The 222,915-nt window shown below is 74.2% G+C and carries 209 protein-coding genes, 1 tRNA gene, 5 pseudogenes and 2 riboswitches (1 of these 217 only partly in view); of the genes and pseudogenes, 93 read left to right on the top strand and 122 right to left on the bottom strand.

The window, feature by feature from the left end; all coding sequences use genetic code 11:
- The 5 genes from ACGFZ2_RS25095 to ACGFZ2_RS25075 form a co-directional block, all read right to left on the bottom strand.
- Nucleotides 1–440 carry the 5' portion of a hypothetical protein gene (locus ACGFZ2_RS25095; protein ID WP_393457438.1) on the bottom strand. The gene continues 145 nt to the left of window position 1, outside the view, so the window shows 440 of its 585 coding nt (coding positions 1–440); its start codon is at nt 438–440; its stop codon lies beyond the left edge, outside the window.
- A gap of 98 nt (nt 441–538) precedes the next feature.
- Nucleotides 539–1,222 (bottom strand): Crp/Fnr family transcriptional regulator, encoded by a 684-nt coding sequence (locus ACGFZ2_RS25090; protein ID WP_393457435.1) that lies wholly within the window; start codon nt 1,220–1,222, stop codon nt 539–541.
- Between the two features lie 585 nt (nt 1,223–1,807).
- The gene (locus ACGFZ2_RS25085) at nt 1,808–2,062 is read right to left on the bottom strand and encodes a Smr/MutS family protein (RefSeq protein ID WP_013736060.1); all 255 of its coding nucleotides are present in this window, start codon (nt 2,060–2,062) and stop codon (nt 1,808–1,810) included.
- Nucleotides 2,063–2,316: 254 nt separating this feature from the next.
- Nucleotides 2,317–2,685, bottom strand: coding sequence for a tetratricopeptide repeat protein (locus ACGFZ2_RS25080; protein WP_393457432.1), 369 nt, complete (start codon nt 2,683–2,685; stop codon nt 2,317–2,319).
- 95 nt (nt 2,686–2,780) lie between these two features.
- Nucleotides 2,781–3,551 carry an ROK family protein gene (locus ACGFZ2_RS25075; RefSeq protein ID WP_350707078.1) on the bottom strand — a complete coding sequence of 257 codons (771 nt, stop codon included), beginning with the start codon at nt 3,549–3,551 and terminating at the stop codon, nt 2,781–2,783.
- A gap of 173 nt (nt 3,552–3,724) precedes the next feature.
- On the opposite strand from ACGFZ2_RS25075, the gene ACGFZ2_RS25070 reads away from it, so the two are divergent.
- The 3 genes and pseudogenes from ACGFZ2_RS25070 to ACGFZ2_RS25060 all read left to right on the top strand — a co-directional run bounded on the left by ACGFZ2_RS25070 (nt 3,725) and on the right by ACGFZ2_RS25060 (nt 6,524).
- The gene (locus ACGFZ2_RS25070; RefSeq protein WP_393457429.1) at nt 3,725–5,362 is read left to right on the top strand and encodes an ABC-F family ATP-binding cassette domain-containing protein; all 1,638 of its coding nucleotides are present in this window, start codon (nt 3,725–3,727) and stop codon (nt 5,360–5,362) included.
- A 38-nt stretch (nt 5,363–5,400) separates the two neighbouring features.
- Nucleotides 5,401–5,646, top strand: a pseudogene (locus tag ACGFZ2_RS25065) (hypothetical protein); the annotation flags it as partial.
- Nucleotides 5,647–5,798: 152 nt separating this feature from the next.
- Nucleotides 5,799–6,524 carry a methyltransferase domain-containing protein gene (locus ACGFZ2_RS25060; RefSeq protein WP_393457426.1) on the top strand — a complete coding sequence of 242 codons (726 nt, stop codon included), beginning with the start codon at nt 5,799–5,801 and terminating at the stop codon, nt 6,522–6,524.
- Between the two features lie 23 nt (nt 6,525–6,547).
- Here the strand turns inward: ACGFZ2_RS25060 and ACGFZ2_RS25055 are convergent, their stop codons facing one another.
- Complete coding sequence (locus tag ACGFZ2_RS25055) at nt 6,548–7,555, bottom strand: LacI family DNA-binding transcriptional regulator (protein WP_393457423.1); 1,008 nt, start codon at nt 7,553–7,555, stop codon at nt 6,548–6,550.
- 136 nt (nt 7,556–7,691) lie between these two features.
- Here ACGFZ2_RS25055 and ACGFZ2_RS25050 point away from each other — a divergent pair, with 136 nt between their 5' ends.
- From ACGFZ2_RS25050 to ACGFZ2_RS25020, 7 genes are all read left to right on the top strand, one after another.
- Nucleotides 7,692–9,206: an alpha-N-arabinofuranosidase gene (locus tag ACGFZ2_RS25050; protein ID WP_393457420.1), complete on the top strand. Its 1,515-nt coding sequence runs from the start codon at nt 7,692–7,694 to the stop codon at nt 9,204–9,206.
- Between the two features lie 59 nt (nt 9,207–9,265).
- On the top strand, nt 9,266–10,594 hold the full coding sequence (locus ACGFZ2_RS25045) for an ABC transporter substrate-binding protein (RefSeq protein WP_393457417.1): 1,329 nt from the start codon (nt 9,266–9,268) through the stop codon (nt 10,592–10,594).
- Nucleotides 10,595–10,600: 6 nt separating this feature from the next.
- The gene (locus ACGFZ2_RS25040) at nt 10,601–11,566 is read left to right on the top strand and encodes a carbohydrate ABC transporter permease (RefSeq protein ID WP_393457414.1); all 966 of its coding nucleotides are present in this window, start codon (nt 10,601–10,603) and stop codon (nt 11,564–11,566) included.
- 10 nt (nt 11,567–11,576) lie between these two features.
- Nucleotides 11,577–12,467, top strand: coding sequence for a carbohydrate ABC transporter permease (locus ACGFZ2_RS25035; protein ID WP_393457411.1), 891 nt, complete (start codon nt 11,577–11,579; stop codon nt 12,465–12,467).
- Nucleotides 12,464–13,480: a glycoside hydrolase family 43 protein gene (locus tag ACGFZ2_RS25030; RefSeq protein ID WP_393457408.1), complete on the top strand. Its 1,017-nt coding sequence runs from the start codon at nt 12,464–12,466 to the stop codon at nt 13,478–13,480. Before ACGFZ2_RS25035 ends, ACGFZ2_RS25030 begins: the two co-directional genes overlap by 4 nt.
- Before the next feature lie 329 nt (nt 13,481–13,809).
- A complete protein-coding gene (locus tag ACGFZ2_RS25025) occupies nt 13,810–15,471 on the top strand; it encodes a glycoside hydrolase family 10 protein (RefSeq protein ID WP_393457405.1) in 1,662 nt (553 codons plus the stop codon).
- Nucleotides 15,472–15,647: 176 nt separating this feature from the next.
- On the top strand, nt 15,648–16,184 hold the full coding sequence (locus ACGFZ2_RS25020) for a phospholipase (RefSeq protein WP_393264832.1): 537 nt from the start codon (nt 15,648–15,650) through the stop codon (nt 16,182–16,184).
- Nucleotides 16,185–16,265: 81 nt separating this feature from the next.
- On the opposite strand, the gene ACGFZ2_RS25015 is transcribed toward ACGFZ2_RS25020, so the two are convergent.
- The gene (locus ACGFZ2_RS25015; RefSeq protein ID WP_393457402.1) at nt 16,266–19,094 is read right to left on the bottom strand and encodes an ATP-binding protein; all 2,829 of its coding nucleotides are present in this window, start codon (nt 19,092–19,094) and stop codon (nt 16,266–16,268) included.
- 173 nt (nt 19,095–19,267) lie between these two features.
- Nucleotides 19,268–19,489, bottom strand: a complete 222-nt coding sequence (locus ACGFZ2_RS25010) for a zinc ribbon domain-containing protein (RefSeq protein ID WP_393264827.1) — start codon at nt 19,487–19,489, stop codon at nt 19,268–19,270.
- A gap of 38 nt (nt 19,490–19,527) precedes the next feature.
- Here ACGFZ2_RS25010 and ACGFZ2_RS25005 point away from each other — a divergent pair, with 38 nt between their 5' ends.
- From ACGFZ2_RS25005 to ACGFZ2_RS24995, 3 genes are all read left to right on the top strand, one after another.
- Nucleotides 19,528–21,054 carry a lytic murein transglycosylase gene (locus ACGFZ2_RS25005; protein ID WP_393457399.1) on the top strand — a complete coding sequence of 509 codons (1,527 nt, stop codon included), beginning with the start codon at nt 19,528–19,530 and terminating at the stop codon, nt 21,052–21,054.
- A gap of 72 nt (nt 21,055–21,126) precedes the next feature.
- Nucleotides 21,127–22,143, top strand: a complete 1,017-nt coding sequence (locus tag ACGFZ2_RS25000) for a GNAT family N-acetyltransferase (protein WP_393457474.1) — start codon at nt 21,127–21,129, stop codon at nt 22,141–22,143.
- Between the two features lie 97 nt (nt 22,144–22,240).
- Nucleotides 22,241–25,546: a lamin tail domain-containing protein gene (locus ACGFZ2_RS24995; protein ID WP_393457396.1), complete on the top strand. Its 3,306-nt coding sequence runs from the start codon at nt 22,241–22,243 to the stop codon at nt 25,544–25,546.
- A 117-nt stretch (nt 25,547–25,663) separates the two neighbouring features.
- Here ACGFZ2_RS24995 and ACGFZ2_RS24990 read toward each other — a convergent pair whose 3' ends face one another.
- The 6 genes from ACGFZ2_RS24990 to ACGFZ2_RS24965 form a co-directional block, all read right to left on the bottom strand.
- Nucleotides 25,664–26,326: a multiprotein-bridging factor 1 family protein gene (locus ACGFZ2_RS24990; RefSeq protein ID WP_393457393.1), complete on the bottom strand. Its 663-nt coding sequence runs from the start codon at nt 26,324–26,326 to the stop codon at nt 25,664–25,666.
- A gap of 584 nt (nt 26,327–26,910) precedes the next feature.
- Entirely contained in the window at nt 26,911–27,894 is a 984-nt protein-coding gene (hemB, locus tag ACGFZ2_RS24985) for a porphobilinogen synthase (protein WP_393457391.1), read from the bottom strand.
- 22 nt (nt 27,895–27,916) lie between these two features.
- Nucleotides 27,917–29,497 carry a uroporphyrinogen-III synthase gene (locus tag ACGFZ2_RS24980; RefSeq protein WP_357457454.1) on the bottom strand — a complete coding sequence of 527 codons (1,581 nt, stop codon included), beginning with the start codon at nt 29,495–29,497 and terminating at the stop codon, nt 27,917–27,919.
- Nucleotides 29,494–30,489, bottom strand: a complete 996-nt coding sequence (gene hemC / locus ACGFZ2_RS24975; protein WP_393457388.1) for a hydroxymethylbilane synthase — start codon at nt 30,487–30,489, stop codon at nt 29,494–29,496. The genes ACGFZ2_RS24980 and hemC overlap by 4 nt, the downstream gene beginning before the upstream one ends.
- Nucleotides 30,486–31,880, bottom strand: coding sequence for a glutamyl-tRNA reductase (locus ACGFZ2_RS24970; protein ID WP_393457385.1), 1,395 nt, complete (start codon nt 31,878–31,880; stop codon nt 30,486–30,488). Before ACGFZ2_RS24970 ends, hemC begins: the two co-directional genes overlap by 4 nt.
- Nucleotides 31,877–32,647, bottom strand: coding sequence for a redox-sensing transcriptional repressor Rex (locus ACGFZ2_RS24965; RefSeq protein ID WP_393264812.1), 771 nt, complete (start codon nt 32,645–32,647; stop codon nt 31,877–31,879). Before ACGFZ2_RS24965 ends, ACGFZ2_RS24970 begins: the two co-directional genes overlap by 4 nt.
- Before the next feature lie 466 nt (nt 32,648–33,113).
- Between ACGFZ2_RS24965 and ACGFZ2_RS24960 the strand changes: the two genes are divergently transcribed.
- Both ACGFZ2_RS24960 and ACGFZ2_RS24955 read left to right on the top strand, forming a co-directional pair.
- Nucleotides 33,114–34,415 carry a sensor histidine kinase gene (locus tag ACGFZ2_RS24960; protein WP_393457382.1) on the top strand — a complete coding sequence of 434 codons (1,302 nt, stop codon included), beginning with the start codon at nt 33,114–33,116 and terminating at the stop codon, nt 34,413–34,415.
- Between the two features lie 25 nt (nt 34,416–34,440).
- Nucleotides 34,441–35,094 carry a response regulator transcription factor gene (locus tag ACGFZ2_RS24955; protein WP_350707040.1) on the top strand — a complete coding sequence of 218 codons (654 nt, stop codon included), beginning with the start codon at nt 34,441–34,443 and terminating at the stop codon, nt 35,092–35,094.
- A gap of 9 nt (nt 35,095–35,103) precedes the next feature.
- Here the strand turns inward: ACGFZ2_RS24955 and ACGFZ2_RS24950 are convergent, their stop codons facing one another.
- The 3 genes from ACGFZ2_RS24950 to ACGFZ2_RS24940 are packed head-to-tail and all read right to left on the bottom strand — an operon-like array spanning nt 35,104 to nt 37,885.
- On the bottom strand, nt 35,104–35,754 hold the full coding sequence (locus tag ACGFZ2_RS24950; protein ID WP_393457379.1) for an HAD family hydrolase: 651 nt from the start codon (nt 35,752–35,754) through the stop codon (nt 35,104–35,106).
- 60 nt (nt 35,755–35,814) lie between these two features.
- A complete protein-coding gene (locus tag ACGFZ2_RS24945; protein WP_350707036.1) occupies nt 35,815–36,066 on the bottom strand; it encodes a glutaredoxin family protein in 252 nt (83 codons plus the stop codon).
- Nucleotides 36,059–37,885, bottom strand: coding sequence for an AMP-binding protein (locus ACGFZ2_RS24940; protein WP_393457376.1), 1,827 nt, complete (start codon nt 37,883–37,885; stop codon nt 36,059–36,061). Before ACGFZ2_RS24940 ends, ACGFZ2_RS24945 begins: the two co-directional genes overlap by 8 nt.
- A 561-nt stretch (nt 37,886–38,446) precedes the next feature.
- On the opposite strand from ACGFZ2_RS24940, the gene ACGFZ2_RS24935 reads away from it, so the two are divergent.
- The 3 genes from ACGFZ2_RS24935 (at nt 38,447) to ACGFZ2_RS24925 (ending at nt 41,563) form a co-directional block, all read left to right on the top strand.
- The gene (locus ACGFZ2_RS24935) at nt 38,447–39,403 is read left to right on the top strand and encodes an ECF subfamily RNA polymerase sigma factor, BldN family (RefSeq protein ID WP_393457373.1); all 957 of its coding nucleotides are present in this window, start codon (nt 38,447–38,449) and stop codon (nt 39,401–39,403) included.
- Nucleotides 39,404–39,691: 288 nt separating this feature from the next.
- Nucleotides 39,692–40,567, top strand: coding sequence for a DUF5667 domain-containing protein (locus tag ACGFZ2_RS24930; RefSeq protein WP_393264800.1), 876 nt, complete (start codon nt 39,692–39,694; stop codon nt 40,565–40,567).
- A 120-nt stretch (nt 40,568–40,687) separates the two neighbouring features.
- The gene (locus ACGFZ2_RS24925) at nt 40,688–41,563 is read left to right on the top strand and encodes an HAD family hydrolase (RefSeq protein WP_393457370.1); all 876 of its coding nucleotides are present in this window, start codon (nt 40,688–40,690) and stop codon (nt 41,561–41,563) included.
- Between the two features lie 18 nt (nt 41,564–41,581).
- On the opposite strand, the gene ACGFZ2_RS24920 is transcribed toward ACGFZ2_RS24925, so the two are convergent.
- The 6 genes from ACGFZ2_RS24920 to ACGFZ2_RS24895 form a co-directional block, all read right to left on the bottom strand.
- Nucleotides 41,582–42,463 carry a lysophospholipid acyltransferase family protein gene (locus ACGFZ2_RS24920; RefSeq protein WP_393265031.1) on the bottom strand — a complete coding sequence of 294 codons (882 nt, stop codon included), beginning with the start codon at nt 42,461–42,463 and terminating at the stop codon, nt 41,582–41,584.
- Nucleotides 42,464–42,720: 257 nt separating this feature from the next.
- The gene (locus tag ACGFZ2_RS24915) at nt 42,721–43,794 is read right to left on the bottom strand and encodes an NAD-dependent epimerase/dehydratase family protein (RefSeq protein WP_393264794.1); all 1,074 of its coding nucleotides are present in this window, start codon (nt 43,792–43,794) and stop codon (nt 42,721–42,723) included.
- A 120-nt stretch (nt 43,795–43,914) separates the two neighbouring features.
- On the bottom strand, nt 43,915–44,016 hold the full coding sequence (locus ACGFZ2_RS24910; protein WP_007465623.1) for a 30S ribosomal protein bS22: 102 nt from the start codon (nt 44,014–44,016) through the stop codon (nt 43,915–43,917).
- 219 nt (nt 44,017–44,235) lie between these two features.
- Nucleotides 44,236–44,445 carry a helix-turn-helix domain-containing protein gene (locus ACGFZ2_RS24905; RefSeq protein ID WP_007465625.1) on the bottom strand — a complete coding sequence of 70 codons (210 nt, stop codon included), beginning with the start codon at nt 44,443–44,445 and terminating at the stop codon, nt 44,236–44,238.
- Nucleotides 44,446–44,936: 491 nt separating this feature from the next.
- Nucleotides 44,937–46,391, bottom strand: a complete 1,455-nt coding sequence (locus tag ACGFZ2_RS24900) for a hypothetical protein (protein WP_393457367.1) — start codon at nt 46,389–46,391, stop codon at nt 44,937–44,939.
- Between the two features lie 320 nt (nt 46,392–46,711).
- On the bottom strand, nt 46,712–47,632 hold the full coding sequence (locus ACGFZ2_RS24895) for a proline dehydrogenase family protein (RefSeq protein WP_393457364.1): 921 nt from the start codon (nt 47,630–47,632) through the stop codon (nt 46,712–46,714).
- 131 nt (nt 47,633–47,763) lie between these two features.
- Between ACGFZ2_RS24895 and ACGFZ2_RS24890 the strand changes: the two genes are divergently transcribed.
- The 3 genes from ACGFZ2_RS24890 to ACGFZ2_RS24880 are packed head-to-tail and all read left to right on the top strand — an operon-like array spanning nt 47,764 to nt 49,796.
- Entirely contained in the window at nt 47,764–48,036 is a 273-nt protein-coding gene (locus ACGFZ2_RS24890; RefSeq protein ID WP_350707019.1) for a hypothetical protein, read from the top strand.
- A gap of 1 nt (nt 48,037) precedes the next feature.
- Nucleotides 48,038–49,204, top strand: a complete 1,167-nt coding sequence (locus ACGFZ2_RS24885; protein ID WP_393457361.1) for a glutathionylspermidine synthase family protein — start codon at nt 48,038–48,040, stop codon at nt 49,202–49,204.
- Nucleotides 49,205–49,223: 19 nt separating this feature from the next.
- On the top strand, nt 49,224–49,796 hold the full coding sequence (locus tag ACGFZ2_RS24880; protein WP_393264782.1) for a CGNR zinc finger domain-containing protein: 573 nt from the start codon (nt 49,224–49,226) through the stop codon (nt 49,794–49,796).
- 145 nt (nt 49,797–49,941) lie between these two features.
- Here the strand turns inward: ACGFZ2_RS24880 and ACGFZ2_RS24875 are convergent, their stop codons facing one another.
- Nucleotides 49,942–50,748, bottom strand: coding sequence for a sugar phosphate isomerase/epimerase family protein (locus tag ACGFZ2_RS24875; protein WP_393457358.1), 807 nt, complete (start codon nt 50,746–50,748; stop codon nt 49,942–49,944).
- A gap of 61 nt (nt 50,749–50,809) precedes the next feature.
- Nucleotides 50,810–51,754 (bottom strand): Ppx/GppA phosphatase family protein, encoded by a 945-nt coding sequence (locus tag ACGFZ2_RS24870; protein WP_393457355.1) that lies wholly within the window; start codon nt 51,752–51,754, stop codon nt 50,810–50,812.
- A 74-nt stretch (nt 51,755–51,828) separates the two neighbouring features.
- Between ACGFZ2_RS24870 and ACGFZ2_RS24865 the strand changes: the two genes are divergently transcribed.
- Nucleotides 51,829–52,638, top strand: a complete 810-nt coding sequence (locus tag ACGFZ2_RS24865) for a hypothetical protein (RefSeq protein ID WP_393264776.1) — start codon at nt 51,829–51,831, stop codon at nt 52,636–52,638.
- 64 nt (nt 52,639–52,702) lie between these two features.
- Here the strand turns inward: ACGFZ2_RS24865 and ACGFZ2_RS24860 are convergent, their stop codons facing one another.
- Complete coding sequence (locus ACGFZ2_RS24860; protein ID WP_350707007.1) at nt 52,703–53,386, bottom strand: response regulator transcription factor; 684 nt, start codon at nt 53,384–53,386, stop codon at nt 52,703–52,705.
- A gap of 23 nt (nt 53,387–53,409) precedes the next feature.
- Nucleotides 53,410–54,696 carry a sensor histidine kinase gene (locus tag ACGFZ2_RS24855; RefSeq protein WP_393457352.1) on the bottom strand — a complete coding sequence of 429 codons (1,287 nt, stop codon included), beginning with the start codon at nt 54,694–54,696 and terminating at the stop codon, nt 53,410–53,412.
- A gap of 198 nt (nt 54,697–54,894) precedes the next feature.
- Between ACGFZ2_RS24855 and phoU the strand changes: the two genes are divergently transcribed.
- Nucleotides 54,895–55,548: a phosphate signaling complex protein PhoU gene (phoU, locus tag ACGFZ2_RS24850; RefSeq protein ID WP_393457349.1), complete on the top strand. Its 654-nt coding sequence runs from the start codon at nt 54,895–54,897 to the stop codon at nt 55,546–55,548.
- 68 nt (nt 55,549–55,616) lie between these two features.
- Here phoU and ACGFZ2_RS24845 read toward each other — a convergent pair whose 3' ends face one another.
- Nucleotides 55,617–56,384: a phosphoglyceromutase gene (locus tag ACGFZ2_RS24845; protein ID WP_393264769.1), complete on the bottom strand. Its 768-nt coding sequence runs from the start codon at nt 56,382–56,384 to the stop codon at nt 55,617–55,619.
- Nucleotides 56,385–56,535: 151 nt separating this feature from the next.
- Between ACGFZ2_RS24845 and ACGFZ2_RS24840 the strand changes: the two genes are divergently transcribed.
- The gene (locus ACGFZ2_RS24840) at nt 56,536–57,918 is read left to right on the top strand and encodes an MDR family MFS transporter (protein WP_393457346.1); all 1,383 of its coding nucleotides are present in this window, start codon (nt 56,536–56,538) and stop codon (nt 57,916–57,918) included.
- A gap of 125 nt (nt 57,919–58,043) precedes the next feature.
- On the top strand, nt 58,044–59,351 hold the full coding sequence (locus ACGFZ2_RS24835; protein ID WP_393457343.1) for an MFS transporter: 1,308 nt from the start codon (nt 58,044–58,046) through the stop codon (nt 59,349–59,351).
- A gap of 450 nt (nt 59,352–59,801) precedes the next feature.
- On the opposite strand, the gene ACGFZ2_RS24830 is transcribed toward ACGFZ2_RS24835, so the two are convergent.
- The 3 genes from ACGFZ2_RS24830 to mshA all read right to left on the bottom strand — a co-directional run bounded on the left by ACGFZ2_RS24830 (nt 59,802) and on the right by mshA (nt 62,857).
- Nucleotides 59,802–60,650: a hypothetical protein gene (locus ACGFZ2_RS24830; RefSeq protein ID WP_393457471.1), complete on the bottom strand. Its 849-nt coding sequence runs from the start codon at nt 60,648–60,650 to the stop codon at nt 59,802–59,804.
- Between the two features lie 190 nt (nt 60,651–60,840).
- Nucleotides 60,841–61,428, bottom strand: coding sequence for a YbjN domain-containing protein (locus tag ACGFZ2_RS24825; protein ID WP_393264760.1), 588 nt, complete (start codon nt 61,426–61,428; stop codon nt 60,841–60,843).
- 73 nt (nt 61,429–61,501) lie between these two features.
- Nucleotides 61,502–62,857, bottom strand: coding sequence for a D-inositol-3-phosphate glycosyltransferase (gene mshA / locus ACGFZ2_RS24820; RefSeq protein WP_393457340.1), 1,356 nt, complete (start codon nt 62,855–62,857; stop codon nt 61,502–61,504).
- 181 nt (nt 62,858–63,038) lie between these two features.
- Here mshA and ACGFZ2_RS24815 point away from each other — a divergent pair, with 181 nt between their 5' ends.
- A complete protein-coding gene (locus ACGFZ2_RS24815; RefSeq protein WP_393457337.1) occupies nt 63,039–63,803 on the top strand; it encodes an SDR family NAD(P)-dependent oxidoreductase in 765 nt (254 codons plus the stop codon).
- Nucleotides 63,804–63,822: 19 nt separating this feature from the next.
- Complete coding sequence (locus ACGFZ2_RS24810) at nt 63,823–64,620, top strand: class I SAM-dependent methyltransferase (protein WP_393457334.1); 798 nt, start codon at nt 63,823–63,825, stop codon at nt 64,618–64,620.
- 21 nt (nt 64,621–64,641) lie between these two features.
- Here the strand turns inward: ACGFZ2_RS24810 and ACGFZ2_RS24805 are convergent, their stop codons facing one another.
- Nucleotides 64,642–65,733, bottom strand: coding sequence for a UDP-N-acetylmuramate dehydrogenase (locus ACGFZ2_RS24805; protein WP_393457331.1), 1,092 nt, complete (start codon nt 65,731–65,733; stop codon nt 64,642–64,644).
- Nucleotides 65,734–65,803: 70 nt separating this feature from the next.
- Here ACGFZ2_RS24805 and ACGFZ2_RS24800 point away from each other — a divergent pair, with 70 nt between their 5' ends.
- The 7 genes from ACGFZ2_RS24800 to ACGFZ2_RS24770 all read left to right on the top strand — a co-directional run bounded on the left by ACGFZ2_RS24800 (nt 65,804) and on the right by ACGFZ2_RS24770 (nt 73,013).
- Entirely contained in the window at nt 65,804–66,565 is a 762-nt protein-coding gene (locus tag ACGFZ2_RS24800) for a maleylpyruvate isomerase family mycothiol-dependent enzyme (protein WP_393457328.1), read from the top strand.
- 300 nt (nt 66,566–66,865) lie between these two features.
- Nucleotides 66,866–68,170 carry an ABC transporter substrate-binding protein gene (locus tag ACGFZ2_RS24795; RefSeq protein WP_393457325.1) on the top strand — a complete coding sequence of 435 codons (1,305 nt, stop codon included), beginning with the start codon at nt 66,866–66,868 and terminating at the stop codon, nt 68,168–68,170.
- A 77-nt stretch (nt 68,171–68,247) separates the two neighbouring features.
- A complete protein-coding gene (locus ACGFZ2_RS24790; RefSeq protein ID WP_393457322.1) occupies nt 68,248–69,258 on the top strand; it encodes a carbohydrate ABC transporter permease in 1,011 nt (336 codons plus the stop codon).
- The gene (locus ACGFZ2_RS24785; RefSeq protein ID WP_393264744.1) at nt 69,255–70,088 is read left to right on the top strand and encodes a carbohydrate ABC transporter permease; all 834 of its coding nucleotides are present in this window, start codon (nt 69,255–69,257) and stop codon (nt 70,086–70,088) included. The genes ACGFZ2_RS24790 and ACGFZ2_RS24785 overlap by 4 nt, the downstream gene beginning before the upstream one ends.
- Nucleotides 70,085–71,464 carry a GH1 family beta-glucosidase gene (locus ACGFZ2_RS24780; RefSeq protein WP_393457318.1) on the top strand — a complete coding sequence of 460 codons (1,380 nt, stop codon included), beginning with the start codon at nt 70,085–70,087 and terminating at the stop codon, nt 71,462–71,464. The genes ACGFZ2_RS24785 and ACGFZ2_RS24780 overlap by 4 nt, the downstream gene beginning before the upstream one ends.
- Nucleotides 71,465–71,483: 19 nt before the next feature.
- Nucleotides 71,484–72,491, top strand: coding sequence for a LacI family DNA-binding transcriptional regulator (locus ACGFZ2_RS24775; protein WP_393457315.1), 1,008 nt, complete (start codon nt 71,484–71,486; stop codon nt 72,489–72,491).
- Nucleotides 72,492–72,614: 123 nt separating this feature from the next.
- Entirely contained in the window at nt 72,615–73,013 is a 399-nt protein-coding gene (locus tag ACGFZ2_RS24770) for a RidA family protein (protein ID WP_393457312.1), read from the top strand.
- A gap of 25 nt (nt 73,014–73,038) precedes the next feature.
- On the opposite strand, the gene ACGFZ2_RS24765 is transcribed toward ACGFZ2_RS24770, so the two are convergent.
- Together ACGFZ2_RS24765 and ACGFZ2_RS24760 are read right to left on the bottom strand one after the other, a co-directional pair.
- Nucleotides 73,039–73,554 (bottom strand): O-acetyl-ADP-ribose deacetylase, encoded by a 516-nt coding sequence (locus ACGFZ2_RS24765; RefSeq protein ID WP_393457309.1) that lies wholly within the window; start codon nt 73,552–73,554, stop codon nt 73,039–73,041.
- A 1-nt stretch (nt 73,555) separates the two neighbouring features.
- Nucleotides 73,556–74,347: an EI24 domain-containing protein gene (locus ACGFZ2_RS24760; RefSeq protein WP_393457306.1), complete on the bottom strand. Its 792-nt coding sequence runs from the start codon at nt 74,345–74,347 to the stop codon at nt 73,556–73,558.
- Nucleotides 74,348–74,421: 74 nt separating this feature from the next.
- On the opposite strand from ACGFZ2_RS24760, the gene ACGFZ2_RS24755 reads away from it, so the two are divergent.
- Nucleotides 74,422–75,438, top strand: a complete 1,017-nt coding sequence (locus ACGFZ2_RS24755) for a helix-turn-helix transcriptional regulator (RefSeq protein ID WP_393457303.1) — start codon at nt 74,422–74,424, stop codon at nt 75,436–75,438.
- Here ACGFZ2_RS24755 and ACGFZ2_RS24750 read toward each other — a convergent pair.
- Nucleotides 75,429–76,343 carry an SDR family oxidoreductase gene (locus tag ACGFZ2_RS24750; protein WP_393457300.1) on the bottom strand — a complete coding sequence of 305 codons (915 nt, stop codon included), beginning with the start codon at nt 76,341–76,343 and terminating at the stop codon, nt 75,429–75,431. The genes ACGFZ2_RS24755 and ACGFZ2_RS24750 overlap by 10 nt on opposite strands.
- Before the next feature lie 78 nt (nt 76,344–76,421).
- On the opposite strand from ACGFZ2_RS24750, the gene ACGFZ2_RS24745 reads away from it, so the two are divergent.
- Together ACGFZ2_RS24745 and ACGFZ2_RS24740 are read left to right on the top strand one after the other, a co-directional pair.
- Nucleotides 76,422–77,117: a DNA polymerase beta superfamily protein gene (locus ACGFZ2_RS24745; protein WP_393457297.1), complete on the top strand. Its 696-nt coding sequence runs from the start codon at nt 76,422–76,424 to the stop codon at nt 77,115–77,117.
- A 555-nt stretch (nt 77,118–77,672) separates the two neighbouring features.
- Nucleotides 77,673–78,575, top strand: a complete 903-nt coding sequence (locus ACGFZ2_RS24740) for a GNAT family N-acetyltransferase (protein ID WP_393457294.1) — start codon at nt 77,673–77,675, stop codon at nt 78,573–78,575.
- Between the two features lie 45 nt (nt 78,576–78,620).
- On the opposite strand, the gene ACGFZ2_RS24735 is transcribed toward ACGFZ2_RS24740, so the two are convergent.
- From ACGFZ2_RS24735 to ACGFZ2_RS24715, 5 genes are all read right to left on the bottom strand, one after another.
- The gene (locus ACGFZ2_RS24735) at nt 78,621–79,358 is read right to left on the bottom strand and encodes an alanyl-tRNA editing protein (protein ID WP_393457291.1); all 738 of its coding nucleotides are present in this window, start codon (nt 79,356–79,358) and stop codon (nt 78,621–78,623) included.
- A gap of 11 nt (nt 79,359–79,369) precedes the next feature.
- On the bottom strand, nt 79,370–80,257 hold the full coding sequence (locus ACGFZ2_RS24730; protein WP_393457288.1) for an alpha/beta fold hydrolase: 888 nt from the start codon (nt 80,255–80,257) through the stop codon (nt 79,370–79,372).
- Nucleotides 80,254–80,568, bottom strand: a complete 315-nt coding sequence (locus tag ACGFZ2_RS24725; protein ID WP_357696340.1) for a DUF2516 family protein — start codon at nt 80,566–80,568, stop codon at nt 80,254–80,256. Before ACGFZ2_RS24725 ends, ACGFZ2_RS24730 begins: the two co-directional genes overlap by 4 nt.
- A 71-nt stretch (nt 80,569–80,639) precedes the next feature.
- The gene (locus tag ACGFZ2_RS24720; protein ID WP_393264721.1) at nt 80,640–81,392 is read right to left on the bottom strand and encodes a hypothetical protein; all 753 of its coding nucleotides are present in this window, start codon (nt 81,390–81,392) and stop codon (nt 80,640–80,642) included.
- Nucleotides 81,389–82,009 carry a helix-turn-helix domain-containing protein gene (locus ACGFZ2_RS24715; protein WP_393457285.1) on the bottom strand — a complete coding sequence of 207 codons (621 nt, stop codon included), beginning with the start codon at nt 82,007–82,009 and terminating at the stop codon, nt 81,389–81,391. Before ACGFZ2_RS24715 ends, ACGFZ2_RS24720 begins: the two co-directional genes overlap by 4 nt.
- A 113-nt stretch (nt 82,010–82,122) precedes the next feature.
- Here ACGFZ2_RS24715 and ACGFZ2_RS24710 point away from each other — a divergent pair, with 113 nt between their 5' ends.
- Entirely contained in the window at nt 82,123–82,920 is a 798-nt protein-coding gene (locus tag ACGFZ2_RS24710) for an alpha/beta fold hydrolase (protein ID WP_393264716.1), read from the top strand.
- 209 nt (nt 82,921–83,129) lie between these two features.
- Here the strand turns inward: ACGFZ2_RS24710 and ACGFZ2_RS24705 are convergent, their stop codons facing one another.
- From ACGFZ2_RS24705 to ACGFZ2_RS24690, 4 genes are all read right to left on the bottom strand, one after another.
- A complete protein-coding gene (locus tag ACGFZ2_RS24705; RefSeq protein WP_393457282.1) occupies nt 83,130–84,089 on the bottom strand; it encodes an asparaginase in 960 nt (319 codons plus the stop codon).
- Between the two features lie 94 nt (nt 84,090–84,183).
- Entirely contained in the window at nt 84,184–85,026 is an 843-nt protein-coding gene (locus ACGFZ2_RS24700) for a 3-keto-5-aminohexanoate cleavage protein (RefSeq protein WP_393457279.1), read from the bottom strand.
- Between the two features lie 92 nt (nt 85,027–85,118).
- The gene (locus ACGFZ2_RS24695) at nt 85,119–86,231 is read right to left on the bottom strand and encodes a YgfZ/GcvT domain-containing protein (RefSeq protein WP_393264710.1); all 1,113 of its coding nucleotides are present in this window, start codon (nt 86,229–86,231) and stop codon (nt 85,119–85,121) included.
- On the bottom strand, nt 86,228–86,656 hold the full coding sequence (locus ACGFZ2_RS24690; protein ID WP_350706946.1) for a Fur family transcriptional regulator: 429 nt from the start codon (nt 86,654–86,656) through the stop codon (nt 86,228–86,230). Before ACGFZ2_RS24690 ends, ACGFZ2_RS24695 begins: the two co-directional genes overlap by 4 nt.
- A gap of 148 nt (nt 86,657–86,804) precedes the next feature.
- Here ACGFZ2_RS24690 and ACGFZ2_RS24685 point away from each other — a divergent pair, with 148 nt between their 5' ends.
- Nucleotides 86,805–87,653, top strand: coding sequence for an aminotransferase class IV (locus tag ACGFZ2_RS24685; RefSeq protein ID WP_393457276.1), 849 nt, complete (start codon nt 86,805–86,807; stop codon nt 87,651–87,653).
- A gap of 28 nt (nt 87,654–87,681) precedes the next feature.
- Here ACGFZ2_RS24685 and ACGFZ2_RS24680 read toward each other — a convergent pair whose 3' ends face one another.
- Both ACGFZ2_RS24680 and mtfM read right to left on the bottom strand, forming a co-directional pair.
- Entirely contained in the window at nt 87,682–88,275 is a 594-nt protein-coding gene (locus ACGFZ2_RS24680; RefSeq protein ID WP_350706942.1) for an FABP family protein, read from the bottom strand.
- A 64-nt stretch (nt 88,276–88,339) separates the two neighbouring features.
- Nucleotides 88,340–88,444, bottom strand: coding sequence for a small membrane protein MtfM (mtfM, locus tag ACGFZ2_RS24675; protein ID WP_267897534.1), 105 nt, complete (start codon nt 88,442–88,444; stop codon nt 88,340–88,342).
- Nucleotides 88,445–88,456: 12 nt separating this feature from the next.
- Between mtfM and ACGFZ2_RS24670 the strand changes: the two genes are divergently transcribed.
- The 3 genes from ACGFZ2_RS24670 to ACGFZ2_RS24660 are packed head-to-tail and all read left to right on the top strand — an operon-like array spanning nt 88,457 to nt 91,320.
- On the top strand, nt 88,457–88,831 hold the full coding sequence (locus tag ACGFZ2_RS24670) for a DsrE family protein (protein ID WP_350706940.1): 375 nt from the start codon (nt 88,457–88,459) through the stop codon (nt 88,829–88,831).
- A 54-nt stretch (nt 88,832–88,885) separates the two neighbouring features.
- Complete coding sequence (locus ACGFZ2_RS24665; RefSeq protein ID WP_393457273.1) at nt 88,886–89,266, top strand: SCP2 sterol-binding domain-containing protein; 381 nt, start codon at nt 88,886–88,888, stop codon at nt 89,264–89,266.
- Nucleotides 89,263–91,320, top strand: a complete 2,058-nt coding sequence (locus tag ACGFZ2_RS24660; RefSeq protein WP_393457270.1) for a glycogen debranching N-terminal domain-containing protein — start codon at nt 89,263–89,265, stop codon at nt 91,318–91,320. The genes ACGFZ2_RS24665 and ACGFZ2_RS24660 overlap by 4 nt, the downstream gene beginning before the upstream one ends.
- A 9-nt stretch (nt 91,321–91,329) precedes the next feature.
- On the opposite strand, the gene ACGFZ2_RS24655 is transcribed toward ACGFZ2_RS24660, so the two are convergent.
- The 6 genes from ACGFZ2_RS24655 to ACGFZ2_RS24630 all read right to left on the bottom strand — a co-directional run bounded on the left by ACGFZ2_RS24655 (nt 91,330) and on the right by ACGFZ2_RS24630 (nt 95,807).
- Entirely contained in the window at nt 91,330–92,184 is an 855-nt protein-coding gene (locus ACGFZ2_RS24655) for a hypothetical protein (protein WP_393264698.1), read from the bottom strand.
- A 95-nt stretch (nt 92,185–92,279) separates the two neighbouring features.
- A complete protein-coding gene (locus tag ACGFZ2_RS24650) occupies nt 92,280–92,603 on the bottom strand; it encodes a DUF1416 domain-containing protein (RefSeq protein ID WP_357696313.1) in 324 nt (107 codons plus the stop codon).
- A gap of 3 nt (nt 92,604–92,606) precedes the next feature.
- The gene (locus ACGFZ2_RS24645) at nt 92,607–93,455 is read right to left on the bottom strand and encodes a sulfurtransferase (protein WP_357696311.1); all 849 of its coding nucleotides are present in this window, start codon (nt 93,453–93,455) and stop codon (nt 92,607–92,609) included.
- Between the two features lie 208 nt (nt 93,456–93,663).
- Entirely contained in the window at nt 93,664–93,741 is a 78-nt protein-coding gene (locus ACGFZ2_RS24640) for an Ms5788A family Cys-rich leader peptide (protein ID WP_311202345.1), read from the bottom strand.
- A gap of 134 nt (nt 93,742–93,875) precedes the next feature.
- Entirely contained in the window at nt 93,876–94,664 is a 789-nt protein-coding gene (locus ACGFZ2_RS24635; protein ID WP_393457267.1) for a DUF2993 domain-containing protein, read from the bottom strand.
- 81 nt (nt 94,665–94,745) lie between these two features.
- Nucleotides 94,746–95,807 carry a hypothetical protein gene (locus ACGFZ2_RS24630; protein WP_393264691.1) on the bottom strand — a complete coding sequence of 354 codons (1,062 nt, stop codon included), beginning with the start codon at nt 95,805–95,807 and terminating at the stop codon, nt 94,746–94,748.
- A 244-nt stretch (nt 95,808–96,051) separates the two neighbouring features.
- Here ACGFZ2_RS24630 and ACGFZ2_RS24625 point away from each other — a divergent pair, with 244 nt between their 5' ends.
- The 7 genes from ACGFZ2_RS24625 to pstB all read left to right on the top strand — a co-directional run bounded on the left by ACGFZ2_RS24625 (nt 96,052) and on the right by pstB (nt 103,594).
- Nucleotides 96,052–96,771 carry a winged-helix domain-containing protein gene (locus tag ACGFZ2_RS24625; protein ID WP_393264688.1) on the top strand — a complete coding sequence of 240 codons (720 nt, stop codon included), beginning with the start codon at nt 96,052–96,054 and terminating at the stop codon, nt 96,769–96,771.
- Between the two features lie 167 nt (nt 96,772–96,938).
- The gene (locus ACGFZ2_RS24620; protein WP_393457264.1) at nt 96,939–97,799 is read left to right on the top strand and encodes a polysaccharide deacetylase family protein; all 861 of its coding nucleotides are present in this window, start codon (nt 96,939–96,941) and stop codon (nt 97,797–97,799) included.
- A gap of 121 nt (nt 97,800–97,920) precedes the next feature.
- Nucleotides 97,921–98,847: a mycothiol synthase gene (mshD, locus tag ACGFZ2_RS24615; protein ID WP_393457261.1), complete on the top strand. Its 927-nt coding sequence runs from the start codon at nt 97,921–97,923 to the stop codon at nt 98,845–98,847.
- 618 nt (nt 98,848–99,465) lie between these two features.
- The gene (pstS, locus tag ACGFZ2_RS24610) at nt 99,466–100,572 is read left to right on the top strand and encodes a phosphate ABC transporter substrate-binding protein PstS (protein ID WP_393457258.1); all 1,107 of its coding nucleotides are present in this window, start codon (nt 99,466–99,468) and stop codon (nt 100,570–100,572) included.
- A 51-nt stretch (nt 100,573–100,623) separates the two neighbouring features.
- Nucleotides 100,624–101,715 carry a phosphate ABC transporter permease subunit PstC gene (gene pstC, locus ACGFZ2_RS24605; RefSeq protein ID WP_393457255.1) on the top strand — a complete coding sequence of 364 codons (1,092 nt, stop codon included), beginning with the start codon at nt 100,624–100,626 and terminating at the stop codon, nt 101,713–101,715.
- Entirely contained in the window at nt 101,712–102,797 is a 1,086-nt protein-coding gene (gene pstA, locus ACGFZ2_RS24600; RefSeq protein ID WP_393457252.1) for a phosphate ABC transporter permease PstA, read from the top strand. The genes pstC and pstA overlap by 4 nt, the downstream gene beginning before the upstream one ends.
- Nucleotides 102,798–102,817: 20 nt before the next feature.
- Nucleotides 102,818–103,594 carry a phosphate ABC transporter ATP-binding protein PstB gene (gene pstB, locus ACGFZ2_RS24595; protein WP_350684604.1) on the top strand — a complete coding sequence of 259 codons (777 nt, stop codon included), beginning with the start codon at nt 102,818–102,820 and terminating at the stop codon, nt 103,592–103,594.
- 169 nt (nt 103,595–103,763) lie between these two features.
- On the opposite strand, the gene ACGFZ2_RS24590 is transcribed toward pstB, so the two are convergent.
- From ACGFZ2_RS24590 to ACGFZ2_RS24580, 3 genes are all read right to left on the bottom strand, one after another.
- Nucleotides 103,764–104,597 (bottom strand): NUDIX domain-containing protein, encoded by an 834-nt coding sequence (locus ACGFZ2_RS24590; protein ID WP_393457249.1) that lies wholly within the window; start codon nt 104,595–104,597, stop codon nt 103,764–103,766.
- Nucleotides 104,598–104,708: 111 nt separating this feature from the next.
- A complete protein-coding gene (locus ACGFZ2_RS24585; protein ID WP_393264673.1) occupies nt 104,709–105,713 on the bottom strand; it encodes an anion permease in 1,005 nt (334 codons plus the stop codon).
- A gap of 4 nt (nt 105,714–105,717) precedes the next feature.
- Nucleotides 105,718–106,344, bottom strand: a complete 627-nt coding sequence (locus ACGFZ2_RS24580; protein WP_350706910.1) for a DUF47 family protein — start codon at nt 106,342–106,344, stop codon at nt 105,718–105,720.
- A gap of 385 nt (nt 106,345–106,729) precedes the next feature.
- On the opposite strand from ACGFZ2_RS24580, the gene sigJ reads away from it, so the two are divergent.
- Nucleotides 106,730–107,695 carry an RNA polymerase sigma factor SigJ gene (gene sigJ / locus ACGFZ2_RS24575; RefSeq protein WP_393457246.1) on the top strand — a complete coding sequence of 322 codons (966 nt, stop codon included), beginning with the start codon at nt 106,730–106,732 and terminating at the stop codon, nt 107,693–107,695.
- Nucleotides 107,696–107,822: 127 nt separating this feature from the next.
- Here the strand turns inward: sigJ and ACGFZ2_RS24570 are convergent, their stop codons facing one another.
- Nucleotides 107,823–108,329 carry a DUF402 domain-containing protein gene (locus ACGFZ2_RS24570; protein WP_350706906.1) on the bottom strand — a complete coding sequence of 169 codons (507 nt, stop codon included), beginning with the start codon at nt 108,327–108,329 and terminating at the stop codon, nt 107,823–107,825.
- Nucleotides 108,330–108,577: 248 nt separating this feature from the next.
- Here ACGFZ2_RS24570 and ACGFZ2_RS24565 point away from each other — a divergent pair, with 248 nt between their 5' ends.
- A complete protein-coding gene (locus ACGFZ2_RS24565) occupies nt 108,578–110,704 on the top strand; it encodes an ATP-dependent DNA helicase (RefSeq protein ID WP_393265028.1) in 2,127 nt (708 codons plus the stop codon).
- Nucleotides 110,705–110,718: 14 nt separating this feature from the next.
- Here ACGFZ2_RS24565 and ACGFZ2_RS24560 read toward each other — a convergent pair whose 3' ends face one another.
- Nucleotides 110,719–112,017: an AI-2E family transporter gene (locus ACGFZ2_RS24560; RefSeq protein ID WP_393457243.1), complete on the bottom strand. Its 1,299-nt coding sequence runs from the start codon at nt 112,015–112,017 to the stop codon at nt 110,719–110,721.
- 160 nt (nt 112,018–112,177) lie between these two features.
- Here ACGFZ2_RS24560 and ACGFZ2_RS24555 point away from each other — a divergent pair, with 160 nt between their 5' ends.
- Together ACGFZ2_RS24555 and ACGFZ2_RS24550 are read left to right on the top strand one after the other, a co-directional pair.
- Complete coding sequence (locus ACGFZ2_RS24555; protein WP_350686889.1) at nt 112,178–112,516, top strand: co-chaperone GroES; 339 nt, start codon at nt 112,178–112,180, stop codon at nt 112,514–112,516.
- A gap of 102 nt (nt 112,517–112,618) precedes the next feature.
- The gene (locus ACGFZ2_RS24550) at nt 112,619–112,786 is read left to right on the top strand and encodes a hypothetical protein (RefSeq protein ID WP_350706900.1); all 168 of its coding nucleotides are present in this window, start codon (nt 112,619–112,621) and stop codon (nt 112,784–112,786) included.
- A 98-nt stretch (nt 112,787–112,884) separates the two neighbouring features.
- On the opposite strand, the gene ACGFZ2_RS24545 is transcribed toward ACGFZ2_RS24550, so the two are convergent.
- A complete protein-coding gene (locus ACGFZ2_RS24545) occupies nt 112,885–114,348 on the bottom strand; it encodes a PrsW family intramembrane metalloprotease (RefSeq protein ID WP_393457240.1) in 1,464 nt (487 codons plus the stop codon).
- 63 nt (nt 114,349–114,411) lie between these two features.
- A riboswitch (SAM riboswitch) is annotated at nt 114,412–114,533 on the top strand.
- A gap of 46 nt (nt 114,534–114,579) precedes the next feature.
- Between ACGFZ2_RS24545 and ACGFZ2_RS24540 the strand changes: the two genes are divergently transcribed.
- The gene (locus ACGFZ2_RS24540; protein ID WP_393457237.1) at nt 114,580–115,878 is read left to right on the top strand and encodes an aminotransferase class V-fold PLP-dependent enzyme; all 1,299 of its coding nucleotides are present in this window, start codon (nt 114,580–114,582) and stop codon (nt 115,876–115,878) included.
- A gap of 38 nt (nt 115,879–115,916) precedes the next feature.
- On the opposite strand, the gene ACGFZ2_RS24535 is transcribed toward ACGFZ2_RS24540, so the two are convergent.
- Entirely contained in the window at nt 115,917–117,173 is a 1,257-nt protein-coding gene (locus ACGFZ2_RS24535) for an aromatic acid exporter family protein (RefSeq protein WP_393457468.1), read from the bottom strand.
- Between the two features lie 74 nt (nt 117,174–117,247).
- On the opposite strand from ACGFZ2_RS24535, the gene ACGFZ2_RS24530 reads away from it, so the two are divergent.
- On the top strand, nt 117,248–117,883 hold the full coding sequence (locus tag ACGFZ2_RS24530; RefSeq protein WP_393457234.1) for a metal-dependent phosphohydrolase: 636 nt from the start codon (nt 117,248–117,250) through the stop codon (nt 117,881–117,883).
- A 75-nt stretch (nt 117,884–117,958) separates the two neighbouring features.
- Here the strand turns inward: ACGFZ2_RS24530 and ACGFZ2_RS24525 are convergent, their stop codons facing one another.
- On the bottom strand, nt 117,959–118,282 hold the full coding sequence (locus ACGFZ2_RS24525) for a DUF4031 domain-containing protein (RefSeq protein WP_393457231.1): 324 nt from the start codon (nt 118,280–118,282) through the stop codon (nt 117,959–117,961).
- A 67-nt stretch (nt 118,283–118,349) separates the two neighbouring features.
- Here ACGFZ2_RS24525 and ACGFZ2_RS24520 point away from each other — a divergent pair, with 67 nt between their 5' ends.
- Complete coding sequence (locus ACGFZ2_RS24520; RefSeq protein WP_393457228.1) at nt 118,350–119,750, top strand: FAD-binding oxidoreductase; 1,401 nt, start codon at nt 118,350–118,352, stop codon at nt 119,748–119,750.
- A gap of 160 nt (nt 119,751–119,910) precedes the next feature.
- Here the strand turns inward: ACGFZ2_RS24520 and ACGFZ2_RS24515 are convergent, their stop codons facing one another.
- A complete protein-coding gene (locus ACGFZ2_RS24515) occupies nt 119,911–121,728 on the bottom strand; it encodes a glycerol-3-phosphate dehydrogenase/oxidase (protein ID WP_393457465.1) in 1,818 nt (605 codons plus the stop codon).
- A gap of 80 nt (nt 121,729–121,808) precedes the next feature.
- On the opposite strand from ACGFZ2_RS24515, the gene ACGFZ2_RS24510 reads away from it, so the two are divergent.
- The 3 genes from ACGFZ2_RS24510 to ACGFZ2_RS24500 all read left to right on the top strand — a co-directional run bounded on the left by ACGFZ2_RS24510 (nt 121,809) and on the right by ACGFZ2_RS24500 (nt 125,627).
- Nucleotides 121,809–124,364 (top strand): S8 family serine peptidase, encoded by a 2,556-nt coding sequence (locus tag ACGFZ2_RS24510; protein ID WP_393457225.1) that lies wholly within the window; start codon nt 121,809–121,811, stop codon nt 124,362–124,364.
- A gap of 46 nt (nt 124,365–124,410) precedes the next feature.
- Nucleotides 124,411–125,337, top strand: coding sequence for a GNAT family N-acetyltransferase (locus ACGFZ2_RS24505; RefSeq protein ID WP_393457222.1), 927 nt, complete (start codon nt 124,411–124,413; stop codon nt 125,335–125,337).
- Between the two features lie 92 nt (nt 125,338–125,429).
- Entirely contained in the window at nt 125,430–125,627 is a 198-nt protein-coding gene (locus ACGFZ2_RS24500; protein WP_393264651.1) for a hypothetical protein, read from the top strand.
- A gap of 59 nt (nt 125,628–125,686) precedes the next feature.
- Here the strand turns inward: ACGFZ2_RS24500 and groL are convergent, their stop codons facing one another.
- The 3 genes from groL to ACGFZ2_RS24485 all read right to left on the bottom strand — a co-directional run bounded on the left by groL (nt 125,687) and on the right by ACGFZ2_RS24485 (nt 129,324).
- A complete protein-coding gene (gene groL / locus ACGFZ2_RS24495; RefSeq protein WP_350706882.1) occupies nt 125,687–127,309 on the bottom strand; it encodes a chaperonin GroEL in 1,623 nt (540 codons plus the stop codon).
- Between the two features lie 275 nt (nt 127,310–127,584).
- Nucleotides 127,585–128,670 (bottom strand): hypothetical protein, encoded by a 1,086-nt coding sequence (locus tag ACGFZ2_RS24490; RefSeq protein ID WP_393457219.1) that lies wholly within the window; start codon nt 128,668–128,670, stop codon nt 127,585–127,587.
- 450 nt (nt 128,671–129,120) lie between these two features.
- A complete protein-coding gene (locus ACGFZ2_RS24485; protein WP_013288855.1) occupies nt 129,121–129,324 on the bottom strand; it encodes a cold-shock protein in 204 nt (67 codons plus the stop codon).
- Nucleotides 129,325–129,533: 209 nt separating this feature from the next.
- Here ACGFZ2_RS24485 and ACGFZ2_RS24480 point away from each other — a divergent pair, with 209 nt between their 5' ends.
- Nucleotides 129,534–130,079 carry a GNAT family N-acetyltransferase gene (locus ACGFZ2_RS24480; RefSeq protein WP_393264646.1) on the top strand — a complete coding sequence of 182 codons (546 nt, stop codon included), beginning with the start codon at nt 129,534–129,536 and terminating at the stop codon, nt 130,077–130,079.
- Between the two features lie 47 nt (nt 130,080–130,126).
- On the opposite strand, the gene paaN is transcribed toward ACGFZ2_RS24480, so the two are convergent.
- The 3 genes from paaN to ACGFZ2_RS24465 form a co-directional block, all read right to left on the bottom strand.
- Nucleotides 130,127–131,800: a phenylacetic acid degradation protein PaaN gene (paaN, locus tag ACGFZ2_RS24475; protein ID WP_393264644.1), complete on the bottom strand. Its 1,674-nt coding sequence runs from the start codon at nt 131,798–131,800 to the stop codon at nt 130,127–130,129.
- Between the two features lie 52 nt (nt 131,801–131,852).
- Entirely contained in the window at nt 131,853–132,872 is a 1,020-nt protein-coding gene (locus ACGFZ2_RS24470) for a GNAT family N-acetyltransferase (protein WP_393457216.1), read from the bottom strand.
- A gap of 348 nt (nt 132,873–133,220) precedes the next feature.
- On the bottom strand, nt 133,221–133,733 hold the full coding sequence (locus tag ACGFZ2_RS24465; RefSeq protein WP_393264640.1) for a hypothetical protein: 513 nt from the start codon (nt 133,731–133,733) through the stop codon (nt 133,221–133,223).
- A 230-nt stretch (nt 133,734–133,963) separates the two neighbouring features.
- On the opposite strand from ACGFZ2_RS24465, the gene ACGFZ2_RS24460 reads away from it, so the two are divergent.
- The gene (locus ACGFZ2_RS24460) at nt 133,964–134,953 is read left to right on the top strand and encodes a LysR family transcriptional regulator (RefSeq protein ID WP_393457213.1); all 990 of its coding nucleotides are present in this window, start codon (nt 133,964–133,966) and stop codon (nt 134,951–134,953) included.
- Nucleotides 134,954–134,980: 27 nt separating this feature from the next.
- Here the strand turns inward: ACGFZ2_RS24460 and thrC are convergent, their stop codons facing one another.
- Nucleotides 134,981–136,267, bottom strand: coding sequence for a threonine synthase (gene thrC, locus ACGFZ2_RS24455; protein ID WP_363700823.1), 1,287 nt, complete (start codon nt 136,265–136,267; stop codon nt 134,981–134,983).
- A gap of 10 nt (nt 136,268–136,277) precedes the next feature.
- Nucleotides 136,278–136,413: riboswitch (SAM riboswitch) on the bottom strand.
- A 280-nt stretch (nt 136,414–136,693) separates the two neighbouring features.
- Between thrC and ACGFZ2_RS24450 the strand changes: the two genes are divergently transcribed.
- A complete protein-coding gene (locus tag ACGFZ2_RS24450) occupies nt 136,694–137,425 on the top strand; it encodes a hypothetical protein (protein ID WP_393264633.1) in 732 nt (243 codons plus the stop codon).
- Between the two features lie 85 nt (nt 137,426–137,510).
- Here ACGFZ2_RS24450 and ACGFZ2_RS24445 read toward each other — a convergent pair whose 3' ends face one another.
- Complete coding sequence (locus ACGFZ2_RS24445) at nt 137,511–138,434, bottom strand: hypothetical protein (protein ID WP_393457210.1); 924 nt, start codon at nt 138,432–138,434, stop codon at nt 137,511–137,513.
- Between the two features lie 869 nt (nt 138,435–139,303).
- On the opposite strand from ACGFZ2_RS24445, the gene ACGFZ2_RS24440 reads away from it, so the two are divergent.
- Complete coding sequence (locus ACGFZ2_RS24440; RefSeq protein WP_393457207.1) at nt 139,304–139,690, top strand: DUF4232 domain-containing protein; 387 nt, start codon at nt 139,304–139,306, stop codon at nt 139,688–139,690.
- 12 nt (nt 139,691–139,702) lie between these two features.
- Here the strand turns inward: ACGFZ2_RS24440 and ACGFZ2_RS24435 are convergent, their stop codons facing one another.
- Both ACGFZ2_RS24435 and ACGFZ2_RS24430 read right to left on the bottom strand, forming a co-directional pair.
- Nucleotides 139,703–140,578 (bottom strand): ABC transporter permease, encoded by an 876-nt coding sequence (locus ACGFZ2_RS24435; RefSeq protein WP_393457204.1) that lies wholly within the window; start codon nt 140,576–140,578, stop codon nt 139,703–139,705.
- Nucleotides 140,575–143,439: an alpha/beta fold hydrolase gene (locus ACGFZ2_RS24430; protein WP_393457201.1), complete on the bottom strand. Its 2,865-nt coding sequence runs from the start codon at nt 143,437–143,439 to the stop codon at nt 140,575–140,577. Before ACGFZ2_RS24430 ends, ACGFZ2_RS24435 begins: the two co-directional genes overlap by 4 nt.
- A 407-nt stretch (nt 143,440–143,846) precedes the next feature.
- On the opposite strand from ACGFZ2_RS24430, the gene ACGFZ2_RS24425 reads away from it, so the two are divergent.
- The 3 genes and pseudogenes from ACGFZ2_RS24425 to ACGFZ2_RS24415 form a co-directional block, all read left to right on the top strand.
- A complete protein-coding gene (locus ACGFZ2_RS24425) occupies nt 143,847–144,401 on the top strand; it encodes a hypothetical protein (RefSeq protein ID WP_393457462.1) in 555 nt (184 codons plus the stop codon).
- 88 nt (nt 144,402–144,489) lie between these two features.
- Nucleotides 144,490–145,077: pseudogene (locus ACGFZ2_RS24420) on the top strand (ATPase); the annotation flags it as partial.
- A gap of 111 nt (nt 145,078–145,188) precedes the next feature.
- Nucleotides 145,189–146,904: pseudogene (locus ACGFZ2_RS24415) on the top strand (AAA family ATPase); the annotation flags it as partial.
- 33 nt (nt 146,905–146,937) lie between these two features.
- Here the strand turns inward: ACGFZ2_RS24415 and ACGFZ2_RS24410 are convergent.
- The 19 genes and pseudogenes from ACGFZ2_RS24410 to ACGFZ2_RS24320 all read right to left on the bottom strand — a co-directional run bounded on the left by ACGFZ2_RS24410 (nt 146,938) and on the right by ACGFZ2_RS24320 (nt 159,936).
- A complete protein-coding gene (locus tag ACGFZ2_RS24410; RefSeq protein WP_393264621.1) occupies nt 146,938–147,348 on the bottom strand; it encodes a gas vesicle protein K in 411 nt (136 codons plus the stop codon).
- Complete coding sequence (locus tag ACGFZ2_RS24405; protein WP_393457198.1) at nt 147,345–147,599, bottom strand: gas vesicle protein; 255 nt, start codon at nt 147,597–147,599, stop codon at nt 147,345–147,347. The genes ACGFZ2_RS24410 and ACGFZ2_RS24405 overlap by 4 nt, the downstream gene beginning before the upstream one ends.
- A gap of 43 nt (nt 147,600–147,642) precedes the next feature.
- Nucleotides 147,643–148,482 (bottom strand): GvpL/GvpF family gas vesicle protein, encoded by an 840-nt coding sequence (locus ACGFZ2_RS24400; RefSeq protein ID WP_393457195.1) that lies wholly within the window; start codon nt 148,480–148,482, stop codon nt 147,643–147,645.
- 154 nt (nt 148,483–148,636) lie between these two features.
- Nucleotides 148,637–148,789: pseudogene (gene gvpJ, locus ACGFZ2_RS24395) on the bottom strand (gas vesicle protein GvpJ); the annotation flags it as partial.
- A gap of 46 nt (nt 148,790–148,835) precedes the next feature.
- Entirely contained in the window at nt 148,836–149,192 is a 357-nt protein-coding gene (locus ACGFZ2_RS24390) for a gas vesicle protein (RefSeq protein WP_393264614.1), read from the bottom strand.
- Complete coding sequence (locus tag ACGFZ2_RS24385; protein ID WP_393457193.1) at nt 149,152–149,490, bottom strand: gas vesicle protein GvpG; 339 nt, start codon at nt 149,488–149,490, stop codon at nt 149,152–149,154. Before ACGFZ2_RS24385 ends, ACGFZ2_RS24390 begins: the two co-directional genes overlap by 41 nt.
- 3 nt (nt 149,491–149,493) lie before the next feature.
- Nucleotides 149,494–150,249, bottom strand: coding sequence for a GvpL/GvpF family gas vesicle protein (locus tag ACGFZ2_RS24380; RefSeq protein WP_393457190.1), 756 nt, complete (start codon nt 150,247–150,249; stop codon nt 149,494–149,496).
- 241 nt (nt 150,250–150,490) lie between these two features.
- Nucleotides 150,491–150,667 (bottom strand): annotated as a pseudogene (gene gvpJ / locus ACGFZ2_RS24375) (gas vesicle protein GvpJ); the annotation flags it as partial.
- 35 nt (nt 150,668–150,702) lie between these two features.
- Nucleotides 150,703–151,950, bottom strand: a complete 1,248-nt coding sequence (locus ACGFZ2_RS24370; protein WP_393457187.1) for an SRPBCC family protein — start codon at nt 151,948–151,950, stop codon at nt 150,703–150,705.
- A gap of 5 nt (nt 151,951–151,955) precedes the next feature.
- Nucleotides 151,956–152,342, bottom strand: a complete 387-nt coding sequence (locus ACGFZ2_RS24365) for a hypothetical protein (RefSeq protein WP_393264607.1) — start codon at nt 152,340–152,342, stop codon at nt 151,956–151,958.
- Between the two features lie 271 nt (nt 152,343–152,613).
- Nucleotides 152,614–153,123 (bottom strand): GNAT family N-acetyltransferase, encoded by a 510-nt coding sequence (locus ACGFZ2_RS24360; RefSeq protein ID WP_393264605.1) that lies wholly within the window; start codon nt 153,121–153,123, stop codon nt 152,614–152,616.
- 159 nt (nt 153,124–153,282) lie between these two features.
- Nucleotides 153,283–154,182: a hypothetical protein gene (locus ACGFZ2_RS24355; protein WP_393264602.1), complete on the bottom strand. Its 900-nt coding sequence runs from the start codon at nt 154,180–154,182 to the stop codon at nt 153,283–153,285.
- Nucleotides 154,151–154,813: a DUF3618 domain-containing protein gene (locus tag ACGFZ2_RS24350; RefSeq protein ID WP_393264599.1), complete on the bottom strand. Its 663-nt coding sequence runs from the start codon at nt 154,811–154,813 to the stop codon at nt 154,151–154,153. Before ACGFZ2_RS24350 ends, ACGFZ2_RS24355 begins: the two co-directional genes overlap by 32 nt.
- A 22-nt stretch (nt 154,814–154,835) precedes the next feature.
- Nucleotides 154,836–155,231, bottom strand: a complete 396-nt coding sequence (locus ACGFZ2_RS24345) for a phage holin family protein (RefSeq protein ID WP_363700859.1) — start codon at nt 155,229–155,231, stop codon at nt 154,836–154,838.
- The gene (locus tag ACGFZ2_RS24340; RefSeq protein WP_393457185.1) at nt 155,228–155,959 is read right to left on the bottom strand and encodes a hypothetical protein; all 732 of its coding nucleotides are present in this window, start codon (nt 155,957–155,959) and stop codon (nt 155,228–155,230) included. The genes ACGFZ2_RS24345 and ACGFZ2_RS24340 overlap by 4 nt, the downstream gene beginning before the upstream one ends.
- 259 nt (nt 155,960–156,218) lie before the next feature.
- Nucleotides 156,219–156,677 (bottom strand): DUF3263 domain-containing protein, encoded by a 459-nt coding sequence (locus ACGFZ2_RS24335; RefSeq protein ID WP_393457182.1) that lies wholly within the window; start codon nt 156,675–156,677, stop codon nt 156,219–156,221.
- Nucleotides 156,678–156,975: 298 nt separating this feature from the next.
- Nucleotides 156,976–157,992, bottom strand: coding sequence for an ABC transporter permease subunit (locus ACGFZ2_RS24330; protein ID WP_393457179.1), 1,017 nt, complete (start codon nt 157,990–157,992; stop codon nt 156,976–156,978).
- A complete protein-coding gene (locus ACGFZ2_RS24325) occupies nt 157,989–158,999 on the bottom strand; it encodes an ABC transporter ATP-binding protein (protein ID WP_393457176.1) in 1,011 nt (336 codons plus the stop codon). The genes ACGFZ2_RS24330 and ACGFZ2_RS24325 overlap by 4 nt, the downstream gene beginning before the upstream one ends.
- Nucleotides 159,000–159,150: 151 nt before the next feature.
- Nucleotides 159,151–159,936 carry a DeoR/GlpR family DNA-binding transcription regulator gene (locus tag ACGFZ2_RS24320; RefSeq protein WP_357696204.1) on the bottom strand — a complete coding sequence of 262 codons (786 nt, stop codon included), beginning with the start codon at nt 159,934–159,936 and terminating at the stop codon, nt 159,151–159,153.
- A 195-nt stretch (nt 159,937–160,131) separates the two neighbouring features.
- Here ACGFZ2_RS24320 and ACGFZ2_RS24315 point away from each other — a divergent pair, with 195 nt between their 5' ends.
- The 3 genes from ACGFZ2_RS24315 to nagA are packed head-to-tail and all read left to right on the top strand — an operon-like array spanning nt 160,132 to nt 163,087.
- Nucleotides 160,132–161,061: an SIS domain-containing protein gene (locus ACGFZ2_RS24315; protein WP_393264587.1), complete on the top strand. Its 930-nt coding sequence runs from the start codon at nt 160,132–160,134 to the stop codon at nt 161,059–161,061.
- Nucleotides 161,058–161,978: an ROK family protein gene (locus tag ACGFZ2_RS24310; protein WP_393264585.1), complete on the top strand. Its 921-nt coding sequence runs from the start codon at nt 161,058–161,060 to the stop codon at nt 161,976–161,978. The genes ACGFZ2_RS24315 and ACGFZ2_RS24310 overlap by 4 nt, the downstream gene beginning before the upstream one ends.
- A complete protein-coding gene (gene nagA, locus ACGFZ2_RS24305; protein WP_393457173.1) occupies nt 161,978–163,087 on the top strand; it encodes an N-acetylglucosamine-6-phosphate deacetylase in 1,110 nt (369 codons plus the stop codon). The genes ACGFZ2_RS24310 and nagA overlap by 1 nt, the downstream gene beginning before the upstream one ends.
- A gap of 61 nt (nt 163,088–163,148) precedes the next feature.
- On the opposite strand, the gene ACGFZ2_RS24300 is transcribed toward nagA, so the two are convergent.
- Complete coding sequence (locus tag ACGFZ2_RS24300; protein ID WP_393264579.1) at nt 163,149–164,360, bottom strand: DUF4032 domain-containing protein; 1,212 nt, start codon at nt 164,358–164,360, stop codon at nt 163,149–163,151.
- A gap of 42 nt (nt 164,361–164,402) precedes the next feature.
- Between ACGFZ2_RS24300 and ACGFZ2_RS24295 the strand changes: the two genes are divergently transcribed.
- Both ACGFZ2_RS24295 and ACGFZ2_RS24290 read left to right on the top strand, forming a co-directional pair.
- A complete protein-coding gene (locus tag ACGFZ2_RS24295; protein WP_393457170.1) occupies nt 164,403–165,239 on the top strand; it encodes a phosphatase PAP2 family protein in 837 nt (278 codons plus the stop codon).
- A 10-nt stretch (nt 165,240–165,249) separates the two neighbouring features.
- Nucleotides 165,250–166,488, top strand: coding sequence for an APC family permease (locus ACGFZ2_RS24290; protein ID WP_393457167.1), 1,239 nt, complete (start codon nt 165,250–165,252; stop codon nt 166,486–166,488).
- 63 nt (nt 166,489–166,551) lie between these two features.
- Here the strand turns inward: ACGFZ2_RS24290 and ACGFZ2_RS24285 are convergent, their stop codons facing one another.
- Complete coding sequence (locus ACGFZ2_RS24285) at nt 166,552–168,333, bottom strand: potassium channel family protein (protein ID WP_393457164.1); 1,782 nt, start codon at nt 168,331–168,333, stop codon at nt 166,552–166,554.
- 121 nt (nt 168,334–168,454) lie between these two features.
- Between ACGFZ2_RS24285 and ACGFZ2_RS24280 the strand changes: the two genes are divergently transcribed.
- The 4 genes from ACGFZ2_RS24280 (at nt 168,455) to ACGFZ2_RS24265 (ending at nt 172,632) form a co-directional block, all read left to right on the top strand.
- Entirely contained in the window at nt 168,455–168,934 is a 480-nt protein-coding gene (locus ACGFZ2_RS24280) for an MSMEG_6728 family protein (protein WP_393457161.1), read from the top strand.
- Between the two features lie 99 nt (nt 168,935–169,033).
- A complete protein-coding gene (locus ACGFZ2_RS24275; protein WP_393457158.1) occupies nt 169,034–170,566 on the top strand; it encodes an FAD-dependent oxidoreductase in 1,533 nt (510 codons plus the stop codon).
- 194 nt (nt 170,567–170,760) lie between these two features.
- Nucleotides 170,761–171,930, top strand: coding sequence for a hypothetical protein (locus ACGFZ2_RS24270; RefSeq protein ID WP_393264563.1), 1,170 nt, complete (start codon nt 170,761–170,763; stop codon nt 171,928–171,930).
- Nucleotides 171,931–172,188: 258 nt separating this feature from the next.
- Nucleotides 172,189–172,632, top strand: coding sequence for an HNH endonuclease (locus ACGFZ2_RS24265; RefSeq protein WP_393457155.1), 444 nt, complete (start codon nt 172,189–172,191; stop codon nt 172,630–172,632).
- A gap of 96 nt (nt 172,633–172,728) precedes the next feature.
- Here the strand turns inward: ACGFZ2_RS24265 and ACGFZ2_RS24260 are convergent, their stop codons facing one another.
- The 4 genes from ACGFZ2_RS24260 to ACGFZ2_RS24245 form a co-directional block, all read right to left on the bottom strand.
- Nucleotides 172,729–174,438 carry a serine/threonine-protein kinase gene (locus tag ACGFZ2_RS24260; protein WP_393457152.1) on the bottom strand — a complete coding sequence of 570 codons (1,710 nt, stop codon included), beginning with the start codon at nt 174,436–174,438 and terminating at the stop codon, nt 172,729–172,731.
- An 89-nt stretch (nt 174,439–174,527) separates the two neighbouring features.
- Nucleotides 174,528–175,301 (bottom strand): enoyl-CoA hydratase/isomerase family protein, encoded by a 774-nt coding sequence (locus tag ACGFZ2_RS24255; protein WP_393264556.1) that lies wholly within the window; start codon nt 175,299–175,301, stop codon nt 174,528–174,530.
- Nucleotides 175,302–175,510: 209 nt separating this feature from the next.
- Entirely contained in the window at nt 175,511–175,930 is a 420-nt protein-coding gene (locus ACGFZ2_RS24250) for a VOC family protein (protein ID WP_357696176.1), read from the bottom strand.
- A 35-nt stretch (nt 175,931–175,965) separates the two neighbouring features.
- Nucleotides 175,966–176,370 (bottom strand): AraC family transcriptional regulator, encoded by a 405-nt coding sequence (locus tag ACGFZ2_RS24245; protein ID WP_350706794.1) that lies wholly within the window; start codon nt 176,368–176,370, stop codon nt 175,966–175,968.
- A 228-nt stretch (nt 176,371–176,598) separates the two neighbouring features.
- Between ACGFZ2_RS24245 and ACGFZ2_RS24240 the strand changes: the two genes are divergently transcribed.
- Nucleotides 176,599–177,384, top strand: coding sequence for a hypothetical protein (locus ACGFZ2_RS24240; RefSeq protein ID WP_393457149.1), 786 nt, complete (start codon nt 176,599–176,601; stop codon nt 177,382–177,384).
- 329 nt (nt 177,385–177,713) lie between these two features.
- Entirely contained in the window at nt 177,714–178,922 is a 1,209-nt protein-coding gene (locus ACGFZ2_RS24235; protein ID WP_393264551.1) for a low temperature requirement protein A, read from the top strand.
- Between the two features lie 235 nt (nt 178,923–179,157).
- Here ACGFZ2_RS24235 and ACGFZ2_RS24230 read toward each other — a convergent pair.
- Nucleotides 179,158–179,234: transfer RNA gene (locus ACGFZ2_RS24230), tRNA-Thr, on the bottom strand.
- A 333-nt stretch (nt 179,235–179,567) separates the two neighbouring features.
- Between ACGFZ2_RS24230 and ACGFZ2_RS24225 the strand changes: the two genes are divergently transcribed.
- Complete coding sequence (locus tag ACGFZ2_RS24225) at nt 179,568–180,659, top strand: ABC transporter ATP-binding protein (protein ID WP_393264549.1); 1,092 nt, start codon at nt 179,568–179,570, stop codon at nt 180,657–180,659.
- Between the two features lie 75 nt (nt 180,660–180,734).
- On the opposite strand, the gene rlmB is transcribed toward ACGFZ2_RS24225, so the two are convergent.
- Together rlmB and cysS are read right to left on the bottom strand one after the other, a co-directional pair.
- Nucleotides 180,735–181,868, bottom strand: coding sequence for a 23S rRNA (guanosine(2251)-2'-O)-methyltransferase RlmB (gene rlmB, locus ACGFZ2_RS24220; RefSeq protein WP_393264546.1), 1,134 nt, complete (start codon nt 181,866–181,868; stop codon nt 180,735–180,737).
- Complete coding sequence (gene cysS / locus ACGFZ2_RS24215; protein WP_393457146.1) at nt 181,868–183,283, bottom strand: cysteine--tRNA ligase; 1,416 nt, start codon at nt 183,281–183,283, stop codon at nt 181,868–181,870. Before cysS ends, rlmB begins: the two co-directional genes overlap by 1 nt.
- 63 nt (nt 183,284–183,346) lie before the next feature.
- Between cysS and ACGFZ2_RS24210 the strand changes: the two genes are divergently transcribed.
- Together ACGFZ2_RS24210 and ACGFZ2_RS24205 are read left to right on the top strand one after the other, a co-directional pair.
- Nucleotides 183,347–183,994 (top strand): IclR family transcriptional regulator, encoded by a 648-nt coding sequence (locus tag ACGFZ2_RS24210; protein ID WP_393457143.1) that lies wholly within the window; start codon nt 183,347–183,349, stop codon nt 183,992–183,994.
- A 134-nt stretch (nt 183,995–184,128) separates the two neighbouring features.
- On the top strand, nt 184,129–185,115 hold the full coding sequence (locus tag ACGFZ2_RS24205) for a hypothetical protein (RefSeq protein WP_393457140.1): 987 nt from the start codon (nt 184,129–184,131) through the stop codon (nt 185,113–185,115).
- A gap of 942 nt (nt 185,116–186,057) precedes the next feature.
- Here the strand turns inward: ACGFZ2_RS24205 and ACGFZ2_RS24200 are convergent.
- Nucleotides 186,058–187,023 carry a DMT family transporter gene (locus ACGFZ2_RS24200; RefSeq protein WP_393457137.1) on the bottom strand — a complete coding sequence of 322 codons (966 nt, stop codon included), beginning with the start codon at nt 187,021–187,023 and terminating at the stop codon, nt 186,058–186,060.
- Between the two features lie 76 nt (nt 187,024–187,099).
- Between ACGFZ2_RS24200 and ACGFZ2_RS24195 the strand changes: the two genes are divergently transcribed.
- Nucleotides 187,100–187,696 carry a CGNR zinc finger domain-containing protein gene (locus tag ACGFZ2_RS24195; protein WP_393457134.1) on the top strand — a complete coding sequence of 199 codons (597 nt, stop codon included), beginning with the start codon at nt 187,100–187,102 and terminating at the stop codon, nt 187,694–187,696.
- A gap of 236 nt (nt 187,697–187,932) precedes the next feature.
- Here ACGFZ2_RS24195 and ACGFZ2_RS24190 read toward each other — a convergent pair whose 3' ends face one another.
- Complete coding sequence (locus ACGFZ2_RS24190) at nt 187,933–189,342, bottom strand: class II fumarate hydratase (protein WP_363700898.1); 1,410 nt, start codon at nt 189,340–189,342, stop codon at nt 187,933–187,935.
- A gap of 174 nt (nt 189,343–189,516) precedes the next feature.
- Between ACGFZ2_RS24190 and ACGFZ2_RS24185 the strand changes: the two genes are divergently transcribed.
- Complete coding sequence (locus ACGFZ2_RS24185; protein ID WP_393457131.1) at nt 189,517–191,052, top strand: hypothetical protein; 1,536 nt, start codon at nt 189,517–189,519, stop codon at nt 191,050–191,052.
- Between the two features lie 54 nt (nt 191,053–191,106).
- On the opposite strand, the gene ACGFZ2_RS24180 is transcribed toward ACGFZ2_RS24185, so the two are convergent.
- From ACGFZ2_RS24180 to ACGFZ2_RS24170, 3 genes are all read right to left on the bottom strand, one after another.
- The gene (locus tag ACGFZ2_RS24180) at nt 191,107–192,774 is read right to left on the bottom strand and encodes a fumarate hydratase (RefSeq protein ID WP_393457128.1); all 1,668 of its coding nucleotides are present in this window, start codon (nt 192,772–192,774) and stop codon (nt 191,107–191,109) included.
- A 67-nt stretch (nt 192,775–192,841) separates the two neighbouring features.
- Nucleotides 192,842–194,275: a PQQ-binding-like beta-propeller repeat protein gene (locus ACGFZ2_RS24175; RefSeq protein WP_393457125.1), complete on the bottom strand. Its 1,434-nt coding sequence runs from the start codon at nt 194,273–194,275 to the stop codon at nt 192,842–192,844.
- Between the two features lie 128 nt (nt 194,276–194,403).
- Complete coding sequence (locus ACGFZ2_RS24170) at nt 194,404–194,895, bottom strand: Lrp/AsnC family transcriptional regulator (protein ID WP_393457122.1); 492 nt, start codon at nt 194,893–194,895, stop codon at nt 194,404–194,406.
- 158 nt (nt 194,896–195,053) lie between these two features.
- Between ACGFZ2_RS24170 and hppD the strand changes: the two genes are divergently transcribed.
- From hppD to hisC, 4 genes are read left to right on the top strand one after another with little or no spacing between them, the layout of a single operon-like run.
- Nucleotides 195,054–196,259 (top strand): 4-hydroxyphenylpyruvate dioxygenase, encoded by a 1,206-nt coding sequence (hppD, locus tag ACGFZ2_RS24165; protein WP_393264515.1) that lies wholly within the window; start codon nt 195,054–195,056, stop codon nt 196,257–196,259.
- An 11-nt stretch (nt 196,260–196,270) separates the two neighbouring features.
- Complete coding sequence (locus ACGFZ2_RS24160) at nt 196,271–196,996, top strand: RDD family protein (protein ID WP_393457119.1); 726 nt, start codon at nt 196,271–196,273, stop codon at nt 196,994–196,996.
- 22 nt (nt 196,997–197,018) lie between these two features.
- Nucleotides 197,019–197,936 (top strand): RDD family protein, encoded by a 918-nt coding sequence (locus ACGFZ2_RS24155; RefSeq protein WP_393457117.1) that lies wholly within the window; start codon nt 197,019–197,021, stop codon nt 197,934–197,936.
- Nucleotides 197,933–199,033, top strand: coding sequence for a histidinol-phosphate transaminase (hisC, locus tag ACGFZ2_RS24150; RefSeq protein ID WP_393457114.1), 1,101 nt, complete (start codon nt 197,933–197,935; stop codon nt 199,031–199,033). The genes ACGFZ2_RS24155 and hisC overlap by 4 nt, the downstream gene beginning before the upstream one ends.
- Nucleotides 199,034–199,363: 330 nt before the next feature.
- Here hisC and ACGFZ2_RS24145 read toward each other — a convergent pair whose 3' ends face one another.
- The 5 genes from ACGFZ2_RS24145 to ACGFZ2_RS24125 all read right to left on the bottom strand — a co-directional run bounded on the left by ACGFZ2_RS24145 (nt 199,364) and on the right by ACGFZ2_RS24125 (nt 203,933).
- On the bottom strand, nt 199,364–200,614 hold the full coding sequence (locus tag ACGFZ2_RS24145) for a PQQ-binding-like beta-propeller repeat protein (protein ID WP_393264508.1): 1,251 nt from the start codon (nt 200,612–200,614) through the stop codon (nt 199,364–199,366).
- Nucleotides 200,615–200,680: 66 nt separating this feature from the next.
- On the bottom strand, nt 200,681–201,154 hold the full coding sequence (locus ACGFZ2_RS24140) for an SRPBCC family protein (RefSeq protein ID WP_350706752.1): 474 nt from the start codon (nt 201,152–201,154) through the stop codon (nt 200,681–200,683).
- Between the two features lie 102 nt (nt 201,155–201,256).
- Nucleotides 201,257–201,466 carry a DUF397 domain-containing protein gene (locus tag ACGFZ2_RS24135; RefSeq protein ID WP_091101629.1) on the bottom strand — a complete coding sequence of 70 codons (210 nt, stop codon included), beginning with the start codon at nt 201,464–201,466 and terminating at the stop codon, nt 201,257–201,259.
- A 234-nt stretch (nt 201,467–201,700) separates the two neighbouring features.
- Nucleotides 201,701–202,900 (bottom strand): fumarylacetoacetase, encoded by a 1,200-nt coding sequence (fahA, locus tag ACGFZ2_RS24130; RefSeq protein ID WP_393457111.1) that lies wholly within the window; start codon nt 202,898–202,900, stop codon nt 201,701–201,703.
- A 151-nt stretch (nt 202,901–203,051) separates the two neighbouring features.
- Nucleotides 203,052–203,933 (bottom strand): hypothetical protein, encoded by an 882-nt coding sequence (locus tag ACGFZ2_RS24125; protein WP_393457108.1) that lies wholly within the window; start codon nt 203,931–203,933, stop codon nt 203,052–203,054.
- Nucleotides 203,934–204,028: 95 nt separating this feature from the next.
- Between ACGFZ2_RS24125 and ACGFZ2_RS24120 the strand changes: the two genes are divergently transcribed.
- Nucleotides 204,029–205,195: a homogentisate 1,2-dioxygenase gene (locus ACGFZ2_RS24120; RefSeq protein ID WP_393457105.1), complete on the top strand. Its 1,167-nt coding sequence runs from the start codon at nt 204,029–204,031 to the stop codon at nt 205,193–205,195.
- On the opposite strand, the gene ACGFZ2_RS24115 is transcribed toward ACGFZ2_RS24120, so the two are convergent.
- The 4 genes from ACGFZ2_RS24115 to ACGFZ2_RS24100 are packed head-to-tail and all read right to left on the bottom strand — an operon-like array spanning nt 205,192 to nt 207,964.
- Entirely contained in the window at nt 205,192–206,217 is a 1,026-nt protein-coding gene (locus ACGFZ2_RS24115; protein ID WP_393264499.1) for a tetratricopeptide repeat protein, read from the bottom strand. The two genes, ACGFZ2_RS24120 and ACGFZ2_RS24115, sit on opposite strands and share 4 nt — an antisense overlap.
- A gap of 10 nt (nt 206,218–206,227) precedes the next feature.
- Nucleotides 206,228–206,710 (bottom strand): 2-C-methyl-D-erythritol 2,4-cyclodiphosphate synthase, encoded by a 483-nt coding sequence (gene ispF, locus ACGFZ2_RS24110; RefSeq protein WP_393264496.1) that lies wholly within the window; start codon nt 206,708–206,710, stop codon nt 206,228–206,230.
- A gap of 16 nt (nt 206,711–206,726) precedes the next feature.
- Entirely contained in the window at nt 206,727–207,422 is a 696-nt protein-coding gene (gene ispD, locus ACGFZ2_RS24105; protein ID WP_393457102.1) for a 2-C-methyl-D-erythritol 4-phosphate cytidylyltransferase, read from the bottom strand.
- A 56-nt stretch (nt 207,423–207,478) separates the two neighbouring features.
- Nucleotides 207,479–207,964, bottom strand: a complete 486-nt coding sequence (locus ACGFZ2_RS24100) for a CarD family transcriptional regulator (RefSeq protein WP_007073334.1) — start codon at nt 207,962–207,964, stop codon at nt 207,479–207,481.
- A gap of 326 nt (nt 207,965–208,290) precedes the next feature.
- On the opposite strand from ACGFZ2_RS24100, the gene ACGFZ2_RS24095 reads away from it, so the two are divergent.
- The gene (locus ACGFZ2_RS24095) at nt 208,291–208,986 is read left to right on the top strand and encodes a hypothetical protein (protein ID WP_393457099.1); all 696 of its coding nucleotides are present in this window, start codon (nt 208,291–208,293) and stop codon (nt 208,984–208,986) included.
- A 51-nt stretch (nt 208,987–209,037) separates the two neighbouring features.
- On the opposite strand, the gene ACGFZ2_RS24090 is transcribed toward ACGFZ2_RS24095, so the two are convergent.
- The 4 genes from ACGFZ2_RS24090 to ACGFZ2_RS24075 all read right to left on the bottom strand — a co-directional run bounded on the left by ACGFZ2_RS24090 (nt 209,038) and on the right by ACGFZ2_RS24075 (nt 213,064).
- Nucleotides 209,038–209,817, bottom strand: coding sequence for a hypothetical protein (locus tag ACGFZ2_RS24090; RefSeq protein ID WP_393457096.1), 780 nt, complete (start codon nt 209,815–209,817; stop codon nt 209,038–209,040).
- A gap of 38 nt (nt 209,818–209,855) precedes the next feature.
- Nucleotides 209,856–210,905, bottom strand: coding sequence for a type III polyketide synthase (locus ACGFZ2_RS24085; protein ID WP_393457093.1), 1,050 nt, complete (start codon nt 210,903–210,905; stop codon nt 209,856–209,858).
- A gap of 103 nt (nt 210,906–211,008) precedes the next feature.
- Nucleotides 211,009–212,175: an acyl-CoA dehydrogenase family protein gene (locus ACGFZ2_RS24080; RefSeq protein WP_393457090.1), complete on the bottom strand. Its 1,167-nt coding sequence runs from the start codon at nt 212,173–212,175 to the stop codon at nt 211,009–211,011.
- A gap of 43 nt (nt 212,176–212,218) precedes the next feature.
- Nucleotides 212,219–213,064: a methyltransferase domain-containing protein gene (locus tag ACGFZ2_RS24075; RefSeq protein WP_393457087.1), complete on the bottom strand. Its 846-nt coding sequence runs from the start codon at nt 213,062–213,064 to the stop codon at nt 212,219–212,221.
- Nucleotides 213,065–213,109: 45 nt separating this feature from the next.
- On the opposite strand from ACGFZ2_RS24075, the gene ACGFZ2_RS24070 reads away from it, so the two are divergent.
- The 4 genes from ACGFZ2_RS24070 to disA all read left to right on the top strand — a co-directional run bounded on the left by ACGFZ2_RS24070 (nt 213,110) and on the right by disA (nt 217,696).
- Nucleotides 213,110–213,949: a UbiA family prenyltransferase gene (locus ACGFZ2_RS24070; RefSeq protein ID WP_393457084.1), complete on the top strand. Its 840-nt coding sequence runs from the start codon at nt 213,110–213,112 to the stop codon at nt 213,947–213,949.
- A gap of 139 nt (nt 213,950–214,088) precedes the next feature.
- A complete protein-coding gene (locus ACGFZ2_RS24065) occupies nt 214,089–214,832 on the top strand; it encodes a hypothetical protein (protein ID WP_393457081.1) in 744 nt (247 codons plus the stop codon).
- 90 nt (nt 214,833–214,922) lie between these two features.
- Nucleotides 214,923–216,371 carry a DNA repair protein RadA gene (gene radA, locus ACGFZ2_RS24060; protein WP_350706725.1) on the top strand — a complete coding sequence of 483 codons (1,449 nt, stop codon included), beginning with the start codon at nt 214,923–214,925 and terminating at the stop codon, nt 216,369–216,371.
- Between the two features lie 143 nt (nt 216,372–216,514).
- Nucleotides 216,515–217,696 (top strand): DNA integrity scanning diadenylate cyclase DisA, encoded by a 1,182-nt coding sequence (gene disA / locus ACGFZ2_RS24055; protein ID WP_393264474.1) that lies wholly within the window; start codon nt 216,515–216,517, stop codon nt 217,694–217,696.
- Nucleotides 217,697–217,718: 22 nt separating this feature from the next.
- On the opposite strand, the gene ACGFZ2_RS24050 is transcribed toward disA, so the two are convergent.
- From ACGFZ2_RS24050 to ACGFZ2_RS24040, 3 genes are all read right to left on the bottom strand, one after another.
- On the bottom strand, nt 217,719–218,444 hold the full coding sequence (locus tag ACGFZ2_RS24050; protein ID WP_393264472.1) for a hypothetical protein: 726 nt from the start codon (nt 218,442–218,444) through the stop codon (nt 217,719–217,721).
- Between the two features lie 137 nt (nt 218,445–218,581).
- Nucleotides 218,582–219,166, bottom strand: a complete 585-nt coding sequence (locus ACGFZ2_RS24045) for a peptide deformylase (RefSeq protein ID WP_357463450.1) — start codon at nt 219,164–219,166, stop codon at nt 218,582–218,584.
- Nucleotides 219,163–219,675 carry an ACT domain-containing protein gene (locus ACGFZ2_RS24040; RefSeq protein WP_350686636.1) on the bottom strand — a complete coding sequence of 171 codons (513 nt, stop codon included), beginning with the start codon at nt 219,673–219,675 and terminating at the stop codon, nt 219,163–219,165. Before ACGFZ2_RS24040 ends, ACGFZ2_RS24045 begins: the two co-directional genes overlap by 4 nt.
- Before the next feature lie 140 nt (nt 219,676–219,815).
- Between ACGFZ2_RS24040 and ACGFZ2_RS24035 the strand changes: the two genes are divergently transcribed.
- The gene (locus tag ACGFZ2_RS24035) at nt 219,816–220,727 is read left to right on the top strand and encodes an A/G-specific adenine glycosylase (protein ID WP_393457078.1); all 912 of its coding nucleotides are present in this window, start codon (nt 219,816–219,818) and stop codon (nt 220,725–220,727) included.
- A 49-nt stretch (nt 220,728–220,776) separates the two neighbouring features.
- Here ACGFZ2_RS24035 and ACGFZ2_RS24030 read toward each other — a convergent pair whose 3' ends face one another.
- On the bottom strand, nt 220,777–221,424 hold the full coding sequence (locus ACGFZ2_RS24030) for a C39 family peptidase (RefSeq protein ID WP_393457075.1): 648 nt from the start codon (nt 221,422–221,424) through the stop codon (nt 220,777–220,779).
- Nucleotides 221,425–222,258: 834 nt separating this feature from the next.
- A partial coding sequence (locus ACGFZ2_RS24025) for an AAA family ATPase (protein WP_393457072.1) occupies nt 222,259–222,915 on the bottom strand: 657 nt, incomplete at its 5' end.

The raw sequence follows: 222,915 nt of genomic DNA, 5'->3' as shown, positions 1-222,915 counted from the left end.
ACAGCTAGCACGATCGGTTGGGTCGTCGTTGCGAGCTGGCGGCGCATGGTCTCCGATTCGATCATGCGGAAGACAAAGGTCAGGTCTCGCCCGATGTAGCCGCCCCGCTCGTCATAGGCGGCGGTGCCCTGATGTACAGCAATGCGGAGTCGGAGGAGTAGACGAGAGGGCTGGCCCTCGTTGTAGTTGTCGAGCGACGCCGTCAAGCGCGGTACAACCTCGGTTAGGACCCGAAGGGGTCCGCACGACAAGACCACCACGGCGCCGTCACCTCGGTCGAGGATCTTCGCGTCTGAGTAGAGCCCCGCGTCTTTGAGAGCGGAGTCCAGGATGGACAGCAGCTGAGAACGCATGGCCATCTGTGCGCTCAGGTCGCGGTCCTCGCGATGGAACGCCTCGATGTCCAGACCGAGAAATGTGAACGTGCCGTGTTGGTACATCGGTCCCCTCCTCCCGGGCAGCTCGCACCGGACACCAAGGACTCAATGGTACTACGCGACAGTCTGAGTGTGAAGAAGTACCAAAGGTGCTGGCCTTCTTACGTGTTCATGCTGGTCAGGGCGGCAAGGGCGGCCACATCGTCGATGACGATCGATCGCCTGCCTGTGGTGATGATCTTTTTGGTTCGAAGCTCTCGTAGGACCTTCGCGACGGCTTCGCGCGACGCTCCCACATACCCGGCAAGCTCGGTCTGGGAGATGTCTGGGATCGGGTGAGCCTTGCCCTGGTCGGGGTTTCGAGGATCAAGGCCCGCCAACTCCAGCAACGTTGCAGCCACGCGGGCGCCTACTGTCAGGGTGGCAAGGTCAACCCGTCGGTGGTCAGCGTCACGAAGTCGCTGAGTGACTTGCAAGAGCAAGAAGCGCATGACCCGTGGATGCCTGTCTAGGAAGGCATTGAAAAGGTCGGCGCTCACGATGGCGCACTCGACAGGCGTGACCGCCACCACGGTCGCCGACCGGGGTTGTCCGTCAAGTGGAGCCATTTCGCCCACCACTTCACTCGGGCCTCTCGTTGCTAGGACTACTTCCTGTCCCTGCGGCCCGGTGGAGACAACCTTGACTTGGCCCTCTTTGATCAAGACTGCGTGAGTGGTGGTGTCACCCTCGGAGAACAGGACGGTTCCGGCCGCCAGGTTGACCGGGATGCCCAGTTGTTGCAGCTCAGCCCTCTCCTCGGCGCTCAATGCTGCGCGAAGCTGAGCTGCAGGAGAGTCCGTCACGCCGGGATCCTACTTGCCACAACCAGGAAAAACCAGACACAGGCTGCTGTCGCCAATAGCCTTCGGGAAGTAGAGATCCAACGTCTCGGGGCCCCGGCCGTGTAGGCGGTACCGGTGCATTGCAGAGGCAGCGAAGACGCATCAAGCACGTCATTCCGGGTCGGTACAGAGCATCAGTCGATGCCAGCTGCCTCGCCCGTACCAGCACTGCTCGTCACCAGCTGCTACGGGCCAGCAAGACTCGCCCGGCTCCCCCAGCGGAGGTTGGCCGGGGTCGCCGGCCGCATGGCTGTCGACAGCAACGCTGACAGCAATCGCGCCGGACGGCAGCACGCTGCCGAGCACTGGCATGGACGGCGCTTCGAGCGTGCAGCCGTTTCCGGACGTGTGCGGACGTGATGCACAGAGCTTGTAAGCGAGACGTCATGAAGCAACCGACGCATGCCGCTTGTCATGATCACCCGGCACAGATCCGGCACAACTGAGCGCGAGCAACGGCGGAAGATGCCGGAAACCAGCGGAAGGCGTTTCGGCAGGTCAGAGGCCATCCCGGGGGCAGCGTGGGAGATCGGGACGTCGTGGCGCTTACTTCCAGCGGAAGTGCACGAAGAGGCGACCGAAGTTCTTCGAGTCCTTCTCGACGCGGTGGTAGAGCTGCTTGACGTCCTTCTGGTCGAGGAAGCGCAGCACCCGCTTCTTGAGCTGGCCGGAGCCCTTGCCGGGGATGATCTCGACCAGGGTGGCCTTCTTCGCCACCGCCTCGTCCATGATCCCGCGCAGGGCCCGGTCGATGTCGTGACCCTTGTTGAAGATGTCGTGCAGGTCCAGCTTCAGCTTCATCGCGCAGCCACCGGCAGGTCACGTCCCATACCGCCGATGGTAGGCCGCCCGGCGCGCTCCGCCCCACCCCCGCACGGGTGGAACACCACGGTTGTCATCAGACCCGTTTGACAGCCACGGCGTTCCACTCGTCGCGCGAGCTACCCGGCGGCGCCCGGCGTTGCGCGGCATCCGGTGACGACCGTACGGACGGGGCAGCCCTGTCGAGCTGCCCCGTCCGTGCGCCCGCTCCCCGGGCGTCGGGTCGTCCGCCGTCAGCGACCGCCCGCGACCCGGGTCTGCACCCGGTCCAGGGCGGTGCGGTAGTCGTCGTTGCCGCTGTGCATCGCCGCCGCGATGCGCAGGTGCCGCAGCGCGTCGGCGTGCCGGTTCAGCCGCTCCAGCGTCCGGCCCAGCACGTGGTGGGCGTAGTGGTCGCTGGGGTCGCGGTCGACCAGTTCGCGGAGCTGCTCCTCGGCCCGGTTGAGCTGGGCCGACTGGAAGTACGCCCGGGCCAGCAGCTGCCGCACCGACGAGTTGTCGGGCTCGGCCGCCACGATCGGTTCGAGCAGCCGGGCCGCTCCGGTCGGGTCACCGGCCTCGAAGAACATGGTCGCCCGCCGGTACTCGGCCAGAAGATCCATTCGACCCACCCCCTCGTGTCACGCCGCCACTTCTCCCGACGCTGGCACAACACCCGGCGTACCGCGACTGTTCCCCGGGCGGAACGCGGGCGGGATCAGGTGGGGGCGCCGTGCCGGCCGGCGACCAGATCCCAGGCGCGTACGCCGCCGACGATGCCCGCCGTGTTGGGCACCACCACCACGTCGTCGCCCATCCGGGCGAGCTGCTCGGGCCGGATCAGGCGCGAGTTGCCGCCGCCCAGGTAGAGCCGGTCCCAGCGGAACACCGGGCGCAGCCCGTCCACGACCTGCCGGATCCGGCGGGACCAGAACGCGTCCCCGAGTCGGCGCCGCTCCGGCTCCCCCACGTACGTGTCGTAGGTGGTGCCCCAGCGCACCGGGGCGTGGGACAGCTCCAGGTGCGGGGCGAGCACCCCGCCGTCGAAGAGCGCGCTGCCCAGCCCGGTGCCGAGGGTCAGCACCAGCTCGCAGCCGGTCCCGGCGACCACCCCGGCGCCGTGCACCTCGGCGTCGTTGAGCACCAGCGCCGGCACGCCGAACGCCTCGGCGAGCGCGGTCCGCGCGTCGTACCCGGACCACTCCGCGACCAGGCCCGGGTCGGCCTTCGACCGGGGCCCGGAGCGGGTCACGTAGTGCGGGGTGGCGACCACCACGCCGTGCCGGATCATCCCCGGCATGCCGACGGTCAGCCGGTCCGCCGCGGGCAGCCGGCCGCCCAGGTCGAGCAGCGTCTTGACGAACAGGGCCGGCGGCAGCGGGTACGGCGTGGGCACCCGCAGCGGCCGGGCGCGCATCGTGCCCGCCTCGTCCAGCACGGACCCCTTGATCCCGCCGCCGCCACAGTCGATCGCCAGAGTGGTCACCACCTGAGCAGTGTGCCGTGCGCCTCCCGAGCCTGGTTCGCGATCTTGGACTTTCGGCCCCACGTTCGCGGCTTTCGCCCCACTCGTCCGGGCACGAAGTGCAAGATCGCGGAGGCGGCGGGGGCGGGGAGGCGAGCGGGTGGGGAGGGGTGGGGGGCGGGATAGGGTCGCGGTTGATGAGCGCGACGATGATCGTCAAGGGGCTGGCCGCGGGGCACGGGGACCGGGCGCTGTTCGCCGGGCTGGACCTGGTGGTCGCGCCGGGGGACGTGGTGGGGCTGGTCGGGGTGAACGGGGCGGGCAAGTCGACGCTGCTGCGCACCCTCGCCGGGTTGCTGCCGGTGGAGGCCGGGAGCATCGCGCTCAGCCCGCCCACGGCGAGCGTCGGGCACCTGCCGCAGGAGCCGGAGCGGCGCGCCGGCGAGACCGTCCGGGACTTCCTCGCCCGGCGCACCGGGGTCACCGCCGCGCAGGCCGCGTTGGACGCGGCGACCACGGCGCTCACCGACGGCGCGCCCGGCGCGGACGACGACTACGCCGAGGCGCTGGAGCGCTGGCTCGGCCTGGGCGGGGCGGACCTGGAGGAGCGCGCCGAACAGGTCGCCGCCGAGCTGGGCCTCACGGTCGACCTGGACCACCCGATGACCGGGCTCTCCGGCGGCCAGGCCGCCCGCGCCGGGCTGGCCTCGCTGCTGCTCAGCCGCTACGACGTCTTCCTGCTCGACGAGCCGACCAACGACCTGGACCTGGCCGGCCTGGAGCGGCTGGAGGAGTTCGTCACCGGGCTGCGCGCCGGCACGGTGCTGGTCAGCCACGACCGCGAGTTCCTCACCCGCACGGTGACCCGGGTGCTGGAGCTGGACCTGCACCAGCAGCAGATCCGGCACTACGGCGGCGGCTACGCCGCCTACCTGGAGGAGCGCGAGGTGGCCCGCCGGCACGCCCGCGAGGAGTACGAGGAGTACGCCGACACCCGGGCCGGGCTGGAGGCACGCGCCCGCACGCAACGGGCCTGGATGGAGAAGGGCGTGAAGAACGCCCGCCGCAAGGCCACCGACAACGACAAGATCGGCCGCAAGTTCCGCTCCGAGGCGACCGAGAAGCAGGCGGCCAAGGCCAAGCAGACCGAGCGGCTGATCGAGCGGCTGGAGGTGGTCGAGGAGCCCCGCAAGGAGTGGGAGCTGCGGATGGAGATCGCCGCCGCGCCCCGCGCCGGGGCCGTCGTGGCCTCGCTGCGCGACGCCGTCGTACGCCGGGGCGGCTTCACCCTCGGCCCGGTGACCCTCCAGGTCGACTGGGCGGACCGGGTGGCGGTGACCGGGGCGAACGGCTCCGGCAAGTCCACGCTGCTCGCCGCCCTGCTGGGCCGGCTCCCCCTCGACCAGGGGCATGCCGCGCTCGGCCCGGGCGTGGTGGTCGGCGAGGTGGACCAGGCCCGGGGGCTCTTCCTCGGCGACGCGCCGCTGATCGACGCGTTCCGCGCCGCCGTGCCGGACCTGTCGCCGGCGGACGCGCGGACGCTGCTGGCCAAGTTCGGCCTGCGCGCGGCGCACGTGCTGCGCCCGGCGGCGACCCTCTCCCCGGGCGAGCGGACCCGGGCGGCGCTGGCGCTGCTCCAGGGGCGCGGGGTGAACCTGCTGGTGCTGGACGAGCCGACGAACCACCTGGACCTGCCGGCCATCGAGCAGTTGGAGTCCGCGCTGGCCAACTACCCGGGAACGCTGCTGCTGGTCACCCACGACCGGCGGATGCTCGACGCGGTGCAGACCAACCGGCGGCTGCGGGTGGCCGCCGGACGGATCGCCGAGGATTGATCCGTGCCGACCCGCTCGCGGCGGGTGACAATGACCCCATGCTCAAGTGGGAGTACGCGCTGCTGGTCCGCCGCCGCCAGGCGGCCACCAACGACATCGGCTGGGAGGTCGTCTTCGTCTGGTACGGCCCGGACGGCTCCATGGTCGACGTGACGCCCTACGGCGACACCGCGCTGGCCCACCTGAACCGGGCCGGCGACCAGGGCTGGGAGCTGGTGGCCATGAGCGAGGACCCGTCCCTGCCCGGCAACAACGAGCTGCACCGCTACCACCTCAAGCGGCCCAAGCCGGCCGCCCCGCCGCCTCGGCAGCGGATGCGCGGCGGCGGTCGCCCCCGGCGGACGATCACCGGCTGACCGCCCCGGCTCGCGGCAGGGCGTGTCGCGGGGCATATCGGGCGGAGATCCGGGTAACGGCCCGCGGGAGGTGGACCCGGATGGTCGCGCTGGGACAGACCCCGCCCTCGGCCGAGCGGCTGCGGGCGATCGACGTATTCCTCGCCGAGGCGTGGGCCGACCAGGCCCGGCACGACGACCGGCTGCGCGACCTCCCGGTGGAGGTGCGCTTCGACCGGGGGGTGGCCCACCTCGGCGGCGAGGTCGCGGAGCAGTCCGACCTGCGCCTGGTCCGGGACCGGGTGGGCCGGCTCGACGGGGTGTTCGGCGTCTGGTGCCGGGTACGCGTCGGCGGGCGCGACCCGGTCGTGGTCGACCTGGGCTGCGGCGCCACCAAGCAGTGGCCGGGCAACCTGGGGCTGGACATCTACCCCGCCCCGGGGGTGAACGCGGTGGCCGATCTCTCCGCCTCGCTGCCGCTGGCCGACGACTCGGTGGACGTGCTGTTCGCGGTGCACATCCTGGAGCACCTGGTCGACTTCCTGCCGCTGGTCGACGAGTGCCACCGGGTGCTCCGGCCGGGCGGCGTGCTGCACGTGATGAGCCCGTGGTGGCGGCACGTGAACGCCGTCGCCGACCCGACCCACGTCCGGCTGCTCGACGTGCAGACCGTCAAGGGGATCTGCCTGCAGCGCCCCCCGGGCACCCCGCGCTGGTATCCGCTGCACGTCGGCTGCGACGGCGCCTCGATCTTCGCCGACCTCACCCCGCTGACCCCGGACGCGGCGGGCCCCACCCCCGCCCACCTGGCCCGCTTCTTCGACTGACCCGGCCCGACGGGCAGCCCGGGTCAGCGGCCGAGGGTGCTTTCGCGGGGGGTGAGGCGCCAGGGGGCGGAGAGTTCCCGGGGCGGCGCGCTGCGGTCGCCGTCGATGCGGCCCGCGAGCAGCTCCACGGCCAGCCGGGCGATGCGCTCCTTGTCGGGGGCGATGGTGCTCAGGGTGGGCACGGAGAACCGGCCGTCCTCGATGTCGTCGAAGCCGGCCACCGCGACGTCCTCGGGGACGCGCAGTCCCGCCTCGTGCAGGGCGCGCAGGGCGCCCAGGGCGAGGGTGTCGTTGAAGCAGAAGACGGCGTCGGGGCGTACGCCGGAGGCCAGCAGCGCGCGCATCGCGGCGGCGCCGTCCGCGCGGTGCCAGGCCGACGCGGGCGCCACCAGCCCCTCGTCGTAGTCGATGCCGGCGTCGGCGAGCGCGGCGGTGTAGCCGGCGAGCCGAAGCCGGGCGCTCGCCCCCTCCGGGGTGCGCTGCGAGCCGATGGCGGCGATCCGGCGGCGGCCGAGCCCGACCAGGTGGGCGGTGATCTCCCGGGCGGCGCCCACGTTGTCGATCCCGACGTGGTCGGCGGGGCCGTGGTCGACCCGCTCGCCGAGCAGCACCATCGGGGTGCCGTCGAGCCCGGTCAGGTCCTCCGCGGTGAGCGCCAGCGGGCTGAAGATCAGCCCGTCGATCAGGTGCTCGGTGATGCCGGAGGCGACCACCCGCTCCTGCTCGCGGCCGCCGCCGGTCTGGTCGATGAGCACCGTCCAGCCCAGCTCGGCGGCGGCCGTGACGACGTGCCGGGCCAGCTCGGCGAAGTAGGGGATGTCCAGCTCGGGCACGGCCAGCGCGATCACCCCGGTGCGCCCCTTGCGCAGGTTGCGCGCGGAGAGGTTGGGCCGGTAGTTCAGCTCGGCGATGGCCGCCTCGACCCGGGCGCGGGTGTCGGGCCGGACGTGCACGTAGCCGTTGACCACGTTGGAGACGGTCTTGACCGACACGCCGGCCCGCTCCGCCACGTCCTTGAGCCTGTGTCGCACTGCGCCACCTCCCGCCATGACTGGGGACTTTACCTCGCGACCGGCTCTTTACAACGTTGCTTACAACGTTGTAGAAACCAGGGACACCGGGTGACCGCGGTCACCCGGGACCGCGACGAGGAAAGGTGGCACCCCCTTGCGGACCGCGCAGCTCACGATCGACCCCGCCTTCGCGATCGGGCCGGCCGACCGGCGACTCTTCGGCTCGTTCGTCGAGCACATGGGCCGCTGCGTCTACGGCGGGATCTACGAGCCGGGACACCCGGCGGCGGACGCGCGGGGGCTGCGCGGCGACGTGCTGGAGCTGACCCGGGAGCTGGGCGTCTCGGTGGTCCGCTATCCCGGCGGCAACTTCGTCTCGGGCTACCGCTGGGAGGACGGCGTCGGCCCGGCGGGCGACCGCCCCCGCCGGCTCGACCTGGCCTGGAAGACGATCGAGACGAACGCCTTCGGGCTCGACGAGTTCATGGCCTGGGCCGCCGAGGCGGGGGTCGAGCCGATGATGGCGGTCAACCTCGGCACCCGGGGCGTGCAGGAGGCGTGCGACCTGCTGGAGTACGCCAACCACCCGGGCGGGACGCAACTGTCGGACCTGCGCCGCAAGCACGGCGCCGAGGAGCCGTACGGGGTGCGGCTCTGGTGCCTGGGCAACGAGCTGGACGGCCCGTGGCAGGTCGGCCACAAGACCGCCGACGAGTACGGCCGGCTGGCCGCCGAGACCGCCCGCGCCATGAAGATGATCGACCCCTCGATCAGCCTGGTCGCCTGCGGCAGCTCCAACCGGCGGATGCCCACCTTCGCCTCCTGGGAGGCGACCGTCCTGGAGCACACCTACGAGCACGTCGACTACATCTCGGCGCACACCTACTACGACCCGTCCGACGGCGACCGGGCCAGCATCCTGGCCTCCGCCGTCGACATGGACAACTTCATCCGGGACGTGGTCGCCACGGCCGACCACGTGGCGGCGAAGCGGCGGGACCGGCGCAAGCTCAAGGTCAGCTTCGACGAGTGGAACGTCTGGTACGAGTCCCGCCTCCAGGCCGACCTGGCCCGGCGCGGCTGGGTGGAGGCCCCGGCGCTGATCGAGGACGACTTCACCGCCGTCGACGCGGTGGTGGTCGGCGACCTGCTGATCACCCTGCTCCGGCACGCCGACCGGGTCGGGGTGGCCTGCCAGGCCCAGCTCGCCAACGTGATCGCCCCGATCCGCACCCGCACCGGCGGGCCGGCGTGGCGGCAGAGCATCTTCCACCCGTTCGCGCTGACCGCCTGGCACGCCCGGGGCACGGTGCTGCGCACCGAGCCGGTCGGCCCGGCCTACGAGACGAAGCGGTACGGCGAGGTCCCCGTGCTCGACTCCGTCGCCGTGCACGACGAGGAGACGGGCGGGCTGACCGTCTTCGCCGTCAACCGGGACTCGGCCGACCTGGCGCTGGAGCTCGACCTCCGCGGCCTGCCAGGACTCTCCGTCTCATCCCACCTGAGCCTCGCCGCCGGGGACGACCCGACGGCGACGAACACCGAGGCCGAGCCCGACCGGGTGACGCCCCGGCAGTTGCCCACCCCCACCACCGACGGCGGCCGGTGCGCCGTGCGGCTGCCGGCCGTCTCCTGGAACGTGCTGCGCTTCTCCCCCGCCGCCGGCTGACGCCGGACCGGCCCTGGGCAGGCACAATTCATCCCCGTCCCCCAAGGAGTGAAACCCGCATGATGCAGAACGAGTTGAGCCGGCGGCGCCTGCTCGGCCTCGGCCTCGGGCTCGGCGCCGCCGCCTCGCTGACTCTGGCCGGTTGCGGCGGCGACGACGACAGCTCGGGCCCGGCGGCCGGCAACGGCGGCAAGGACTACACCGGCCCCAAGGTGGACCTGAAGCTGTGGAACGGGTTCACCGGCGGTGACGGCGACATCTTCAAGGCGCTGGTGAACCAGTTCAACACCGAGCACCAGAACATCGCCGTCACGATCGCGACGTACGAGTGGGTGGACTACTACGCCAAGCTGCCCGGCGCCGCCTCCAGCGGCAGCGGCCCGGACATCGCGGTCATGCACGTGGACCAGCTCGCCACCTTCGCCGCCCGGGGCGTGATCACCGAGCTGGACGACGTCGCCAAGGCGCTGGAGCTGAGCGAGGGCGACTTCGCCCCCACCGTCTGGAAGGGCGGGCTCTACAACGACAAGCGGTACGGCATCCCGCTGGACATGCACCCGCTCGGCTTCTACTACAACAAGGGCGTCATGCAGAAGGCGGGTCTGGACCCGAACAGGCCGCCGACGACGAAGGACGAGTACACCGCCGCGCTGACCGAGCTGAAGAAGTCCGGCGTGCAGGGGTTCTGGGTCAGCCCGTTCCAGTTCACCGGCGGCATGACCTTCTACTCCCTGCTGCACCAGTGGGGCGGCAGCGTCTTCGACGCCGAGGCCACCAGGGCCACCTTCAACTCCGACCAGGCCGTCGAGGCGTGCACCTGGCTGGTCGACCTGATCAAGCAGGGCCACTCCCCGGCGAACGTCGGCCAGGACGCCGACTACCTGGCGTTCAAGAGCGGCAAGAACGCCTTCAACTGGAACGGCATCTGGCAGGTCAACGACCTGAAGAAGAGCCCGGAGATCCAGTGGGGCGTCGCGCCCCTGCCGCAGATCGGCAGCACGCCGGCGGCCTGGGCCAACTCGCACAACTTCACCATCGTCAAGCAGCGGGCCAACGACGCGAACAAGGTCTCGGCGGCGAAGGTGTTCATCAACTGGCTCAGCCAGCACTCCCTCGACTGGGCCAAGGGCGGCCAGGTGCCGGCCCGCAAGACGGTCCGGGACAGCGCCGAGTTCAAGGCGCTGACCGAGGTCAACGCGCTCGCCCCCGAGCTGGAGTACGCGGCCTTCCCGCCGGCGGCCCCGGGCCTCGGCGAGGTCATGACGACGTTCTACAACTCGTTCAACGAGGCGGCGCTGGGCAAGAAGTCGCCGAAGCAGGCGCTGGACGACGGGGCGGCCAAGGCCAACAAGCAGCTCGAGGACAACCGCAAGAAGTACGGGAGCTGAGTTCCCGTGGCGGACGTGATCGAGGTCGGGGCGGCGCGCGACGGCGCGCCGCCCCCGGCGGGCGACGCCGCCCGCCGGGGCGCCCCGGCCCGCCGGACGGGGCGGCTGACGCCGTACCTCTTCCTCGCCCCGTACCTGGTCCTGTTCGGGGTCTTCGGCCTGCTGCCGATCGTGCTCGGCCTCTGGCTCAGCGTGCACCAGTGGGACTTCCAGCTCCCCCACCGGCCCTTCGTCGGGCTGGACAACTACGGGGAGCTGTTCTCCGACGACTCGGCCGTCTACGGCGACTGGTGGCAGAGCGTACGGGCGACCGCGATCTTCACCGTCCTGTCGGTGCCGCTGCTGGTGGTCGTCCCGCTCGGGCTGGCGCTGCTGCTGAACCGCTCGTTCCCCGGCCGGACCTTCTTCCGGGCGGTCTACTTCGCGCCGTACGTGCTGGGCGTGGCGGTGATCGGCCTGCTCTGGCGGTTCCTGCTCGACGCCAACCTCGGCCTGGTCAACCGGCTCGCCGGGATGGTCGGGCTGCCGGCCGACACCCCGTGGGTGACCGACGTGCCGTGGGCCTGGGTCTCGCTGGTCGGGGTGACCGTCTGGTGGACCTCCGGCTTCAACGCCGTGATCTACCTGGCCGGGCTCCAGGACATCCCGCCGGAGCTGTACGAGGCGGCGAAGGTCGACGGCGCGAGCGCCTGGGAACGGTTCCGGCACGTCACGCTCCCCGGGCTGCGCCCGGTGCTGCTGTTCGTGATCACCACGACCGTGCTCGCCTCGGCGAACGTGTTCGGCCAGTCGTTCCTGATCACCCAGGGCGCGCCGGGCACGGAGACCCGCACCGTGGTCTGGTTCATCGTCGAGGAGGGGCTGCGGGACAACGACGCCGGCCGCGCCGCCGCGATGAGCATCGTGTTCGCCCTGATGCTGGCGGTGGTGAGCATCGCCAACTTCCGCCTCTTCCGCTACCGGGAAGACTGAGGGGACCGCCATGACGACGCCCACGCGCACCCCCACGCCGGCGCGCGGCGCCGCCCCGGCCGCCGGCTCCCGACCGGCGACCGGGCTGCGCCGGACCGCGCGCTACGCCACCCTGGTGGCGCTCGCCCTGGTCTTCCTGACGCCGCTGGTGTGGATGGTCATCACCTCGCTGAAGACCTACACCGGGGCCCAGCAGATCCCGCCGACCTGGCTGCCGAGCCCGGTCTCCGGGTACGGCTACGAGCAGATCCTGAACAACTCGGCGAACCCGGTGCTGCGCTGGTTCCTCAACAGCATGCTGGCCGCCACGCTGCACGCGCTGCTGGTGCTGGCGACCGCCTCGATGGCCGCGTACGCCCTGGCCCGGATGCGGTTCCGCGGTCGCGGGGTGCTGTTCGCGCTGATCGTCGGGACGCTGTTCATCCCGCCGACCTCGCTGATCATCCCGAACTTCCTGATCGTCGACGAGCTGGACTGGGTCGACACCCTGGCCGTGGTGGTCGTCCCCGGTGCGGCGAGCGCGTTCGGGGTGTTCTTCCTGCGGCAGTTCTTCCTCTCCCTGCCCCGGGAACTGGAGGAGGCCGCGGTGCTGGACGGGGCCAGCCAGTGGCAGATCTTCTGGAAGGTGGTGCTGCCGCTGTCGAAGCCGGCGCTGGCCACCCTCGCCGTACTGTCGTTCCTGACCAACTGGAACGACTTCCTCTGGCCGATCTTCGTGCTGTTCAGCCCGGAGATGCTCACCCTGCCGCCGGGGCTGGGCCTGCTCCAGGGCGCCTACAACACGGACTACCCGGTGATCATGGCCGGGGCGGTGCTGGCCAGCCTGCCGGTGTTGGTCCTCTTCGTCCTCGCCCAGCGGCACATCATCCAGGGCGTCTCCCGCAGCGGCCTGAAGGGATGACGGCCGGGACGACCGGGCGGCGCGGCGCGGCGGCGGTGCTCGCCGCCGCGCTGCTCGCCGCCGGCTGCGGCGGTGGCGAAGACCCTTCGAGTACGGGAGACGACGCGCGCATGTTCACCAACCCGGTCGTACGCACCGACGCGCCCGACCCGCAGGCGATCCGGGTGGGCGACACCTGGTACCTCTTCCACACCAACGCCGCCGGCCGCAACGTCCCGGTGCTCACCTCCCCCGACCTGGTCGACTGGATGCCGGCCGGGGACGCGCTGCCGGAGCTGCCGGCGTGGGCGGAGCCCGGGAAGAACTGGGCGCCCGAGGTGATCGAGCTGGCCCCGGACCGGTTCCTGCTCTACTACACGGTCGCCGGGCGCGAGTCCGGGCGGCAGTGCGTCGGCCGGGCGGTGGCGAGCGCCCCGCAGGGGCCGTACCGGGACGACTCGGCCGCCCCGCTGGTCTGCCAGGCGGAGCTGGGTGGGGCGATCGACGCCAGCCCGTTCCGGGACGCCGACGGCAGCCTGTGGCTGCTGTGGAAGAACGACGGCAACGCCATCGGGGTGGACACCTGGATCTGGTCGCAGCGCCTCTCCGACGACGGGCTGCGCCTGGTCGGCGAGCCGGCGAAGCTGCTGAAGCAGACCGAGCCGTGGGAGGGCAACCTGGTCGAGGGGCCGTTCCTCCACCGGCACGACGGAAAGCTGTTCCTCTTCTTCGCCGCCAACGCCTACGACCGCGCCGAGTACGCCGAGGGCTACGCGGTCTGCGAGTCGCCGACCGGCCCCTGCGTGAAGGCCCCGGAGAACCCGATCCTGGCCACCAACGGGGTGGCCTCCGGGCCGGGGCACGCCTCGATGGTGGTGGTGGACGGCCGCACCTGGCTGCTCTACCACGCCTGGCCGCCCGGTCAGGAGGGCACGGTAGACCCGGGCCGCCAGATCTGGCTCGACGAGGTCGTCTGGGAAGACGGCAAGCCCGTCGTCAAGGGCCCGACGGCGGGACCCCGACCGAAGCCCTGAACCGCGCGGTCGGCGACGGAGCGACCACCAAGGGGTTCCGGGGAGCCCGGCCCGCGCAGGGATCAAGCCTGACCGCCCGGAGCGGGCCGGGCTCCCCGGAACCCCACCCCCCGCAACCTGGCGTGCGCAGGTCGTCACCGTGCGCACGGTGAGACCGGCCACACGGCGGAGCCGGGCCGGACGGACGGATCGATCCGGCGCAGACCCTTGCGCCGGACCCACGAGGTGTGAAAATTTCCTACCAAGCGGCGGATTGCCGACGGCGAATCTTGCCGACAGCGCCGCGATCGACCCCCTGACACGGGAGCCCCAACGAAGGGACACACCGCATGAAGGCAACTCGGCTCGGAGCCGCCGGGCTGGCCGCCGCACTGCTCGGCGCGCTCGTCGCCGCCACCCCCGCGAGCGCTACGCCCGACGCGGCGACCACCGCCTCCACCACCACCTGCGTCACCGACCCGGCCACGCCGAAGCGGCAGTTCCGGGCCATGTGGATCTCCTCGGTCGTCAACATCGACTGGCCGACCAAGGCGTCCCAGACCTCGCCCGACCGCATCGCCACCCAGCAGGCCGAGTACCGCGAGCTGCTGGACCTCGCCGAGCGGCTCAACCACAACGCGGTGGTCGTCCAGATCCGGCCGACCGCCGACGCGTTCTGGCCGTCGCCGTACGAGCCCTGGTCGGAGTACCTGACCGGGGTCCGGGGCGAGAACCCGGGCTGGGACCCGCTGAAGTTCGTGGTCGAGGAGGCGCACAAGCGGAACCTGGAGTTCCACGCCTGGTTCAACCCGTACCGCGTCTCGATGCCGGCCCCGGGCGGCGCCGGCGCGGACATCAGCAAGCTCGCGCCGAACCACCCGGCGCGGGAGCACCCGGAGTGGACCTTCGCCTACCCGCCGGCCGGGGTGGCCGGCAGCCGGCTCTACTACAACCCCGGCATCCCGGAGGTCCGCGAGTTCGTCCAGACCGCGATGATGGACGCCGTCAAGCGGTACGACGTCGACGGCGTGCACTTCGACGACTACTTCTACCCCTACCCGAGCGGCACCCACCAGGTGCCCGACGACGCGACCTTCGCGGCGCACAACCGGGGCTTCACCAACAAGGCCGACTGGCGGCGGGACAACATCAACCTGCTGATCCAGGAGATGAACGCCAAGATCAAGGCCGAGAAGTCCTGGGTGAAGTTCGGCGTCAGCCCGTTCGGCATCTGGCGCAACCAGTCGGCCGACCCGCTGGGCTCGGACACCACCGGCAGCCAGTCGTACGACATCATCTCCGCCGACACCCGCAAGTGGGTCAAGGAGGAGTGGGTCGACTACATCGTGCCGCAGCTCTACTGGTACATCGGCCAGTACCCGGCCGCCGACTACGCCCGGCTGGTGCCGTGGTGGGCGGACGTGGTCAAGGGCACCCGCGTGCAGCTCTACATCGGGCAGGCCGACTACAAGAGCGGTGACCCGGTCTACGGCTCCTTCTGGATGAACCCGCGCGAGCTGTCCGACCACCTGACGCTCAACCGGTCGCACCCCGAGGTGCTGGGCAACGTCCACTTCTCGGCCGTGCAGGTCCGGGCCAACCGGCTCGGCGCGACCGACATCTACGCCGCCGAGCACTACTCGCGGCCGGCGCTGATCCCGACCATGTCGCACCTGCCGTCGAAGCCGCTGCTCATGCCGGTGGTCACGAAGGCCGCGCGGCAGGACGACGGGGTCCGGCTGAACTGGCTCCAGCCGGCCGACGGCCAGGGCCCGCTCGGCACCGCCACGTCGTACGCGATCTACCGCTTCGACGGGACCGACCCGGCCGGCCGGTGCGACTTCGCCGACGCGGCGCACCTGGTCGACACGGTCCGCGCCGACGGCGACTCCCAGACGCAGTCCTGGGTGGACACCACCGCCGAGGCGGGCAAGCGGTACACGTACTACGTGACCGCGCTCGACCGGCTGGCGAACGAGAGCCCGGCCAGCCCGCCGGCGTTCGTCCGCTGACGTCCCACCGAATGCCCCGGGTGCCCCTGGCGCCCGGGGCATTCGTCTGTTTCGGCGTCTGTCACCAATTGTCGATGGGCACGACACCTCCGGGAACGGTCATTGATCGAAACTGATCGAAATCCGGTGACCCGCCGGTAACCCCGTCCCACCCCCGACCCCCCGCGGAGGTAACCGTGCCCAGACGCCTCACCACCCTGCTCGCCTCGGGCGCGCTCGCGCTGCTCGTCCTGCTCGGCGTCGCCTCCCCCGCCGCCGCCGTCACGCCCACGCAGAAGCTGTCCGTCCTGTCGAGCTGGACCCAGACCAGCGCCACCAGCTACAACGCCTGGAACTCCGCCCGGCTGAACAAGGCCGCCTGGGCCGAGTACGCCTTCGACTGGTCGACCGACTACTGCTCGTCGAGCCCGGACAACCCGCTCGGCTTCAACTTCACCCTCTCCTGCTACCGGCACGACTTCGGCTACCGCAACTACAAGGCGATGGGCCAGTTCTCGGCCAACAAGTCCCGCCTGGACAGCGCCTTCTACGAGGACCTGAAGCGGGTCTGCGCCACGTACAGCACCGTCGTCCGGCCGGCCTGCTACAGCCTCGCCTGGACGTACTACCAGGCCGTCAGCGCCTTCGGCTCCGTCGCGGCGGTGAAGCAGGCCGACATCGACCGCGCCGCCCGGATGAAGGCCGACGCCGAGCGCCGCGCCGCCCTCCGCTGAGGCGGGTCGACCGGGGTTCCCGGCCCGCCTCCCCGGGCGGGACGGGCCCCGGTCGACGCCGCGCCCGACCCGAACCGCCGGTCAGGCGTGCTCGGTGTGGCGGTCGGGTGTGACGGGGCGACGGGGCGACGGGCGGGCCCGATCCGCGCCGAACCTCGTCGAATCCGCCGACAGGTCCGGATGCTCCACGCCGAGCGCCAGCGCCGCCGCCTCCTCCAGCCCCAGCTCGGTCCCCTCCCCGTACGCGGCGTCGAAGACCGCGTCGCCCAGCGCCCGGCGCAGCTCCCCCTGCCGCTGCGCCCAGTACGCCCCGTAGATGCCCGGCGTGCAGCGCATGCTCGCCCGCGTCGCCCCCGCCGCGCCGAAGAGGCGGGCGGCCGTCGCCCCGTCGCCCCCGGCGGCGCAGCGCACCGCGACCGCGTTGAGCGTGTCACAGGCCCGGCCGTGGAAGCCGTGACTCATCCGGGACCGGAGCGCCACCTGGAGGTGCTCGTGCGCGGCGACCAGATCGCCGCGGGCCAGGGCCACCATCCCGAGCAGCATGTCGACCGAGCGCCGCCCCCGCTCGACCGGGCGGGCCGCCTCGACCGGGCGGGCCGCACCCAACAGCTCGGCGGCCTCGTCCAGGGCGCCCCGCCGCCAGAGCAGCTCGGCCAGGCTGAACACGGCGAACAGCGCGTCGCCGACCACCTCCTGGTCGTACGCCCAGTCGATGACCTCCCGGCAGACCCGCTCGGCCTCCGCGAACTGTCCCATGTCGACCAACGGGGCCGCCCGCCCGGCGAGGACCCGGGCGAGCAGGCCGGTGTCGCCGGCCTGCCGGGCCGCCGCCTCCGCCCGCTGGGAGAACCGCAGCTCCTCGGCGAACTCGCCGTCCGCGCCGGCGTGCAGCGAGTGCATGTGGTACGCCCCCGCCAGCTCGGCCTCCGGGATCCGCTCCCCGGTCTCGGCGATCCGTCCGTACAGCCGGAACAACCAGAGCCGCCCCTCCCGGGCCAGGCCCCGCTCCCGCCACCACTGGTCCAGGCCCCCGGCCAGCCGCAGCCCCGCCCGGGCGCTGCCGCCGGTCGCGCACCAGCGCAGCGCGGCGCGCAGCTCGCCGGCGAGGGGATCGAGGGCGTAGAGCGACAGCGTGACCGGCTGCCCGTCCGGGCCGAGGTGCGCCCGCTCCAGCGCGTGCGCCGACCAGGCAACGTGCCGGTCCCGGGCGGCCCGCTCCTCCCCCGCCTCCGCCAGCCGCCGGGCCGCGTACGCCCGGATCGGGTCGAGCATCCGGTAGGTGCTGCCCGAGGCGTGCGGCTCGGCCAGCACCATCGACTTGTCGACCAGCACGGAGAGCGGGTCGAGCGGGTCGGCGCCGAGCAGCCACTCCACCGTCGACAGGTCCACCGGGCCGGCGAAGACCGCCAGCCAGCGCAGCAACCGGGCGGCGCGCGGCCCCAGCGTCCGGTACGACCAGGTGACCGTGGCCTGCATGGTGAGGTGCCGTTCGGTGGCGGACCGCTGCACCGCCCGGGTGGCCGGGGTGGGCGGCGGCACCCCGACGGCCGCCGCGACCAGGTCGACCGTGTCCTGCTGGTTGCCCGTCCACGCCCGCTCCACCGGGGGCGGCTCCGGGTTCTCCCGGCCCGCGTCCAGCGTGCCGAGCACGTCGTCGAGGCGCTCGGCGAGCTGGCCGACCGAGAGCACCCGCAGCCGGGCGGCGGCCAACTCGATGGCGAGCGGCAGCCCGTCCAACCGCCGCACGACCCGGCGCAGGTCGGCCGACTCGGCCGGGTCCGGCTGCCGGCCACCCCGGGCCGCCGCCGTCCGGTCCAGCAGCAGCGCGACCGCGTCGCTCTCCGCGCCGTCCGCCGGCGGGTCGACCGACAGCGGCGGGATCCGCCAGACCACCTCGCCGGGCAGGCCGAACGACTCCCGGCTGGTGGCGAGCACCCGCACGCCCACCCCGCCGGCGAGCAGCCGCGAGATCATCTCGGCCGAGGCGGCCGGCTGGGCGTCGCAGGTGTCCAGGACGACCAGCATCCGGCGCGCGGCAGCGTACTCCACCAGGGTCTCGACCATCGGGCGGCCGGGCTCGGGACGCAGGCCGAGCACGGCGGCGACCGCGAACGCCACCAGGCCCGGGTCGGTCACCGCGGCGATGTCGACGAACCAGACGCCGTCCGGGTACGACTCCACCAGGTCGGTGCCCAGCTCCACGGCGAGCCGGGTCTTGCCCGCCCCACCCGCCCCGAGCACGGTGACCAGCCGGTGCGCCTCCACCAGCCGGCGCAGCTCGACGCGTTCGGCCTGCCGGCCCACGAACGAGGTCACCTGGGTGGGCAGGTTGTGCGCGACCGCGTCGGCCGTACGCGGCCGCGGGAACTGCCGCTCGATGCCCGGGGCGACCAGTTGGAAGAGCCGTTCCCGGTCGTCGAAGCCACGCAGCCGGTGCAGGCCCAGGTCGAGCAGGGACGCGCCGGCCGGCAGCGGGTCGGCATGCCGCGCCGTCGACGCCGAGCAGAGCACCTGCCCGCCGTGCGCGGCGGCGGCCACCCGGGCCGCCCGGTGCACCTCCGGGCTGGCGTACTCGCCGTCGCGCGGCTCGGCCCAGCCGGTGTGCAGCCCCATCCGGACCCGGGGCACGGCCTCGGCGGTCGGCCACTGGTGGCTGGCCAGCGCCCGCTGCGCGGTGAGGCAGGCGGTCAGCCCGGCGGTCGCGTCGCCGAACGCGAGGAAGAACGAGTCCCCCTCGGTCAACAGCTCCGCGCCCTCGGTGGCGGCGATCGTCCGGCGCAGCAGGCGGCGGTGCTCCCGCAGCACCGGCCGGTAGTCCGGCCCGAGGAGCTGGGCCAGCCGCGTCGAGCCCTCGATGTCGGTGAAGACGAAGGTCACCCACCCGCTGGGGAGGTGGATCCGTGGCGACATGCGTGGGACCTCCCCCGTGACGTCGGACTCATGCTGCCTGATACTGGATCGTCACGCATCGTGAGAACGGCCGGCCGGGCTCGGACTCAAGGGGCCCGGCGGCCCCGGCGCGGACGAACGGAGTCGGCCGACGGGCGGGCGGAGGCCGACGAGTCAGCAGCCGTGGCCACCACTCAGCAGCCGCAGCCACCGCCGCAGCAGCCACCACCACCGGCCGGAGCGGCCACGCCGCCGGCCGCGCCGCCACCCCGACCGGTGACCGAGACGGTGGAGAGGAGCTTGACGGTGTCCGTGTGTCCCCACGGGCAGGGCGCCGGCTCGCCGGCCTGCGACATCGGACGGTTGACCTCGAAGGTGTCGCCGCAGGCGCGGCAACGGAACTCGTACCGGGGCATGACTCCAGGGTACGGCCGGGCCTGACGCCCGAGGAGACATGGGTGATACTCAACTTGTGGTGGACGGCGAGGACAGATCGACCCATCGGCCCCTGCGACCGGCCGTGCCGCCCGACGGGCCACCCGCCGGCTCCGGGGTCGCACCGGGGTCGTCGGCGCGCCTGCCCCGGCCCCGCCGCCCCTGGCTGAGGTCCGAGGCCCCCGCCGGTGCCGACACCCCGACGACGGCACCCGCCGAGCCCGCTCCGACGCCGACCGGGCCGTCGGCCACCCCCGCCGCACCGTCCGCCCCGGACGTCCCGTCGGCCGCGGCGGCGCCGGCCGCCGCCGGGAAGCCGAGCGCCGACACCGAGCCGCCGGCCGCCGCGAAGCCCGGTGCCGCCGCCGGCACGTCGACCGCCGACACCAAGCCCACCGACACGTCCGCCGCCGACACCAAGCCCAGTAGCACGTCGACCGCCGACACCAAGGCCGCCGGCACGTCGACCGCCGACACCGAGCCCGCCGGCACGTCGACCGCCGACACCAAGCCCGGCGACCCCGGGAGCGGCGCCGGGGGCGGCTCGGCCGTGGCGACGTCGGCGGAGAAGAGCGACCTCGCGGCGACGAAGGTGGACGTGCTCACCAACGGGCCGGCCGCGCGAGCCCGGCGGCGCCGGGTGCCGTTCGCGCACGCCGTACGCCTGCCGCCGCCTCGCCAGGCGGCGGCAGCCGCGGTCCGGGCGACCCGGGACTGGTCGCGGCGCCCCAGCGGGCAGCTCACCCTGCCCGGGGTGTTCCTGCTCGCCCTGGTCGCGGCGACCGCCGCGGCGGGCGCGCTGCTGGTGCCCGCGACGGTCCGCGCGCCCCGTCCGGTCGCCGACGCCGCCTCCGTCGCGCCGACGGCCGGCCCGCAGGAGCCGCTGCCCAACGGGCTGCCGCTGCCCACCCAGACGGTGCCGCCGCTCGGCACGGTGCCGACCGGCCCGGCCGTCGGCGGGGTGACCACCGGCCGGCCGTCGGACGCCCTCGCCGGCTGGGCCGCGCAGGTCGGGCCGAAGGTCGGCATCTCGCCGGTGGCCATGCAGGCATACGGCTACGCCGAACTGGTGCTCGCCCAGACCAACCGCAGTTGCGGCCTGAGCTGGACCACGCTGGCGGCCATCGGTTTCGTCGAGTCCGGGCACGGCCAGGCCAACAACGCCCGGCTCGGGCAGGACGGCAAGGCGCTGCCCGAGATCATCGGCCTGCCGCTGGACGGGCAGGGCAACCGGATGCGCATCCCCGACACCGACGGCGGCCGGCTGGACAAGGACACCACCTTCGACCGTGCGATCGGGCCGATGCAGTTCATCCCCACCACGTGGCAGGAGATCGGGGCTGACGCCGACAACGACGGCGTCAAGGACCCGCACGACCTGGACGACGCCGCGCTCGCCGCCGGCAACTACCTCTGCAAGGGCAGCCGGAACCTCACCATCCCGGCCGACTGGTGGAACGCGATCCTGTCGTACAACGACGTCCGCCAGTACGCCCAGGACGTCTTCGACACCGCCAACCGGTACGGACAGGCCAGCCGCACGTGAAGTGATCGTCCGCATACATTGGAGAACCGGACACTTCCCCCGGGCAGCGGTTAGCGGCAAGCTAGACAGGTGATGGTGCGCGAGTGGGACCCCAGGACCGCGTCGTCCGCCGAGATCGCGTCGCTGCTGGACACGCTCAACGCGGTCCTGGCGGTCGACCTGCCGCGGGATCCACCGTGGCGGGAGAGTTCCCTGCGGGAATACCTCTCCGAGGTGATGCCCGGCGAGCGGCGGATCTCCTGGGTGGCCCAGGCGGAGCCGGCCGCCGGCGGAGCACCGGGACCGATCCTCGGCCAGGTGAACGTGCTCCTGCTCGGCGACATCGGCGTGCTGGAGGTGCTGGTGCACCCCTCCCGGCGGCGCGGCGGGCTCGGCCGTGACCTGGTCCTGGTGGCCGCCCGGCGGGCCTACCAGGAGGGCTTCCAGTCGATCGGGGTCGAGGTGGTCGGCGACACGCCGGCTGTCGCCTTCTACGAGTCGCTCGGCTTCTCGAAGGAATACGTCGAGACCCGAAGCGTGCTCGACCTGTCCGCGGTGGACTGGGTCGAGCTGTCCGAGATGGCCACCGGCATCGGCGCGGGCTACCACCTGGAGTTCTGCCCCGGCGGGCCGCCCGACGACCTGATCGACGCGTACGCCCGGGCCAAGGCGGAGGTGCGCGACGTCGACGACGGCGAGCTGCGCCCCAGCTCGTACGACCCACAGCGGCTGCGGGACAGCCTGGACTGCCTGCACCGGCGGGGCATGAAGCCCTACATCGTGCTCGCCCTCCACGAGCAGACCGGGGAGGTGGCCGGCCTGACCGAGGTGGTGGTGCCCGCCCAGCACCCCACCCGCGCCGACCAGTACGACACCATCGTCGTGCAGGACCACCGGGGCTACGGCATCGACCGGGCGATCAAGGCGCGGATGCTGCTGGAGCTGCGCTCGGCGGAGCCGAGGCTGACCGAGGTGCAGACCTGGAACGCACAGGCCAACGAGGCCATGCTCAAGGTCAACGCCGAGTTGGGCTACCGTGCGGACCGCGAGTGGTGTGAATACAGCGTCGACGTGGCCGAGCTGGTGCACCGCCTCGACGCCGGACGCTGACCGGAGAGTTCACGAAACCGACCGGTGGGGGATGGACGACGGTCAGCGGAGCCCCTTAACGTGCGTTAGTTCCCCGTCCACCCATCGTGGAGGCCCCATGCGCCCGCGCCGCACTCTTGCCGCGCTCGCGACCGCCACCGCCGCCGTGACCGTCGCGGCTGTCGGCGTCGCACCCACCGCGGCCAGCGCCGCGCCCACCGACCTGTTCATCTCGGAGTACGTCGAAGGCTCGTCGAACAACAAGGCGATCGAGCTGTTCAACGGCACCGGCGTCGCCGTCGACCTGGCCGCCGGCGGCTACCAGCTCCAGTTGCACTTCAACGGCTCCACCACCCCGACGAACGTGGCGCTGACCGGGACCGTCGCCGCCGGCGACGTCTTCGTCTTCGCCTCCGCCTCGGCCGCGCCGGCGATCCTGGACCGGGCCGACCAGACCACGACAGCCGGCCTGTTCAACGGCGACGACGCGATCGTGCTGCGCCGGGGCGGCACCGTGCTCGACTCGATCGGCCAGGTCGGCGTCGACCCGGGCACCGAGTGGGGCACCGGCGTCACCAGCACCGAGAACAACACTCTGCGCCGGTTGCCCGCCGTGACGTCCGGCGACACCGACCCCTCGGACGCGTTCGACCCGGCCGCCCAGTGGGCCGGCTTCCCGGTCGACACGTTCGACGGGCTCGGCGCGCACACCGTCGACGGGGGCGGCCCGGTCGATGCGCCGGCGACGCTCACCTGCGGCCCGGCGCTGGTCACCCCGGCCGGCACGGCGGCGGCCCGGGAGGTCACCGCCACCGACGCCGACGACCGGATCGTCGACCTGGCGGTCACCTCGGTCAGCCCGACCCCGGCCACCGGCTCCGTCAGCCGTACGGCCGTCACCCCGGCCGACGCGGTCGGCGGCACCGCCCGGGCCACGGTCGGCGCGAGCGCCGACCTGGCCGCCGGGGCGTACTCGGTGGTGCTGACCGCGACCGACGCGGACGGCGGCACCGCCACCTGCACCCTCGCCGTGCAGGTCACCCGCGAGCTGACGGTCGGCGAGGTGCAGGGTCCGACCACCGACGGCGAGTCCGGCCCGGCCGACCGGTCCCCGCTCGCGCCGGCGTCCGGCAACGGCACCAGCAGCACGCTGTACGACGTGCGCGGCGTGATCACCCAGCTCACCCTGGCGCGTGACTCGTCGGGCCGGGACCAGCGCGGCTTCTTCCTGCAGAGCCGGTCCGACGCCACCGACGGCGACCCGGCCAGCTCGGACGGCATCTTCGTCTTCATGGGCTCGTTCACCTCGCTGATCGGCGGCTACGTGCCGACGGTCGGCGACGAGGTGGTGCTCCGGGCCCGGGTTTCCGAGTACTTCAACTTCACCCAGCTCTCCGGCGCGTCGCTGGTGCGCAAGCTCGCCTCCGGCGTCGACGTGAACGCCGAGGTCGAGGTGGCCGACGCGGTGCCGCCGGTCGAACTGGCCGACGCGCAGCGGTTCTGGGAGCGGCACGAGGGCACCCGGCTGCGGGTGCGGGCCGGCAGCGGCGCCGTGAGCGGGCGGAACGTCTTCGCCTCCACCGCCGACGGCGAAATCTTCGTAATCGACCGGGACGACCCGCTGCTGGATCGCGCCGACCCGTACGCGCGCCGGGTGTTCCGGGACGCGCACCCGCTGGACAACGACCCGGGCCGCCGCTTCGACGACGGCAACGGCCAGCGCATCCTGCTCGGCAGCATGGGCGTCAAGGGCACCACGGGCGACAGCAGCGCGCTGCTCCCGCCCGCCCGCACCTTCGACAAGCTGACCGCCGACGCGGTCGGTGGCCTCTACTACTCGTTCGAGAAGTACGGCGTGCAGGTCGAGCGGGCCGAGTTCACCGGCGGGACCGACCCGTCCACGAACAACCCGCCGCAGCCGGCCAAGCGGTCGGAGGAGGTCGCGGTCGCGACCTACAACGTCGAGAACCTGTACGACTACCGCGACGACCCGTTCGACGGCTGCGACTTCGCCGGCAACGCCGGCTGCACCGGGGTACGCCCGCCGTTCGACTACGTCCCCGGCAGCGAGCAGGAGTACCGCGACCAGCTCGCCGCGCTGGCCGACCAGATCACCACCGACCTGCACTCGCCCGACCTGATCCTCGTGCAGGAGGCGGAGGACCAGGACATCTGCGCGGTCTCCGGCGGTGAGCTGGTGTGCGGCACCACCAACGACGCGGACGGCGCGCCGGACACCCTCCAGGACCTGGCGCTGACCATCGCGGCGAGCGGCGGCCCGGCCTACGCGGCCGCGTACGACCGCAGCGGCGCGGACGCGCGGGGCATCACCGCCGCGTTCCTGTACCGCACCGACCGGGTGTCGCTGGCCGAGGCGACCGCCGGCGACCCGCTGCTGGGCTCGGCGCCGACGGTGCAATATCGCGGCGCGGGGCTGCCGGGCAACGCGGACGTGCAGAACCCGAAGGCGCTCAACGCGGTGCTTCCCGCCGACGTGGACACGTCCACCGGTAAGGACGGCGACAACGTCTTCACCCGTGCCCCGCAGCTCGGCAAGTTCACCGTGGCCGCCGCGCCCGGGTCGACCGAGCGGTACACCCTGTGGGCCGCGAGCAACCACTACTCCTCCGGGCCGGACAGCCGGGTCGGGCAGCGCCGGGAGCAGGCCGCGTACGGGGCCGCGATCGTCACGGCGATCGAGGCGTCGGACCCGGACGCGCGGGTGGTGTACGGCGGGGACCTGAACGTCTTCCCCCGCCCCGACGACCCGTTCCCCGCGGCCGGGGACCAGCGGCTCAGCGCCACGGCCGCGGAGCCCACCCCGTCGGACCAGCTCGGGCCGCTGTACGAGGCCGGCATGCGCAACCTCTGGGACGATCTGCTCGCCGATGCCCCGTCGTCCGCCTACTCGTACAGCTTCGAGGGGCAGGCGCAGACGCTGGACCACCTGTTCGTGAACGGCGCGCTGCACCGGGACCTGGTCCAGATGCGGGCGGCGCACATCAACGCCGACTGGCCGGCCGAGCACGCCGCTGACGGCACGCGCGGCTCCAGCGACCACGACCCGCAGGTGGCCCGGTTCCGGTCGCGGGCCTCGCTCAACGTCGGGGACGTGTCGGTGGCCGAGGGCGACCGGGGCACCCGCCCGCTGACCTTCACGGTCACCGTCTCGCGACCGCTGTCCCAGCCGGTGCTGCTCTGCGCCGCCACGTACGGCACCACGGCCCAGGCCGGCGCCGACTACGACCCCTACGTCGGTTGCAAGGTCCTGGCCGCCGGGCAGACCTCGCTGGCCTTCCCGGTGACCGTGCGCGGTGACCGCAAGCAGGAGGCCGACGAGAAGCTGACGCTGCTGGTGACGGGCGTGCCGGGGCTGCGCCTCGCCGACCCGGTCGCGGTGGGCACCATCGCCGACGACGACTGACGTCGCCCGGACAGCCTCTCCGGCTGCGCGTACCGACGGCCCGCCCGCCAGGAAGCACCTGGCGGGCGGGCCGTCGGCCCTTTCACGGGGCAATGGGCCGACGGGGACGATGGGGGTTCACGGAAACCGGCGATCGTGCCCGCACACACGCGGCGGCGGAGGCACGTTGCGGTACTTGGCCACCCGCACCTCCCACTGGCTGCGCCGCCGCATGGCGTCCCGGACGGCGCGATTGCGGTAGAACGTCTCCGGCGGGCGGGCCAGCCCGTAGAGGTCCGCCCACCACTCCCCGGGCTCGGGGTCGAGGATGGTGTCGAGGTGCGACGGGTAGCGGCGTTCCGCCCCGTCGCGGGTGTCGTCGCGGTCCCGCATCGGTTTCAGCACCCGCCCGAACTCGTCGACCACCGCCAGCCGGAACCCGGCGACCCCGATGACGCGGCGCAGAAGCAGGATGCTCGGCACCAGCCGACCCGCCTCGATCCGCCCCACGGTGGCGTGGTGCACCCCCGCCCACCGAGCCAGCTCCCGCTGGCTCAGGTCGGCGCGACGCCGGATCGCGCGGACGATGCCGGCGGCGGGCCACGGAATGTCGAACGGCTCGGTCAGCAGCACGGGCGGTTCGTCGGAGCGCGGTTGGTCTTCGCAGCCGGGCTGGTAGTCAGAGCCGGGCTGGTCGTCGGAGCGCGGTTGGTCTTCGCAGCCGGGCTGGTCGTCGGAGCCGGGCTGCTCGTCAGGGGACGGCCGGTCGTCGGCCCATGGTGTGGCGAAAATGTCGGTCATCCCGTCACGGTCCCGGCCGTGCGGGCCCGTTCGCAATCCCGCCTCCCCGGCCTGTGGACAACCCACCTACCTGTGGAGAACCGGCAGCGCCCACTTCGACCGGGGCGGCTCCCGGCAACCCCACCAACCCTCACGCTGGGTAACATCCCCAACCGGAAGACTCCATGTGACTGTGAGTGATGGCACTGACGCCGCCGACCGAGCTTCGCGGCCGACGATCCGACTCATCACCGCCCTGACCAGCACATGTCCAAAGAACGCCCCGAGGAGCGGCTAACCCTCTATGCGCCCTTTGCTCTGCACCCACATACGCAACAGACACTCTCGGTTGCCGGCGCGTATCCGGGTGCAGAGCAAAGCGTTCGAGAGAGGGGTTCACGACTCGCTTGATTTGGTCGCTCTGGGTAACGGAAACCGCATGCGTGGACCGGGCACGCATGCGGTGAGCCGACATTGGCGTGCCGTCGCGGGTCGCGGGTCGTGGGTCGCGGGTCGTCGGGCAGGGCTGCGTCCAGCGCGACCTGGCCGGGGCCGGGGCGGGGCCGGGGCGGGGCCGGGGCGGGGCCGGGGCCGTCAGTAGGGCTTCAGTAGCCCTGGCGGAGGAGCTGGGCGGCCTCGACCGCCCAGTAAGTGAGGATGATCTGCGCACCGGCCCGACGGATCGAGGTGAGCGTCTCCAGCATCGCCCGCTCCCGGTCGATCCAGCCGTTCGCGGCGGCCGCCTCGACCATCGCGTACTCGCCGGAGACCTGGTAGGCCGCGACCGGGACGTCGACCGCCGCGCGGACCGCCGACACCACGTCGAGGTACGGCAGCGCCGGCTTGACCATCACCATGTCGGCGCCCTCGGCGACGTCCAGCTCGACCTCGCGCAGCGACTCCCGCAGGTTCGCCGGGTCCTGCTGGTAGGTGCGCCGGTCGCCCTCCAGGGCCGACTCCACGGCGTCGCGGAACGGGCCGAAGAAGGCCGAGGCGTACTTGACGGCGTACGCCAGCACGGCCACGTCCTGATGGCCGGCGGCGTCGAGCGCCCGGCGCACCACGCCGACCTGGCCGTCCATCATCCCGGACGGCCCGACCACCCCGACCCCGGCGGCGGCCTGGGCAACCGCCATCTCGGCGTACGCCGCCAGCGTGGCGTCGTTGTCCACGCCGCCGTCGGGGGTGAGCAGGCCGCAGTGCCCGTGCGAGGTGAACTCGTCCAGGCAGAGGTCGCTCATCACCACCGTGGCGTCGCCCACCTCGGCGACGACGTCACGGATCGCAACGTTGAGGATGCCGTCCGGGTCGATCCCGCCGGACCCGGTGGCATCCCGCCGCGTCGGCACCCCGAAGAGCATGATGCCGCCGACGCCCGCCTGGACGGCCTCGGCCGCGGCCTTGCGGAGCGAGTCCCGGGAGTGCTGGAGCACCCCCGGGAGCGACGCGATCGCCCGCGGCTCCGTCAGCCCCTCCTTGACGAACATCGGCACGACCAGCTCGGCCGGGTCGACGCGGGTCTCGGACACCAGCCGCCGGAGCGCCGCGTTGCGGCGCAGCCGGCGGGGCCGGATCTCGGGGTACGGCATCACGGGCCTCCTGCTACGACGACTACCGGAACCTCAGGGCGGTCGGCCCCTGGACCTTCGAGCCGCGGCGCTGCTTCGCCGGCATGGCGGCGAGCTTCTCGCGCAGCTCGACGGCGTAGGCGGCGAGCGCCTCCACCAGGTCGGGGACCGAGGCGTGCGGCGGCTGGACGTCGACCCGCAGGCCGAACTCCGTCGCCGTCTCCGCCGTCTTGGGCCCGATCACCGCAACAACGGTACGGGCGTGCGGCTTCCCCGCGATGCCGACCAGGTTCCGCACCGTGGAGGACGAGGTGAAGAGCACCGCGTCGAAGCCACCGGACTTGATCGCGTCCCGGATCTCGGCGGGCGGCGGGGCGGCCCGGACCGTCCGGTACGCGGTCACGTCGTCGACCTCCCAGCCGCGCTCGGTGAGCCCGGCGGCGAGGGTCTCGGTGGCGATGTCGGCGCGCGGCAGCAGCACCCGGCCGACCGGGTCGAGGATCTCGTCGTGCGGCGAGAACTCGGCCAGCAGCCCCTCGGAGGACTGCTCCCCCGACGGGATCAGCTCGGGCTGGATGCCGAACGCGCGGACGGCGTCGGCGGTCGCCTCGCCGATGCAGGCGATCTTGACGCCGCCGAAGTGCCGGGCGTCGAGGCCGTGCTCGGCGAACTTCTCCCAGACGGCGCGGACCGCGTTGACCGAGGTGAAGATCACCCAGGCGTACCGGCCGTCGACGAGGCCCTTGACCGCCCGCTCCATCTGGGCCGGGGTCCGCGGCGGCTCGACCGCGATCGTCGGCACCTCGCAGGGAATGGCTCCGTACGCGCGCAGCCGCGCGCTCATCACGCCGGCCTGCTCCTTGGTGCGGGGCACGAGGACCTTCCAGCCGTACAGCGGCCGGTTCTCCCACCAGCTCAGCTTGTCCCGCTGGCCGACGCCCTCGCCGACGGTGAGCACGACCCGGCCGGTGAAGCCGAGCGCCGCCGCGACGAAGGAGTCCACGGTCGACGTGGTGGTGTACTGCGTCTCGCCGGTGCCGTCCCCGGTCACCCCGACGCCGGTGGCGCCGTCCACCCCGGCGGCGAGCAGCCCGTCCCGGATCGCGGCGAGGTCGCCGGCGTCCACGGCCAGGGCCAGCGAGCCCCGGCCGACGGCCGCGGCGAGGGCGTCGAAGTCCAGCGTGCTGACGTCCTCGACGTCGGCCGCCGTGCGTACGCCGGGCAGCGGCACGCCCGCGTAGGTCGCCACGCCCTCCGCCTGGCCGACGCCCGGGACCACCTCGAAGTGCGCGGCGGTACGCGCCACCGCCTGCACCTCCCGGACCACCGACTCGTGGCCGAACGGGTCGCCGGCGACCAGGTGCACCGCGTTCAGCCCGGAGCGGGCCGCCGAGATCAGCACCTTCGCCACGTCGCCCGGCGCGCCCTCGGCCGGGGTGAACTGGGCGTCGGACTTGGCCTGGGCACGGACGGCGTCGAGCAGCGACTCGGGGACTCCCCGGTCGTACACCACCTGGTCGGCGTCGACCAGGGCGTCGTGCGCCCGGCGGGTCAGCAGGCCCGGGTCGCCGGGACCGGCCCCGACGAACGCGATGCGGCCTACGGGCTTACGGGTGCGGGTCATTCTGTGCTCCCAAATTGCTGGGTCCCCGGGCCGGCGTGTCCTTCTTGGCCGAGGATCGAGTCGGCGCCGAGGTCGAGGAGTTCGGCGGCGAGTGCCTTGCCGATCTCCGCCGCGTCGGCGGGCGTTCCGGTGCGGGACAGCCGGAGGTCTCGCGAGCCGTCCGGGCTGATCACCGCCCCGCGCAGGTAGATCTCCTGGACAACATCGCCCTCGGCACCCGAGCCGGTTGGCTCGCCTTCGGCGACGACGGCGTAGGCGGCGACCGGAGCGGAGCATCCGGCCTCCAGGGTGGCCAACAGCGCCCGCTCCGCGACGACCGCAGCGCGGGACGGTGCGTGGTCGAGCACGGCGAGCAGCTCGACCATGTCCGGGTCGTCGATCCGGCACTCCACCGCCAGCGCACCCTGGGCGGGCGCGGGCAGCATCAGCATCGGGTCGAGCGTCTCGGTGATCACCTCGGTCCGCCCCAGCCGGGCCAGCCCGGCCCGGGCCAGGACGACGGCGTCCAGGTCGGCCTCCGGGCCGAGCACCCGGGCGAGGCGGGTGTCGACGTTGCCCCGGATCGAGGCGACCTCCAGCTGCATCCCGAGAGCGTGCAGTTGGGCGATGCGGCGCAGCGCGCCGGTGCCGACGGTCGCGCCGGGCGGCAGCTCGGCGAGCGTCCGACCGCCGCGGGCGACCAGCGCGTCCCGCGGGTCCTGCCGGATCGGCACCGCCGCGATGTGCAGCCCGGCCGCCGTGGCGGTGGGCAGGTCCTTGTAGGAGTGCACCGCGAAGTCGATGGTGCCGGCGGTCAGCGCGTCGCGCAGGGCGGAGACGAAGACGCCGACGCCGAGCCGGTGCACCGGCGCGGAGGACCGGTCGCCGGCGGTGACCACCTCGACCAGCTCGACCGGGCGGCCGGTGGCGGCGGTCAGGGCCTCGGCGACGTGGCCGGACTGGGCCATCGCCAGTTTGCTGCCCCGGGTACCGAGGCGCAGGGGCGTGCTCATCGCTCACCTCCGGTGGGCGGGACGTCGGCCGGGCCGGCCGACGACGGGAAGTCGGCGAGGCCGAACGGCGGTACGACGTCGCTGTCCACGACGTCGGGAACGGTGTCGACCGGCGACGTCTGCGGCACCTGGAGGTCGAACAGCTCGCGCAGCAGGGCCGCGTACTGGTCGCCGCCGGGCTCCGCGGCGAGCTGGCGGACCCGCACGGTGGGCTGGTGCAGCAGACGCTGGACCACCCGGTGCACCGTACGGGCCACCTCGGCGCGCTGGTCGTCGGTGAGGTCCGGGCGGCGCTGGGCGAGCCGGCGCAGCTCGGCGGTGACCACGTCGTCGGCGCGGCCACGCAGGGCGGCCACGGTCGGCGCCACGTCGGCCCCGCGCAGCCAGGTGAGGAAGGCGTCGACCTCGCCGGCCACGATCCGCTCGACGGCGGCGGCGTCGGCGGCGGCGGGACCGTCGGCGAGCAGCGCCGCCATCCGGTCGATGTCGATCACCTCGACGCCGGGCAGCTCGGCGACGCCGGCCGCCACGTCGCGCGGCACCGCCAGGTCGAGCAGGACCAGCGGCCCCCGCCCGGTGTCGCGCCCGGCGAGCGCCCGGGTGACCACCTCGCGGGTGAGGACCGCTTCCGTGGCCGCGGTGGCGGCCACTACGATGTCCACTGTGGAGAGCGCGGTGGTGAGTTCCGTCATCGGCGTCGCGCTGGCCCCGTACGCCTCGGCCAGCCGGACGGCCCGGTCGGCGCCGCGGTTGGTCACGGCGAGCGGCCCGGCACCCAGCCGGGACAGCGTGGCCACGCCCAGCGAGCCCATGGCGCCCGCCCCGACCACCAGCGCCGGGCGGCCGGCCAGGTCGCTGCCGAGGTGCTCGGCGGCCAGTTCCAGCGCGGCGGTGACCACGCTCTGACCAGCCCGGTCGATGCCGGTCTCCGCGTGGGCGCGCTTGCCGACCCGCAGCGCCTGCTGCATCAGCTCGTGCAGCAGCCGCCCGGCGGTGTCGGCCCCGGTCGCCGAGTGGTACGCGTCGCGCAGCTGGCCGAGGATCTGCGCCTCGCCCACGACCATCGAGTCCAGCCCGGCGGCGACCCGGAAGACGTGGTCCACCGCGGCGGCGTCGAAGTGCACGTAGAGGTGGTTGGCGAGCCCGGCCGGCTGGCATCCGGCCTGCTCGGCCAGCACGGCGCAGATGTCGCCGAGGCCGCCGTGGAATCCAGACACGGCGGCGTAGACCTCCACCCGGTTGCAGGTGGAGACGAGCACGGCCTCGGTCACGTACGGCTGCGCGACCAGGCGGTCCAGGGTGCGGGTGAGATCGGCGGGGGCGACCGCGAGCTGCTCCAGCGTGGCGACGGGAGCGGTGCGGTAGGACGCACCGACGACGAGCAGTTTCACGTGCCGATCGCCTCCTGCGGGTCAGTGGCCGCGAGCCCGCCGGGCAGGGCGGTGAGGGCGGACCCGCCGGTGGCGGGAAGCGCGGTCAGCGATGCCTTGCGGTGCTCGTGGAAGGACAGGATCTGCAGCTCTATGGCCAAATCGACCTTGCGCACGTCGACCCCCTCCGGAACCGAGAGTACGCATGGAGCGAAGTTCAGGATGCTCGTCACGCCGACGGCCACGAGCTGGTCGGCGACCGCCTGGGCGGCCGGCGCCGGGGTGGCGATCACGCCGATGGCGATGGACTCCTCGACGGCGACCCGGGGCAGCTCGTCGATGTGCCGGACGACCAGCCCGTTGATCTCCTCGCCGACGCGTCCGGGGTCGGCGTCGAAGAGCGCGGCGATCCGGAAGCCGCGGCTGGCGAAGCCGTCGTAGCCGGCCAGGGCGTGACCGAGATTACCCACGCCGACCAGGGCGACCGCGCGGCGCTGGGTGAGCCCGAGCACGAACTCGATCTGGTCGACCAGCAGCGCCACGTCGTAGCCGACGCCACGGGTGCCGTACGAGCCGAGGTGCGAGAGGTCCTTGCGGAGCTTCGCCGAGTTAACCCCCGCGGCGCTGGCCAGCCCCTCGCTGGACACGGTCTCGTGACCACTTTCGGCCAGGTTGTGCAGGGCACGGAGGTATTCGGGGAGCCGCGCGACGGTCGCCTCGGGCAGGTCCGGGAGCGCCGGTACGGCACCGGCGCGGCCGGGCGCGCCAGGGTGACGGTGCTGACTCATGAGACTCCGTGCGGTGCGATCCTCGGCCAGCTCCAGCGGCCGGCCGTTTCGGGACTCCCGCTGGCGACCGAGATTGCCGGCTGTGCTAGCAGGGCGCGTCGGAACTACAGAGTAGGCGCTTGTGAAGGCGTGCACAAATCGCGATCTTGACAGCTCGCGACGCGGCTCCACCTGGCCCTCCATCCCGCAAGATCGATACAGCGGCCTCCGCCGGCGCCGCTCGGCGATTATTGCTCAATTACGACTTCTCTGACCAATCGCGCGAGCGCGGCTCGCCGCCGATCACGTCACGCCGGGGCCGGCGGGGCCCGACCGCCGGCCCCCCGGGGCCCACCGCCGGTCGGACCCGGGGCGCCCATCGCGGACGGCGGGCGCCGCCCGGACCGTCGCGGTAGGGACAGCCCTACGCCGGAGAGGCCGGCCGGCGGGATGGGTCGGGCACCCCCGCGCTGCCTAGCCTCGTGGTATGACCGCCGTACCCGTCGCCGCCGGCCCGCCCGTGCCGGCGCCGACCATCTCCCGTCAGCTCCTCCTGGACTCCGGCTACGTGCTGCTCGGCCTCCCCCTGGCCCTGGCCAGCTTCGTGGTCCTGCTGGTCGGCCTCGCGGCCGGCCTCGGGCTGGTGGTGACGGTGATCGGCCTGCCCGTCCTCAGCGGCACCCTGTACGCCGCCCGGGGGCTGGCCGACATCGAGCGGCTCCGCCTCCCCGCCGTGCTGCACCAGTCCCGGATCCGCCCGCAGTACCGGCTCCCCGAGCCCGGGGCCAGCGCCTGGCGGCGGATCTTCGTGCCCATGGGGGACGCGCAGTCCTGGCTCGACCTAGCGCACGGCATCCTCAAGCTGGTCGTGGCCGTCGCCACCTTCGTGGTCACGCTGGTCTGGTGGGCCGGCGCCGTCGCCGGATCGCTCTACTGGGCGTACGACTGGACGCTGCCGCACGGCGACCCGGAGGACGTCGGCCTCCCCCAACTCCTCGGCCTGGGCGACTCGACCGTCGCCCGGATCGGGCTGCACACCGCGATCGGGCTGTTCTTCCTGATCACCCTGCCGATCGTGGCCCGCGGCTGCGCGCTGCTCCAGGCGAGCTTCGGCCGGGCCATGCTCACCGGCGTGGCGGAGATGCGCAACCGGATCACCGTGCTGGAGGAGCAGAAGCGGGCCGCCGTCTCCGCCGAGGCGAGCGCGCTGCGCCGGCTGGAGCGGGACATCCACGACGGCCCGCAGCAGCGCCTGGTCCGGCTCGCCATGGACCTCAGCCGGGCCCGCCAGCAGCTCGCCTCCGACCCCGACGCCGCGGCGCGGACCCTGGACGAGGCGGTCACCCAGACCCGGGAGACGCTCGCCGAGCTGCGCGCCCTGTCCCGGGGCATCGCGCCGCCGATCCTGGTCGACCGGGGCCTGCCCAGCGCCCTGGCGGCGCTGGCCGGGCGCGGCCTGATCCCGATCGAGCTGCGGGTGGACCCGGAGCTGGGCAGCCCCGCCGGCCGGCTCGACCCGGCGGTGGAGAGCACGGCGTACTTCGTCGTGGCCGAGGCGCTGACCAACGTCGCCAAGCACAGCCGGGCGACCGAGTGCCACGTCACCGTGGGCCGGCGCGACGGCCGGCTGGAGGTGGGCGTCGGCGACGACGGCCAGGGCGGCGCCCACCTGGCCAAGGGGCACGGGCTGGTCGGCATCGCCGACCGGGTGCGCGCCGCCGGTGGCCGGCTGGACGTGGTCAGCCCCGCCGGCGGGCCCACCGAAATCCGCGCGGAACTCCCGCTGTGACCCCGACGTGGTAGACAACTCAACCATGCGGATCGTGATCGCGGATGACGCCGTGCTGCTCCGGGAAGGGCTGGTCCGGCTGGTCAGCGAGCGGGGGCACGAGGTGGTGGCCGCCGTCGCCGACGGCGAGGCGCTGGTGGCGGCGGTCGTCACGCACCGGCCGGACGTGTCGATCGTCGACGTCCGGATGCCGCCCTCGCACACCGACGAGGGGCTGCGCGCGGCGGTGGAGGCCCGGCGGCTGGTGCCCCGCACCCCGATCCTGGTCCTCTCCCAGTACGTCGAGGTGTCGTACGCCGACGACCTGCTCGCCACGACCGGCGGCGGCGGGGGCGGGATCGGCTACCTGCTCAAGGACCGGGTGGCCGCGATCGACGAGTTCCTCGACGCCCTGGACCGGGTGGCCGCCGGCGGGACGGTGCTCGACCCCGAGGTGGTCGGCCAGCTCTTCGCCCGGCGCCGCCGCGACGACCCGCTGCGCGAGCTCACCCCGCGCGAACGCGAGGTGCTCGCCCTGATGGCCGAGGGCCGCTCGAACACGGCGATCGCGCGCACCCTGGTGGTCACCGACGGCGCCGTCGAGAAGCACGTCCGGAACATCTTCACGAAGCTCCAGCTCCCGCCCGACACGGAGCAGCACCGCCGGGTCCTGGCCGTCCTCGCCTACCTGCGCAACTGACCCCGCCGGTCAGGGCAGGGCGGCCGCCAGGGCCACGGCCTCGGTGAGGGTGTCGGCGACCGGGTGGCCGGAGGCGCGCAGGCGGGCCGGGTCGGTGAACCCGCCGGTGTAGAGCACGGCGCGACCGCCCACCGACAGGGCGGCGTCGGCGTCGTCGACGGAGTCCCCGATCAGCACCACGTCCCGGCCGGCCACGCCCAGCTCGGCCAGGTGGTTGCGGAGCGACTCGGCCTTGCGGTCGCCGCCGACGGTGGCCCGCAGCCCGTCCACCCGGACGAAGTGCCCGCTGAGCCCGTACGTCCGCACCGCCGGCACCAGTTCCTCGTGGAACCACATCGAGAGCAGGGACTGGTTGCCCCGCCACGCCGCCATCGCGACCGTGGCGTCGTGCGCCAGCTCACAGGTGGTCAGCCCGGTCCGGTACGCGTCGTGGAAGATCCGGTCCAGCCGGCCGAACTCGTCGTCGTCGACCGCCTGGCCGAGCACGTCGGCGTAGTAGTCGGCGATCGGCCGGCGGAACCTGACCCGGTGCTCGTCGGCGGTGACCGCGGGCCCGCCGACGCTGGCGAAGGCGACGTTGGTGGAGGCGACCACCAGGTGGAGGTCGTTGAGCAGGGTGCCGTTCCAGTCCCAGACCAGGTGGCGGTGCGCAGGGGTCATCGCAGCACCATAAACCGGCGACACCGACCCGCCCTGACCGGCCCGGCGGTCCCGGCGGCGCTACAACTGCGGGGTCGTCAGGTCCCGCAGCAGCCGCTCCTCCTCCACCCGCCAGTAGCCGTGCTCCTTGCCGTCGAGCAGCACCACCGGCAGGCGGTCGCCGTACTCGCGTTCCAGCTCGATGTCGTCGGTGACGTCCTTCTCGGTCCACCGGTCCCCGGTGACCGCCACCACCCGGTCCAGCGCCGCCTTCGCGTCCTCGCAGAGGTGGCAGCCGGGCCGGGTGATCAGGGTGAGTCGGGGCTCACGCATCGGTCTCCTCCGTGGTGCTGGTGCCGGCCGGGGCCGGCGGACGGTTCTCCGGCGACGCCGCCGGCGACGGCGCCGGTGCCGCCGGGGACGACGCCGGCCGGAGCAGGGTCTTGCGTACCTTGCCGATCACCGAGTGCGGCAGCTCGTCGACGAACTCGACGGCGGTCGGGCACTTGAACCGGGCCAGGTTGCGGGCGCAGTGGGCGAGCAGCTCCTCGCCCGTGACCGGGCCCCCCGGCGCCGGCACCACGTACGCCCGGACAGTCTCGCCGGTCCGCGGGTGCGGCACACCCAGTACCGCCGACTCGGCCACGCCGGGATGGGCGGAGAGCACCAGCTCGACCTCGCGCGGGTACACGTTGAACCCGTTGACCAGGATCAGCTCGCCGAGCCGGTCGACCAGGAAGAGGTCGCCGTCGGAGTCGGCGTACCCGACGTCGCCGGTGGCCCACCAGCCGTCGGCGTCCGGCCCGCCCCGGCCGTCCGGCCAGTACCCGGAGAAGAGGTTCGCCCCGCGCACCACGATCTGGCCCGGGTCCGTGCCCGGCGCGGCGTCGGAGAGGTCCAGCTCGTCGGCGTCCTCGTCCGGCTCGGCCGCGCCGTCGCGCCACAGGTCGGCCCCGTCCGTCCCGACCAGGCGCAACTCGACGCCGGGCAGCGGGCGGCCGATCGAGCCGGCCTTCGGCTCGCCGCCGACGAGGGTGGAGGTGAGCACCGGCGCGGTCTCGGTCAGGCCGTACCCGACGTGCACCGGACGGCCGGCGACCTCGGCGAAGCGGGCCGCGACGGCCGGCTCCAGCGGCGCCGCGCCGCAGACCACGAGCCGCGCCGACGCCATGGCCGCGGCGACCGCACCGGCGTCCGCCGTGGACCAGGCGGCCACCATCGACGGTACGCCGACCAGCACGCCGACCCGGTGGCGGGCGATCTCGGCCAGCCCGGCGTCGGGGCCGAGGTCGTCGACCAGCACCCCGGTCGCGCCATGGTGGACGACCGCGCCCAGCCCCGAGTTCAGCCCGTACGCGTGGAACAGCGGCAGCGCGAGCAGCACGGTGTCGCCCGGGCCGACGACCGGCGGGTCGATGCGGTCCACCTGCTCGTGGTTGGCCGCCAGCGCCCGGTGCGTGAGCATCGCGCCCTTCGGCCGCCCCTCCGTGCCGGAGGTGTAGAGCAGCACCGCCAGGTCGTCGCCGCCCCGGTGGGGGAACGGACCCCCGCCGTCCGTCATCGGCGGGGCGCCGTGCACGGCGGTGAGCGCGGGCAGCTCCCCGGCGACGTCGGCGACGAGGTCGCGCACCCGCTCCGTGCCGATCAGGACCGAGGCGCCGGAATCGGCCAGCACGTGCCGCAGCTCGGGGGCGGTGAGGCCGGGATTGACCGGCACCGCCACCAGCCCGGCGCGCAGCGCGCCCAGGTAGCCGACCACGAAGTCCGGCGAGTTGCCGAGCGCGATGGCGACCCGGGGCGGGTGCCGGTCGACGGCGGCGGACGGGCCCGCTGCCGCCCCGGCGGGCGGGGTCCCGGTCGGCGCCGTCCCGGCGGGCGGGGCCTCGGTCGGCGCCGTCCCGGCGGGCGGGGCCTCGGTCGGCGCCGTCCCGGCGGGCGGATCCCCGGTCAGGTCCGCCAGGGCCCGGGCGGCGGCGGTCACCGAGGCGTCCAGTTCGGACCAGGTCAGGGTCCGCTCGCGCCAGTGCAGCGCGGGTCGGTCGCCGTGGGCGGCGGCCGCCCGGCGGACCCGGTCGGCGAGGTTCGACGCGATGCTGTCGGATGCGTCCTGCACGGTGGCTGAGTCTGGCACAGCGCCGGGGTCTCGGGCCATGCCCGCGACGGCCCGGGCCGCGCCCGAGGGACCGTCGGACGCGCCGCCGCCGCGGCGAGTCCCGCCGACAGGACGCCCCGGGGCGCGCGGACGAGACGGATCCGGTCCCGTGTACGGGACACGCCGGCGTGCCGTGCACCCGGGACGCTCCTGAGTCGACCTTCGCGTCGCCCGCCCGCCCCGCGCCGGCCGGCGTGCCCGCTGAGCTGGAAATCCCTTCGGGATCACGCGGCAATCCGAATGTCAACCGCACGCGACGGACAACCGGTCCGCCATTTGTGCGACGCGGCGGGAAATACTTCCGCCCTGTGTAACGGACTTGCCACGCGCGGGTGACGTTGGCCCTATCATCACTCGGGTCGGCTCACCCCATTTGCCGTGAGTCGACACCCCTCAGCCCGAGGAGGCCCCCGTGCCTGTGAGCGCATTGGACCAGCACCTCAAGGGGATCTGCCGCCCGTCGGCACGCCCCGAGCCAGCCCTGCCCGACCGCCCGGGTGGCGGCGCGACGGCGACGCGCCGACCAGCGCGGTCCGCAGCCGGCGGGACGGAGGCGGCGCGGTGACGACCTTCGGTTACGCGGAACGGCCGCTCGGCCTGACCAACCCGGCGACCCGCGCCCCGCTCAACGAGCGACCCGCCACCCGGGGCCCGCTGGACGACACGGGCAGCCTCGCGCTCCGCGGCGAGGGCACGTCGAGCCGGATCCGCCACCGGCCGCACCACAACGAACCGCCACCGCGTCCCGCGACACCGGGGGGCAACGCCAAGCCGGCCGGCGGCCGGCTGGTCGCGCCGGCCCGGCCCACCATGCCGGCGCAGGGCCGCCGCACGACGGAACCGTCGACGGCGTCCGAGCAGTCGGCCGCGGAGACGGCCGTGATCCCGGCGGTGCCGGCGACCGCCGCCCCCGCCGCCTCGACGGGCTTCCCCAGCCGACCGGACCCGTCCGACCCGGCGACCGAGGTCTGGGCCCTGGTCGAACGCGCCCAGGCGGGCGAGTCCGAGGCGTTCGGGCTGATCTACGACCGGTACGTCGACACGGTGTTCCGGTTCGTCTACTTCCGGGTCGGCAACCGCCAGCTCGCGGAGGACCTCACCTCCGACACCTTCCTGCGCGCCCTCAAACGGATCGGCAGCTTCACCTGGCAGGGCCGGGACCTCGGCGCGTGGCTGGTCACCATCGCCCGCAACCTGGTGGCCGACCACTTCAAGTCCGGCCGCTACCGGCTGGAGGTGACCACCGGCGACGTGCTGGACGCCGATCGCGAGGACCGGGGCCCGGAGGGCAGCCCGGAGGCGGCGGTCGTCGAGCACATCACCAACGTGGCCCTGCTCAGCGCCGTCAAGCAGCTCAACCCCGAGCAGCAGGAGTGCATCGTGCTCCGCTTCCTGCAGGGGTTCTCCGTGGCCGAGACGGCCCGCGCGATGGGCAAGAACGAGGGCGCGATCAAGGCGTTGCAGTACCGCGCGGTACGGGCGCTGGCGCGGCTGCTGCCGGACGGCTTCCAGCCGTAGTCCCGGCGACGGGACCGACGGGCGTCGATCCTCGTTCGCCCAGCTCACCACCCTCCCCGCGCCGTGACGGCAATCACTTTCCGTGATTTCGCACCCGGCGGGCCCGTAACCCATGCCCGGTGCGGACCGTTTCTCCGGGTGCGACCGGTGGTAGCCCCGGCATCCCCCCGGGTTCCGAGGTCCGGCAGCGTGGCCGGCCACGACGTTCGTCCGTGGTGTCACGCCGTCACCGGTCGCTGGCGACGACAGCGGCCGACCGGCCGTGACCAGCGAGAGGAGGTGCCTGCGGTGGACAGCGACCTCTTCTCCCGTCGGCGCGCGGAGCGCTTCGCGCAGCTTCTCGACGAGGCCAACGGCGGCCGGCGGCACCACGTCCGTTCCCGCGCCGACGACCAGCTCGCCGCGCTCGTCGCCGTCGGGCAGCGGCTCGGCGCCGCCCCGCCGGCCGTCGAGGTGGACCCGGAGTTCCGCACCGGGCTGCGCGCCATGCTGCTGGCCACGGCCGAACGCGAGGGCATCGGCGCCCCGGCGACCGCCGCCGCGCCGGAGCCGGGTGCCGCCGACACCGGTCGCAGCCGCCTGCTGCCCGCCGTCACCGCCCGCCGGGCCCGTGCCCGCGGTGCCATCCTGGTCGGCGTCGCGGCCGGCGCGGTCGCCCTCTCCGGCATCTCCGCCGCGAGCGAGAACGCGGTCCCCGGTGACGCGCTGTACGGCATGAAGCGCTCGACGGAACGGGCCCAGCTCGCGCTGGCCAGCTCGGACATCAGCCGAGGTCAGCTCTTCCTGGACTTCGCCCGCACCCGGCTGGCCGAGGCCGCCGCGCTGCACGGGGACCGGGACGGCTACAGCGCCGTGCTGGACGACATGGACGCGGGCACCCGCCAGGGCGTACGCCTGCTGACCACCGCCGCGGTGCAGCGCTCCGACCTGGCGGCGCTGGACGCGGTCAACTCCTTCCTCACCGGGCAGCGGCGGGCGGTCGGGGATCTCCTCGACGCCGGCACCCGGGCCGACCGGGACCGGACCCGCCGCTCGCTGGCCCTGCTGGACGCGGTCCGCAAGCGCTCCGACGCGCTCCGCGCGGCGATCTCCTGCGGCCTGCCCGCCCCCGTCGGCAGCGACTCCCTCGGCCCGGCCCCCGCCACCTGCCCCGGCGGTCGCTGACCTGCCCGGCGCGCCGTCCACGCCACAGTTCACCCGCCGGGCGGCCGTCGGCAACCGTCGCCCGGCTACCCTCGACCAGTGGCAGGCGCACGCCGCGCCCGGTCAGCAGAGGGAGGTCGCGTGGCCCGCAGCCGCAAGGTGACGGTCAGCACCGACGTCCACGGTCACACCGCCGGCTGGGCGGAGACCGACCTGGCACCCCTGTCTCCGCCGCAGCCGGATCCGACCGCGGCGGCCTTCTTCGACGTCGACAACACGATGATGCAGGGCGCGTCGATCTACTGGTTCGCCCGTGGCCTCGCCGCGCGCAAGTACTTCACCACGACCGACCTGGCCCGGTTCGCATGGCAGCAGCTTCGCTTCCGGCTGCTCGCCACCGAGCACGCCGGGGACATGTCGCAGGCCAAGGAGGCCGCCCTCGCGTTCGTCGAGGGCTGGCGGGTGGACGACGTGGAGCGCCTCGCCGAGGAGATCTTCGACGAGCTGATGGCCCCCCGGATCTGGGGCGGCACCCGCCAGCTGGCCCAGCGGCACCTGGACGCCGGCGAACGGGTCTGGCTGGTCAGCGCCGCGCCCGTGGAGATCGGCCGGGTGATCGCCGCCCGGCTGGGCCTGACCGGCGCGATCGGCACGGTCGCCGAGGTGGTCGACGGGGCGTACACGGGCCGGCTGGTCGGCGACCTGATGCACGGCCCGGCGAAGGCCGAGGCGGTCACCCAGCTCGCCGCGGTGGAGGGGCTGGACCTGGCCCGCTGCACCGCCTACAGCGACTCCTGCAACGACCTGCCGATGCTCTCCACCGTGGGTCGGGGGGTGGCGGTGAACCCCGACGCCGCCCTGCTCAGGGAGGCCCGGCAGCGCGGCTGGCAGGTACGCGACTTCCGCACCGGCCGGCGCGCCGTGAAGATCGTGGTGCCGTCCACCGCCGCCGCCGGGTTGCTGGCCGGGGCGGTCACCGCCGGTATGGCCCTGCACCGGCGCCGCCGCAACGGCTGACGTCGCCGGCCGCCCGCGTCACGGGCCGAACGGGTCCGGCCGGCGTTCGAGCAGCTTGTGCAGGGTCTGCTGGATCGTCTCCCGCACCTGGTCGGCCAGGTTGAACACCACGAGCGGGTCGTCGGCGGAGTCCGTCAGGTGCGCGGTGGGGATCGGCGGGCAGAACTCGATCAGCCACTTGCTCGGCAGCGGCACCATGCCCAGCGGCCCCAGCCACGGGAAGGTCGGGGTGACCGGGAAGTAGGGCAGCTTGAGCAGCCGCGCCAGGGGCTTGATGTCGGCGAGCATCGGATAGATCTCCTCGCCGCCGACGATGGCGACCGGCACGATCGGGGTGCCGGTGCGCAGCGCCGCCGAGACGAACCCGCCCCGGCCGAAGCGTTGCAGCTTGTAGCGCTCGGCGTAGAGCTTGCCGATGCCCTTGAAGCCCTCCGGGAAGACGCCGACCAGCTCGCCGTTGCCGAGCAGCCGCTCCGCGTCCGGGTTGCAGGCGACCGTCCCGCCCGTCTTGCGGGCGAGCTCGGAGACGACCGGCATCCGGAAGACCAGGTCCGCGCCGAGCAGCCGCAGGTAGCGGTGGGCCGGGTGCTGGTCGTGCAGGGCGGCCGAAAGGATCAGCGCATCCAGCGCCACGGTGCCGGAGTGGTTGCCGACGACCAGGCCGGCGCCCTCGGCGGGCACGTGCTCCAGGCCGGTGACCTCGGTGCGGAACCAGTCCCGGTAGAGCACCCGCAGCAGCGGGTGGAAGACCGCCTCGGTGATCTCCGGATCGAAGCCGAACTCGTCGACCTCGTAGTCGCCGGAGAGTCGGCGGCGCAGGAACGCAAGCCCCTTGGCGACCCGACGGTCCCAGTGGTCGCCCGGTCGGTCCGGCACCGCCGGCCCGGTCGTCGCCGGCACGTCCCCGGCCCCGCCCGGCCGGTCGGCCTCCGTCGCGGCCGGCTCGCCGGGCTCGTCCGTGGCGCCCGACGCGGCAGGCCCGCCAGGCTCGTCCCTGCTGCCAGCGGTGGCCGCTACCGGCTCGTCGGTGGTGGCGGTGTCCGGCTCGTCGGCCGTGGCGGCCCGGCGGTGCCCGTTCGCCCGCGCCGGCTCCGCGCCCGGCTCGGCGACGGTCAGCGGTACGTCGTAGCGGCCGTCGCGCCGCTCCTCCGGCTCGCTCACGAGCGCTCCCGCACGGCGGCCCGGACCTGCCGGATCCCCTCCAGCACGAGGTGCTCCGCGACCGCCAACTGGTCCCGGGTCACCACGACGCCACCGTGGTGGGCGCGGATGAAGTCGTCGAACGCGGCGGCGGTGGTGCGGGGCGTGAAGCCGTACTCCCGCTCCAGGCGGGTGGTGTCGACGACCCGGCCGTGCACGAAGAGGTCGACCTGGTCCAGGCCGTAGCGGCCGAAGCCGAGGTTGCGGGCGAACGCGACGGCCCCGGAGAGGCCGGGCTCCAGCACCGGCACGGCGACCCGGCCCGCCCGGCGGATCGCCTGGGAGAGGGAGAGCACCCCGGGACCGGCCACGTTGTACGTCCCCGGATGGTCCTCGACGATCGACCGGTGCAGCACCTCCAACGCGTCGTCGAAGTGCAGGAACTGCAGCCGGGGGTCGCGGCCGAAAACGGTGGGCACGACCGGCTGGGAGAAGTAGCGGGTGAGGGTGGTGTCGGCGGTCGAGCCGATGAACGGCGCGAAGCGCAGCACCGTGGCGGTGACGTCGGGCCGGCGGCGGCGGAAGCCGCGGACGTACCCCTCGATGTCGAGGATGTCGCGGCCGAAGCCGCCGCGCGGCACCTCGCGCGGCTCGGTCTCCTCGGTGAAGACGGCCGGATCGCGGAACGACGCCCCGTACGCGGCCGTCGAGGAGCGGACCACGAGCTTGCGCAGCCGGGGCGCCCGCTGGCAGGCGGCGAGGAGCTGCATCGTGCCGATGACGTTCTGCTCCTTCATCGCCGCGCGACCGCCGTGCTGCTGGTCCGGGGCGGTGACGAGGGCGAGGTGGACCACGGCGTCGACGTCGAGGTCGGCGAGGAGACCGCCGAGCGAGCCAGCGTCGACGCGGACGCGCTCGACACGGTCGAGCAGGTCGGTGAACTCGGCGGCCGGCTCCGACGGATCCACGCCGATGACCCGCTCGATGCGCGGGTCGGCGGCGAGCCGGGCGGCGACGTGCGCGCCGAGGTACCGGCTGACCCCGGTCACGACGACGACCCCCGGGGCACCTGGGGTGCCACCGGGGGTCATGTCGCGCACCTCCCCCGGCAGGCGGGATCGAGCCGGGACATCCACGGCCTGATCACCTGAGCCTCCGAGGGTCGACAGTTGGCAAGTGACGACGGGTGCCGGGCAGCGGCCCGGCCCCGGTCACTTGCCGAGACGGCGACGCTGGACGCGGGTCTTGCGCAGCAGCTTGCGGTGCTTCTTCTTAGCCATGCGCTTGCGGCGCTTCTTGACCACCGAGCCCATACGACAGCCTTTCGATGCAACATGCGGGGCGACCGGATGACACCACCATCGGGTGCCGTCGACGACCGCGTGCGGACAGCGGACCGGGCCAGCGGGACATGCGGCGGGGCGCATCTGCGGTCACGGTCGGGGTCCAGGGTAGCGGGAGAGCGTCAGCAGGACCAACGCGCCCCCGTCGATGCCCGTTACGTCGCACTCGACGGGTGGCCCGCGGGCGGCTCAGGCGGTCTCCTGAAAGGCACCCCGCAGGTATTCGTGCACCGCGTGTTCGGGAACCCGGAACGACCGGCCGACCCGGACCGCGGTGAGCTCACCGCTGTGCACCAGGCGGTAGACCGTCATCTTCGACACCCGCATGACCGTCGCCACCTCGGCGACGGTCAGGAACTTGACCTCCGACAGCCGACCGTCGGACTGCGACCCGGCCATGGCTCACCGACCCATCCCATGCCCGGCGCGTGCCACCGGACGGGATCCTCCCCGCCCGGACCGGCGACGCGCGTGTTACCAGTACGGTAGCGGGGCGGCTGTGACCGGCGCGATCCCTTCGTACAACTGATCATGGTTCGGGGGGCCGGTCCACCCGACCGGCTACGTCGTTGTCGAACCTGTTGCGCCCGGCGTCCGGTCGGCCCTCGTTCCGCCCGCGGCGCGACCACCGGGAGCCGAGCGCCACCCGCCACGCCTCGCCGCGCTCACGAGCCGCCCCCGTCGCGCGGAAGGCGCCCGGTGGTTCCGGCGGCGCCACCGGAACCACCGGGCGGGTGCCCCGGGCCGCTTCCGGACGCGGACCGGGGCTCCGCGCTGGGAGCGGCACCAGTGTGTCAGGTCGGCCGGCACCGCCCGACAGCGGTCGATCATGAACGCCCCCGACCGCCCCTGGGCTGCGCCACCCAGGCGACGCCCACACGACGTGTCGCTCAGGCGGCCACGGCCCGGACGTACGCGACGCACTCGTCGTGCAGGGCGCTCCACGGCTCGCCGAAGGTCGCCTCGGCCGCGTCGGCCACCGGGCGGCGCTCGTGCACCACCGCCGCGAAGAAGGCCAGCAGCCGCTCCGGGCCGAACCGGTCGACCAGGTGCCGGACGGCCAGGTAGGAGATGCCGTAGCTGCCGCTGACCCGCTCGGCCGGCGCGTCGTCGGCCGGGTTGAGGCCGTCGAGCCGGCCGTCCCAGCCACCGGTCAGCCGCCGCACCTCGGCCAGTCCCTCGTACCGCTCGACCGGCTGGCCGTCGGCGCCGGCGTGCTCGGCCAGCCCCTCGACCAGCCACCAGATGCCCTTGCCCGGGTAGCCCCGCTCGGGCAGCGAGGCGGCGTGGGTCAACTCGTGCCGGAGGAGGTCGTCCACCCCGCTGGACACCAGCCCGTCGGCGTTGAGCACCACCTCGTGGTGGCCGCCGCCGACGGTGACCGCGTACCCGCCGGTCCACTTCGGCCGGCCCCCGCCGTACCAGCGCTGCCACTCCGCGCGGCCCGCGTAGAAGACCCGGTACCGGTCGGGCGGCCGGCCGGCGACGACGTACGTGTCGGCGACCGTGGCGGCCGCCTCGGCCTGGGCGAGCAGGCCGGGCAGTTGCCGGCGCAGGGCGGGGGTGGTGGCCACCAGGGTGCGCGGGCCGACGGCGACGGCCAGCTCGCTGACCTCCCAGGGCCGGGTGCCGGTCTCCGCCGATCGGGACGGCTCCACGGCGAGCAGCCGGGGCCGGTCCCCCGCCCGCCAGCGGGTGCCGGTCAGCACCCGGCTGGTGCGGCAGTCCGGCACGACGAAGCAGTACCGGAACTCGACCGGCAACCGCCACTCGCCGGGCCGGCCCTCGACCGGGGTGGGCAGGCCGGTCGCCTCGGCCTGCCAGGCGGTCACCCGCAGCGCCCGCAGCGCGGCGTACCGGCGGCGCAGGTCCGGGTGCGCGACGGGTTCCGCGACGGCCAGGAACGCGGCCCGGTCCCCGGCGAGCAGCGCGGCCGACTGCCGCGCCAGCTCCGCCGTCATCCGCTCGCCGAGCTGGCGGGCGGCCCGCTCGGCGGGGTCGTCGGCCCGGGTGCCGGAGGCCCCCGGCATCGGCCTGGCGTCGTCGCGCACGAGGCCGGCCAGCAACGCCGTGGGCAGGCCGCAGGTGACCATCACCACGACCGCCGCGAGCGCCGCCCAGAGCGGCCACAGCCGCCGCGACGCCCGCTCCGCCGGCACCGCGACGGGACCGGGCTCGGCCGACGCCGTGGGCACGGGCGACGTGGCCGGCCCGGCGGGCGCGACAGGGGTGCCCGGCGTGGGCGGCTCGGTGGGCGTGGACGATGCCGCGGGCGGTGTCGTCGCGGTGGCCTGCGCGTCGTCCGTCGCCGGCCGACCGTCGGCCTCGGGCTGCCCGTCAGTCACCCGGCGAAGGGTACGACCATCCGGTCGCCCCGGCGACCACCGACCCGGCCCGACGCCGCACCCGGGCGGGTCGCGCCGGCACCGGTGGCGGCGGGCCCGCCGGGGCGGCTCAGGCAGGGCGGCCCGACCGCCGGAGCAGGGCGACGGTGAGCGCCCAGACGACGACCAGCGCGACGCCGACCAGCGGCCGTCCGAGCAGGGCGTACGTCGGCGCTCCTCGGTCTCCGCCGGCCCGTACTGGGACCGCTGGGGGGTGACGGTGGTCGATCCGGACGGCTACCGCCTGGTGCGCAGCACCCGGGGCTGGTCGAACGGCTGAGTCACTTCCTGCTGAGCACGGCCCGGCCGAAGAAGACCAGGTTGGACGGGCGCTCGGCGAGGCGGCGCATCAGGTAGCCGTACCACTGGTCGCCGTAGGGCACGTAGGTGCGCACGGTGTAGCCCTCGCCGACCAGCCGGGCCTGCTCCTCCGGCCGGATGCCGTACAGCATCTGGAACTCGAACCGCTCGGGGCCGCGGTCGAACCAGCGGGCCCGGTCCTCGCCGATGGCGATCAGGCGCGGGTCGTGGGTGGCCAGCATCGGGTAACCGTCGCCGGACATCAGGATGTTCATGCAGCGCACGTACGACTTGTCCACCTCGCGGGCGGACTGGTAGGCCACCGACTCCGGCTCCTTGTACGCGCCCTTGCACAGCCGCACCCGGGACCCGGCCGTGGCCAGCTCGCGGCAGTCCGACTCGGTCCGCCGCAGGTACGCCTGGAGCACCGCCCCGGTGGCCGGGAAGTCCTTGCGCAGCTTGGCCAGGATGTCCAGGGTCGAGTCGGTGGTGGTGTGGTCCTCCATGTCCACGGTGACCGTGGCGCCCACCTCGTCGGCCGCCAGGCAGATCGCCCGCGCGTTGTCGTACGCCAGCTGCTCGTCGAACGCCTGCCCCAGCGCGGAGAGCTTGATGCTCACCTCGGCGGCCGGGGTCAGCCCCGCGCCCGAGAGCCGCGCCAACAGCCGCAGGTATTCGTCCCGGGTGGCGTTGGCCTGCTCGGGGGTGACGGTGTCCTCGCCGAGGTGGTCGAGGGAGACCGCGAGACCGTCGTCGACGAGTTCGCGGGTCGCGCGCAACGCGTCGTCGGTCTTGGCGCCGGCCACGAACCGGCGGACGAGGTCCCGGGTGACCGGGGCCGCCGCGACGAGCCGCTCGACCTGGGATGACCGGGAGGCGGCGAGGATGACGGAACGGAGCATGGACCGAGCGTAACGCCCGGCGACGCCTGCGCGCCGGGCGGCGGCGACAGTGCCCCCGCCCAGGTCCCAACCGCATCACAGGCGCCACCCGCGGGCGGACGGCGCTGGTGTCCATCGGTTACAACCATGACGTGGAACATCGCCCCCGCCGCCGGCTCCGGTCGGCCTCCGTGCAGCTCGGCGCGCTCACCGCCCTGGCGCTCGCCCTCTCCGCCTGCAACACGACCTCCGACGACGACGATGACGACGACTGCGCCCTCGGGCCTGTCGGCGGCGGCGGCACCGTGGCCGTCGCGCTGCGGGTGCCCGAGGTCACCGCCGGCGGCACCGCGCCGGAGCCGGTCACCGCGGCCGTCCCCGACCGGGGCGGCTTCGGCACCCACCTCGCCGCCTGCGGCGGCTGACGTGCGCCGGGAGTCCGCCACCCCCCGCCCCGGCTGGGACGCGACCATCCGCTCGCAGGGCCTGGTGTACGTCGACACCGAGCTGCCCGACGGCGGGATCATGTCGTACTGGGACGAGACCGCCGCGTACGCCTTCGAGCTGGACGAGGTGCTGCGGCTGGAGGAGGCGACGGAGGAGCTGCACCGGATGTCGGTGGCCGCCGCCGAGCACGTCGTCGCGCGCCGCCGCCACGCCGAGTTCGGCATCCCGGACTGGGCGGCCGAGGCCGTGGCCCGGTCGCTGCGCGAGTCGCCGCCGACCCTCTACGGGCGCTTCGACCTCTGGTACGACGGGAGCTGGCCCCCCAAGCTGCTGGAGTACAACGCCGACACCCCCACCGCCCTGGTCGAGGCGAGCATCGTCCAGTGGTACTGGCTGGAGCACACCCGGCCGGAGCTGGACCAGTGGAACAGCCTGCACGAGCGCCTCGTCGGCGCCTGGGCGAAGATCGGCGCCGGCCTGCACGACCGGCGGGTGCACGTGGTCTGGTCGAACGAGGAGGAGTCCGGCGAGGACCAGATGACCGCCGGCTACCTCGCCGAGACCGCCCGGCAGGCCGGGCTGGACGTCGTGTTCCAGCCCGTCCAGGAGATCGGCTGGGACGGGCGGCGCTTCGTCGACGCGGCGGACCAGCCGGTCACCACCTGCTTCAAGCTCTATCCCTGGGAGTGGATGCTCGCCGAGCCGTACGGGCCGCTGGCGCTGCGGCCGGGCACCCCGACCACCTGGATCGAGCCGGCGTGGAAGCTGCTGCTGTCGAACAAGGCGCTGCTCGCCGTGCTCTGGGAGCTGTACCCCGGCCACGAGCTGCTGCTGCCGGCGTACCTCGACTCGCCGCGCGGCATGTCCGAGTACGTCGCCAAGCCGCTGCTCGGCCGGGAGGGCGGCTCGGTGCGGATCGTCACCGACGCCGGGGAGATCACCAATCCGGGGATCTACGGCGACGAGGGCTTCTGCTACCAGGAGTTCCGCGCGCTGCCGGAGTTCGAGGGCAACCGGATGGTGCTGGGCAGCTGGGTGGTTGACGGCGAGTCGGCCGGTGCGGGGGTGCGGGAGAGCGCGAGCCTCATCACCGACGGCTACGCGCGGTTCCTGCCGCACTACATCGACGCACCACGCGGCTCCTGAGTCGTCTACCGTTGTGGGCGTGAACTTCGACGCGTACGCCCGGACCGGCGTTGACCTCGTCAACGCCCGCCTGGACGACCTCGACGACCTGCGGGCCCTCTTCCCCGACGACAACGCGTGGATGCGTGACGAGGTGGCGGAGCGGGACCTCGCGACCTTCCGTCGGGCGCAGAAGCGCCTGCGCGACGTCTTCGAGTACGGCACCTCCGGGCGGGACGCCCACGCGGTGGCCGAGCTCAACGCCCTGCTGGAGGCGTTCCCGGTGCAGCCCCGCATCTCCGGGCACGACTCCAGCGACTGGCACATGCACGTGACCAGCCGGGGCGCCTCGGTGAGCGCCGAATACCTGGCCGGCGCGGTCTGGGGCCTCTCGGTCTGGCTCTGCGAGTACGGCAGCGCCCGGTTCGGGGTCTGCGCCGACGAACGCTGCGGCAACGTCTACCTGGACACCTCGTCCAACTGCTGCCGGCGGTTCTGCTCGGAGCGCTGCGCCACCCGCTCGCACGTGGCCGCGCACCGGGCCCGCAAGCGCGCCGCGGTGGGCGAGCAGGCCGGCGCCGCCAGCAAGGAATCCCTCACCACGGTCGCCTGACGCCCGGCCCGGGTCGGCCACCGGCCCGGGCCGGAGCTGTCGACCGGCACCCTGGACCGGCTCGCGGCGCGGCCCGCCGCGCCCGGTCTCCCGCCGCGGCCCCGCCCGACCCGCGTGGTGCGGTGCCGCGTCGAGGGTAGGCGCGTCAGGCGTCGACGGGGGACGGGGTGCCGAGGTGCTGGCGGGCGAACTCCAGCGCCTCGCGCAGGTCGGCCTCCCGCACCGCGCGGCTCTTCGCGCCCCGGGTGGTGACCTCCACGGCGACCGAGCCGGTGAACCCTCGCCCGGCGAGCGAGGAGAGCAGCTCGGCGCAGGGCTGGGTGCCGCGCCCGGGCACGAGGTGCTCGTCGCGCCCCTCGCCGGTGCCGTCGCCGAGGTGGACGTGCGCCAGGCCGGCGCCCATCCGGTCGGCCATCGCCATCGAGTCGGTGTGCGAGGCGGCGCAGTGCGACAGGTCGAGCGTGTAGGAGGGGTAGCCGGTCTCGGTCGGGTCCCAGCCCGGGACGTACGGGACGAACTGCCGGCCGGCCATCCGGACCGGGTACATGTTCTCCACCGGGAAGTGCAGGCCTGGGAACTCGCCGGCGATCCTGGCCAGCCCGTCGGCGAAGTTGCGCGCGTAGTCGCGCTGCCAGGTGAACGGCGGGTGGACCACCACGGTGGGCGCGCCGAGCGTCGCCGCCATCTCCGCGGACCGGCGCAGCCGCTCCCACGGGTCCGGGCTCCACACCCGCTGGGTGACCAGCAGGCAGGGCGCGTGGACGGAGAGCACCGGGACGCCGTAGTGCTCGGCGAGCCCGCGCAGCGCGCCGACGTCCTGACTGACGGCGTCCGTCCAGACCATCACCTCGACGCCGTCGTAGCCGAGCGCCGCGGCCAGCTGGAACGCCGCCGCGGTCCGCTCAGGGAAGACCGAGGAACTGGACAGGAGCACGGGGACGCGGGAAGTCACACCATCGAGGGTAGCGGGGGTCGATTGACACCTCATGACGAGAACCCGCAAAGCGCCCGTATCACCCGGAACCGAGCTGGTCGAGCCGGCGCAGGATCACCCCCTCGCGCAGCGCCCACGGGCAGATGTCCAGCGCCTCCACGTCCAGCCGGCGCATCGCCGCCTCGGCGACCACCGCCCCGGCGAGCAACTGGTGGGCCCGGCCCGCGCTGACCCCCTCCAGCTCGACGAGCTGGGCCGGCGGGATGTGCCGGATGAACCCGAGCACCTGCCGCAGCCCGCGGCGGGTGAGCCGGCGGGGGGCCCACAGGCCCGCGCCGGAGGGGGCCGCACCGGCCAGCCGGGCCAGGGTCCGGAACGTCTTCGAGGTGGCCACCGGCCGCTCCCAGCCCACCGCGGTCATCCGCGCGACGACGGGCTCCAGCAGGCCGTCGGCGTACGCCCGCAGCTCGTCGACCGCCTCGGCCGGCGGCGGCGCCGCGCTGTCCGGTTCCACCCGGAGCCGGTCCCGGGTCAGCCGGCCGGCGCCGAGCGGCAGCGACACCGCCTCGTCCGGGTCCTCGTCGATGCCGGCCGCGATCTCCAGTGAGCCGCCGCCGATGTCCAGCACCAGCAGCCGCCCCGCCGACCAGCCGAACCAGCGCCGCACCGCGAGGAAGGTCAGCCGCGCCTCGTCCGCGCCCGGGAGCACCTCCAGGCGTACGCCGGCCTCCTCGCGGACCCGGGCGAGCACCTCGGGGGCGTTGGTGGCGTCCCGCACGGCGGAGGTGGCGAACGCGATCAGGTCGTCGGCGTCCAGCCCGTCGGCGGCCGCCCTGGCCACGCTGACCGCCTTGACCAGGCCGTCCGCGCCCGCCTCGGTGAGCGCGCCGTCCGGGCCGATCTGCTCGGCGAGCCGCAGCACCACCTTCTCCGAGTGCGCCGGCCACGGGTGCGCGCCGTGGTGGGCGTCGACCACCAGCAGGTGCACCGTGTTGGAACCGACGTCGAGGACACCCAGTCGCATGTCCAAGACACTAGGGGCAACGCGATCGCGCGGCTCGGCGGACCGGGCCGGGCTCCGGGCGTACGCTGGGCCGGGTGACAGGGCAGATCGAACTCCGAGTGCTGGTGGACGACCCGGACGACCCGCGCAGCCGCGAGGTCCCGCTGGACTTCCCGCGGGAGTGGATCGAGTTCGCCGACCCGGCGGACGAGAACCATCTGGTCCGGGCCGACCTGACCTGGCTGCTCTCCCGCTGGACGTGCGTCTTCGGCCGGGGCTGCCACGGCATCGTCGCCGGCCGGGCCGCCGACGGCTGCTGCTCGCACGGCGCGTTCTTCACCGACTCGGACGACGAGCAGCGGGTCCGGGCCGCGGTGAAGCGGCTGAGCCCGGCGACGTGGCAGCACCACCGTCGCGGGTTCAAGAACTGGACCGAGAACGACACCATCGACGGCAAGAACCCGGCCCGCCGCACCGCCACCCAGGCGGAGGACGGCCCGTGCGTCTTCCTCAACGACGCCGGTTTCCCAGGCGGCGCCGGCTGCGCGCTGCACGCCCAGGCGCTGCGCGACGGGGTGCACCCGCTGGAATACAAGCCGGACGTCTGCTGGCAGTTGCCGATCCGCCGCGACCAGGAGTGGGTCAAGCGGCCGGACAACACCAAGGTGCTGGTCTCCACGCTGGCCGAGTTCGACCGGCGGGGGTGGGGCGCCGGCGGGCACGACCTGGACTGGTGGTGCACCTCCTCCACCGACGCGCACGTCGGCGCCGAGCCGATGTACGTCTCCTACGGCCCGGAGCTGACCGCGCTCATCGGCGCGCCCGCGTACGCGAAGCTGGCCGAGCTGTGCGGCGCGCGCAGCCGGCAGGGCATGGTCGCCCCGCACCCGGCCGACGGCGCCTGACCGACGCCGCACCACGTACGAAAGGGGCCCGCGCCGGCGCGGGCCCCTTTCGCGCGTACGCCGATCAGGGCTCGAACTTGTAGCCCAGGCCCCGCACGGTGACGATGAAGCGCGGCGCGGACGGCTCCGGCTCGATCTTGGAGCGCAGCCGCTTGACGTGCACGTCGAGGGTCTTGGTGTCACCGACGTAGTCGGCACCCCAGACCCGGTCGATGAGCTGCCCCCGGGTCAGCACCCGGCCGGCGTTGCGCAGCAGCAGCTCCAGCAGCTCGAACTCCTTGAGCGGAAGCTGCACCGGGGCGCCGTCGACGGTCACCACGTGCCGCTCGATGTCCATCCGGACGGGGCCGGCGGCCAGCGTCGGCGCGCCCGACTCGGCGACCTCGGAGCTCTGCCGGCGCAGCACCGCCCGGATCCGGGCGACCAGCTCCCGCGGCGAGTACGGCTTCGTCACGTAGTCGTCGGCGCCGATCTCCAGGCCGACCACCTTGTCGATCTCGCTGTCCCGCGCGGTGACCATGATGATCGGCACGTGCGAGCGCTGTCGGAGCTGCCGGCACACCTCGGTGCCGGACATCTCGGGCAGCATCAGGTCGAGCAGCACGATGTCGGCGCCGGTCCGGTCGAACTCGGTGAGGGCGGAGGGGCCCGTCGCGGCGACGGACACCTCGAAGCCCTCCTTGCGGAGCATGTACGACAGGGCGTCGGAGAACGACTCCTCGTCCTCGACCACCAGAACGCGGCTCAACGGGGATTTCCTTTCCATTGCTGTCAGACCTGCCGGAGCTCGGCCGGGCCGGCCTCGATCCCAGCAGACGGCAGTGTCGCCAGGATCTCGTCGGGGGGACGGGCGGGCAGCCGCAGGGTGAACGTCGACCCACCACCAAGAGTGCTCGACACCTCGACCCGCCCGCCATGGTTGCCGGCGATGTGTTTGACGATGGCGAGCCCTAGCCCGGTGCCGCCGGTCGACCGGGACCGCGCCTGGTCGGCCCGGTAGAAGCGCTCGAAGATGCGGTCGACGTCGGTCGGGCCGATACCGATGCCCTGGTCGGCGACGGCGATCTCCACGTGTTCGTCGTCGGCGCGGGCGGTGATCCGGACGGTCGTGTCCTCGCCCGAGTAGTTGATGGCGTTCTCGACCAGGTTCGACACCGCCGTGGCGAGCTGGGTGTCGCTGCCGTGGACCGTGAGCCCCCGTTCCCCCTCGACGACCACGTCGATGCGGCGGGCGGCGGCGGAGGTGCGGGTCCGGTCGATCACCTCGGCGACCACCCAGTCGACGGCGACCGGCTCCGGGGGCGGCTGCGCCTCGGCGCCCTGGAGCCGGGTCAGCTCCAGCAACTCCTGCACCAGGCGCCCCAGCCGGGTCGACTCGTGCTGGATCCGCTCGGCGAAGCGTCGGGCGGCGACCAGGTCCTCGGAGAGGTCGGGCGCGCCCGCGCCGGCCGGCTCGGTGGCGTCGAGCAGCGCCTCGGCGAGGAGTTGCAGGGCGCCGATGGGGGTCTTCAGCTCGTGGCTGACGTTGGCCACGAAGTCCCGGCGCACCCGGGCCAGCCGGTGCGACTCGGTGACGTCCGCCGCCTCCACCGCGATGTAGCCCGCGCCGAGTCCCATCGCCCGCAGGTGCACCCCGAGCGGGTTCACCCCGGTGTTGTCGCGGCCCCGCGGCAGGTCCAGCTCGATCTCGCGCCGCACGCCGGTGCGCCGGACCTGCCCGGCGAGCGTACGGATCAGGGGGTGGGCGGCGATCGAGCCGGGGGTCGGGCCGGTGCGGAGCAGCCCCATCGCGCGGGCGGCGGGGTTGACCAGGACGGGCAGGTCGTCGGGGTCGAGCACCACCACGCCGGCGCGGAGCGAGTCGATGGTCCGGCGGCCGAGCCCGGACTGCGGATCCTCGGCTATCGGGAGCCTCCCACGCGTGAGGGGGAAGCCCGGCCGGCTCCCCGTCGAGGTGGAGCGCCCGCCCAGCCCGGGTACGAACCGGGGCAGCAGCACCCCGGCGACCAGTCCGGCCACCAGCCCCACGGCCAACGCGACCGTCACCGCCCACTCCACCCGGCGATCGTAGGGCGATTGTTAACCTGGCAACCACTACAAATAGGGCGAATCACGCTCGCTTCCGGGAAAGTTCACTCCCGCGTCCGGCGTCGTTCACCGTGGTTCATCTGTGGTCCGTCCGTCCGACCTACCGTGGGCGGCGCACCTGCTCCCTCGCCGCCCTCCGGCGGCGACCACCGACCACAGGACGTGACAATGCGCGACGAGTTCCGGGCTGACCTGCAGATCGTCAGCCAACTGCTGGTGGACATGGCGGAAGGGGTCCGGGCCGCGATGCGGCAGGCCACCCGCGCCCTGCTCACCGCGGACCGCCGGGCGGCCGAGACGGTGATCGAGCGGGACGCCGAGATCGACGACCTCTACCGGCACGTCGAGGAGCGGGTCTGCGACCTGCTCGCCCGGCAGGCGCCGGTCGCCTCCGACCTGCGCGCGATGATCACCGCGCTGCACGTCGCGGCCGACCTGGAGCGGATGGGCGACCTGGCCGACCACGTCGCCAAGACGGCCCTGCGCCGGCACCCGTCGCCGGCCGTGCCGGCCGAGCTGCGGCCGATCTTCACCGACATGGCCGCCACCGCCGACCGGATGGCCGTCAAAATCGGCTCGGTGCTCGCCAAGCCCGACGCCGACCTCGCCGCCGAACTGGACCGCGACGACGACACCATGGACGACCTGCACCGGAGCCTGTTCGGGGTGCTGCTCGGCGACGACTGGCCGTACGGCGTGGAAACCGCCATCGACGCCACCCTGCTCGGCCGCTTCTACGAGCGCTTCGCCGACCACGCCGTCAACGCCGGCGAGCAGGTGGTCTACCTGATCACCGGCCAGACCCCGCCCACCGCGAGCTGAGTTGTAAGGAAGGGCCCCTTGTTAACGCTATGCGTTAACAAGGGGCCCTTCCTTGCACGGCACGTGGGTCAGCGGCCCTGGTTGGCTACAGCGGCGGCGGCCGCCTTGGCGGCGGTCGGGTCGAGGTAGGTGCCGCCCAGCGTCAGGGGGCGCAGGTGCGGGTCGAGGTCGTAGCGCAGCGGGATCCCGGTCGGGATGTTGAGCTTGGCGATCGCCTCGTCGGAGATCTGGTCCAGGTGCTTGACCAGGGCACGCAGCGAGTTGCCGTGCGCGGCCACCAGCACCGTCCGGCCGGCCAGGATGTCCGGCACGATCGAGTCGTACCAGTAGGGCAGCATCCGCTCGACGACGTCCTTGAGGCACTCGGTGCGCGGCATCAGCTCGCTGGGCAGCAGCGCGTAGCGCGGGTCGCCCACCTGCGAGAACTCGTCGTCGTCCGCGATCGGCGGCGGCGGCGTGTCGTACGAGCGGCGCCAGAGCATGAACTGCTCCTCGCCGTACTCCTCCAGGGTCTGCTTCTTGTTCTTGCCCTGCAACGCGCCGTAGTGCCGCTCGTTGAGCCGCCACGACCGCCGCACGGCGATCCAGTGCCGGTCGGCCGCGTTGAGCGCCAGCTCGGCGGTGCGGATCGCGCGGCGCATGACGCTGGTGTGCACCACGTCAGGCAGCAGGCTGTGCTCGCGCAGCAGCTCGCCGCCGCGGCGCGCCTCGTTCTCGCCCTTCTCGGTCAGGTCGACGTCGACCCAGCCGGTGAAGAGGTTCTTGGCGTTCCAGTCGCTCTCGCCGTGCCGCAGCAGGACCAGCGTCCCGACGGTGGGCCCCTCGCTCGCAGTCATGCCGATCATCCTGCCGCACCCGGCGCGGGGACACGCGGGCGGTGGTCGTGACGACCACCACGTGGAAAAGGCGGTGACCGGAAAACTGGCCCCACACTAGGTTGTAAGGCGCAACAATCAGGACGGTCATTACGCGAGCGGGGGCGCCGACGTGCGGACGATGCGGGGTTGGTTCCGGGACACGACAGGTGGCCTGCCGGTCACCTTCTGGTACCTCTGGGCCGGCACGCTGATCAACCGGCTCGGCTCGTTCGTCCTGGTCTTCCTCGCCATCTACCTGACCCAGGAGCGCGACTTCTCCGCGTCGCAGGCGGGCCTCGTGATCGGCCTGTGGGGTGTCGGCGGCGCGGTCGGCACCACCGTCGGCGGCACCCTGACCGACCGCTGGGGCCGCCGGCCGACCCTGCTCACCGCGCACCTCGGCGCGGCCACCATGATGCTCGCCCTCGGCTTCGCCCGGGAACTCTGGGCGGTGGCGCTCGGCGCGCTGCTGCTCGGCATGTTCGCCGAGGCCGCCCGCCCGGCGTTCGGGGCGATGATGATCGACGTGGTGCCGGAGAAGGACCGGCTGCGCGCCTTCTCGCTGAACTACTGGGCGATCAACCTCGGCTTCGCCTGCGCCGCCGTCCTCGCCGGCCTCGCCGCCGAGGCCGGCTACCTGCTGCTCTTCGTGGTCGACGCGACCACCACCGTGATCACCGCGCTGATCATCTTCGCCAAGGTCGGCGAGACCCGGCGGGCCCCCGCCGTCGGCGCCCGCCACAAGGGCCCCGGGGCGCCGGCCGGGGCGCTGCGCACCATCCTGGCCGACCGCGTCTACCTGGGCTTCGTGGCGCTCAACCTGTTCGGCGCGCTGGTCTTCCTCCAGCACATCTCGATGCTGCCGATCGCGATGGGCGACTCCGGCCTGAGCCCCGCCACGTACGGCTCGGTGATCGCGCTCAACGGGGTGCTGATCGTGGTCGGCCAGCTCTTCGTACCCCGGCTGATCAAGGGCCGGAGCCGGTCGCACGTGCTCGCCCTCGCCTCCGTGGTGATGGGCGTCGGGTTCGGTCTCACCGCGTTCGCGGACGCGGCCTGGTTCTACGGCCTGACCGTGCTGATCTGGACCGTCGGCGAGATGCTCAACTCGCCGTCCAACGCCACCCTGATCGCCGAGCTCTCCCCCGCCGAGCTGCGCGGCCGCTACCAGGGCGTGTTCTCGCTCTCCTGGCAGGTCGCCGGCGCCGTCGCGCCGGTCCTCGGCGGCCTGGTTCGTGAGCAGGCCGGCAACGGCGAGCTCTGGCTCGGCTGCGCGTTGGTCGGCGGGCTGATGGCGATCGCCCACCTGGTCTCCGGCCCGGCCCGGGAACGGCGGGCCGTCGCCCTGCGCGGGGCCACCGAGACCGTCGTGCCGGTGGTGGCGGTCCGACCACCCGCGCCGGAGGCGGCCGAGGCGGCGGCCACCGCGCCCGCCGAGCCGCTGGTGCCCGGCGCGGACGCCGGCCCGCCCGCCGACCCGCGGCGGACGGCCGAGTCGACAGGCGTGCGGTGAGTCGAGCGCGCGCCCAGGAGGGCCTGACCGGAGTGCGGTGATCAGCGACACGCTGGCGCGCCGGACCCGGGCTTCCTACGGTCGAACCTGAAACCGTTAACAAACACAACTGTCTGGAGGGGCGGGTGCGGTCCCTGCGTCGCTGGCTGGACGACACCGCGGGCGGCCTCCCCGCCACCTTCTGGTACCTCTGGGCCGGCCTGCTGATCAACCGGGCCGGCGCCTTCGCGATGCTCTTCCTGTCGCTCTACCTGACCGCTGCGCGCGGCGCGAGCGAGGCGCTGGCGGGCACGGTGGTCGGGGCGTACGGGCTGGGCGGGGCGGGCGGCGTGCTGCTCGGCGGGGTGCTGGCCGACCGGTGGGGACGCCGGGCCACCCTGCTCGCCGCCCACCTGGTCACCGCCGGGCTCATGGTCGCCCTGGCCTTCAGCCGGCACCTGGTGGTGATCGCCGTGCTCGCCGCCCTGGTCGGGTTGGCGCACTCGATGCCCAGCCCCGCCTTCGTCGCGGCGATCGTCGACGTGGTGCCCGAGCGGCGCCGCGCCCGCGCGTTCAACCTCCAGTTCTGGGCGTTCAACCTCGGCATGGCGGTGGCCTCACTGCTGGCCGGCCTGCTCGCCGAGGCCAGCTTCCTCGCGCTCTTCCTGGTCGACGCCGCCGCCACCCTGGTCGCGGCCCTGGTGATCGCCTGGAAGGTCCCGGAGACGCTGGCGCGGGTGCGGGTCGGCCGGGCGGCGGGACACCGGGAGCGGGCGGCGCGGCGGCGGGGGCGTCCGCGCCCGCCCGGGCTGCACACGGCCCTGATGGACCGCACCTTCCTCACCTTCGTGGGCCTGACCTTCGTGCTGGCCGTGCTGACCATGCAGACCTCGACGATCATGCCGCTGGCGATGCGGACGGACGGGCTGCGCCCGTCGGCGTACGGCGCGGTGGTCGCGCTCGGCGGGGTGCTGATCGTGGTGGGGCAGCTCTTCGTGCCGAGGCTGATCGAGCGGCACCGCAAGCACCACGTCCTGGCCGTGTCGACCGTGCTGCTGGCGGCCGGCTTCGCCGTCCTCGCCGTCGCCGACGACCTGGCGGTGTACCTGGCCGCGGCGCTGGTCTGGACGGTCGGCCAGATGCTCGCCGCCCCGCCGAACGCCCAGATCAACGCCGACCTCGCCCCGCCCGAGCTGCGCGCCCGCTACCAGTCGGTGTTCTACCTGGCATTCCCGGCGGCGTCGTTCGTGGCGCCCACGCTCGGCGGGGTGAGCCTGCAGTACCTCGGGGACGGGCACTGGCTCGTCGTCGGCGGGTTGGGGCTGCTGGCGGCCGGCTGCCACCTGCTGACGGGCCCGTCCCGCGACCGCCGGGTGGCCGCCCTCCGCGCCGCCCACACCCAGGCCCGCCCCCGGCCCGCGGCCCCGGCCCGGACGCCCGCACCGGCGCGCTGACCCGTACGGCCGGGGGCGGTCAGGAAGGGCCGGCATCGCCGCGCACCCGGCGAGAGACGGGCGCGTCCCCCGAGGAAAGCAGAGCGCCCATCACGGCCTGTGGTCGTGATGGGCGCTCGCACGGTATGACCGGCGGCGGCGGGCGATACCCACCCCCGTAGGCGTCGCCCGCTCGCGCCGCCGGTCCAAACAGGTGGCCACCGTCCCCCAACGGTGTTGTTCCACCCGTCCCCTGCACCTCGCTCGGTGCACGGATCTGATCGATCCGCCGCTCCCCCGAACGTTTCCGAGCGTGGCGCGGTGCAATAAAGTTAGTTCGCCCGGATTCCCGATTCAAGCTGGATCGGCTGTCTCGCCGGTCACAGCACCCGGTGTCCCACCCGGATGTCGCTGCCTCGGTCCTCCGTCGTGGCCAACGGTGGATACCCGTCGGCCATTCCCCCAAACACGTCAGGCGTCCTCACGATCCGGGGATTCCGTACGGAAGAAGTTGCTGGGCCGGCCGTCGCGGAGCTGCTCCTGGTAGATCAGGTTCAGCTTGCGATCGTCGAAGGTGCGGAACCACTCGTCCCAGGTGATCTCGCGCACCCGGCTGCTCTCCCGGTAGCCGGGGATGTTGAACGTGAGCACGCCGGCCCGGCCCTCCCGCTCGGTGCCCGCGATCGTCGCCGGCTTCGCGCCGCGCTCCTGCGCCCAGCGCCGGATCACGTCGTGGTTCGCGGTGACCAGACTGCGGCCGGGGCGCTCGGGCCGGTCGGCGATCGAGGTGATCACCTGCGAGGAACGCACCGACCGCGAGGAGGCACGGCCGGTCCGGACCGGGGTCGCCTTCGTCGCCGTACCGCCGCCCGCCAGGCCGGCCCGCGACGACGCCGGCGCGGACTTCCTCGCCGCCGTGGTCTTCCGGGCCGGCGCGATCTTCTTCGCGGGCGCGGTCTTCTTCGCCGCCGCCTTCTTGGCGGGGGCCGTCTTCTTGGCGGGGGCCGCCTTCGCGGCGGCCTTCTTCGCCGGGGCCTTCTTCGCCGGGGCGGTCTTGTTCGCGGCCTTCGCCCGGCTCGGGGCGGCCTTGCCCGCGGCCCGTCCGGCAGCCGCCTTCTTCGTGGCGGCGGCCCGGCCGGCCGATGCCTTCGTCCCCGTCGCGCGGCCGGCGGGCCCGGTGCTGCGGCGGGCGGCACCGCCCGCGCGGCGCTCCGCACTCAGGGCCCGCACCAGGGTCTTCACCAGTTCCGGCTTGCGCAGCGCAGAGATCCCGGAGACCCCGCGCCGGCGCAACTGCCCCCGGATCTCGTCCACCTTCATCCGCGAGATGTCGGACTCGGAGATCCCCGGCGTGTTCGGGGTCTGGTTGCCCGCCTGCCGTTTCGTCCTGGTCGCAGTCCCGCCGCGACCTGAGCTGTTCCGCTGAGCCATGGGACGCTCACGCTCCTCGACAGTTGGTCCTCGGCGCGCGGCGGGTCCCAGTGCCGCGCCGCGCGGTGCGGCATACCCGTCAGGACCGGTCCGAACCTCCCGCCGGGGCACCCGCACCGGGAGCGCCGCCCCCGGTGCCGGCGGCCCCCGCGGAGCCCGCGCCGGCGGCGGCCGGGGACGGCTCGAAGAGGTGCGCGAACGCCGCGAGGTTCGCGGTGGATTCGCCCCGCTTGACCCGCCACTCCCACTCCCGGCGGATCGAGCTGCCGAAGCCGATCTCCAGCATCGTGTCGAAGGACTCGTCGGCGTACGTCAGCACCGCGCCGAGCAGCCGGTCCAGCTCGTCGGCGTCGATCCCCGCCGGGTTGACCCGGCCGGTCAGGTAGACGTCGCCGACCGCGTCGACGGAGAAGGACACCCCGTACATCCGGGCGTTGCGTCGCAGCAGCCAGGCCCACAGCTCCTCGCGGCGCTCGTCCGGCTGGCGCATCACGAACGCCTCGATCCGCAGCGCGTGCTCGCCGACGATCAGGTTGCAGACCGTCTTCAGCTTGTGGGTGCCCGGCAGCGTGACCGCGTACGAGCCCGGGCCGGTCGACTCCCAGGCCAGCTCCCGCTCGTCGCAGACCGCCTCGATCAGGGCCGCCAGATCGTCCTTCGCGCTCATCGGCCCACTCTACGGCCGCCCCCGCCCCGGCACCCGGTGGCGGCGGACGGCCCGCCACCGGCGACCGGGCCGATCACCAGGAGCAGGACATCGCCGCGTCGCCGGCCAGCTCGGAGGCGAGCCGGGCCCGGTGGCCGGCGATCGCGTCGCCGTAGACGGCGAGCAGCCCCGAGGCCGTCCGCTGCCAGGAGAACGCGCGGGCGTGCCGGGCCGCGCCCCGGGACAGCTCGGCCCGGCGGAGCCGGTCGGGCAGCAGACGGCCGAGCGTACGGGCCCAGTCGACCGGGTCGTGGCCGTCGACGAGCAGGCCGCTGACCTGGTCCCGGACCGCGGTCACCAGCCCGCCGACGGCGGCGGCCACCACCGGCGTGCCGCAGGCCTGGGCCTCCAGCGCCACCAGCCCGAAGGACTCGTTGTGCGACGGCACCGCCACCAGGTCGGCCGCCCGGTACAGGGCGGGCAGGTCGTCGCCCGTCTGCGGCGGCAGGAACCGCACCCGGTCGGCGACGCCGAGCGAGGCGGCCAGCTCCATCAGGGCGGTCGGGCGGTCCAGGCCGCTGCCGCTGGGGCCGCCGCAGATCACCACGGTCACCTCGTCGGCGAGCGCCGGGTCGCGCTCGCGCAGCGCGGCCACCGCGCGGACGAGCACGTCCGGGGCCTTCAGCGGCTGGATGCGGCCGACGAAGGCCACCACGTACCCGGTGGCGGGCAGCCCGAGCCGGCGGCGGGCGGCGCGCTGGCGCCCCTCGGAGGCGGGGCGGAACCGGTCCAGGTCCACGCCGGGCTCGACGATCGCCACCTGGGTCGGGTCCGCGTCGTACCGGTCGATCAGGTCCCGGGCCTCGACCGCGGTGTTCGCGACGAGCCGGTCGGCCTCGGCGACCACCTGCTCCTCGCCGATGACGCGGGCCTTGGGTTCCGGCCGGTCCCCGGCGGCGAGCTGGGCGTTCTTGACCTTCGCCAGGGTGTGCGCGGTGTGCACCAGCGGCACGCCCCAGCGCTCCTTGGCCAGCCAGCCGACCTGGCCCGAGAGCCAGTAGTGGGAGTGGATCAGGTCGTAGTGGCCCGGTGGGCGGGACGCCTCGGCGCGCAGCACGCCGGCGGTGAAGGCGCAGAGCTGCCCTGGCAGCTCCTCCTTCGTGAGCCCTTCGAGCGGGCCGGCGGTGACGTGCCGGACGTGCACGCCGGGGGCCGTCTCAACGACCGGGGGCAGGTCGCCGGAGGTCGCCCGGGTGAAGATCTCCACCTCGACGTCCGCCTCGGCGAGCCGCCGCGCGACCTCCAGGATGTAGACGTTCATGCCGCCCGCGTCGCCGGTGCCCGGCTGGTGCAGGGGCGAGGTGTGCACCGAGACGGTGGCGATCCGCCGGGGGCGGGGCCACGGACGCGCACCGCGCTGACGACCCACACCGGTGTGCACTTCCGCCACGTCCGCTCCCTCTGTCACGGTTTATGCCGTCCCGCACGCCCGGCGCTTTCGGACAACGTCCTCGCCGGATGTCATCTTCCCGATCCCGCCCCGCTGATGCGCGGGGGCGACCCCCGGGCGTGACGGACCTCATCACCGCGCCGAGGGCGCCCGGCGCGGCCGGCCGGGTGAGAATGGCCGGATGACCTCTGTCGCCGTCGTCACCGGAGCGTCCAGCGGGATCGGCGCGGCCACCGCCCGCCGGCTCGCCGCCGAGGGCTTCCACGTGCTCGCCGCCGCGCGGCGTACCGACCGGTTGGCCACCCTGATCGCGGAGATCGAGGCGGCGGGGGGCGCGGCCACCGCCGCGCCCTGCGACGTCACCTCCGACGAGTCGGTGGCCGGGCTCGCCGAGGTCGCGGCCGCTGCGCCGGGGCCGGTCACCCTGCTGGTCAACAACGCCGGCGGCGCGCGCGGGCTGGACCCGGTCGAGTCCGGGTCGGTCGGCGACTGGCAGTGGATGTACGACGTCAACGTGCTCGGCACGCTGCGCGTCACCCAGGCGTTGCTGCCCGCGCTGGAGGCGTCCGGGGCCGGCACCATCGTGATCGTCTCCTCGACCGCCGGATTCACCGTCTACGAGGGCGGTGGCGGCTACACCGCCGCCAAGCACGCGCAGACGGCCGTCGCCGGCACCCTGCGCCTGGAGTTGTGCGGCCGCCCGGTCCGGGTGGTGGAGATCGACCCCGGCATGGTGAAGACCGACGAGTTCGGGCTGGTGCGCTTCGGCGGGGACGCCGAGAAGGCGGCGGCGGTCTACGCCGGGGTCGCCGAGCCGCTGGTCGCCGAGGACGTCGCCGACTGCGTCGCCTGGTGCGCGACCCGCCCGCAGCACGTCAACGTCGACCGCCTCGTGGTGCGCCCGCTGGCGCAGGCCGCCCAGCACAAGGTGCACCGGGTCGGCTGAGCCGGACCGGCGGTCGACGATGGCGGGCACGGCGCGGCACCGGCCGCTCGGCGTGGTGACCCGGGGGACGACCAACCCCAACCGGCTCCGCCGGGTGGACAACTGGATCGTCGAGACCTGCGGGAAGGCGCTGCGCGACGCCGCCGACCCGCTGGTGGTGGACCTCGGCTACGGCGCCACCCCGGTCACCGCCGTCGAGCTGCGCGCCCGGCTCGCCGCCGGGGTCCGCGCCGACGTGCGGCTGGTCGGGCTGGAGATCGATCCGGTACGCGTGGCCGCCGCCCAGCCCGCCGCCGACCCGCCCCGGCTGACGTTCGCCCGGGGCGGGTTCGAGCTGGCCGGGCTACGTCCCGCCCTGGTGCGCGCGTTCAACGTCCTGCGCCAGTACGACGAGCGCGAGGTGGCCGACGCCTGGCGGACGATGACCGCCGCGCTGGCCCCGGGCGGGCTGCTGGTGGAGGGCACCTGCGACGAGCTGGGCCGGCTCGGCGGCTGGGTGCTGCTCGACGCGGAGGGCCCCCGGACGCTCACCCTGGCCGCGAAGCTCACCACCCTGGGCACCCCGGCGGAACTGGCCGAACGGCTGCCCAAGGCGCTCATCCACCGCAACGTCCCCGGCGAGCGGATCCACGACCTGATCGGGGCGCTCGACGACGCCTGGCACGCCGCCGCCGGCTACGCCCCGTTCGGCCCCCGCCAGCGCTGGCTCCACGCGGTGTCCGCCGTACGAGGGTCGGGCTGGCCGATCCTCGACGGCCCCCGCCGCTGGCGCCACGGCGAGCTCACCCTCCCCTGGCCCGCCGTCGCCCCCACCTGACCGCGCCAGCCGCCGAGGGCATCAGATGGTGCAGTTGACGAGGACGGGTTCGGGGTGGAGGGTGACGCCGAAGCGGCGGTGGACGCCGTCGCGGATCTCCCGGGCCAGCTCGACCAGGGCGGCGGTGCTGGCGGTGCCGCCGCGGTTGGTCAGGGCGAGGGTGTGCTTGCCGGAGATGGCGGTGCCCTCCGGGCCCGGGTGGCCCTTGCCGAAGCCGGCCTTGTCGATCAGCCAGGCGGCGCTGATCTTCACCATCTCCCCCGGGCAGGGCCACGACGGCGGCTCGCCCAGGTCGGCGGCGCGCTCGCGCAGCAGCTCGTACGCCGCGCGATCCAGCACCGGGTTGGTGAAGAACGAGCCGACCGACCGGGTGTCCGGGTCGGCCGCGTCGAGCACCATGCCCTTGCCGGCGCGCAGCCGCAGCACCGTGGCCCGGGCGTCGGCCAGCGGCACCCGGTCCCCCACCTCCACGCCGAGCGCCCGGGCCAGCTCGGCGTAGCGCACCGGGCCGGACAGCGGCGAGCGGGCCAGCCGGAAGTCGACCGACAGCACCACCCAGCGGTCGCTGTACTTGAAGACGCTGGAGCGGTAGGCGAAGCCGCAGTCGGCGGCGGCGATCCGCCCGACCGTCCCGTCGACCCGGTCGTGGACCCGCACGCCGGTGATGGTCTCGGCGACCTCCTGCCCGTACGCGCCGACGTTCTGGATCGGGGTGGCGCCGGTCGAGCCGGGGATGCCGGAGAGGCACTCCAGACCGGACCAGCCGTTGGCCACGGTGGCGGCGACCAGGTCGTCCCAGGGCTCGCCGGCCTCGACGCGTACGGTGACGGTCGCGGCGTCCTCGTCGACCACCCGGAGGCCCCGGGAGCGGACCAGGACCACGGTGCCGGGGAAGCCGGCGTCGCCGATCACCACGTTGCTGCCGCCGGCGAGGACCAGGACCGGCTCGTCCCGTTCGCCCGCCTCCCGCACCGCCCGGACGATCTCGTCCGCGTCGGTGCCGGCCACGACGCGTCCGGCCGGTCCGCCCAGGCGCAATGTGGTGTATCGCGCCAGTTCGCACGTAGCGGCGGGTTCGGTGCCGGTTGTCGGCTGGGCGTAGACGTCAGACACGCCTTTCACCCTAGGCTGAGGGGTAGCCGCGGCGCCCACTGGTGGCCCGGTCACCCCCGGGAGGATGGCGATGAGCAGACTGCACGGCACGAAGGACTTCTGGATCGGTGCGCTCCGGGCGGAGGGCCCGGCGTTCGCCGCGGCCGTGGCGGAGGCGCCACCGGAGACCCCGGTGCTGTCCTGTCCCGGCTGGACCGTCGCCGACCTGACCCTGCACCTCGCCGCCATCTACCGCTGGGTGCGCTCGTTCGCGGGCGCCGGCGCGGCCAGCCGGCCGCCGGGCCGGCCCGAGCGGATCGAGCCGGAGGCCGGCGTCGCCCCGCTCCGGCTCTGGCAGCAGGAGTACGACCAGCTGATGGCCCTCTTCGACGCCCTCGACCCGGAGGCCCCGGCCTGGAACTGGGCCCCCCAGCCGAAGAAGGCGGGCTTCTGGCCGCGCCGGATGGCGCACGAGACCGCGGTGCACCGCTGGGACGCCCAGCTGGCGATCGCCGCCGGTGAGCCGGTCGAGGCCAAGCTCGCCGCCGACGGGGTGAGCGAGGTGCTGGACACCTGGCTGCCCGCCGGCCGGCGCCGCACCGCCGGCCAGTGGCACGGGGTGGTGCAGCTCTCCGCGGTCGACGCCGCCCAGCAGTGGTTCCTCCGGCTGCGCGGCGAGGGGGTGGCCCTGCTGGACACCGCCACCATCTTCGACCACGACGACCACCACGCCCGGGCGCAGGTCAGCGGCACGGCGAGCGACCTGCTGCTCGCGCTCTGGGGCCGGGTCAGCTTCGACACGCTCGACGTGGCCGGCGATCCCACCCTGCTCGAGGGTCTGCGCGTCGGCTGACCTCCGCGCGGAGCCGGGACCCGAGGGCTCCGCGCGGTTACGCCGCACGTCCGCCAGTGGCCGCCCCCGTCCCGGGGGCGGCCACTGGCGTCGCAGCCCTCGCCGGCTCCGGTCGGCGGCCAGCTCCGCCTCGGCCGTGCGGTCCGTGGCCGGCCCGGCGGCGGCGGTCTCCGTACGGCATTGAGAGCGCTCTCTTGACACCGCCCCTACCAGGCACCACCCTGTCGTGAGAGCGCTCTCTCAGCTCCGTTCCACCACCTGCCTCGCCACCTCAGACGACCTGAGAGGAGTCCGACAGAAATGGGTGTCTTTCCACGCCGCCGCCTGGCGGCGGTGGCTCTCGTCGCCGCCACCGCACTGTTCGCCACCGCCGGCTGCGCCGGCGGCGACGAACCCGCCGACAACGGCCAGATCACGCTGACGGTCGACGTGTTCAGCCAGTTCGGCTACGAGGAGCTCTACAAGGAGTACATGGCCAGCCACCCCGGCGTGAAGATCGTCGAGCGGGGCACCGGCACCAACCTCGACGACTACTCGCCGAAGCTGACCCAGTGGCTCGCCGCCGGCAAGGGCGCGGGCGACGTCGTCGCCATCGAAGAGGGGTTGATGGTCGAGTACAAGGCCAACCCCGACAACTTCGTCAACCTGCTCGACCACGGCGGGGCCGAACTCCAGGGCAACTTCCTGGAGTGGAAGTGGAAGGGCGGGATGACCCAGGACGGCAAGCTGATCGGCCTGGGCACCGACGTCGGCGGCATGGCGATGTGCTACCGCAAGGACCTGTTCGCCAAGGCCGGCCTGCCCACCGAGCGCGACGAGGTGTCGAAGCTCTGGCCGACCTGGCAGGACTACATCAAGGTCGGCGAGCAGTTCAAGGCGAAGAACACCGGCGCCTCGTTCCTGGACGCCGCGACCAACATCTTCAACACCATCGTGCTCCAGACAGCGGGCAACGCGCAGGGCTACCACTACTACGACACCGCCGACAACCTGGTGGTGGACAGCAACCCGGCCGTCCGGCAGGCCTGGGACACCACGATGGACATCGTCGACTCCAAGCTGTCCGGCAAGTACGGCTCCTGGTCCGAGGAGTGGGTCTCGGCCTTCAAACAGGCCAAGTTCGCCACCATCGCCTGCCCGGCCTGGATGACCGGCGTCATCGAGGGCAACGCGGGCGCCGAGGCCAAGGGCAGGTGGGACATCGCCCGGGTGCCCGGCAACGGCGGCAACTGGGGCGGGTCCTGGCTCGCCGTGCCCGCCCAGAGCAAGCACCGCGCCGAGGCGATCGAGCTGGCGAAGTTCCTGACCAGCGCCAAGGGCCAGATCGGGGCGTTCAAGGCCAAGGGCCCGCTGCCCTCCTCGCCGCAGGCACTCGCCGACCCGGCGATCGTCGACGCCAAGAACGCGTACTTCTCGGACGCCCCGGTGGGGCAGATCTTCGGTGAGGGCGCCAAGACCCTCAAGCCGGTCTACATGGGGCCGAAGAACCAGGCCGTCCGCACCGAGGTCGAGAACGCCGTCCGCACGGTCGAACTCGGTCAGCGCAGCCCCGAACAGGGCTGGACGGACGCGGTGAACAACGCGAAGAAGGCCGCCGCCAAGTAGCCCGAACCGGAAGTGCGGGCGGGTGGGCGCCGGGGGCGCCGATCCCGCCCGCACCGGGAAAGGAGTGTGGTTCGGGCATGACCGCCCAGCTCGACGCGCGCCCACCGGTCGCACCGGCGCCCCGCACCGGCCGACCTACGCCGGGGACGCGGCTCAGCCGCCTCGACACGAGGTTCTCGCCCTACCTCTTCGTCGCCCCGTTCTTCGTGCTCTTCGCGGTGTTCGGGGTCTACCCGCTGGCCTACACGTTCTGGGTCTCCCTGCACGACTGGGACCTGCTCGGCAGCGACCACCCGTTCGTCGGCCTCGACAACTACAGCCGCCTGCTGGCGGACACCGACTTCTGGCACGCGGTCGTCAACACCCTCGGCATCTTCGTCATCTCCACGGTCCCGCAGCTACTGGCCGCGCTCTGGCTGGCCAACCTGCTCAACCGGCGGCTGCGGGCCCGGACGACGTTCCGGATGGCGGTGCTGATCCCCAACATCACCTCGACCGCCGCCGTCGCGATCGTCTTCGGGGTGCTCTTCGGCCGCGAGTTCGGCATGGTCAACTGGCTGCTCGACCTGGTCGGGATCGACGCCGTCGAGTGGAAGTCCAACCGGTTCGCGTCCTGGGTGGCCATCTCGGCGATGGTCGACTGGCGGTGGACCGGCTACAACGCGCTGATCTTCCTGGCCGCGATGCAGGCCGTCCCGCGCGACCTGTACGAGTCGGCCGCCATCGACGGCGCCGGCCGGGCCCGGCAGTTCTGGTCGATCACCGTGCCGCTGCTCAAGCCGACGATCATCTTCACCGTCATCATCTCCACCATCGGCGGGCTCCAGCTCTTCACCGAGCCCCGGCTCTTCCACTCCGGGACCAACCCGATCCGCGGCGGACCGCTGCGGGAGTCGCAGACCGTGACCATGTACATGTTCGAGAACGCCTTCGCGCCCCACTACAACTTCGGGTACGGCTCGGCGGTGGCGTGGCTGCTCTTCGCGCTGATCGCGGTCGTCGCGGCGGTCAACGTGCTGCTCCTGCGCCGGCTCGGTGCCTCGCGGCCCCCGAAGGTGGACGCGAGGCCGAAGGAAGGACCCCGATGACCCGCCTCTGGGCCGCCAGCCGGCTCACCTACGCCGCGCTGATCGCCGCCGGGGTCCTGTCGATCTTCCCGATCTACTGGATGTTCGTGGTGGCGAGCCGCTCCAACGACGCGATGGGCCAGCTCCCGCCCCCGGTCACCCCCGGCGGCAACCTCGGCGCGAACATCTCCCGCCTGCTCGGCAACACCGACGCGTACTTCGTCACCGGTTTGGTCAACTCGGCGATCGTGGCGTCCACGGTCACCGTCTCGGTGGTCTTCTTCTCCACCCTGGCCGGGTTCGCCTTCGCCAAGCTGCGGTTCCGGGGACGCAACGCGCTGCTCATGGTCATCATCGCGACGATGATGGTGCCCACCCAGCTCGGCGTCATCCCGCTCTACCTGCTGATGACCAGGCTGAACTGGAACGACCGGCTGCCGGCGGTGATCGTGCCGGCCCTGGTCACCGGCTTCGGGGTGTTCATGATGCGGCAGTACGCCGGCCAGGCCGTCAGCAACGAGCTGATCGAGGCGGCCCGGATCGACGGCTGCGGCACCGCGCGGATCTACTGGAACGTGGTGCTGCCGGCGCTGCGCCCGGCCGCCGCCGTGCTCGGGCTGCTCACCTTCATGACGACCTGGAACGACTTCCTCTGGCCGTACGCCGTCCTCAACGATCCGGAGAACCCGACCGTGCAGCTGGCGTTGCGCACCCTCTCCGACGGGTACTACACCGACATGTCCCAGGTGTTCACGGGGACGGCCATCGCCACCCTTCCGCTGCTCCTGGTCTTCGTCCTGTTCGGCCGCCAGATCATCGGCGGCATCATGGAAGGTGCGATCAAGTCGTGAGCACTCTGCGATTCCCCGAGAACTTCGTCTGGGGCGCGGCGACCGCCGCGTACCAGATCGAGGGCGCGGCCACCGCCGACGGTCGCGGCCCGTCGATCTGGGACACCTTCAGCCGTACGCCGGGCAAGGTCCACCACGGGCACACCGGCGACGTCGCCTGCGACCACTATCACCGGTACGCCGACGACGTGGCGCTGATGGCGGAGCTGGGGCTGAAGGCGTACCGCTTCTCGGTGGCCTGGCCACGGATCCAGCCCGACGGCAGCGGCCCGGTCAACCCGCGCGGCCTGGACTTCTACGACCGGCTCACCGACGCGCTGCTGGACCGGGGCATCGACCCGATCGTCACGCTCTACCACTGGGACCTGCCGCAGAACCTCCAGGACCGGGGCGGCTGGACCAACCGGGAGACCGCCGAGCACCTCGCCACGTACGCCACCGCGGTGCACGCCCGGCTCGGCGACCGGGTGCGCACCTGGACCACGCTCAACGAGCCGTGGTGCTCGGCGTACCTGGGCTACGGCAACGGGGTGCACGCCCCCGGGGAACGGGACCCGGGCGCGGCCTTCGCCGCCGTACACCACCTGTTGCTCGGGCACGGCCTGGCGGCCCGCGCGCTGCGCGCGGCCGGCGCGGAGACCGTCGGGATCACCGTCAACCCGGCCGACGTGCGCCCCGCCGACGCCGACAGCGCCGCGGACGCGGCGGCGGTCCGCCTGGTGGACGGCCTGCACAACCGGATCTTCCTCGACCCGCTGCTGCGGGCGGCCTACCCGGAGGACGTGCTGGAGCACGTGGCCCGGATCGTCGAGCCGACGTTCGTCCGGGACGGCGACGAGAAGCTGATCGCCGCCCCGATCGACCTGCTCGGGGTCAACTACTACGCGCCCACCTACGTCGCCGGCCGGCCGGACGGCGCGGGCGGCAGCGCGTATCCGGGCACCGACGGCGCGGTCGAGTTCCTGCCGCCGGTCGGGCCGCTGACCGACATGGGCTGGATGATCGAGCCGGCCGGGCTGACCCGGCTGCTGGAGCGGCTCGCCACCGACTACCCCGGCGTGCCGCTGCTGATCACCGAGAACGGCGCCGCGTTTCCCGACAAGGCCGGCACCGACGCCCCCGACGGCGCCGGGCAGGTGCTCGACGCCGACCGGATCGCCTACCTCGACGGGCACCTGCGCGCCGCGCACGAGGCGATCTCCCGAGGGGTGGACCTGCGGGGCTATCTCGTATGGTCGTTGTTGGACAACTTCGAGTGGGCCGAGGGGTACCGCCGACGGTTCGGGATCATCCACGTCGACTACCTGACCCAGCGCCGCACACCGAAGTCCAGCGCCCGGTGGTACCAGGAGGTGATCTCCCGGAACGGGCTGTGACGAGGCGGTGGTAACGGGGATGACGACGGCGCAGCGGCCGACACTGGAGGCGGTGGCCCGGCGGGCGGGGGTCTCGCGGGCGACCGTCTCCCGGGTGGTGAACGGCTCCACGACCGTCGCCGAGCCGATCCGGGAGGCGGTCCGCCGGGCGGTGGCCGAGCTGGGATACGTGCCGAACCTGGCCGCCCGCAGCCTGGTCACCCAGCGGACCGACTCGGTCGCCCTGGTGCTGCCGGAGGCCGCCACCCGGGTCTTCTCCGACGACCAGGTGTTCCCGGGCATCATCCGGGGTGCCGCCCAGGAGCTGGAGGCCGCCGACAAGCAGCTCGTGCTCATGCTCGCCGGCTCGCCGGCCGGGCACGACCGGGTGGAGCGCTACACCACCGGGCGGCACGTGGACGGGGTGCTCTTCGCCTCGCTGCACGGCGAGGACCCGCTGCCCGGCCGGCTCGCCCGGCTGGGCATCCCGGTGGTGTGCAGCGGTCGCCCGCTCGACGGCGCCGACGTGCCGTACGTCGACGTCGACCACGTCGGCGGGGTGACCACGGCGGTCCGGCACCTGATCGCGGGCGGTCGCCGGCGCATCGCCACCATCGCCGGCCCGCAGGACATGGTGGCCGGTATCGAACGGCTCACCGGCTATCGGAACACGGTCGCCGAGGCCGGGCTGCCGGAGCTGGTGGCGACCGGCGACTTCACCCGCGAGTCCGGGACGACGTCGATGCGGCAGCTCCTCGCCGAGCACCCCGACCTGGACGCGGTCTTCGCCGCCTCCGACCTGATGGCGCACGCTGCCCTGCGGGCGCTGCGCGAGGCGGGGCGGCGGGTGCCGGACGACGTGGCGGTGATCGGCTTCGACGACATTGAGACGGCCGCGTACACCGAGCCCCCGCTGACCACCGTCCGCCAGCCGATCGTGGAGCTCGGCCGGCGGATGACCCGGCTGCTGCTGCGGCTGGCCGCCGGGGAGGCGATCGAGCGGGCCGTGGTGCTCCCCACCGAGCTGGTGGTCCGCCGGTCGGCCTGATGTGTAAGGAAGGGCACCTTGTTAACGCCTTCTGTATAGGAAGGGCCCCTTCCTAACGCCGCACCCGTCCGGTGCCGGATTAATCCGTAGAGCCGCAATACGGGCGCCGGTAGCGTCGCGCGCGTGACCGCGAACCTGATCCGCGTACCTGCCCTCTCCGACGTCGCCGAGTACGCGTACGCGGCCACGGTCGAGCCGCCGGCCCGGCTCGTCTTCACCGCCGGCGCCTGCCCGCTCGACGCCGAGGGGCGGACCGTCGCGCCCGGCGACCCCGTCGGCCAGGCCCGGCAGGTGATGGCCAACCTGGAGACCGCCCTCGCGGCGGCCGGCGCCCGGCTCACCGACGTCGTCAAGACCACCGTCTACGTGGCGTCGTCCCGCCAGGCCGACCTGGTGGCCGTGTGGGAGGTGGTCCGGGACGTGTTCGGCGACCACGAGCCGCCCAGCACCCTGCTCGGGGTGGCCGTGCTCGGCTACACCGACCAACTCGTCGAGGTCGAGGCCGTCGCCGCCGTCCGCTGACGCCTCGGCCGTCCCGACGGTCCGCTCAGCCGGCGTCGTACACCCGCTGCGCCACCGCTAGGGTCTCGGCGCCGAAGAGCACCAACCGTGCCTCGGTGACGCATGCCGGGGCGGCCGGCCGGAGCACCGACAGGGCCTGCCGGACGGCGTCCTCGACCGGCCAGCCGTAGACGCCGGCCGAGATCAGCGGGAACGCCACGCTCTCCGCGCCCAGCTCGTCGGCCACCCGCAGGCTGTTCGCGTAGCAGTCGCGCAGCAGCGCCGAGCGGTCCTCGGTGGCGGACCAGACCGGCCCGACCGTGTGCACCACCCAGCGGGCCGGCAGGTTCCCGGCGGTGGTCGCCACCGCCTGGCCGGTCGGCAGCCCGCGCCCGTACCGGGAGGCGCGCAGCGCCCGGCACTCGTCGAGGATGGCCGGGCCGCCGCGCCGGTGGATCGCGCCGTCCACTCCCCCGCCGCCGAGCAACGACGAGTTGGCGGCGTTGACGACCACGTCAACGCGCTGGGTGGTGATGTCCCCCTCGACCAGCGTGACCTCCATGTCAGCCCGCCGTGATGGGCTGGCCGAGCGAGCGGCGGGCCAACAGGGTCGCCCCGGCGACGGCGGCCGGCATGACCAGCACCGCGCCGAGCGGGATCAGGAAGCAGACGAAGACCGCCACCCCGAAGCCGAGCGTGGTCGGCCGGTCCGCCTTGAGGATCGACCGGCGCTCCGGCAGCCGCATCCCGCGCCGGTAGAAGGGGGCGCCGACCAGTTCCACGGCGAGCAGCCAGCCGCCGACCGCCGCGCCGATCACCGGCACCACGGTCTGGCCGACCACCGGGACGAACCCGGCGGCGAAGAGCGGGATGCCGAACAGCACCGACAGGCCCACCAGCCGTACCGAGTCGGCGAGGCTGCGCCGCAGCGACGGCCAGAACGCCACGTCGACCGCACCGGGCGTGCCGCCGAGGCGCTCCTCGACCCGTTCGGAGATCTTCTCGTAGAACGGGTCGCCGATGACCAGGGTGACCGCGGTGAAGCTGACCACCGCGAGCAGGCCGCCGATGCCGAGGAAGGCCAGCCCGGCGACCACCCGGACCAGGTTGCGCCAGGTGGCCGACCAGTCGTCGGCGAACGGCGTGACCAGCGCGGCCAGGTCGTCGACGAAGTACGCCAGGGTGGCGAACGCGGCCACGAAGAGCACACCGGAGATCAGCGCCGGCACGATACCGAGCAGCATCAGCCCGGGGCTGCGGACATAGAGGCCGAGGCCGCGCAGGAGCAGGCCCACGCCGGTGAAGAACCGGCCGACGGCGCCGGTCACGGGCGCGGCGATACGGGGTGCGTTCACGACCGCAGAGCCTAGTGGCCGCCGCCGGGCGACGCCCCGACAGCGGCCGTACGGCATCGGGGCAGGATGGACGGGTGCGGGCGGCCCGGTTGATCTCGTTGGTGTTGCTGCTCCAGGCGCGGGAGACGATGACCGCGGCCGAGCTGGCGCGGGAGTTGGAGGTGTCCGAGCGGACCGTCTACCGGGACGTGCTGGCGCTCTCCGCCGCCGGGGTGCCGGTCTACTCCGACCGGGGGCGGACCGGCGGCTACCGGCTGCTCGGCGGCTACCGGACCCGGTTGACCGGGCTGACCCGGGACGAGGCGGAGGCGCTCTTCCTGGCCGGGCTGCGCGGGCCGGCCGGCGACATGGGGCTCGCCGACGCGGTGGCCTCGGCCGAGTTGAAGGTGCTGGCCGCGCTGCCGCCCGCGCTGCGTGACGCGCCGGCCCGCACCGGGCAGCGGTTCCACTTGGACGTGCCGGGCTGGTTCCGGGAGGTGGGGCCGCCGCCGTGGCTGACCGAGCTGGCCGGGGCGGTCTGGCGGGACCGGGTGGTCGAGCTGCGCTACCGGCGCGGGGACCGCGAGGTTACCCGGGAGCTGTCCCCGTACGGCCTGGTGCTCAAGAGCGGCGTCTGGTACCTGGTCGGCCGGGTCGGCGACGACGTGCGCACGTACCGGGTGGACCGGGTGACCGAGGTTGCGGTGCGCGGGGAGACGTTCGACCGGGACGAGGGCTTCGACCTGGCCCGGTACTGGCGGGAGCAGGCCGAGGCGTTCCTCCGGGGCATGCTGCGGGACCGGGTCACCGTCCGGCTGAGCCCCGCCGGCCTGCGCCAGCTCCGGCACCTGGCCGACGCCCCCTTCGCGTACGACGAGGCGGTCGCCGCCGCCGACGGGCCCGACGGGCAGGGCCGGGTGGTGACCCGGCTGCCCGTCGAGTCCGTCGACGTGGCGTACAGCCAGTTGCTGGCGTTGGGGCCGGAGGTCGAGGTGCTCGACCCGCCGGAGCTGCGGGCGCGACTGGCCGAGGCCACGTCCCGCGCCGCCGCGCTCTACGCGACGCGGCCTCGGCCCGGGACCGCGCGGACGGACGCCGACGGTCAGCGGTAGCCGGTGACGTCGGCCGGCTTGCCCGGGTCCTGCACCTCGACCAGGTACCGCCAGGCGTCCGGCCGGCTGCCGTCGAGGTCGGTGAAGCCGTACACCTTGGCCAGCTCGCCGCTGGACACGGACCGTCCGTTCCAGCGGCCCCGGTCCTCGTCGGCCGCCAGGGCGGCCACCGCGCGCCCGACGAACGCCGGCGACTCCGAGATGGCGAAGTGCGGCTGCTTGTCCAGGGCGTCCCGCCAGTTCTCCTCGGTGACGCCGAAGAGCTCCAGCATCGACTCCGACCGGAGCCAGCCCGGGGTCAGCGCGACGGCGGTGCACCCGTGCGGCGCCACCTCGTGCGCCCAACTCGCCGCGAGCCGGTTCACCGAGACCTTCGCGAGGTCGTAGAAGACCGAGAGCCGGTAGTTGGCGTCGTTGTACTCCCTGGTGCCGTCGCCGACCTCCACCACCAGGCCGCCGGGGCGGCGGATCAGCAGCGGCAAGGCGAAGTGGCTGGTGATGATGTGCGTGTCGATCGCCAGCCGCAGGGTGCGGAAGCCGGCGTCCAGCGGCTGCTCCCACACCGGTTTCTCCCAGGTGATCAGCGGGTCGCCGCCCCAGATGTCGTTCACCAGCACGTCGAGCCGGCCCTGCTCGGCGTCGATCCGCGCGACCAGGTCGCGGACCTGCTCGGGCACGAGGTGGTCGACCCGGACGGCGATGCCGGTGCCGCCGGCCGCCGTGACCAGCTCGGCGGTCTCCTCGATGGTCTCCGGCCGGTCCATCTCGGAGCGGCCGGCCCGGGTGCTGCGGCCGGTGGCGTAGACGGTGGCGCCGGCCGCGCCCAACTGGACGGCGATCTGCCGGCCGGCGCCCCGTGTCGCCCCGGCGACGAGCGCGATCTTCCCTGTCAGCGGTGTCGTCATGCCCGCCAGCCTGTCAGCGATACCTGACAGCGGAAGTCCGGTTTTCCGCACCCGGGGCCGTGCGTCATGCTCGGCGGCATGCACCTGCTGCTCTCCGGCATCGTCGGCTCGGTCGCGTACGGGCTGGCCGGGCCGGGCTCCGACGTCGACCGGATCGGCGTCTTCGCCGCGCCCACCGTCGCGTTCCACGGCCTGCGCCCGCCCCGCGAGTCGGTGGTGACCACCGCCCCCGACACGACCCTGCACGAGGCCGCGAAGTGGTGCCGGCTCGCGTTGAGCGGCAACCCGACCGCCACCGAGCTGGCCTGGCTGCCGGACGACTGCTACGAGACCCGGACGGAGTTCGGCGATCGGCTGATCGCCATCCGGTCGGCGTTCCTCAGCGCGCCCCGCGTCCGCGACGCCTACCTCGGCTACGCCGGCCAGCAGTTCCGCAAGCTGGAGTCCCGGGGCGACGGCACGTTCTCGGCCGACACGCGGCGGCGGACCGCCAAGCACGCCCGGCACCTGGCCCGGCTGGTGCACCAGGGCCGGCTGCTCTACAGGACCGGCGTGCTGGAGATCCGGCTCGCCGACCCCGGGTGGTTCCGGGCATTCGGCGATCGGGTGGCCGACGGCGAACTGGAGGAGGCGCGCACGCTGCTCGCCGAGGCGGAACGCGACTTCGACCGCGCCCGCTCCCCGCTGCCGGACCGCCCCGACGAGGCCACCGTGGAGCGCTGGCTGCTCGACGTCCGCGCCGCCCACCTGCCGCCCGAGCTGACCGCGCCCTGAGCCGCGCCCCCACTCCCCCCGGTTCCGAGGAATCCGGCGGGCGGCGGGCGGCGGGCGGCGGGCGGCGGGCGGCGGGCGGCGGGCGGCGGGCGGCGGGCGGCGGGCGGCGGGCGGCGGGGCATTGTCCACGCCGCGCTGTCGAGCTGCCCCGTCCATGGGACCGTTTCGAGGCGGCGGACCGACGGGCCGGACGCGCCGCCGGGCCTGCCCCTATCCGTGGGGCAGCTCGACAGGGCGCGGCAGGACGGGTCTGCGCAGTTGGCCGACCACCGTCGTCCCGCGCTGAGCCCGCCAGCGAACGCCGCCGCGCCGAAGCCCGTCGACAGTCCCGCCGCGCCGGGGACTGAGCCCGCCGCGCCGAGGCTCTGGCCGTCCGCCCGGGACCGGGCCGCAATGCGGTTGGGCCGGCCGGAGCACGCTGCTAGTCTGCTCGGGCGTCCTCGATCTTGGAAGGGAGGTGGGCACCGTGTTCATCACGACATCGCTGTGCTCCCACCCGGCCGCGAGGACGCCACGGTCCTGACCCGGGAGCACGTCACACCCGGAAGGATCCCCATGACCGACCTGGTCATCCGCCCACTCACCGTGGGCGAGGAAAAACTGTTCGACTCGCTGCCCGACCCCGGGCTGGTGGGCCGCGCCGCGTTCGGCCAGAACTACTCCGACATGGCCGCCGACAGCCAGTACCGTCCCGAGTGGAGTTGGGTGGCCCTGCGCGGCGACCTGGTGGTGGCCCGCGCCGCCTGGTGGGGCGGGCCGGACGACGCCGCGCCGCTGGCCCTCGACTGGTTCGACTTCACCGACCGGGAGGCGGCGGTCCGGCTGCTCCGGACCGCGCCGCTGCGGGCCGAGTACTCGCTCTCGGTGCCGCCCGGCTGGCGGGACGACCCGGCGGTCCGTGCCCAGGCCGAGGCCCGGATCGACGCCGCGACGGCAGCCGGCATGTCGGTGCTCGTCGAGCGGTATCGCTACCGCTGGAAGCCGGAGTGCGGGCTGCCCGCCCGTCCCGGCCGGCTGGAGTTCCGACCGGAGCCGGACGACGCCGTGATCCTCGACGTGCTGCGCCGGGTGGGCGAGGAGAGCCTCGACGCGCACACCCGGCACACCGCCGCCGAGCACGGGCCGGACGCGGCGGCGCAGGAGGAACTCGACCTGTTGCGCTGGCTGCCGAGCCCGCGCGACTGGTGGCGGCTGGCCTGGACGCCCGAGGGCGAACTGGTCGGCGTCACCGTGCCGGCCCGCAACCACAGCGACCCGATCGTCGGCTTCGTCGGCGTGGTGCCCGAGCAGCGTGGGCACGGGTACGCGTACGACCTGCTGGTCGAGGCAACCAACCTGCTGGTCGAGGCGGGGATGAAGGAGATCGTGGCGGCCACCGACCAGACGAACCACCCGATGGCCGCCGCCTTCGCCAGGGCGGGCTACCCGATCGAGCGGGAGCGGATCGACCTGGTGTGACGGCTCGGCTCCCGGCGTCGGTGTCCGGCGCCGGGAGCCACCGGGTCAGTCGGTCAGCCGTACGCGGACGCGACGGTTGGCGCGGCCCTTGCTCTCCACCTTGACCACCTGCACCTTGCCGATCTGCGCGGTGGACGCGACGTGCGTGCCGCCGTCGGCCTGGACGTCCAGCCCGACGATGTCGACGATCCGGACCTCCTGCTCGCTCGGCGGGATCAGGTTGGACTGGGTCCGGATGATGTCCGGCAGGGCGAGCGCCTCGGCCCGGGGCAGCACCCGCACGGCGACCGCCCGGTCGGCGGCCACCTCGGTGTTGACCAGCTCCTCGATGCGGCTCTTGAAGTCGGGCGGCACCTCGGGCAGGTTGAAGTCCATCCGGGCCTCGCCCGGCTCCATGTTGCCGCCGGTGACGAGCGCGCCGAAGTCGCGGAACACCACTCCGCAGAGCACGTGCAGCCCGGAGTGGGTCCGCATCAGCCGGGTGCGCCGCTCGTCCTCGACGGCACCGGTCACCGGGGTGCCGGCCAGCGGCAGCGGGTCGCCCTCGGCCGGGATCAGCCAGAGGTCGTCGCCCTTGCGGGTGCCGACGATCCGGGTCTGCACCCCCTGCCAGAGCAGTACGCCGTGGTCCGGCGGCTGCCCGCCACCGCCCGGGTAGAACGCCGACCGGTCCAGCACGATGCCCTGCTCCGGGTCGGCGTGCAGCACGGTGCACTCCCACTCCCGCAGCGTCGGGTCGGCGAGGTCCAGCCGGTGCGTACGACCGTGGTGTGTGACGCCCATGTCAGGGCACGTTACTCGTTGAGGAAGGCGGATATCCGGCTGCGCAGGTCGGCGCGTTCCGTCCAGAGGACGCCGGGCCGGTCGTACACGTGCAGGGTGGCCCGGGGCAGCGCGGCCGCGAGCTGCTCGGCGACCTCGACCGGGTGCAGGTCGTCGCCGGCGCAGCCGATCACCAGGGCGGGCGCGGTGACCGCGGCCAGCGACCCGGCGTCGCGCAGCGGCGCCTGCTCGGGCAGGCTGGCGAGCCCGGGGGCGAGCCCGTCGCGGAGGAGCTGGTCGAGCCGCTGGCGCAGGTAGGCCCAGCCGGCCGGGGTGTTGCGTACCGCCGGCGGCAGCTCCGCCTGGACCACGTCGGCGACGGCGGAGGCGTCCCCGCTATCGACGGCGTCGAACAACGCGGTCAGCCGGGCCCGGGCGACCTCGCCGCGCGGCCGGTCCAGCACCGCCGGCAGGAAGAAGACCAGCCGCTCGAAGCGTTCGGGGCTCTCGGCGAGCAGCCGGCAGAGCGCACCCGCGCCGAGGCTGGCGCCGAAGGCCCGGGTGGCGCCGCCCAGGTCGGCGACCGCGCGCAGGTCGCGGGCGAGGTCCAGGTAGCTCCACGGGCCGGGTGGCGCGTCGGAGCGGCCGTGCCCGCGGAACTGGAAGAAGAGCTTGCGGCCGGTCACCCCGCTGCCGAACGGCCGGGTGGTGGCGATGCCGTTGCCCAGGCCGTGGGCGAACACGGTGGTCGGGTCACCCGCGCCGGTGACGAGCTGCTCCAGCCGTACGCCGTGCGGTGTGGCGACCAGCTCGGTCTCCGGCTCGGGCAGGGCCGGCCTGCCGGTGCGTGGGGCACCGGGGCCGGGCCCCCAGGTGCGGGGCCCGCCGTCCGGCGGGGGCGGCCAGCGGAAACCTCTCACCAGAACCCTCTGCCGTCGCTCAGGTCGCGCAGGCCGACCCGGACGTCGAGCAGGTAGATGAGACCCGCCGCGATGCCGATCAGGCCGAAGAGGCTGATCGGGCCGAAGCCGAGCAGGGTCAGCACCAGGCAGACGGCGAGGATGGCGACCCAGCCACCCTTGGGCAGGGTGCCGATGGCGGCGAAGGCGTCGGAGCGCTGGGTGATGGCGTGCACCAGGGCGACGCCCTGCACGATCAACGCGAACACGAGCAGGATCAGCTCGATCACGTAGCGGACTTCGAAGGCGAAGAGCGGCGCGGCGTGGGCCATGACGGCAAGCTTATGCCGGCGACCCCGGAAACGTCCGACAGGACGCCTCCGGGGTCGCCGGCGCAGCGGGACTACTCGGCGGCCGGGCGGGTCCGCTTGGTGGCCCGGGGCAGCTTCGCCGACGGCGTGGCGGCCGGCTTGGCGGCGGCCTTGGTGGCCCGGGGCGCCCGGGTCGCCTTCTTGGCGGCGGCCGGCTTGGCCTCCACAACCTCGGCCACGTCGGCCGGCGTCGGCACCTCGGCGGTGGTCGGGGTGGTCGGCGTCGTCGCGGCCGGCTTCGCGGCGGTCCCGGCCGGCTCGACCTCGGCCTCGGTGGCCTCGATGTCGGCGTTCACGGTCTCGGCGGCCTCCAGCACGCCGGCGCCGACGACCCGCTCACCCCGGGCGACCAGCGCGACGTACGCGGCCTGCGCCCGCTCCTGCGCGGCCTGGGCGCCGGCGACCACCACGGCGGCGTTGCGGGTCGCCACCTCGCGCAGCTTGTCCAGGTCCGCGACCTCGCGGAGCTTGTTCAGGTCCGCGACCTCGCGGAGCTTGTCGAGGTCGGCCGCCTCGCGGAGGCGCTTCAGGTCGAGGTCGGACGAGGCGGCCTTCTCCCGCAGGCCGCTGGCGGTCAGGTTCGCCGTGCGGAGCGTGTCGTTGGCCTTCTGCCGCAGCTCGAAGCCGGTGACGACGGCCTTGCCGCCCAGGTCGGCGACGACCCTGGTGCCGAGGTCGGTCACCACGGCGGGAAGCTTGCGGAGCTGCTGGAGGGCCAGTTCGCCCGCGCCGGCGGCGGCGTAGATCGGGGCCGGGATGCGGTGGGTCTTCGGCTGGGTCATCACTTCTCCTCTTCGGCCGCGTCGGCGGCCTTCCGGACCGCCCTGCGGGCGGCCTTCTTCTCGGGCGTGTCGGTCGGAGCGGGGGCGGGGCCGGCCTCGGTGACGGCGACCGACTCGAGGACGGCCTCGGTCGGGGTGCCCTCCGGCGTGGTGGGCCCGGTGGCGGCGAGGTTGGCCAGGTCCGGCGCCTCGGCGGCCTCGGGCGCGCCCGGGGTGGCGCCCTCCGGCGTGGCGCCCTCCGGCGTGGCGCCGGCGGCCGCCGCGGTCGCCTCGGCGAGCCGCGCGTTCTCCCGCCGGAACGTCTCGTAGATCTGGGTGAGGGACTGCTTCTGCGCCATCGTCAGGTCGGGGTCGACCGCGATGGCCGCGAGCACGCCCTGGCCCTCCTTGTCGTCGAGCAGCCCGGCGCGCAGGTACATCGCCGGGGTGGAGACCCGCAGCGCGCTGGCGAGCTGCTGGAGCACCTCCGCGCTCGGCTTGCGCAGGCCGCGCTCGATCTGGCTGAGGTACGGGTTGCTGACCCCCGCCTGCTCGGCGAGCTGTCGGAGCGAGATCTTCGCGTTGCGGCGCAGATCGCGAATGAACCCGCCGACGTCGGGAAGGTCTTTACCAGTGGCCATACCCCGACGGTAGCCCGCCCCGCTAGCTCTTGCAAGCAAAGTGCTAACCAGAGTTAGCGAGGTCTCACGTGTGCAAGTTGCGTGCCCGATCGCCACCTGCGTACCTTCCTGCGATGACCAAGATCGAAGTGAACGGCGCGCTGCTCGCGTACGACGACACCGGTAGCGGCACCCCCGTCGTCCTGCTGCACGCGGGGATCGCGGACCGCCGGATGTGGCGGGGACAGATCGGCCCGCTGGCCGAGCGGCACCGGGTGATCGCCCTGGACCTGCGCGGCTACGGCGACTCGGAGCTGCCACCCGCCCCGTTCGCCCACCACGACGACGTGGCGGGGCTGCTCGACGCGCTCGACCTCCCCCGGGCCGCCCTGGTCGGCTGCTCGTTCGGCGGCGCGGTCGCCATCGACACCGCGCTGGCCCACCCCGACCGGGTGACCGCGCTCGCCCTGCTCGGCACCGCCGTCTCCGGGCACGAGTGGTCCGAGGAGGCGAACGGCCTCTGGGACACCCTGGTGGGCGAGGTCGACCCGGAGGACTTCGCCGCCAGCGCCGCCGGTGAGGTGCGGTTCTGGGTGGTCGGCCCCGGACGCCGTCCGGAGGACGTCGACCCGGAGCTGGTCGCGTTCGCCGTCGAGATGGACCGGCGGGCGCTCGCCGCCGAGCAGGCACTCAGCGCGGTGGACGTCGCCGAACTCGACCCGCCCGCGATCGGGCGCCTCGGTGAGCTGCGGGTGCCGGTCCTGGTCACCGCCGGCGCTGCGGACGTGCCCGACATCAACCGGCTCGCGGACCGGATCGCAGCCGAGGCACCGGGCGCGACCCGCCTGCCCGACGTGCCGGACGCGGCCCACCTGCTGCCGCTGGAGCGTCCCGCCCCGGTCAACGCCGCCCTGCTCGATTTCCTGCCCTGACGCCCGACCCGGCCCGGTGCTCGGCGGTCGGTGCGCTGACCGTCGCGGCGCCGGCCGGGCGTCCGGCGTCGGCGGGCTGGGCGTCGCGGCATCGCCGGGCTGACCGTCGCAGCGTCGCCGGTTGACCCTCGCGGCATCGCCGGGCTGGCGTCCGGCGTCGGCGGGTGACCGTCGGTCGCGGCGTCGCCGGGCAGGGCGCGCGGCGGCGGCTACCAGACGGGGCGTACGGCGCCGACCGGGAGGCCGCCGCCGAAGAGCGGCACCTCGGCGTACTCCGCCAGCACCGGGGCGTCCAGGCCGAGGCGGCGCAGGGCAGAGACCAGCACCGGCATCCGCGCCCGGCCCGCACCGTCGTCGATCTTGAGGGCGACAGCGCCGGTCCCGGGCACCGCGACGGCGATGACGCCCTCGGCGCCCACCTTGGCGAGCAGCCCGGGGACGCCGCGCATCAGCCGGGTGTCGTCGGCCTGGGTGCCGCCGACGATCTCCGGGTGGGCGCGCATCGCGTCGGCCACCGTCCGGGGCAGGGCGCCGGGCTCCGCGGAGACCAGTCGGAGGTACGCCCCGGCCAGGCCGGTCAGGGACACCGCCAGCACCGGAGCGCCGCAGCCGTCCACCCCGACCGCCGCCGCCCGCTCGCCGGTGAACTCCTCGACCGCGTCGCGGAGCCGCTGCTGCAACGGGTGCTCCGGGCGCCAGTACCCGTCGAGCGGCCAGCCGGCCGCCAGGCAGGTCAGCAGCATCCCGCTGTGCTTGCCGGAGCAGTTCATCTGCGTACGGGTGGGACCGCCGCCGGCGCGCAGCACGGCGGCCCGCGCGTCCTCGCCCACCGGCAGGTCCGGCGGGCAGTGCAGGGCCGACTCGTCCAGCCCCGCGCCGGCCAGCAGCGCGCCGACCCGGGCCAGGTGGAAGTCCTCCCCGGCGTGGCTGGCCGCGACCAGCGCCACGTCCGCCGGGTCGGTCAGCGCCAGCCCGGCGCGGAGCATCCCGACCGCCTGCATCGGCTTGTTGGACGAGCGCGGGAAGACCGGGGAGGTCACGTCCCCGGCACCGGCCACCGACGCGCCGTCGGCGTCGAGCACCACCACCGAGCCCCGGTGCACGCCCTCGACGAACCCGGACCGGACCACCTCGGCGAGCGGCACGCCGCCCTCGTACGTCTTTCCCACGGTGTGGACGGTACCGACCGCCCGGCCGCCCCCGGCGGGCGGGTGACCAGGCAGTCGACACCCGGGCGTACAGGAGCGTCGGCGGGGCCGCCGCTTACCGACCGGCGGCCGGCACGCCGAGCAGCCCACGCGCCTCGGCGGTGGTCAGCGGCGGCCGCTGGGCGAGCTGGGCGAAGCCGACAGCCCGGGCGACGAGCTGCATGTTGGACTCCACCGGGCGGCCCTTGGCGTAGGTCACCGTGTCCTCCATGCCGACGCGCAGGTGCCCGCCGGCCGAGAGCGACGCCAGCATGACCGGGATGGTGCTGCGGCCGATGCCGGTGGCCGAGAAGGTCGTGCCCTCGGGCAGGTCGCGCAGCGCCTGGTGGGCGGCGACCAGCGCCGAGGTGGTGCCCGGCATGCCGCCCGGCACGCCCATCACGAAGTCGACGTGCACGTGCCCGCCGGCCGGCAGGCCGTACTTGCCGAGCAGGCGCTGCAACGCGGTCAGGTGGCCGAGGTCGAAGATCTCGTACTCCGGCACGATGCCGCGCTCCTGCATCCGGGTGTGCAGGTCGACGATGAACTCCCACCGGTTGAGGAAGACGTCGTCGCCGAAGTTGAGCGTGCCCATCGTGCAGGAGGCCATGTCGGGCCCCGCGTCGAGCACGGCGAGCCGGTCGGCCTCCGGGTCGGTCACCGCGCCGCCGGAGGAGAGTTGCACGATCAGGTCGGTGCTCTCCCGCAGCGCCGCCACGGTCTCCCGCAGCCGCCCCTGGTCCAGGGTCGGCTTCGCCTCGTCGTCGCGGATGTGGACGTGGATCACGGCGGCGCCGAGCGCCTCGCACTCCTTGGCGGTGAGCAGCAGCTCGTCGAGCGTCACCGGCAGCGCCGGCACCTCCGCCTTGGCCGACTCCGCGCCGGTGGGGGCAACCGTGATCAACGTCCCTGTCGTCATGCCCGGATCCTAGACCGAGGTCAGGGAGCCAGTCGACCGGAACTTTTCCGGCCTCGGCGCCGCGAAGGAGAGATTCTTTCGCCGCCGGAGTGTTAGGCCGGATCGATCGCGGCGGCGGTCTCGCCGACGAGCAGGCGGGCGTCGTCGGCGACGTTGCGCTTGACCACGGCCAGGGCGACCTGGCCCAGCTCGTGGTGGTGCACGGCGGTGCCGACGAAGCCGACCGCCCGGCCGTCGAGGGTCACCGGCGTGCCGGCGACCGGCGGCTGGTCGGTGGTGACCCCGTCCAGGTGCAGCAGGACGAGCCGACGCGGCGGCCGGCCCATGTTGTGCACCCGGGCCACGGTCTCCTGGCCCCGGTAGCAGCCCTTGTCGAGGTGCACGGCGGGGGCGACCAGGTCCACCTCGGCCGGGATCGTCCGGTGGTCGGTGTCCACCCCGACCCGGGCCCGCCGGGCGGCCACCCGCACCGCCTCGTACGCCCACAGCCCGGCCACCGGCACCCCGTTGCCGCGCAGCTGGGTGACCACCTGTTCCATCGCGGCCCGGGGCACGAGCAGGTCCACGCCCAGCGGGCCGCGTCGCGCCCACCCGCCGACCGGGAGCGGCTTGACGTCGTACAGCGCGGTCGGCCGGGGCGGCACCTCGCCGGAGCGGAACTTCGGGCCGGGCACCGCGACCACGTCGGGGGCGGCCAGCCCGGCCGCGCCGAGCGTCTCCACCGCGGCGGGGGCCTCCGGCCCGACCAGCGAGAGCAGCGCGTGCTCGCCGGTCGCGTCGCGCGGCTCGACCCGGCTGAAGAACCGCATCTTCTCGAGGTAGGACAGCAGGCCGGTGGTGGCGCCCGGCTCGGTGTCGAGCCAGGTGGTGATGCCGTCCTCGGCCACCATGGCGTGCTGCTCGACGTGCCCGTGCGGCGAGAGCACCAGCAGCTCGGTGCCCTGGCCGGCGGCGAGCTGCGCCAGGTGCTGGGTGGTGAGGGTGTGCAGCCAGCCGATCCGCTCCTCGCCAGGCACCGCGACGACGCCCCGGTGCGAGCGGTCGACCAGGCCGACCGCGGTCTCGAGGGTGCGCTGCTCGCGCATCGGGTCGCCGTAGTGCGCGGCCACCCCCCGGACGCCGGCCGCCACGTGCGCCGGCTCGGGCTGGTCCCGGCTGGCCTCGTCGATGCTCTCGACGCTCACCGCGCCCGCGATGTCGATCATTTCCGGTCCCCGTTCTCGCAGCGGTCGCAGACGCCGAAGAGGGAGACATGGCCGATGTCCACCCGGAACCCGCGCTGCTGCGCCAACCGGTCGGCCAGCGGGCGCAGCAGCTCCGGATCGATCTCGTCGATCGCGCCGCACTCCCGGCAGACAAGGTGGACGTGCTGGTCCTCGCCGGCCGCATGGTAGGTCGGCGAGCCGTGCGAGAGGTGGGTGTGGGTGACCAGGCCAAGCCGTTCCAGCAGCTCCAGCGTGCGGTAGATGGTGGTGATGTTGACCCCCGCGGCCACCTCCCGGACGGCCGTGTGCACCTGCTCCGGGGTGGCGTGCCCCAGGTCGAGCACGGCCTGGAGGACCAGTTGCCGCTGCGCCGTCAGCCGCAGCCCACGGGCGCGGAGCATTTCCGCGAGGGAGGATTCGGACACCGTCCGATCATAGTTCGCCCGACCGCCCCGGCCGCCGGGTCGAACGGCCCGTCGAGTTCCCGCGCCACCGGTGACGGCGTCGGGCGGGCGGCAACCTCCCCGCACCGGGCGGCGGCGGTGCGCAGGCCCGCCGCTACGCTCGGCGGTCATGGTGGCGTCGAGGATCGCCGTGCCGGGGCGCGGGCTGGTGCCGCCCGGGGAGCCGGTGCTGCGCGGCGACGACCGGGGTGTGCTGCACGGCGACGGGCTCTTCGAGACCATGCACCTGCGGGGCGGGCGGCCGTGGCTGCGCGACGCCCACCTGGCCCGGCTGGTTCAAGCGGCGACGGCCGTCGAGCTTCCCCTGCCCCCCACCGACGTGCTGGTCGACCTGCTGGAGACCGTGAGCGCCGGCTGGCCGGCCGAGGTCGAGGGCGCGCTGCGGCTGGTCTGCACCCAAGGCCCGGAGGGCGGTGGCCCGCCGAGCGTCCACGCCACGCTGGGCGAGGTGCCGGCGGCGACCCGGGCGGCCCGCCGGGACGGGATCACCGTCGCCACCCTGCCGCTCGGCGTCGCGGCGCGGGCCCGCGCCGCACTCGACTGGCTGCCCGCCGGGGTCAAGTCCACGTCGTACGCGGTGAGCACCGCCGCCCGCCGCTGGGCGGCCCGCAGCGGGGTGGACGACGTGCTCTGGGTCTCCTCCGACGGGTACGCCCTGGAGGGCCCGACCGCCAACCTGGTCTGGCTGGCCGGCGACACCCTCCGCACCGTGCCCGCCGCCGAGACGGGCGTCCTGCCGGGCGTGACCGCCGCCTGGCTCCTCGCCCACGCCCACGAACTGGGCCTGCGCGCCGACGAGCGCCTCGTCACCCCGGCCGAGTTGCACTCCGCCGACGGCGTCTGGCTCACCTCGTCCGTCCGTGGCCTGGCGGAGGTCCACACCCTGGACGCCGTCCCGCTGGGCCGCTCCCCGCACACGCCGGCCCTCCAAGCCCTGCTGGGCTTCCCCCTCCCCTGACCGGGGAGGCGGCGACGGGTCGGGCGGGTCAGCCGGCCACGCGGGTGAGGCGGGCGGAGAGGTGCGGCGAGAGGCCGTGGCCGACGGCGGCCATCTCCTGGGCGTAGAGCAGCGCGCCCTCGACGATGCCGAAGAGGCGGTGACCGGCGGTGACCTCCTTGGCGGTCGCCGTCCGGACCACCGCGTCGGTCACGAACTCGAGCTGGGTGCCCTTGCGCTTGCCGATGTGCAGCTCCATGACCCCGGTCGGCGTGGTCATCAGCGCTTCCAGCTCGTCGGTGACCCGCTCGCCGTCCATCACCGGCCGCCACCAGCCGACCTCACGGCCCGCCGGACGGACCGGCCGGCTCTGCTCGTCCAGGATCCAGGCGCGCGACTCGTAGAACAGGAACGGCCGGCCGTCGTGGCTGATCCGGATCTCCTGGGCGTAGTCGAAGTCCTCGATCGTGGGGAAGCCGCCCCGGCCACGGCCGCGCCACACCCCGACGTACGGCAGCAGGCCGTCCAGCGACGGGTGCAGCTTCGGGCCGACCCGCAGGTCGTGGCTCTCCTCGTAGGGGTACGGGTCGACCGGCGGCGCGTTCAGCCACGGCGGCGGCTGCAGGGGGTTCTCGTCGCTCACCGGTTCACTCCGCCTCTCCTCGTTCGCGACTGCGGGGCTCGCAAGACCGGCTCACTCCTCGCGCTCACCAACGTCCTCTCGATATGCGTACGGCAAGGTAGACCAGGCCACCGGCGAGCGCGCCCAGGCCGGCGACCAGCAGGCTGACGAACCCGATCTCGGTAACCATCGCGACCATCCTATGCTGGGCCCCATGGCCCGCACTCTCGTCGTCAAGGCCACCGCCGGCGCGGACGCCCCCGAGCGGTGCGCCCAGGCATTCACCGTCGCCGCCACTGCGGCCGCCGCCGGGGTGCACGTGTCGCTCTGGCTGACCGGGGAGTCGACGTGGTTCGCGCTGCCGGGCCGGGCGCAGGAGTTCGAGCTGCCGCACTCGGCCCCGCTGGCCGAGCTGCTGCACGTGATCCTCACGACCGGTACGGTGACGGCCTGCACCCAGTGCGCCGCCCGTCGGGACATCGGCCCGGACGACGTGCTGCCGGGCGTCCGCATCGCCGGCGCGGCGGTCTTCGTCGAGGAGGCGATGGCCGAGGGGGCGCAGGCGCTGGTCTACTGACCCTCGCCCCTCGATACCGTCCCGGCACTTCGGGCGAATGCCTACGATTCGGATGTGACCGAGGCGACGGAGCGGTTCTTCGAATCACTGCCGGCGCGCGCCCCGCAGGTGCTGCGCGGTCCGGTCAGCGGGACGATGCAGATCGACCTCGCCCGGGGCAACCAGACGGTGCACTGGCTGGTCCGGCTTCAGCCGGGCGCGATCGACGTCAGCCGCAACCGGGGGCCGGCCGACGCGATCTGGTACACGAGCGAGGAATTGTTCGACCGGCTCGTCACCGGCCGGACCCAGGCGATCTCGAGCGTGCTGCGCAACGAGAGCAGCTTCAGCGGCGAGGTCGTGCTCTTCCTGGCGTTCCGCCGGTTCTTCCCCGACCCACCCGGCACCCGGGATCCCCGCGAGGTCGTCCGCGAGCAGGCCGGACGGCTGCGGTGAGGGAGTCGGTCAGCATCCTGGACGGCAACACCTTCCTGGTCAGCGACCGGCACGGCGACATCGAGCCGTCCCTCGACTTCCCGACGGGGCTCTTCTCCTTCGACACCCGGTTCCTCTCCACCTGGGTGTTGACCCTAGACGGCGAGCGGCTGCACGCGCTCAGCGTCGACGACGCGGAGTCCTTCCGCACCCGCTTCTTCCTCGTCCCCGGCGAGCCGACCCACTACCTGGACGCGAAGGTGTCGGTGATCCGGCGCCGGTCCATCGGCGACAGCTTCGAGGAGGAACTGACGCTGCTCAACCACGCCGGGAGGGAAACGGAGTTCACCGTCCGGTTGGACATGGGGGCCGACTTCGCGGACCTGTTCGAGATCAAGCACGTCCGGCAGAAACACGGCCACACCACCGCCACCGTCGGCGACGACAAGCTGCGCCTCACCTACCGCCGGGAGAACTTCCACCGCGAGACGGTGATCAGCTCCAGCGCGCCCGCGCACGTCGAGGTGTCCGGCATGACCTTCCGGATCCGCCTCGCCCCGCACGGCGAGTGGCGCACCCGGCTGCGGGTGGCCACCGTCGTCTACGGGGCGCGCGGCGAGGACATCCGGGCCAGCCTGCCGCTCTACGGCGGCAGCCGCACCGCGCCCGCGATCCGGGCCGAGCACGACGAGCTGATCGCCCGGGCGCCGAAGCTCGGCTGCGACTGCCAGCCGCTGGCCGGGGCGTACCGGCAGAGCCTGGCCGACCTGGCGGCGCTGCGCTACGAGTCGATCACCCTCGGCGTGCGGCTGATGGCGGCCGGGCTCCCGTGGTTCATGACCCTGTTCGGTCGGGACAGCATCATCACCTCGCTCCAGGTGGTGCCCTTCCTGCCGGAGCTGATCCCGGCGACCATCCTGATGCTGGCCGGCCTTCAGGGTTGCCGGATCGACGACTTCCGGGACGAGGAGCCGGGCAAGGTCCTGCACGAGCTGCGCTACGGCGAGACGGCGGGCTTCGAGGAGCAGCCCCACTCGCCGTACTACGGGTCGGCGGACTCCACGCCGCTGTTCGTCATCCTGCTCGACGAGTACGAGCGGTGGACCGGCGACGCCGGGCTGGTGCGGCAGTTGGAGGCCCAGACCCGTGCCGCGCTCACCTGGATCGACACGTACGGCGACCTGCTCGGGACCGGATACCTGTGGTACCAGACGCGCAACCCGGAGACGGGGCTGCAGAACCAGTGCTGGAAGGACTCCTGGGACTCGATCTCCTACCACGACGGCCGGCTGCCCGGCTTCCCCCGCGCCACCTGCGAACTCCAGGGGTACGCGTACGACGCGAAGATCCGCGGCGCGCGGCTGGCCCGGACGTTCTGGGGCGACCCCGCGTACGCCGACCGCCTGGAGCGGGAGGCGGCCGAGCTGAAGATGCGGTTCAACCGGGACTTCTGGATCCCGGAACGAGAGTTCTACGCGCTCGCCCTCGACGCCGACGGCCGGCACGTGGACGCGCTCAGCTCCAACATGGGGCACCTGCTGTGGAGCGGCATCGTGGACGTGTCGCGGGCCCGCCGGGTCGCCGAGCACCTGCTGGGCCCGCGGCTCTTCTCCGGCTGGGGCGTACGGACCCTCGCCGACGACCAGGGGCGGTACAACCCCGTCGGCTACCACGTGGGGACGGTGTGGCCGTTCGACAACTCGATCATCGCCTGGGGCCTGTGGCGGTACGGGTTCCGCCGGGAGGCCAGCGAGATCTGCGAGGCGATGCTTGCCGCGTCCCGGTTCTTCGGGGGGCGGCTGCCGGAGGCCTTCGCCGGCTACGAGCGGAGCCTCACCGAGTACCCGGTGGAGTACCCGACCGCGTGCAGCCCGCAGGCCTGGTCGGCGGGCACCCCGCTGCTGCTGCTACGGGTGATGCTGGGGCTGGAGCCGCAGGGCGAGCACCTGATCATCGATCCCGCCGTGCCCGAGGGAATGGGGCGGGTCGAGCTGCTCGACATCCCCGGCCGCTGGGGTCACGTCGACGCGCTCGGGCGCAGCCGCAGCCCGCACGACCACGCTCCCGGCCACTGACCGCCGGTCTCAGGCCGGACAGCCGGTGGTGGCGGAGAGTGCGACCCGGTCACCCGAGAGACCGGCGATGACCATGACGCCGCCGCGCCGGTAGGCGTACGCCTCGGGGGTTTGCAGCATCGGGACGCGGGCGACGGGGGCCAGCGCGGCGGCCAGGGACGGCGGGGCCGGGACGGCGGCGGCGCGGGCGGTGCGGGCGGCGCCGCCGGCGGGGCAGGGCGCGACGACCACCTCGGGGGCCGCTCCGGCCGGGCCGCCGAGGGCCCGCAGCGCCACCGCCAGGGCCTCGGTCTCCGCGCCCGTGGTGCCGGTCGCCGGCGCGGCGTAGCCGTCGCCGATCGGCCGGCAGCCCGTGTCGGCGGTCAGCCGGACCCGGCCGTCCCCGGCGACCGTGCCCTCGACGGTGACGAACTCGCCCGCGTCGGCGCGCAGCCGGGGGCCGGCATCCGAGGTCACCCGGACGCCGGCCCGCCAGTGCCCGGGGAGCCGGTCCGCGACCCGCTCCAGCAGGGCCCGCTCCAAGCCGACGGGGACGAACACGTCCACCCCGCGGGTCAGGATGGCGCCGTCGGCGAACGGCGTGACCCGGCAGCCCCGCTCGATCTCGGGCGGGGTCAGCACGGCGGTGTCGCCGGCCGCCGCGACCAACTCGCCGGCCGCGCGGTCGACGACCGGGCCGGCCTCGGCCAGGCTGCGCTGCTCCCGGACGGTCGGCGGGTCGTCCCGCACCGACGCCCAGGTGAGCACCGTCAGCAACACCGCCCAGGCCACGGTGGCGGCGAGCAGCCAGGGCAGCCACCGCCGGGACGCCGGCCGGTCGGGACCGGTGGGCGGGGCCTGCCCCGCCGCTACGACACCGTTCACGACGCCATCGTGTCACGCCGGTGGAACGCGCCCGGAGACGGTCGTGGCCCGCCCCCTCGGCGAGGGGGCGGGCCACGGGCCGATCGGAGCGTGGGTCAGGAGGCGACGGTGACGGCGACCTCGTTGATGCCCCGGCTGGCGGTCACGGCGGTGTCGCCGTTGCCGTGCCGGGAGAGCGCCCGCAGGGTCCAGGTGCCCGGCGCGGCGAAGAACCGGAACTGGCCGGCCGGCGAGGTCACCACCTCGGCGGTGAACTCACCGGTCGAGTCGAGCAGCCGGACGTACGCGCCCGGCACGGCCTCGCCCGCGTCGGACCGGACGACGCCGGTGATCACGGTCTCCTTCTCCAGGTCGAGGCTCGCGGGCAGCGGGGCGGCCTGGTCGGGAGCGGCGCAGCCGGCAGCGGTGGGTGCGGTCATGGCTCAGGCCTCCCCGGGCTCGTCGCCGAGCGCGACCGGCACGCCGACCAGCGAGCCGTACTCGGTCCAGGATCCGTCGTAGTTCTTCACGTTGCGGTGCCCGAGCAGCTCCTGGAGCACGAACCAGCTGTGCGAGGAGCGCTCGCCGATCCGGCAGTACGCGATGGTCTCCCGGCTGTCGTCCAGCCCGGCGTCGGCGTAGATCTTGCGCAGCTCGTCGTCGGACTTGAAGGTGCCGTCCTCGTTGGCCGCCTTCGACCACGGCACGCTGATCGCGGTGGGGATGTGCCCGGCCCGCTGCGCCTGCTCCTGCGGCAGGTGGGCGGGGGCGAGCAGCCGGCCCGCGAACTCGTCGGGGCTGCGCACGTCGACCAGGTTCTTGGTGCCGATCGCGGCCACGACCTCGTCGCGGAAGGCCCGGATGGAGGTGTCCGGCTCCTGCGCCACGTACTGCGTCGCCGGGCGGGTCACCGCGTCGGTCACCAGCGGGCGGGCGTCCAGCTCCCACTTCTTGCGGCCGCCGTCGAGCAGCTTCACGTCGCGGTGGCCGTAGAGCTTGAAGTACCAGTACGCGTACGCGGCGAACCAGTTGTTGTTGCCGCCGTAGAGGATGACGGTGTCGTCGTTACCGATGCCGCGCTCGGAGAGCAGGGCCTCGAACTGGCTCTTGTTGACGAAGTCCCGGCGCACCTGGTCCTGCAGGTCGGTCTTCCAGTCCAGCTTGATCGCGCCGGCGATGTGGCCGGTGTCGTAGGCCGAGGTGTCCTCGTCGACCTCGACGAAGACGACGCCCGGGGCGTCGATGTTCTTCTCGGCCCACTCGGCCGAGACGAGTGCGGTGTCGCGACTCATCAGATCACTCCCTGGTGAGGATGGATGGTGAGCCAACGCGCGGAGAGCGATGAACATGACTGTCGCACCACGCGCGGGACCCATAGCGAGAAACGGATCACGGGTTCGTGCGACGGCGCCGCTGCCGGGCGTTCGGTGGGAGAGCACCGGGGGTACGCGGACCCTGAGTGCCGCTGGCTGCGCCAGGCAGCCGAGGACAGCCCCGCCGTCAGATGACGGGGCGACACAGGCAGGTGGCCACGCGGCACAGGTCGACCGCGCGCCGTTTGGTGAGGAGCGTCCCCATGGGCAGGGAGCCTATCAGCCACGCCCGATGACGCCACCGGACCGACCAGCATCCGGGACGCCGCCTCGCCACCGGCCCGTCACTCCCGGTCGCGTCGCCCCCGCGCTCGCGCCGGCGGGCGGACCGCCGGCGGCTCAGCCGGCGGCCGAGTTGATCGGAACGTTCTTCGCGTCCGCAGTCACCGCCAGCCCCTCGGGCAGCGGCCGGACCTCCCGGATGGCGAGCTGGAACGGCAGGTCGGGCAGGGGTACGTCGACCGAGATGCTCTTGGCGTAGTTGTTGAGCATCGCCCGGGCCAGCGGCACGTTCGGCAGCCCCTCGGCGTTCAGGTCGTTGAAGCGCAGCGCCACCTGCCCCTCCTTGCCGACGATGATGTCGGCGGTGCCGGTCACGGTGAGCCGCTGGCCGAGGATGTCGGCCGGGGCGGTGACGGCGAGCCGGCCGCCCTGCTCGCCGAGGGTCAACCCGGGCCGGTCGAGCAGCTTGGCGAGGCTGTCGTAGCTGATGGTGCCGGTGCCGTCGACCGTCTCGGCGACCACGTCACCCTGCCCGGAGCGGATCGTGTCCAGCGACGCGCGGACGTTGCGGGCGTCCACGTCGAGCTTCGGCAGCGCGACCACGTCGCCCTGCACCGGGCCCTGCACGTCCCGCAGCCCGATGGAGATGCGCTCGTACCGGCCGTCGAGCACCTGGGTGAGGAACGGGAAGCCGCCGACCTCGACCTCCGGCGCCGAGGACTGCGCCCCCTGCTTGGCGACCTCCTGCCGGATCTGGTCGGCGATGGCGCGCTCGGCCACCCCGGCCGCGACCCGGTCGGCCACGACGAGCAGGCCGCCGACGACCAGCAGCAGGACGACGAGGGTGACGAGCACCTTGCGCCCGCGTCGACGGGGCCGCTCCTCGTACGTGTGATCCTGCGCCACGCCGCCTCCTGTCGTGAGTGCCCGGGGTGCCGCGTAGCGGCCTATCGGTGGTACCCGGACGGGGAAATCCTCAACCGCGCGTCAGAGGACCAGCTTGCACATGGCGTACGCGGCCGGCGCGGCGAGGGCGAAGCCGCCGAGTGGCCCCTGCATGTGCCGGGCCACCCACATGGTCGGCGGCTCCCCCGCCATCAGCCGGCCCGCCTCCGCGTACCCCACGGCGAGGTCGGCCAGCACGGCGGCGACCGCCGCGACCAGGCCGATGATCGCGGCCCTGGTGGGGGTGAAGGGCGTCACCAGGTAGCTGCCGAGGACGGCGCTGACCAGCGTGCCGACCATGGCGCCGCCGACCACGCCGGCCGCGCCCCGGGGCACCTGCGGTGCCAGCCGCGGCCAGGGCGCCACCGCGTCGGTGAGCCGGGCGACGGTGAGCGCGACCCCGCTGGCGGTGAGGCAGACGGTGATGGCCTGGGTGCCGGCCGGGATCCGGCTGAGCGTGATCAGGGTGGCGAACGCGACGACGCCCACCACGATCAGCAGGGTGCCGCCCAGGGAGTCGGTCACCCGCACGCGGTCGACCCGCCGGACGAGTTGGCCGAGCACCCCGAGGAGGAAGGCGCCCGCCGCGACGTAGCCCAGCGGCGCCAGTCCGGCGACGTCCGTCTGCACGGCGGCGGCGTCGGCCGCGACCGCGGCGGCCACGCTGACCAGGGCGACCAGCAGCAGCGCCGGCGGCCGCATGGCCATCGTCCAGGCCAGCACGAAGAGCAGTTGCACGCCGAGGACGATGCCCGCGAACGGCAGCCGGTGGCCCGGGCCGGAGGTCTGCGCCCCGAGCACCAGGCCGATGCCGAGCAGGACCGCGAACCCGGCGACGGCCAGCGCGAGCGGGCGGCGCACCTCGACCGGCTCGACCACCTCCTCGTCCGGCTCGGCGTCCGCCTCGTCGTCGGGCCGGCGCGGCGGCTCGCCACCGCGGCGGGCGCGACGCGGCCCGCCGCGCTCGCGGCGGGCGCCGTCGTCGTCTGGGGCCGGCCCGGTGCGCGGCGCCGGCGGCTGGCCACGGGACGGGCCCGACGGCCCCGGGCGGGGCCCGTCGGACCACGGGTCGCGGCCGGTCTCGGGCGAACTGGAGGGAAACACGCCCCGATCGTGCCAGACCGGCCGGCCGGCGCGGAGGTCACGGTTTCGGCAACGTTAAAACCCGAGGCGCGATCATGGGCAAGCCGGGCAAACGGGAAAGGACGCGGAGGTGACGCCGGGGCCATCGGTTACGCTCAAGCCGCTACCCGCCCGTCAGCGACGCCGGGACCCACGCAAGTTCATCAGCGCCACACCCCCTGCGGAAAGCGCTGGTCGCGCGCGGCCGACGGCCGCCGGGACGGAGGTGATCGTGGAGATCCTGCTGCTGGTGACCGCACGCGCCGGCGAAGCATCCGCTGTGCTGCCGGCACTCGACCTGCTGCCGCACTCGGTCCGCACCGCGCCGCGCGACGTCCGCACCCTGGTGGCCGGCCCCAGCCCGGACGCGGTGCTGGTCGACGCCCGTTCCGAGCTGAGCGAGGCCCGGGCCACCTGCCGGATGCTGCACGCCACCGGGCTCGGCGTGCCGCTGGTCGCGGTGGTCACCGAAGCCGGGCTGATCGCGCTCAACGCGGACTGGGGCGTCGACGACGTCATCCTCGCCTCGGCGGGCCCGGCCGAGGTGGAGGCCCGGCTGCGGCTGGCGGTCGGCCGGCTGAGCAACGCGACGTCCGGCGCCGGCGGCTCGATCCGCGCCGGCGAGCTCACCATCGATCCGGACACGTACGCCGCGAAGCTGAAGGGCCGGCCGCTCGACCTGACCTACAAGGAGTTCGAGCTGCTGAAGTTCCTGGCGCAGCACCCCGGCCGGGTGTTCACCCGGGACCAGCTCCTGCGGGAGGTCTGGGGCTACGACTACTTCGGCGGCACCCGCACGGTCGACGTGCACGTCCGGCGGCTGCGGGCGAAGCTCGGCTCCGAGTACGAGTCGATGATCGGCACGGTGCGGCAGGTGGGCTACAAGTTCGTCGTGCCGCCGCCCCGGTCGCTGCCGGAGTCGGAGCACGCCCCGCTGCCCGTCTGACCCTCCTCCCCTTCCGGGGAACTATTCGCGTACGCCACCTTTGGCATAGCTCGTCGGTTTTAGTCTGACTGCCGGGTTTGCTAGCAAAGGGGGGCGGCGGCGTGCGCATCGACCACGGGGGCAACGGTTCGGCACGGACAGGCACGACTATCCGGGACCCCTCCGCCGTGCGCGCCGTCGGCATCGTCGTGCTGGTTGTGACCGCCCTGCTGGGCACCGCGTACGCGCTCGGCCGCAGCCTGGTCCCCGACCGGCCCGCCTCCGACGTGACGACCAGCACCGGCCAGCACTACGCTGACCAGCCGCCGACGGACGACCCCGACCGGCCCACGCCCGGCGACGACCGGAGCACCGGGCCCGCGGTGGCCGGGCAGGACGGCGCCAGCCCGAGCGGCACCCCGAGCGGCACCCCGACCGGGGCCGACGGGCCGTACGGCACGCAGACCACCAGCGGCACGTCGCAGGTCGCGCTGACCTTCGACGACGGACCGGACCCGCAGTACACCCCGCAGGTGCTCGCCCTGCTCCGCGAGCACCACGTCCGGGCCACCTTCTGCGTGGTGGGCGAGAACGCACAGAGCCACCCCGACCTGATCCGGGCGATAGTGGCCGACGGGCACACCCTGTGCAACCACACCTGGAACCACGACGTCACCCTCGGCCAGCAGTCGCCGAACGCCATCCGGGCGGACCTGCTGCGTACCAGCGAGGCGATCCGGGCGGCCGTGCCGAACGCCCCGATCGCGTACTACCGCCAACCCGGCGGAGCCTGGACCCGCTCGGTGGTGTCCGTGGCCCGGGAACTCGGGATGACCCCGCTGCACTGGACGGTCGACCCGGCGGACTGGGAGACGCCGGGGGCCGACCGGATCGCCGGGATGGTTCTCACCAGCGTCGAACCCGGCTCGGTCGTGCTGCTGCACGACGCCGGCGGCGACCGACAGGGCACAGTGGACGCGCTGCACGAGATCCTGCCGGCCCTGACCAGCCGGTTCAAGGTGGCGGCGCTGCCCAACGGCGCGACGTGAGGCTCGGCGGACCGCCCGGCGTGGTCGCCCGCCCGGCCCGCCGACGTGACCCCCGCTACACCAGCCGGCGGGCCGGTTGAAGGTCGGCGGGACCGGCGGCCGACCGGACTACGGTGACGACATGAGCAGCGCCGCACCGACCAGCCAGCAGGTGACCCGGACCGACCGCCTCAGCCCCGCGCAGATCGCCGACGTACTGGCGCTCGCGGGGGCCGCCGGCGACACCGACGGGGCGGACCCGTTCGACGAGCACGTCCTGCTCCGGCTGCGGGACCCGGACGCGGCCGCGGTGCACCTGACCGCCCGGGCCGCCGACGGGACGCTGACCGGGTACGCCCACCTGGACACCACCGACGGCGAGGCCGGGACGGGCGTGGAGTTGGCGGTGCACCCGGCGCACCGGCGGCGCGGGGCGGGACGGGCGCTGGCCCGGGGCGTGCTGGCGGCGGCCGGCGGCCCGCTGCGGGTCTGGGCGCACGGCGACCACCCATCCGCCGCCGCCCTCGCCGTCGACCTGGGCCTGCGCCGGGCACGGGTGCTCTGGCAACTGCGCCGGCCGCTGACCGCGCCGATCCCCGAGCCCCGGCTGCCGGACGGGGTGACGCTGCGCGCGTTCCGGCCGGGTGACGACGACGCCGCCTGGCTCGCCCTCAACGCGCGGGCCTTCGCCGAGCACCCCGAGCAGGGCCGTTGGTCCCCCGCCGACCTGCGGGTACGCCTCGCCGAGCCGTGGTTCGACCCGGACGGCTTCCTGCTTGCCGTCGAGGCGGCCACCGGCCGGCTGGTCGGCTTCCACTGGACGAAGGTCCACGAGCGCCCCGGCTCGGCCCGGATCGGCGAGGTCTACGTCCTCGGGGTGGACCCGGCGACGCACCGGGGCGGGCTGGGCCGGGCGCTGACGGCGGCCGGCCTGGCGTACCTGCGGGACCGACGGGGCCTGGACCGGGTCATGCTCTACGTCGACGAGTCGAACACCGCCGCGGTGGCCCTCTACGAGCGGCTCGGCTTCGCCCGCTGGTCCGCGCACGTGAACTACCAGTCGGCCTGACGGACACCGGCCGGGCCACACCCCGTCGGTGGTCGCGTGACGTCCGTGCCTGGATGTCGGTTGTGGGGTACGGCTGTGGCGAGGCGTCCGCAAAGCGGCGTTGTGAGGCGTCGGCGTGGCTTTGGGGTGGTGTCGGCTGCGGGGTGGCGACCCCGTCGACCCGCTGTCGGCAGATCCGGGTGGGTCGGGTGGCGTGGGCGCTGTCGAGCTGCCCCATCTGTGGGACCATCCGTCACGCCAAGCTCGGCCGTCTGCGGCGGCACGTCTGCCCCATCTGTGAGGGCAGCTCGACAGCGGCCGGGCGGCGGCACCCGTGAGGTCCGGTTGTGTCCGACACGCCCGGGCCAGCGGTCACCGGCGGATAACGGCGGCGCGTCGGCGAGATAACGGCCTACCGGAAAAATGCCCATACTTCCGACAGGGGCTTCCGAGTTCACTTAACGGACAACTCACCCTCAGCGAGCGGTCACCTGCACTGCCGCACCTGTTCACCTCGCGTTCACGTGCGACCGGCGAACCGGCTACCTGGCGCTCCTAACTTTTGGACCAGCCGGTCAGCGCCGGCACCCCGGGCCCCCAATCCGGGTGCGAAGTCAGACGTGAAGGGAAACCCCTCAGGTGAAGCTCCAGCGGCACGGCACTCTCGCCTGCCTCGCTCTTACCGCGACGCTCGCTCTCAGCGCATGCGGCTCGGACAACAACGAGCCCGCGAGCAGCGCCTCCGCCTCCGGGTCGGCCGCCGCCGCCGACTGCGCCACCGGCACGCTGAACGCCCAGGGCTCGTCGGCGCAGAAGAACGCCATGGACGAGTGGATCAAGGCGTACCAGCAGAAGTGCTCCAGTGTGAAGATCAACTACGAGCCGTCCGGCTCGGGCGCCGGCATCCAGGCCTTCATCGCCGGCACCGCCGACTTCGCCGGCTCGGACTCCGCCCTCAAGGAGGAGGAGCAGCCGCAGGCCAACGCCAAGTGCGTCGGCGGTGCCGCGATCAACCTGCCGATGGTCATCGGCCCGGTCGCCATCGCCTACAACGTCAACGGCGTGGACAACCTTCAGCTCAAGCCGGCCACCCTGGCGAAGATCTTCGCCGGCAAGGTGACCAAGTGGGACGACCCGGCCATCAAGGCCGACAACCCGGGCGCCACCCTGCCGTCGACCGCCATCAACGCGGTGCACCGCTCGGACTCCTCCGGCACCACCGACAACTTCACCGACTTCCTCGCCAAGACCGCCGCGTCCGACTGGACCTTCGGCAAGGCCAAGGAGTGGAAGGCCCCGGGCGGCACCGGTGCGGCCAAGTCGGACGGCGTGGCCAGCGCCATCAAGGGCCAGGACGGCACCATCGGCTACGTCGAGTGGTCGTACGCCGAGAACGGCGGCCTGAAGACCGCCAAGGTCGGCAACGGTGCGGGTGAGTTCGCCGAGCTGACCGCCGAGTCGGCCGGTAAGACCATCGCCGGCGCCGAGGTGGTCGGCCAGGGCGACGACCTCAAGATGAAGATCGACTACAACACCAAGGAGGCCGGGGCCTACCCGATCGTCCTGGTGACCTACGAGATCGTCTGCACCAAGGGCCTCGCCGCCGACAAGCTGCCGCTGGTCAAGGGCTTCCTCGGCCACGCCGCCAGCACCGCCGGCCAGGCCGACCTCACCGAGCTGGGCTACGCCCCGCTGCCCGAGTCGGTCCGCACCAAGGTCGAGGCCGCGGTCAAGAACCTCGCCTGACCCGCCTCACCGACACCATCACCACCACCTCAACTCGAAGCGAGCGAGCAGATGGGTGAAACCCCTCAGCGCTCGGCCGACGCCGGCACCGGCGGGACCCGCGTGACCGAAGGTCACGAGCGGCCCGCCGGTGCCTCGGCGCGTCTGGCCGAGCCACCAGTCAGCACCCGTACCCCGGACGGAGCCGGGCTGGGCGGCGGTGGCGCGCTGCCCCGGGCCCGGGCGTTCGGCGCAGAGCGGGCCTTCCGGGGCCTCACCCTGGCCGCCGGCGTCGCCGTCCTGGTCATCATCGCCGCGATCGCGGTCTTCCTGATCGCCAAGGCCGTGCCGGCGCTGCGGGCCAACACCGAGGGCTTCTGGACCTTCGAGGGCTGGTTCCCGAACGACGCGGAGCCGAAGTTCGGCATCGGGGCGCTCGCCTTCGGCACCGTGCTCAGCTCCGCCCTGGCCCTGCTGATGGCGGTGCCGGTGGCCCTGGGGATCGCGCTCTACCTGTCCCACTACGCGCCGCGCCGGCTCGGCACCACGCTGGGCTTCCTGATCGACCTGCTGGCCGCGGTGCCGAGCGTGGTCTTCGGCCTCTGGGGCCGGGACGTCTTCATCAGCCCGGTCCGGGACTTCTCCGCCTGGCTGAACACGTACTTCGGGTGGATCCCGATCTTCGGCGGCGACGGCCCGTTCGGGAAGTCCATCATGCTGGGCGCGCTGGTCCTGGCGATCATGGTGCTGCCGATCATCACGTCGCTCTCCCGCGAGGTGTTCCTGCAGACCCCGACCGCCAACGAGGAGGCCGCCCTCGCCCTCGGCGCCACCCGCTGGGAGATGATCCGCACCGCGGTGCTGCCCTACGGCCGCCCCGGCATCGTCGCCGCGGTGATGCTCGGCCTGGGCCGGGCGCTCGGTGAGACCATCGCCCTGGCGATGACCCTCGGCATCACCTTCAACATCTCGTTCAACCTCATCGAGAGCGGCGGCAACACCATCGCCGCCAACATCGCCAACACGTTCGGCGAGGCGAACGACACGGGTCGGGGCGCGCTGATCGCCTCCGGTCTGGTGCTCTTCGCCATCACGCTGATCGTCAACATCACGGCGCGGGCGATCATCCACCGCCGCCGGGAGTTCACGGAGTCGGCCGCATGACCACCGTCGCTTCGCACCGGAACCGTCCGCCCGCGCAGCCGCCCACCCTCAAGGCCCGGCGGCTGCCGAGGTACGCCGCGCCGGCCGTCGCGGCGGCCGCCCTGCTGGTCGCCGCCGCCTTCGTGTACGGCACCGACACCGGCGGCCCCGTGCTGGTCGTGGTGCTCGGCGCGCTGCTCTACCTGGCCGGCCTCTTCGTCGCGGCGAACCGCGTCGAGGGGCGGCGCTCGGCCCGCAACCGCACCTGGAGCGCTCTGATCCACTCCGCGTTCGTGCTGGCCGTCCTGCCGCTGGCCTCGGTGGTCTGGACGCTGGTCAGCAAGGGCGCCGAGCGGCTGGACGGCGACTTCTTCCTCACCTCGATGAACAACATCGGCGCCCGCGACCCGAACGGCGGGGCGTATCACGCGATCGTCGGCACGTTGCAGCAGGTCGGCATCGCCGCCCTGATCACCGTCCCGCTCGGCATCCTCTGCGCGATCTACGTCGTCGAGTACGGCCGGGGCCGGTTCGCCTTCGCGATCCGGTTCTTCGTGGACGTCATGACGGGCATCCCGTCGATCGTCGCCGGCCTGTTCGTGCTGGCGTTCTGGGTGCTGATCGTCTCGCCGTGGTTCAACGACGGCCGGCCGAGCTTCTCCGGCTTCGCCGCCGCGCTCGCGCTGAGCGTGCTGATGCTGCCCACCGTGGTCCGCTCCACCGAGGAGATGCTGCGTCTCGTCCCGGCGCCGCTGCGCGAGGGGGCGTACGCCCTCGGCGTGCCGAAGTGGAAGACCATCCTGCGGGTCGTGCTGCCCACCGCGCTGCCGGGCATCGTCACCGGCGTCATGCTCGCCATCGCCCGCGCGGCCGGCGAGACCGCTCCGGTGCTGCTCGTCGCCGGCGGCGGCGCGGCGATCAACTTCAACCCGTTCGAGAACAACCAGTCGTCGCTGGCCCTCTTCGTCTACCAGCAGGCGGGCGACGCGTCCCGGTACGCGCCGGCGCGGGCGTGGACGGCGGCACTCACCCTGGTCGCCCTCGTGCTGATCCTGACCGTCGCGGCGAAGCTGCTGGCCCGCCGCAACCGGCTCGGCCGATGAATCCCGGAGGTACCACCACCATGGCCAAGCGCATCGAAGCCTCGAACGTGACCGCCTACTACGGCGCCTTCAAGGCGATCGAGAACATCAACCTGACGGTCGAGCCGAAGACGGTGACCGCCCTGATCGGCCCGTCCGGCTGCGGCAAGTCCACCTTCCTCCGGTCGATCAACCGGATGCACGAGGTGCTTCCCGGCGCCCGGGTCGAGGGCAGCCTCACCATCGACGACCAGGACATCTACGACCGGGACGTCGACGTCACCGCCGTCCGCCGCATGATCGGCATGGTCTTCCAGCGGCCGAACCCGTTCCCCACCATGAGCATCTTCGAGAACGTGGTGGCCGGCCTGCGGCTCAACGGGGTCCGCAAGAAGTCGATCCTGGACGAGGCGGCCGAGAAGGCGCTCCGCTCGGCCAACCTCTGGGACGAGGTGAAGGACCGGCTCGGCAAGCCCGGCGCCGGCCTCTCCGGCGGTCAGCAGCAGCGGCTCTGCATCGCCCGGACCATCGCGGTCGAGCCGCAGGTGGTGCTGATGGACGAGCCCTGCTCGGCGCTCGACCCGATCTCCACGCTGGCCATCGAGGACCTGATGTTCCAGCTCAAGGACAAGTTCACCATCATCATCGTCACGCACAACATGCAGCAGGCCGCCCGCGTCTCGGACCGGACCGCCTTCTTCTCCATCGAGAAGACCGGCGACCCGGGCCGCCTGATCGAGTACGACAACACGCAGAAGATCTTCAGCAACCCCGGGGTGAAGAAGACCGAGGACTACATCACCGGCCGCTTCGGCTGAGCCGCCCCCGTCCCCGCCCACCGGCGTCCCGTCCCCGTCCCGGGCGGGGCGCCGTCGGCGTCTGCGCCCCCGGCTCCCGACCCCGTCGGCCGTCGGCCGACCCCCCGTCCCGTCGGTCCGGGACCCGGGCGCACGGCAGTGCCGGCACACGGCGGCGCGGGTGCGGCGGTCAGGCCAGCACGAAGCGGGGTTCGCCGTCGTCGGGCACGTCGAGGCGCGGGGTGACCGGGGTGGCGGCGTCCCGGGTCGCCGCCGCCGCGGCGACGCCGGCCAGGTCGCCGCCGGCCGCCACCTGGGCCAGGGTCACCAGGGTCGGCGGCAGCATGGTCAGCTCGCCCGCCTCCGCCCGGGCCAGGGCGTCCGCCGGGCGGATCCACAGGGTGTGGTCGGCCTCGCCGGAGACGTCCCGGGTCCGCTGCCCCTCGGGCAGGAGGGCCACGAAGAAGTACGTGTCGAAGCGGCGCGGCTCGAACTCCGGCGTGATCCACCGGCTCCAGGGCAGCAGCAGGTCCGACCGGAGGGTGAGCCCGCGCCGGGCGAGCAGGTCCGCGAAGCCGCCCCGGCGCTGCTCCAGCGCCACCCGGTCGTCCTCCCAGTCGTCGCCGCTCACGTCGCCCACCACGGCCCCGGCGTCGGGGCCGGCGAGCAGGACCCCGGCCTCCTCGAACACCTCGCGGGCGGCGGCGCAGACCACCGCCTGGGCGGCCGCCGGGGTCAGCCCCAGCCGCTCGGCCCAGCCGGCCGGCGTCGGGCCGGCCCAGTCCAGGTGTGCCTGCGAGTCCGAGGGGTCGACTCCGCCGCCGGGGAAGGCGTACATCCCGCCGAAGGCCATCGCGGCGACCCGTCGGATCAGGTACACCTCGAAGTCGTCGCCGGCCGGGCGGAGCAGCAGCACGGTGGCCGCGACCCGGGGCGCCGCCGGGGTGGCGCCTTCGGCGCGGAACCGGCGGGCGTGCTCCACCAGCGCCGGGGGTGCGGGGAAGCCGTCGGCGTGGATCGTCATGCGCCGAGCCTAGTTCCTGTCTCACGGCCGGCCGGGCGGTGCTGCCGTGAGCCGTGTAAGGAAGGGCCCCTTGTTAACGCATAGCGTTAACAAGGGGCCCTTCCTTACACGTCAGCTGAAGAGCGGGCGGGCCAGGAAGTACATCAGGGCGCCGATCGAACCGGCGGCCGGGAAGGTGAGGATCCACGCGCCGACGATGTTGCCGGCCACGCCCCACCGCACGGCGGAGAGCCGCTTGGTGGCGCCGACACCCATGATCGCCGAGGTGATCGTGTGGGTGGTCGAGATCGGGGCGCCGAGGACCAGCGCGTTGAAGTAGAGCACCGAGCTGGCCACGGTCTCGGCCGCGAAACCCTCCGGCGGCTTCAGGTCGATGATCTTCCGGCCGAGCGTCCGGATGATCCGCCACCCACCGGCGTACGTGCCGGCGGCCAGCACGGCCGCCGAGGTCCAGAACGCCCACTCCGGGATGAAGCTCGGGTCCTTCTGGTAGCCGCCCACGTAGAGGGCGAGCACCACGATGCCGATGGTCTTGGCGGCGTCCTGCATGCCGTGGCCGACCGACATCGCGGCGGCCGACGCGGTCTGCGCCCAGCGGAAGCCTCGGTTGAGCTTGCCGGGGTGACCCTTCCGGAAGATCCACTGCACGGCGATCATGACGATGTAACCGAGCAGGAAGCCGACCATCGGCGAGAGGACCATCGGGATGATCACGCTCTCCCCGATGCCGCTCCAGAGCACGGTGCCGGACGCGGCGACGGTCGAGCCGACCAGTCCGCCGATCAGCGCGTGCGACGAGGACGACGGCAGGCCGAAGTACCAGGTGATCAGGTTCCACACGATCGCGCCGATCACGCCGGCGAAGACGATGCCGAGGCTGGCCTGCCCGGTGGGTAGTTTCACCAGGCCGCTGCCGACGGTCTTGGCCACCTCGGCGCCGAAGTGGGCGCCGATGAAGTTGCCGACCGCCGCCATGGCCAGGGCCACCCGGGGTGTGAGCGCCCGGGTGGAGATGCTGGTCGCGATCGCGTTGGCGGCGTCGTGGAAGCCGTTGGTGTAGTCGAACGCCAACGCCACCGCGATCACCGCCAGCACGGCGATGAGTTCGGGGCTCACAGGATCAGGACTCCTTGACCGCGATGGTCTCGACGGTGTTCGCCACGTGCTCGAAGGAGTCGCAGGCGGCCTCCAGCTCGTCGGCGACCTCCTTCATCTTCAGCACGGTCAGTGCGTCGTACTCGCCGGAGAAGAGGCGGACCAGCAGCATCCGGTACGCCTGGTCGCCGTCGTTCTCGAGCCGGTTGCACTCGATCCAGTAGTCCTCGAGGTCCTTCATCGACTTCAGCCGCGGCATGGCCTCTGCGGTCAGCTTCGCCTGCGCGTCGAGGACGTTGATCAGCTCGTGCATCTCCCGGGGCAGCGACGGGATCTTGGTGAGCCCGTAGAGGTAGAGCAGGTTGCCGACCGCCTCGAGGTGGTCCATCACGTCGTCCAGCAGCGAGCCGAGCCGGTAGATGTCCTCCCGGTCGAACGGCGTGATGAAGGTGGAGTTGATCTTCTTGTAGAGCTCGTGGGTGATCTGGTCGCTGTCGTGCTCCACCTCGGTGAGCCGCTCGCTGACCGACTGCACCTCCACACCGGGCAGGGCCAGCTCGTTGAGCAGTTCGGTGCCCTTCACCAGGTTCTGCGCGGCCCTGGTGAAGAGCTCGTAGAAGGCGCCCTCGTTCGGGCGGAAGGAAAACTTCACAGCACGGACCTCGTCGTGTCGGTGGAAGGGTACGGCCGCCCGGAGGGATGCCCGACTGGGAATGCTAGGAAACGACGGAAGCGGGAATTCCGCGGCCTCCCCCTGGTCGGGCCACATTCATCGGTCGTTCACCTGCCGTTCACCTGAGACGTTTCCCTCAGATCCCAGTAGCCGCTCCCGTTCCCGCCGGACGTCGAAACCGGCAGGCGGATACCCCAGATCGAGGGGTGCCGAACGTCTCCCTGAGCAGGTGCGCGACCGCCCGGTCGCGGTACCACTCGCGGTCCGCCGGCACCGCGTACCAGCCCCGCCCCGTCGAGGCGGGACGGTGGGTGGGCCGGGGTGGCGGGAGAATGGGGCGACGGATCGGTGCTGGGAGGTTCGGGTGCGGGATCTGGCGACGGAGTTCGAGGCCGAGCGGGGGCGGCTGCTGGCGGTCGCGTACCGGATGCTCGGCAGCCGCAGCGAGGCCGAGGACGCCGTGCAGGAGACCTGGCTGCGGTACGCCGCCGCGCTCGCCGACCCGGCGGCCCGCGCCGAGATCCGGCACCTCGGCGCCTGGCTGACCACCGCCTGCGCCCGGATCTGCCTGGACGTGCTGCGCTCGGCGCGGGTGCGGCGGGAGACGTACCCCGGCCAGTGGCTGCCGGAGCCCGTGGTGACCCCGCTCGACCAGGGCCCGCGCACCGACGGCTTCGCGCCCGACCCGGCGGAGCGCGCGGTCCGCACCGACCAGGTCGGCACGGCGCTCATGGTGGTGCTGGAACGGCTCACGCCGGAGCAGCGGGTCGCCTTCGTGCTGCACGACGTCTTCGCCGTGCCCTTCCCCCGGATCGCCGAGGCGCTCGGCACGACCGACGCCGCCGCCCGCCAGCTCGCCTCCCGGGCCCGCCGGGCGGTGCAGGCGCCCGACGCGCCCCGAGACACCGCCGACCCGGCCGAGCAGCGCCGGGTCGTCGCCGCGTTCGTCGCCGCCGTCGAGTCGGGCGACCTGGACGCGCTGGTGCGGGTGCTCGCCCCGGGCGTGGTCCTCATCGGCGACAGCGGCGGCCACTTCCCGGCGGCCCGCCGCCCGGTGGTCGGCGTCGACGCGGTGGCCCGGTTCGTCCTGGGCCTCTTCGGCCGGGCCGGCCGCTACAGCGCCACGGTGCGCGCCCGCCCGGTGCTCGTCGACGGCGTGCTGGGGATGCAGATGGAGACGGTGCACTCCGACGGCCGGCCGCTGCGGCTGGTCGCCGCCCTGGCGGTGGACGGCGGCCGGGTGACCGGGATCTTCCACCAGCTCAACCCGGAGAAGCTGCGCGACGTGCCGCCGCTGGGGGCCGAAGACGGCTGGCCGCCACGCTGGTGACCCCGGCGCCGCGTCGGCGACATCCCGGCACCGCGTCACGGGCACCCGGAGGCCGCATCGGTGCCCCGTGGGGCCGCCGTGTGGGTGGCGGCGCTCGGGCGCGCCCGGCCACGGCGACCGCGCCGGCTCAGACCACCAGGGCGAGCCACTTCCGGTACGACGTGGCGAACGGCTCGGTGCCGTCGCCGAGCGCGCCGAGGAGCCACCGGGCCGCCGCCTCGGCCTCCGCCACCACGTCGTCCGGATAGCCGAAGCGGGCCCGGTGCTCGGCGAACTCGTCCTCGTCGCGCAGCTCGACCGCGCCGGTGGCCCGGCGGCGCACCACGTCCAGGTCCAGGTCGATCAGGTGGACGGTGTGGTCGTCCTCCCAGCGGGCCGGGCTGGCGATGTCGCAGTAGACCTCGCTGGTGCGCGGCGGCGGGTTGAACATGCCGGTCCACCAGCCCTGGTGGGGCACCAGGAGCACGAACGGGATCTGCTCGACCGACGGCCGGCCGTGGTAGACCGACTTCGTGCCCTCGGTAACGCCGAGCCAGACGCCGAGGTCGTCCTCGGCCAGCCGGCGGGCCGGGTAGTCGCGGTGGGCGCTGCCGTCGTACTTGCGGTAGATCACGCGGACCACGTCGCTCGGCATGAGTCGCACCCTAGCCGATACCGCCCATCGGTCGCCGCACGGAAGTTACCGGACTCGGCCCGTGGGATTCCGTACCGTGACGACGCCACGCCCGGATCGGCACGGCCGGTGTCGGCGGCGGCGGGTACCGTCGCACGGTGACTCCGCGCCTCGCCACCGGTTCCACCGCCCCCTCGCCCCGCACCGGAGGCCGCCGGCGGGGCTCCCGGCCGAGCGGGGCCGAGCTGCTCGCCGCCGCGGTCGGCGCGGTGCCCGGCGGCGCCGCGCGCCCAGGTCAGCAGCAGATGGCCACCGCCATCGAGGAGTGCGTGCGGGCGCGCGAGCACCTGCTCGTGCAGGCTGGCACGGGCACCGGCAAGTCGCTGGCCTACCTCACCCCGGCGCTGACCGTGGACGGCCCGGTGGTGGTCTCCACGGCCACCCTGGCGTTGCAGTCCCAACTGGTCGACCACGACCTGCCCCGGCTCGCCGACGCCGTGGAGCCGGTGCTCGGCCGCCGGCCCACCTTCGCCGTGCTCAAGGGGCGGCACCACTACCTCTGCCTGGCCCGGCTGGACAACTCCACGGAGGACGAGCCGGAGGACACGCTCTTCGACGCCCCGGCGGCGCGCCCCGCCGGCGGCACGAAGTGGCTCGGCGAGGCGGGGCGGCTCGGCAAGCAGATCCAGCGGCTGCGCGACTGGGCGGAGAAGACCGACACCGGCGACCGGGACGAGCTGGACCCGGGCGTCGACGACCAGGCGTGGCGGTTGGTCTCCATGCCGGCCCGGGAGTGCGTCGGCGCGGCCCGCTGCCCGTTCGGCGCGGAGTGCTTCGCCGAGGCCTCCCGCGCCCGGGCCCGCGAGGCCGACATCGTCGTCACCAACCACAGCCTGCTGGCCGTGGACATGCTCGCCGGCCGGCACATCGTGCCGCCGCACAAGCTGCTCATCGTGGACGAGGCGCACGAGCTGGCCGACCGCGTCTCCTCGGCCGCCCAGGCCGAGCTGGTGCCGGAGCTGATCGACCGCTCCGCGAAGCGGGCCCGCCCACTGCTGCGCCCGGAGACCGCCGAGTCGCTCACCGCGGCCGGCGACGCCCTGGCGGTCGGGCTGGCGGAGGCGCCGGCCGGGCGGATCACCTCCGGCTTGCCGGCCGCGCTGCGCGAGGCGTGCACCCTGCTCGACGCGGCCACCCGGGCGGCGCTCGACGGCATCGGCGAGATCAAGGCCGACGACCCCGATCCGGTGCGCAAGCAACAGGCCAAGGCGGTGCTCGACGAGCTCTCCGCCACCGCCCAGCGACTGTTGGAGGAGGCCGACCACGACGTGGCCTGGGTGGAGAAGAACGACAACACCGGCCGCCGGGCGCTGGTGGTCGCGCCGCTGTCGGTCGCCGGCACCCTCGCCACCCACCTGTACGACGAGCGCACGGTGGTCGCCACCTCGGCGACCCTGACGCTCGGCGGCCGGTTCGACACGGTGGCCCGGGCGCTCGGGCTGGAGGCGCCCCCGGCCGACCCGCCGTCACCGGCCGCCGCGGCCCTCGCCGCCCGCTCCGCCGGCCGCACCGACCCGGCGGGGCGCGCCGGGGTCACATCGGCCGCCGGGGCCGGCCCGGTCGGGGCCACGGGTGGCGGCGAGGCGACCGGACGCGCCGGGTCGGCGGGGAGCGAGCCGCCTGGTCCTGCGACCGGCACGCCCGGGCTGCCGGCGACGTCGGGGCCCGGGTGGCGCTCGCTCGACGTCGGCTCGCCGTTCGACTACGCGCGGCAGGGCATCCTCTACGTCGCCGCGCACCTGCCCCGGCCCAGCGTCTCCGGGCTGCCCGACGCGGCCGGCGAGGAACTGCTCGCGCTGGTCACCGCGCTCGGCGGGCGTACGCTCGGCCTCTTCTCCTCGCGACGGGCCGCGCAGCAGGCGGCGGAGCTGCTGCGCGCGCGGACCGACCTGCCCGTCCTGCTCCAGGGCGAGGAGGCGCTGCCGCTGCTGGTACGCCGGTTCCGGGAGGAGAAGGCGAGCTGCCTGTTCGGGGTGATGTCGCTGTGGCAGGGCGTCGACGTGCCCGGCGACTCCTGCCAACTGGTGGTCATCGACCGGCTGCCCTTCCCCCGGCCGGACGAGCCGCTCGCGGCGGCCCGGGCCGCCGCGGTCGACGCCAACGGCGGATCCGGTTTCGCCGCGGTGAGCGTGCCGATCGCCGCGGTCCGGCTGGCGCAGGGGGTGGGGCGGCTGATCCGGTCGACCGGCGACAAGGGCGTGGTCGCGGTGCTCGACTCGCGGCTGGAGACCGCGCGGGGCTACGGAGCCTTCCTGCGCCGCTCGCTGCCGCCGTTCTGGTACACCACCCGGCCGGAGGTCGCCCGCGGCGCCCTCGAACGCCTCGCCAAGGTCTGACCCGCCCAGGCGGGTCAGGGGGCCTTGGAGGCGACGACGACGGCGTCGGGCGGGGTGTCCGGGACGGTGCGGGCGGCGAGCCGGCGGACGGCCGTGTTCAGCACGGCGATCAGCGGCACCGAGACGAGCGCGCCGGTGATCCCGGCGAGCACCACGCCGGCCGCGATCCCGATGATCACCGCGAGCGGGTGGATGGCCACCGCGCGCCCCATGATCAACGGCTGGAGCACGTGCCCCTCCACCTGCTGCACCCCGATCACCACGCCGAGAATGATCAACGCGGTCACCAGGCCGCTGTCGACCAGCGCGACCAGGACCGCGACGACGCCCGACAGGGTCGCCCCGACGATCGGGATGAACGCCCCGAGGAAGACCAGCGCGGCGAGCGGGAAGGCGAACGGGATGTCGAAGACGACCAGGAAGATGCCGATGCCGACCGCGTCGATGAAGGCGACCAGCACGGTCGCGCGTACGTAGGCGACCAGGGTCGACCAGGAGGCCCGGCCGGCGTCGTCGACCTTCCAGCGGGCGGCCACCGGCAGCAGCCGGACCAGGAAGCGCCAGATCCGGCTGCCGTCACGCAGGAAGAAGAAGGTGGCGAAGAGCACCAACAGCGTGCCGGTCAGCACCTCGGCCAGCGTCGTGGCCGTGGAGAGGGCGCCGCTGGTGAGCTTCTCGGTGTTGTCGTTGACCCACTTCTGGCCCTCTTCGATGTAGCGGTCGAGCTGACCGTCGGAGAGGTGCAGCGGGCCCGTCTTGAGCCAGTCCTGGATCTGCCGGACGCCCTCCGACGACTTCTTGCTCAGCTCCGGCACGCCCTGGATGAACTCGTTCACCACCAGGGTCAGCGTGCCGATCACCGTGGCCAGGCCGCCGACCAGCACCACCGCGGTCGCCAGCGAGCGGGGGAAGCGCGCCCGCAGCAACCAGCCGACGGCCGGCGCGAGCAGCGCCGAGAGCAGCAGCGCGACCGCCAGCGGGATCACCACGATCTTGATGGTGCCGACGATCTTCAGCAGCGCCCAGGCGACGATGCCGATCACGATCAACCGCCACGACCAGGCGGCGGCGATCCGCAGCCCGCGCGGCACGTCGGCGTCGTCCCGGCTGGAGGTGGAGGTGTGCATCGCCGCGGGCGGCTCCGCCCCGACCACGGTCGCCGACGGCGCCGCCACCGGCCCGGGGGACGCCGGCGAGGCCACCCCGGCCGGCTCGGGAGCCTCGACCGGGTCCGTACGACGGGGGCGCACCGATTTCCGGCCCGACTCGTACGCGCGACGGAGCCGTCCGCGTACCCGCTCGAAGCGGCTCAAGCGCACCTCCTGGCTTCAGAACCTGGCCGTGCCCGCCCCGGTGGGCGGACAGGATACGTCCGACCACGCCACCGTAGGGCAGTTCCGCCACCCGGTGCCCCCCGCCCCCGGCGCGTAACCGCTCACGGCCGCCCGACCGGGACACGGTAGCGTTTCCGGCGTGACCGCCGACAAGAATCTCGACTCCGGCCTGCCGATCCGCCTGCTGCACGACCGCGTGCTGGTGCGGATGGAGGGGAGCGAGGGTGAGCGCCGCTCCACCGCCGGCATCGTGATCCCGGCGACCGCCGCCGTGGGCAAGCGGCTCGCCTGGGCCACCGCTGTCGGGGTGGGGCCGAACGTCCGCGCCATCGTCTCGGGCGACCGGGTCCTGTTCGACCCGGACGACCGCTCCGAGGTCGAGCTGCACGGTCGCGGGTACGTGCTGCTGCGCGAGCGCGACGTGCACGCCGTGGCCGCCGAGCGCGTGGAGAACGACTCCACCGGCCTCTACCTCTGAGCCCTCCCCGCCCGCCCCGCCGCGCGCGGCTGCGGGCGCCGGTGTCGTTTGCGACGCTCCCGGCCGGGAAGCCAGCCGCACCACCGGCCCTGGGGAGGGACGATGCCGGTATTCGTGAAGAAGCTGCTGCTCTGGGGAAGCGTCGCGTTCCTGATCTACTTCATGGCGTTCCGGCCGGAGGGCGCGGCGGAGATGTTCAAGGCGATCGGGGCGGGGCTGATGGCGATGGCGCAGGGCCTCGGCGACTTCCTCACCAGCCTGATGACCTGACGACCCGGACCACCACGGGGCGACCCAGGGGCGCCGCCCCAGCGGTGACCGCCGGCCGGGGACCGGGGCAGTGGTGGCCGGGCGGCCAGGGACCGGAGTCAGTGGTGACCGGGCGGCCAGGGACCCGCGGGTCGCGCGCCGGGCCAGCCGGGCGGGCCGTAGCCAGGGGCCCCGTAGCCGGCGGGAAAGGCCGGGGGCGGCGGGGCGAGCACCACCGGGATCGGCACCACCGGCTCGTCCGGCGCCTCGACCGGCCGCTGCGAGCCGTCCGGGAACCGCAGGTGGTAGCGGTGCCCGTCCCAGATCCCGGCCGGCGCCTGCGGATCCCTCCCCAGGAAGAACGACCGGTACGCGGCGATCGCCTCCAGCAGCTCCCGTTCCTCCCGCGCCGTCCGTTCCCGGTCCGCCGGCCTGCGGTCCAGGCCGCGCAGCGCGCCGTCGCGCAGCAGCGCCAGCCGGGTCGCCGCGAACTGGTAGCCGCGCATGGCCCGCACGCCGGCGTCCCCGGCCACCCGCTTGGCCCACACCCGGGCCGCGTGCCGTCGCCCCAGGCTGCTCAGCGCCGCCACCTCCGGCGGGGTCAGCCAGCCGGCCCGGACGTAGTCCGGCAGGGTGCGTTCGGTGAGCCGCCCCTCCCAGGCCCGCAGCCACACGGCCAGCCCGACCATGCCGAAGAAGATCGGCACCATCACGCCGATGAAGCCGTACAGCATGATCAGCGCCTCGCCGGTGGCCTGGGTGAGCGTGGGCAGCAGGTTCCACAGGCCGTGCAGCATCATCGCCAGCAGCAGGCCGGCGATCGGGGCGAGCACCCGGACGCGCCGGTCGGCGGTGCGGGCGGCGATGCCCAGCCCGACCCCGGTCATCGAGGTGAACAGCGGGTGGGCGAAGCCGAAGAGCAGGATCCGGACGATGAAGATCGCGATGACCTGCTGCGTGCCGGTCGCCGGGCCGTACCGCTCGACGCCGGTGGCGTAGCCGTAGCCGCCCAGGTAGAGGATGTTCTCCACCATGGCGAACCCGATCGCGGAGAGCCCGCAGTAGACCAGGGCGTCGGTGATCCCGGAGATCTCCCGGCGGCGGAAGATCAGCAGCAGGATCGGCCCGAGCGCCTTGGTGAGCTCCTCGATGAACGGCGCGACCAGCACCGCCGTCAGCGCGGTCGGCAGCCCCCAGTCGTCGAAGAGCCCGGACGAGAACTCGTTGACGGTCAGCGAGGCGGCGGTCGAGACGAACGCGCCCCAGGCGAAGCAGAAGATCAAGTATTTCAGCGGTTCCGGTTCGTACCGGTCGAGCCAGAGGAAACAGCCCACCAGCACCGGAACCGGGAGGATCGCCGCGACCAGGCCGATCAGCAGCGCCTGCACGCCGAGGCTCTCGCCGAGCGTGAAGACCATGAACACCGCGCAGGCGGCGATCAGCAGGACGACCCCGGCCAGCACCAGGGCCCGCCGCCAGCCCAGCCGGCGCAGCGGCATCCGGGGAGCGGCCGCGCCCGACGGCGGGACGGCGGGCACGGTCGGCGACGGCGGCAGGGGTGCGCCGGGCGGGGTGTCGGCCATGCGGTCAGCGTAGTCACCCCCGGCCGGCTGGACCGGGCGCATCCGCGCGCTATGCTGCTGGCAGGTCACGAGCGCCAGCGTCAAGCCCCGGCTTGCTGGCCGGCAACCCTCGTCGAGGTTCGCGGTGGGGTGCCCCGGGTGATGACCGGGCCCGGCCCGATTCGCGTGCCGGGCAAGCGCGGACCCCGCCCGGTGTGCCCACCCGGGGTCCCCGGACCCGGAGGTCGGCCGATGACCGTCACCCTCGTACCCCCGCCCGCGCCGCACCCGACGCGGACCGCGCCGCCGGCTGCGACCGCCGGGCCGCTCGACGTGCTCGGCGTGCCGGGCCAGGTCAACCTGGACTACGCGGCCACCGCGCCGTGCGCGCGGGCCGCCGCCGACGCGGTGGCCGAGCTGCTCCCCTGGTACGCCAGCGTGCATCGCGGCGCGGGGGCGCTGTCCCGGCGCTGCACCCTCGCCTACGAGCGCGCCCGGCAGACCGTCGGCGACTTCTTCGGCGCCCGCGCCGGCGACCACGTGCTCTTCACCCGCAACACCACGGACGCGCTGAACCTACTGGCCCGGGTGCTGCCCGCCGGCACCACGGTGGTGACCTTCGGCGGGGAGCACCACGCGAACCTGCTGCCCTGGCCGCGCGGATCGGTCCGGCTGCCGGTGCCGCGGGAGCCGGCCGAGGCGGTCCGGGCGCTGGACGCCGCCCTCACCGAGCTGCGCAGGCCGGGCGCGGGGGGCGGCCCCGGCGCCGACCGCCACCCGCCCGTGCTCGTCGCGGTGACCGGGGCGAGCAACGTGACCGGCGAGCGCTGGCCGGTGGCGGAGCTGGCCCGGGTGGCCCGGCGGCACGGGGCCCGGATCGCCGTGGACGCCGCGCAGCTCGCCCCGCACGCGCCGGTGGACATCGCCGCCCTCGACGTCGACTACCTCGCGGTCTCCGGCCACAAGCTGTACGCGCCGTTCGGCGCGGGCGTGCTCGTCGGGCGGGCGGACTGGCTGGACGCCGCGCCGCCGTACCTGGCCGGCGGGGGCGCCACCGGTCACGTCGGCGCGGCCACCCACGACGTACGCTGGGCGACCGGACCGGCCCGGCACGAGGCGGGCACGCCGAACCTGCTCGGCGCGGTCGCCCTCGCGGCGGTCTGCGGCGCCCTGGCCGGGGCCGACCGGGCGGCGCTGCACGACGCCGAGCAGGCCCTGCTGGCCCGGCTGCGCCGCGGCCTGGCGGCCCTGCCGCACGTGGTGGAGCTGCGCACCTTCGGGCCGGACGCGCCGCGGGTGGGCATCGTGTCGTTCGTGGTGGCCGGCCGGGACTCGGCGGACGTTGCGGCGGAGCTGGCCGGCAACCACGACATCGGGGTGCGCGACGGCCTCTTCTGCGCCCACCCGCTGGCCCGGCGACTGCTCGCCGAGGCGGCGGCGCGCAGCGGCCGGCGGGACCTGCCGCCGACCGCCCTGCGCGCGAGCGTCGGCCTGGGCAGCACGGCGGAACACGTGGACCGGCTGCTCGCCGCGCTCGCCGCGGCGGCCTGAACGACCGCCGCCGCACGGCTGACCCGCGGGGCGGCGGGTCAGCCGACCGGCGGGGCGGTGGGCGGCTTCGGGGCGGCGGCCGGCTCGGCCTGGCCGCTCGGGGTGTCCTGGTCGCCGAAGGACTTCCGGACCAGGCGGTTCGCCTCCTCCTGGCTGATCCCGGAGGCCACCAGCAGGTCGCTGGCCGTGGTGCGCACCTGCGCGATCACCACGCTGCCGGAGAAGCCCACCCCCTCGGCGTACGCCCGGCCGGCCTCGCTCACCGCGCGCAGCGCCCGCTCCCGTGCCTTCTCCGGCTCCTCGCCGACGGCGAACTCGTGCTTGAGCAGGCGTACCGACTCGGCGAGGTGGGCCGCCGCATCCGGCATCGGCTCCGGCACGGGCTCCTCGTCCTCGATCAGGGTGACCGCGCGCCGGATCAGCGTGCCGGCGTTGCGCATCGCCCGGTCGATCGGGTCGGCGGCCTCGGCGTAGTGGGTGAGTTCGTCCCGCCGGTGCCACCGGGCCGGCGAGAGGACGGCGGTCTCCTTCGCCCCCTCGATCGCCTCGGTGAAGGTGGACAGCTCCTCCTGGTTGTTGCGCAGCCGGTCCAGGGCTTGTTGGGCCTTGTCCCGGTCCCGTTGGCGGAGGGCGTCGGCGGCGCCGTCGAGCTGGGCGGCGAGCAGGTCGAGCGCCGGCCGGGCGGCCCGGTTGATCACCCGGAGCGGATTGAGCGGCAGCAGGACCGAGGTGACCAGCAACGCGATCCCGCCGCCGACGAACGCGTCGACGAACCGGGGGATCTCCAGGTTCGCGGTCTTCGGGCTCAGCGTGACGATCAGCACGGCCGTGGCCGCCGCCTGGATGACGATGGAGACGCTGGCGCCGGCGAAGATGGTCAGCACGATCGACCCGGTCACCACGAGGCCGAGCTGCCACGCCCCGGCGCCGACCAGGTAGATGAGGAAGTCGCCGACGGCAACGCCGACCGCGACCCCCACGATCAGCTCGACCGTGCGGCGGAGCCGCTGACCGACCGAGGCGGCGAGGGTGCCGACCGCGGAGATCGGCGCGAACACCGGCTCCGGGTTGCCCAGCAGATTGTGCGCCGCCCACCAGGACAGGCCGGCGGCGAGGCCGGCCTGCACGGCCAGGCCCCACGCCATCCGCACCCGGTGCAGCCGGTCGTGCAGGGTCGCCCTGCCGCGGTGCCGCAGCTTCTCCATCGCGTCGGCGATGCGGGCCGCGTCGATGTCCGTTCCGCCGTCGCGTCGGATGGCGCGCCGCACCAGCGAGAGTCGACGGTCCCGGGCCACGGCCATGGCGGGGACTACCCGTACCGGGGCGGGTGAATCCTCCGTGTCGGCGGCGGTGCGGCAGACTCGGCCGCATGGCCGACCTTCTCGACCGGTGGCGGGCGGCGGCCCGGGGCGCCGGGGCGACCGACCCGGCGCAGCGGGACCGCGCCGGGGCGGAGCTGCTGGGGCGCTGGCGGGAACCGCACCGGCACCACCACACGGTCGCCCACCTGACCGTCGTCCTCGACGTGGTCGACGCGCACGCGTCGTCCGCCGCGCGGCCGGACCTGGTGCGCCTCGCGGCCTGGTGCCACGACGCGGTCTACAACCCGCGCGCCGAGGGCGACGCCAACGAGCGGGACAGCGCGGCGCTCGCCGACGCCCTGCTCACCCGGTCGGGGCTGCCGGCCGACGCCGTGGCCGAGGTCCGCCGGCTGGTCCTGCTCACCGCCGGGCACGCCGTCGACCCGGGCGACGCCGACGGCGCGCTGCTCTGCGACGCCGACCTCGCCGTCCTGGCCGCACCACCCGGGGCGTACGACCACTACGCCGCCGCGATCCGCCGGGAGTACGCGCACGTGCCCGACCCGGCCTTCCGGGCCGGCCGCGCCCGGGTGCTCGCCGGGCTGCTCGCCCTGCCGGCCCTGTTCCGGCTGCCGCCGCTGGCCACCCGCTGGGAAGCCCGGGCCCGCGCCAACCTCGCCCGCGAACTGGCCACCCTCCACTGACTCCCGGCCCCCACCCCCGGCCCCCACCCTCGGCCTCCGCGATCTTGCAGTTTCGGCCCGGGCGAAAGCCGTGAATCACCGCATAGACAGGGCCGGAACTGCAAGATCGGCGGAGGGGTGGGCGGCGGGGGTGCGGGGGCGGGTCAGGTGCTTCGGTCGGCGCAGGCCGGCCTGCCGGAGCAGGCGCACGAGCTCCCGGCTCGGCACCACCCGGGCACCCAGCCAGACCGCCGCGGCGAACCGCTCGGCGGGAATGTCGTAGTGGTCCCGGTCGAAACCCCGGCGGGGCACCCCCAGCGCCTCGGCGAAGGCGTGCACCTCCGCGTGGGAGACGTCGCTGATCAGGTGGGACCAGAGCCGCCCCCGCCACGGCCAGGCGGGCCGGTCCAGGTAGAGCATGCCGGCCAAACTACCCGGTGCGAGGGCCGGTTGTCGGTCGCGTGCGGCCGACCGTAGCCTCGGCGGCATGGCCGGACCCCCTCTCCTCGACGACCTCCGGGCGGCGCTCGGCGACGACGCCGTGCTGACCGACCCGGACCTGCTCCGGATGCACGAACGGGACGAGGCGGATCTCTGCGCCGCCGGCACGCCCCTGGTGGTCGTCCGTCCCCGCAACACCGCCCAGGTCTCCGCCGTGCTGCGGGCGGCCGCCCGGCACGGCGTGCCGGTGGTCCCGCAGGGGGCGCGGACCGGGCTGGCCGGCGCGGCCAACGCGGTCGACGGCGCGGTGGTGCTCAGTACGGTCGCGATGGACGCCATCCTGGAGATCGACCCGGTGAGCCGGATCGCCGTGGTGCAGCCCGGCGTGGTGAACGCGACGCTCGCCGCCGCGGTGGCGAAGCAGGGGCTGTGGTACCCGCCCGACCCCGGCTCGTGGGAGTCCTCCACCATCGGCGGCAACGTCGCCACCAACGCGGGCGGCATGTGCTGCGTCAAGTACGGCGTCACCACCGAGTACGTCCTCGGCCTGGAGGTGGTGCTCGCCTCCGGCGAAGTGCTGCGCACCGGCCGGCGCACGGCCAAGGGCGTCGCTGGGTACGACCTCACCCGGCTCTTCGTCGGCTCCGAGGGCACCCTGGGCGTGATCACCGAGGTGACCGTCGCGCTGCGTCCCGCCCCGGCGGAGTCGCTGACCATGGTGGCGGTCTTCCCGTCCACCGCCGCGGCCGGCGCGGCCGTCGCCGAGATCGCCGCCCGGGGCCTCTCCCCCAGCCTGCTGGAATTGCTGGACCAGACCCACCTGCGGGCGATCGAGGCGTACCGGCCGATGGGCCTGCGGACGGACGCGCAGGCGCTGCTGCTGGCCGCCGCCGACACCGGCGCCCGGGCGGCCGACGACCTGGCCGGGCTGGCCGCGGTCTGCGAGGCAGCCGGCGCCGACGAGGTGTACGCGGCCACCGACGCCGTGGAGGCGGCCGCCCTGTTGCAGGCCCGCCGGCTCGCGCACCCGGCCATGGAGAGGTTCGCCGCGGACGCCTACCCGGGTGGCAACGGCGGCCTGGTCATCGACGACGTGGCGGTGCCCCGGGGCGCGCTGGCGGCGCTGCTGGACGGGGTGGCCCGGATCGCGGCGGAGTGCGACGTGCCGATCGGCGTCGTCGGTCACGCCGGCGACGGCAACATGCACCCGAACATCGTGGTGGACCGGGCCGACCCGGCGAGCCTGGAGCGCGGCCGGCGCGCCTTCGACGAGATCATGCGACTCGGCCTGGAGCTGGGCGGCACCTGCACCGGCGAGCACGGCGTGGGCCTGCTCAAGCGGGACTGGCTGGCCCGCGAGATCGGCCCGGTGGGCGTCGCCGTGCACCAGGCGATCAAGGCCGCGCTCGACCCGACCGGCCTGCTCAACCCCGGCAAGGTCCTCTGACGGTGAAGATGTGGGAGCGGGTCACCCCGCCGGTCTGACTCACCCTCTGACAGGCCCCTGCCGGGGCCGACGCGCGGCGGTAGCCGCCAGGCGTGGCGGGGCGCCGCGCGGGGCGGCGGGACACCGCGGTCGGCCGTCGAAGGTTGGGGTGGGGGAACGGTCAGCGGGACGACGACGGTAGTTCGACGGGATCGTCGTCCGAGCCGCGGTCGGCCGCGAAGCCCCGGACGTCGGGCGCGCCGAGCCGGGCGGCGTCCGCCGTGGCGTCGTCGGGCATCAGCTGGGACTGGCGTTCCGCCTCCACCCTGGCCCGGTAGTGCTCCACCTCACGGGCCCGGGTGGCCTCGTCCCAACCGAGCACCGCGCCCATCAGCTCGGCGGCGTGCCCGGCCGACTCCAGGCCGCGGTGCGCGGTCTCGATGGAGATCCGGGTCCGCCGGGTGAGCACGTCCTCCAGGTGCAGCGCCCCCTCCGCCCGGGCCGCGTACGTCACCTCGGCCGCGAGGTATTCCGGGGCACCGGCCAGCGGGGAGGCGAGCAGCGGGTCGGCGTCGACCAGCGCGAGCAGCTCCAGGGTGAGGGTGCCGTAGCGCTCCAGCAGGTGCTCGACCACCCCGACCGGCATCCCGTGCCGGCGGGCCAGGTCCGCCCGACCCCGCCACATCGCCGGGTAGCCGTCCGCACCCAGCAGCGGCAGGTCGGCGGTACGCGAGGGGCGTACGGCGCCGAGCCGGTGGGCGGCCCGGTCGACCACGTCCGAGGCCATCACCCGGTACGTCGTGTACTTGCCGCCGGCGACCAGCAGCAGCCCGAGCATCGGCTCGAAGACGGCGTGCTCGCGGGACAGTTTCGAGGTGGAGTCGGCCTCGCCGGCCAGCAGCGGCCGCAGCCCGGCGTAGACGCCCTCGATGTCGGCCGTGGTGAGCGGCCGGTCCAGCACGGTGTTGACCTGCTCCAGCAGGTATTCGATGTCCCGGGCGGAGGCGGCCGGGTGGGACCGGTCGAGCCGCCAGTCGGTGTCGGTGGTGCCGATGATCCAGTGCCCGCCCCACGGGATGACGAAGAGCACGCTGGTCGCCGTACGCAGGATCAGCCCTGCCTCGCCGGTGATCGCCGAACGGGGCACCACCAGGTGCACGCCCTTGGAGGCCCGGACGCGGATGCCGGGGCGCAGCCCGACGTCGTTCAGCATCCGGGACATGTCGTCGCTCCACACGCCGGTGGCGGCGATGACGGTGCGGGCGCGCACCTCGAACTCGGCGTCCGGGGAGCCGGCCGGCGCCTCCAGGTCGCGGACCCGGACGCCGGTGACCTCGCGGGCCTGCCGGATCAGCCCGACCGCCCGGGCGCTGGGCACCACGGTCGCGCCGAGGCTGGCCGCGGTGCGGGCCAGGGTCACCACCAGCCGGGCGTCGTCGACCTGCCCGTCGTAGTAGCGGATCGCGCCGGCCAGCGCGTCGGCCCGCAGGCTGGGGAAGACCCGGCGGGCGCCCTCGCGGGTCAGGTGGCGGTGCAGCGGCATGCCCCGGCCGCCGCCGAAGATCCCGGCGAAGGCGTCGTACGCCGCCACTCCGGCGCCGTAGTAGGAGCGGCGGAACAGCCGGCCGGGCAGGTCGCGCGCGCCGCGCCCGCCGGGCAGCGGGACCAGGATGGGCACCGGCCGCACCAGGTGCGGGGCGAGCCGGGTGGCGAGCAGGCCGCGCTCGGTGAGCGCCTCGTGCACCAGGTGGAACTCCAGCTGCTCCAGGTAGCGCAGGCCGCCGTGGATCAGCTTGCTGGAGCGGCTGGAGGTGCCGGCGGCGTAGTCGCGCGCCTCCACCAGGGCCACCTTCAGCCCCCGCGAGGCCGCGTCCAGGGCGGCGCCCGCCCCGGTCACCCCACCGCCGATGACCAGCACGTCGAAGCGTTCGGCCCGCAGGCGGCGCAGGTCGGCGGCCCGGCGCTCCGGGGAGAGCTGGCTGGCCTCGGTTCGGGACACGTTGGGGTCGCGCACCCGTCCACGGTAACCGTCACGGCCACACCGGCGGCACACACCGTCCGCGCCGTACTGTCTGAGGAATGGAGATCGGCCCCCCGTTCCCCGCTGGTCAGCCCGCCCCGCTCCCGACGGCCGCGCCGGCCCGGTCGAGCCCGTGGCCCGTGGTGGCGGCGGTGGTCGCCGGTTGCTGGACGGTCGGGTTCGTGGTGGTCAGCCAGCTCGGCGGGTGGCTGGCCGACCAGATCGTGCTGGCCTCCGGGCTGCACCGCGTGGTGTGGCTCTGGCCGGCGACCGTGCTGTTCACCGTGCTGCTGGTCGGCGCGCCCGCGCTTTCGCTCGCCCTGCTGCCCCGCTCGCCGGCGGTCCGCGCCACCGGCCGGGCCTGGCTGGCCGCGGCGCTCGTGCTCGGCGCGCTGGGGCTGCTCCGGGCGCTCCCGCCGGTGCACCACGAGGCGTACCTCGCGGCGCTGGCCGCCACGGCCGCCCTGGCCGCCCTCGTCCTGCGGGCGCTCGCCCGCCGCGCCGCCGCGCCGCACCGGCCCTCCGCCCCGACCGCCACCCTGCTCGGGGTGGCCGGCGGGCTGGCGTTGCTGCTGCCGTGGGTCTGGCTGGGGGCGCTCGGCGGGCTGCTGGAGACGGTGCTCGCCGGGCTCGCCGCCGCCGCCCTGGGCGTGCTGGCCGGGGCGCTGCTGGACGACGCCTTCTGGTCCCGCTTCGCCGTCGGCGAGCCGCCCCGGCCGGCCCGGCTGGTGCTGGTCGGCGGGCTGGTCGCCGGGGTCGCGCTGCTCGTCCTCGCCGCCGGGGTCGGGCAGTCCGGGGCGCAACTGCCCCTGCTGCTGACCCTGCCGCCGGCCGGCTTCGCGCTGGCCGCCCTGCACGCGGCGGCCCGCCGCCCGGCCGCCGCCACCCCGGCCGCGCCGCCGGACACGGCGCCGGCCGACCCGTCGGGCACCGCCCCGGCCGACCCGCCGGGCACCGCCCCGGCCGCCCCGCCGGGCACCGCCCCGGCCGACCCGCCGGGCACCGCCGGAAGTGAGCCGGGCGGGCGGGCCGGGGTCCGCGCCGCCACCCGCTGGCTGGTCGGGCTCGCCGTGTTCGGCCCGCTGGCCTGCACCGATCCCGAGGAGATCACCCTCGTCCTGGCCAACACCCGCGACGTGCCGTTCTGGGTGGCGGCCGCCGCCGGCGCCGGGCTCGCCGTCGCGGCCGTGCTCGCCGTGGCGTACGGCGTGCTGCTGGCCCGGCCCCGCAGCCGGCGGCCGAGCCGGCGGGTGGCCGGGGTGACCGCCGCGGCCCTGCTGGTCGCGGTCGGCGCGGTGGCCGTCGGCGCGGGTCAGCCCGGCCTGCACGGCGAGCGGCTGTTCGTGGTGCTGCGCGAGCAGGCCGACCTGGACGGGGTGCCGGCGACGGCCGGGCGGGCCGGCCGGGACGCGCGGGCCGGCGAGGTCTACCGGCGGCTGGTCGACACCGCCGAGCGGACCCAGGCCGACCTGCGCCGGGACCTGCGCCGGCTGCGGCTGGACCACACCCCCTACTACCTCGTCAACGCGGTCGAGGTGGACGGCGGGCCGGCGGTGCGGGCCTGGCTGTCCCGCCGGCCGGAGGTGGCCCGGGTGCTGGTCAGCCAGCGGGTGCGGCCGCTGCCCGCGCCGGCCGGCCGCAGTCGGGGCACCGCGCCCGCGCCGGCCGGCCCGGAGTGGAACGTCCGGATGATCGGCGCGGACCGCGTCTGGTCGCAGCTCGGGGTGGACGGCTCCGGGATCGTGGTGGGCAGCTCCGACTCCGGGGTGGACGGCGGGCACCCGGCGCTGGCCGCCGGCTTCCGGGGCGGCGACGACTCCTGGTACGACCCGTGGGACGGCACCCGCTCCCCGACGGACCAGGGCGGGCACGGCACGCACACCGTGGGCAGCGCGGTGGGCCGAGGGGGGATCGGGGTGGCCCCGGGCGCGCAGTGGGTGGGCTGCGTCAACCTGGACCGGAACCTGGGCAACCCGGGGTACTACCTGGGCTGCCTCCAGTTCATGCTGGCGCCCTTCCCGCCCGGCGGGAACCCGTTCACGGACGGGCGCCCGGCGCGCGCCCCGGAGATCCTCACCAACTCGTGGGGCTGCCCGCCGATCGAGGGCTGCGACCCGCGGGCGCTCCGGCCGGCCACCGCCGCCCTGGAGGCCGCCGGCATCCTGGTCGTTGCCGCCGCCGGCAACACCGGCCCGTACTGCGGCTCGATCGACGACCCGCCCGCGCCGTACGCGGACGTGCTGACCGTCGGCGCGGTGGACCAGCGGCGCCGGGTCACCGACTTCTCGTCCCGTGGACCGGTGGCGGGGGCGGCGAAGCCGGACCTGGTCGCCCCCGGCGACGAGGTGCTGTCGGCGATGCCCGGCGGCGGGTACGCCGCCCTGAGCGGCACCTCGATGGCGACCCCGCAGGTGGCCGGCGTCGTGGCGCTGATGTGGTCGGCCAACCCGGCGCTGGTGGGCGACCTGCCGCGCACCCGGCAGATCCTGCGGGACACGGCGACCCCGGCCGACGCGACGTACGCCTCCCGGACGGAGACCTGCGGCGGCGACGCGAACATCACCGGCGCCGGCCTGGTCGACGCGTACGCGGCGGTGCGGGCGGCCCGCGGGTGAGCGGCCCCTGCCCTCCCCCGCACCCCGTGCTCTAGGGTCGGCGACCATGGATGCGGAGATCGTCGAGCTGACCGCCGACCGGGCGCCCGCCGTGGTGGAGCTGTGCCGCCGGGCGCTGGACCTGCCCGAGGACGCCGCCGAGGCGCCGGCCCTCGTGGCCGCGCTCTGGGCCCGGGCGGCCGCCGACCGGCCGGTCGTCGCGCTGGGCGCGTACCGGGGGGCGGAGCTGGTCGGGGCGCTGGTCTGCTCCCTGTCGGGGCGGGACGCCGGGCTCGGGCACGTGGACCTCGTGGTGGTGCACCCCGACCACCGGCGCCGGGGCGTGGGGCGGGCGCTACTGTCGTCCGCCGAGCGGACCCTGGCCGGTCTCGGCGCGGCCGAGGTGCTGCTGGCGGGGAACCCGCCGTACTACGCCTGGCCCGGGATCGACGTGCGCTACACCCCGGCGGTCTGCGCCGCGCTGGCGCTCGGCTACCGGCAGGACCGGACGGCGTGGAACATGACCGCCGACCTGTCGTACGACGACTCCCCCGCGTTGCGCTCCACGGAGGCGGCGGAGGCACGGCTGGCCGGCCGGGGCGTCTCGGTCCGCCGCGCCGAGCCGGCCGACCTGCCGGCGCTGGCGGAGTTCGCCCGCGCCACGTTCGGCGGCGCCTGGGACGCGGAGCTGGCCGGCTCGGTGGGCCGGGAAGGGGCGGGCTGCCACCTGGCCGAGCGCGACGGCGAGGTGCTCGGCTTCGCGGCGTACGGGTCGTCCCGGCCGAGCTGGTTCGGGCCGATGGGCACCGCCCCGGCGGCGGAGGGCTCGGGGATCGGCGGGGTGCTGCTGCGCCGCTGTCTGCGCGACCAGCGGGCGGCGGGCGTGACGGCGGCGCAGATCGGCTGGGTGGGGCCGGTGCCGTTCTACTCGGGCAGCGCGGGCGCCCGGATCGAGCGGGTCTTCTTCCTGTACCGCAGGACGCTCGGAGAGTGACGGAGGAGGGCGAAGGGGATATAGACGCCGATAACCCCATTCGCCCCCATCTTTGATCGACGCCCCCTACCGTTTCGGTAGAGGAGGCAGCCATGACCACGGACGACGAACGCCCCGGCCCGTTGCCGTTCGACCGGCTCGACTACGGCGACGCCGAGCAGCAGGCGGAGATGAGCGGCGCCGACGAGCCGACCGACGAGCCGGTGGCGCTGGTCGACGAGCCGGTCCAGATCCCGCAGCCGTACGGCCGGGCGCAGAAGAGACGCAACCAACGACCACTGCCGACCTGACGGCGGAAGGGACGGACCGCTGACGCGGCCCGCCCCTTCCGGCGTACGTGGAGCTGGACTCAGAAGTCCATGTCCCCGCCGCCCGGACCAGCCGGGGCGGCCGGGGCCTTCTCCGGCTTGTCCGCCACGACGGCCTCGGTGGTGAGGAAGAGCGCCGCGATCGACGAGGCGTTCTGCAGCGCCGAACGGGTCACCTTGGCCGGGTCGATGATGCCCGCGGCCAGCAGGTCGACGTACTCGCCGTTGGCGGCGTTGAGGCCGTGACCCGGCTCGATGTTGCGGACGTGCTCGACGACCACGCCGCCCTCGAGGCCGGCGTTGACGGCGATCTGCCGCAGCGGGGCGTCCAGCGCGATCTTGACGATCTGCGCGCCGGTCGCCTCGTCGCCGGTCAGGTCCAGCTTGTCGAAGGCGGTCTTGCCGGCCTGCACCAGCGCGACGCCACCACCCGGGACGATGCCCTCCTCGACGGCGGCCTTCGCGTTGCGGACGGCGTCCTCGATGCGGTGCTTGCGCTCCTTCAGCTCGACCTCGGTGGCCGCGCCGACCTTGATCACCGCGACGCCGCCGGCCAGCTTGGCCAGCCGCTCCTGCAGCTTCTCGCGGTCGTAGTCGGAGTCGCTCTTGTCGATCTCGGCCCGGATCTGGTTGACCCGGCCCTGGATCTGCTCGGCGTCGCCGGCACCGTCGACGATGGTGGTCTCGTCCTTGGTCACCACGACCTTGCGGGCGCGGCCCAGCATGTCGAGGCCGACGGCGTCCAGCTTGAGGCCGACCTCCTCGCTGATGACCTGGCCACCGGTGAGGATGGCGATGTCGGCCAGCATGGCCTTGCGGCGGTCACCGAAGCCCGGCGCCTTGACGGCGACCGACTTGAAGGTGCCCCGGACCTTGTTGACGACCAGGGTGGCCAGGGCCTCGCCCTCGATGTCCTCGGCGATGATCAGCAGCGGCTTGCCCGACTGCATGACCTTCTCGAGGATCGGGAGCAGGTCCTTGACCGACGAGATCTTGCTGTTGACGATCAGGAGGTAGGGGTCGTCGAAGACGGCCTCCATGCGCTCCGGGTCGGTCATGAAGTAGGCCGAGATGTAGCCCTTGTCGAAGCGCATACCCTCGGTGAGCTCCAGCTCCAGGCCGAAGGTGTTGCTCTCCTCGACGGTGATGACGCCTTCCTTGCCGACCTTGTCCATCGCCTCGGCGATGATCTCGCCGACGGTGCTGTCACCGGCGGAGATGGAGGCGGTGGAGGCGATCTGCTCCTTGGTCTCGACGTCCTTGGCGAGCTTGGACAGCTCCTCCGAGACGCTGGCCACGGCGGCCTCGATGCCCCGCTTCAGGGCCATCGGGTTGGCACCGGCTGCCACGTTGCGCAGACCCTCGCGGACGAGGGCCTGGGCCAGGACGGTCGCCGTCGTCGTGCCGTCACCGGCAACGTCGTCGGTCTTCTTGGCGACCTCCTTGACCAGCTCGGCGCCGATCTTCTCGTAGGGGTCCTCGAGCTCGATCTCCTTGGCGATGCTCACACCATCGTTGGTGATGGTGGGGGCACCCCACTTCTTCTCGAGCACGACGTTGCGGCCCTTGGGGCCGAGGGTCACCTTCACGGCGTCGGCGAGCTGGTTCATGCCCCGCTCGAGGCCCCGGCGCGCCTCTTCGTCGAACGCGATCATCTTGGCCATACGGCGTTGTCCTCCTGGACACTCACGGGCCACCCGGAGGTTGTGTCCCGGATGGGCCGCCTGGTGTACGCACCTTGGGGACGTCGCCACCTGGCGACGACGACGTCTCCTCGGCCGGGCCGGATAGCCCGCGACGACCGGCCATGTGCCGCACCGACGTGTGGACGCCCGTGCGGCCGTGGCCCTACCGCCCCGACCATTGGCACTCACGGTATGCGAGTGCCAATGACTTGTTTAGCACTCTCCCCTGCCGAGTGCAAGCACGACCGCCCCGCTCAGCCGAGTTCACCGGCTAGCCGCGCGCTGTCCACCGGCCCCTCGTGGGCGCGCTGCTCGGCGTACGTGACGACCAGGCCGACCAGTTGGGCGAGGTGGGTGGGCAGGCCCAGCACCCCGCCGAGCACCGCCACCGCGATCGCGCCCACCGCAGTGCCCGGCGACTCCAGCGGGGTGACGCCGAACGGCAGCGAGCCGATGCCCTCCACCAGGCCGGCCGCCCCGCCCCCGACGATCACCGCCGCCGCAACGAGCGCCACCCGGCCGAGCAGCAGGCCCAGCCGGTCGTGGAACATCCGGTACGAGCGGCCGATCGGGTGCTGCCGTTCGAAGAGGTAGACCGGGCCGGCCATGCTCAGCGCGAAGGCGAAGTAGATGCCGGGGATGACGCAGAAGCACACCCCGAGCCCGATGATCACGCTCATCAGCAGGGTCCAGCCCCAGAGGCCCGGCGCCCGGCGCAGGCCGTAGCCCAGCGCGGCGCCGACGGTCACCGGCTGGCCGGCCGCCTGCCGGGCGACCACCCAGGTGCCGGCGGCCCAGCCGAGGCTCTGCACCAGGCCGAAGACCAGTGCGCCGCCGATCAGCACGGCCATCATGGTGCCCAGGTCGGCCAGGAAGGTGTCGGGCAGCGCGGCCGGGTCGTCGGCCATCGACTCGTCCCACCGGGCCGACGGGTCGACCACCAGCGCGAGCACCGACAGCACCACGGCCGGCAGCACCTGGGTGAGCAGCAGGATCGGCAGCAGCGTCCGCCAGCCCCGGCGCACCGCGCCGACGCACCGGTCGAACCAGCCACTCACGCCGCCGCCGGGCGGCGTGACCAGCGGGTCGGCCGGGTCGAGGCCGTGGCCGGGCGGGTACCACCCGTGGACCGGCTGCCCCGGGTACGCGACCGGCGCGCCCGGATACACGACCGGCGCGCCCGGATACCACGGCTGCCCGCCGTACGGGCCGGAGCCGGCCGGGAACCCGCCGGTGGGCGGGAAGACCCACCCCTGCGGCTGCGGCGCGCTCGCATCGCCGGCCGTGGCGGGGTCGGGATCCCCCGACGGCGGCGTGCCCTGGGGTGGCTGGTCGGACATGAACCCTCCTCAGCGACGGCTGAACCGGCTCACGATCTTCCCTGCCTGGCGTCCGTACCGCAGCCCGGGGTGCCACGCCACGAACCGGGGCCACGAACCACGACCAGGGACCATGGCCCGTCCCGGCCGCGGTGCCGCCCAACGATGCCGCAGGTCACACCCCGAACCCGGACCCCACCGGTGCCACCGCCCGGCCCCTGTCGAGCTGCCCTCACAGATGGGGCACACCACGCCTCGCAGGCGGCCGAGCCGGATGCGAGGCGTGGTGCTACAGAGACGGGTGGTCCTACAGACGGGGCAGCTCGACAGCGCCACCATCCGCCCGCCGAACCCATGTGCCGAAAGCGGTCACCCGACCGGCTCACCCGTCGGAGCTGATCGACGAATGTCGTTGGCGCCGCCGCGCGGGGCGGTCGGCGGCGGAAGGGCCCGGCCCGTGGCGGACGGGGGTCAGGCGATGACGCGTACGCGCTCGGCCTGGGGCCCCTTCTGGCCCTGGGCGATCTCGAACTCCACCCGCTGGCCGTCGTCCAGCGCCTTGTAGCCGTCCATCTCGATCGCGGAGAAGTGGACGAAGACGTCCTGCCCGCCGTCGACGGCGATGAAGCCGTAGCCCTTTTCGGCGTTGAACCACTTAACGGTGCCCTGTGCCACGGTCCACTTCCTCACTCTGCACGGCGTCTCACAACCCCGGAGGCCGGCGGACCGGCACCGGAGGACCACCGAACCGGCGGTCGGGGAGGCCGCTGCATTCGGTGACCGAAATCGCACGCTACACGAGGCGTGACGGCGGCGCACGACCCCAAATCGGGCATATTCCGATCGAGGGGCATCGTCATCCGTCGCTGTGGTAGGCATTCGGCATGACGAGGACGCCGGACGGGCCGGAGCGGGGGTCGGCGGTCACCCGGCACGCGGAGATCCGACGGGTCCGGCCCCGGGACGCCGCCCGGATGCGGGCGCTGCGGCTGGAGATGCTCGCCGACGCGCCGCTGGCCTTCCTGGAGACCCTCGCCACCGCGGCGGCCCGGCCGCACGCCGACTACGCGGCCCGGATCGCGCACGTGTCGGCCGGCACGGACACCGCGCAGTTCGTCGCGGACCCAGGCGGCCGGCTGGTCGGGCACGCCGGGGGCACGGTGACCCCGGAGGAGCCCGGGCTGACCGTCGTCTACGCCGTCTACGTCACCCCGTCCTGGCGCGGCACCGGCCTGCTCGGCGAGCTGGTCGAGGCGGTGGCCGCCTGGTCCCGGAAGTGCGGCCGGCCCGAGCTGATGCTGGAGGTGGTGGTCGGCAACGACCGGGCCTACCGCGCCTACCGGCGGCTGGGCTTCGTCGACACCGGCGTACGCGTGCCGCACCCCACCGTGCCGGCGCTCACCGAACTCCAGATGCGCCGCTCCGCCTGACACGGGAGGGTTTCCGGGGCAGCCCACCCCGGAAACCCGACCGCGACTCAGGCGTGCCGACGGGACTGCACGATGCGGAACCGGTTGGCCACGTAGGCGCCGTCGGTGAGCGCGGAGTTGGCCGCCGCGTTCGCGCCGCTGCCGTGGAAGTCGGAGAAGGCCGCCGACTGGTTCACGAAGACCCCGCCGGTCAGGTTGCAGGACAGGTGCACCCCGACCTCGATCGCCGCCGCCTCGGCCGCGTCGAGGACCGCCTCGTCGGTGGAGTAGACCGCCGCGGTGAGCGCGCCCTTCTCGCCGACCGTCGACCGCAGGATCTCCAGACTGTGCGCCGTCGAGTCGGTCGCGATGGCGAACGAGATCGGCCCGAACCACTCCTTCGAGTAGGTCGCCGTGTCGCCGGCCGCCAGCTTGACCAGCGTCGGGGTGCGGACCACCGCGCCGGGGAAGGCCGGGTGCTCGACCGTACGCGACTCCAGCACCGTCTCGCCGACCTTGGTGACCTCGTCGAGGCGCTCCAGCACCCCGTCGTTGACGATCGCGCCGGTGAACTCCACCCCGCGCGCCGGGTCGGCGGTGAGCTTGCCGATCGCGGCGGCGATCCCGCCGGCCACCTCGTCGAAGCTCTTGTGTCCCTGGTCGGTGGCGATTCCCTCGGCGGGGATGAGGATGTTCTGCGAGGTGGTGCACATCTGGCCGCTGTAGAGGGTCAGCGTGAAGCCGAGGTTGCGGCACATCCCGGCGAAGTCGTCGGTGGAGTCGACCACCACCGTGTTCAGGCCGGCCTTCTCGGTGTAGACCGCCGCCTGCCGGGCGTTGGCCTCCAGCCAGTCGCCGTACTCGGTGGAACCCGTGAAGTCGACGATCTTCACGGCCGGGTGCAGGGCCAGCGTGGAGGCGAGCTTCTCGCCGGGGGCCTCGGGGGCGAGCAGCACCAGGTTCGGGTCGAAGCCGGCCTCGGCGAGCACCTCCCGGGCGTACCTGACGGTGATGGCCAGCGGCAGCACCGCGCGCGGGTGCGGCTTGACCACCACCGGGTTGCCGGTGACCAGCGAGGCGAACAGCCCCGGGTACGAGTTCCAGGTCGGGAAGGTGTTGCAGCCGATCACCAGCGCCACGCCGCGGGGCACCACGTGGAAGGTCTTGGTCATCCGCAGCGGGTCGCCCTTGCCGGCGGCCTTCTCCCAGCCCGCCGTCCCCGGGTGCCGGGTCATCTCCGCGTACGCGTAGGCGACCGCCTCCAGCGCGCGGTCCAGCGCGTGCGCGCCGCCGGCCTGGAAGGCCATCACGAACGCCTGGCCGCTGGTGAACTGCACCGCGTTGGCCAGCTCGAAGATGTGCTTGTGCAGCCGGTCGAGGATCTCCAGGCAGACGCCCACCCGGGTCTGCGGGCCGGCGTCGCGCCAGCTCGGCAGGGCGGCGGAGGCGGCGGCGACCAGCTCGTCGGCCCCGGCGTGCGGGTAGCGGACGCCCAGCTCGACGCCGAACGGGCTGGTCTCGGTGGCGACCCGGTCGCCGGCGCCCGGCTGGTCGAGGGGGAAGTCGCCGCCGAGGTACGCCTCGAAGGCGGCCTTGCCGTCGGCGGCGGCGGTCTCGCCGTAGACCCGTGGGCTGGGCGACTCGGGGTAGGCGGACCAGTACCCGCGCTCCGTGATCGCGGTCAGCGCACGGGTCAGGGTGTCGGCGTGCCTGTCGTACAGGGGGTGCGGGGTCTCCGTCATGCCCGCCATCATGCAACAGGAAGCCCCAGGATCAGTAGGGCCGTGTCACAACTCAGATCGTGAGCTGCCAGTCGGTCCAGCCGTCGACCCGGCGGAATCCGAGCTGCTCGTTGATCGCGATCATGTAGCTGTTCTCGGCCGCGTTGAAGGTGTCGATCGCGCGGACCGCCGGCTCGTGGGCGAGCAGGTGCCGCAGGTTCTCGATCTTGACGAGCAGACCGAGCCGGTGCCCCCGGTGAGCGGGGTCGACGATGGTGATCTGCTGGAACGCGTGCCAGTCGGCGGAGGCGCCCACGTCGAGCAGCGTCCAGGCGGCCACCCGGCCGGACGCCTCGTGGCGCACCGCCGTGTGGTAGCGCCGCCGCCCCCGCGCCTCCAGCGCCCGCTCGATGCCACGGACCCGTTCGGCGTCGATCCGCTCGGGCTCCCACTCCACGTCGCCGAGGGGCGCGTCGGCCATCAGCCGGCCGTCGAGGTAGGCGATGTCGGCGACGTACTCGTCGGGGGTGCGCCCCTGCCAGCGGAGGACGCGGTAGCCGTCGGCCCGGGTGCGGGCGTCGGCCAGCGCGGCGTCCAGCCCGTCGTGGTCGAGCCGGGTGGTGTCGAGCCGGCTGCGGATCTCGGCCAGCGCCGGCCGGGCGCCGGTCGACGCGGCGAAGGCGGCGCCGGCCCCGGACCGGGGCGGGCCGCCGGGCAGCGCGGCGACCGCCATCCCCAGCACCCGCTTGCGGCCCCGCTCGCGCAGCAGCCGCACGGCGTGCTCGTGCAGCGCCCGGCCCACCCCGCGGCGCCGGTGGGCCGGGTGCACGATCAGGTCGGCGCTGGCGTTCTCGGTGTTGTCGAGCTGCGGCAGGTCCAGCGCGAGGTAGCCGGCCGGCACGCCGTCGAGCCGGGCCAGCGCCCAGATCGCAGCGTTGCCGGGCATCGGGTGCCGGATCGCGGCCTCGAAGCGCCGCCGGCAGAAGGGTGGGAAGTCCGGCAGGTCGGCGTCGTTGGCCGCCGCCCCGATCCGGTAGGCCGCGTCGATCGCGGTCTGGTCGGCGACGTCGATCGGCGCGATCGTGATGCTCATGCCCCGAGGGTGGCCCGGGAACGACGATCGGGCCAGCGATTTAACCGCTGGCCCGATCGGACGTTGGTCGGGAGGGACACTCGCACAACGCCTCCGGCGTTGGGTCGCAAGAACTAAAAGTCTCCGGCGAGACGCCCTCCCGCACGAAGCATCTTGCGCCGCCCGGTTCCTGCCGTCAAGTCCTTGTCGGCGCGTTTTCCGCACTCACAGCGAAAAGCCAGTTACCCGGCGGATCGACCCGATCCCCCGTCCGGGTGGGTCGCCCCTCCCCCGTTCCTCCCGGCCCCCCGTCCCGGGACGACAACGGGCGGCCCGCGCCCCGTGGGTGCCGACCGCCCGTTCGCCGCGTCAGCCCGCCTTGCTGAACTCGATCGAGATCGACTCGACCGCCTTCTTGCGGGTCATCGACCGCTCCAGGCCCATCGCCTCCAGCGCGTCGTTGACGCTGTCCACGTACGCCGTCAGGCTCGGCGTGGCGGCGTAGTAGGTGCCGGTCGTGGTCTGGGTGGACGCGCACGTCGTGTCGGTGATCCCACACGCCATCGTGTAGTGCGTGGCGCTGGTCCACTGGGTCGAGGCGCCCTGCACGAACAGCCGGGTGTTCACCCGGCACGCCGCGAACAGGTACGGGTTGCGGACCGTGGTGGTGAACGTCGCGGTGTCGGTGCCGGGCCAGTAGCTCACGGTCGACTCCGCCACACAGCCGCCGTCGAAGCTGCTCGACGACTTGCTGACGGTGTACTTGTCCAGCGTCCCGGCCGCCGCCGGCGTGGCGCCGAGGGCCACCACACCGAGGGAGGCGGCCAGCATGGTGAAGGCGGTCACGGCCGCCCGGGTGACGCGGGCCGGTGCTGCGTTCATGGGAACCCCTCTCGTGCCGGCCGGGTGGTCGCGGCCGATCGCAATTCGTCGCCTATGTGACAGGCGGCGGTGGACCCCGGGAGCTTCCGGGTACCGCCACCTGGAGATTCTTCGGCCGGGTCGGGAGGGCTGTCCAAGACGCGACAACGATGGGCCATAGGACGGACCTATGAGTGCTGGTAGATCTTCTGATCGTCGATGCCCGCGGGGGTCGGGCAAGGGGGATCGTCATGGTGGAACTACGTCAACTCCGGTACTTCCTCGCCGTCGCCGAGGAGCGGTCCTTCACCCGCGCCGCCGCGCTGCTGCACGTCAGTCAGCCGACGCTGAGCCAGCAGATCCGCGCCCTGGAGCGGTCGGTGCGCGCGCCGCTGTTCCACCGGGAGCCGGCGGGCGTCCGGCTCACCGAGGCCGGATCCGCGCTGCTCGAACCGGCCCAGCGGGCCGTGGTCGGGGTCGCCGACGGCGTACGGGCGGCCCGGGACACCGTCGGCACCGGCGACGGCACGCTACGCGTCGGCTTCAGCACCGGCGGGGCGGGCGACCTCATCGCGTCGATCCTGCCCGCCTGGCAGCGGGCCGCCCCCGAGGTACGGCTGGTCCTGCGCGAACTGACCGTGGGCGGGCTGTACACCGCCCTGCTGGCGGACCAGATCGACGTGGCGCTCACCCGGCTGCCGCTGGACCCCGAACGGCACGACTGGACGGTGCTGTTCGCCGAGCCCCGCGTCCTCGCGCTCAGCGCCCGGCATCCCCTGGCCGACGCCGGCGCGGCGGTGTCGCTGGCGGACGTGCTCACGCTGGCCATGCCCCGGATCGAGGACGTGCCGACGATCCGCGACTACTGGCTGCTCAACGACTACCGCGACGGCTGCCCGCCGCAGCAGCGCGGGGTGACGGTCACCTCGCCGGCGGAGATGGCGTACCTGATCCTCCAGGACCCGGCGGTGGTGGCCGTGGGCCCCCGCACGGCACGCGGGCTCTCGCCCCTCGCGGAGCTGCGCTTCGTGGAGCTGTCCGAGGTCGCCCCGGTGCCCTTCGTCGCGGCCGCCCGGCGGCACGACCGCCGTGCCGCCGTGCTCGCCTTCCGTCAGGTCGCCGCGACGGTCGCGCGCCACCTGCACGGCGCGACCACGCCGGCCGGTGGCAGACCGGACCGGGTGGCCGGCGTCGGGGCGAGTCGCGCGACCGGTGCCGGGGCGGGCCGGGCCGGCGGCTGAGCCGCGAACGGTCACCGGCCTCGGACCTCAGCCGAGGAGGCCGGCGTCGCGGGCGGCACGCAGCGAGGGCCTGATGCGGTGGGTGGGGCCGGCCTGGGCGGCGATCGCGTCGAGGGTCTTGAGCCCCTCACCGGTGTTGAAGACGACGGTCTCCGCGGTCGGGTCGAGCCGGCCGGACTCGACCAGCTTGCGCAGCACCGCCACCGTCACCCCGCCGGCGGTCTCGGCGAACACGCCGGTGGTGCGGGCCAGCAGCCGGATGCCGGCGCGGATCTCGTCGTCGTCGACGTACTCCATCCAGCCCCCGGTGCGGCGCACCGCCTCCAACGCGTAGAGGCCGGCGGCCGGATCGCCGATGTTCAGCGACTTGGCGATGCCCGTCGGCTTGACCGGGGTGATCGTGTCGGTGTCGGCGTGCAGGGCGGCGGCGATCGGGTTGCAGCCGGCCGACTGGGCGCCGAAGACCTTCCAGCCGCCGGCCGGCGCCTCGACCAGGCCGATCTCGACCAGCTCGGCGAACGCCTTGTCGATCTTGGTGAGCAGCTCCCCGGAGGCCATCGGGATGACCACCTGGGCCGGGATCCGCCAGCCGAGCTGCTCGGCCACCTCGTAGCCGAGCGTCTTCGACCCCTCGGCGTAGTAGGGGCGGACGTTGACGTTGACGAACGCGGTGTCCTCGAACTCGTCCGTCTCCACCAGCTCGCCGCAGAGCCGGTTCACGTCGTCGTACGAGCCGTCGACGGCGACCAGCTCGCCGCCGTAGACGGCGGTCGTGACGACCTTGCCCTGCTCCAGGTCGCCGGGGATGAAGACCACCGACGGCGCCCCGGCGCGGGCGGCGTGCGCGGCGACCGAGTTGGCCAGGTTGCCGGTGGAGGCGCAGGCGTAGCGGCTGAAGCCGAGCGCCCGGGCGGCGGTCAGCGCGACCGAGACCACCCGGTCCTTGAACGAGTGGGTCGGGTTGCCGCTGTCGTCCTTGACCCAGAGCGGGGCGGTGATGCCCAGCTCGGCCGCGAGGTGCGGGGCGGCGACCAGCGGGGTGAAGCCCGGGTCGAGGGTGACCCTGGTCGCCGGGTCCTGGCCGGCGGGCAGCAGCGCGGCGTACCGCCAGATGTTCTGCGGACCGGCCTCGATCTGCTCCCGGGTGACCGTCGCCAGCGCGGCGGCGTCGTAGTCGACCTCCAGCGGGCCGAAACACTCGTAGCAGGCGTGCTGGGCGGCGAGCGGGTAGCGGGCCGAACAGGCGCGGCAGACCAGGGCGCGGGCGGGGCTGGCGGTGGTGTCGATGCCGGAGACGGCGAACGTCGACGTCATGTCGAGGGTCCTCTCATCTTTCCCCGCATCGCACCCTGCGGCGGGGACGGAATTGGCACCTGCCCCGCCGGTCGCTCAGCGGTGAGCGCGCGGGGTGGTTGCCGGGGCGTCGTCGGGCCGTATCCCTCAGCCCCTCTGGATGAGGTATGCAGTTGTACCTGCGAGTTTAAGCACCGACGCCGCCCGGATCGATGGCAGATCCCAGGATGTGAGCGATCCCGCAGTCGCCGCCGAGCCGCAGGGGCGGCCTCTCCTCGACGGTACGGATTCAGGCTGCCGCGGAGCGGGAACCGGCGGCGGGGCGCCGGGCGCGCAGCAGGGTGTCGCGCCCACCTGCCCGGACCGAACACGGCGACCAGCAGCGGTCGTGTGCCCCTGGCGCGCTCCCGTTACCTTGCAGGCACATTGACGGAAAGGAACGCGCGAATGCGTCGCAAGCTCGTCCCGGTGGTGGCGCTCTCCATGGCCTGCCTGCTGGCGGTGACCACCGCCTGCTCCGCGGGCAACCGGAAGAAGCGGGACCGGTCCGCCGACCGGCCCGCCAGCGCGAAGCGGGACGACGTCGACGCCGCCTGGGCGACCCCGACCCCCCGCCGCACCGGCGACCAGCTCACCTGCCTCGAACTGCGCAACACCCGGATCGGCAGCAGCCGGGTCCGCTACCGCGGGTACGCCGCCCCGATCCGCCTCGCCGCCGGTCGCTGGTCCGACCGGGACGGCACGACGGTGGAGTTGCAGCGGCCGTGCGCCATCGGCGACCTCGACGGCGACGGCGCGGGCGACGCGATCGGCGTGATCATGCTCGACGGCGGCGGCACCGGCCGCTTCTTCACCCTCGCCGCCTGGCGCAACGTCAAGGGCGAGCCGGACTACCAGGCCCAGGTCGACCTCGGCGACCGTACGCCGGTGGAGAGCATCAGCGTGCGCGACGGCAGGGCGACGGTGGTCTACCTGACCCGGCCCGCGGACGGCCCGACGGCCGAGCTGAGCATCCGGCGTACCGCCGTCTACCAGCTCAGGGGAACGACGCTGGCCGAGCTGAGCCACACCGACGCCCGGGTTGCCGACGCGTCCGACGACGGGGAAACCGTCGGCTCCGGCACCGCGCCAGACTCCCCCGACTCCCCCGACCGCAAGCGCAGGCCCCGTTCCCGCTGACGTCCCGCCGGGGGTCGTACCGGGCCCAGGACCGCGCCGGCCGATCCGCCGGCGCGGGCTCCGGTCGTACCGGGCGGGGGCCAGCTCAGCCTGGAACCGGCCGGTGGGCTGGTGGCCTCGGTAGCCGTATGGACCCGGTGGACGGGCAACCATGCTGACTCACCGCGCCGAGGCAGCCCCACCCCGAGGCCGGGGGACGCTCGAAGTACTGGACGGGCTGCGAGGGGATGGCCTCGGTGGTGAGCGTGCCGGTGCCGCTCGGGATGCGTTGCTCATGGGAGCCGGTAGTGTCGGTGTAGGAGGCGACGATGTGCCACTCGCAGGTGTGGGTGGACACCTCCGGCTGGATGCGGAAGGCCATGTTCGACTGACCGTTGCCCAGCTCGACGACGTTGCGGCGGAAGTACAGCTGACCCTCCTGCGGCTCGCCCTCGTCCAGGACGTACGGGCCGTGCGGCTTGTCCGTCGGCCCACCGGTCAGGTCCCACAGCAGCCCCTGCCGGGACTCCGCGCCCGCCGGCGGAAGGGTGACGACGGTCTGCGCCGTGGGTACGCGGCACGAGTCCTTGACGGCGGTCATGTTGTTGATCGTGAGTCCGGCGGCGCGATCGCTGTTCAGGTTCAGGTCGAACGTCTGGGCGTGACCGCGGTTCTCGTTGCCGTCCTCGAGCGGCGCCACATAGGACGCGTGCTCGACCACCCGGCCGCCGAGCGGCTTCAGGAACTCCCACACCTCTGACGCGTCGCCGTTCAGGGCGGTGAGGATGGCCTGCTCGCCTTCGGTCAGCGGCCGGTCGAGCAGCACACTGAAGGCCTCGGGCAGGTCCCGGTCGTAGTCGAGGGGAGTGACGGTGGACACGAACGCGGCCTGCTCACGGTCCACCGCCTTCTCAGCCTGCCTGTCCGAGCGGGCCCGCTCGGTGGCCGTCGACCGGTCCAGGAGGAAGTTCGCCTGGTAGGCGAACAGCACGCCGACCACGACGATGACGGCGGCGGCGGTCGCGTACACCGCGCGCTGCTTCGGCGAAAGCCCGCGAAACCCAGGCAGTCGCTCATCCGCCAGCACGGCCCAGGCTTTCGGCCCGGGCGCCCGCCCGGACGGCTGCTCCGGTGGCGGTGCGGACGGCGGCGCGGGCGACGGCGCAGCCGCCGGCACGGACGGCGGCGCGGGCGACGGCGCAGCCGCCGGCACGGACGGCGGCGCAGGTGGCGACACGGACGGCGGCGCAGGTGGCGACACGGAGCGGGACGTGGACGGCTCAGCCGGTGGCACGGGCGACGGCTCGGCGGGCGGCTCAGGCTGCGGCACGGCGGGCGAGGTGGGCATACCCGATTCTCACTCACCGGCGCCATGCCCTTACGGACCGCTCGGCGCCGCCTGGGTCCGCACACCGATCACCTCGCCCAAGTTGGGACGGGTGATGTCGTAGACGATTCAGCTCGACAGGCACCGCGCGGGTGGCCCGGTCCGGCCGGTCCCTCAGGTGGGGCAGCTCGACAGCACCGCCGGACCCTCCGCCGGCCGGGTGTCCGAGGCTCGGCGACGCACCGGTGCGATGATCAGGCGATGGCGACCCCCGCGCACCGACCCGTACCGTGCTCGCGCGGTGGAGTTCCAGGACCGGCACGGGCGCTCGGGGTCGCGATGGCCGGCCTCGTCCTGCTCGGCGCCTGCTCCCCGGCGACCGAACCGCCGTCGGCCGATCCGGCACCGAGCAGGATGCCGAGAGCGGGCGCGCCAACGCCGAATTCCGGGGGCGCCCCCGCCGCCGAGTGCCCGGAATCCGGCGTTCGGATCAGTTCGCCGGGCTCCAACGCCGCGATGGGTCTGCGGGCCTCGGGCTGGAGCTGGTCAACTGCGGCACGGAGCCCTACCCGTTGAACGGCTACCCGGCGCTGCGTCTGCACGACGGCGACGGCAACCCGATACCGGTCCGGGTGGTCAACGGGGCCAAGGAGATCACGCCGGGCTTCGACGCCCCGTCCCGACCGCTGACCCTGCGGCCCGGCGAACGGGCCGGGGCCGCCGTGCTCTGGCGCAACCTGGTCACCGACCCGACGGTCGTCGCCACCAACGGCGAGCGCCTGGAGGTCGCGCCCGCCGCCGGCCGGCCCGCGCAGGTCGTCGACCTGGACGGACCGATCGATCTCGGCAACACGGGCCGGATCGGGGTCAGCGCCTGGAAGAAGATGGCGACCGACCCGACGCCGACCCGGCCGGTGCCGGGCACCTCGGCGCCGAGCAGCTCCATGCCGCTGCCGTGAGTGTCCGGTGCCTCAGCTGGTGACGTCCTTGCGGGTGAAGCGCCAGAAGGCGAGGCCCCAGAACAGCGTCGCGTAGCTGATCGCGGAGATCGCGCCGCGTACCACGTCGTCGGTCTGCACCGGCGTCGACAGCAGCCCCAGCCAGGCGTTGGCGTAGTGGGTCGGCAGGAACGCGCGCAGCGCGCCGAGCGCGGTGATCTGGTCGAGGATGCTGGAGAGGATCCAGAGCAGCACCGCGCCGCCGACCGCGCCGAGCGCGGCGTCCGTGACCACCGACAGCAGGAACGCCAGGCCGGCCACCACCAGGAGTACGACGGCCAGGTAGCCGAGCACGCCCAGCAGCCGCAGCAGTCCCTCCCCCGGTTCGAGCTGGGCGGCGACGGTGCTGCGCAGCGGCTCCCACCCGTAGCGCAGCGTGCCGATCAGCAGGGCCGTGCCGGCGAGCAGCGCCAGCGCCAGCGCCGAGTAGACGAGCGCGACCAGCAGCTTCACCGTCAGCAGCCGGGCCCGGGGCACCGGCACCGCTAGCAGGTAGCGCAGGCTGCCCCAGCTCGCCTCGCTGGCCACCGTGTCGCCGCAGAACAGCGCCACCACCACGACCAGCAGGAACGACGCCGAGACGAAGATGGTGAACAGGGTGAAATTCAGCCCGCCCGAGGTGGCGAACTCGACCAGGCTGCCGAACTCCCCGCGCCCGTTGTCGTCGTCGTCGCCCGTGTCGAACTGGAAGGCGATCAGGATGATCAGCGGCAGCAGCACCATGAACCCGAGCGCGAGCTGCGTACGCCGCCGGGATGCCTGCCGCCGGAATTCGGCGCCGAACGGCAGGGTGGCCGACGGCCGGTAACCCGCCGCCGCGCCCACCGTGGGTGACGTCCCCGCCATCATCGGTCCCCGCTTCCCCGAGAGTTCTCACCGACCAGGGCGAGGAACGCGTCCTCCAGGCGGCGCCGCGGCACCACCCGGTCCACCCCGATGCCGGCCCGGACCAGCTCGGCGACCACCTCGCTGCGGGCGGTCCCGTTGGTGTCCACCACGAGCTGGCCCTCGCCGTCGGGAAGCACCCGCACCCCGTGCAGGCCGTCCAGCACCGCGCGGGCGGCCGCTGGGTCGGTCACGTCGAAGAGCACGCTGGGCGACTCGCCCACGATCTCCTCGACCGGGCCCGAGGCGACGATGCGGCCCTTGTTCACCACCACCGCGTGCGTGCAGGTCTGCTCCACCTCGGCGAGCAGGTGGCTGGAGACCAGCACCGCGCGGCCGTCGGTGGCGTAGCGCTGGAGCACCCGGCGCATCTCCGCGATCTGCGGCGGGTCGAGCCCGTCGGTCGGCTCGTCGAGCACCAGCAGCTCGGGCAGGCCCAGCATGGCCTGCGCGATGGCGAGGCGCTGCTTCATGCCGTGGCTGTAGTTCTTGATCCTGCGGTGCACGGAGTCGCCCAGGCCGGCGATCTCCAGGGCCTCGTCGAAGTGCGCGTCCTCGGCCGGCCGCCCGGTGGCCCGCCAGTACGCCCTCAGGTTCTCCAGGCCGGACAGGTGCGGCAGGAATCCCGGCCCCTCGACCAGCGCGCCGATCCTGGACAGCACCGGCGAGCCGGGTACCAGCCGGTGCCCGAAGACGTAGATCTCGCCGGCCGTGGGCTGGGTCAGCCCCATCAGCACCCGCAGCGTGGTGGTCTTGCCGGCGCCGTTGGGGCCGAGCAGGCCGACGACCTGGCCGGGGTGCACCTCGAAGTCCACGTTGGAGACGGCGACGAAGCCGTCCGCGTACTCCTTGCGGAGCTGCCGCACGGCGAGCGGGACGCCCGCGTACGCCGGGTGGACGGAGCTGTCCTGGCGGCGGTGTCGGCGCCGCGCCACGGTCACGACCGCGACGAGCCCGACCGCGATCGCGGCGACCAGCCCGACCAGCACCCAGCGCCACACCGTGGCGGCGGTGGGGATCGGCTCGCCGGCGACGGTCGGCAGGCCGACCGCGCCGCCGGCCGCGACGGTGTGGACGGTGGGCTCGACCGGCGTGGCGTACGCCTGGTCGGAGGTCGCCACCACGACGCGCAGCCGGTGTCCCGCCTCGACGCGACGGACGATCGCCGGCAGCGTGACGGTGACCGGCTGCGCCGCCTCGATCTCGCGCGGCAGGCCGGTGAGCCGGACCGGGGCGACCAGGCCGTTGGGCAGGGTGGCCGCGCCGTTGGGTTCGACGTCGTAGAGCTTGACGAAGAGCACCGCCTCGCCGGTCGGCGACGCCGCCCGGATGTCCACGGTCGGCGCGCCCACCACGTCCACCGCCTCGGTCAGCGGCTCCGACTCGAACCGGGCGTGCTGGCCGGGGATGTCCCCGGCGACGCCGCCGAGCAGGGACGACAACTCGCCGGCGAAGGGCACCGAGGAGATGGCGGCGGGGTTACCGGCCGGCGGGTTGGCGACCGGCTGGGCCGGGCCGGCCACCGGAACGTCGCGGCGGGCCGTGCCGGCGACGCCCGGGTAGTCGGCGGTGCGGTAGCCGGTGGCCACCAGGCCCCGGTCGAGGGCGTCGAAGCCGGCGATGCGGGACCAGGTGAAGTCGGCCCCCGGGGCCTCGCCCTCACCCTTGACGTAGTGGTCGAGCCACTGCACGGTCAGGAACTTCACCCGGTCCGAGTCGGTCCGCGGGCCCTCGCCGCCGTCGTGCCCGCCGGTGAACCAGGCCACCCGCACGGGCGTGCCGGCGGCGGCGATGCCGCGCGCATTGGCGTCCGCCTCGCCGAGCGGGAAGAGGGTGTCCGCCGCGCCCTGCACCAGCAGGGTCGGCGCCTTGATGCGGTCCAGCACGCCGGCCGGGCTGGACCGGCGCAGCAGGTCCACGGCGGCCTGGTCGGCCCGGCCGGTGGTGGCGATCCGCAGGTACGCGGCGCAGATGTCGGCGGCGAACCGGCCGCACGACGGGTCGGCGGCCCGGGCCGGCGCCCGCCCCGGACCGGTTCCCGGGCCGGCGCCCGGCCCCGGGCTGGGCGGGCCGGCGGAGGCGGGCGCCCCCTCGGGCTCGGTGGCGCCGGCCCCGGAGAGCCCCGCCGGCCCGGAGCCGACGTTGCCGCCGCCGCCAAAGAAGAGGCCGGCCCAGCCGGACTTGAAGACGCCCTCGGTGGGCTGCTTGCCGGTGCTCTCGGGCAGGAAGGAGCGGGACAGGTCGTGCCAGGTGATCATCGGGACGATCGCGTCGACGCGCTGGTCCTGTGCCGCGAGGAGGAGCGCCAGGCCGCCGCCGTACGAGCCGCCGACCACGCCGACCTTCGGGTCGCCCGTGGCGTCGGTGCGGATCTCGGGGCGGGCGGCGAGCCAGTCCAGCAGGCGCTGGGCGTCCCGGACCTCGTAGTCCGGGTGGTCCAGGTGGATCTGCCCGCCGCTGCGGCCGAAGCCGCGCGCCGTCCAGGTGAGCACGGCGTAGCCGCGCCCGGCGAACTCCTCGGCGTCGGCGCGGACGGACTCCTTGGTGCCGCCGAAGCCGTGCGCCAGCAGCACCGCCGGCACCCGCCTCGCCGCCGAGGCGCCCTCCGGCAGGTAGAACGTGGTGTCCAGGTCGACGGGCTGGTCGCCGGCCGGTCCGGAGCGGACGGTCAGCATCGCCGACTCGGCGCGGACGTCCGGCCCCTGCGGGACCACCGCCCAGGTCACGGCGGCGGCGAGCAGCACCACGGCCGCCGCCGCGGCGACCGCGCGCCGGCGGGTGGGCAGGGCACGCCGGATCCACGCGGCCGACGACGGCGATCTCATGCGGCACACGGTACGGCCCGAACCCTGAGCGTTGGCTGAGATCCTCCGTACGGCCGTCCGGTTGGTCCGATCGGCGGCCGGACCGGTGCGACCGCCGCAGGTCCCCGACCCTCCCGGAGAGACGGATTCGGATCACGTGAATTCCGATTTTCGGTGAGAAATCCCCTCCGATCCATCCATGCCACTCTCCCGAACGGCACCCAGCGTGGCCGGTGTCGGGACGAACGGTCACCTGGCACCTCATGACGGAAAGCTGACCGTTCGACGGCCGGACCACCCCTCGCTGTTCGGTTAGTTTCCGGTCCGATGCACGGGACTCCACGGTCGATGCCCGATCGGGCCACCCGGGGAGGAAGACCGGGGTCGGCCGGGGGGTTCGACCCGTTCACGTGAAGGGGGCGGTCGTGATGAGAGGTGGACTGGACGAGACACTGGCCCGGTTGGCCCGGCGCGAGGAGGCGCTGCGCCGGCGGGCCGCCGACCAGGGCGGGGCGGCGGACGGGGAGGCCGCCGCACCGCCGGCAGTGCCGGACGGGGTGGCCCGGGCCCGCGCCCGGGTCCGCACGTCGCACTCGGAGCAGCTCGCCGACGGCCGGGGCGAGACCCGCAACGCCGGGCCCGGCTGGGGCGACGCCCGGCGGGCCGGCGAGCCCCGCGACCCGGTGGCGGAGGTCGCCGACGCGGTCCGCCGGGTGGTGGTGGGCCACCCCGGCATGGCCGTCACCATTCGGGTCGAGCACGACCGGAAGGCGTACCCGCTGCGGATCGCCTGGACCGGCACGGGCGTGACGGTCGGCGCTGAGACGCCCGCCGTACCGCCGCCGCCAGCGGGGCCGACGTCGGGCAGGACGCCGCCGGCCTGGACGCCCGGCCGGGAGGGGCCGAGCGCCGACCCGGCGGCGCGGCTGACCGAACTGCTCCGCGGCGACCCGTCCCTGCTCGACGACGGTTCCGGCGGGTAGGCAGCGCGTCGTGTGGGGAGCGCGGTGCAGGGCTGCCTGGCTCGAAGCACGACGGGTGCCGGATGACATCGGGAGCTAGGGTCGGGCGGTGGCGGAACCCGACCTGACCCTGACCGCGAGCCTGCGGCCGGCCGCGCTGGACGCCCGACGGGGCATCGTCCGGCTGCATCCGGAGGTGCTCACCGCGCTGGCGCTGCGCCCGGGCGACCCGGTGCGCCTGGCCGGCCGGCGGGTGACCGCCGGGATCGTCGCGGCCGATCCGACCGCAAGCACCGCCCTGCTCCACGCCGACGACCTGATGCTGGGCAACCTCGGCGTCCGCGACGGCGGCCAGGTGACCGTGAGCCCCCTCCCGGTCACCGCGGCCCGCCGCGTGGTCATCGCCGGGCCGGCGCCGGTCGCCGCCGTGGTCTCCCCCGAGATGCTCCGGCTGGCCCTGCTCGGCAAGGTGGTGACGACCGGGGACGACGTGTCGCTGCTGCCGCAGGACGTCCTGCCCGACGCCTCGGTACGCAGCCTGATGGAGGCCGCCCGACGCAGCCTCTCCAACAGCGTCGGCTACGCCTGGACCAGCACCCTGCTCACGGTGGTCGCCGCCGAGCCCGGCACCGGCTCCCTGGTCACCATGGACACCGTCGTCGGCTGGGAACACGGCCCGGCGACCCACGGCTCCGCCGGCACGGCGGGCTCGCCGGTCGCCCGGGCCGCCGGCACGGCGGGCGGGTCCGGTCAGGCCGCCGGCCTGGCGGGCTCCGGCCGGGCCGCCGGCGCCGGCAGCGCGCCGGGGGGCGGGCCCCGCCCGGCGCACGTCGGCGCGGCCGACCTGGACACCGGCGGCCCGGCCGCCGGCACGCACCGGGCCCGGCGTGAACCGGCGACCGCGGACGTCACGAGCCGGGCCGGCGCGGGCGACGGCGCCACGAAGACGGACGAGGAGGCCGTGCCGTCGGTGGACGAGCTGCCCGGGCTGCGGTCCCAGGCCGAGGAGTTGACCGAGCTGCTCGACCTCGGCTTCCACCACCGCGAGGTGCTCGGCCGGCTGGGCACCACCGTCTCGCTGGGCGTACTAGTCGCCGGGCCGGCCGGCTCCGGCAAGGCGGCGCTGGTGCGCGCGGTGGCCGCCCGGGTCGGGGCCCGGGTCTGCCCGCTCTGGGCACCCGAGTTGGCCGCGCTGACCAACCAGGCCGCCGCCGACCGGCTGCGCGCGGCCGCGGCCGAGACGCAGACGGGCGGCCCCGCGGTGCTGCTGGTCACCGACGTGGAGGCGCTCGCCCCGGCCGACGGGCCGGGACCGCTGGCCACCGTGTTCCGCCAGGTGGTCGCCGAGACCGTCCGGTCCGGCGCGGCGGTGGTCTGCACCACCGGCCGGCCCGAGGCCGTCGACCCGGCGCTGCGCGCCCCGGACCTGCTCTCGCTGCGGATCGGCGTCCCGCTGCCGGACCCGGCGCTGCGCCGGGAACAGTTGACCGTGCTGACCCGGCAGGTCCCGCTCGCCGAGGACGTGCGGCTCGACGAGGTCGCCGGGCGTACCCCCGGCTTCGTCGCCGCCGACCTGGCCGCGCTGGTGCGCGAGGCCGGGGTGCGCGCCGCGCTGCGGCAGAAGTCGGCCGAGACGCCGACGGTCGCGATGACCGACTTCACCGCCGCCCTGGAGGTGGTCCGGCCGACCTCCATGGCGGCGTCCACCCTGGAGCTGGCCTCGGTGACCCTCGACGACGTGGGCGACCTGACGGAGGTCAAGGAGACGCTGACCGAGTCGGTGCTCTGGCCGCTGACCTACCCGGACACCTTCGCCCGGCTCGGCGTGCAGCCACCACGCGGGGTGCTCCTCTACGGCCCCCCGGGCTGCGGCAAGACCTACCTGGTCACCGCGCTGGCCGGGTCGGGCCGGGCGAACGTGCTCTCGGTCAAGGGCGCGGAGCTGCTGTCGAAGTGGGTGGGCGAGAGCGAGCGCGCCGTCCGCGAGCTGTTCCGCCGGGCCCGCGAGGCCGCGCCCACGCTGGTCTTCCTCGACGAGGTGGACGCGCTCGCGCCGGTGCGTGGCCAGGCCAGCGACGGCGGTACGACCGACCGCGTGGTCGCCGCGCTGCTCACCGAGCTGGACGGGGTGGAGGCGCTGCGCAACGTGGTGGTGGTCGGCGCGACGAACCGGCCCGACCTGGTGGACCCGGCGCTGCTGCGACCCGGGCGGCTGGAACGGCTGGTCTACGTGCCGCCGCCGGACGGGCCGGCGCGGGCGGAGATCCTGCGCGCCGCGTCGCGGAACGTGCCGCTGGCGCCGGAGGTGGACCTGGCGGCGCTGGGCGCGGAGCTGGACGGCTTCTCGGCGGCGGACTGCGCCGCACTGGTACGGGAGGCGGCGCTGGCTGCCATGCGGGAGTCGCTGACCGCCTCCACGGTCACCGCCGCGCACGTGGCGACGGCCCGCTCCCGGGTCCGCCCGTCCCTGGACCCGGCCCAGGTCGCGTGGCTCGCGGCGTACGCCGAGAAGCGCGCCAGCTGACCACGGGCGCGGTCTTCCCGGGCCGGCCGCCGGTCAGTCGGTGGGCAGCAGGGGGCCGAGCGGGCCCAGGTCGAGGTTGAGGTCCTCGGGGGCCAGGCCGAAGTACTCGCGCAGCCCCGTCATCTGCTCCTCCAGCGCCATCAGCGTCGTGCCGATCCGCTCGACCTGCTCCTCGGTGAGGTCGCCGAGGTCGACGCGGCGCAGCGCCTGCCGCTCCATGAGCTGCCGCAGCAGCTCGATCACGGTGAGCACGAGGCTGGCCAGCCCCCGCTCGACGGAGTCCCGGTCGACCGCGAGCCGGCGGTCCAGCGGGGTCACCCGGGGCGGCTGCCACCGGGTGTCCCCGAGCGCGGCGGCCAGTTCGGCGGCCTCGTCCCGGCGGGTCCCGGCACCTGAGGCGGTGATGCCGCCCGGGGCGTTCGGGCCGCCGTCCGGGGCGGTCATGCCGGTGCCCCTGGTGACGAGGCGGCCCCGGGCACGGCAGCGTCCCGCAGCTCCGGCGGGGCGAGCGCGCCGACGGAGGCGACCAGGGCGCGCAGGGAGATCCGGACCAGGTCGACGTCGGCGATGGCGATGGTGATGTCGCCGCTGATCACCACGCCGGTGGCGAGGACCCGGTCCAGCAGGTCCACCAGCGCCACCGGCCGGTAGGCCAGCGGGTCGTCGGCGCTGCTCGGCGCGAGCGAGGTGGTCACCACGCCGGCCCCCGGGCGGTCGGCGCGTCGGCGCGGCGGGCGGTCAGCACGCCGGCTCCCGCACGGTCAGCGGGGGCTCGGGCGGTCGCTCCTCGGCGAAGGAGTACGGCGGCCACGGCCCGGTCAGCTCCAACCGGATCTCCGGGTGCCGCCCGGCGAGCGTGTCGACCAGCCGGCTGAAGGCGGCGAGCGCCTCCTGCCCGACCAGGTACGCCCCGTTGAGCACCATGGCGGTGGGCGCGCCGGAGAGCCGGCGGTCCTGCGGTGGGTGCCGCCGGGCGGCCACCGCGTGCCCGGCGAGGGCCGCGTGCACGGCGGCGGCGGCGTCGGCGGCGATCCGCTGCCCCTCCTCCCGGGCGGTGAGCTGGGCCCGGCGCCGCCGCAGGTACGCCGCCCCGGCCCCGCCCGACCCCCCGGGCTCCGCCGCCCGGGGCGTCGCGCCGGGCACGACGTAGCCCTTGACGCCCCACTCGTCCCGGCCGGCGAGCCGGTCGAGCAGGGCGGTCAGCTCGGTCCGCCGGGCGGCGAGCTGGCCCGCCACCCGGGCGTCGTCGTGGTGCACGGTGGCCAGCCGGGCGGGCACCACCGCGCCCGCCCGGGACAGCGCGGCCACCACCGCGTGGTGCGCCCGGGCGGCGCGCTCCAGCCAGGCCAGGTCCTCCAGGTTGCGGCGCAGCGCCTCCTCGCCGTACTCGGTCAGCGGCGCGGTGCTGACCACGGCGACCAGCCCGGCGGCCGGCACCGCGCGTACCGGCGCGCCGTCCATCCCGGCGGTCGCGGCGAGCAGGGCCCGGTCCGCCTCCCGCGTCACGCCGTGCAGCCACACCCCGGCGTCCAGGTGCGCCGCCGGGCCGGCGGACGCGAGGTCAGCCGTCGATCTCATCCCACTCCTCCCTCCGGGCGGCCCGCCGGGCGACCCGGGGGCGGCGCTCCGCCTCCACCTGCTCCGGGTCCCGCGGGCCGGGCTCGACCGGCGGCCTCGCCCGCGAGCTGAGCCACGGGTCGTGTTCCCACCAGTCGATGCCGATCTGCCGTGCCGTGTCGACGGAGGCGATGACCAGCCGGAGCTTGAGCGTCAGCAGCTCGATGTCGAGCAGGCTGACCCGGATGTCGCCGGCGATCACGATGCCCCGGTCGAGCACCCGTTCCAGGATGTCGCCGAGGTTGGCCGGCTCGTGCCCGGCCGGCAGGACCTGGCCGGAGTTCTGCACCACCGGTGGCGGTTGCACGGTCATCTCAGCCCACCTCGCCCTTCCCGCGCTGGTAGCGCCGCACCCGCCGGTAGCCGAGCAGGCCGCCCTCCAGGTCCAGCTCCACCTCGTAGAGGCCGAGCAGGTCGGTGGAGGCGGGGATCCGGCGGTCCTCGATCACCTCCACCCCGACCAGCCAGCCGTCCCGCACCGACTTCAGCGAGGTGGTCCCCACCGGGTCCCGGCCGGTCAGCTCGACGATCTGCCGCATCCCCTCGCGGGCGGCCTCGGCGGCCGAGATCGGTTCGAGGTACTCCTCCTCGTCGTCGTACCGGTCGTCGTACCGGTCGTCCGGCTCGTTCCTACGCGCCCGACCGCCGTCGCCGCGGATCCGGTCCGCCATGCCGCTCACCTCCCTCGCCGCCGTCGCGCGGCACCCGCCGCGCCCGTTCCGCGCCGGCCCGTCGGCGGGGGCGGGTGCCGCCGGTCAGCCGCTCCAGCACCTGCTGCTGCCCCCGGTCCCGCTCCGCGGCGGTGATCTCCCCGGCGGCCTCCGCCGCGTCCAGCGCCTCCAGCTCGCGCCGGACGTCGACCGGGTTGCGCTGCCGCGACTCCGCCTCCCGGGCGATCACCTTGACCACGGCGGTCACCCCCCGCACCGGCGCGTACGGCAGGGTCAGCAGCGTCCAGAGAATGTCCACCGGTCACTCCACCAACTGGTGGGCGCTGACGAAGTCGTACGGGGCGAGCGGGCCGAGCAGGCGCGTGTGGAGCAACTCCCGGCGCTGCTCGGCGTACTCCTCGACGGCCGCGACGAACTCGTCCTCCCGGTCCCGTTCGACCAGGAAGGCGGCGTTCGCCGCGTCCAACTCGTTGCTCGGCGGTCGCGGCGCGCTCGCCACGACGAGCGGGCCGAGAGCGTCGACGAGCTGCCGGTTCTCCGCCTCGCGGCGCAGCTCCACCGCCTGGCTGATGATCTCGCCGAGCCGGATCCGCTGCGGCCGGGTGGCCGCCTCCGGCTGCCCGCGCACCTGGTCGGCCAGCTCGGCCGCGGCCGGGTTCTCCGCCAGGATCTCCGCGATCAGCTCCGGCTCGTGGTAGCGGCCGTGCACGACGTACTGGATCCGCCCCTCGAACTCGTCGAGGGCCGCGGCGAACCGTTCGTGGTGCGCCTCCAGCAGGTCGGCCACCGCGTCGGGGCCGGTGACGACCGTGCCGAAACGCACCGGCAGCACCGGGGCCACGGCCGCCGTGCCGTCCACGAGTTCCTGGTACGCGGTCAGGTCCGCCGGCCGGCCGATCGGCTCGGTCAGGCTCACCTCGCTGACCAGCGCGGCCAGCTCACCGTGCCGGATCGCGGCCACCTTCCCGGGCGGGTCGCCGATCCCGGGGGCGTCCGGGGTCGGCTCCACGTCGGAGGGCACGATGCCGTAGATGAACAGTCCGGTCTCCTCGGCCATCTCAACGCTCCTCGTCCCGGCGCCGCCGGGGTCGGTCGAGGTCGCGATCCCGGTCGCGGTCGCGGTCACGGTCGCGGTCGTCGGAGCCGAGTTCGCCGACGGCGTCCCGGACCGCACCGCCGATCGCGCCGACGGTCTTGCCGATCCCGGACGCCGCCTTGCGGGCGCCGACCGCCCCGGAAGCACCCTCGACCAGGTCGGGCAGCCCCTTCTGACCCTTCGGCGTGATGTCGAACCGGTCGACCGCCTCGGCGAAGCGCAGGTACGTCTCCACGCTGGCGATGACGATCCGGGCGTTGATCTCCAGCAACTGGATGCCGACCACGGCGACCGACACCTGCGCGTCGATCACCACGCCCTTGTCCAGGACCGTCTCGACGACGTCGGCCAGGCTGGAACCCGCTCCGCCGCGCTCCAGCGCGCCGCCGGCCTGATCGTCACTCGTTGCGATCGTCACTCCCGCTCCTCCCGTCGACGGCGGACCACGGGCCGGCGGGGCGCCTCCGGGGCGCGTCGCGGCCGGGCCTCCTCGCGGGGCAGCGGCTCCTCGCGCGGCTGCGGGCGCCGGGCCCGCTCCGGGGCGCGGCGACGCGGCGGCGCCTGTTCCTCCTCCGGCTCCTCCTCGTACTCGCCGTAGTCGCCCTCGTCGTACTCGTCCTCGTACTCCTCCTCGGCGGGACGGCGCCGCAGCGGCGGCCGACGGCGGCCACGCTCGACGGGCCGGCGCTCCGCGCGCGGCTCCTCCTCGACCTCCTCCTCCGGCTCCGGTTCGGGCTCGCCCCGGCCGCGCTCGCGCTCCGGTCGCCGCCGCCCGCGCTCCTCCCGCTCGGCCTGTTCCCGCTCGGCCTGCTCCTGCCGGTCGCGCTCCTCGCGCAGGGCGGTCTCGTGGTCCGTGACCACCTGCCCGTCCTCGATCTCGCCCCGCCAGCCCTGCACGGAGTCCGGGTCGAGGACGGTCTGCGTCATCACGTGCCGGACGAAGTGCTTCAGCTCCAGCCGGACGCGGCGGCCCTGCGCGCGCCACAGGTTGCCGGTGTGCTCGAAGAGCCCCTGCGGGTGGTACTCCAGCACGACCAGGATGCGGGTCAGGTCGGACGACAGCTCGTGGAAGCTGACCGTGCCGTCGACCGAGCCCTTCTCGCCCTTCGAACGCCAGTGGATCAGCTTGTCGGGGATCTGCCGGACGATGGTCGACTCCCAGGTGCGGTGCGACCAGAAGACCTGCGCCTTCCAGGTCAGCTTCTCGTCCGCCTCGGTGTCGACGTTCTCGACCTTCTTCATGAAGCTCGGGAAGTCGCCGAACTGGGTCCACTGGTTGTACGCGACCCGGACGGGCACACCGACCTCGATCGCCTCCACGATGTTGGTGACCTTGAGCTTCTTCCCGCCGCCCTTGCCGCCCTTGCCGCCCTTGCCGAGCGCCGACATCACCTTCTCCTTACCGCCGGCCAGTCCGGCATGGACCAACGCCTTCACCGGCGACCCGCCCTCGGCGAGCTTCTGCGCGCCCGTCGCGGCGGCGATCAGGCCGGGGCCACCGCCCTGCTTCGCGTAGTCGCTGAGGCGTCCGGTCGCGCCGGTGATCCGCTCCGTCACCACCTGCACGGCGCGTTCGCCGATGGCGCTCGCCAGGTTCCGCGCCTCGCCGGCGAGCTGGCCCCGGACCTTGTCGCCGAGGGCGCCGGGATTCGTCGTGCCCACCATGGTCACCGCCCCCGCTGGTCGGCGTCGGTGTCCCGGTCCGGCCGGTCGTCGTCCGACCCGTCGTCGGGCGCGCCGGCGCCGCCCCTGCGGCGCAGCGCGTCGGCCGAGCCGCGCAGCTTGCCGCTGATCGCGTCGATGCCGCTGCCGGCCGCGGCGGTCGCAGCCGCCTTGGAGGCGGCGGCGAGCGGCCCGCCGAGGCGACCGAGGTTGGCCAGCTGGGGGGACGACTGCAGCAGGTTGCCGCCCGCCTTCAGCAGCCCGCCCGGCTCCCGGCTGGCGCGGCCGGCCGCGACCGCGGCGGCCAGGGTGAGGGCGGTACGCAACCTGCGCCGGCGGCCGAGCAGATAGCCGAAGCCCACCGCGAGCCCGATTCGTGCTCCGCTGTTCATCAGTTCTCCTTCGCTCCCCGGAGCGGCAGACACCTGACGGCAGCGGTCGAAAATGGCCGCCGGGGATCAGCACGTGCCGGACCGCAATCAGGTGTCCCGTTCAATCGGACCCGGCGGGCAGTACCCGATGGCCTATCGGCGAAACATTTCCGCCTTTTCTCGGAACCATTTCCGGAGCCCACGGCACGGCCCTCGTCAACCGCGCAAATCGGGCAGTCGAACCGCTACGAGCAGCGAGAACCTCAGAAAGGAAAGATCTGACGAATGGTCGTCACAAAGCGGGCGGCGTCGAATCGAGGCATATCTCGGCGTGCACCTTGCCGTCACCCTCGCGCAATTTTGCCCCGCACTTGGAGAGCACCGACAACGCCCCGTGATTGTCGACGGTGGTCTCCGCGACCACGAGCCGCATTCCGGCCGCCGCCGCCTCGTTCAGCAGCTCACGCAAAGCGGCCGGGCCGATGCCCTGGCCCCGGGCGGACCGGCCGAGCCACATCCCGGTCTCGACGGCGCCCGGCTCGTCGCGGCGGCTCATCCGGATCATGCCGACCACCTCGCCGCCGGCGAGGATCGCGTACATCTGGGTCCCGGTGGGACCGCTCAGGCCGGCGAAGCTCGCCCGGTGGAACTCGCGGAACGCCTCCCGGCGGGCGTGCGACCAGCCCGCCGGAGCCTCCACCGGCGGCATCACATCGCCGGGCTCCGCCTCGGCAGCCGCTACGGAGAGCAACGGCTCCAGGTTCCGCTCGTCCACCGGCTCCAACCGGACCGTTCCCGCCACGTGCCGCAGTCTGCCGGCCCCACCGGCCCAAGTCCACCCCATCGAACTCCGACTGGCGGTCCGGCGGAAGGTATCGGCCGGTCGGACCGCATCGTGTTCCACCTCACGCTCCGCTGTCGGCGGGCGCCCACCGGCGCCCCGGCCGCCCGTCCCGCGCGGTCACGGAGCGTCGGCGTCGAACTCGCAGAGCACCACCGAGGCGTCGTCGGCCGGCTTGTGCCGGCGCAACCGGTCCGGGTGGTCGCGCTCCGCCGCGCGTACCCGGTCCACCAGCGCGCCCGGGCCGTCGGCGCTCACCACGTCCAGCAGCCCCGCCCAGTCGAGGAGACCGAACTGCTCCACCACGGCCGACGCGCCGTCGCTGAGCAGCGCCGCCCGACGTACGGCGCCCGGCCCGCGCAGCGGCAGCGTCCCGGTCACCGCGTGGAACGCCGCGTCCGGGTCGGCGGCTGCCACCCAGTAGCCGTGGGTCCGGTTCATCCGCTCCCGCTGCACGGCGACCGCCTGCCGGAGCCGGGTGGCCCGGTCGGCCGGGCCGGCCGGCACCGCCGCCGCCGTGTCCCGCAACTCCGCCATCGCGGCGTCCAGCCGGTCGTCGGTGACCACGCTCACCCGGCCGCCGGCCTCCAGCACCAGCGGGCTGTCGCAGAGCACCAGGTAGTCGAGGTGGTCGCCGCCGTCGCGCAGCAGGCAGACCGTGCTCGACGGGGTGCCCGGATGGCCCAGGTCGCACTCGTCGCCGTGGTCGGACCGGACGGCCAGGATCGCCGCCGCCAGGTTGCTCGTCAACGTCGCCGTCGGCCGGATCGCCTCGGCCAGCCCGAGCCGGGCCGCGAGGTGCCGGACGTACCAGGACGGCCCGTGCACGCAGCCGGTGTCGAAGCCCTCCGGCACGGTGGCGCCGTCCAGCACGCCGACCAGCGGCCCGAACCGGAAGACCAGGTCCTCGTTGACCGGCCGGCCGGGGGGCGGCGCGGACGCGGAACTCACCCGCATCGTCCGCGCCGCCCCGACCACCCGGGTCGCCTCAGCGGCGACGGAGGTCGTCGGCGGCCGCATGCGCCTGCCCCTGCACCTGGTGGGCGGCCGACCGGCCCTGCTCCCGTACGGCCGACGCGCCCCCGAGGGCCGTGGAGCCCACCGACTGCGCCGCCCGCTGCGCCGGCCCGCGCATGTTGTCACGCAGGTTGTCGCGCATCTGGTGGCCGACCTGGCTCGCCTGCTGGCGCAACTGCCCGGAGTGCTCGGTCACCTTGCCCCTGGCCTGCCCGGCCAACTGCCGTTCGGGCCGGCTGGGCGGGATCAGCGACGAGACCAGCAGTCCGGCGCCGAAGGCGATCAGGCCGGCGGCGAGGGGATTGCCCTGCGCCTGCTGGCGGGACTGCTGCCCCAGCGAACGGGCGTCGTCCCGCACCGACATGGCCGCGTGCGACATCTGCTCGCGGGACTGCTCCCCGAACGCCCGCGCCGACTCGGTCGCGTGCGACATGCGCTGACCGGCGCCGTGCCCGTCCGACTGCACGCCCATCACCTTCTCCCTGGCCCGGGTGAGCGCGCCACGGGCCTGCCCGACGCGCTCACCGGCGACCCGCCGCGGGTTGACCTTGTCGGCCAGCGCGTCGACGTCGCTGCTCAGTTCGTTCCGGGTGTTCTCGATCTCCCACCGGATCCGGTCCGGATCGTTGGACATGATCTGCTCCCTCCCGGCTGGTTCACCGGCCTCGCACCGCGTTCGGCATCTCCCGTGCGGTCTGTCTCGTCCTGGGCAGCACCGAGCGGAGCTGCGCCATCTTCGTTCGCGCGTTGGCGAGCAGGCCACCGGCGACCGCGGCCCAGATGACGGCCACGATCAGCGCGGCCCAGCCCTGGTCCATCACGTTCGACAGTCCCCACCACAGCGCGTACGACACGAACAGCACCGTCAGGAAGCCGGCCAGTGCGGCACCGCCGAACATCCCAGCGGCCTTGCCCGCCCGGGTCGCCTCCTCGCGCAGCTCGGCCTTGGCCAGTTCGATCTCCTTGCGGACCAGCGTGGAGACGTCCCGGGTCACGTCGCCGAGCAGGTCGCCGACCGACGCCTGGGTCCGCTCCTTCTCCGGGGCGCTCACGGCGCCACCCCGCCCGGGATGTCCGGCCCCGGCCGGCCGGGCGGCGAGGCGTTGCGCACCCGGGCCATCCCGGTGTACGCCTCCTCGCGCGGGTAGGCCTCGCTACGCGGGTACGCCTCCTCGGCGGTGTACGGCGCCTCGACCGCCCGCTCGTACGGCTGCGGCCCGCCAGTCCCGGGCTCGGCGCCCGGCTGCGGCGTCGACGGCTGGCCGGCGCCCCGCGCCCCGTCACCGGAGGCGGTGAGGTTCCGGGTGAGCCGCCCGACGAGCACCCCGGCCACGGCCGCGCCGGCCAGGAACGTCCCCGGGTGCCGGCGCGCGTACGACCGCACCTCGTCGACCACCGCCCCGGGCTCGCGTTCGTCGAGCCAGCCGGCCGCCTGCTGGGCGGCGTCCGCCGCACGGCGGACCATTTGGGCGGCCGTCCCGGAGTCCTCGCTCCGCTCCGCCATCGAGCCGAGTTCGCGCCCGATACCGCGCAGCCCGTCGGCGGCCCGCCGCTGCTGCGCCTGGGCCTGGTCGCGCAACTGCGTACCGGCCTCACCGGTCAGGTTCCGCGCCTGCCGCCGGGCCTCGGAGACGACCTGTCCGCCCTGTTCCGCGGCGGCGTGCGCGACCTGCCCGCCGGCCTGGGCCGCGTGGTGCCCGACCCGGGATGCCTGCTGCCGGGCCTGCTGCCCGGTGCCGGTCGCACCGTCCGGTGGCCGGCTCGGGTTGATTCCCGTCATCGCCCGCTCCCTCCGTCGGCCCCGGGCCGCAGGGTCACGACCCGGAACGTGAACCAGCCGCGGGACGCGGCGGGTTCGTCTGCCGCCTACCCGCGCGGCTCGTCGACATTCCGTCCCGCCGGTCCGGGCAGGACGGGAAACCGGACCGGAACGACCGACCCGTACGGAACCGGCCACAGGGCGCGGATGGCAGTGCCGAACACCGCCCAGGAGGCCAGGCATGGCGCTGCGGCGCGGCTCCGGGGCGGCGGGACGGCGGTCAGCGGCGGCGGTTACGGGCCCGGGAGGAGCGCAGCCGGCGCAGCCGGCCGACCAGCACCGGCTCGGCGGCCAGCGCGGCCGGGTTGTCCAGCAGCGCGTTCAGCAACTGGTAGTAGCGGGTGGCGGAGAGGCCGAAGGTGTCCCGGATGGCCTGTTCCTTGGCGCCGGCGTGCCGCCACCACTGCTGCTCGAAGGCGAGGATGCCCCGCTCCCGCTCCGTGAGCCCGCCGGCCGGCCGGCCGTCCGCCGGGGCGTCGGTCTCGCCGGGCGGCGTCCCGGCCGCGCCCGCGCCCGGCTCGGCCGCCGTGCGGGGCTGCGGCACGGCCGGCACCCCGGGGTCGGAGCCCGACCGGGGCTGGGGGACGAGGGCGCCCGCGTCGTGCGCCTCGCCGGTCGCGTCCGCCCGGTCCGCCGTGGACGGCTCGGTGGCGGCCGGGGCGGCGTCGGCGGGCTGCATGGCGCTCCTCATGGGCAGGCCGGCGGCACAACACGACGCCGACCGGGGGGACCTCAGCCTAACCAGGGCCCACCCGGTTCGCATCGGACGACAGTGCCGCAACGTGACCGGGCCGGTTCGCCCCGTGTCCGCCGGCCAACGGCACACACGCCGTCGGCGGCGGCGGTGTGCCGATCGTCACCGGGACGATCGGTGGCCCGGTGGAGGGCGCGGCGGGTCGTCGGGCGCCCGCCTGTCACGTCCCGCCCGGGGCGGTGCGACCGGGGGCCGGGGAGAGCCGCCGGTCGCACCGCCGGGATCAGGAGATGTCCCGCCGGCGCATCGCCCAGAGCGCCGCGCCGAGGATCACCGTCAACCCGACCGCCAGCAACACCGAGGAGTGCTGCCAGGTGATGTCCAGGGTCTCCGGCTTGCACTCGCCGAAGTAGGTGGCCTGGCAGGCGTTCCAGTCCTCCAGCGTCACCTTCTTCTGCATCCACGCCGCCGCGTAGGTGGGCAGCAGCCACGCCTCGGCGAACTGCACCCCGGCCATCTGCAACAGGATGCCGAGGCCGAACTGCCCGACGACCATCAGGCCGATCGCCCCGCCCAGCGCCATCGCGGTGTGCCGTCCCAGCGAAGCGAGCGCGAAGCCGATCGTCGCGGTGATCAGGGCGAGCACCACCCCGCGCAGCCCGGTGAGGGCGAAGGACTGCCAGACACCGGAGGTCATCTTCTCCGTGCTGCCGCGGAAGGTGGCGACCAGCCAGAAGCTGCCGAACCAGACCGCCGTCGTCGGCACCGCCAGGGCGAGCAGCCCGGTGAGCAGCGCCGCCAGCTTGGTCAGCAGTACGGTCAGCCGCTTCGGCCGCCACAGCAGCAGGTTCATCATGCCGCCGGTGTTCCACTCCGCCCCGACGAAGGAGGCGCCGACCACGAACCCGACCAGCGCCAGGATCGCCGCGAGCGGCAGCAGCGTGAAGCCGAAGTTCTCCCGGAAGTCGAAGGTGGAGGGCAGGAACCACCGCGACTCGACCGCCTCCCGGGGCGGCGGCTGGATCAGCGCGCAGTCATCCGGGAAGCCGCTGGCCTGGCTGTTTCCGGCGGCCTTCGCCCGCTCGCACTCGGCGCGGTACTCCTCGTTGCGGACCACGTCCTGCTGCCACTGCTGCTCGGCGGCGCGCTCGGCCTTCGCCAGCGCGGCGGCGTCGATTTTCTCGTTGGTGAGGAAGACCCCGACCACCACGGCCGCGAGCACCAGCAGGCCCAGCAGGCTCATCCAGCGGGTGAAGCGCCGCTTGGCCAGCCGGCGCAGCTCCGTACGGTAGAGGCTCACGCGCCCCACCCTCCTCCGGCGGCACCGGGTTGCCCCGCCCCGCCTACCTTCGTGGACTGGTCGACCTGCCGGTGCTGGCCGGGTACCGGCGCGGTGGCGGTCAGTTCGAGGAAGACGCTCTCCAGGTCGACGGCGACCGGGGCGAGCTCGCTGACGTAGAGGCCCTGCTCGGCGAGGAGCCGGGTCACGGTGGCCGGCTTGTCGACGCCGGCGAGCATCAGGTGGTCGGGCTGGCCGTCCACCCGGATCCCGGCGCGGGTCAGCGCCTCGGCGGCGATCGGCAGGTCGGTGACCGCCTCCAGCCGCACCCGGACGGCGCCGGACGAGTGCCGGGCGAGCACCTCCTCGACCGGGCCGAAGGCCACCCGTCGGCCCAGCGAGATGATGGTGACCGAGTCGCAGATCAGCTGGATCTCGCCGAGGATGTGGCTGGACAGCACCACGGTCATCCCCGACTCGGCGAGGGTGCGCATCAGCGTGCGCATCTCCCGGATGCCGCCCGGGTCCAGCCCGTTGGCCGGCTCGTCGAGGATCAGCAGCTTCGGGTTCTTCAGCAGGGCCGAGGCGACGGCGAGCCGCTGCTTCATGCCCAGCGAGTACGTCTTGACCCGCTCGCCGGCGCGGTCGCGCAGCCCGACCAGCTCCAGCACCTCGTCGATCCGTCGCGGCGGCACGTCACCCGCGCCGGCCAGCAGGGACAGCGTGTCCCGCGCGGAGAAGTGCGGGAAGAACTGCGGGCTCTCCACGATCGCGCCGACCTGGCCCGCGACGGCGGGCAGCGCCTCGGGCACCTCGTGGCCGAGGATGGCCATCCGGCCGCCGTCGGGCCGGATCAGACCGAGCAGCGTACGCAGCGTGGTGGTCTTGCCCGACCCGTTGGGGCCGAGGAAGCCGTGCACCTGCCCCACCTCGACCCGCATGTCGAAGCCGTCGAGCGCGTTGCGGGTGCCGCGCCGACGACTCTTGTACGTCTTGCGGAGACCTTCGATCTCCAGGACAGCTGGCAAGCTGCACCTCCCCCGATGGGCGTATGACACGCGACACCATACGCGGTATGCAGCGGAGTGCAATACCCGGTATGCATCGCCACGCCGATCGGGTGAAAGGAAGGGCCCCTTCCTATGCACCAGACGTTAGGAAGGTGCCCTTCCTTTCACGTCAGGCGCAGATGACGGTGACGCCGGCGGCGCGGAACGCCGCGACCACGTCCGGGTTGGCGCCGGAGTCGGTGACCAGCGTCTCCACCCGGTCCACCGGGCAGATCCGGGCGAAGGCGTGACCGCCCAGCTTGGACGAGTCCGCGATGATCACCACCCGCTTGGCCCGGGCCACCATCAGGTTGTTCATCGCCGCCTCACCCTCGTGGTGGGCGGCGGCGCCGAGCTGGGGGTCGATCGCGTCGACGCCGAGCAGGGCGACGTCGAGGGTGACCTCGCGCAGCAGCGCCCCGCCCAGCGGGCCGACCAGCTCGAACGACTTGGGGCGGACCACGCCGCCGGCCACCACGACCTTCATCCGGGAGCGGACGAGCAGCTCGTTCGCGATGTTCAATGCGTTGGTGACCACGGTGAGCTGGGCACCCTCGGCGCTGGTGTTCAGGTCGGGCCGCACGGCGAGGGCCCGCGCGACCTCCGTGCTGGTGGTGCCGCCGTTGAGGCCCACCACGGTGCCCGGGGAGACCAGCGCCGCCGCGGCCGCGCCGATCCGCTGCTTCTCGGCCGAGTGCTTGGCGGTCTTGTAGCGCAGCGGCAGGTCGTACGAGACGCCGTTGGCGACCGCGCCACCCCGGGTCCGGGTGATCATCTGCTGCTGGGCGAGCTGGTCGAAGTCACGCCGGATGGTGGCCTGGGAGACGTCCAGCCGCTCGGCGGCCTCCTCGACGCTGACCCGGCCGCTGTCGGTCAGCATTTCGAGCAGGGCGTTCCATCTGGCGTACCGGTCCACCCCAGGGCCTCCACTTACTGCGCGGTCGGTGATTGATTGCGTGCACAGTAGTGCGCGAAACTACGAGGGCGCAAAACCATGTCCTGCTCGATGACGGGGCTGGTTGCCACGGCCAGCCGAGTTCGCGCAGAATAACGCGCGAAAGACGGCTTTAACGAGCCGTATTGCGCACCGCTCCCCTGCGTAGGAGTTCTCATGTCGTACGTCGACGCGGAGATCGCGAGCCAGCCCGACTGCTGGCGGGAGGCGGCGCGGGTCGCCGCCACCGCGGCCGACCACCTCCCCCGCCAGGGCGAGCGGGTCGCCGTCGTGGGCTGCGGCACGTCGTGGTTCATGGCGATGGCGTACGCGGCCCGCCGCGAGCAGGCCGGCCAGGGCGAGACCGACGCCTTCCAGGCCTCCGAGTTCCCCGCCGGGCGGCGCTACGACCGGCTCGTCGCGATCACCCGTTCCGGCACCACCACCGAGGTCACCGAGCTGCTCGCCGCGCTGCGCGGGCGGGTGCCGACGACCGTCCTGGTCGGCGACCCCGCCTCCCCCGCCGCCTCGCTGGCCGACGCGGCGGTGCCGATGCCGTTCGCCGACGAGCGCTCGGTGGTGCAGACCCGCTTCGCGACCACCGCGCTGGCCCTGCTCCGCGCCCACCTCGGCGACAACATCACCGCGCTCTCCGCCGACGCGGAGGTGGCGGTGCGCGCCCCGCTGCCGATCGAGCCGGCCCGGATCGAGCAGGCCACCTTCCTCGGTCGGGGTTGGACGGTCGGGCTGGCCCAGGAGGCGGCGCTGAAGTGCCGCGAGGCGGCCACCTTCTGGGCCGAGGCGTACCCGGCCATGGACTACCGGCACGGCCCGATCTCGATCGCCGCTCCCGGCCGGTTGGTCTGGGCGTTCGGCGAGCTGCCCGACGGGCTGCCCGAGGACGTGGCGGCGACCGGCGCGGCGTTCGTGCACAGCCGCACCCACGGCTGCCGCACGGTGCTCGGTAGCTGGGCCGCCGGTCGTACGCCGGTCGACCCGATGGCCGACCTGATCCTGGCGCAACGCTTCGCCGTCGCGCTCGCCACCAGCCGGGGCCTCGACCCCGACGCGCCCCGGCACCTGAGCCGGTCCGTGGTTCTGGCATGAGCGCAGGCGACGTCGTCGTCGCGCTGGACGTCGGCGGCACCGGGATGAAGTGCGCCCTGGTCCGGCCGGACGGCGCCGTGCTGCACGCCGAGCGGCACCCCACCGACGCCGGGCGCGGCCCGGACGCCGTGGTCGACACCGTCCTGGCGGTCGCCGAGGGGCTGGCCGGCAAGGCCCGCGCCGACGGGCTCACCCCGGTCGCGCTCGGCGTCGCCGTGCCCGGCGTGATCGACGAGGCGCGCGGGGTCGCGGTCTGGTCCGCGAACGTGGGCTTCCGGGACGTACCGCTGCGGGACCTGGCACGGGCGCGGCTCGGGCTGCCGACGGCGCTCGGCCACGACGTGCGCGCCGGCGGCCTGGCCGAGGCGCGGCTCGGCGCCGGCCGCGACTCCGCGCACGTCCTCTTCGTCGCGATCGGCACCGGGATCGCCGCGGCGCACGTGGTCGACGGCACGGCCGTCACCGGCGCGCACGGCGCCGCCGGGGAGATCGGCCACATCCAGGTACGCGCCGGCGGGCCGGCCTGCGGCTGCGGCCGTCCCGGCTGCCTGGAGGCGGTGGCGTCGGCGGCCGCGATCGGCCGGCGCTACACGGCCCTGGCCGGTGTCCCGGCGACCGCCGCCGACGTGGCCGACCGGGCCGCGGCCGGCGAGCCGCTGGCGGCGGACGTCTGGCGGGAGGCCGTCGAGGCGCTCGCCGACGGCCTCGCCACCGGCCAGGCCCTCTTCGACGTGGAGACCGTCGTGCTCGGCGGCGGCCTGGCGCAGGCCGGCGCGCTGCTGCTCGAACCGCTGCGGGCCGCGCTGCACGAGCGGATGACGTTCCACCGGGAGCCGCGCCTGGTCGCGGCGGCCCTCGGCGACGAGGCCGGCTGCCTCGGCGCCGCCCTGCTCGCCCTCGACAGTCTGGAGAAGTGATGGCCACGCGGGTGAACGGCAAGGTGGTGACCCCGACCGGCGTGATCCGGCAGGGCTGCGTGGAGCTGGACGGGGGCCGGATCACGGCGGTGGCCGAGTACCCGTCCGTGCGCGACGGGCACTGGATCGTGCCCGGTTTCGTCGACATGCACACGCACGGCGGCGGCGGGCACACCTTCACGACCGGCGACGCCGAGCAGGCCCGGCAGGCCGCCGACTTCCACCTGCGGCACGGCACGACGACCCTGCTGGCCAGCCTGGTCAGCTCGCCGTTCGAGCTGATGCGCGCGGCCACCGCGGCCTTCGCGCCGCTGGTCGGCGAGGGGGTGCTGGCCGGCATCCACTTCGAGGGGCCGTACCTCTCCTCGGCCCGCTGCGGCGCGCAGAACCCCGAGTTCCTCCGCGACCCGTCCACGGACGAGCTGGCAGAGCTGATCGAGCTGGGCGACGGCGCCGTCCGGATGGTCACCCTCGCCCCCGAGCGGGACGGCGCGTTGGAGGCGGTCAAGCTGCTCGTCGCGCACCGGGTGGTCGCCGCGGTCGGCCACACCGACGCCACGTACGACGAGACCCGCGCCGCCGTCGCGGCGGGCGCGAGCGTCGGCACCCACCTGTTCAACGGGATGCGGCCGGTGCACCACCGCGAGCCCGGCCCGGTGGTGGCCCTGCTCGACGCCCCGAACGTGGTCTGCGAGCTGGTCGCCGACGGCGTCCACCTGCACGACGGGATGCTGACCTTCGCCACCTCGACGGCGGGCCCGGAGCGGGCCGCCCTGATCACCGACGCCATGGCCGCCGCCGGCATGCCCGACGGCGACTACGAGCTGGGCGGCCAGGCCGTCACGGTGGCGGGCGGGGTGGCCCGGCTGGCCCGCGACGGCGCGATCGCCGGCAGCACCCTGACCATGGACGAGGCGCTGCGGCACGCGGTGGCGGCCGGCATCCCGATCGCGGACGCCGTGCGGATGGCGGCCACCACGCCGGCCCGCGCGATCGGCCTCGGCGACCGGCTGGGCGCGCTCCAGGTCGGGCTCCGGGCCGACCTGGTGGTGCTCGACGACGACCTGAACGTGGTCCGGGTGATGCGCGGCGGCTCCTGGGTGGAGTGACCGCTCGGCGCCGGGACGGCTCGGTGCCCGGACGGCCACGCCGGCGGGCCGCGCCGGCGGGTCAGCCGGCGGTGGGGACCTCGACGCCGAGCACGGCCTGCTCGTCGGGGCGGTGCACGAGCACGTCGGAGAGGTACGAGTGCACGGCCGGAGCCATGCCGACGTCCCGGCCGGCCTGCTCCGAGAGCAGCCACTTGTGCTCGATGATCTGGGCGAAGAGTTCCTGCGGCTCCAGCTTGCGGCGCAGGTGCGCCGGGACCGCCCGGACCACCGGCTCGAAGACCTCGGTCAGCCAGCGGTGCGCGGCCTGCTGCTCGTCGGTGAGGTCGCTCTCGGCCCGGTAGGCGTCCAGGTCGTTGAGCAGCCGCCGGGCCTGGTTCTCCTCGGCGTCCAGCCCGGTCAGGCGGAGCAGCCGCCGGGTGTGGTACCCGGCGTCGACCACCTTCGGCCGGACCAGGTAGCGCCCGTTGTCGATGGTCGACATGGCCACCTCGGCGACGTCGAAGCCCAGCTCGTTGAGGCGGCGGATCCGCCCCTCGATGTCGTGCCGGGCCTCCCGCTCGACCTGCTGCTCGTAGGTGATCTCGTGCCACAGCCGCTCGTAGCGCTGCACGACCTCCTCGCAGACCACCTCGGGGTCGATCGACTCGTGCAGCAGCCCGGCGGCCTGGAGGTCGAGCGCCTCGCCGAAGATGTTGACCCGGGCGATCTCCAGGTCCTCGCCGCGCTGACCGTTGGAGAGCGAGCGGTGCAGCGCCCCGGTCTCCGCGTCCACCAGGTAGGCGGCGAACGCGCCGGCGTCCCGGCGGAACAGCGTGTTCGACAGCGAGCAGTCGCCCCAGAAGAAGCCCGTGAGGTGCATCCGCACGATCAGGGCCGCCAGCGCGTCGAGCAGCCGACCCATCGTCTCCGGGCGCAGCGTGTGCGAGAAGAGCGCCCGGTAGGGCAGCGAGAACTGCAGGTGCCGGGTGATCAGCACCGGGTCGAGCGGCTCGCCGTCGTCGGTCTGCCGGTCGGCGACGATCGCCACCGCCTCCACGGAGGGGAAGTCGATCCGCTCCAGGGCGCGCAGCAGGTCGTACTCGCGCTCCGCGACCCGCTCGCCGGTTTCCTTGACGGCGTAGACGTAGCCGCCGAGCCGGACGAACCGGACGATGTGCCGCGAGATGCCCTGGGGCAGCGCCACCAGGTGCTGCGCAGGCCACTGCTCCAGCGGGGTCGACCAGGGAAGGTCGAGCAGCGCCGGGTCGACGAGGGCCGAGGTGATCCGCACGGCCCCAAGTCTGACGGTCGTCCGGGCCGAGCGCCTCCCTTCGTGGCTCGGCACACAGCCGCCCCGGGCCGCGCCGGCCGGCCGCCGCGCCGGGCCGGTAGCGTGGTCCGGGTGCGGGAGACCACGACGGTACGGCCCAGAGCACGGCTGAGGCCGGTCCGGCCGGCCGGCTGGTGGTTCGACGCGCTCCTGCTCGCCGCCCTGTTCGGGCTGACCGTGGCGCTCACCGCCGAACGGTTCTTCGGGATCGACCGCGCCATCGCCGACTGGTCGGAGGCGCACCGGCCCACCGTCGCCCGCGTGACGGCGGTGTTCCTCAACTACCTCGGTCAGGGCACCCCGCTGACGTTGATCGCACTCGGTCTCGGGGTGCTGCTCGCGGTCCGGCTGAGATCGTTGCGACCGGTGCTGCCGCCGGTGCTCGCCTTCGTCCTCAGCTACCTCACGATCGGGCCGCTCAAGGTGTGGACCGCCCGGCCCGCCCCCAGCGCGAGCGTCAAGGAGCCGTTCCTTCCGCCCGAGCAGACCCTCCCGCTGTTCCAGGACGAACTGCCGCTGCGGTTCGCCCAGTCCTACCCCTCCGGCCACGTCGCGAACGCGATCCTCTGGTACGGCGTCATCGCGCTGCTGCTCGCCCCGCTGCTGCGCACCTACGGCCGGACGGTGCCGCCCCGGCTGGTCACCGTGGTCCGGGTGGTGCCGCCGGTCGTGGTGCTGTGCACCACCACCTACCTGGGCTGGCACTGGCTGACCGACTCGGTGGCCGGGCTGCTGCTCGGGCTCGTCCTCGACCGGGTGCTGCACCGGGTGCCCTGGGACGACCTGCCGTTGCCCGGGGCGCCGCGCGACTGGGACCGGCCGTTCATCTCGACCCCCTAGGGTGCCCGCTGTGGATCAACTGGCGCGCCGGCTGGGCGTACCCGACGCGGTGGTCATCGGGCTGGGGTCGATGCTCGGCGCGGGCGTCTTCGTGGTCTTCGCGCCCGCCGCCGCGGCGGCCGGCGGGGCGGGCCTGCTGGCGGCGCTGGTGCTGGCCGGCTTCGTCGCCTTCTGCAACGCGACCAGTTCGGCCCGGCTCGCGGCCCGCCACCCCGAGTCCGGCGGCACCTACGTGTACGGCCGGGAACGGCTCGGCCCGTTCGCGGGTTTCCTGGCCGGCTGGGGCTTCGTGGTCGGCAAGACGGCAAGCTGCGCGGCGATGGCGCTGACCATCGGGGCGTACCTCTGGCCGGGGCAGGCCCGGCTCGTCGCCGTCGGCGCGGTGCTGGCGGTGACCGTCGTGAACCTGCGCGGCATCGGCAAGACCGCGACCGCGACGAAGGTGCTGGTCGGCGTGGTGCTGGCGGTGTTGGCCCTGGTCGCGGTGGCCGGGGCGGTCGGCGGCGACGTCTCGCTGGCCCGGCTCGGTGACCTCGACACTTCCGGGCGGGGCGTGCTCACCGCCGCCGGGCTGCTCTTCTTCGCCTTCGCCGGGTACGCGCGGGTCGCCACCCTCGGCGAGGAGGTACGCGACCCGGAGCGGACCATCCCCCGGGCGGTGCCGCTGGCGCTGGGCGTGGTGCTGGCGATCTACCTGGTGCTGGCGGTGGTCGCCGTCGGCGTGCTCGGGGCCGATCGGCTGGCCGCGTCCGCCGCGCCCCTGGCCGACGTGGTGACGGCCGCCGGGCTGCCCGGCCTCGCCTGGCTGGTCCGGGCCGGGGCGACCGTGGCGGTGACCGGCGTGCTGCTCTCCCTGCTCGCCGGGGTCGGGCGCACCGTGCTGGCGATGGCCCGCCGCCGCGACCTGCCCGGGGCCCTCGCCGCCGTCCACCCGGTGCACCGGGTGCCGCACCGCGCCGAACTGGCCGTCGCCGCCGTGGTGGTGCTGGTCGTGGCGCTCGGCGACGTCCGGGACGCCATCGGCTTCTCCAGTTGCACCGTGCTGGTCTACTACGCGATCACCAACGCGGCCGCGCTGACCCTGGGCCGCGACCCGGGGCGGCGGCTCCCGATGCGGGCGCTCGCCGTGCTGGGGCTGGCCGGCTGCCTGCTGCTCGCCGTCAACCTGCCGCTGTCCAGCGTCCTCGCCGGCTTCGCCGTGCTCGCCGTCGGCGCCGCCTGGTACGCCCTGCGCCCCCGCCGGGCCTGACCCGCCGGGCCCGGAAGGCCGAACCGTCGGACGGACCGGAACCCGGACCGACGGGACGGGCCGTCACTCCTCCGGCTGCTGGGGCGCCGGCGCGGCGGGATCCTCCGGCGGGGGCGGCGCCGCCTCGCGGAGCAGGGCGTTCAGGCCGGCCCGGCGGGCCACCACCGTCAGCCGGTCCCCCGCGACGATCACCAGGCGCGGGTCGGGCGCCCAGTCGAGGCGCTGACCGGCCCGGGCGTGCGCGAGCAGGCGTACGCTCTCGGCCCGCCCCACCACGGCGAGCGGCCGCCCGTCCAGCGACGATCCGGCGGCGACGGAGACCTCGGTGACCAGCAGCGCGTGCCGGCCGACGGGGATGGTGGCGATCACCGCGCGGTCCAGCAGCGCGGCGGCGAACGACGGCGCGGCCAGGTACGACACGCTGCGCGAGACGCCGATGCCGAACGCCTGCTGGACGCGCTCGGCGAAGTGGCCGTCGAAGAGGCGCAGCACCACCTGGAGTTCGGGGTTGACCGCCCGGCCGTTCAGCGCCGCCTGGAGGTTCGTCTCGTCGTCGGTGGAGACCACCACCAGCGCCTGGCAGGTGCCCACGGACGCCGCCTGGAGGGTCTCCTCCAGCGCGGCGTCGCCCACGATCAGCGGCACGCCGAGCCGGCGGGCGAGCGCCGCACCGCGCGGCACGGGCAGCTTGTCGATCGCCACCACCTCGACGCCGAAGTCGCAGAGCTGGGCCATCACCCGGGTGCCGACGTTGCCCAGCCCGACCACGACCACGTGCCCGGACCGCTCCGGCTGGATCCGGCCGGAGTGCAACGCCAGCCGGGCGTTGACGATCCCGTCCACCACCACGGCGGTGATCAGCGGGATCAGCGCCAGCCCGGCGAGGTTGAGCACCACCTGCATGACCTGCTGGGCGACCGGCTTGTTCGGATCCGGGTCCTGGCCGCTCAGCGCCGTCACGAGCGTGAGGTAGAGCGAGTCGCCCCAGTTGGCGTTCGTGGCGCTGCCGTTGAGCCAGCCGAGCACCCCGATCACCGCCAGCAGCGTGATCACCGCGATGCCGATCTTGCGGGTGGCGAAGCTGCGTACCGCGCGGAGCAGCACCGCCACCGGGCGGCGCCGCCGCCGGGCCCGCACCAGCCGGCGCGCGGCCAGCTCGGTGCCGGGCGGCGCCCCGGTCGCCTCGGCGAGCACCACGTCCGCGGCGGACTCCTCGGCGGGCAGCACCCGGACCTGCTGCGGGTCGTGGGTGTCGGCCACCCCGCAGACCACGTCGCCCGGGCGTACGTCGTCGCGGCGGGCCACGTAGAGGGTGCGCCCGCCATGCCGGAAATGGGTCGGGGCGACCTCGCCGAGCGCGGCGGCCACGAAGGCGGGGGCGGCCATCGACGCGTCGGAGAGCACCGCGGAGTCGGGGAAGATCTGCCGCACCCCGTTGGCGAGCCCGGTGTTGAACATCCGCACCACCAGCCGCAGCCGGGGCTCGACCTCCTGGGCACAGAGCGCGGCGTGCATGTTGCCGACGTCGTCCTGGTGCAGCAGGGCCAGCCCGTCGGCGCCGGCCAGCCCGGCCCGCTGGAAGGTGACCTCGTCCAGCCGGTCGGCCCGGACCACCTCGACGCCCTGGAGGTCCCGCCCGTCCGGCTCGTCGGAGCGCGGTCGTTCCGGCACCACCAGGGTGATCCGGACGCGGCCCGTCGCCTGCAACTCGGTGGCGAGCAGCGCGCGCACCACCCAGTAGGCGAGGGCGTCCCGCCCGCAGACCACGTAGTGCGCCCGCGCGTCCCCGTTGACCCGGAGCCGACGCCCCGCCCGCCGCGCACGATCCAGCAGGGGCTCCGCCATGCGCCGCATCGTAGTCAGCCGGTCGCGCCCCGCGCAGCCCCGCGATCATGAATGCTGGTCGTCGGGCAGGTCCCGCCGCGAGGGGCAGATTCCGCAGCCCCTCGGCGGGTAGACCAGCGGCATGCAGACGTTCCTGCCGTACCCGGACTTCCTGGCCAGCGCCCGGACGCTGGACCAGAGGCGGCTGGGCAAGCAGCGGGTGGAGACCATCCAGGTGCTGCGCGGGCTGACCCGCCCCACGTACGGCTGGCGCAACCACCCGGCGGTGAAGATGTGGGCCGGGTACGAGGAGGCCCTCACCCGGTACGGGCTGGACGTGTGCGCGGTCTGGTGCGAGCCCGGCCGGGCTGACACCTGCGCGACCACGATGACCACCGACCTCGCCGCCGCCTGCGGGCTGACCCGCGTCCGCACCCAGGCGGAGCTGGCCGAGGCCGGCGAGCTGCCGCCCTGGCTGGGCCGCGACGACCTGCACCTGAGCCACCGCTCGTCGCTGCTGCGCAAGGACCCCGGGCACTACGGCCCGATCTTCGGCGACGACGTCCCGCCCGACCTGGAGTACGTCTGGCCGGCCTCCGACCGCGAACGCCGCTGCCAATGAAAGGAAGGGCACCTTGTTAACGCCTGCGGTAGAGGAAGGGGCCCTTCCTAACGTCCGAACGGGGCAGACTGGAAGGTCCCCCGGGGCGGGAAGGTGCACATGGCGCTGTCGCAGGTGGTCGGTCGGCTCCTCGGCGTACGCCAGCACGAGGTGGACCCGGGCGGCGGTGGCGCCCCCCGCGTGCCGCGCCCGGTCGAGGTGGTGGTGGTCGGCGGCGGGATCGCCGGCATGTCGGCGGCGGTGGTGCTGGCCGAGCGCGGCGTGGCGGTGACCGTGCTGGAGGCCGCGCCGACCCTCGGCGGCCGGCTCGGGGCCTGGCGGGAGACGCTGGTCGACGGCACGCGCCAGACGAACGAGCACGGCTTCCACGCGTTCTTCCGGCAGTACTACAACTGGCGGTCGATCCTGCGCCGCGCCGACCCGGGGCTCGGCTTCCTCCGGCCGGTCCCCGGCTACCCGATCCTGAGCGCCCGCTGGCCGACCGAGGAGTTCGGCCGGTTGCCGCCCGCTCCTCCGGCGAACCTGCTGGCCGTGCTGCTGCGCAGCCCGAGCCTGCGCCTCGGCGACCTGCGCGGCATGGACCGGGACGCGGCGCTGCCGCTGCTCACCTACGACCCGGTGCGCACCTACGCCGAGTTCGACGACACCACCGCCGACGAGCTGCTCACCTCGCTGCGGCTGCCGGACCGGGCCCGCGCGATGCTCTTCGAGGTCTTCTCCCACTCGTTCTTCAACCACGAGGCGGAGATGTCGGCGGCGGAGATGATCGCGCAGTTCCACTTCTACCTGCTGGGCAACCCCGAGGGGCTGGCCTTCGACTGCCCCGACGAGGACTACGCGACGGCGATCTGGGGGCCGCTGGCCCGGCACGTGGAGAGGCACGGCGGCCGGGTGCGCACCGGGACCTGCGCCACCGCGCTGACCCGCGACGGCGCCGGGTGGCGGGTGGCCACCGCCGACGGCACGTCGTACGCCGCCCGGCACGTGGTGCTCGCCGTCGACCCGCCCGCCCTGGCCGCGCTGGTCGCCGCCTCGCCCGGCCTGGTCGACCACGCGCCCGCGCTGGTGGAGCGGATGCCCGCGTTCGGCCGGCCCGGTCCGCCGTACGCGGTGGCGCGCTACTGGTGCGACGGGGACGTGGCCGCCGGGCGGGCGGTGTTCAGCGGGGTGTCCCGGCAGCCGACCCTGGACTCGGTGACCCTCTACCATCGGCTGGAGGACGAGCCCCGCCGCTGGGCCGCCCGCACCGGCGGCTCGGTGCTGGAGCTGCACGCGTACGCCTGCGAGCCGGGCGTGCCCGCGACGGAGCTGGCCGAGCGGATGCGGGCCGAGCTGACCGTGCTGTGGCCGGAGGCGGCCGGGCTGCGGGTCCGGGAGGTACGCGCCCGGGTGGCGGCGCAGGCGCCGGCGTTCACCCCGGGCAGCCACGCGTGGCGGCCGGGGGTGCGCACCGACGCCGACGGGCTCTACCTGGCCGGCGACGGCATCCGGACCGACTTCCCGAGCGCGCTGATGGAACGCGCGGCGGCGACGGGGATCGTCGCGGCCAACCACGTCCTGCGGGCCGAGGGCGGCGCGGCCGAGCCGGTCCGCTCGATCCGGCCCCGGGGCCTGCTCGCCCGGCGACGGTGACGACCACGGCGACGGGCACCGGGTGGCGGGTTGCGGGTGGGGGTTGCGGGTTGCGGGTGGGGGTTGCGGGCGGCGGGCGGCGGGCGGCGGGCGGCGGGCGGCGGGCGGCGGGCGGCGAGGGTAACGAAAACGGGCAAACAGGTCGCTGGGCTCGCCTAGGCTGATCGCCTGGGGTGAGGCGGGAGGTCAGCGGGATGTCGCCGCGCGGGGACGACGGCCCGCTCGTCGCCGACGTACCGCGGGACGACGCGTACCCGCTGATCCGGGACGAGCGGGCCTGCATCGTGACCGCCCTGCGGCTCGGGTGGTGGATGGCGGACGCGTACCACCACGCCCAGACCGCCGAGCTGCTCGACGCCGGAGACGGCCGGCCGGCGGGCGCGCCGGCGAAGCTGTCCAACCTGACCGAGATGTCGGGGCGGCGGCGCATGCAGATGTACCTGGACGGGGTGGAGGTGGCGCTCGGCCAGATCGCCGAGCTGACCCGGCGCGACGCCCCCGCGCCGTCCACGGCCGGGGCGAGGGAGCGGGTGACGGGCGGAGCCGGGGAGGACCTGCTGCTCGCCCTCGACGACCTGAACGTGGACGTGCTGCGCTGGACGATGGCCACCAACCACCGGGTCGGGCTGGCGTACCGGCTGGGACGCTCGCTGGCCGACACGGTGCGGCACGGCGACGCCGACCAGGTGGCGGGGCGCTTCGGCGGCCGGCAGATCCAGCTCAGCCGCTGGCTGGACGAGTTGGCCACCGTGCTGCCGCCGTACTCGGCCGCGGTGGTCCGCCGGTCACTGTCGGCGTGGGCGTCGGCGGTCACCCGGGCCGGCGTCGGCGACCCGACCGAGGCGGGGCTGCCGGACCTGGCCCGCGAGCTGCGCAACCAGGGCGACCTGTGGCGGGGCGTGCTCACCGGCGGCCTGCACCCGAGGGACCTGCTGGACGAGGAGGACTACGCGGTCGTCGCCCGGAACCTGATCATCCGGGACCGCCGGCTGGTGGTGCAGGCCGCCCGGGGGATCTTCTGGCCGGTGCTCGTACCGCTGCTCGCGGTGCTGTTCGCCGTGGTGGGGGTGAGCGCGCTCGCGGCGGCCGGCTCGCCGGCGACCCGGGCCGCCGTGGCCCTGCTCGGGCTGGGCGCGGGAATGGCCGCGATCTGGCGCACGGTCTCCGGGCCGGCGCTCGCGGTCGCCGGGGAGGTCAACCGGCCGCTGCTGGAGAGCGAGCTGACGGTACGGATGGCGCTGCGGATCGACCGGCCGCTGGCCGCCGCGCGGGCCGCCGGCCGGGCCCGCCGGCAGCGGCGCCCCGACGAGACGGTCGCTCGATCGAAATCCGTTGCCCGTCTCTCGCCCGCCGACCTACCGTGATCCCGCAAGGTCAACCACCGCCGCGGGAGCCGTCCATGTCGATGTCGCACGTCACCTGTGTGCCGTCGTGGCTGCCCGGCCCGGCGCGCCCGGCGTCGTCGGCGGGTGGCGGCGGTTGCCGAGCCGAAGGCCCCGAGGGTGGCCGGCCCGGCTGACGCGTGCCCGCACGCCGTCGAGCCGCCCGTCCGCACCCCGGACCGGGCGGCTCTTTCGCTGTCCGGCCCGTCCAGATCGTCACCGCCACGAAGGGAGACACCGGTGGACGCCGTCCTCGTCGTCAACGCCGACCTCGGCCCGCTGCACCGGGTCACCGTCCAGCACGCGATCCGGATGCTCTGCCGCCGGGTCGCCGAGATCCACGAGGCCGAACCGGACCGGGTGATCGGGGTCTTCCCGGTCCCCCGGGTGGTCCGCCTCGTTCGCTACGTGGTGACCCGCTGGCGGTTCAGCGCCGGGCCGGCGTGGTCGCGGGCCGGGGTGCTGCGCCGGGACGGGCGGTGCTGCGCGTACTGCGGCAGGCCGGCCGGCACCATCGACCACATCCTGCCCCGCTCGCGCGGCGGCCGGAACACGTGGCGGAACACGACCGCCGCCTGCTACGACTGCAACCAGCGCAAGGGCGACCGGACGCCGGCCGAGGCGGGCATGCCGCTGCGGCGCGAGCCGGCGACCCCGAGCTGGGCGGCGCTGGCCGGGCGGTGACGGACCGGCCGGCGGGAACGGGGGGCCGCGTCGGGGGTACGACCCCCGGCGCGGCGCCCGCCGGCCCCTCCCCGGGGCGCGGCCCCGCCGCCCCGGCTACCGGGACTCCCTGGTCCGGGGCTCCTTGGCCCGGGACTCCCTGGTCCGGGACTTCTTGGTCCGGGACTCCTTGACGCGGGGCACCGGGCGGCCGTCGGCGCAGCGCACGGTAATCACACTGCGGCGGTCGGCGGCGACCAACTCGACCCGCACCTCCCGCGCCGGGCCCGGCGCGTACTCCTCGACGTGGTGGCCGGCGGCGGGCGCCACGTCGACCACCTCGGCCAGTTTCCCGTCGCAGCGGACCGTCACCACCCCGCCGCGCGAGTTCACGTCCACCCCGGACGGCCGGCCAGGCGTGGGAGACGGCTCGGCGCTACCGGTCGGCGCCGGGGCGGTCGGGCTGGCTCCGGTGGGGGCGACCGGCCCGGGGCTGGACCGGCCCGCGGTGGCCGACCCGGCCGGCGGGCCCGCGCCGGGGGCGGCCGGCCGCTTCGGCGCGTCGGCGGTGACCGGCAGGGCGACGCTGGTGGAGCCCCCCGTGCCGATGCCTGTGCGGGGCTCGTGGGGCAGGCCGGGCCGCCGGACGGCGGGGTCGTCGAGCGTCGCGGCCACCGCCACCACGCCGACCACCGCCGCGCCCACCGCCACCAGCACCCACGAACCCCGCCTCGACCGCCAGCCCCGGTGCCCCGGGCGGGCGTCGCCCCCGACGGCCGGCGCGGTCCCGACCGGCGCCGGCTCGGCACGGTCACGCCCGCCGCCGGGCCCCGCCGGCACGCCCCGGTGTCCCGCCGGCACCTCGCGGCGACCCGCCGGCAGGTCCGCGCGGCCCGCCGGCACGTCCGCATGGCCCGTCGGCACGTCGCGGCGGCCCGCCGGCACGTCCGCATGGCCCGTCGGCACCTCGCGGCGGCCCGCCGGCACGTCCGCGTGCCCCGTCTCCGAATGCGGCATCCGGGCGAGCGCCCCGGCGAGGACGCGCGCCGCCTCGGCGGCCGACGGCCGGTCGCCCGGGTCCTTGGCCAGGCACCGCCGGTACAGCCGGCCGACCTCGGGGGGCACGCCGTCGACCTCCGGCAGCGGGCCCGGCTCGGCGTACGCGTGGGCGCGCAGCATCTCGGTCTGCGTCTCGCTGTGCCACGGCAGCCGGCCGGCGAGCGCCTGGTGCACGAGCAGGCCGAGCGCGTAGACGTCGGAGGCGGGCAGTACCTCGCCGGCGGCGAGCCGCTCGGGGGCCAGGTAGGCCGGGGTGCCGAGCAGCCGTCCCTCGAAGTCGATCTCGGGCGTGCCGGCGACGGCGGCGATCCCGAAGTCGACCACCTTCGCTCCCGTCGGGGTCAGCACGACGTTCTCGGGCTTGACGTCGCGGTGCACCAGCCCCTCGGCGTGGGCGGCGCCGAGACCGGCGGCGACCTCCGCGCAGACCCGCAGGGCGTCCCGGGGCGGCAGCGGCCCGGTGGCGAGCCGCTGCGCGAGCGTACGGCCGGAGAGCAGTTCCATGACCACGAAGGGCGCGTACCGGTCGAAGAGGAGGGACTCCCCGTAGTCGTGGACGGCGGTGACGTTCGGGTGCGAGAGCCTGGCCGCCGCCTTCGCCTCGGCCTGGATCCGCCGTCGGGCCGACGGGTCCGCCGCCACGAGCACCTTCACCGCGACGTCGCGCTCCAGCACCTCGTCGTGCGCCCGGTAGACCTCGGACATGCCGCCCCTGCCGAGACGCCCGCCCAGCCGGTAGCGGCCTGCGAGCAACTGATCACGCTGCACAGCGGACAGCCTGCCCCACCGCACCGCCCGGCACCACCCATGCGCGGACCGTGTCCGGCACGCGGCCCGGTCGGGCCGGTCGGCGGCGGTCAGTGCCGGGCCGGCGGTGTCCAGCCGAAGCGGGGCGGGCGACGCTCGTGGACGGCCGCGACGCCCTCGCGGGCCTCGCCGCTGGCCCGCACCTGCCCGTGCCACCAGGCGACCCGGTCCTCGTCCGCCCGACCGTCGATGATCTCCTTGGCGGCCGCCACGGTGAGCTGCGACCGGGCGACCACGGCGGCGGTGACCTCGTCCACCCGGGCGGCGAGCCGGTCGACCGGCAGCACCTCGTCGACCAGCCCGATCCGCAGCGCGCGGTCGGCGTCGATCAGCTCGGCGGTGAAGAGCAGGTGCTTGGCCGCGGCCGGCCCGACCAGCCGGGCCAGCCGGCGGGTGGTTGGCGCCGGATACACCAGGCCCAGCCGCGCCGGCGGCACGCCGAACCGCGCGTCGGTGGCGGCGATCCGCAGGTCGCAGGCGACCGCGAGCTGGCAGCCGCCGCCCACGCAGGCGCCCTGGACGGCGGCGACGGTCGGCTTGGCGAAGGCGGCCAGCCGTTGCTCGGCGGCCACCACCGTGTCGAGGTCGCCGTCGTCGAGCAGGTCGTCCAGTTCGGCCAGGTCCGCGCCCGCGCAGAAGGTGCCCTCGGCGCCGGTGAGCACCAGGACCCGGACGGCCGGGTCGGCCTCCAGCTCGTCGAGCAGCCCCGGCAGCCGCCGCCACATCCCGGCCGTCATCGCGTTGCGCCGCGCCGGGTTGTGGATCACCACCGTCGCCACCGCCCCGGTCACCTCGACGAGGAGTTCCGCGTCCGCCACCGTCACCACCCCTTCGCCTGTGCCGCCGGCTCGCCGCGACGCCGGCCGCCCTGGTCGGCGGCCCCGGTGCGGCGACCATAACGGCGGGAGCCCGGCGACCATCCGCGCGGGGTGGCAGGTCAGTAGAGCAGGCGGGTCCCCACGTCGTCTCCGCACGTGCGATCGGTAGGCGTGCTGCCGCAGCGCGCCCACCGATCGTGCCGGGCCGTCGCCAGTCAGCCCCGGGGGAACATCTGGCCGATGCGGATCTTGTTGCCGAACGGGTCGCGGATGCCGAAGTCGATCCCGTACGGGCGTTCCATCGGCTCGTCGGTGATGTCGACTCCCTTGGCGACCAGATCCTCGTACGTCTTGTGGGCGTCGTCGGTGGTCATGAAGAGGAACCCGCCCAGCGCCCCCTTGGTGAGCAGCTCGCGGACCTGCTCGGCGGTGGCCGGGTCGAGGGCCGGCGGGCCGGGCTTCTCCAGCAGGATCTCGCGCTCCGGGTCGCCGGGCAGGTTCACCGTCAGCCAGCGCATGAAGCCGAGGTCCTGGTCGGTGTTGACCTCCATGCCGAGCTTGCCGACGTAGAAGTCGAGGGCCTCGTCCTGGTCGAGGACGTAGATCTGGGAGCGGGAAATCGCGTTCATCGTCATGCCGAAGACGCTACGGGGCGACCCTGACCTGCTGCTTATCCAAAACTGCTGGGCCGGGTCCAGGCCTTGGTGAAGCAGCTCGGCACGACCGCGGCGACCGGGGCCCTGCGCCTGCGGTACTCCGACGGCGGTTCCCCGACGATCTGGCGGAACGTGCGGCTGAACGTGCCCAGGCTGGAGAAGCCGACCGCGTAGCAGATGTCGGTGACGTCCCGGTCGGAGTGCAGGAGCAGGTACATCGCCCGCTCCACCCGCCGCCGCTGTAGGTAGCGGTGCGGGGTCTCGCCGAAGGTGGCCCGGAAGGTGCGGATGAAGTGCGCCTCGGAGACGTACGCGATGCGGGCCAGCGCCGGAATGTCCAGCGGCTGGTCGTACGCCCGGTCCATGGCGTCCCGGGCGCGCAGCATGGCCCGGTTCGACTCCTCCGCCGCCCTGCTCACCGGCCCAGCATAGGCGCTGGTCACCGGGTGACCCGACCCTGCCGGCCCGGCGGACGGCGCCCGCGGCGGGCACGGCATCGACGGACGTGGAGCAGATTCGGGGGGCGCCGGCGCGGCGGAACCACGGTACGGGGACAGCCCGCCGCCTGAGCGCCCGTACGACGGGACGGCGGGAGCGACGGTGTCGGCGTACGATCCGCTCTCCCATACCGGACGACGAGGGTGGCCATGACGACCAGGGACGGGCGCGACGAGCGCACCCGACGGACCACCCTCGCGGCGGCGACGGCCGTCATCGCACTGGCGCTCGTCGGCGGTCTCCTTCTCCGGCACCGGGCCACCGACGAGGCAGCACCCGGGCCCACGGCCGAGGCGGCAGCGTCGCCCGACGGGTCGTCCCGGGTGCCGTGGTCGGCGGCGGTGGTCGGCCGCGACGACACCACGGTCACCGTCCACGTCGGCCCCGGCGACGCACGGTGCAGGGACCTCGTGCAGCCGCGGGCGACGATCACCGCGCGGGACGACGCCCAGGTGGTCGTCGCGGTCGAGGCCCGAATCGTGCCCGCCGCCGACTGCACCACCAGCGGCGCCCGGGTCCCCCTCGTCGTGTCCCTGGCGGAGCCGCTCGGCGACCGGGTGCTCCGCGACGCGGCCGGCACGCTGCCGCCGCCGACCTACTTCGAGCGCCATGTGCCGGACCTGCCCGCCGACAAGCGGTGGAGCCCCTTCTCGACCGGATGCGACGAGGGCTGGTGCCAGGGCTACAACGGCCCGGGCGGTGCGACGCTGCTCGTGACCGCGCGCCGCACCGCCGACGTGGCACGCCCTGCGCCTGTGGCGACCGTCCGCGTCGGCCCGCACCGGGGTGTCGTCACCGGCGCCCCGGAACGCTCGTGGACGGTGTGGTGGGAGGCCGGGGACGCGACCTACAGCCTGCGGCTGGCCCCCGCCGAGGGTGCCTCCTTCACCCTCGCCCAGTTCGAGCGGGAACTCGCCAGGCTGAGGTGGAGCTGACGACCCTCGCCGCAGGGCGCCCGGCGACGCGGGGTGGGCGACCGGTCGGAGTCGCACCCTCCCCGGCGGGCACAGCTCACGCCCGCGCCGGGCGCGGGACGGCCGACGGAATTGGAGCCCCCGGCCGGGATCGAACCGGCGACATCTCGCTTACGAGCCCTGTGCACCACGTCCGCGTTCGTTCGGGAACGATCGCATGCTCGAACTGACGTCTCTCGCTGGGCTTGCCTGCGCGTCGCCGTCCTGGCCGGTTGCTGTCGGCGTTGCTGTCGAGCCGCCGCGAACGCATTCGGCGACCTGCCTGAAGCGATCAAAAGTAGCGTCACCACATGGCCATGGAGAGCAGGGCGGGTGAGCAGCCGGGGACGTACAAGCAGTCCCAGCGGGCCGGCTTCGTGGAGCTGCTGTTCGACGTGGTTTTCGTGTTCGCGTTCACCCGACTCTCCGACCGACTGGTCTCTGACCTCAGCTTGCGAAGTGGCTACGCCACATTCGTACTGACGCTGGCGCTGTGGTGGGTGTGGTACCGGCTGGTATGGGCGACCAACAGGTACGACTCGACCCGGCCAGCAATCCAGATACTGGTCATCGGCACCACGCTCGGCAGCCTGCTGATGGCCATCGCAGTGCCCGGGGCCTACGGCGACAGTGGTTTCCTCTTCGCGGGGGTCTACGTCACGATCCAGATCATCCGTCCGCTCTGGATCATTCTGATCGGCACGAACAAAGAGATACGCCTGGTCAGCGTCCGGAACCTCTTCTGGGCCCTCATCTCAGCGGTGCCGTGGATCGCCGGCGTTTTCACACAGAGCGGAGCGCGACTGGCCTGGTGGAGCGTGGCCGTCGCCCTGGACTACATCGCGGGCGTCCTCGACTACCCCACGCCGCGACTCGGCCGGGCCGGGTTCCGAGCCCATCCGATCCAAGAAGACCATCTCACAGAGCGCTACCGGCAGCTCCTCATCATCGCGTTGGGCGAGGCGATTCTGATCTCCGGCATCCAGATAAGCCCGTACGGCCTCGAGCGGGACCGAGCCGTAGCGCTGCTGGTGTCGTTCGCCACCACGGTTCTGCTGTGGCAGATCTACTTCTACCGGGCCGGCGAGTTGCTGGCCGTCGCGATCGCATCGGCACCGTCTCCGGCATACGTCGGCAGACTCGCGTCATACGCGCACCTCATCATGATCACCGGCGTCGGCCTCACCGCCGTCGGCGACGAACTGATCATCTCGCACCCGCTCGGTCACACCGAGCCGCCCTGGGTCCTGGTTATCCTCGGCGGTCCTGCGGTGTTCCTGTTCGGGCGGGCCCTGCTCGACTACGTGACCTTCAGCCACGTCTCCTGGTCCCGACCGATCGGACTGCTAACGCTTGCCGTACTGGCACCCGTGACGCTCCTGCTCCCCCCGGTCCTGGTCGCCGTCGCGGCCACCGCCGTACTCACCGGAGTCGCCATCTCCAACGTGATCTCATGGCGGCTGTTCCCGCGGGTACCCAAGCCAGCAGCACCCGGCCACATGTTCTCCTACCGACCGTGAACTGACTGCGGCGCGAGAACGTGAGGAGCTGGGCGTCCCGCCGCACGTCGTCCAAGCGATCGCCCGGCACGCCGACGTGAAGATCACCCTCAAGGTCTACGCCATGCCAACCTCGACGCGATGCGTCAGGCGCTCGGGAAGCTCGACGGGCGGCTGTCGTGACCCCGGCTGCTGTCAGCGTTGCTGTCAACCGGCCGGCTCACGACAGTGCCCGGCGAGGTATGCCTGATGAAATTGGAGCCCCCGGCCGGGATCGAACCGGCGACATCTCGCTTACAAGGCGAGTGCTCTGGCCAGCTGAGCTACAGGGGCGCGTGGTGTCGACGTCAGCATAGCGACTGACGTCCGGATTTCCCGCTCGGCAGGCCCTGCGAGCACCGGAAACGTCCACGCGTCGGCCCGACACTCGAAAGAGCGGGGGCGATTGATGTCCGCCCGTGCCCGAGTGCCCGGAATGTGTATGCCATCCGTCCCATCCGATGCTCCGCGCCTTGGCATGCCGGGGAAAGCCGTTTACCGTGCAGTGACACGGATGACACCTCGATCATCGGCGCGTCGCCCGTGGGCCGGTGCACACACGTGCCGGCCGCTCCTTCCACTCGGATCGTCCGGCACGTTCCTGCCGGTGAAAGGAAGCACCTGACCATGGCTACGGTCACCTACGCCAAGGCGTCCCGGATCTACGCGGGCACCGAGCGTCCCGCCGTCAACCAGCTCGACCTGGAGATCGGCGACGGCGAGTTCCTCGTCCTGGTCGGCCCCTCCGGTTGCGGCAAGTCCACCAGCCTGCGCATGCTCGCCGGCCTGGAGGACGTCGACCAGGGCTCGATCTACATCGACGACCGGGACGTCACCCACCTGCCGCCGAAGGCCCGCGACATCGCGATGGTCTTCCAGAACTACGCCCTCTACCCGCACATGACGGTGTACGAGAACATGGCGTTCGCGCTGAAGCTGCGCAAGACCTCCAAGGCCGAGATCGACCGGCGGGTCAAGGAGGCGGCGGGGCTGCTCCAGCTCGAGGATTTCCTGGGCCGCAAGCCGAAGGCCCTCTCCGGCGGTCAGCGCCAGCGGGTGGCCATGGGCCGGGCGATCGTCCGCGAACCGCAGGTCTTCCTCATGGACGAGCCGCTGTCGAACCTCGACGCGAAGCTGCGTGTGCAGACCCGTACGCAGATCGCGTCGCTGGTGGCGAAGCTGGGTGTCACCACCGTCTACGTCACCCACGACCAGGTCGAGGCCATGACCATGGGCCACCGGGTGGCGGTCATGCTCGACGGCGTCCTCCAGCAGGTGGACACCCCGCGGGCGCTCTACGACACCCCGGCCAACGTCTTCGTCGCTGGCTTCATGGGCTCCCCCGCCATGAACATCAAGACCGTGCCGCTGAGCGAGCGGGGTGCCTCGTTCGCCGACCTGACCATCCCGCTCACCCGTGAGCAGGTCGAGGCGGCCCGCGTCGACGGCGGCGAGGGCAAGGTGACCGTCGGCTTCCGGCCGGAGGACTGCGACCTGGTCAGCCCGACCGAGGGCGGCATGCCGGTCGTCGTCGAGCTGGTCGAGGATCTCGGCTCGGACGCCAACGTCTACGGCCACGCCGCGCTGGAGGGCAACAACGAGCGCTTCGTGGTGCGTAGCGACCGGCGCACCATGCCGAAGATGGGCGACACCGTGTTCGTCAAGCCGCGCGAGGGCCGCAGCCACGTGTTCAACGCGGCCACCGGCAACCGCATCTGACGTACGGCGCTGAGCTGACGTAAGCGAGAACGGGCGGCCCGCCACCGGCGGGCCGCCCGTTCCGTGTCTGCGGGCTCAGCCCTCGGCGGCCCGGCGGCGGGCCACCTCGGCGAGGGTGACCGCGGCGGCGACGCTGGCGTTGAGCGACTCGACGTCGGACACCATCGGGATGCTCACCGTGAGGTCGCAGGTCTCGCCGACCAGCCGGGACAGCCCCCGACCCTCGGAGCCGACCACGACCACCAGTGGGCCGACCGCGGCCTCCAGGTCGTAGAGGTCGGTCTCGCCGTCGGCGTCCAGGCCGACCACCACGAAGCCGGCGTCCTGGCAGGCCTTCAGTGACCGGGTCAGGTTGGTGACCTGGGCGACGGGCACCCGCGCGGCCGCGCCGGCGCTGGTCCGCCAGGCGGTCGCGGTGATCCCGGCCGCCCGCCGCTCCGGTACGAAGACACCCTGCGCGCCGAAGGCGGCTGCGGACCGGATCACCGCGCCGAGGTTGCGCGGGTCGGTCACGCCGTCCAGCGCCACCAGCAGCGGGGCGGTCTGCTCCAGCGCCGCCGCGACGAGGTCCTCGAAGGGCTCGTACGCGAACGGCGGCACCTGGAGCCCGATGCCCTGGTGCAGCACCCCGCCGGTCATCCGGTCCAGCTCGGCGCGGCTGATCTCCAGGATGGCGATGCCCCGGTCGGCGGCCGTCCGGACGATCTCGTTGACCCGGTCGTCCATGTCGATGCCCTGCGCGGTGTAGAGCGCGGTCGCCGGCACCTGGGCGCGCAGCGACTCCAGCACCGGGTTCCGCCCGACCAGCAGCTCCGGGGCGTCCTTGGCCGGGTTGGACTTGCGGCCCGGGGCCACCCGGGGACCGCCACGGCCGGCGGGGCGAGCGCCCCGGCCGGCGGTGCCGCGCCCGCCGCCGGCCGGCGTGCCACGACCGCCACCCTTGCCCCAGGTGGTGTCCTTGGTGCCGGGCTGGCCGATCTTGGGGGCGCGCCCCTCCTCGGCCGCCGCCCGGCGCTCCTTGTCCTGCTTCCAGGCGGTGCGCTGGGGCAGCTTCTCGGTGCCCGAGTAGGCCTTGTGCCAGGGCCGCTCGTCGGCGGGCAGGGTCCTGCCCCGCCCGGCGAGGGCGTCCTTGTTCTTGCCGCCGGAGCCCTTCGGGGCTCCCGCCTTCGGCGTCAGTCGCCGGCCACGGCGCTGCGAGTTGCCGGCCATCAGTCCTGCTCTCCAATAGTCCAACGGGGGCCCTGGGGGGTATCCTCGACCACCACGCCGGCCTGCTTGAGCTGGTCGCGTACCGCGTCGGCGGCGGCCCAGTCCTTGCGGCCACGGGCCTGCGCGCGCTGCTCCAGGGCCAGCGCGATCAGGGAGTCCACCACGCCGCGCAGGTCGGCCGCGCGGCCGCCACCGGTCCACGCCGGGTCGAGGGGGTCGACCCCGAGGATATCCAGCATGGCGCGGGCGGCGGCCAGCGCCGTGCGGACGGTCACATCGTCGCCGCCGGTCAGCGCGGTGTTGCCGTCGCGGACCACCTCGTGCAGGACGGCGAGCGCGGCGGAGGTGTTCAGGTCGTCGTCCATCGCCGCCGCGAAGGCACCCGGCAGCTCGCCGAGCTGGCCGGCGCCGACGCGCTCGGCGGCCCGCTGCACGAAGCCCTCGATCCGGCGGTACGCGACGGCCGCCTCGCGCAGCGCGTCCTCCGAGTAGTCGATGCGGGAGCGGTAGTGCGCGGCGGCGTAGTAGTAGCGCAGCTCCACCGGGCGCACCCCGAGCGAGTCGACGTACGCCAGGTCGAGGGCGTTGCCGAGCGACTTGCCCATCTTGGCGCCGGCGATGCTGAGCAGCCCGTGGTGCACCCAGTAGCGGGCGAACGGCAGCCCGGCCGCCTGCGACTGGGCGATCTCGTTCTCGTGGTGCGGGAAGGTGAGGTCCAGCCCGCCGCCGTGGATGTCGAACTCGGCGCCGAGGTAGCGCCAGCACATCGCCGAGCACTCGATGTGCCAGCCCGGCCGGCCGCGCCCCCACGGCGACGGCCAGTAGGCGTCCGCCGGCTCGTCGGGCTTGGCGCCCTTCCAGAGCGCGAAGTCGCGCGGGTCCCGCTTGCCCCGTTCGGGAGCGTCCCCTGCCGACTGCATGTCGGCGGGCGACTGGTTGGACAGCGACCCGTACGCCGGCCAGGAGCAGACGTCGAAGTAGACGTCGCCGGAGCCGTCGGTGGCCGGGTAGGCGTGCCCGTCGGCGATCAGCTTGGCGATCAGCTCGTGCATCTCCGGGATGTGCCCGGTGGCCCGCGGCTCGTAGGTCGGGGGCAGCACGTTGAGCGCCCGGTAGGACTCGGTGAGGATCAGCTCGTTGGCGTACGCGATCGACCAGAACGGCCGCCCCCGCTCCACCGCCTTGACCAGGATCTTGTCGTCGATGTCGGTCAGGTTGCGGATGAAGGTGACCTCGTAGCCGGCGGCGAGCAGCCAGCGGCGCAGCACGTCGTAGTTGACACCGGAGCGAAGGTGGCCGATGTGCGGCGGGGCCTGGAGGGTGAGACCACACAGGTAGACCCCCACCTTGCCGGCTTCCCGCGGGACGAAGTCCCGCACCGATCGGGTGGCGGTGTCATACAGGCGTAGCGTCACCGTACAAGGGTAGCCGTCCACGCTTTCCCGGGTCGTCCGGAGCCGGGTCGTACGCTGCTGGGCGTGGACACGACGGCGCGGGGCGGGGAGACGGCGCAGACGCTGGACCGGGGGCTGCGGCTGCTGCACCTGGTCGCCGACGCGCCGGGCGGGCTGACCGTCACCGAGGCGGCGAACCGGCTGGGCATCGGCCGGGCGGCGGTCTACCGGCTGGTGGGCGCGCTGACCGCGCACGGGATGCTGCGCCGCGACGGCGAGGGCCGGCTGCGTCTCGGCGCCGGGGTGCTGCACCTGGCCCGGCGGGCCCAGCCGCTGCTGGCCGAGGGGGCGCTGCCCGCGCTGCGCCGCCTCGCGGAGCAGGCCGGCGCGACCGCCCACCTGACCGTGGTCGAGGGCGGGGAGGGGGTCGCGCTCGCCGTGGTGGAGCCGACCTGGACGGCGTTCCACGTCGCGTATCGGACGGGGGCACGGCACCCGCTGGAGCGCGGGGCGGCCGGGAGGGCCATCCTCGCCGGCCGGGCGGGCGCCGCCGGCCCGGTGAGCACCGCCGGGGAGCTCCAGTCCGGGGCGTACGGGGTGGCCGCCCCGGTGCTCGGGGTGCCGGGGCTGGAGGCGAGCGTCGGGGTGGTGGCGCTGGCGCCGCTGGACACCGAGGCGGTCGGCGCCCAGGTCCTCGCCGCCGCCACCGCCATCGCCACCGCCCTCTCCTGACCACCCGCCGACCGAGCGCCACTACCACATCCGCCGGCCGTCGTGTCGGTTGTCCACAGGAGGCTCCCGGGCGGGCGGGCCGGCTCGTCCACAGGGACGCCGGGGCGGGCGGCGTGGTCGGCACCCTGGTCCACATGCCACCCTCACCGCACCGGCCCAGCGCCCTGGCCTGGCAGGTCTTCCGTGGCTCCGACGCGGTCCGGCGAGGTCTCGTCACCGAGCACCAGCTGCGCAGTTCCGCCTGGATCCGCCTCCGCCACGACGTGTACGCCGACGCCCGGCTCGACCGTGACCACGCCCTGGCGTGTCGGGCAGCCGCCCTGCGGCTGCCGCCCGAGGCGGTGGTGGCCGGCCCCTCGGCGGCGTACCTGCACGGCGTCGCGCACGCCGCCACCTTCACCGACGACGTGCACGTCCTCCTGCCGAGGACGATCCGGGTCGGCCCCCAGCGTGGTCTGCGCGCACACTCCGTGGGACCGGCCACGACGCCACCGACCGCACCGGCGGCGGCGGCCGGCCGGCCACCGGACCAGGTCCAGCCGTCCGCCGGTCCGGCCGACGGCACGACGCCGGCGCTGCCCATGACCGCCGGGCCACCGCCGAGGACGGCACCGGCCGCGGCGGCGTGGGAGTCGGCGGTCTGGTTGGAGCCGCTGCGTGCGGTCGGCATCGTCGACGCCCTGCTCAGACAGGGCCTCACCAGCCGCGACGCGCTCGCCGAGACCGCCGACCGGAACGCCGACCGCCCCGGCGGCAGGCGGGCGCGCTGGGTGTTCGGCCTGGCTGACCCGGAAGCTGGGTCGCCGGCCGAGTCGCAGCTGCGGGTCCGGCTGGTGCTGGCCGGGCTGCCGCGCCCGGTCACCCGGCACCCCGTCCGCCTGGCCTCAGGAGTCGTCCTGCACCCCCAGCTGGCCTGGCCTCGGCACCGGGTCGCCCTCGAGTACGCCGGACGCCGGCACGCCGGCACCGACCACCCGCAGCTCGACCGCCACCGGTTCGACCAGCTCGTCGGAGCGGGCTGGCTCGTGCTGCACGCGACGGGCCGACGCCTGCACCAGGAGTTCCCGGCGTTGCTGGTCGAGGTCCGCGCCGCCCTGGCGGCCCGCGGCTGGCGGCACTGACCCACGTGCCCGGCGCCGGCAGGGTGGCCGGGCCGCACCACGGTGCTGTCGTGGCGGCCGAGGCGGCGGACCTCGTCGACCTGGGCGGCGTAGCCCTCGCTGGCGAGCAGGGCGCCGATGTCCGGGATGCCGAGCGGCGGACCGGGCCGGAACTGCGAGCCGGAGGTGAGCGCGAACGGCTTGACGCGGCCCCAGTTCGGGGTGACCGCGGGCTTGCCCTGCGTCGGCCGCCACGCGCCCGCGGTCTCGCTGTACGTGTAGGCGGTCGTGTCCGTGGAGCCGTCGTCAGCCCGGAAGTCGATCATCGCCTGGGCGGCGGCGGAACCCATCCGCTGGCCGTCCGTACGGGACGGCGACGCCGCGATGCCCTCCTGGGCGGTCGCCAGCTCGTCGTCGAAGTTCAGGGTCGGGTAGAGGGTGCGCAGCACGTCGTAGGCGGCGTAGTCGATCGCGGTGGCCAGGTCGGGCTTGACGCCGATCGTCCGCGGCACCTGGATCCGGTAGGGCGTGCCCAGGCACTGGAGGGTCCCCGACACGCAGAGCACCGAGTTCGCCGCGTCGTAGATCGCTCCGTGCACCATCGCGCCGCTGCGGGAGAGCGGGCCCGGCGCGGCGGTGGCCGGACCGGGGGTCATGCCGCTCGCCAGCCGGAACGTGTCGACGAGCACCTGGTTCCAGTAGAGGACGTGGTCGGCCGGCCCGGCGGCCTGCGCCGGACTGGCGGGGACGATGACGGCGGCGGTGCCGACGCTGGCGGTGGCGACGGCCACCGCCCCCAGCGTCGGGTCTGCCTGAACCAGCCCATGGGACTCCCTGTCCAAGCCTCGAACGGTCACGGGCACTCCGTGATCCGCTCGAAGCCTGGGCCGGCCTGCTATCCGGCGACTACGCAGGCGCTACGGCTCCACTGGGCGCCGACCAGAGTCGCTCGACCCGACGGTCTCACGGAAGGGCGGGCTCGGCGGGGCGCGGCTCCGGGCGTTCCTCGGGCCGGGGCGCGCGCAGCTCGTCGACACGCACCAGCGCGACGCCGGCGACGATCAGGGCGCCGCCGACGAGCTGCACGACGGTCGGCAGCTCGCCCAGCACCAGCCAGGCGATGAGAACGGCGAACATCACCTCGGTCAGCCCGACGAACGACGACAGACGGGCCCCGAGGATGCGGGTCCCGGCGATCCCGGCGAGGTACGCGACCACGGCGGCGACCAGCGACAGGCCGACGATCGGGAGCAGCCAGCTGGTGCGCTGCCCCGCGAAGGTGACCTCGCCGAAGGTGGCCCGCAGCGGCAGCACCCCGACCGCCCCGAGCAGCACCAGGACGGCCGCGCCGACAGCCATGCCGCCGCTGGCCATGGCCACCGAGGGCAGGCCCGCGTCGGCCCGGCCCGCGAGCACGAAGTAGCCGGCGAGGCCGACGGCCGCCAGCAGCCCCCACAACACGCCCACCGGGTCGAGCCCGGTGGCGCCGGTCAGGTCGAGGACGAAGAACAGGCCGGCGATCGCCGCCACCGAGCCGGCCACGGTCAGCCGGCGGGGGCGGTGCCCGTGGACCAGCCACATCCAGCCCACGACCAGGATGATGCCGAGGTACTCCAGCAGCAGCGCGACGCCGACCGGCAGGTAACGGACCGCGTTGAAGAAGCAGACCTGCGCGGTGGCGACCCCGAGCAGCCCGAACACGCCGATCGCGGCGAGGTTGCGCCGCAACACGTCCCATTTTCCGCGCAGGGACAGCGCCGCGGGGATCGCCACCACCAGCGCGGCGATGCCGACCCGGGCCGCCACGGCGGCCTCGGCGGACCACCCCGCGTCGATCAGGGAGCGGGCAAACGTGCCCGACGTGGCGAACGTGACGGCGGAGAGCAGGGCGAGGCCGAGACCGAGCCCGGCGGCGGGTGGTTGGCGCATCGGTCCGCTCCTAGCTGTCATGAGTCAACTGTCGCTATGCTCATGACGCTAGGCCGGCACCCCGACAGGAGTCAAGTTGCCATTCGCCCATGACACGGACTGCTCCCTGACCGCCGCCGCCGCGCTCGTCAACACCGACCGCCCCGACGGCGAGGGGCTGCCCGACGTCGCCGCCCTGGACGCCTTCTACGTCGCGCACGGCTACACCGGGCGACACGAGCACACCGAGGCCGAACTGCGGTCGGTACGCGACCTGCGCCCCCGGCTGCGCCGCATCTGGTACGCCGGCACCGACGAGGTGGTCGCCATCCTCAACGGGCTGCTCCGCGAGAACCGCGCGTTGCCGCAGCTCATCACGCACGACGACGAGCCGTACCACTTCCACGCCGTGCCGCGCGACGCGCCGCTGGCGACCCGGATCGCCGTGGAGGCGGCGATGGCGATGGCCGACCTGGTGCGCTACGGCGAGCTGGGCCGGCTGCGGATCTGCGACCACCCCGACTGCGCGAACGTGCTGGTCGACCTGTCGAAGAACCGTTCCCGCCGGTTCTGCGACGCGGGCTGCGGCAACCGCGCCGCCGTCGCGGCCTACCGGGCCCGCAAGGGCCGCCCCCGCCCTGACGCGGCCCCGAGCGGCCCTGACGCGGCCCCGAGCGGCCCCGAGCGGCCCTGAAGCGGCCCTGAAGCGGCCCTGAGCCGGCCCGTGCAGCGGTCGAGGGTCGAGGGTCGGGGGTTCGCCGGCGACGCGACACCCGGCGCGCCTCGGCGCACGCTGTCGAGCTGCCCCGTCTGGGCGACCGCGGGCGGGACGGAACCCCGGTCCTGTGGACGGGGCAGCTCGACAGCGCCCGGCCTACCGACGCGGCCCCCGCGACCGACCGGGGCTGAACCGACCGGCGACGGCGGGGCTCAGGGGTGGGTCATCCGGAGCAGGTCGAGCGCCTCGTCGAGCTGGGTCTCGCTCAGCTTGCCCGAGTCGACGTGCCCCCGGGAGATGACCACCTCCCGGATCGAGACCTGCTTGGCCAGCGCCTCCTTGGCGATCGAGGCGGCCTCGTCGTACCCGAGGTGGCGGTTGAGCGGGGTGACGATCGAGGGCGAGCCCGCCGCGTACGCCAGACAGACCTCGGCGTCCGCGACCAGGCCGACCACCAGGCGGTCGGCGAAGAGGCGGCTCGACGCGGCGAGCAGCCGGACCGACTCCAGCAGGTTGCGACCCATCACCGGGAGCATGACGTTCAGCTCGAAGTCGCCCTGCGAACCGGCGAAGCCGACGGCGGCGTCGTTGCCGATCACCTGGGCGCAGACCTGCCGCATCGCCTCGGCGACCACCGGGTTGACCTTGCCCGGCATGATCGACGAGCCGGGTTGGAGGTCGGGGATGCGCAGCTCGCGGAGGCCGGCTCGAGGACCCGAGCCCATCCAGCGGATGTCGTTGGCGATCTTGTAGAGGCCGACGGCAAGCGTGCGCAACTGCCCCGAGGTCTCCACCAGGGCGTCCCGGGCGCCCTGCGCCTCGAAGTGGTTACGCGCCTCGGTCAGCGGCAGCCCGGTCGCGCCGCGCAGCCGCTCGATGACCTTCGCGGCGAAGCCGAGCGGAGTGTTGATGCCGGTGCCCACCGCCGTCCCGCCGAGCGGCAGCTCGGCCAGCCGGGGCAGCGCCCCCTCCAGCCGCTCGATGCCGTAGCGCACCTGGGCGGCGTACCCGCCGAACTCCTGCCCCAGGGTCACCGGGGTGGCGTCCATCAGGTGGGTACGCCCGGCCTTGACGACGGTCTCGAACTCCGCCGCCTTGCCCTCCAGCGCCTCCGCGAGGTGGGCCAGCGCGGGCAGCAGGTCCCGCGCGACGGCCTCGGTGGCGGCCAGGTGGATCGACGACGGGAAGACGTCGTTGCTGGACTGCGAGGCGTTCACGTCGTCGTTCGGGTGCACGTCCCGGCCCAGTTCCCGGCTGGCCAGGGTGGCGATGACCTCGTTGGTGTTCATGTTCGACGACGTGCCGGAGCCGGTCTGGAACACGTCGATCGGGAACTGGTCGTCGTAGCCGCCGTCGGCCACGTGGGCCGCCGCGGCGGCGATCGCCGCGGCCACGTCCGCGTCGATCACGCCCAGCTCGCCGTTGACCTGGGCCGCCGCCCCCTTGATCTGGGCCAGCGCCCGGATCTGGGCCGGCTCGATGCCCCGGCCCGAGATCGGGAAGTTCTGCACCGCGCGCTGCGTCTGCGCCCGCCACAGCGCCTCGGCGGGCACCTCCACCTCGCCCATCGAGTCGCGTTCGATCCGGTAGCCCGTCGCCTCTGGAGTCGTCACGCGTACCATCCTGCCGCGCTGGTCGTCGGGCCGCAGGGAAAGCTGCCCGGCGCTGTGCGGGCCGGCAGCCCGACGCCGCGGCGACGCAACTCGATCCTCCTCGTACGACCCGAAATCTCGATGCCGTCCTTGCCCGACGAATCTAAGGTCATAACAACTTTCCGCACCTCACTCGGAGGTTTCATGTCGATTCGACACGGGGGCTCGGCGCGCCGGGCGGCAACGACGGCGGCTGCTCTCCTACTGGCCACGGGCGGACTGGTGGCCGTAACCGGGCAGCCAGCGGCGGCCGTGATCGACTACGTCACCCCAACCAGCGTCACGTGGACCGACGCCCAGCAGCCGGCCGGGTCCTTCTCCCCTTCGGACGACACGGTGCCCGTGGGCAGTTGGGTGGCCGACGGGGAGATGCACACCGCCCGGGCGTACTTCACCTTCGACCTGACGCCCTACCAGGGGCAGCGGGTCATCTCGGCCCGCGCGATCACCGGTGAGACGAGCGTCAACGACTGCGACAAGCCGCGCGAGATCGAGCTGTGGCGGACCGACCCGCCCGCCAGCGCCCCGACCTGGAACACCGCCCCAGCGGTACGGGAGAAGGTGGCGGACATCACCTATCCCAACCTGCCCTGCGGGAGCAGCTTCATCGGGGTGATGATCACGGAGGCGGTGCGCAAGGCGGTGGCGGACGGGCAGGACCAGCTCACGCTGATGGCCCGGATCGCCGGCGACCACGAGGGGAACAAGCACTACGGCCGCCGGATCAGGAGTGTCGGCATCTCCCTGGACCACAACACACCGCCGAACGTTCCCGACCAGCTCACCGTCGACGGCACGGCGTGCGACAACCCGCTGACGATCCGCAACACCGGGCCGGCGCTCCGGGCGCGCGTCTCCGACCCCGACGTCAACGAGACCGGGGGCCACGACCAGGTGGCCGCGACCTTCGCCTGGTGGCCGGTCGACCGGCCGGCGGAGCGGACGGAGGCGACCCTCGACGGTGTGGTCGCCCCGCACCAGTACGTATACCAACTCCCGCGGGGCCAGCTCACCCACGGGAACACCTACGCCTTCTCGGTGCGGGCGTCCGACCGGCACGACAGCTCGGACTGGTCGCCGGAGTGCCGGTTCACCGTCGACACGGTGGCGCCGGCCGCCCCGACCGTCTCCTCCACCGACTACCCGGAGCACAGCGGCGGGCCAGGCACCGGTGGCCCCGGCATCCCTGGCAGCTTCACCTTCACCGCCGACGCAGACGACCTCAAGGGCTTCGTTTACGGCGAATTCGCGGCCGCGCACTTCGTCCCGGTGGACGCATCGGGCCAGTCGGCGACGGCGAGCTACGCGCCTGAAAGGGACGGACCGACCAGACTCGTCGTGCAGAGCGTCGACCGGGCCGGGAACTTCTCCGAGAGCACCATCTACGAGTTCGTGGTCCGTACCACCGCGCCGACGATCACCGACGAGGACCCGGAGGCGCCGGCTGGTACGCCGCGTCGGTTCACCTTCGCTCCGAACATGGAAAACGTGGTCGAGTACACGTACCGGCTCAACGAGGGCGAGGAGACCACGGTCCGTGCCGATGCCGACGGCACCGCGCAGGTCACCATCACGCCGGGGGTCTCCGACGTGTACTTCCTGTACGTCCGCAGCAGGACCGCGGACGGGCTTCCCTCGGGCGAGGCCTGGACGGCCTTCTGGGTGCCGGAAGCGGCATGACGACGAAGGGGCGCCGGGCTGGCCGCCCGGCGCCCCTTTCGTCGTCCACTGGGGTCAGCGGCGGCCGACGGTGAGCACCGGCTTGGTGACCTCGGCGAAGAAGTCGTTGCCCTTGTCGTCGACCACGATGAAGGCCGGGAAGTCCTCCACCTCGATCTTCCAGACCGCCTCCATGCCCAGCTCCGGGTATTCCAGGACCTCGACGTGCTTGATGCAGTCCTGGGCGAGCCGGGCGGCGGGTCCGCCGATCGAGCCGAGGTAGAAGCCGCCGTGCTGCTGGCAGGAGCGGGTGACCTGGGCGGACCGGTTGCCCTTGGCGAGCATCACCTGCGAGCCGCCGGCGGCCTGGAACTTCTCCACGTACGCGTCCATCCGGCCGGCCGTGGTCGGGCCGAACGAGCCGGACGCGTAGCCCTCCGGGGTCTTGGCCGGGCCGGCGTAGTAGACCGCGTGGTCGCGCAGGTACTGCGGCATGGGCTCGCCGGCGTCCAGCCGCTCGGCGATCTTGGCGTGCGCGATGTCGCGGGCCACCACGAGCGGGCCGGTCAACGACAGCCGGGTCTTCACCGGGTACTTCGACAGCTCGGCGCGGATCTCGTCCATCGGCCGGTTCAGGTCGACCCGGACCACCTCGGCGGCGTCGAGCTGCGCGTCGGTGACGTCGGGCAGGTACCGCGCCGGGTCGGTTTCGAGGCGCTCCAGCCACACGCCCGACGGGGTGATCTTGGCGACCGCCTGCCGGTCCGCGGAGCAGGAGACGGCGATCGCCACCGGGCAGGAGGCGCCGTGCCGGGGCAGCCGGACCACCCGCACGTCGTGGCAGAAGTAGCGCCCGCCGAACTGCGCCCCGATGCCGAAGTTGCGGGTCAGCTCCAGCACCTCGGCCTCCAGCTCCAGGTCGCGGAAGCCGTGCGCGGTCATCGAGCCGGAGGTGGGCAGCGCGTCGAGGTACTTGGCGCTGGCGTACTTGGCGGTCTTCAGCGCGTACTCGGCGGAGGTGCCGCCGATGACGATGGCCAGGTGGTAGGGCGGGCAGGCCGAGGTGCCGATCAGCCGCAGCTTCTCCTCCAGGAACTGCATCATCCGCGTCGGGTTCAGCAGCGCCTTGGTCTCCTGGTAGAGGTACGACTTGTTGGCCGAGCCGCCGCCCTTGGCCATGAAGAGGAACTTGTACGCGTCGGGGTGGCCGTCCGGGTCCTCGGCGTAGATCTCCACCTGCGCCGGCAGGTTGCTGCCGGTGTTGCGCTCCTCCCACATGGTGAGCGGGGCGAGCTGCGAGTAGCGCAGGTTGAGCCGGGTGTACGCCTGGTAGACGCCGCGCGAGACGGCCTCGGCGTCGCTGCCGTCGGTGAGGACGTGCCGGCCGCGCTTGCCCATCACGATCGCGGTGCCGGTGTCCTGGCACATGGGCAGGACGCCGCCGGCCGCGATGTTGGCGTTGCGCAGCAGGTCGAGCGCGACGAACCGGTCGTTCGGCGAGGCCGCCGGGTCGTCGATGATCGACCGCAGCTGGGCCAGGTGCGCGGGGCGCAGGAAGTGCGCGATGTCGTGCATCGCCTCCGCGGTGAGGGCGGTGAGCGCCGTCGGCTCCACGGTGAGGAACCGGCGGCCTCCCGGGCCGTTGACGACGTCGACGCCCTCGTCGGTGACCAGGCGGTATTCCGTCTGGTCCGGACCGGTCGGCAGCAAGGGAGCGTACGAGAACGCGGCGGCACTGCTCATGAGCGGAAAGCCTAGGGCAGAAGGGTCGATCAGTTGCACCCGCCGGGTCGGTCCTGGGACGCCGCTCTCACCCGGGGCAGAGTTCCCGCTTCGGGCCGCAGCTGTCCGCCGGCCCGGGAACCCCCGCCGTGCCGCCCGGGACGCCGCCGGGACCGGGTACGCCGCCGTCGCCGGGCCCCGCCGGGGCGCCGGCCGCGCCGCCGAAGCGGACGTACCCGATCTCCCGTCCCTCGCCGATGACCATGCCGTTCGGGCCGACCGCGAGGGCGTTCGCCGCGGTCCGCAGGCTCGCCAACTCCCGCCCGGTACGCGGGTCGAGCGCCACCAGCCGGGACGGCTTCTCGTCGGCGAGCACGGCCGCGTACGGAGTGAGCGCGGCGCCCGCCTTCGCACCGGCGGGACGGGTCCACCGGACGCGTCCGGTGCCCAGCTCGTGGCTGACCACCGCCCGCTTGTCGGCCGGGCGGACCAGGGCGTGGCGGTCGTCGACGGCGAGCAGCCGCTCCCCGGCGGCGGCCACCAGCAGCAGCCGCCCGTCGTACCCGTCGAGGACCGCCTCGCGGGCGTCCGGGGCGACGCCGATCAGCACGTTCCGCGCCCCCTGCGGGTCCTCCCGCTGCACGCAGCCGGCGTTGTCGGCGGTGCGCAGGTTGACCCCGGCCCGCTGCCAGGTCTCCCGACCCGTCGCCGGGTCGCGGCCGGAGATGGCGAAGTAGCAGGTGCCGTCCTGGGATCGGGCGGTGATCCGCAGGAGCCGGCCGCCGACCACCGACAGCCGCTCGTCCCGGCCGGGCTCGACGTTCTGGAGCACCCGCCCGGTGGCGGTGTCGAGCACGTGCACCCGGCCGTCGATGGGGAAACCGAGCAGCGGCGGCACCGCCTCCGGCCCCGCCACCTCCTCGTCGATCCGGACGGCGTCGAGCCGGCGGGTGCCGAGCAGCCCCGGGTTGTCGCCGAGCAGCCCGCTGCGCACCCCGGGCACGAAGGCCGTCCACACCGGGGCGGTGCCGCGCGGCTCCCAGGCGCTGATCGTGCAGTCGGTGGCGTCGACGCAGCGGGCGTCGAGCAGCAGGTTGCGGTACGTCCAGACGGCCACCGCGTCGCCGTCGCGCCGCCGCGTGGCGCCGGTGGTCGGGTCGAGCACCTCGTACCCCTTGACCAGGAGCTTGCCCACGACGACGACCGCGTCCCGGTCGCCGCCGGCGACCGCGGACCAGTCGGCCTTGCGCTCCCACAGCTGGTCGCCGGTGGCGAGGCTGCGCGCCTCCACCCGGGTGCGCTGCTCGACCACCACGGTGTTTCCCGCGATGGTCACGCTGCGCGGGGTGCCGCCGACCCGCTGCTGCCAGACCACGTCCGGCTCGGAGATCGGCTCGCTGCGGTCGACCCAGTCCCACACGCCGGGGAACGGGTTCCACACCCCGGTCGCGGCGAGCGCGACGACCACGATCAGCGCGAGCAGCAGCCCGCCACGCCATCCGAGGCCGCCCGCCTTCGCCACACGCACACCGTAGCGACGACCGCCGCGCTCCCGCCGTCCCGCGCCGCCGTGTCGCCGCCCTTTCTCCGCGCGGGTGCGGTAAGGAAGGGCCCCCTGTTATCGCTTTCTGTATAGGAAGGGCCCCTTCCTTACCCCCCGGCGGCGGCGGAGCGGACCAGGGGGAGGGTGCGGTACGGGATCTGCTCGGCCAGCGCGATGATCGTCGAGGCGCGGCGGATGCCCTCGTACGAGACGATCTGGTCGATCACCCGCTGGAGGTCGGTGTTCGAGCGGGCCACGATCCGGCAGAGCAGGTCGCTGGAGCCGGTGATGGTGTGCGCCTCCAGCACCTCCGGGATCGCGGCCAGGTGCGCGGCCACCCGGTCGTGCCCGTGCCGCTGGCTGATCTCCAGCGTGACGAAGCTGGTCACCCCGAACCCGATCGCCGCCGGGGAGATCTCCGGACCGAACCCGCCGACGACCCCCCGCTCGACCAGCTTGTCGAGCCGGGCCTGCACGGTGCCCCGGGCGACCCCGAGGCGCCGGGAGCACTCCAGGACCCCGATCCGCGGCTCCTCGGCGAGCAGTTCGATCAACCGCGCGTCGAGGGCGTCGAGCTGTACAGCCTGACCAGCGTTCATGGCTGGACACCTTACTTAATGCGCAACCTGACCAGCTCCCACGCCGACAGTTGCCCAGTGCGCCGGGTCACCGCGATCCTCGCCACAGAAGCAGCAGAACCACCCGCACCGACCACGGCGGCGGCCACGAGGCCGACCGGTACTTGAGGGAGACCGCGATGACCCAGGCGATCGACCGACCCCACGGGACCGACGACGTCGACATCGACGTGCTCGTCGGCGCCGTCGACCACGACATCAGCCGCGACCCGTTCCCCGTCAAGGGCCTCGACCACGTGCACTTCCTGGTCGGCAACGCCAAGCAGGCGGCGCACTACTACTCCACCGCGTTCGGGATGACCTGCGTGGCGTACCGGGGGCCGGAGCAGGGCTACCGTGACCATGCCCAGTACGTGCTGACCAGCGGCTCGGCCCGGTTCGTGCTGACCGGCGCGGTCCGCCCGGACGCGCCCGGCGCCGAGCACGTGACCAAGCACAGCGACGGCGTCTCCGACATCGCGCTGGAGGTCCCGGACGTCGACGCCGCGTACGCGCACGCCACCGCGCAGGGCGCGACCGGCCTCGTCGAGCCGCACGACGTCAGCGACGAGCACGGCACCGTCCGGCTGGCCGCCATCGCCGCGTACGGCGACACCCGGCACACGCTGGTCGACCGGTCCCGCTACACCGGCCCGTTCCTGCCCGGCTTCGTGGCCCGCAAGCCGATCGTGGACCGGCAGCCGATGATCGACGCCGGCGTCCAGCCGAAGCGCTTCTTCCAGGCCGTCGACCACGTGGTCGGCAACGTCGAGCTCGGCCGGATGGACGAGTGGGTCGAGTTCTACAAGCGCGTCATGGGCTTCTCGAACATGGCCGAGTTCGTCGGCGACGACATCGCCACCGACTACTCGGCGCTGATGAGCAAGGTCGTCGCCAGCGGCACCCGCAAGGTGAAGTTCCCGCTCAACGAGCCGGCGATCGCCCGCAAGAAGTCGCAGATCGACGAGTACCTGGAGTTCTACCAGGGCCCGGGCGCCCAGCACATCGCCGTGGCCACCAACGACATCCTGGCCAGCGTCGACGCGATGCGCGCCGCCGGCGTCGAGTTCCTGGACACCCCGGACTCGTACTACGACGACCCGGAGCTGCGCGCCCGGATCGGCCAGGTGCGGGTGCCGATCGAGGAGCTGAAGGCCCGCAAGATCCTGGTGGACCGGGACGAGGACGGCTACCTGTTGCAGATCTTCACCAAGCCGGTGCAGGACCGCCCGACCGTCTTCTTCGAGCTGATCGAGCGGCACGGCTCGCTCGGCTTCGGCAAGGGCAACTTCAAGGCGCTCTTCGAGGCCATCGAGCGCGAGCAGGAGAAGCGCGGCAACCTGTAACACTGTCGAGCGTGACGCAGCCTCCGTCGTACCCGACGCCGCCGGCCGGTGGGCCCACGCCCGCCGCCAGCGGCTTCGCGCCGCCCTCCGGCCCGACCAGCCAGGGGTACGCGGTGCCGCCGCAGTACGCCCCACCCGGACACGTCCCGCCGCCGGGCTGGGTTCCGCCGCCCCCGGGCTGGGGCGGGCCGCCCCGCCCGACCCCGACGCTCGCGCCCGGCGGTCAGCCGCTCGCCAGCTTCGCCGACCGGCTGCTCGCCGCGCTGATCGACGTCGGACTGAGCACGCTGGTGGCGATGGTCCTCTTCCTGCCGGCGTTCCTGCTGCTCTGGTGGAACATGATGACCGAGCTGACCCGGACCAACCCGGACGGCACCCTCGTCGAGCCGGACCCCGGGTCCTTCATGACCGACTTCATGCTGCCGATACTCCTGCTCGAACTGGGCCTGTTCGTGCTGATGCTCGGGCTCTACTGGCTCTACCACGTGGAGTACATGAAGCGCACCGGCCAGACCTTCGGCAAGAAGGTGATGAAGCTGCGGGTGGTGCCGCTCGACCCGGCCGCCACGCTGGACCGGCGGATGGCCGGCAAGCGGTACGCCGTGCAGCACGTCGCCGCGATGTTCCTCCCCGGCCTCAGCTACCTCGACGGGCTCTGGCAACTGTGGGACAAGCCCTGGCAGCAGTGCCTCCACGACAAGTTCGCCGGCACCGTCGTCGTTAAGGTGTCTGCGTGAGCGAGCGCAGCGAGGCCAGGCCGTGAGCGTCGAACCGGGCTGGTACGTCGACCCGGCCGATCCGGACACCCGACGCTGGTGGGACGGCGAGGGCTGGATCGGCGCGCCGATCCCCGTCGACGTCACCCCGCCCGAGGGACCACCGCCGCCCGAGCCGCCGCCCGCGCCCGCCCCGACTCCGCCCGCGGCACCGGTCTCCGCGCCGGGCGCGCCCGCGGGCCGGCAACCCCACCCCGGGCAGCCGTACCCCGGGCAGCCGTACCCGTGGCAGCCGCCGGGGGGCCACGGTCATCCGCAGGGGCCGCCGCCCGGCTGGGCGCCGGGGAACTGGCCGGGACGGCCGCCGGAGCCCCGCCCGCACGGGCTCCCGCTGGCCGGGTTCGGCGCCCGGCTGGTCGCCCGGCTGATCGACTTCGCCATCGTGTTCGCCCTGAACGCCGTGGTGAACGGCTGGTTCGTGTGGCGGCTGGTCGAGGAGGTCACCCCGTACTGGCGGGAGGTGTTCCGACGGGCGCTGGCCGGCGACACCTCCACCGAGGGGCTGCCGCAGCCCAGCGAACAGGCCGGCGGCCTCCAGGTCGTCATCCTGCTGATCGCCACCGCGCTCTGGCTCGCGTACGAGGTGCCGACGACGGCCGCCGGCGGGCAGACCTTCGGCAAGCGGGTGGTGGGCATCAAGGTGCTCCCGGTGGCCGCCGACGAGCCGCTCGGCTTCGGTCGGGCGCTGCGCCGGTGGAACACCCTCGGCCTGCCCACCCTGCTGTGGTACTGCTGCGGCCTCGGCCTGCTGCTCCAGCTCGTCGACGCGCTCTCCCCGCTCTTCGACCACCCGCTGCGCCAGGCCCTGCACGACAAGCGGGCGCAGACCGTGGTGGTCCAACTGCCCCGCACCCGCCGGACCACCCCGGACCGCACCGACCCCTCGGGAGACACCCCATGACCGACACCGGACGCCAGCCGGCGCTGCGGCTGACCCGCGCCGACCTGGACGCGCTGCCCAACTACGTGCCCGGCCGCAGCCCGGCCGACCTGGCCCGCGAGCTCGGGCTCCCCGAGGCGATCAAGCTGGCCAGCAACGAGGTCCCGTACGGGCCGCTGCCCGGCGTGGTGGAGGCCGTCGCCGAAGCCGTCGCCGGGGTGCACCGCTACCCGGACATGGGCGTGGTCGCGCTGCGCGAGGCGCTGGCCGAGCGGTACGGCGTGGACCCCGACCGGATCGCCACCGGCTGCGGCTCGGTGGCGCTGGCCGAGCACCTCGTCCGGGCCACCTGCCTGCCCGGGGACGAGTTGCTCTACTCGTGGCGCTCCTTCGAGGCGTACCCGATCATCGCGGCGACCAGCGGCGCGACCAGCGTGCGGGTGCCCAACGACGCCGGGCACGGGCACGACCTGGCCGCGATGGCGGCGGCGGTGACCGACCGGACCCGGATGATCCTGGTCTGCAACCCGAACAACCCCACCGGCACCTCGGTACGCCGGGCCGAGCTGGACCGGTTCCTCGACGCGGTCGGCGAGGACGTGCTCGTGGTCATCGACGAGGCGTACCGGGAGTTCGTCACCGACCCCGATGTGCCGGACGGGCTCACCTACCTCGACCGGCCGAACGTGGTCGTGCTGCGGACGCTCTCCAAGGCCTGGGGCCTGGCCGGCCTGCGGATCGGCTTCCTGGTCGCCCAGCCGGCGGTGGCGGCGGCCGTGCGCAAGGTCGTCACGCCGTTCTCCACCAGCATGGCCGCGCAGGCGGGCGCGCTCGCCGCGCTCGGCCAGGCCGACGAGGTTCAGCGGCGGTGCGGCCTCGTCGTGGCGGAGCGCGACCGGGTGACCGAGGCGCTGCGCAAGCTCGTCTCGGACGTGCCGGACAGCCAGGCGAACTTCGTCTGGCTGCCGCTGGGCGACCGGGCGGTGGACTTCGGCAAGGCGTGCGAGGCCCGGGGCGTGATCGTCCGGCCGTTCCCCGGCGACGGGGTCCGGGTCACCATCGGCACCCCGGCCGAGAACGACGCCTTCCTCGCCGCCGCCGAGGCGGCGCTGGCCTGAGCCGGGTCGCCCCGATCCGGCCGGCTGCGGGACGCCCGTCGGCCGGCCGGGTCGGGCGCCCGGCGGTGACCGGGCCGGTCCGCCATCCCCCCGCGGACCGGCCCGGACGTCTCAGGCGGCCGGGCACTGGCGGCCGGAGACCAGGGACCGTCGGGCAGGCGGCGGTCCAGGACGACCCGGACGGTGGCCGTCCGGCCGGACGGCGCGGCGTCGGCGGGCGAGGCGGTGACCAGGATCAGGATCGCGCCCAACAGGGCAGCCAGGAGACGCACAAGTGGGACTATAGGTAACTTATGTCCGTTTTGTCGAGTAGCCGGGCGGGCGGCGTCCTCACGTCGCGGCGAGGATCACCGGTTCCGAGGTGAGGTAGTAGCGCTGATCGTCCCCCGTCGGGTCGACCGGCTCGCGGAGCCGCTCCACGGCCACGAAGCCGTCCGCCGCGTACGCCGCGCCGGGCACCCAGCCGATCCCGTCCGAGCCCGCGTTCAACGCGAACCAGGACCGCTGCGCCCCCGTCACCGGGTCCAGCGTCACCAGGTCGTTCGTCTCGGTCAGCAGGTGCACCCGGCCGGGCTGGACGGCGATCAGCCGCGCCGCCGGCAGGTCGGGACGGCGCCACAGCTCCGCGCCGGTACGGGCCGAACGGGCGACCGGCACCCCGTCGACCACCGCCACCGCCGTCCCGTCGACGAGTTCGGCGTCCGGCCGGTCCAGGGCGGGGACGGGGACCGGCTCCCCGTCGCCGACCAGCCACCCCCGGCCCGCGTCCTCCCCCGGCGCGGCGGTCCGCAGGGCGGTGCACCCGACCCGGCCGGTCCCGCAGCCCACCGGCGTCGCCACCAGCTCGTCGCCGGCCCCGGGCGGCCGCCAACGGACGCCGACCACGCCGGTCGCGACGTCGCGGAACTCCACCACGGCCGGACCCGCGCACGCGTCCACGGTGATCAGCTGCCCCGACGCCGTCGTGCCGACCGCCTCCCGGCAGCCGGGGTCCGCGTCGGCCCGCCAGAGCTCACGGCCGTCGGCCAGGTCGATGCCGCGGGCACCCACGCCCGTCGCCACCACCACCTGCCGACCGTCGGCGGCCCGGGCGACGAAGACACCTCGGGGATCCCAGACCGTGGCCGCGCCGGTGCGCCGAACCGTCCGCTCCCCGACCGGCGCCGGCCCCGCCGCCTCCCAGGCCACCCGGCCGGTACGCGCGTCCAACGCCACGAGCCGCCCGTCCGACCAACGGCTGACCACCGTCGTCCCGCTCGCGACCACCCCGTCCAGCTCCGCCGGCCACCGCCGGTATGACCAGTACGGGGTGGTCCGGTGCCGGCCGCCGACCGGCCGGTCGGCGTAGATCTGGCGGTGGGCGGCGTAGACCCGCAGCCGGCCGTCCACGATCAGCGGGGCGACCGGGAGCCGGCCGACCACGCCGACGGCCGCGGCGGCGGCCGGCGGGTACGCGCCCCGGGCGGGCGTGCTGACCTCGGCGGGGGCGAGCACCCGGTGGACCGTCGCCGCGACGGCGGCGGTGGCGAGCAGCGCCGCGACCGCCACCACGATCCGTCGCCGGCCCTTCGGGAACCCCATGCGCACCTCCGCCCGGCACCCTACCCAGCGGGGCCGGTCAGGGCCCTGTCAGGTCGCCGCGCGCCCTCAGGCCGCCTCGGCGGTGCCGGTGGCCGCCGCCGCGGCCAGGTCGGCGAGGTCCTGCCGCAGGGCGCGCTCGACCGCCCGGGCGGCCAGCCCGCCGAGCAGCAGCGCGACCACCCGACCGTACGGGGCGGTCGGCACCGCCTCCTGCTCGACGGTGACGGCGGTGCAGCCGCGGCGACGCCGCTCGACCGGGCGCAGCGTCCAGGTGATCCGGTAGTCCACCCCGGCGCCCCGCGAACCGAGCACCAACCGCCGGGGCGGCTCGGCCTCGATGACGACGAACTCCTCGACCAGCGCCGTGCCGTCAGGCTGGGAACGGGTCTCCCGCCAGGCGGTGCCCGGGCCGAACGCGCCGGGGGTGAGCACCTCCACCGGGCCGGTGAAGCGCCGGGTGCGGGTGGTCAGGTCGGTCAGCAGTCGCCAGAGGTCGGCGTCGTGCGCCTCCACGAACTCCGTGACCGCCACCGTCGACATGCCACCTCCCGTGGCGTCGACGGTACGCCGGGTGAGCACGGAACGGGGCCCCCGGGAGCGGAATTCCGCCGCCGGAGGCCCCGAAACCGGGCCGGGGCCCGGTCAGCGGCCGAACTGACCGGCCCGGATCGCGCCCACGAAGGCCGCCCACCCCGGCGGGCTGACCGCCAGCGTGGGGCCGGCCTGGTCCTTGGAGTCGCGTACGCCCACCACACCGAGGACGTCGACCAGGTTGTCCGCCACCTCCACGCAGAGGCCCTGGTCGTTCGAGCGGCTGCTGGTACGCCAGACCGCGCCCGGAAGATCGTTCATCGTCGTCACCTTTCCTGTCGTCGGGACGCCCGCCGGCGGCCGGGACCGGGACCGGAAAAGGAGGCGTCCGGCTCGGCCCGGCGCGGCATGGCGACGGAATCCGCGACGATCAACGGGGAAACGACGGACCCCGGTCGCACCATCTGTGCGACCGGGGTCCGTCGTGCGCGGAGGTGGGCGGGGACGGGTTGGCGCAGGTGCCGCCGGCCGTTCGCGCGCCCGTCGGCGGGCAGGTCAGCGCGCGGCGGTGACCGTCCCGGTCACCTCGCCCAGGGCGATGGTGGTGCCGTCCGGGCCGGGCGCGGTGGCCGTGATGCTCACCGTGTCGCCGTCCTCCAGGAACGTGCGGGTCTCGCCCCCGGCGAACTTCACCGGCTCGGCCCCACCCCACGTCAGCTCCAGGAACGAGCCGACCTGCCCCCGCTCCGGCCCGGAGACGGTGCCCGAGGCGTAGAGGTCGCCGGTGCGCAGCGAGGCGCCGTTGACGGTCAGGTGGGCCAACTGCTGCGCCGGCGTCCAGTACATGGTGGCGAACGGCGGCTCGCTGACACGCTCGCCGTTCCACTCCACCGCGAGGCGCAGGTCCAGCCCGAGGTGCGGCACGTCGCGCAGGTAGTCGGCGACCGGCGGGTCCTGGTCGGGCGCGGGGACGAAGGCGTCGCCGAGCGCGTCCAGCGGGGTCACCCAGGCGGACACCGAGGTGGCGAAGGACTTGCCCAGGAACGGGCCGAGCGGCTGGTACTCCCAGGCCTGGATGTCCCGGGCCGACCAGTCGTTGACCAGCACCACGCCGAAGACGTGGTCGGCGAAGTCGTCGGCGGGGACCCGCGTGCCCAGCCGGCTGGGCACGCCGACCACGAAGCCGACCTCGGCCTCGATGTCGAGGCGTACGGACGGGCCGGTGACCGGGCCCTGCGCGGTGGCCCGCTGCCCGCTGGGCCGCACGACCGGGGTGCCGGAGACGACCACCGTGCCGGCCCGGCCGTGGTAGCCGATCGGCAGGTGCTTCCAGTTCGGCAGCAGGGGCGGTTGACCGGGGCGGAAGATCTGCCCCACGTTGCCCGCGTGGTGCTCGGAGGAGTAGAAGTCGACGTAGTCGGCCACGTCGAACGGCAGCACCATCCGCACCTCGTCCAGCGGCACCAGCAGCGGCTCCACCGCCGGCCGGTGGGCGGCGTCGGTGAGCAGCTCGGTCACCCGCTGCCGGACGGCCGTCCACTGTGGGCGACCGAGGGCCATGAAGTCGTTGAGGGTGGGCCGGCCCAGCGTGCCGGCCGCCAGCACCAGGCCGGCCGCCTCGGCGCCGGCCAGGTCGAGCACGAAGTCGGCGATCCGTACGCCGACGCGTGGCTCGCGCTCCCCCTGGCGGAACACCCCGTACGGCAGGTTGGCCACCCCGTACGGCGATCCGTCGGCACCCGTCACCCAGCTCATGCCGGCCCTCCGCTGCGCCGAACGGTCCGAGCCCCGGCCGCGTCGGTGGATGCCGCAGCATCGACACGGCCTCGGCCGGGGGTCGGACCGTGAGCAGTGCCGCCCTGAGGCGTCACCGGCCTGCAAAGATGATTCGCTCGCTGACGCTCGCTCATGCGTCGAAGCCCCCGTTCACCAGCCCCAGCCGGATCAGATCGGTCAGTGGTTCCAGGATGCTGCACGAGCCGAAGCCGACCCACAGCGGGCGCGCGGCGGCCAGCGCGTCCTCGACGCGCTGCACCAGCGGGCGCGGGTCGGTCGCGGTGAGCAGCTCGGCGACCCGCTCCACCCCGGCGCCCTCGGCGGCGGCCAGCGTCGCGGCCAGCACGTTGGCGAAGCCGTGGTGGGTGAAGCCGGTCTCCGGGTCGAGGTGCCGGACCGCCTCGTGCAGCCCGGCGGTCAGCTTGAACGGCAGGCCCCGGTCCCGGCAGGCGCAGATCACCGCGGCCAGCTCGGCCGGGGTCGGGAAGAGTTCGGCGGCCAGCCCGCCGGTGCGGAACTTCGCCGCTACCGGCAGCCCGTCGGCGCGGGCCGCGGCGAGCGCGTCCAGCGCCCCCATCAGCCCGAACGTCAACGGCACCTCGGCGTAGACGGCGAGCCCGTCGGCGGCGGGACCGTCGGCCCGCCTCGCCCGCCGGGCCAGCCCGACCAGCTCGGTCAGGCCCGGCAGCGGGTCCTCGCCGCGCTTCGCGACCGCGGCCTCGACCTGCCGGACGCGGATGCGCGGGTCGAGCCCGGCCCGCGCCTCGTCGAGCCGGGCGACCGGCACGTCGCCGATGACGCCGACCTCGATCTCCTCCCCTGGGTCGAGCAGCGCGGCCAGCTCGGGCAGCCGCGAGGCGGGGACCAGGAGCGGGCCGACCAGGTCGGCGTACCAGGAGGCGCGGTGCCGCCGGTGCGCGGCGACGGCGTCGGGCAGCGGCGCGCTGCCGGGCGGGAAGACGGCGGCGTCGTCGACGAGGCCGTCGAGAAGCGCGGGCACCTGCGTTGACACGAGACAAGAATGTACGGGACGCTACGAGGAACGGACAACAGTGTCCGATTATCGGACACTGTTGGATCGGTGAACGGGACGAACCGGGAGGCGAGATGCCCTACTACCGCAGCGTCGGCGAGGTGCCACGCAAGCGCCACACCCAGTTCCGTCAGCCCGACGGCAGCCTCTACGCCGAGGAGCTGATGGGCCAGGAGGGCTTCTCCTCCGACTCGTCCCTGCTCTACCACCGGCACGCGCCGACCGCGATCGTGGCGGCCGAGGAGTTCGCCCCGCCGGCGTTCACCCGGGTGCCCAACCTGCCGCTCAAGCCCCGCCACCTGCGCACCCACAAGCTCGACGGGGCCGGCGCAGACCCGGTGCTCGGCCGGCAGTACCTGCTCGCCAACGACGACGTGCGGATCGCGTACGTGCTGGCGGACCGGCCGTCGCCACTGTTCCGGGACGCGACCGGCGACCACTGCCTGTACGTCGAGTCGGGCACCCTACGGGTCGAGTCGACGTTCGGCGTGCTCGACGCGGTGGCCGGCGACTACGTGGTCATCCCCACCTCGACCATCCACCGGCTGGTGCCCACCGGCGACGGGCCGGTCCGGCTGCTCGCCGTCGAGGCGGCCGGCCACATCGGCCCGCCCAAGCGCTACCTCTCCGTCCGGGGCCAGTTCCTGGAGCACTCGCCGTACTGCGAGCGGGACGTGCGCGGGCCGGACGCGCCGCTGCTGGTGGACGAGACCGACGTGGAGGTGCTGGTCCGGCACCGCCGCGGCTGGACCCGCCACGTCTACGCCCACCACCCGTTCGACGTGGTCGGCTGGGACGGCCACATGTACCCGTGGGCCTTCTCCATCCACGACTTCGAGCCGATCACCGGCCGGATCCACCAGCCGCCGCCCGTGCACCAGACGTTCCAGGGCCCGAACTTCGTGATCTGCTCGTTCGTGCCGCGCAAGGTGGACTACCACCCGGACGCCATCCCGGTGCCGTACAACCACCACAACGTCGACTCCGACGAGATGCTCTTCTACACCGGCGGCAACTACGAGGCCCGGCGCGGCTCCGGCATCGAGCAGGGCTCGATCTCGCTGCACCCCTCCGGCTTCACCCACGGCCCCCAGCCGGGCGCCGCCGAGCGCTCGATCGGCGCCGACTTCTTCGACGAGCTGGCCGTCATGGTCGACACCTTCCGCCCGCTCGACCTCTGCGACGCCGCCCGGTCCTGCGAGGACGACGGCTACGCCTGGACCTGGGCGCGTCGCCCCTAGACGGTCGTACGCGACAGGACGGCGAGCTCGGCGGCGGTGGCCGTGGCGATGGCGAGGACCAGCGGCCACGGGGTGCCGACCAGGGCGTAGAGCAGGATCAGCGCGGGCGCGGCGGCCGCCGCGTAGACGGCCAGGGCCAGCGTGCGGTCGGAGCGCAGCAGGCCGGGCAGGATGGTCCGGGTCAGGCCGGGCAGCCTGGCGGCGAAGCGCCAGACCACGAGGGCCCCGCCGAGCGCCGCGAACGCCGCCGCGAACCGGGACAGCCCGGCGCTGCCCGGCGCCATGCACGCGATCAGCACGGCGGTGACCATGGTCCAGCCCGCGCCGTAGACCACGAGCTGACGCAGGCCGGTCGAGATGGTGCGGCCGGAGTCGACCCGGCCGGGGCTCATCGCGGCGGCCTCGGCGAGGTGTTCCAGCGCCTCGCTCCAGCGCCGCTGCTCCAGCCGGAGCACCCCGATGTCGTGCCGGGCCTCCGCGAGCTGCGGGTCCAGCCGCAGCGCCTCGCGGTAGGCCCGCTCGGCCAGGTCGAACAGCTGCATGTTGGCCGCCACCAGCCCGAGCACCAGATGTGCCTGCGGGTTCTCGGGGGCCAGCTCCACCCCGCGCCAGGCCGCGTTCAGCGCCGGCTGCCCGTTGCGCGAGCCGGCCAGGATCGCCGCGGCGCTGCGCTGGGCGTACGCGTCGTCGGGACCCAGCGCCAGGATCCGGTCGGCGGTACGGGCCGACTCCGCGTACTCCTCCAGGTCGCCGAGGGCCAGTCCCCGGGCGACCAGCGCCGGGACGCTGTCCGGGGCGGCGGCGACCGCTGCGTCGGCGGCGGTCAGCGCCTCCTTGGGCCGGTCGGCCGCGAGGTGGACCCGGGACAGCATGGTCAGGGCCTCGGCGTTCGCCGGGTCCAGGGCGACCGCGTAGGAGACCTCGGCGGCGGCCTCGTCGTAGCGGCCCAGTTCGGCGAGGAGATGGGCGCGCTGGAGGTAGCCGTCGGCGGCGGACCGGTCGGAGGTGGCGTCGCTGGACATCGCGGCGAGCCTAGGCGGCCGGAGCGTCGTACACCAGGGCCACCGCGATGCCGGTGAGGCCCTCGCCGCGCCCGGGGAAGCCGAGGCCGTCGGTGGTGGCCGCGGAGACGGTGACCGGCGCGCCGACCGCCTCGGAGAGCACCCGCTGGGCCTCCTCGCGGCGCGGACCGATCTTGGGCCGGTTGCCGATCACCTGCACCGACACGTTGCCGATCGCGAAGCCGGCGGCCCGTACCCGGCGGGCGCTCTCGGCCAGCAGCGCGACGCCCGACGCGCCGGCCCACTCGGGCTGTCCCACCCCGAAGTTGGCGCCCAGGTCTCCGAGGCCGGCCGCGGAGAGCAGCGCGTTGCAGGCGGCGTGCGCGGCCACGTCCGCGTCCGAGTGCCCGGCCAGGCCGTCCTCGTCGGGCCAGAGCAGACCGGCCACCCAGCACGGCCGGCCTGCCTCGAAGGCGTGCACGTCGGTGCCGATGGCCACCCGGGGAACGATCATGCGACGAGGGTACGCGTCAGCCGCCGGCGGCCAGCAGGTGCTCGGCCAGCGCCAGGTCGAACGGGCGGGTGACCTTCAGCGCGTACTCCGAGCCGGGGACGCAGAGCACCGGGACGCCCTGCTTCTCGACCAGGCCGGCGTCGTCGGTGAGCGGGTCGCCGGCGGCGGCGTGCGCGGCGGCCAGCACCGCCCGGCGGAAGCCCTGCGGGGTCTGCACCGCCCGCAGGGCGGAACGGTCGACGGTGCCGAGGACGACCTCGCCGGCGCCGACCTCCTTGATCGTGTCGACCACGGGGAGCACGGGGATCACCGCGTCGTGCCCGGCGCGGACGGCCGCCGCGACGGACTCCACCAGTTCGGGCGGGGTCAGCGCCCGGGCGGCGTCGTGCACGAGGACGATCTCCGGGCCGGCCGGCACGGCGGCGAGGGCGGCGGCCACGGAGGCCTGCCGCTCGGCGCCGCCGGGCACCACGGTCACCGGGGCGACCGGGCCGAGCAGGTCGCGGACGGCCGTCACCTCGGCGGCCGGAGCGGCCACGACGATGGTGTGCACCGAGGGCGCGGCGGCGAGCCGGCGGACGGCGTGCACCAGCAGCGGTTCCCCCGCCAGCAGGCGCAGGGCTTTGGGCCGGCCGGGCCCCAGGCGTACGCCGGCACCGGCCGCAGGCACGAGGACCGCGACGTCACCGCACGGATTGAGCTGCGCGGTCACGTCGCGGTCCTCGGTGGTTTCTTCGCTACGAATCGGGTACGACGATGCTGCGGGGACTAGGCCTCGGTGAGCACCTTGTCGAGCAGCGTCTCCGCCTCGTCCTTGGTGCTCTTCTCGGCCAGCGCGACCTCGCCGACGAGAATGTCGCGGGCCTTGGCGAGCATGCGCTTCTCGCCCGCGGAAAGGCCCCGCTCCCGCTCCCGGCGCCACAGGTCGCGGACGACCTCGGCGACCTTCAACGGGTTGCCCGAGGCCAGCTTCTCCAGATTCGCCTTGTAACGCCGCGACCAGTTGGTCGGCTCCTCGGTGTGCGGTGCACGGAGCACGTCGAAGACCTTGCCGAGGCCCTCTTCGCCGACCACCTCGCGCACACCCACGATCTCGGCGTTCTCGGCGGGCACCCGGACCGTCAGGTCACCCTGCGCGACCCTCAGGACGAGGTATTGCTTAGGCTCGCCCTTGATGACCCGAGTCTCGATTGCCTCGATGAGTGCGGCCCCGTGGTGGGGGTAAACAACGGTCTCGCCGACACTGAAAACCATAGGTTCGAAACCCCTTTCGCTGTGTCTAGGGTAACACGCTCAGGCACCGATGTCTCACCGCTGTCCTGACCGTTGGCGCAGCTCAGGGGCCCTGTGAGAGGTATTTCTTCGGCTTGACAGACCATCAAACCGATGATTCAAACACGCTCCGTAACCTGTGGATGACGGGCCGGTACGAGTGACGCGAACGTCGAGATCAAGGGCTATGCGCTCCTCCCATGGTATCCCGCCGCCCGCGTACGCGCCCAGGTGTAGCGGTACGAGAGCCCGTGCGGGACGCTGGAGGTCGAGCCGCTGTCCGCTCACCGAGACGTCCTGGGGGTCCGATGGGCAAGCCCGACGCAGACGGCCCCGAACTACCCGACCTGCCGCCGGAGTGGGGCCGGGTGGTCGTGCCGGACGATGCCTCCGCCCTGGCGGCCGAGGCCGAACAGGTCCGCCGCGAGCTGCGCGCGCGGGCCGGTCACGGCGGCCCCCGCCGGGTCGCCCGGTCCCCGCTCGCCCTGCCCCTGCTGGTCCTGCTGGTGGCGGTGCTGGCCACGGTCGCCGGCCTGATGACGGTCACCTGGCCCCGCTCCGGCCGGACCGCCCCGGGGCCCACCCCCGCGCCGTACGCCCCGCCGGCCGGGATGACCGGACGGCCGCTGCCGGCGCTGGACCTGGTCGACGCGGGGCAGTCGCCGGTGCCGCTGCGCGGGCTGCTGCCCGCGATGATCATCCTGGTCGACGGGTGCACCTGCCCGGACGACGTGGCCACCGCCGCCGCCCTGGCGCCCGCCGGGGTCACGGTCGTCACCGTCGCCGGGGACCGGCCCGTACGCGTCTCGCCGCCGCCCGCCGGGGCGACCGTACGACCGCTGGCCGACCCGGCGGGCGGGCTGCGCGCGTTCCTGCACCTGCCGCCCCGCCCCGGCGTCGCCGCCGCGCTGCTGGTCGACCGGGCCGGGATGCTGGTCACGGTGGTGCCCGAGGTGCGCTCCGCCGAGGACTACCGCGCCGACCTGGCCGGCCTCGCCGCCTGACCCGGCGCCCGACGTCTCCCCGGCGGCCCGGCGGCCCCGGGGCACCGGCGGTCAGGGCAGGCCGACCAGCTGCGCGTCCACGCGGAGCGGTTCGGCGTCGGCGGTCGACAGCGAGACCCGGAACGGCCCGCCCGCGGCGGTCAGCTCGATCGACACCACCGACCCGTCGCACCCGACCGTCGGGACGGGGACGGCGGCCCTGACCCGCTCGAGCACGACCAGCAGCTCCCCCGGCCCCGTGCAGCGGTACTCGAGCAGGAAGCGGGTGGCGGCCTCACCGGCGGCCTGCTTGACCACCCGACCGTTCTCCCGGCCGAGCGTCGCCCGCTCCCGCCAGATCGTGTTCGGAAGGCGGCCGAGCCGAGGCGCCTCGGGATCGACCCGGACGCCGGCCCGCCCGCCGGAGTCGACCCGGAACGCGGCGCCGGTGCGCGGGTCGACCCGGAACGCGGCACCGGTGCGCGGATCGACCCGGAACGCGGCACCGGTGCGTGGATCGACCTGGACGGTGGCTCCGCCGTCGCGGTCGCCGGGCAGGGCCCAGACGGAGACGCCCCCCTCACCGTCGACGGTCACCATCGAGGAGACGATGGCGTCACCGTTGCCGGGCACGTACCGGCTCTGCGCGGACGGGGCCGGCGCGCCGGCCGTCGGACCGGTGACCGGCGCGCTGGTCTGCCACCACCAGCCCCCGGCGACCAGAGCCGTCAGGGCCGACCCGGCCAGCACCGCCGCGCGCAGCCGGTCGCCGGCCGCCGCGGGTTCCCGGACCGCCCCGGCGCGCGGGCCATCCGCCTCTGTCCACGGCCGGTCTGCCGCCTCCGCGTCCATTACCAGAGGGTAACCTCGGCGCGCCCGCGGCGTCGCTGTCAGTCCTGCCGTTCGAGAAGCGCGGCGTAGAGGGTCAGGCCCGGCCCGAACGCCAGCATCACCACCCGCCGCGGCGGCGACGCGGCCCGGCGCAGCCGGTCGAGGATCAGCAGCACCGTCGGCGACGAGCAGTTGCCGTGCTCGGCCAGCGTCGCCCGGGACGCCGCCAGCCCCTCCGGCGGCAGGGCCAGCTCCCGCTCGACGACGTTGAGGATGCGCGGGCCGCCCGGGTGCACCGCCCAGCCGTCCACCCCGGACAGCGTCGCGCCGTGCCGGGCCAGCAGGTCGTTGACCAGGTCCCGGACGTGCCGGGAGAGCACCTGCGGCACCTTCGGCGACAGCCCCATCCGGAAGCCGGTGTCGGTGACGTCCCAGGTCATGTGGTCGGCGGTGGAGGTGTCCGTGACCGAGGTGACCTCGCGCAGGGCGTACCCCCGGCCCCCGGGGACGACCACGGTGGCGACCGCGGCGTCCGAGAAGAGCGCGTGGGAGACGATCTGCTGGGTGTCCACCCGGGCGCTGGACGGCTGGATGTGCAGGCTGGTCAGCTCCGCGCAGAGCAGCAGCGCCGGCCGGCCGCGGGCGGTCACGAAGTCGCTCGCCGCGCCCAGCCCGGGCAGGGCCGCGTAGCAGCCCATGTGGCCGACGAACATGCGCTGCGTGTCCGGGGCCATGCCCAGGTCACGGGCGAGCAGGATGTCGAGCCCCGGGGTGGCGTACCCGGTGCACGAACAGACCACGAAGAGCCCGACGTCCCCCGCGGCCAGGCCGGCGGCCGTCAGCGCCCGGCCCACCGCCTCCTTGCCCAACGGCAGCGCCTCGACCTGGTAGCGGCGCATCCGCCGCTCCGTCGGCCAGTCGGAGACGTCCTCCAGCAGCGGGTTGACCGCGGCCTGGCGGCGGGTGACCCCCGAGTGGGCGAAGATCCGCTGCGCCAGCGCCCGCGTGCTGCCGGCGAAGTGCTTCGAGAAGAAGCCGTCCCACAACTCGTCCTGCGCCGCCGACGGAGGGTGTGCCGTCCCCAGCCCCGCGATCACCGGTACGGCCACGATGCCCACCTCTCGTCCGGCCCTGCGCAGCGGGCGGCCCGCCCCGCCGCCGTCCCCCGTGCCGGGGGCCGCTCCGTCCGCCGCCCCGACGGACCTCCCACGCTCACCAACGAGGGACCGATCCGTCGCGGTCCGGGTCGCCGCCCAACGCGGCGATGCCCAGCCAGTCGGCGCAGACGTCCGAGGTGGCCGGGTGCAGCGAGCCGCAGCGGGCATCCCGGTAGAGCCGCTCCAGCGGATGCCCCCGCCGGGTGGCGGAGGTGCCGGCCGCCTCCAGCACGGACGCCGCCACATCGGCGGCGGTCGTGCCGGCGAGCAGCTTGGCCCGCCACACCCAGCGGTTGGTCTCCGCGTCCCCCGGCGCCTCGTCCACCCGCCGGGCGGCCTCGGCGACCACCAGGTGGGCGGCCGCCACGGCGGCGTCGGCCCGGCCGAGGCGGGACCGGACGGCCGGCAGGCCGGCGAGGTTGCGGGCGTTCAGGTGCTCGGCCGCCGCGTCGACCGCCGCCCGGGCCACCCCGACGTAGACGGCGGCGTAGCTGGCCACCAGCCAGTGCGGCATGAGCTGGGCGACCACCAGGGCCAGGCCCTCCACGCCGCCGAGCAGCCGGTCGGCCGGCACGGTCACGTCCAGGTGCAGGTCGTGCGAGGAGGTCGCCCGCATGCCGAGCGAGTCCCACGTGGGCTCGACGGTCAGCCCGTCCCCGGCCGGCACCAGGAACTGAGAGACCACCGACTGGTCGGCGGCGCTGCGGGCGGCCACCAGGTAGCCGTCGGCGTGCCCCGCCCCGGAGCAGAACGTCTTGCTGCCCTTGAGGTGGTATCCGCCGTCGACCGGCTCGTAGACGGTGCTGAGCTGGGACAGCCGCGCGCCGGCGCCGCGCTCGCTCATCGCCACCGCGTACCAGGAGCCCTGGGCGGCGGCGGTGAGGAGCCGGTCCCGGGCGGCCAGCGCCCCGTCCGGCACGCCGAGCGCCTCGGCCAGTTCCTCGGTCACCGCGCCGAGGGCACCGGTGACCGAGGCGTGCATGTTGAACACCAGGGCCGTCGCCCCGTTGCCCCGGGCCAGCTCGGTGGCGACCGCCGCGTACTCCGCAAAGGTGGCGCCCGCTCCGCCCAGCTCGGTGGGGACCATCAGGCCGAACAGCCCGGCCTCGCGCAGATCCCGGAAGTCCTCGACCGGGAACGAGCCGTCGCGGTCGTGCTCGGCCGCCCGGGCGGCCAGCCTCGGTGCCAGGCGGCGAGCCGCCTCCAGCGCGTGCAGCGTCATACAGCCCCCTCCTCGGCCCTGTCCTACCCAGGGACCCGTTCCGCTATCCGCTCCGCCTGCCCCGCCCCTGGTAGAGCACGGCGGTCGACCAGGTCGGCACGATCCGGGGCGCCGCGCCGGCCACCGTCGGCCGCGGACGACCGACCACAGTGCCGCCCGGGTGGACGGCGGCGGGCGCGGCGGGCCGGTCGGCGGCGGTCGCGCCCGGACGGTCGGCGTCGGCACGGTGGGCACGACCGGCGGCCCGGACCCGGCGGGCCAGCCAGCCGAGCAGCCCGGGCACGCCCGGCCGGATCCCCCGCAGCCGTAGCCGGACGCCGTGCCGGGCGCACTCGGCGACGAGCGCCCGGGCGTCCACGAACAACCGTGGGTCGTGGATGCCCCTCGGCACGGTCGGCAGCCGCTCGGCGATCCGGACGGCCAGCAGCCGGCTCAGCGCCGTGTCGTTCAGCGTGTCCAGCACGAGCAGGCCACCAGGGCGGAGCAGCCGGCACGCCTCGGCCACCGCCCGCCGCCAGTCCGGCACGTGCTCCAGGATCTCGCCCGCGGCGACCACGTCGGCGCAGCCGTCGGCCAGCGGGACGGCGGTGACGTCGCCGTTGACGGCGGTCACCCCGTGCGCGGCTGCCTGTGCCAGGGCCGACCGGGTGAGGTCGACGCCGACGTGCCGGTAGCCCTTGCCCGCCAGGTGCGGGGCGAGCAGCCCTGCGCCGCAGCCGAGGTCGACCAGGAGGGCGCCGGGACGGGACGCCGGCGGCACGAGTGCGGCACGCGCCTCGGCCAACCAGTGCAGCATCGCGAACGCGCCGTCCGGACGCCACCACTCGCCGGCCAGGTCGTCGTACTGGCGCGGATCGTTGCGCGGCAGGGTGCGGCCCGCGTCTCGCATGGACCGAGCGTGGCACGACTGCCCGGTAACGACCAGACTTTCCTCATGTCGTCAACGGTGCTAGGGCTGGTCAGGGCGAGCCACCCGGAGCCGGCCGCCGCGGTCACCACCGTGGCCGGGCTGCTCGCCTGGGGCGCCGGGCACCGGCCGGCCGGCGTCCTGGCCGTGGCGCTCACCGTGGCGGCCAGCCAACTCGCCGTCGGCTGGGCCAACGACGCGCTCGACGCGGACCGGGACGCCACGGTGGGGCGTACCGACAAACCGGTCGCCACCGGCGCGGTGGGCCGGCGCACCACGGCCGTGGCCGCGGCGGTGGCCGCGCTCGCCACCCCGGCGCTGGCGCTGGCCACGGGCCCGGCCGCCGCGCTCTGCGTCACCGTCGCGCTGGTCTCCGCGCTGCTCTACGACTGGCCGCTGAAGTCGACCCCGGTGTCGGTGCTGCCCTACGCGGTGTCGTTCGGGTCGCTGCCCGCCTTCGTCGTGCTGGCGCTGCCCGGGGCGCCGGCCCCGCCGGTCTGGCTGGTCGCCGCCGCGGCCTGCCTGGGCGCCGGGGCGCACTTCGCCAACGTCCTGCCCGACCTGGCCGACGACGCCCGGACGGGGGTCCGCGGGCTGCCGCACCGGCTCGGCCCGACCGGCAGCCGCGCCGCCGCCGCCGGCCTGCTGCTCGCGGCGACCGCCACCCTGGTCCTCGGGCCACCGGGGCGGCCGTCGGGCGTCGGCGTGGCCGCGGTCGCCGCCGCCGTCGTGGTGCCGCCCCTGAGCTGGTACGGCGGGCGCGGCGCCGCCCGGGCCGGAGGTCGGCCCGTGGCCGCGTTCCGGGCCGTCATGTTGATCGCCCTCATCGACGTCGTCCTGCTGGTCACGAACGGGCGGCTGGTCTGAGGTCCGCCCCGGGGAGTGGCATTCCCGGGTCGGCGTGCGGGGGCGGATCAGGCCCAACTACCCTGGAGCGCGGTCTGCGCGGGCATGGCCACCGTGCCCGGCGTGAGCACCGGGTGGGATCGTGACGAGGAGGACCGACGTGACGCGCTCGATCAGGGGTTCCCGGCGGGCGGCCCTGCTGCTGTCCGGGCTGGCCGCGGCGACCGGGCTGCTGCTGTCCGGCTGCGGCGCCGGCCAGATCGCCGAGACCGCCAACAAGGAGCCGTCGGTCCAGGGCGTCAACCTTTCCGCCCGCAACGGCGACTACGCGGTCCGTGGCCTGCTGGTCGAGTTCCCGGGCGTCGAGGGCTACAAGGCGGGCGCCAACGCCGTCCTCAACGCCGTGATCTACAACGACTCGAAGGAACCGGTCACCGTGACCGTGACCACCGACAGCGCCCGCGAGGTCGTGATCGCCGGTAAGGGGGCCGCGGCCAGCCCGTCGGCGTCGCCGTCCGAGTCCCCGTCGCCCACCCCGTCGGAGTCGGTGTCGGCCAGCCCGGGCGCCTCGGAGAGCCCGTCGGAGTCGGTCAGCCCCGGCGCCCCGGAGAGCCCGTCGGCCCCGGCGAGCCCGGCCTCGCCCGCCGGCCAGCCGGCCCGGATCGAGATCCCGCCGCTGAGCTACGTGCAGCTCAACACCGAGGCCGACCGCGTCCTCCAGCTCATCGGCCTGAACGAGGCGCTGCGCTCCGGGCAGAACGTCATCCTGACCTTCGACTTCGGCAACGGCAACACGGTCACCGGCCCGGCGCCGGTCGCCGTGCCGCTCACCCCGGCCGCGCCCCCGTCGCAGATCGTCGAGCGTTTGGGCGGCTACGACGAGAACGAGGGCGGCGGCCACTGACCCTCCGCCCGCTGTTTCCGACGACACCGTCGGCGTGGTGACCACCACGCCGGCGGTGTCTTCGTCGTACGCGGGGACTAACGTCCCCATGTGACCACCTCCCGATCGACGTCCCCGCGCGCCGCCGGCGGGCGCGGCCGGGCGTCCAGCCGCGAGCCCCGACCGGCCTACGAGTGCGACGCCTGCGGGCACCAGCCGCCCAAGTGGGTCGGGCGCTGCCCCGAGTGCGGCGAGTGGGGCTCGGTGGTCGAATGCACCGTCACCGGCCCGACCGTCTCCGGCAAGGTGGTCAGCTCGCGGATGCCGGCCGAGCCGGCCCGGCCGATCGCCACCATCAGCGCCGCCCCGGCGCGGGCCCGGCCCACCGGGGTCAGCGAGCTCGACCGGGTGCTCGGCGGCGGCCTGGTCCCCGGCGCGGTGGTGCTGCTCGCCGGCGAGCCGGGCGTCGGCAAGTCCACCCTGCTGCTCGACGTGGCCCAGCAGTGGGCCGCCGGGGCCGGCAGCCCGTCGCTGGTGGTCAGCGGCGAGGAGTCGGTCAGCCAGGTCCGGCTGCGCGCCGAGCGGATGGGCACCCTGCACGACCAGCTCTACCTCGCCGCCGAGAGCGACCTCGCCGCGGTGCTCGGCCACCTCGACGCGGTCAAGCCGGGCCTGCTGGTGCTCGACTCGGTGCAGACCATCTCCACCACCGGCGCCGAGGGCGTGTCGGGCGGGGTGACCCAGGTGCGGGCGGTCACCGCCGCGCTGGTCGCGGTCGCCAAGGAGCGCGGCATCGCCACCGTGCTGGTCGGCCACGTCACCAAGGACGGCCAGGTCGCCGGCCCCCGGGTGCTGGAGCACCTGGTCGACGTGGTGCTGCACTTCGAGGGCGACAAGCACTCCTCCCTGCGCATGGTGCGCGGCGTGAAGAACCGCTTCGGCGCCGCCGACGAGGTGGGCTGCTTCGAGATGCACGAGGGCGGCATCAGCAGCTTGGCCGACCCGTCCGGGCTGTTCCTGACCCGCTACGCGGAGCCGGTCCCGGGCACCTGCGTCACGGTGGCGATGGAGGGCCGCCGGGCGCTGGTAACCGAGGTGCAGGCCCTGATCGGCGCGACGGTGGCCGGGTCGCCCCGGCGCACCGTCTCCGGGCTCGACTCGGCCCGGCTCGCGATGGTGCTGGCCGTGCTTCAGCGCCGCACCGAGCGGCTGACCCTGCACGACCGGGAGGTCTTCGCGGCCACCGTCGGCGGCATCCGGGTGGTGGAGCCGGCGGCCGACCTGGCGGTCGCCCTGGCCGTCGCCTCGGGCGGGCTCAACCTCGCCATCGCGCCCCACCTGGTGGCGATCGGCGAGGTCGGGCTCACCGGCGAGGTGCGCCGGGTCGGCGCGGTGCCGCGCCGGCTGGCCGAGGCGGCGCGGCTCGGGTTCCGGCTCGCGCTGGTGCCGACCGGGTGCGGGCCCGAGAGCACCGGCGTGACCCCCGGGGGGATGCGCGTGATCGAGGTCACCGACGTGCGCTCGGCGCTCCAGGCCGTCGCCCGCGCGTCGGCGGAGTGAGCGGCGATGGCCGGGCGACGGGACCGCCGGGGCGATACCGGGCAGCCGGGCCGCCGGCCCCCGGTCCGGGCGACGTGGGGCATCGCGACACATCACAGTAACCACGACAGCACCCACCGCAGGGCAGTCCGTAGACTGTGCCCGTGCCGATCGACCGCGATACCACCAAGCCTGCCGGCGCGACGCCCCACGCCCGCACCGGCGCCGTGGGCTCGCCCGCCCGCCCGATCAGCGTGAGCGTGACCGGTGGCGGCGGGGGTGCCGGTGACCCGCTGCGGGCCAACCTGGCACTGATGGCCCCGGGCACGGCGCTGCGCGACGGCCTCGAGCGGATCCTGCGCGGCCGCACGGGCGCGCTGATCGTCCTAGGCTACGACAAGGTCGTCGAGGGGCTCTGCACCGGCGGGTTCCCGCTCGACGTCGAGTTCTCCGCCACCCGCGTCCGCGAGCTGTGCAAGATGGACGGCGCGGTCGTGCTCTCCAGCGACGGCACCCGCATCGTCCGGGCGGCCGTGCATCTGATGCCCGACCCGAGCATCCCCACCGAGGAGTCCGGCACCCGGCACCGCACCGCCGAGCGGGTCGCCCGGCAGACCGGCTACCCGGTGATCTCGGTGAGCCAGTCCATGCGGATCATCAGCCTCTACGTGAACGGCCAGCGGCACGTGCTGGACGACTCGGCGGCGATCCTGTCCCGCGCCAACCAGGCGCTCGCCACGCTGGAGCGCTACAAGCTCCGGCTGGACGAGGTCTCCGGGACCCTCTCCGCGTTGGAGATCGAGGACCTGGTCACCGTACGGGACGCGGTCGCGGTGGTGCAGCGGCTGGAGATGGTCCGCCGGATCGCCGACGAGATCGCGGGCTACGTGGTGGAGCTGGGCACCGACGGCCGCCTGCTGGCCCTCCAGCTCGACGAGCTGATGGCCGGGGTCGATGCCGACCGCACCCTGGTCATCCGGGACTACCTCCCGGCCGGCCGGAAGTCCCGCACCCTCGACGAGGCGCTGGTCGAGCTGGACCTGCTCGGCGCGACCGAGCTGATCGACCTGGTCTCCGTCGCCAAGGCGATCGGCTACCCGGCCGCCTCCGACGCGCTGGACGCGGCGGTCAGCCCGCGCGGCTTCCGGCTGCTCGCCAAGGTGCCCCGGCTGCCGGCGGCCGTGGTCGACCGCCTCGTCGTGCACTTCGGCAGCCTCCAGCGCCTGCTCGGCGCCACGGTGGAGGATCTCCAGGCCGTGGAGGGGGTCGGCGACGCCCGCGCCCGCGGCGTCCGGGAGGGGCTGTCCCGGCTCGCCGAGGCGTCCATCCTGGAGCGCTACGTCTGACCCGGGCCGCTCGGCCGGCCGCTCAGCCGTCGGTTACGGTGAGCTTCACCGGCTCGCTGAGCTTGGTGCCCACCCGGGCGAAGACCTGGTACGTCCCGGCGGGCGGGTTCGGGCCCGCCGCCACCCCGTTGGCGCACTTGCTGCTGTCGCGGCCGTTCCAGCCCACCTGGTAGGAGCGCTCGAAGCCCGGCGTGAAGGACTGCACGTCGGAGCCCTTGCCGGTGCCGCAGGTGTCGGACGACCAGATCTTCTCGGCCCCCGACTTGATGAACAGCTCCTGCTCGTCGGCGCCGACGTCGCGGCTGCACGTGCGCTCGGACCGGTTCTTCACCTTCAGCTGGAGGTCCACCACGGCCCCGCGGACCACCGACGCGGGCAGGGCCACCGGCGTCACGGTGATCTCGGCGTCCGTGCAGGCGCCGTCGCCGGCGGCCGGCACGACCGGCGCCGCCGGCGGCGTGTCGGTGGTGGTCGGGCCGCCCGACGGGTCGGCGGCGCCCGGGTCGCCCGACGCGCCCGGCGAGGGCCCGCCGGTCTGCGGGCTGAGCACCGGGCCGGTGGGTCCCGGTGTCGCACCGGGCGACGTCGCGCCCGACGCGGGCTGCGCGTCGCCGCTGTTGTCGGCCTTCCGGTCCGAACCGGTGCACGAATAGAGCAGGACAATCAGGAAGAGAAGCCCCGCCCCGAGCACGACGGCGCGACGCCGCCAGTAAACGGCGGGTGGCAGGGGGCCGACCGTCAGACGCATGATGCCCCCACCGTAGCGGCGCGGGGCTCGGCAGCCCGGCGCGACGCGCCGAGGTGTCCGCAGCTCACCGTTCCCACCTTCCACATGCGACGGTCATGTCCACCGACGGTGTCCCGCCGGCGACCCAGGGGCGCGGGTCAGAGATACACCTTGCGCTGGTAGATGGCGTGGGCGCCGGCAACCCGGTCCAGGAAGAGCAGACCCGCACAGTGGTCGATCTCGTGCTGCAGGGCCCGCGCCTCGAACCCGTCGGTCACCAGCCGTACGGGCTTGCCGCTGCCGGGCAGCACGCCCTCCACCACCAGCCGGCTGGCCCGCTTCACGTCGCCGGTGAGGTCGGGCACCGACATGCACCCCTCCCGGGCCACCTTCCACCGGCTCGCCTCGACGACCCGGGCGTTGCACAGCACGAAGGTGCCGTGCACGGTGACCGCCTTCGGATGGCCGGTCACGTCGACCGCGAAGACCTGCGCGCCCACGCCGATCTGCGGGGCGGCCAGCCCGACGCAGCCCGGCGACACCCGCATGGTGGCGACCAGGTCGGCCGCCAGGCGTACGGTCTCCTCGGCCGTCGGGTCGACCTCGCCGCCGTGCCGGCTGAGCACCTGGTCGGGGGCGGACACCACCGGCCGCACCTCCCCCGGCGCGTCCAGGGACTCCGGGGTCCAGTCGCCGAGGCCGGCGTACGCCTCGCTCTCCGGGGCGCGCTCGTCGCCGGTCACAGCAGATCCGGGTCGGCCGGGCGGAGAGTCACCCCGACACCCAGGTCGGCGGCGGTCGACGCGAGCCGGCCGGCCACCTCGTCGGCCGTGCCGGGCGGCAGGTCCACCTCGGCGACCACCACGTAGAGCGACCCGGTCAGCCGGGTGCTCAGGTCGGTGACGTTGCCGCCGGCGTCGGCGAGCACGCGGGTCATCGCCGCGACGATGCCCATCCGGTCCGCGCCGTGCACCGCCATCACGTACGGCTCGCCGGCCGGAGCCGTCTCGCCGTCGGGGGTGACCTCGCGTACGGTCGCCAGCAGCTGGCCGTCGGCGGAGAGCGGCGCGAGCGCGGCCTCGACGTCGGCGGCGGCCGGGCCCACGCAGACCAGGGTCATCGCGAAGTGCCCCCGCAGCCGGGTCATCGTGCTGTCGGTGAGGTTCGCGCCGAGCCGGGCGAGCACCTCGGCGACGTCGGCCACGATGCCCGGCCGGTCCCGGCCGATGACGGTGATCGCGAGCTCGTTCATCCGGGCATTCTGCCCGATCCGCCGCGCGCCGCCGCAGCGCCCCGCCCAGGTCGCCCAGCCAGCGGGACGGCACGGCCGAGCCGCGAGCCCGCCGCCCGCGCCGCGTCGGGGGCGCGGCGCGTGACATCATCGGCGGCGCGATGTCTGAGCCCACTTTCGCCACCCTGGTCAGCCGGTGGTACGAGGAGAACGCCCGCGACCTGCCGTGGCGGAAGCCCGACGTCACCCCGTGGGCGATCCTGGTCAGCGAGGTCATGCTGCAGCAGACGCCCGTCGTGCGGGTGCTGCCCGCCTGGGCGGCGTGGCTGGACCGCTGGCCCGACCCGGCCGCGCTCGCGGCGGACAGCCCGGCGGAGGCGATCCGGATGTGGGGACGGCTCGGCTACCCCCGCCGGGCGGTACGGCTGCGGGACTGCGCCGTCGCGATCGTCGAGCGGCACGGCGGTCAGGTCCCGGACCGGCTGGACCAGTTGCTGGCCCTGCCGGGCGTCGGGACGTACACGGCCCGGGCGGTGGCCGCGTTCGCGTACGGTCAGCGGCACCCGGTGGTCGACACCAACGTACGGCGGGTGGTCTGCCGGGCGATCGCCGGCGAGCCGGATGCCGGCCCGGCCACCCGTCCGGCCGATCTGGTGGCCACCGAGGAACTGCTGCCCGTCGAGCCGGCCGCCGCCGCGCTGGCCAGCGCGGCCTTCATGGAGCTGGGTGCGGTGATCTGCACCGCCCGCTCACCCCGCTGCGGAAGCTGCCCCGTCGAGGCGGTCTGCGCCTGGCGGGCGTCCGGCCAGGAGGCCCCCGCCGGCCCGAGCCGACGCCCCCAGCGGTACGCCGGCACGGACCGCCAGGTGCGCGGGCTGCTCCTCGGCGTGCTCCGGGAGGCGACCGGCCCGGTGCCGCACCAGCGTCTCGACCAGGTGTGGGCCGACGACGTGCAGCGGGCCCGGGCGCTCACCGGGCTGGTGCGGGACGGCCTCGTGGAGCCGGTGGGCGAATCGTCGTTCCGCCTCGTCGGCGACGGCCCACCGGTCCCCGGCGTGCGCCTCGGGGCATGACGAGAGGGCCGGCCCCGTTCGGGGCCGGCCCTTGTCGTTGGTGGTGGGATCAGGCGGCGTAGCCGCGGGTGGCGATCCAGTCGGCGAGGGCCTCGGTGGTGATCCAGTAGGAGGCCTGGGCGGGGTCGGCGGAGTCGGCGATCTTCACCGTCTGGCCGTTGTCGCGGTAGCCGACGACGCTGATGTAGTGGCCGCCCTCGAAGGAGTGGGTGCCGCCGTCGGTGTCGGTGGCGGTGCCGGCGATGTTGGCCACCACGGCGCGGCCGTCGTCGACGGCCTTCACGACGTCGGTGCGCAGGGTGTCGGTCTGCTTGTCGTCGGCCTTGGGGGTGGCGATCTCGACGCTGTGGTAGGCGTTCTTGCCGGTTTCCTTGTTCAGGACGGGGGTGATGTCGTTGATGGAGTTGGTGCCGGCTTCGGTGGTGCCCATCTCCTTGGCCATGGCGTCGACGTTGATGTCCTTGCCCTGCACGCTGAGGGCGTTGCGGGTGGCGGCGGGGCCGCAGTAGTAGAAGTTCGGCTGGGCCTCGTAGCGCACGCCGAGTTCCCGCTCGCTGTTCTTGTGGTTCTGGGTGGCGGGCTTGGTGTCGGTGGTGGGGGCGGCGTGGGCGGCGGTGACGGGGCCGGCGATGGCGCCGCCGGTGAAGGCGAGGCCAGCAGCGGTCAGGGCAGCCTTACGGAACAGATCGGTACGCATGACGAAGCACCTTTCGATCGGGGGTGCGCGGCACACCCGGAAGGGGGGTGGGTGCGCCACGGGTAAGGAAAGGTCAAGCCAGAAGAGGGGGTGCGCGCCCTGGTGTTCGGGGGGCGCGGTCCCGGGGGGATGTAACGACGTGGGTCCGGCCGGCATTCCGGCCGTCGCCCCGAACCGTCGAGCCGTCGAAGCGGCTCGGGGTCACGCGCTCACGGTGGGTACAACGCCCCGGCCCCCCGGCCCATGCCCGGCGGGGTGGTGGCCCCCGCCACCGCAGTCCACCACCAACCGGACACGACACCCCGCGCCGGACCCGCGGCCCTGCACTGAACCGGACACACACCCCAGGCGGGCCATCTGCCGACCAGTCGGGCATCCCTGGTTCAGGGCATCTGTGGGTCCGGTGTCAGGTTTGGTCCCTGTGCCGGCACAGCGGGCCACACCCGCCTCGACAGGTCCGGAGGGTCGGGTGCCGTGGGCCCTGTCGAGCTGCCCCGTCTGTAGGACCGCTCGTCACATCGGCGCCGCGGCCCCGGCCTGATCGACGTTGGTGGGCTCGGTCGCCTGCGACTGCCCTGTTGTGTGCCCCATCTGTGAGGGCAGCTCGACAGGGACTACGGGGGTGTGAGCGCCGCCGTGCCGCCGGCCTCGGTGCAGCCACGCGCCCGCGTTGCGGCCCGACCATGCAGCCGGGGTGTAAGTGCCGCCATGCCGCCGGCCTCGGTGCAGCGGCACCCCGAGCTGGACCTTTTGCGACATCGGCTCGACAGCGACACGGAAAGGCGACGGCCCGGTGGCTGGTGCCACCGGGCCGTCGCCTTTGCGCGGTTTGCCTTACTCGTCCGCCCCTGCGGCGGCGGTGCCGCCGAGGTCGGCCGGGACCGCGTCCGGCACCTCGGCCGGCCGGTCCGCACCCTTGAAGACGAGCTTGGACTTGTCGATGTTGCTGGGGTCGCCTTCGCAGTCGACGACGACGATCTGGCCGGGGGTCAGTTCGTTGAACAGGATCCGCTCGGACAGGTTGTCCTCGATGTCGCGCTGGATCGTGCGGCGCAGCGGCCGCGCGCCCAGGACCGGGTCGAAGCCCTTCTTCGCCAGGTACTTCTTGGCGTTGTCGGTCAGCTCCAGACCCATGTCCTTGTTCCGCAACTGGGTCTCGATCCGCGCGATCATGATGTCCACGATCTGGAGGATCTCGTTCTCCCGCAGCTGGTGGAACACGATCGTGTCATCGATCCGGTTCAGGAACTCCGGCCGGAAGTGCTGCTTCAGCTCGTCGTTGACCTTCTGCTTCATCCGGTCGTAGTTCGACTCCGAGTCCTCCGACGCCTGGAAGCCCAGCGACACCGCCTTCGCCACATCCCGCGTACCCAGGTTCGTGGTCAGGATGATGACTGTGTTCTTGAAGTCCACGATCCGACCCTGACCATCGGTGAGCCGACCATCCTCCAGGATCTGCAGCAGCGTGTTGAACACGTCCGGGTGGGCCTT

Origin of the sequence: Micromonospora sp. NPDC048063, assembly GCF_043202855.1 — a bacterium.
Taxonomy (GTDB): Bacteria; Actinomycetota; Actinomycetes; order Mycobacteriales; family Micromonosporaceae; genus Micromonospora.
The sequence above is the reverse complement of the archived record's forward strand: the minus strand, read 5'-3'. Positions and strand labels throughout refer to the sequence as shown.

Excerpts from the sequence above, each read along its gene's own strand:
- ACGFZ2_RS25085 (WP_013736060.1), bottom strand. The coding sequence starts at position 2,062 with ATGAAGCTGAAGCTGGACCTGCACGACATCTTCAACAAGGGTCACGAC.
- ACGFZ2_RS25080 (WP_393457432.1), bottom strand. The coding sequence starts at position 2,685 with ATGGATCTTCTGGCCGAGTACCGGCGGGCGACCATGTTCTTCGAGGCC.
- ACGFZ2_RS25070 (WP_393457429.1), top strand. The coding sequence starts at position 3,725 with ATGAGCGCGACGATGATCGTCAAGGGGCTGGCCGCGGGGCACGGGGAC.
- ACGFZ2_RS25060 (WP_393457426.1), top strand. The coding sequence starts at position 5,799 with ATGGTCGCGCTGGGACAGACCCCGCCCTCGGCCGAGCGGCTGCGGGCG.
- ACGFZ2_RS25045 (WP_393457417.1), top strand. The coding sequence starts at position 9,266 with ATGATGCAGAACGAGTTGAGCCGGCGGCGCCTGCTCGGCCTCGGCCTC.
- ACGFZ2_RS25035 (WP_393457411.1), top strand. The coding sequence starts at position 11,577 with ATGACGACGCCCACGCGCACCCCCACGCCGGCGCGCGGCGCCGCCCCG.
- ACGFZ2_RS25030 (WP_393457408.1), top strand. The coding sequence starts at position 12,464 with ATGACGGCCGGGACGACCGGGCGGCGCGGCGCGGCGGCGGTGCTCGCC.
- ACGFZ2_RS25025 (WP_393457405.1), top strand. The coding sequence starts at position 13,810 with ATGAAGGCAACTCGGCTCGGAGCCGCCGGGCTGGCCGCCGCACTGCTC.
- ACGFZ2_RS25015 (WP_393457402.1), bottom strand. The coding sequence starts at position 19,094 with ATGTCGCCACGGATCCACCTCCCCAGCGGGTGGGTGACCTTCGTCTTC.
- ACGFZ2_RS25010 (WP_393264827.1), bottom strand. The coding sequence starts at position 19,489 with ATGCCCCGGTACGAGTTCCGTTGCCGCGCCTGCGGCGACACCTTCGAG.
- ACGFZ2_RS25005 (WP_393457399.1), top strand. The coding sequence starts at position 19,528 with ATGGGTGATACTCAACTTGTGGTGGACGGCGAGGACAGATCGACCCAT.
- ACGFZ2_RS25000 (WP_393457474.1), top strand. The coding sequence starts at position 21,127 with ATGGTGCGCGAGTGGGACCCCAGGACCGCGTCGTCCGCCGAGATCGCG.
- ACGFZ2_RS24995 (WP_393457396.1), top strand. The coding sequence starts at position 22,241 with ATGCGCCCGCGCCGCACTCTTGCCGCGCTCGCGACCGCCACCGCCGCC.
- ACGFZ2_RS24990 (WP_393457393.1), bottom strand. The coding sequence starts at position 26,326 with ATGACCGACATTTTCGCCACACCATGGGCCGACGACCGGCCGTCCCCT.
- hemB (WP_393457391.1), bottom strand. The coding sequence starts at position 27,894 with ATGCCGTACCCCGAGATCCGGCCCCGCCGGCTGCGCCGCAACGCGGCG.
- ACGFZ2_RS24980 (WP_357457454.1), bottom strand. The coding sequence starts at position 29,497 with ATGACCCGCACCCGTAAGCCCGTAGGCCGCATCGCGTTCGTCGGGGCC.
- hemC (WP_393457388.1), bottom strand. The coding sequence starts at position 30,489 with ATGAGCACGCCCCTGCGCCTCGGTACCCGGGGCAGCAAACTGGCGATG.
- ACGFZ2_RS24965 (WP_393264812.1), bottom strand. The coding sequence starts at position 32,647 with ATGAGTCAGCACCGTCACCCTGGCGCGCCCGGCCGCGCCGGTGCCGTA.
- ACGFZ2_RS24960 (WP_393457382.1), top strand. The coding sequence starts at position 33,114 with ATGACCGCCGTACCCGTCGCCGCCGGCCCGCCCGTGCCGGCGCCGACC.
- ACGFZ2_RS24955 (WP_350707040.1), top strand. The coding sequence starts at position 34,441 with ATGCGGATCGTGATCGCGGATGACGCCGTGCTGCTCCGGGAAGGGCTG.
- ACGFZ2_RS24950 (WP_393457379.1), bottom strand. The coding sequence starts at position 35,754 with ATGACCCCTGCGCACCGCCACCTGGTCTGGGACTGGAACGGCACCCTG.
- ACGFZ2_RS24945 (WP_350707036.1), bottom strand. The coding sequence starts at position 36,066 with ATGCGTGAGCCCCGACTCACCCTGATCACCCGGCCCGGCTGCCACCTC.
- ACGFZ2_RS24940 (WP_393457376.1), bottom strand. The coding sequence starts at position 37,885 with ATGGCCCGAGACCCCGGCGCTGTGCCAGACTCAGCCACCGTGCAGGAC.
- ACGFZ2_RS24915 (WP_393264794.1), bottom strand. The coding sequence starts at position 43,794 with ATGACCCCCGGTGGCACCCCAGGTGCCCCGGGGGTCGTCGTCGTGACC.
- ACGFZ2_RS24910 (WP_007465623.1), bottom strand. The coding sequence starts at position 44,016 with ATGGGCTCGGTGGTCAAGAAGCGCCGCAAGCGCATGGCTAAGAAGAAG.
- ACGFZ2_RS24905 (WP_007465625.1), bottom strand. The coding sequence starts at position 44,445 with ATGGCCGGGTCGCAGTCCGACGGTCGGCTGTCGGAGGTCAAGTTCCTG.
- ACGFZ2_RS24895 (WP_393457364.1), bottom strand. The coding sequence starts at position 47,632 with ATGCTCCGTTCCGTCATCCTCGCCGCCTCCCGGTCATCCCAGGTCGAG.
- ACGFZ2_RS24870 (WP_393457355.1), bottom strand. The coding sequence starts at position 51,754 with ATGCGACTGGGTGTCCTCGACGTCGGTTCCAACACGGTGCACCTGCTG.
- phoU (WP_393457349.1), top strand. The coding sequence starts at position 54,895 with ATGCGCGACGAGTTCCGGGCTGACCTGCAGATCGTCAGCCAACTGCTG.
- ACGFZ2_RS24845 (WP_393264769.1), bottom strand. The coding sequence starts at position 56,384 with ATGACTGCGAGCGAGGGGCCCACCGTCGGGACGCTGGTCCTGCTGCGG.
- ACGFZ2_RS24830 (WP_393457471.1), bottom strand. The coding sequence starts at position 60,650 with ATGAAGGTGGACGAGATCCGGGGGCAGTTGCGCCGGCGCGGGGTCTCC.
- ACGFZ2_RS24825 (WP_393264760.1), bottom strand. The coding sequence starts at position 61,428 with ATGAGCGCGAAGGACGATCTGGCGGCCCTGATCGAGGCGGTCTGCGAC.
- ACGFZ2_RS24815 (WP_393457337.1), top strand. The coding sequence starts at position 63,039 with ATGACCTCTGTCGCCGTCGTCACCGGAGCGTCCAGCGGGATCGGCGCG.
- ACGFZ2_RS24810 (WP_393457334.1), top strand. The coding sequence starts at position 63,823 with ATGGCGGGCACGGCGCGGCACCGGCCGCTCGGCGTGGTGACCCGGGGG.
- ACGFZ2_RS24800 (WP_393457328.1), top strand. The coding sequence starts at position 65,804 with ATGAGCAGACTGCACGGCACGAAGGACTTCTGGATCGGTGCGCTCCGG.
- ACGFZ2_RS24795 (WP_393457325.1), top strand. The coding sequence starts at position 66,866 with ATGGGTGTCTTTCCACGCCGCCGCCTGGCGGCGGTGGCTCTCGTCGCC.
- ACGFZ2_RS24790 (WP_393457322.1), top strand. The coding sequence starts at position 68,248 with ATGACCGCCCAGCTCGACGCGCGCCCACCGGTCGCACCGGCGCCCCGC.
- ACGFZ2_RS24785 (WP_393264744.1), top strand. The coding sequence starts at position 69,255 with ATGACCCGCCTCTGGGCCGCCAGCCGGCTCACCTACGCCGCGCTGATC.
- ACGFZ2_RS24775 (WP_393457315.1), top strand. The coding sequence starts at position 71,484 with ATGACGACGGCGCAGCGGCCGACACTGGAGGCGGTGGCCCGGCGGGCG.
- ACGFZ2_RS24765 (WP_393457309.1), bottom strand. The coding sequence starts at position 73,554 with ATGGAGGTCACGCTGGTCGAGGGGGACATCACCACCCAGCGCGTTGAC.
- ACGFZ2_RS24750 (WP_393457300.1), bottom strand. The coding sequence starts at position 76,343 with ATGACGACACCGCTGACAGGGAAGATCGCGCTCGTCGCCGGGGCGACA.
- ACGFZ2_RS24745 (WP_393457297.1), top strand. The coding sequence starts at position 76,422 with ATGCACCTGCTGCTCTCCGGCATCGTCGGCTCGGTCGCGTACGGGCTG.
- ACGFZ2_RS24740 (WP_393457294.1), top strand. The coding sequence starts at position 77,673 with ATGACCGACCTGGTCATCCGCCCACTCACCGTGGGCGAGGAAAAACTG.
- ACGFZ2_RS24735 (WP_393457291.1), bottom strand. The coding sequence starts at position 79,358 with ATGGGCGTCACACACCACGGTCGTACGCACCGGCTGGACCTCGCCGAC.
- ACGFZ2_RS24725 (WP_357696340.1), bottom strand. The coding sequence starts at position 80,568 with ATGGCCCACGCCGCGCCGCTCTTCGCCTTCGAAGTCCGCTACGTGATC.
- ACGFZ2_RS24715 (WP_393457285.1), bottom strand. The coding sequence starts at position 82,009 with ATGGCCACTGGTAAAGACCTTCCCGACGTCGGCGGGTTCATTCGCGAT.
- ACGFZ2_RS24710 (WP_393264716.1), top strand. The coding sequence starts at position 82,123 with ATGACCAAGATCGAAGTGAACGGCGCGCTGCTCGCGTACGACGACACC.
- ACGFZ2_RS24700 (WP_393457279.1), bottom strand. The coding sequence starts at position 85,026 with ATGACGACAGGGACGTTGATCACGGTTGCCCCCACCGGCGCGGAGTCG.
- ACGFZ2_RS24695 (WP_393264710.1), bottom strand. The coding sequence starts at position 86,231 with ATGATCGACATCGCGGGCGCGGTGAGCGTCGAGAGCATCGACGAGGCC.
- ACGFZ2_RS24685 (WP_393457276.1), top strand. The coding sequence starts at position 86,805 with ATGGTGGCGTCGAGGATCGCCGTGCCGGGGCGCGGGCTGGTGCCGCCC.
- mtfM (WP_267897534.1), bottom strand. The coding sequence starts at position 88,444 with ATGGTTACCGAGATCGGGTTCGTCAGCCTGCTGGTCGCCGGCCTGGGC.
- ACGFZ2_RS24670 (WP_350706940.1), top strand. The coding sequence starts at position 88,457 with ATGCTGGGCCCCATGGCCCGCACTCTCGTCGTCAAGGCCACCGCCGGC.
- ACGFZ2_RS24650 (WP_357696313.1), bottom strand. The coding sequence starts at position 92,603 with ATGACCGCACCCACCGCTGCCGGCTGCGCCGCTCCCGACCAGGCCGCC.
- ACGFZ2_RS24645 (WP_357696311.1), bottom strand. The coding sequence starts at position 93,455 with ATGAGTCGCGACACCGCACTCGTCTCGGCCGAGTGGGCCGAGAAGAAC.
- ACGFZ2_RS24640 (WP_311202345.1), bottom strand. The coding sequence starts at position 93,741 with ATGGGGACGCTCCTCACCAAACGGCGCGCGGTCGACCTGTGCCGCGTG.
- mshD (WP_393457261.1), top strand. The coding sequence starts at position 97,921 with ATGAGCAGCGCCGCACCGACCAGCCAGCAGGTGACCCGGACCGACCGC.
- pstC (WP_393457255.1), top strand. The coding sequence starts at position 100,624 with ATGGGTGAAACCCCTCAGCGCTCGGCCGACGCCGGCACCGGCGGGACC.
- pstA (WP_393457252.1), top strand. The coding sequence starts at position 101,712 with ATGACCACCGTCGCTTCGCACCGGAACCGTCCGCCCGCGCAGCCGCCC.
- pstB (WP_350684604.1), top strand. The coding sequence starts at position 102,818 with ATGGCCAAGCGCATCGAAGCCTCGAACGTGACCGCCTACTACGGCGCC.
- ACGFZ2_RS24590 (WP_393457249.1), bottom strand. The coding sequence starts at position 104,597 with ATGACGATCCACGCCGACGGCTTCCCCGCACCCCCGGCGCTGGTGGAG.
- ACGFZ2_RS24570 (WP_350706906.1), bottom strand. The coding sequence starts at position 108,329 with ATGCCGAGCGACGTGGTCCGCGTGATCTACCGCAAGTACGACGGCAGC.
- ACGFZ2_RS24550 (WP_350706900.1), top strand. The coding sequence starts at position 112,619 with ATGCCGGTATTCGTGAAGAAGCTGCTGCTCTGGGGAAGCGTCGCGTTC.
- ACGFZ2_RS24545 (WP_393457240.1), bottom strand. The coding sequence starts at position 114,348 with ATGGCCGACACCCCGCCCGGCGCACCCCTGCCGCCGTCGCCGACCGTG.
- ACGFZ2_RS24540 (WP_393457237.1), top strand. The coding sequence starts at position 114,580 with ATGACCGTCACCCTCGTACCCCCGCCCGCGCCGCACCCGACGCGGACC.
- ACGFZ2_RS24530 (WP_393457234.1), top strand. The coding sequence starts at position 117,248 with ATGGCCGACCTTCTCGACCGGTGGCGGGCGGCGGCCCGGGGCGCCGGG.
- ACGFZ2_RS24525 (WP_393457231.1), bottom strand. The coding sequence starts at position 118,282 with ATGCTCTACCTGGACCGGCCCGCCTGGCCGTGGCGGGGGCGGCTCTGG.
- ACGFZ2_RS24520 (WP_393457228.1), top strand. The coding sequence starts at position 118,350 with ATGGCCGGACCCCCTCTCCTCGACGACCTCCGGGCGGCGCTCGGCGAC.
- ACGFZ2_RS24510 (WP_393457225.1), top strand. The coding sequence starts at position 121,809 with ATGGAGATCGGCCCCCCGTTCCCCGCTGGTCAGCCCGCCCCGCTCCCG.
- ACGFZ2_RS24505 (WP_393457222.1), top strand. The coding sequence starts at position 124,411 with ATGGATGCGGAGATCGTCGAGCTGACCGCCGACCGGGCGCCCGCCGTG.
- ACGFZ2_RS24500 (WP_393264651.1), top strand. The coding sequence starts at position 125,430 with ATGACCACGGACGACGAACGCCCCGGCCCGTTGCCGTTCGACCGGCTC.
- groL (WP_350706882.1), bottom strand. The coding sequence starts at position 127,309 with ATGGCCAAGATGATCGCGTTCGACGAAGAGGCGCGCCGGGGCCTCGAG.
- ACGFZ2_RS24490 (WP_393457219.1), bottom strand. The coding sequence starts at position 128,670 with ATGTCCGACCAGCCACCCCAGGGCACGCCGCCGTCGGGGGATCCCGAC.
- ACGFZ2_RS24480 (WP_393264646.1), top strand. The coding sequence starts at position 129,534 with ATGACGAGGACGCCGGACGGGCCGGAGCGGGGGTCGGCGGTCACCCGG.
- paaN (WP_393264644.1), bottom strand. The coding sequence starts at position 131,800 with ATGACGGAGACCCCGCACCCCCTGTACGACAGGCACGCCGACACCCTG.
- ACGFZ2_RS24470 (WP_393457216.1), bottom strand. The coding sequence starts at position 132,872 with ATGAGCATCACGATCGCGCCGATCGACGTCGCCGACCAGACCGCGATC.
- ACGFZ2_RS24465 (WP_393264640.1), bottom strand. The coding sequence starts at position 133,733 with ATGAACGCAGCACCGGCCCGCGTCACCCGGGCGGCCGTGACCGCCTTC.
- ACGFZ2_RS24460 (WP_393457213.1), top strand. The coding sequence starts at position 133,964 with ATGGTGGAACTACGTCAACTCCGGTACTTCCTCGCCGTCGCCGAGGAG.
- thrC (WP_363700823.1), bottom strand. The coding sequence starts at position 136,267 with ATGACGTCGACGTTCGCCGTCTCCGGCATCGACACCACCGCCAGCCCC.
- ACGFZ2_RS24450 (WP_393264633.1), top strand. The coding sequence starts at position 136,694 with ATGCGTCGCAAGCTCGTCCCGGTGGTGGCGCTCTCCATGGCCTGCCTG.
- ACGFZ2_RS24435 (WP_393457204.1), bottom strand. The coding sequence starts at position 140,578 with ATGATGGCGGGGACGTCACCCACGGTGGGCGCGGCGGCGGGTTACCGG.
- ACGFZ2_RS24430 (WP_393457201.1), bottom strand. The coding sequence starts at position 143,439 with ATGAGATCGCCGTCGTCGGCCGCGTGGATCCGGCGTGCCCTGCCCACC.
- ACGFZ2_RS24425 (WP_393457462.1), top strand. The coding sequence starts at position 143,847 with ATGAGAGGTGGACTGGACGAGACACTGGCCCGGTTGGCCCGGCGCGAG.
- ACGFZ2_RS24410 (WP_393264621.1), bottom strand. The coding sequence starts at position 147,348 with ATGACCGCCCCGGACGGCGGCCCGAACGCCCCGGGCGGCATCACCGCC.
- ACGFZ2_RS24400 (WP_393457195.1), bottom strand. The coding sequence starts at position 148,482 with ATGAGATCGACGGCTGACCTCGCGTCCGCCGGCCCGGCGGCGCACCTG.
- ACGFZ2_RS24390 (WP_393264614.1), bottom strand. The coding sequence starts at position 149,192 with ATGGCGGACCGGATCCGCGGCGACGGCGGTCGGGCGCGTAGGAACGAG.
- ACGFZ2_RS24380 (WP_393457190.1), bottom strand. The coding sequence starts at position 150,249 with ATGGCCGAGGAGACCGGACTGTTCATCTACGGCATCGTGCCCTCCGAC.
- ACGFZ2_RS24365 (WP_393264607.1), bottom strand. The coding sequence starts at position 152,342 with ATGAACAGCGGAGCACGAATCGGGCTCGCGGTGGGCTTCGGCTATCTG.
- ACGFZ2_RS24355 (WP_393264602.1), bottom strand. The coding sequence starts at position 154,182 with ATGCGGCCGCCGACGACCTCCGTCGCCGCTGAGGCGACCCGGGTGGTC.
- ACGFZ2_RS24350 (WP_393264599.1), bottom strand. The coding sequence starts at position 154,813 with ATGTCCAACGATCCGGACCGGATCCGGTGGGAGATCGAGAACACCCGG.
- ACGFZ2_RS24340 (WP_393457185.1), bottom strand. The coding sequence starts at position 155,959 with ATGACGGGAATCAACCCGAGCCGGCCACCGGACGGTGCGACCGGCACC.
- ACGFZ2_RS24335 (WP_393457182.1), bottom strand. The coding sequence starts at position 156,677 with ATGCAGCCCGCCGACGCCGCCCCGGCCGCCACCGAGCCGTCCACGGCG.
- ACGFZ2_RS24315 (WP_393264587.1), top strand. The coding sequence starts at position 160,132 with ATGTCGTACGTCGACGCGGAGATCGCGAGCCAGCCCGACTGCTGGCGG.
- ACGFZ2_RS24310 (WP_393264585.1), top strand. The coding sequence starts at position 161,058 with ATGAGCGCAGGCGACGTCGTCGTCGCGCTGGACGTCGGCGGCACCGGG.
- nagA (WP_393457173.1), top strand. The coding sequence starts at position 161,978 with ATGGCCACGCGGGTGAACGGCAAGGTGGTGACCCCGACCGGCGTGATC.
- ACGFZ2_RS24285 (WP_393457164.1), bottom strand. The coding sequence starts at position 168,333 with ATGGCGGAGCCCCTGCTGGATCGTGCGCGGCGGGCGGGGCGTCGGCTC.
- ACGFZ2_RS24280 (WP_393457161.1), top strand. The coding sequence starts at position 168,455 with ATGCAGACGTTCCTGCCGTACCCGGACTTCCTGGCCAGCGCCCGGACG.
- ACGFZ2_RS24275 (WP_393457158.1), top strand. The coding sequence starts at position 169,034 with ATGGCGCTGTCGCAGGTGGTCGGTCGGCTCCTCGGCGTACGCCAGCAC.
- ACGFZ2_RS24270 (WP_393264563.1), top strand. The coding sequence starts at position 170,761 with ATGTCGCCGCGCGGGGACGACGGCCCGCTCGTCGCCGACGTACCGCGG.
- ACGFZ2_RS24250 (WP_357696176.1), bottom strand. The coding sequence starts at position 175,930 with ATGACGATGAACGCGATTTCCCGCTCCCAGATCTACGTCCTCGACCAG.
- ACGFZ2_RS24240 (WP_393457149.1), top strand. The coding sequence starts at position 176,599 with ATGACGACCAGGGACGGGCGCGACGAGCGCACCCGACGGACCACCCTC.
- ACGFZ2_RS24235 (WP_393264551.1), top strand. The coding sequence starts at position 177,714 with ATGGCCATGGAGAGCAGGGCGGGTGAGCAGCCGGGGACGTACAAGCAG.
- ACGFZ2_RS24225 (WP_393264549.1), top strand. The coding sequence starts at position 179,568 with ATGGCTACGGTCACCTACGCCAAGGCGTCCCGGATCTACGCGGGCACC.
- rlmB (WP_393264546.1), bottom strand. The coding sequence starts at position 181,868 with ATGGCCGGCAACTCGCAGCGCCGTGGCCGGCGACTGACGCCGAAGGCG.
- ACGFZ2_RS24205 (WP_393457140.1), top strand. The coding sequence starts at position 184,129 with ATGCCACCCTCACCGCACCGGCCCAGCGCCCTGGCCTGGCAGGTCTTC.
- ACGFZ2_RS24200 (WP_393457137.1), bottom strand. The coding sequence starts at position 187,023 with ATGCGCCAACCACCCGCCGCCGGGCTCGGTCTCGGCCTCGCCCTGCTC.
- ACGFZ2_RS24190 (WP_363700898.1), bottom strand. The coding sequence starts at position 189,342 with ATGGTACGCGTGACGACTCCAGAGGCGACGGGCTACCGGATCGAACGC.
- ACGFZ2_RS24185 (WP_393457131.1), top strand. The coding sequence starts at position 189,517 with ATGTCGATTCGACACGGGGGCTCGGCGCGCCGGGCGGCAACGACGGCG.
- ACGFZ2_RS24180 (WP_393457128.1), bottom strand. The coding sequence starts at position 192,774 with ATGAGCAGTGCCGCCGCGTTCTCGTACGCTCCCTTGCTGCCGACCGGT.
- ACGFZ2_RS24170 (WP_393457122.1), bottom strand. The coding sequence starts at position 194,895 with ATGAACGCTGGTCAGGCTGTACAGCTCGACGCCCTCGACGCGCGGTTG.
- hppD (WP_393264515.1), top strand. The coding sequence starts at position 195,054 with ATGACCCAGGCGATCGACCGACCCCACGGGACCGACGACGTCGACATC.
- hisC (WP_393457114.1), top strand. The coding sequence starts at position 197,933 with ATGACCGACACCGGACGCCAGCCGGCGCTGCGGCTGACCCGCGCCGAC.
- ACGFZ2_RS24145 (WP_393264508.1), bottom strand. The coding sequence starts at position 200,614 with ATGGGGTTCCCGAAGGGCCGGCGACGGATCGTGGTGGCGGTCGCGGCG.
- ACGFZ2_RS24140 (WP_350706752.1), bottom strand. The coding sequence starts at position 201,154 with ATGTCGACGGTGGCGGTCACGGAGTTCGTGGAGGCGCACGACGCCGAC.
- ACGFZ2_RS24135 (WP_091101629.1), bottom strand. The coding sequence starts at position 201,466 with ATGAACGATCTTCCGGGCGCGGTCTGGCGTACCAGCAGCCGCTCGAAC.
- fahA (WP_393457111.1), bottom strand. The coding sequence starts at position 202,900 with ATGAGCTGGGTGACGGGTGCCGACGGATCGCCGTACGGGGTGGCCAAC.
- ACGFZ2_RS24120 (WP_393457105.1), top strand. The coding sequence starts at position 204,029 with ATGCCCTACTACCGCAGCGTCGGCGAGGTGCCACGCAAGCGCCACACC.
- ACGFZ2_RS24115 (WP_393264499.1), bottom strand. The coding sequence starts at position 206,217 with ATGTCCAGCGACGCCACCTCCGACCGGTCCGCCGCCGACGGCTACCTC.
- ispF (WP_393264496.1), bottom strand. The coding sequence starts at position 206,710 with ATGATCGTTCCCCGGGTGGCCATCGGCACCGACGTGCACGCCTTCGAG.
- ACGFZ2_RS24100 (WP_007073334.1), bottom strand. The coding sequence starts at position 207,964 with ATGGTTTTCAGTGTCGGCGAGACCGTTGTTTACCCCCACCACGGGGCC.
- ACGFZ2_RS24095 (WP_393457099.1), top strand. The coding sequence starts at position 208,291 with ATGGGCAAGCCCGACGCAGACGGCCCCGAACTACCCGACCTGCCGCCG.
- ACGFZ2_RS24090 (WP_393457096.1), bottom strand. The coding sequence starts at position 209,817 with ATGGACGCGGAGGCGGCAGACCGGCCGTGGACAGAGGCGGATGGCCCG.
- ACGFZ2_RS24080 (WP_393457090.1), bottom strand. The coding sequence starts at position 212,175 with ATGACGCTGCACGCGCTGGAGGCGGCTCGCCGCCTGGCACCGAGGCTG.
- ACGFZ2_RS24075 (WP_393457087.1), bottom strand. The coding sequence starts at position 213,064 with ATGCGAGACGCGGGCCGCACCCTGCCGCGCAACGATCCGCGCCAGTAC.
- ACGFZ2_RS24070 (WP_393457084.1), top strand. The coding sequence starts at position 213,110 with ATGTCGTCAACGGTGCTAGGGCTGGTCAGGGCGAGCCACCCGGAGCCG.
- ACGFZ2_RS24050 (WP_393264472.1), bottom strand. The coding sequence starts at position 218,444 with ATGCGTCTGACGGTCGGCCCCCTGCCACCCGCCGTTTACTGGCGGCGT.
- ACGFZ2_RS24040 (WP_350686636.1), bottom strand. The coding sequence starts at position 219,675 with ATGAACGAGCTCGCGATCACCGTCATCGGCCGGGACCGGCCGGGCATC.
- ACGFZ2_RS24035 (WP_393457078.1), top strand. The coding sequence starts at position 219,816 with ATGTCTGAGCCCACTTTCGCCACCCTGGTCAGCCGGTGGTACGAGGAG.
- ACGFZ2_RS24030 (WP_393457075.1), bottom strand. The coding sequence starts at position 221,424 with ATGCGTACCGATCTGTTCCGTAAGGCTGCCCTGACCGCTGCTGGCCTC.